Below are 230686 nucleotides of genomic sequence, written 5' to 3'. Positions count from 1 at the left end.
AAGCGTCCTATCTTGGATTTGTTCTCATGGCCACCTTGTTACCGCGTATTTTTCTCATGTTATTTGGTGGCGTCTTATCTGATCGCTATAAACGTTCGACGATCATGCGCATCTCAAGTGGTCTACGAATCAGTTTCATTCTCTGTCTTCTCGTGTTACTGCATCTCAATCAGCTTACCTTGCTAACAATCTTAGTATTTGCCTTTTTATTTGGCAGTGTGGATGCATTCTATTCACCCGCAAATGCTTCCTTACTGCCTACACTCGTTCCAAACGAACAACTCACTAAAGCTAACTCCATGATTCAGACATCGAATCAAATCGCACTCTTTTCAGGTCCGATTCTTGGTGGAGTCATCCTCAGCTATTCTTCTTACTCATACGTCTTTCTCGTGATCTTCGGGACACTCTGTCTGACGCTCCTCTTCACGTATGGTATTCGTGAGTCTAAGACTAAGCGAACACTTCACCATTCAGCTTTATCTGAACTAAAGGAAGGGCTGCATTACGTCTTTCACTTTCAGCAACTCAAGCAGACACTTTTTCTCGTCATCTGCGTCAATTTCTTTTTCTTTGGACCACTCCTACTCGGAATTCCACTACTCGTCCATGATGTGCTTCAAGGAGACGCGATTGATTTAAGTTACATGCAAGGCGCTTATCAACTGGGAATGCTCGGAGGGGCGCTCTGGAGTGGTTTTGCGCAGACGAAAGCAACTGGGCTTACCTCGTCGGTTCGATTGATCGGCGCCTTAGGTCTGCTTCTCTTCCTACTTAGTCAAGTCCAGCAGATGTCGTTGTTCCTCATCCTTCTTCTATCACTCGGTGTCCTTTCTTCGATCATCAACATTCGCTTCATTACGTTCATTCAATCTCAATGTGCAGAACAGACAATGGGACGTGTCATGAGTGTCGTCAATGCATCGTCCAACGGTCTTGTTCCATTATCTTATGCGCTCCTCTCATTTCTACTGTCGTTTCATGTTTCGATCACGACGATTATGTTGTACTGTGGTCTTCTTATCCTTGTCCTCTCACTCTATTTCAGAAAACGCATTGTCCAAATAGAAGATTAGTCAAAAAAAGACAGTGGATTGGAACTCCACTGTCTCCGTTCTGTATTCAATTATTATGAAACACGTTCTACTTGATCTTTTGCCTGTTGTTCCGGCGCCACGACTTGATACCGTTTCAAAACGAAGATCCCACACACCATGACGGCGAGACCGACGAGTTGACCAAACGATAAGTCGATTTGCGGTAAACCGAACCAACCGAACGTATCAACGGCGAGGGCAAAGCTCAACTGCGAAATCAACACGACAGAAATCGCGACGGACGGGCCAAGCAGTTGAATCCCACGCATGACACAAAAGACGACACCGACACCGACGAGTCCACCGAACCAGTAGAGTGGTGACACGTTTTGAATCTGTCCGATTGTTCCACCACGAAACAGGACATACGTGATACTTGCTCCGATGAAGCCGACGAAGAAAACCAGCGTCGTCGTCGCCCATGCGCCGAATGCATCACTCATCCGAGCATTCAATACCGTTTGTAAACTGATTAACATCCCTGCCAATACGGCACACACGATGCCCATTACCATGTTCGTTCCTCCTTACTCATAGCTATTGCCGTTCGCTTTCTCGCGAATCCGTTCCAAATCGACGATGATGATCTTGCCACGTCGTCGAACGAGAAGTTCTTCCTCACACAACTTCGTGATGATCCGGTTTAAGTGACGATAACTCGTCCCAAGCCAGTCGGCGACGTCATGTAGATTCGACGTCCGCATCTCCTGATAAAACAAACTATCACTAGCTTCGGACGCAATCGATAATAAGTAGCCTGCAAATCGCTCTTCGACGGTATAGAGTACGTGGTGCGACGCTGATTTTGAGTCGGCATACCACTTCGCTGTGATCGTGCGTAATAGGAATTGCAGAAAGACGTTCGTCGTATTGTGCTCGCGTAAAATCGCGTACGGTACGCTCAACACCTCGACATCGGTCACCGCCTCAACCGTATTCAATACTTCCCGTTCATTGATGAACTCGGCGTCACCGATCACCGTCAATGGTGTCTTGAATCGTAAAATCCGTTGTTTTCCTTCTGACGAAGCAGCAGAAATCTTGACCTTGCCTGCGACGATGAAGTACATCCGGTCAATCGTCGCCCCTGTCGTACAGAGGAGTTCCCCTTTTTGGAAGGTCTCTTGACGCAACCAAGCGCGCGTATCTTCGGTTAAAATCGTATCCAGTCCATACTGTTGGATGACGGTTTCCATGTTCGTTCCCTCCCTTTAGGCAAGTGAGAAAATCGCAACTCCTGCAAGCATGAGACCCACACCAACCCACTGACCACGATTTCCTTGTTTTTTTAAGACACCGAACCATCCTTTTAAATCAATCACAAAAGCACATAAAATCTGCGCGACGAGTAATAAACACATTGCCCATGTCATCCCGAGCGTTTGGATCGCTGTTAATTCCGTTACGACGACTAGCACGCCAATCAGTCCACCGCTCGCATAAATCCAAGGTAACTGACGGAATCCGCCGATTTTCCGATCTCGTACGAAGCTATAAATGGCTAAACAACCCATCAGACCAACAAAGTGGACGATCAATACGGATAACCACGGTCCGACGCCTGTCGCAAGGCGCGCATTGAATATGCCTTGCAGGGCGATGAACAGACCGCTCATCAAAGCAAACACGACTCCTTGCACGTCATCTCCTCCTTTAATCTCTACACTAGAGTAGACCTTATTCGCACCTCACTTGAAAAGGACAAATGTCCCATTTTCAAAAAAACATGAAAAAACCCGCTTTCCACAAGCGGGTTTACGGATCATCACTGTATGTTCATGTCGCAAAACGAGCAGTCGTCCGCTTCAGCTGTTCCTCTGCTTCCGCCATCATGCGCGTAAACAACTCGGCAACAGTCGGCACATCACGAATCAAACCAGCAACCAGTCCAGCGTTGACATATCCTTTCTCTTCATCGCCTTCAAGAGCTCCTTTTATATGAAACGACTCGTTCGTCTGATCGAGAAATGCAGAAGGAGTCTCGGCTGTGAGCTGTTCGACATACGGACCGTCAAGGACACGTCGGACAAATCCAACGGAGCGTCCGATGATGCGTGTATCGGTATCTGTCGCATCCGTTAAGCGCGATTTATAAGCTGGATGGACCTTGGCATCTTCCGTCGCGATCAACCGTGTTCCGAGCTGGACGCCGGCAGCACCAAGCAACAGGACAGCTGCTAGTCCACGCCCATCGCCAATCCCACCCGCTGCAAGAACCGGAATCTTGACCCGGTCAACGAGCTGCGGAATCAAAGTGAGTGTCGTCAACTCGAGCGGGGAGTTGATGCCTGCCGCTTCAACCCCTTCCGCTACGAGTACATCAGCGCCTGCCTGTTCTGCCTTCAATGCCTGTTTGACTGAGGCGACGACGGCAATCGTTTTGATGCCAGCAACTTGTAGTCGCTCTATGTATGGTGCCGGATTTCCTGCCGACAAGGAGACGACCGAAATCTTTTCTGCAATCGCGAGATCGATCAGTGCTTCCGTATAGGGAGACACACGAATCGCGATGTTCAAGGCAAACGGTTGCTCCGTCAGGATTCGTGTCTCCTGAATCCGAGACTTCACTTCATCTACCGATAATGTACCGCACCCGATCGTACCAAGACCTCCGGCATTTGATACCGCTGCCGTGAGTGCTGCATGACTAATGTTCCCCATCCCTCCTTGAATCAAGGGATAACGAATCTTGAATAGCTCACAAATCGGAAACATATCTTTCCTCCGTTCTCGACTCCCACCGCATGATATACTGACAGGGAATGAATAGTAGTTCATCTTATCTTAGAAATGAGGTCGTTCTGTTATGAAGATTCCGTATCAATCGATTCATCCGAACGTAGCATCCGATGTATTCATCGCTCCTGGCGCTTATTTGATTGGGGACGTCACGATCGGTTCCGAGTCCACCGTCTGGTTCAACGCTGTCTTACGCGGTGACGAAGGACCGATTACAATCGGGAAACGCTGCAGTATCCAAGACAATGCAACGGTCCATCTGTATGAAGGGGCGCCCGTCGTCATCGAAGATGAAGTGACGGTCGGACATAATGCCATCTTACACGGTTGTAAAATTGGACGTCGTTCCATCGTCGGAATGGGGGCGACCGTTCTTGATCACGCAGACATTGGTGAAGAATGCATCATCGGGGCGAACACATTGATTCCATCGGGAAAAGTCTTCCCACCCCGTTCGCTGATCATCGGCTCACCCGGTAAAGTCGTGCGTGAACTGACAGAAGCAGATCTCGCGATGATTCAGGAGTCGATTGATTCCTACGTCGATAAAGGATATGCCTTCCGAAACATCCTCGCAGGATCAGCTGAACAGAACACATCTGAATGACACGAATGCGGGGCGGATCGCGTGATCCGTCCCGCTCTTTTGTATATCATCGTTCCGCAAACAGTGGATGTTCTGTTGCATCATAAGAGGCACTACGTTGTGACACATCGTGTGTCTCTTCAAAGATTGATTCGAAGAACCGGCTCGCAGGTTGCGCAAGCAAACGGTAATATTGCTCAAACAACAGTGCCGCATGGTGTCCACTCCAAGCATCCGGTAATAGTTCTTGCGGGAGTCCCGGATCCGTGAAGAGGAATTTTCGGTACTCATGTACGAGCATCGTCCGTTCGACGAAACACTGCTCATCCGTCATTTCTCCTAGTTGGAGCTGACTCTGATGGACGATGTATTGCCGGCTATAATCCGTGATAAACGTCTCGTAACGTTCCTGCAATTCCTCCAGTGGAAAAGCGCGCTCAACAAGAGATTGATCTTGTTTTGGACCGTAGTATTCACCGACGAAGAAATCGACATACTCTTCGATTTCGTATGCTTCAATCAATCGTTCCGCCTCTTTTTCAAGCGGATTCGGTGAAATCCAAACCCCGTTTGATAAGTTGCCAAACCCACTCCACGTCAGTTCTTTACGGAGTTCGTCGCGAATCTGCCGCTTATCCTCAGGAATCGTGTACATCAACGTTCGCCATTTTCCGTCCCAGTCGTGCGGTGTTGATTTATAGATCCGGCGCGCTGCTTCTTCCATCCGCTCCACCCCACGTGGCGTCAACGAATAGAAGCTTTTACTCCCCTGCTTCTCGGAGACGAGCCAGCCTTGTTTGACCATCCGGGATACCGCGACCCGGACCGCTTGTTCGTTATGTCCAAACTCTTTGACGAGTCGAATTAAACTCCCGACCCAGATTTGATTGCCGTAATGACGGATATAATCCCCGTAAATCGTAAAGATCATTGATTGGGTGTTCGCACTCATGGTATTCACTCTCTCTTCAGTCGTTCATAGTGTGTATCGTTAGTATACGGGTTATTTCAAACGTCGACCATCCTCATCTTCCTTCAAAGCGTGGTGGTCGTTTTTCAGCGAAGGCTTGTAGCGCTTCCTGACGATCGGCAGTCGGAATGACGACTTCATAGGCTTCCGTTTCGAGCTGCAGTCCTTCTTCGAGTGAGACATCCCGCCCTTGATCAATCGCTCGCTTCGCTTGTCGCAAGGCGATGGGACCGTTCTGTAACATTTGATTAGCAAACTCAAGACAGGTCGTCATCAACGCTTCCCGGGCGACGACGGCTGTCGCGAGTCCGTAACGTTCTGCTGTCATCGCATCGATTTTTTTCGCCGTGAAAATCAGTTCCTTTGCTCGTGTCTCCCCAATCAGTCGCGGCAAGCGTTGTGTTCCGCCAGCCCCGGGAATGATTCCGAAACTAGTCTCCGTCAAACCGACGAGTGCATCCTCGACGAGAAAACGGAAATCACAGGCGAGGATCCATTCAAAGCCACCACCGAGCGCGTGACCATTGACGGCAGCGATTGTCGGTTGTGGTAATTGTGCGATCGAGGTGAAGACGTTACGAATCGCAAGGACATTACGTCGGACTTCTTCCTCATTCAAATGTACGCGTTCCTTTAAATCAGCGCCGGCACTAAATGCTTTACCGGTTCCGGTGAACAGGACGACCCGCGCTTCCGGGTCGACCGACAACGCATCGACTTGTTCCTGTAAGGCGACAAGCGTCGGATAATCGAGACAGTTCAGGCGTTCTGGGCGATCAATCCGAACGATCGCGATATAGCCTTCTCGTTCCAAATGAATCATACGAGTCCCTCCCGATCGACGACGAGTGCGATCCCTTGACCAACTCCGACACACATCGTGGCGAGACCATACGTCCGGTTCGTCCGGCGCATCTCATGCAATAACGTCGTCAAAATCCGCGCTCCACTTGCGCCGAGCGGATGACCGAAAGCAATCGCTCCGCCGTTGACGTTGACTTTTTCGCTCGGTAGACCGAGTGCTTCGATACAAGCAAGACTTTGAGCCGCAAACGCTTCGTTCAACTCAATCTGATCGAGCTGTTCGACTTTCAATCCTGCCCGCCGGAGAACTTTTTCCGTCGCGTCGATCGGTCCGATGCCCATGATGGCGGGTTCAACGCCTGCTGTCGCACTCGCTCGGTAATATCCAAGCGGTGTCAAGCCGAGTTCGTTTGCTTTTTCTTCACTCATCAATAACAGCGCCGAAGCACCATCGTTGACGCCAGATGCATTTCCCGCTGTCACGGTACCGTTCGGGAATAAAGGACGAAGCGTCGCGAGTTTCTCGCGCGTCGTCTCGGGACGTGGGTGTTCATCTTGGTCGAAGACGCTGACGTTACCTTTTCGGTCCATCTGCATGACCGCAACTAGCTCTTCTGTGAAGCGCTGTTCCTCGATGGCTCGTTTTGCACGTTGTTGACTTTCAAACGCAAAGTCATCCTGCGCTTCACGTGAGATGCCGTACTGACGGGCGACGTTCTCAGCTGTCTCCGGCATCGAATCCGTTCCGTATTTATCTGCTAAGCGATCATTGACGAACCGCCAGCCAATCGTCGTATCATACATCGTCTGATTGCCACGCGGGTTGGCTTGATCCGGCTTCGCGAGGACGAACGGCGCACGCGTCATGCTTTCCGTTCCTCCAGCGATATAAATATCCCCTTCACCTAACGCAATTCCGCGAGCGGCTGCAATGACAGCATCGAGTCCTGATCCACATAAGCGATTGATCGTCGTACCGGCGACTTCGACCGGTAGACCAGCCAGTAGTCCGGACATCCGAGCGACGTTCCGGTTATCTTCCCCCGCCTGATTCGCATTGCCGAAAATAACTTCCTCGATCGTCTTCGGATCGACTTGCGGATTACGCTTAAGTAACGCTTCGATGACACGTGCCCCTAAATCATCCGGGCGAACTTGACGCAACGCGCCGTTATAGCGACCGATCGGTGTCCGAACGGCATCGATGATGGCGACACGTTTCATGACGTCACCTCACGATTCGTGTAGTCGTAGACCCCACGACCTGTTTTACGACCGAGTCGACCGGCTTTGACATACTGTTCGAGCAGTGGTGCCGGACGGTATTTTTCGCCGAGCTTCTCATGGAGATACTTTAAGTTGTGGAGTCGAGTATCGAGCCCGACCAAGTCCCCGAGTTCGAAGGGTCCCATCGGATAATTTAATCCGAGTTTGATCGCTTTATCGATCTCTTCCGGTGTCCCAAGCCCTTCTTGCAACATATAAAACGCTTCGTTTCCGACGAGCGCACTGATACGTGAAGTCACAAACCCAGGAAACTCACGGATGACGACCGTTTCCTTTTGCATATGACGCGCCACTTGCTCTAAGGCAGCAACCGTCTCATCCGACGTCTCAAGACCACGAACGAGCTCGATCAGTGGCATCAGATGGACCGGATTGAAGAAATGCATCGCCATGACCCGGTCCGCCCTGTTCGTAAAGGAGGCGATCTCCGTCGGACTCATCGTCGACGTATTCGTCGCAAAATAACAGTCCGGTCGTGCATTGGCTTCTAATGTTTCAAAGACTTGCTGTTTGATCGTCAGTTGTTCCGGTACCGCCTCAATGACGAGATCCGCTTGTTGTGCAGCCGTTGCTAAATCCGTCGACAAACTTAACCGATCGAACAGTCCCTCGACTTCACTCGCGGACATTTTGCCTCGCGTGATACCTTTCTCTGCGATCCGTTCGAGTTCTTGATAGGCACTTTCGACATACGCTTCTTTAATATCAACGAGTGTCACCTGAAATCCGCGGTGTGCGGCAACGTACGCAATGCCACGTCCCATGACGCCGGATCCGACGACGACGATTTGTTCTACCATCTGATTTCCCCCTTATCCCCTGTGCTGTTAAAAAAGGCTGGACTTCCCGACGGAACTCCAGCCTTCCCTCTTGCTTATAGTCCGAACGGATTGAGTGGACGACTGCCGTAATACGACAAGATACTCTTCGTTTCTGTGTACAGATCAAGTGTTTCGATACAGAGTTCACGACCGAATCCTGATTGCTTATACCCACCAAACGGTGTACCTGGGAAAGCAGAAAACGGACAGTTAACCATGACGATACCGGCTTTGATTTGGTTGGCAACGCGCGTCGCTTTTGCACCGTCTTTCGTCCAAAGCGCTGATCCGAGTCCAAACGATGTATCGTTCGCTAAACGAATCGCTTCTTTTTCATCCTTGAACGGCATGACGACGACGACTGGTCCAAAGATCTCTTCATTGACCGCTTTCATCTCATGCGTGACGTCCGTGATGATCGTCGGTGCGTACCAGAAGCCTTTTTCGTATCCTTCTGGTGCTGAAGCGTGACCTCCTGTGACGATTGTTGCTCCGTCTGCTTTCGCTGACTGGACGTATCCATCGATGACATCGACTTGTTGTTGATCGATGATCGCTCCGACATGTGTTCCTTTATCAAATGGATTGCCGAGAACGAGTTGTTTTGTTTTTGCGACGAATTGTTCCATGAACGCGTCGTAAATATCCTCGTGAACGTAAAGACGTGAGCGTGCTTCACACGATTGACCGCTGTTATAGAAGATCCCGAACAACGAACCATCAACAGCTGCTGTCACATCTGCATCTTCAAAGACGATGTTCGGTGATTTTCCACCGAGTTCGAGTGTGACTCGTTTTAGTGTTTCTGACGCACGTCCCATGATGTCTTTTCCGACTGGTGTCGAGCCTGTGAAAGCGACTTTATCGACGTTTGGATGCTCGACGAGATGGTTGCCGATCTCGCGGCCTGAACCTGGGATGACGTTGACGACACCTGCCGGAACGCCAGCTTCTAGACAAATCTCACCGAGAATGATGGCTGTTAATGGTGTTAATGTCGCTGGTTTGACGACGACCGAACAACCGACTGCGATCGCTGGTGCAACTTTCCAAGCTGCCATCATCAATGGATAGTTCCACGGAATGATTTGCGCACAAACACCGACCGCTTCTTTTTCTGTGTAGTTATGGAATTGTCCCGGCACGTTATTGACGACACCACGATGACCGACGATCGCACCTGCGTAGAACTCAAAGTCTTCAATTGCTTGCGTGACTTGTCCTTGCGCCGCTGCTAATGATTTCCCTGTATCGAGAATCTCGAGTTCGACGATTTCGTTGAAGCGGGAACGCATGATGCTGGCAATCTTATTTAAGATTTGCGCGCGGCGTCCGACTGGCCACATCTTCCACTTCCCGTGATCAAACGCATCCCGTGCGGCTTGAACGGCACGATCAGCGTCTTCCTTCGATGCTTTTGCAACTTCCGCGATCACTTCACCTGTTGCCGGATTATATGTTTTAAATGTCTCGCCTGTTGCACCTTCGACTTGTTCGCCGTTGATGAGCAAATGATAGACGGACCGTTTCATTTCAAGTGTTTTTTCATGTACTGTCGACATTGTATTCACTCCTGTTCCTGTTGATTGAAAATCGGTGGACGTTTTTCGAGAAAGGCTTGCATGCCTTCTGTTTGATCGGCTGTTGCGAACAGCAGATAGAAGTTTCGGCGTTCGTGCTCCATGCCATCTTGTAACGATAAATCGACGGCTTTGTTTGCTGCGTCCTTAATCAGTCGTAACGCCATGCTCGGCTGGTTTGATAATCGCTCCGCCATCGCAAGCACCGTCGCTTCGACGTCCGTCGTCACTCGATTGATGATGCCAAGTCGTTCTGCTTCCTCTGCCTGCATTCGGTCACCCGTGAAGAGCCACTCGAGCGCCCGCGTTCGACCGATGCATTTCGTCAAACGTTGCGTCCCGCCTGCTCCCGGCATGACGCCGAGTCCGACTTCTGGAAAGCCAAACTGAGTCGCGGGATCGGCGTAGATTAAATCACAAGCGAGCGCCAGTTCGAACCCGCCTCCGAGAACAAAACCGTGGACACCTGCAATGATTGGTTTTTTGATTCGGCTGATCCGGTCCCAGTCCGCGAATGGATCAAGAAGTTCCATCGAAATCGGTGTCGCTTCGAGCATCTCCTCGATATCGGCACCTGCTGAAAACGACTTTCCGTTTCCTGTCAAAACAATGACCGTCACCCGATCGTCGCGGTCAAAAGTCTCCATCGCCTCAACGATTTCGCGGACCATCGTCCGGTTCAGCGCATTGTATCGTGCCGTCCGGTCGAGCCGAATTCGACCGATCCGACCAACCGTTTCTGTCTTAACGTACTGTTGTGTCGGCATGGACATCTTCACCAATCATCAATGTGACGAGATCCCCCGCAAAGCTCATCAAGTCTTTCCCTGACGCTTTTCCTTCAAGAGAACGCATGCCAGCTTGCATCGCTTCCTGACTTTCATAGACCATCTCGCACATCAAGTAGTACTTTCCGTCTCCACCCATTGGTGAACCGACGATTTTCGTGACGTTCATTTCTTTTAGTCCTGGAATTTTTGCTGTTAACGGACCATGGACCTCGAAGTAATGCTGATCGAATGCTTCCTTGTTTTCTGGGTGTTTGTAAAGTGCGATTAATTTTGCCATAGTGATTACCTTCCTTCACATGAGAGTAGAGACGGGTTTCATCGCCTCGAATGGATTTTTACACGATTTACAGTAGAGAATACTTCGACAAGCGGTCGGTCCGAATAAGTTTTCCATCGTCACGTACGTCGATCCACAATACGGACAGTCGATTTCCCAATTTCCTTGTTCGAATCGAGGGGGTGCGATGCCGAATGCCTTCAATCCTTGCATCCCTTGTTCTGTGATACGGTCCGATGTCCACGGTGGATCAAACCGGAACTGGACGTCGACCTGTTCGACGTTCGGAATCACCTGCAAGGCAGCTTCGGTATTTTTTTTAATGATTTCAAGCGCCGGACAGCCGAGAAACGTCGGGAGAAGCGTGACGTGCACCGTGTAGCCATGCGCCGTCGCTTCCGCGTCCATCTTCTCGACCATGCCAAGATCTAAAATGCTGACGCTATCGATTTCTGGATCCTTCACCCCGTTCAGGGCTTCACGGATCGCATGCTGAAGTGTTGTCGTCATGCTTCCCTCTCCTTTCACCACGTCGCCGTCTGATCAATCAAGTAGACTTCTCCGAGTGTCGCGAGTGCGTCATTCAAGTCTTCCGTGTGATCGCCGTCCCGTCCATTACGTGTCATCTGCATTTCTGGAAGGGTCACGTTCAATTCGACGAGTAACGGCGTGATCGTCTGATACCAACGATCCAGTAAAATCCCTTGCCCTTCGATCAATCGCATCTCTTCGATCAGTTGACCGTGTTCACCATAATCGAACATGTCGCCGAAGTCGTAGAGGACTTTTTCGAGCGCTGCGTCCATCTTCTGGCGCGCCGTCTCTGTCGATTGATAAAGCTGGGTGAACCACGTTTGCCAGTGCAGCAAATGATAGTACAACTCCATGTTGATCTTGACGGCAGCCGCAGCGAGTGGCTCGTAACTGCTCGATTTCAAGGCATCAATGCGGATCTTTTTCGCGACCGTGTAGCAGTAGTTCCGAACGACGGCAAATGCCCAGTCGTATTCGGGTTTTTCCATATAGTAGCCGGGTCCATTGACACGTTCGACAAGAATCGAGTTCTTCCGTTCGTGTGCCAAGCGGACATGGGCTAACGCATCAGCATTGCCTTCACCAAGTTCCTCAAGAAGTTGGTAATACATTGCCGCGTGCCCCATCGAATCTTGCGCGATCGAGGATGAAGCGACGTCTTCTTCGATATGCGGTGCAAGCCCGAGCCATTCCGAACCACGATACGCGTAGAGGAAATCATCATCTGCGAGTTGATACAGTAAGGAGGCGAGTGCCGTCCGTTCTTGTTCCGTCATTTGGAATCGCCTCCTTGCCACGACATGATTTCTTTTTCGTCGAGCATCTGTTGCTCGTAATGACGCCATTTTTTCTTCAAGTAGCCGTATCCTTTGGTCGTCCGGTAATCTTTATTGTCGAGCCGCTTTAGCATCTGCTTCTCATCGGGTGACAAACCACGGATATCTTCACGTTTGACGACCCAGATATCGACGACTGGTTCTCGGCGCATGAAGTTTTCTTGTGCCATCAGTAACGCCATCTCTTTATTTGGAGCAAGTAAACTGAATTGATGGGTGAACGCCGCGTTCGGCGTCCGTTTGCTAAAGACTTCGAATTCGTGATAGAACGTCTCGTTCATCGTACCTTCCCCTCTCATGCCTTCGTTTCAGCGAGTGCATCCCTTACCCAGGCGTTATTCTCGTAAGATGTCCGGCGCAGATCCAGTCGCTCTTTTGAACGTGGTCCTCCACCTTGGATGATCGTCTTGAATTTCGTCCAGTCCGGCTGTGCGTATTCCCATTGCCCCGTCTCTTCATCAAAACGTAACGTTGGGTCTGGAATGACGAGTCCGAGCGAACGAATCCGTGGTACGTACTTCGTAAAGAAGTTTTGCCGGAGCTCTTCATTCGTTTTCGTCCGAATCTTATAAGCGATCGTCACGTCCTGTTTTGATGTTCCGGTCGTCTCTTTCGAAGCTGGTCCAAAGAACATCAACAAGGATTCCCACCACTCATCCAGTGATTCTTGAATCATTGCCCGCTGTTCCGGTGTTCCTTCTGCGAGTGCCATGATGATTGACTCCCCGTGTTGTGCGTGGAAGACTTCCTCTGCACAGATGCGTTGCAAGGCACGTGCGTACGGTCCGTACGAAGCGCCGAGCATATTCGTCTGCGTGATGATTGCCGCCCCATCGACAAGCCAACCGATCATTCCGGCATCGGCCCATGATCGTGTCGGCATGTGGAAGACGTTATGGAACTTCAATCGTCCCGTGAACAAGTCATCCATCAAATCCCCACGTGTCTTGCCATACGGCTTCATCAAATCCTCGACGACACGAAGTAACAACTGCCCGTGTCCCATCTCATCCTGGACCTTCGCCATGATGCCCAGTTTCCGTCGAAGCGATGGTGCTTTTGGAACCCATTCTTTTTCCGGAAGTGCACCCATGATTTCACTGATACCGTGCATCGAAATCAGTTTAATCAGTGTGTCCCGGTAAAAAGCAGGCATCCAGTCATCGGCTTCAATTTTTTCACCTTGCTCGATTCGTTCCTTGAAGCGTGCTAATTTTTCGTCTTCCGTCAGTTGGACGGGTTCGAACAGTTGTGTTGCATCATACATGCTAGTTCCTCCTTTGAATCAGACGAGTGATGTCGAACGTCGATCAACGATCCGAACGGCTTTACCTTCCGATCGTGGTAACCCTTGATGCGGGTGACAGACGAGATCAATAGAAATGAGACATTCCGATTTGATGGCGTCACATATCGAACGCATTTGTCGTTCTGAGATATTTTCGAATTCGATATGTAGCTCAACAGCATCAAGTCCGGCTTTACGTACAAGATGGATTTGATAATGTGGCGTCACGTCCGGTTGTTGGAGCAAGACCCGCTCGATTTCTGACGGGAAAACGTTGACTCCTCGGATGATTAGCATGTCGTCCGTCCGCCCTTTGACACGTGACATCCGTGTCGTCGTCCGACCGCAAGCGCACGCCTCATGCGTGATCGAAGCTAAGTCGCCTGTCCGGTAGCGAATGATTGGAAGCGCTTTCTTTTTTAAGCTTGTAAAAACGAGTTCCCCGACCATGCCATTTGGTACCGGTTCCCCCGTAACGGGATCGACGACTTCTGTAATGAATAAGTCATCCATGATATGCAGACCTGCCTGCTCTTGACACTCCATCGCGACACCAGGTCCCATGATTTCACTGAGTCCGTAAATATCGAGTGCCTGCAGATCAAATGTCTGTTCGAGTGTCTGCCGCATCTCTTCCGACCATGGTTCAGCTCCAAAGATGCCATAACGCATGCTCGTTTTCCGTGGATCGATACCACGTTCAATCATGCGTTCTGCCAAGCGTAAAATATACGAAGGCGTTCCACAGATACCGTCCGGTCGGAAATCCACGATCAATGTAATTTGGCGATCCGTGTTGCCACCGGAAATCGGTAGGATCGTCATGCCTAGTTTTTCTGCCCCTGCATGAAGACCGAGACCACCTGTGAACAATCCATAACCATACGCATTGTGCAGCAAATCGGCTGGTGATCCACCAGCTAAGACTAAACTGCGTGCCACGGCACCGGCCCAGTCATCTAAATCTTCTTGCGTATACCCGACGACGGTCGGTTTACCACTCGTTCCAGACGACGCATGAATCCGGGTGACCTGTTCCCGTTCAACGGCAAATAGCCCGAACGGATAATGATCGCGTAAATCTTGTTTACGTGTGAAGGGAAACTTTCGTAGATCTTCGATCGTTTGAAAATCATTCGCTGTCATCTGTAAGGTCTGCAGACGTTCTTGATAGAACGGGACACGTGTGACGTGTTCCATCGTTTGACGTAATCGCTCCATCTGTAGCTGCTCCCGCTTTTGAGCATCCATCGTTTCGTGATGTTGATCGTACATACCTGCACCTCCTCATCATGTATACAATAATAAAACGGTCGTTTGTTTTTAGTTATACGTTTAACGTACGATACGTTCACAATGTTGTCAATCTTGTTTTGTTAAATGCTCCCAAACGATTCTTACTTTATCACTTCAACGCACCTTATCGATAAATCAATTAACATTAAACAAGAGATTTCATGATAAACAGTCTTTTTTTGGAAAATATTTCTGAAATGATTTGCTCATTTTGTAACGGGTTGATAAAATATCGTGTGACAAGTGTTATACTATTTTTGGTAAGACCACTTGATTGAATAAAGATTCGGTGTTGTGAAAGGGGATCACGATGAAACTAGGATTAGCTGTCGGGGATACAGCAGAGATTCAAGCGGTCGTCTCGGAAGATATGTTTGCACGATTCGAAGGTCAGCTCGTTCATCCAGCATACTCCACCGTTTCGATGGTTTATCACATGGAATGGGCAGCACGTCAACTGATTTTGCCCTACTTAGAAGCTGGTGAAGAAGGTGTCGGTGGTGCGGTTTCACTGAAGCATCTTGGTATGGCAGCGGAAGGAGCACGATTGATCGTGACCGCGACAGTAACGTCGATGACATCACGTCGCGTTGATGCTAGCATCGAAGTCCGAGACGGACAAACGATCATCGGTACAGGGGAAGTCACACAATTCATTTTAGAAAAAAGCCGGATTCAAGCAAAATTACAAAATAATGTTCCGACAAAATGAAAGCGCTTACTTATATTTGATAGAGGAGGACTCTACTATGAACATGTTAAACCCATCTACGAATCCAACGCTCTCGATCATGGAAAAAATCGCTGGTCACGAACAAGTCGTCTTTTGCAACGACCCTGTCTCGGGATTACAAGCCATCATCGCCATTCATGATACGACGCTCGGTCCTGCTCTCGGCGGATGCCGAATGGCACCTTATGCTTCTGTTGATGAAGCACTTGACGATGTTCTGCGTTTGTCGCGCGGTATGACGTATAAATGCGCTGCCGCTGACGTTGATTTTGGCGGTGGTAAAGCCGTCATCATCGGTAATCCAGCGACGGATAAATCACCGGAGCTTTTCCGTGCCTTCGGTCGCTTCGTCGATTCGCTCGGTGGTCGGTTCTACACGGGAACGGACATGGGCACGACAATGGATGATTTCGTCCATGCTAGCCGGGAAACGTCACGGATCGTCGGCATTCCGGAAGCCTTTGGTGGCAGTGGGGATTCATCGATTCCAACGGCTGAAGGTGTCGTTTACGGGCTTCGGGCGACGATCGAGACGTTATTTGGTTCAGATGAATTAAGTCGGGCAACCTACGCGATCCAAGGACTCGGAAAAGTTGGCTTTAAGGTCGCGGAACAACTCTTGCTTGCCGGTGCGACGATTTATGTTTCAGACGTCAATGAAGCCGCGCTCGCAGCAATCGTGACTCAAGCTGAAATGGCACCCGGCACGGTTCGCGTCGTCTCACCTCACGAAATTCATCTAACGGATGCTGATATTTTTGTCCCATGTGCATACGGTGGTGTCATTCACGCTCAAAACATTGCCCTCTTACCGTGTAAAGCCATCTGTGGTTCGGCGAACAATCAACTTGCAGAAGAACAACTTGCTCACGTCTTGATGGATCGCGGCATCTTATATGCCCCGGACTATATCGTCAATGGCGGTGGGTTGATTCAAGTAGCTGACGAACTCTATGGCGCAAATCATGAACGGGTTCTCTTAAAGACACGCCACATCTACGACGCAGTGCTCGAAGTCTTCAAGGAGTCGCAAGCAGAAAACATCACGACGGTCGAAGCCGCGAACCGGATGTGCGAAAAACGGATGCAAATCCGGGCGAAACATAACAACATCTTCACGAATACGACAAAACCAAAATGGGATATCCGTAACCACTGAAGGAGGGACTGACATGGAGCAACATTTTCCGATTCAACGCATCATCGATGAAGAAGGTCGTCTCATCGACGCCTCAAAAGAACACGATCTGACAAAGGAGCTCGCCCTCACCCTGTATGAACAGATGCACCGGATCCGGACGTTCGACCGGAAAGCGATTAACTTGCAACGCCAAGGGCGCCTCGGCACTTATGCACCGTTCGAAGGACAGGAAGCAGCTCAAGTCGGTAGTGCACTCGCGTTGTCCGATCAAGACTGGTTATTCCCGACGTACCGAGATCACGGTGCGACATTGACGTTTGGCGCTGATATGGTCCGGACGCTCCTCTACTGGAACGGTCGTGTCGAAGGTTGTGTTCCGTCTGAGAAACACATCTTCCCTCCTGCCGTTCCGATCGCAACGCAAATTCCGCATGCCGTCGGCGCCGCGTGGGCTGAAAAACGAAAAGGCACGACGAACGTTGCTGTCGCCTACTTTGGTGATGGAGCGACGTCTGAAGGGGATTTCCATGAAGGGATGAACTTCGCAAGTGTCTTCCAAGCACCAGTCATCCTGTTTAACCAAAACAATCAATTCGCAATCTCTGTTCCGATCGAAAAACAGATGCATTCCGAGACGATTGCACAAAAAGCGATTGCCTATGGGATGCCAAGTGTTCGGATTGATGGAAACGATGCCTTTGCCGTCTATTTCACGATGCAAGCAGCCGTAGAACGTGCGCGCTCTGGCGGTGGACCAACATTGATTGAAGCTGTCACGTGGCGGTTTGGTGCCCATACGACAGCAGATGATCCAACGAAATACCGAGATCAAGCACGCTCGCGCGACCGGGTTGATCCGCTCGATCGACTCGAACAGTTCCTAAAACACCAAGGATACTTTGACGAAACGTGGATGCAACAACTGCAGGAACGGCATCAAACAGAAGTCGAAGCAGCAGTAGCTGAAATGGAGCAATTCAAGGCACCAGACGTCAACGATCTGTTCGACCATACGTACGCGACCTTACCAGTTGATGTCCAGCAACAAAAAGAAGCGTATTTGCTAGCAAGGGGGAAATGAGATGGCAACACCAATTAATCGTCAAACGGAGATGACACTCGTTCAAGCTGTCACGGATGCCCTGCGGACAAAACTGTCGGAGGATGAGACGACGCTCGTTCTTGGAGAAGATGTCGGAAAAAACGGCGGTGTTTTCCGAGCGACGGACGGCTTACAGGAAGAGTTCGGTGAAGACCGGATCGTTGATACACCGCTCAGTGAAGCCGGTATCGTCGGTACATCGATCGGACTTGCCATCAATGGCTTTAAACCAATTGTCGAGATTCAATTCCTCGGCTTCATCTACCCTGCCTATGAACAAATCATGACTCACGTCTCCCGCATTCGAATGCGGACGATGGGACGCTATAGTGTCCCGATGGTCATCCGTGCCCCTTATGGTGCCGGCATCCGGGCACCGGAAATTCATTCCGACAGTACAGAAGCACTCTTTACATCGATGCCCGGTCTCAAGGTCGTCTGTCCGGCGACACCGTACGATGCAAAAGGTTTGTTGATTGCTGCGATTGAAGATCCAGATCCCGTGTTATTCCTCGAGTCGATGCGCAGTTATCGCTCATTCAAGGAAGTCGTACCGAGCGAGTCTTATACCGTTGAAATCGGAAAAGCGCGCTGCGTCAGTGAAGGGACGGACGTAACGTTGATCGCTTGGGGAGCAATGGTCCAGGTGGCACAAAAAGCCGCAACGGCTGCACAGGAACGCGGTATCTCTTGCGAAGTGCTCGACTTACGCACGCTCTATCCGCTCGACCGGGACACGATTGCTGCTTCTGTTCAAAAGACCGGTCGTGCCGTCATCGTGCACGAAGCTGCAGCAATGGGTGGTCTTGGTAACGATCTCGTCACGTTAATCAACGATACAGCGTTTCTTTATTTACGGGCACCGATTGCCCGCGTGACCGGTTTTGATGTTCCGGTACCGCTATTCGCCCTCGAAGACCATTACATTCCGACGCCGGAACGAGTCCTTGCGACGATTCAGCGTACGGTCGAGTTTTAAGGAGCTGAGTCCCATGATCGAAGTCAAGTTACATGATGTCGGGGAAGGTATGACGGAAGGTGAAATCGCGCATTATCTCGTTCAAGTCGGAGACCATGTTACGACCGATCAACCGGTCGTTGAGGTCGCGACCGATAAGATGGTCGCTGAACTTCCAGCTCCTGTCTCCGGAATCGTCAAGGAAATCATCATTCCGGTCGGCCAGACGGTGCAAGTCGGTACGACATTATTGCACATCGAAGCAAGTAACGCTTCCGACATGCCGGTCGCGGTAACACCTGAAGCGTCGTCCGCTCCTGAACCAGCATCGGTTGCTGTCACTGCCCCACCTGTTCAAGTTTCTCCAGCAAAACGGGTCCTTGCGACACCATATACACGAAAAATCGCTCGTGATCACGGGATTGATATCGAAGCTGTCACGGCTTCGGATCCATCGGGTCGCGTCTCGGAGGACGATGTGCTTCGCTTCGTCAATGCTGCAGTTGCTCCTCAAGAGACGGTTCCTTCGGTCGCGGAGGAAGTCACGCAACAACAAACGCCACCGGAAACGATTCCGTTCCGTGGTATTCGTAAGCAGATCGCGAAAAAGATGACACAGTCGCTGTACACAATTCCACATGTCACTCACTTCGAGGAAGTTGACATGACGCGCTTGCTCGCCCTGCGTGCCGAATGGAAAGCCGCTGGACGAAACATCAACATCAATGCTTTCTTCATCAAAGCCTTGATCGTTGCCTTAAAAGACTATCCCGTCTTCCATGCCAAACTCGACGAAGCGAATGAATGTATTCGATTAGAGCAGGATTTCCACTTCGGAATGGCAACTGAGACACCAGACGGGTTAATGGTTCCTGTCATCCGTCATGCCGATCAGCTGTCACTGACCGAACTGCATGATCAACTGCTCGCTCTGCAGCAACGTGCTCAAAACTGTGCCTTACGCGCAGCGGACTTAAAACCGAGCACCTTTACAATGAGCAATGTTGGTCCACTCGGCAGTACGGGTGCGACACCAATCATCAACTATCCGGAAACGGCATTGATTGCCTTCCACAAGACGAAAAAACGAGCGTGTGTCGATGAAGACGATCAAATCGTCGTCCGCTCAATGATGAATTTGTCGATGTCGTTCGATCATCGCGTCGCGGACGGGGCAACGGCTGTTGCCTTTACAAACCGATTCGTTTCACTGATTGAACATCCGACTACCCTACTTTTGGAGTTGATTTAACATGGTTGTTGGCGAACTTACACAAGAACGGGATCTCCTGATTATCGGTGGGGGTCCCGCCGGTTACACAGCAGCGATCCGCGCTGCGCAAGGCGGTCGCAAGGTGACACTGATCGAACAAGCTGAACTCGGTGGACTGTGTCTGAACCGAGGCTGTATCCCGTCAAAAGTTTACGCGCATGCAGCAGAAGAGATGTTACGCCTGCCCCATCTCGAAGATCTCGGATTCACCACTCCTGCTGTCCATGATTTCAGCAAAATGAATGCTTACCGGAATCGGGTCGTACAGCAATTGCGCCAAGGCGTTGTTGCCCTCTGTCAAGCGAACCAGATCGAGCATATTTCTGGTGCAGCTTCCTTCCTGTCAGAAGACCGGATCGGTGTCGAGTCGGGACATCAGTTCGACACGTACCGATTCCAAGATGTCATCATCGCGACCGGTAGCCACAGCATCCAGCACGAGGAATCGTGCCGACTGAATGCCGAGCAGCTTTATCAACTCGAGCAGTTACCCGAGAGCTTATTGATCATTGGCTCCGACACATTAGCACTCGAAGCCGCTGCCTGTTTTCGTGCTCTCGGTACAGAGGTGACGTTGTTCGCGGATCAATTGTCGCTCGAACCAAGTCTTGAAAAGGAACTGAAGCGGACGTTCAAAAAACAAAAAATCCGTCTCGTGTCGGATGTCGTGACACGGATCGATGCATCGAGGGACGTGACCGTCACGGTCATGAAAAACGGAGAAGAAGTCGTCTATCAGGGCGCCTACCTGTTCCAATCGCTTTCCCGGATCCCAAACAGTTTGACACTCGGTCTCGAGCGGATCGGTGTGACGCTTGCAGAAGACGGGACGATTCCAGTCGACGCATACGGACAAACAAATCAACCGCATATTTATGCCATTGGTGATGTGACCCCGGGTCCACAGTTTGCCACTCGTGCGATTCATGAAGCGAAGCGGACGGCAACGCATCTGTCCGGTCAAGACGTCGATCCGACGACACCGTATTATCCGACCGTTCTGCGGACATTTCCACCGATTGCTTCTGTCGGGATGACGGAACAGGAAGCCCGTGAAGCCGGACACACGGTTCAAACCGGACAGTTCCCACTGAACGCAAATGGAGCGACGACAATCGAAGGCGGAAGTGGTTTCGTTAAGGTCATTGCTGACGAACAGACATCACTGGTCCTTGGTATTCATATGATCGGAGACGATGCCCATCGTATCATCGGACAATTCACTCAAGCACTGGAACTGACAGCGAAACGAGAAGATCTACTCTTCCCTGTCATGGCACATCCAAGTCGAAGCGAAGCGTTGACGGAATCGATGGAAGCTTTATTCGGTCAATCGATTCACCTCCCACCGCGGCAACAGGTCGGTTCGCGTGCATAATCAAAGGGGTGCCTCTTCAGTAGAAGCACCCCTTTCTTGTTCGTATTCTCCTCATTCATCATTTCATTTCGTGTAGAAAGGACAACATGTCATGGAACTGTATTTTACTCGCTTACACTGGAACACCCATACGTTTCCGGTCGCCGCTACAGCGGATGGTCTCTGCTATGTCGGTGCTTGGGATGAACCGGAGGAGTTATTTGACGACTGGTCGCGTAAACACTTTCCTCGCGCAGAGCGGATTGCCTCAGACACCACCCTCGCTCCGTATACGGAACAGCTACTGGCATATTTGAATCAGCAGTCGACGACACTCTCCTTTCCACTTGCGCCTGTCGGTACCCCGTTTCAGCTTGAAGTCTGGCACGCATTACGCGCGGTTCCATATGGTCAAACCGCCACCTACTCCGACATTGCCGAACGACTCTTTCGCCCAAATGCGACACGTGCAATCGGTACAGCGATCGGAAAAAATCGATTACTGCTCGCGATTCCGTGTCATCGGATCATTGGTAAAAAAGGAGATCTACTTGGCTACCATGGTGGACTAAATATGAAGCGGACGCTACTCGCGCTCGAGCAACGTCTCTGACTCTCGCCCTTCTTCACTGAAAGACAGGGCAAAAAGAATTCCTAACGGATCGCGGACTTGCGCATACCAGCCCCCAAAGTCTGCCACAGCAAGCGGGATGACGATTTGACCGTCTGCCGCTAATCGCTGATACAACTGCTCTAATTCTTCATATGAGGTGCAGGTCAGTAACAGATGGAGCGAAGAAGCGTCGTGTGACGCGTCACTTTCGTCCCACAGCATCAATTCAAACGCGCCGTTGGATAAATGCGCGTGGTAAACGGTATCTCCTGCTTCATCGAGTAAGATACGACGACGTGTCATCTCAAATACGTTCTCATAATAAGTGATTGCCTGCTTGGCTTGTCCCGAAAAAACGAGACACGGAGTCGCTGCATACAACATGGAAATTCCTCCTTTGTGAATGATCTCGTAACCCTTTCGCGCTTTTCATTCGAATCCCTTTTCTATACACAAAAGCCCCACTTCCATGTCTAATCGGACACGGTAGCGGGGCTTTTCTTCGAATCAATCAAGATACTACACCAAAGCGATAAGCTGTTTTCCAGTGATACGTCTCACCTGGTGACAATAGGATCGATGGGAAATCAGGTTCATGGACCGCATTCGGATGGACTTGCGTCTCAAGGCATAAGCCAAGCGACGGTCGAGCAGGAAAACCGTGAATCGTATAGTCAGTCAGAAGTTGCGTTCCAGTATAAACTACGACTGCCGGCTGATTCGTCGTGACGTCGACAAAACGACCAGACACTGGATCTACCAGGCGTAGTGTATCCTCTCGTAAAATGAACGGATGATCGTAGCCATTCCCGACAGCAATCGTCTCGGGATGCTCAAGCGTAACCCCGTCACGAATCGACTGACCGCTCCGAAAATCGAACGGTGTTCCGGAGACATCTCGTTGTTCACCCGTCGGCAAGCCGTCTGACTGAACCGGTAAGTAGAGATCACTTGGTAACGTCAAGATATGATCTAACACATCTCGCTTTGCATTTCCTGATAGGTTGAAATACGTATGATTCGTCAGGTTAAGTGGCGTCGTCTGATTCGTCACAGCTGTCATCTCAAGCATTAGTGTCGTTCCTTCTAGTCGATAATACACATCGAGCGTGACCGTTCCAGGGTAGCCTTCTGCTCCATCCGGACTAGCCAAGCGCAAGTGGAACAATGTATCCGTCGCTTCAACGACTTCAAACCACGCTTGATCAAATCCATGAATTCCACCATGCAAGTGATTGTCGCCATCGTTCGCGGCGAGCGGATAGACGTCTCCCGCTACTTCGAAGCGTGCCTGTCCGATTCGACCAGCGACACGTCCGACGATTGCTCCAAAATAAGGTGAGTGTTGTTGATAGTCTTTCACCGTTTCAAGACCGAGGACGACACTTTCTAAATGACCATCTCGATCGGTCGTCCGGATATCTTGGATGATGCCACCGTAGTTCCAGAGTGTCACTTCGATGCCGTCCTGGCGTAACGTATGGCGGATCAACTCTTTCTCAAGTAGTTGTGTCATCGTTGTTCCTCCACCGGTTGGCGCGTCACGAGTTGAACGAATCGTCCGAACGCCGCCTGACCTTCCTCTGTCTGTTTAAAGACACCACAGTCTTCGAGCCCGCGTACGAATTTCGCAGCAACTGCTTGCTCGACGTATGTCGTGACGTCTTGACCGTCATATGTTTGCTTCAGTTCCTGTGCCCATTCAGCATGCGCTACTGCTACTTCGTCGACTTCGCCCGTGATGAACTGTTCGACCTGTTGCAACTCTTGTAGCAAACGCGCCGGTAAAACCGCCAGTCCCATTACTTCGATCAACCCGATATTTTCTCGTTTGATATGGTGAATATCCGCATGCGTATGGAAAATACCGTCCGGATGTTCTCCTGACGTTCGGTTGTTCCGTAAGACGAGATCAAGCTCTAATTGTCCGTCGCGTTGACGGGCGATCGGCGTCACCGTATTATGTCGTGTCTCACCGGTATGCGAACGAATATCCTGACTCTCATCCGTATACGTCAACCACGTCTCATAGACAGTTGTCGCCGCATCGAGTAATGCTGATGGATCTGTACTTTTCAGGCGCAACACACTCAGTGGCCAGTGTAAGGTTTCACCGGTAACCGTCGGCTGATCCGGGAACGTAAAGGATGTTAAAGCGTTTGCCCGGTCCATCGCAAACGTATACCGTCCGCCTTGGTAATGATCATGGGTCAAGATCGACCCACCGACGATCGGCAGGTCCGCGTTCGAGCCCGCAAAGTAATGCGGGAATTGCTCGACGAAGGCGAGCAGGCGTGCAAAGGCATCGCGATTGATGACCATATCACGATGTTCCTGCGACAAGATGATGCTATGTTCGTTGTAATAGACGTATGGTGAATACTGTAATGCCCACGATTCTTCCGTCAGTGTCAACGGAACGATCCGGTGGTTCGCACGGGCTGGATGATTCGCACGACCGGCGTAGCCGACGTTTTCGACGCACAACAGACAGGTCGGATAGTTCGACGCTGTTGGTGCCTCCGTCCGGGCTGCCGCGATTTCGCGTGGGTCTTTTTCCGGTTTCGATAAATTGATCGTGACATCAATCGTTCCATAAGCCGTATCCGCCTGATAGCGTTTATTTTTAGCGATCCGTTTCGTTTGAATGTAGTTACTCGCTTGGCTCACTTGATAAAAATAATCCGTTGCCGCTACCGGTGATTCGGTATACAGGCGACGGAACGTCGCCGTCACGTCAGACGGACGTGCGACGAAGACATCCATCACGTCTGCAGCGAACTGTTCTTTGTCCTCAAGACGCGCCGGTAGTTGTCCGCTTGTGATCAACACTTCGATCATGTCGTCCAAAATATCTGGAATCGGACGTGACACGACGTCTGCCTGTTCTTCGAAATCGGCTTGACCGATCCGCGCTAGAATCCGGTTCCGGGCGTAGATCGCATCTTCCGGTTCAATTAAGCGTTCCTGGATTGCTCGTGCTACTAATTGTTGGATGAGTTCATTCATCGCCGTCACTCTCCTCATTCTTTCTCTCTTTAACGAACGCTCGTCCGGTACCCTTCTGGGTGATGTGCATGCCAGTTCCAGGCATCACGGATGATCGTTTCGATATCTGTCCGTTGTGGTGTCCAGCCGAGGATTTCTTTCGCTTTTGTAGATCCGGCAATCAAGATACTTGGATCCCCTGCACGACGTTCGACGATGCGTTCCGGAATCGGATGTCCCGTCACGCGACGTGCAGCTTCGATGATCTCCCGAACAGAGAACCCTTGGCTCGAACCAAGATTAAAGACCGTGCTATCGTTTCCGTCCGCCAAGTAATCGAGTGCCCGTACGTGGGCATCAATCAAGTCCTCGACATGGATGTAATCACGAATGCACGTACCATCCGGCGTTTTATAATCATCACCATAGATGGAGATCTCTGCCCGTTGTCGATTGGCGACTTCAAGGACGAGCGGGATCAAATGGGTTTCCGGTGTATGGTCTTCTCCGATTTCACCGGTTGCGCGTGCACCAGCGACATTGAAGTAACGTAACGCGACGTAACGTAAGCCATACGCTTGTTCACACCATCGCATCATCTTCTCCATCATCAATTTCGTCTCGCCGTACGCATTCGTTGGACGCGTTTCCGCTGTTTCAAGAATCGGCATTTGTTCCTGTTCACCGTACGTTGCTGCCGTCGAAGAGAAGACGATCTGTTTGATGTCATGGGCAATCATCGCTTCGAGCAACACTTGTGTACCGTAGACGTTGTTATCAAAATAGCGTAACGGTGCCGTCATCGACTCTCCAACGAGTGAGAAGGCTGCGAAGTGGACGACTTGTTCAATCGTTTCTTCCGTAAAGACGCGATCGAGAAAAGCACGATCGCGAATGTCTCCTTCGTATAGACGCGCCTGCGGATGAACCGCTTCACGGTGACCGGACTGCAGATGGTCGATGACGACGACATCCTTTCCGGCATCAATCAATTGATAGACGGCATGGGAGCCGATATAACCGGCTCCACCTACGACTAAAGTTGCCATTTAGATGACCTCCCGTTCGATTTCACGTGCTCCGTCACCGACCGTCGCCGTATAGAACGTCGCCGGGTATCCGATGCGTGCTTCATATTGTTCGCCGACAGCTTGTTTGAACGCGTCGACCGCCTCGTCTTCGACGATCGCAATCGCACAGCCACCAAAACCAGCACCTGTCATTCGTGCTCCAAGCACGCCCGGTTGCTCCCAAGCGGCTTCGACGAGTGTATCGAGTTCAAGCCCCGTCACTTCATAGTCTTCTCGTAACGAGACGTGCGATGCGTTCATCAACTGACCGAACGACGTCAATTCTCCTGCTTCAAGTGCTGCAAGTGCCTGAAGTGTCCGTTCATTTTCTGAAATCGCATGCCGTGCGCGACGCATCAAAGTTTCGTCTTCCCACGCGACTTTGGTAAATTCAGCTGTCGTCCACTGTCCGAGCGCTTCTCGTGGCGTGACTTCGTTGAGATAGGCGAGTGCTGCTTCACACTCTGCTCGGCGTTCATTGTATTTTGAATCCGCCAGTTCACGGCGTTTATTCGTATTCATGATGATGATCGTATACCCTGTCAAATCGAGTGGTGCATACGTATAATCGAGCGTCTCACAATCGAGCAGTAGACCGGCACCCGCTTTTCCCATACCGATCGCAAACTGATCCATGATGCCACTGTTGACGCCGATATAGCGATTTTCGACGTGTTGTCCGAAGCGAACGAGATCAAGTCGTGGAATTTCTAATGCGTACAATCGATCAAGCAAAACACCGATGACGAGTTCAAGCGAAGCCGATGACGAAAGACCGGCACCGTTCGGGATGTCCCCTTGGATCAGGATGTCGCATCCTGTATCAATCCGGTAACCCGCTTCTTGTAAGACTGTGATCATGCCCTTCGCATAGTTTGCCCAACCATGTGTCGCATCATATGCGAGTGCGTCGAGTTCCACTTCGATGATACCGTCTTGCTCAAAATTCAGTGAGTAGAAGCGGAATCGTTGATCGTCACGCTTTCGAGCAATCGCATGTGTCCCGAACGTCAACGCGCACGGAAAGACGTGACCGCCATTGTAATCCGTATGCTCGCCGATTAAATTGATTCGTCCTGGTGCAAAGAAGCGATGCGTCGACGGTGAGCCAAACCGCTGTTCAAATTGTGCTTCTAACGTCTGGTCTGTCATACGATCGTCTCCTTTGATTCAAGTAGTGAGAGCGCACGATGGACAGGTTGAATCCGCAAGCAGCGCGCTTCATAGTCCGTCGTGTATGAGAACGTCAAGCCTTGTTGCATCAAGTAAGCGCCGCTTAACGTCCGGTCCTCGACTTGGTAGCGCATCGCCGGGTCGAGTCCTTTTAGTGTGAAGTGATACTGATGTGCCCCGTACTGCCGAAGTGGCGCGATCGCGAGCAACACAGTTTCTTCTTCCGATGTATATTGCATGACGCTTGGCGTCTGTTGTGTAAAAGCAGATAGACGGTACTGGATACCGCGTTGAATCGTCGGACGAATCGCTTGGTATGTCTCGATCCAGCCCTTTGCTTCTGCGAGTTCATCCGTTGACCACTCACTTAAGTTGCCACCGATGCCAAGTGTTCCTTGCATCGAGGAGACGAAGCGTGTCGCAAGCGGCACGTTGCGTCCATTCAACCAGTTCGGTCCGTCCGTCACCCAGCAGCTCATCATCTTCGCATTGTAGGCGTAAGAGAAGTCATGCTGGATTTGCAAGCGATCGAGTGGATCGGTGTTATCACTCGTCCAGACTTGTTCCGTCCGTGAGAGGATCCCGAGATCAATCCGTCCGCCACCACCGGCACATGCTTCAAAGTCGACTGTCGGGTGCAAGCGACGTAATTCATCAAAGATCCGGTACAACGCATCGACGTGGCGTTTCCATAGTTCCTGTTGGCGATCCGTCTGGTCTTTTGGAACACCCGGTTCAGAGAAGGCACGGTTCATGTCCCATTTGATGTAATCGATCGCGTGACGCGTCAGTAAATCGTCCATCATCTCGAGAATGAACTGCTCGACTTCTGGTAATCCGAGATTTAAGACATATTGATTCCGTGACGTCGTCCGAACCGCATCGCGTGCATGATAAATCCAGTCTGGATGCGCCCGGTATAAATCAGAATCCGGGTTGACCATCTCTGGTTCGACCCATAGTCCGAATTGTAAACCTTGTTGTTTCACATATGAGATCAAAGGCTCTAGACCGTTCGGAAACTTTTCCCGATTGACGTGCCAGTCACCGAGTCCTGCTTGATCGGAATGGCGTTCACCGAACCAGCCGTCATCGACGACGAACAGTTCACAACCGATTCCCGCTGCAAGATCGACGAGTTCACGTTGACCAGATTCCGTCACATCAAAATACGTCGCTTCCCATGAGTTATAGAGAACAGGTCGATCGGTCGAACGCGACATGATGACGTCACGCTGAAACGCATGCGCATGGGCGCTCATATCCGCAAACCCCTCTGCATAGCCGATGTAGAACGTTGGCGTCGTCAACTCTTGTTGATGCGATAGTTTCCAGCTAAAGTCAAACGGATTCATACCACCTGAAAGTTGGACGAAACCAAACGCATCCTGTTCGACGTGAATCGCCCAGTTACCGGAGTAAGCAAAATGTCCGTAAACGACTTCGCCGCTATCCTCTGTCGCGTCCTGTTCAAGTGCGAACCACGGATTCGCTTGGTGGCTCGTCACTCCACGCCGACTTTCAATTGTCTGGCGCCCTGGTGTCACCGGTGTGATTTGTTTCTTGAACTCACCTGTCCACATACCTGCGAAATGATGCAGCTTTAAATTCGGTTGATGCCATCGTCCCATCGCAAAGGACTGGGCTGTAGTCAAACGGACAGGTAATCGCCCTGTATTTTCAACAACGATCGAGCGACCGATGATGTCGTAATCGGCGAATACTTCATATCGAACACCGACACGCATTTCTTGTAATGGATCAAAGAGCCAGAGCGTCAATTCAGTTTCCGTCTGTTCAGCACGTTCAAACTGGAACTGATGAATCCGTTGCCCATCCTCTCGTTCCGACTTCAATGTCGGCTCCGTATATAACATCTCGCCGAACGGTACGAAATCGTACGTCGCGACGCCGTCTGGTGATTCAAACGAACTGTGCGCGACGACCGGACTCGGTAACGCTTCATAATCATCTCGATATGGTAGCTTCGCACCAAAATACGTGTGGATCAGCTTGCCGTTCGCACCGATCGTGACGACGTGAGCGACCCGTTTCCCTTCGATGACGAAACGACGTCCTGCTACTTCAAAGATTGCCATGGTTCTCTTCCTCCTTACGTCGTCAGAATCAGTGTCTCGAGTGGTGCGAGCTGGACCGTTCCACGATATGTCTCTTCCTTTGTTAACGCTTGGTATGTTCCGTCTAAAATGACGTCACGTGTTTCTTTCGTGTCATGGTTCATCAAGAAGAGGAAATCTCGTTTTTCGCCGTGACGACGCACGATTTCGACTTGATCCGGAGCATCGATCATCTCGATGCCAGCCTCCGTGAACGCTTGACGGTAAATCGTATCAATCATCGCATCATCAATCGATGAGCCGATGTAGGTAATTGTTCCTTTATAAGCATTGCGCGTCACAGCCGCTACACCCGCATAAAACGTATCTTCATAGACAGCGAGCGTCTCTGCTGTCGTTGGCGTGATCAAGTCACACCAAAGGCGTGCTGTTGACGATTGTCCTGCCATTTCCCCAATTCCTGCTACCTTATGTTGCTGAACGGATTGGAGTGACTCGTATTCGTCAATCTCGATTCCCGCATACGGTGCGAATTTACCCGGTAACGTCGTCGGCACGACATGGTTACGTGCATCCTTGACGCCTGTCCGGTATGTGAAGATGACGTGACCACCTTGTTCCATGTACGCAATCAAGGCGTCATCGAACGTTGGGTTCGTCAAGAAATAGAGCGGGACGATGATCAATTTATAACGAGATAGATCGTCACCCGGGAAGACGATGTCCGTTGCGACTTGTTGACGAACTGCTCCACCATAGAAGCGAACGAACTCCGTCCGGAAATCAAACGCATCACTATGCGGCTGGTGCGTCCAAGCCCACACGTTTTCTTGATCGAAGTAGACACCGACCTTCGCGTCGTAACGGCTCGCGTTAATCTCATCGCCGTACGTATTCAGCTCTGTCATGATTTGTTTCACTTCTTCGAATTTCCGCTTCGGTTTTCCATCATGATCGATGATGCCATGACAGAACTCTTCTGTTCCGAAATGAGCAGCGCGGAACCGGAAGTAGACGATTGCTTCTGCTCCCCGTGCGACTGCTTGGTATGTCCAAAGGCGAATATGACCTGGTCGTGGCAAGTAACCGATTTTACTCCAGCCTTGTGCGCCACTCAATTGTTCCATGACCCAGAAACCTTTTCCTTGCTTCGAAGAGCGGCAAAGATCGTGATCGCTTGCCATCTTCTCGAACCGGTTCGGCTCCGGTAGTCCACCCCAGACCGGGTAGTTATCAAACGCGACATAATCGAGATCTTGCGCCATTTGCTGTTGATTGACAGCCATGTCACTGTAGACCAGGTTGTGCGTGATGAAGACGTCGTCTGGAATGTAGCGACGTAAGACATCAACTTGTAATTTGTTGTAGTACGTATAACCGTCAGCACAAAAGCGATCGAAGTCGACGAGCAGGGATGGGTTATGTTCTTGGTAGACTTTACGCGGTACTGGGATCTGTTCCCACGCCGTGTATGTCTGACTCCAGAAGACCGTTCCCCATGCTTCATTCAAGGCATCAAGCGTCCCGTAGCGATTCTCTAACCAGCGCTGAAAAGCAGCGCGATCGACATCACCGTAAGACCGGTCCGACTTTTCATGCCCATATTCATTATCCGTTTGCCACCCGATGACACGAGGATGTTGACCGTATCGTTTTGCCATCTCTTCCGTGATTTTGACGGATAGACGCTGATACGTTTCGCTGTGGACCGTATAGTGACGACGGGCACCAAAGCTGATCGTCACACCGTTCTCATCGACCGGTAGAATCTCTGGATACTTCGTACATAACCAAGCCGGTGGTGTTGCGGTTGGCGTTCCTAGTACGATGTCGAATCCTTCGGCACTCAAGCGCTCGATGACATCATCCCAAAAGCTGAAATCATAGACACCTTCTTCAGGCTCCATCATCGACCAAGCGAACTCGGCGAGACGAACGACATTCACACCAAGCTCTTTCATCAGTCGGAAGTCTTCCTCCCATAGTGCTCGTGGTGTTTGTTCTGGATAATAATCGACTCCTAAATACATTGTGCTCCCCCTTACGCAAAAACAATTATTTTACTGCACCCGCCGTCATTCCTTTTTGGAAGAAACGTTGGAAGAAGATATAGAAGATCATCGTTGGTAAACTGATCAAAACAAGTGAAGCGTAGATTTTCCCTGGGTCCCCACCGAGCGCATCCTTGAAGAAACTTGGTGCCATCGTGACTGTCTGATAGGCAGGATCCGTCATGAACGTAAGAACCATCAAGTATTCGTTCCATGAGTTGAGGAACGCATAGATTAAAGCTGTTGCAAGCGCTGGTTTTGCAAGTGGTAGCATGACTTTGAAGAAGACTTCAAGAATCGTCGCACCATCGATATACGCTGCTTCCATCAGTTCGTTCGGTAGTTCATCGAAGTATCCTTTGATGAGCATCAGACCGAATGGTAAGAAGAACGCGACTTCCGCTCCGATCAGTCCCCAGTGGTTGTTCAGTCCGTCAAACGAACGGAGTGTGAAGAACAACGGAACGATCATCGAAGCGACCGGTAACATGAGTCCAGCAAGGACCATGTTGAACAGAAGACGTTTTCCAGCAAACTCAAGCTTCGAGAAGGCAAATGCTGCGAACGCCAAAATCGTGATCGAGATGATGATCATGAAGAAAGCGACGAAGAAGCTGTTGAAGACGAATGTCGGGAAGTTCGGGTTTTGCAATGTGGCAATATAGTTATCGAATCCATTGACTCGAAGACTCTCTTTGAACATGACGAAAATCGGGAATAACCAGACGATTGACGCTAGTACCAATACGAGGTTAATCATCCAGCGGCTTTTTTTAGATTCTACATCCATGGGTCGTTCCTCCTTAGTTATCCATTTTCTTTTGTACACGCAATTGGAAGTACGTGATCAGCAAAGCGATCGTCAATAGGATGATGGCAACAGCGCTCGAGAAACCAACTTCCTGTTGCAACATCGATTTTCGGAACAGGTATGTCGAAATGAACTCAGTCGACGATCCTGGTCCACCAGCTGTCGTGATCCAGACTAAATCGAATGTCTTCAGACCACCGATAACTCCGAGAATCGACAGAGTGAATGTCGTTCCTTTCAAGTTCGGGAAGACGATGCTCCATAGTGTCCGGAAGAATCCAGCTCCATCGATTTTTGCTGCTTCGAAGATTTCCTTCTCAATCGTCAGCATTGCCATGTAGTACATGACCATCGAAGAACCCGTCCACTGGAAGATGTTGATCGCAATGACGGAATAAAGCGCGATATCCGGGTCACCGAGCCAGTTCTGCTCGAGACTACCGAGACCGATCGCACGGAGGAATTCATTGATGTAACCAAACTGGAAATCATAAATTTGTGAGAATGCCGCACCGAGTACGACAGGACTCAAGACGACCGGGAAGAAGAAGACTGACTTCATTGCCGTCCGCATTGGTCCTGGTGTATGCAGGAAGTACGCCAAGACAAGACCGATACCGGCTTGGATCGTGACCGTTAAAATCGTGAAGATGAACGTATTCTTCAGCGAGAGATAGAAGTCCGGATCTTGGAACATCTCAGCATAGTTGTCGAGTCCGACGAACGCTTTGTCAAACGAGATCCCGTCCCACGAGAAGAACGAGTTATAGGCGTTATAGAAAATCCCATAATAGATGAAGCTGACGACGAACAAGACGATCGGAGCAACGAAAGCCCATCCGACCAGGTTCCGCTTCATGTTCTTTTTCTTCTTTGGCGCAGGCGTGCGTGTCGCTACCGGCTGGAGCGGTTCTGCTTTTGGTTTAATCGGCAATTCCTGTCGCTCTGTCTGCATTTGGATTCCCCACTTTCCTCAAGTTCAAAAATTAGGAAGTGGTACGCAGGCGTACCACTTCACTGTCGAGTCTTATTTCGCTGATTGATCCGCTGCGTCTTGAACGCGTTGTAGTGATTCTTTCGGATCTTGTCCTGTCGCGATGTTTTGAAGTTCCTTACCGAGAATATCGTTTAATTTCGTATCCCGGATTCCACGGCTAGCAACCGCTTTTGCTAATGTATCGTTCAACATCTTGTACGATTCTTTTTCACCTTCAGATGTGAAGGCAGCGTCTGAATCAATTTTGACGTCCTTGATCCCAGGTGCCATCTCGAACTCACCCATGTAGACTTCTTGACCTTTTCCTTGGCTCATGAAGGCGATGAATTCCGCTGCACCCTCTTGTTGTTTCGATTCTTTGTTGACACCCAGTGCCATATCGATCGATGCGATGACTGGTTGCTCTGTTCCACCTGCTAAGTTCGGGAGTGGAACGAATCCGAGCTCATCGTCGATTTTCCATTTTTCTTTTTTCTCTTTCGTTGTCATCGAGTGCGCTTCCCATGAACCGATGACCCACATCGCTGCTTTTTTATCGAAGAATTGGTTCATCCCGTCATTGTATGTCGCAAGACCAAGTGCACCTTCTTGGAAGACTTTATCTTTAAAGAGGTCTTGCCAGATTTGCGCTGTTTTGACCATCTCGTCATCCGTCCACTTCGCTTCGCCCGAAAGAACTTTTTGGATGTATCCTGGCGCTACTTGGTGGCTGAGGACGTTGTAGACGTCGATATCGATCCACGCATCTTTTGCTCCAAGCATGAGTGGGATGACTTTGTCGCCTGAGTCTTTGATCTTCTTGACTGCGCTGACTGTTTCTTTGTAGTTCTTCGGTGGTGTCACGCCGTATTTATCGAGCATTGTCTTGTTGTACATCAAGTACGCTTGACCTGTGAAACCGATCGGAACAGCGTACTGTTTACCGTCGAGTGTCGTCTGTTCGATTCCGAGCTCGACGAACTTATCTTTCCAGCCTTTACCTGCTGCTTTATCCATGTACGAATCCACTGGTACGACGCGATCCTTATACTGCTGGATCATTGGTTCTTTCAGACCGATGATGTCTGGACCCTTACCTGACAACATCGCAACTTGTAATTGTTTTTCATAGTCTTCACTGTAACGTTTGAATTGAACGACATATTTGTCTTGCGAATCGTTGAACGCATCAACGACTGCTTTCCCCGCTTCTGGTTGTGGTGCCCAGCCCCACCATGTGACGATTGTCTTACCATCTTTTGTTTTCGTTTGTTGCTCGTCTTCGCCACCACAAGCAGCGAGAAATGCGGATAATGTTAAGACTGATGCTGCAGCAACGAGTTTCGTTTTTTTGAATTTCATGTAAGAGCTCCCCTTTTTATGTGTAAGTAGTCAAGCGTATCGTCTAGCGTTTTCCCCTTCGATTTGTGCTTTTTGACACCATTCTTCGATCACTTTCGTCTGAATCGGCATTCCCTGTAGCTGAATCAATACACGGGCGATCAATCGAAGACGGTACGCCAGCGTATCGACGTCCGGTCGGACGAAGAGATATAACTCTCCACCGAGCGTCAAACAACCGGCAGAGCGCATGTGTTGCATGAGTGCGCGTAATTCAATGTATCCGCTCTCATTTTTTCGGATGTGTAATTCGGATGAACGGATCGTCAGGACCCCTTGTACCGATGACATCCGGAATTGAAACACACCGTCACGTCGTGGTCGGACGAGCACGATATCCTGCTCGTCTGTCGGGACATCGCCTGGACCCTGTTCTGTCATCTGTTGCGTCGACCGCTGAAAATAAAAACCGCGGATTGCTCCGTAACGCCCGAAAGCTTCACGGTACGAAACCCATGGATCGTATGGTTCCATTGCGCGATGCCTCCCTTTCCTGCTTCAGCTTGATTAGCCCCTGCTAACCTGCATCCACCTCCACTTAGTAGACCATGAACTTAGTAAATTAAATTTATTATCTAACTTTACATCGACTATAGCACATTGTTTTTTATCTTGTAAACGGTTTCATTAAATTATTTTTGAATAACAAAACCGATTCTATCTCCTGCTGGTTCGCAAGACATAGAATCGGCTCATTAAATCGTTTGAAATAAACTGTTCGTCGCAAGAGCTGCTGCACTGAGTGCTCCTTGTTTTTCACTCCACGGAACCATCTTGACATCGGTTTCACGTGAAGCAGCGGTCAACGCCGTGTGCTCGACCCGTTCCTTGATTTGATCGACGATATTTGGTGCGAGTTCGAACATCGGTCCTCCAAGCAATATCCGACGCGGATTGAGGAGATGAATCGTGTTCAAGACACCGATTCCGATGTATTCCCCCGCTCGTTCATACGCACGAACGGCCTGTTCATGACGCTCGTTCAATCGCTTGCGCAAATCGGCAAGCGTCATGACTTGAGGATCAACGACAGCATAATCTCGTAATAAAGATTTCTCTCCGGCTAATGCCTCGAGACATCCCCGATTTCCACACGAACAAATCGGACCATCAAGATCCAGTCGCATATGTCCAACTTCCCCCGTAATATGATGTTGTCCATCGACCAGTTGCCCATCAAGCACATAGGCTCCCCCGATACCTTCTCCCGCATAAAGGTAGAAAAACTGTTCGACTCCGACACCCTCTCCGAACAATAACTCAAATGACGCGAGTGCCCGGACATCGTTTTCGATGAAGACCGGATAATCAAAACGTGCTTCGAGATGTACCTTCAACTCAACGTCATGCAGATGGAAACGTGGAGCAAAAAGAATAACACCTGTTTCCGGATTGACCATCCCGTGGACGGAGATGCCGATTCCGTGAATCGTTCCGCGCCCTTGTGTCTGTGCAATCAATGTCTCGCATAAGCGACCAATCGCTTCAATCAATTCTTCATTCGTCTCAAAGCGTCCCACGGCTTCTGACTCATAAATCGTGTTTCCACTCAGGTCCGCAACGACACCAATGAACTGGTGACTTGTTGCGTCAATCCCGATGACATATTGTTCTGTTGCGACGAGTTCGAGCATGATGGGTTTGCGTCCCCCGTTCGATACCCCAAGCTCTCGTTCAGTCACGAGTTGTTCTGCAATCAATTCACTGACGATATTTGATACGGTCGGCTTCGTCAAGTTCGTCCGTTGTGCTAACTCGACCCGCGAAATCGGTTGATGCATCCGAATCAATCGCAAGACGAGCGCTCGATTATATGAACGCATCCATTTAGAATTACGCGGTGTTTCTTTCGCCATGTCCCCCTCAACCCCTTTGGTCTGTCTCTTTACTATCTTCGCATATTTTGTAAGGGATTTCACGGTCTCACACAAAAACCGTTCATCTGCTGAACGGTTTTTGTGCACTTTCATGATTCATCATACGGTTGTTCCAAAATCAAGACACGTGAACCATCCGGATTTTCTGTCAGTTCGATCTCAACGATTGCCTGTCCAACAAGTAACACGATCGGTAAAGACGGATCATGATTACGGAAAAAGCCGATTTTCCCGTGATGCGTATCCATGTAATCCGCATAAAGAAATGTGCCGTTGACGTGTAATTCATCCTTCGTCCGATTAAACGTTAAACGTGGGACACCATACCAAGCTTCTCCATTCAAATACAGTAATGGACGCTCTCCGACTGCTTCATTCATCGCTCGCCGGACTTCGATTGCTCCCGTCGTATCGTAATACAATCGATCCTGACCACGTGTTGCGATAACAATCGGATGTTTCTGATACAAGACGACTTCTAAAATTTCGTCTGCTTGTTCAACGAAGTAACCAGTCTCATCCGACTGAGCAAAACTAATCGTGTACAGTTGCATCCAGGAAACGATATCCGTCACTTGAACCGGTTTATGGAAAAGCGCAGAAACGAGCAGTGTTTCTTGCGGTGTCACAATCAGATTGACGGAGATATCCGCTAAGCGGATCGTCCGGATTTGTGTCGACGGATACGTATGATCATAGCTTGGAACAAGCATCGCTTCGTAATGATCATCCTGCTCGACCAATTCAATCGATGGCATGCGTCGATCAAAATCCGCAATTTGAATTCGTTTCATCCGACATCTCCTCTCACTTTCTCTCACAGCCTCACGCAAGTTATTACCCAATATCTGGTTTTTATGCACTCCCCTGAATTCAAAAAAACCGGAACGCATGCGTTCCGGTCATTGTAGGTACAAGTCATATAGTAGATACAGGATGCCTCCGACGATGATCAAAAATGAAAAGATGCCAGCTTTCCCGAAAAAGACACGATCGACGGTTTCATCGCGTTCAAATCTTTGCTTTGTCATGCAGTACCGCTCCCTTTAACAAGCCCGTAGTCTTTCTCTTTTTCGACATCAAGTCTCCAATCCCTTGTTACAACCTGTCATTTCATTCCATTTGCAAAATAGATCAATGTTTCGGTTTCATCTTCTGTTATGGGACGTCCCGTTTCTTCCGCATACAATGTCCGCATGTCTTTCAGTCGTCCTCCGGTCACTTCTGTTACCCGAATTGCTCGACGTAACATCTGGACCTCTTCTTCAAATTCCGACTTCGGCATCGCTTCTCCGTGCGACCAAACATAATGATCGACATCTAAACGATCAAGTACCGCTAGTAAACGCGCCGTCCGTTCTACCGTATAATTCCACTTCGGTGAGAAGATGTCGGCATACATCGCGTCGCCTAAGAACACGACGCGTTCTTCCGGAATATAGACGAGTAGACTTCCCGGAGAATGATCATTTTCGACTTCAATCAAATGGCAGTGCACTCCACCTAAATCGAGCTCCAGTTGTCCTGTAAAACCAATCGTTGGTAAGACGACTTTGATGTCGCGCGTTGCCCCGAATTCTAGCTTAATCGCGTCCGCACAAAAAGGAATCTCGATTCCTTGATCCATCCGTTCTTGTAACGCTTCATCCGTCCAGGCGTATGGTTGCATCTCTTTCATGCGCTTAATCGTTTGTTGTGTTGCTATCGCTAGAAGACCGAGATGTTTCATCCCAAAATTATGATCCCAGTGCCAGTGGGTCAGGGTTAATAAGTCAGGCGTTCCGAGATCCCGCTTTTTCATTTCTTCTAAGAACAACGCGGCATGGGCTGACGAGTTCCCCGCATCAATCATCAATTGATGATTCTCCCCACGCACGACGGCGAGGATCGGGCGGTCCGTTTCGCTAACCGGTGTCTGATACCAAATTCGTGAAGTCAGTTGTTTGAAGTATTGCATAATCTCCCTCCTTATCGTCTGCTCTTAGTATACGTCACGAAAAAACCGAGTTCATCTAGAAGACGAACCCGGTGTGGTTAGTTCTTATTTTTTAGTCTTTGGTCGAAACGGCCACCAGACTCCTTTACCAAACGATACCGTGATCGCTGGAATCAAGAGTGGTAAGACAATCAAACCATACAGGAGTAGACCTGTAATGACGATTGTTGCGATTTGAACGAGACTCAAGACACCAGATGGCATCATCGCCCCAAACGTTCCTGCAAGAATGATCGCTGCCGTAATGATGACAGACCCCATCTTTTTCATCGACAGGAACATCGCTTCTTTCGTATCGAGCCCGTTGATCGTCTCTTCCCGGAATCGGTCGAGTAAGAAGATCGAGTAGTCGATACCAAGGGCGATCAACATGACGAATCCGAAGAACGGAACAGCCCAACTAATTCCGTCATATCCGAGTCCGTTGACGAAGATCAACTCAGCAATCGACATCGACGTGTAGTACGTCAGCAATAACGAACCGATCATGAACAATGGCATGATCAACGAACGGAACATAATCGCTAAAATCACGAAGAGACTGATTAACATGACAGTCACCGTTCGTTTGAAATCGGCTTTCGACGTATCATTCAAGTCGCTGTTAACGCTTGAGATACCGCCATACGCGACTGTACTATCTGCAAACGGTGTACCTTTAATTGTATTCGCTGTCGTCTCTTTAATTGCAGCGACGGTTTGAATCGCTTCCGGTGAATACGGATCATCTTCGAGGATGACTTCGAATTTTAATCCTGTCTGTTGATCGATGGCGTAACGATCAATCGCTGGCTTAAAGGCTTTATCTGACAGCGTATCTTTTGGAACGAACACACCAGTTCCACGAATCGATGTCGCTTGTCCCATTTCAGTCAGAAGATCCGAAATCTCTTCAAGACCACTTTCGATTTTTGTCAGTCCTTCATTCGCTTGACCGACTCCATCCGCAAGTTGTGTCAACCCACTTCCAAGTTGACCTGCTTGTGCTCCTTGAGACGCAATTCCGCTCGCTGCTTGACTGATGCCAGCTTGGACTTGGCTCAATTGACCAGATAAGGCATTTAACGTCCCGACTGTTTGTGGGATGTTTTGTGTCGACTGTAACCCTTGACCGACGAGCGTCAACTGTTGGTTGATTTGCCCGAGTCCGTCCGCTGCTTGTTGCAATTGGCTAGCGCCCGCCGAGGCAGCATCTCCTGCTGGTAACTGTCCTGTGATCCCGTTGAGATTATCTTCAACGGTCGTCAAACCAGACTGAACGTCTGTCAGACCCGCTGTTGCTTCTTTCATACCGTCAGCAACTTGTTTTAGTTGACGATCGACATAAAAGTCATTGATGACTTCGCCAGTCGGACGAGAAATCGAACGAACCGATTTGACACCATCCACTTTCACGAGTTCACGACTTAATTGTTCTGCATAAGGAACTGTTTTTTCCGTAATCAAATCTTTGTCACTCTTAAGGATGACATTGACCGGTAACGACTCACCTGCACCAAAACCATCAGAGATTGCATTGAGTCCTTTGACTGTCTCATACTTCGCACCAATCTCATCAACTGTATTGAATGATAGATCATCATCATACGTAAAGAGTGTTGGTACCGTGACAACTGCAACAATGATCATCGCAAGTAACGGACGACGGATTGATAACCCGCCATAATGCGCCCACAGTTTACTATCTTGGTGACTCGCTGCTTTCTTCGACGGCCAGAATAACTTTTCTTTGAGTGTCGCCATGAAGAATGGAACGAGTGTGAACAAGACGAGTAAAAGTACGGCAATTCCAACCGCAACAGCGACCGATGATTTGAAGATTGGGAAATCTGCAAAGCCGATTGCCGAGAAACCGACAAGAACAGCGAGTCCACTGATCAGTAGCGTCCGTCCTGCTGTTTTATACGTGTTGACGATCGCCGTCTCAACATCGTGTCCTGCCGTCAACTCTTCCTTATAACGGCTCAGTAGCAAGATACAATAGTCCGTCCCAATCCCGAACAAAATCGCGACGAGGAAGATTTGCGTATAGTTCGATACCGGGAAGCCGAACCAATCGACGAAAAAGGCGACGAGTGATTGACTGATTAGGTACGTAAAACCAACCGCAACAAGTGGGACAAACGGTGTGACGACTGAACGGAATACGAGTAACAGAAGTCCGAAAATCAAACCGACCGTAATGAGCTCTGTCCGCTTCAGCCCTTCTTGCGAGCTCGTATTGACGTCATCATTGATTAACGCTTCACCCGTTAAATAAATCGTTTGATCCTTCGGTAAGAGATCCGTCCGGATTTGTTTTGCCAGTTTGACGATCTCTTCCTGCGAACCATCGACCGTGATTGGCACAAGGACCGTTTTTTTGTCTTTTGAGACGAGTTGTCCTTCCGTCTCTTTGTTTTCAAACGGATCGAGTACATCCGTAACCGGTCGATCGAGTGCTTCTAAATCCTTGACGATTTGTCCGATCGATGTTCGATCGGCATCACTGACTTTGTCTTTGAGCGGAATGACGAGAGAAATCGTTTCTTCGCTCGCTCCCGCTTTTTCTAAAATATCAGCTGCCCGCTGCGAGTCCGCATCATTCGCAAGCTGAATCGCCCCTGCTTCTTCTGCTTGCTTAGCTAAGTTTGGTGCCGTGAACAGTAGTCCTACTGTGACGATGAGTAATAGCGCAAGAATTGCCCACCGCCATTTAACGATTTGTCGCATGTCTGATTCTCCTCTTCCTTCTATCTGTCTTTAGTCGTTCAACTGCAGAATTTCTTTGATTTTCTTAAAGGTTTCGATGAACTGGATGATTTCTTCTTCCTCGACCTTTCCTTCAATCAAGTTTTCGAGATACGTATAAATTTCCTGCTCTGCTTCTGTCGCAACTAGTCGACCTGACTCCGTCAGTGAAATATACTTCGTCCGGTGGTCGTCTTCTCGTCGTTCGACGATAACTAGTCCTTTTTCGGTTAACTTCTTCAAACGATTAGAGATCGCACTTTTGTGAACGCCCTGTACTGCCGCTAGACGACCGGAGGAAATCGGTCCGTATTTGCCGACAAGCTTCAACACATGCAGTTGTTCCGGTGAATACATTTGCCAAACGGGTGCTTCAACCGACTTCAACACGCGTTCTGTTCCGTGGATCATGACTTCTTCAAACAGGAGGACTGCTTCACGTAGATTGTCTTTCATTTTTAGTTTACCCCCTAAACTTATGACATTAGTTTAGCCCCTCAACTAGAAGGCTGTCAACTCTAAACTGTCACAACTTACGATGCAGAACATGACCAGTTTCTGTATGATAAAGGAAGAGAGGAGCATGCTTATGTTGACTTTGTTTTGGATTGCGTTAGTCATCTGTCTTGTCGGACTCATCTTTACGTTACGGATTGCCAAGCAACCCACAGAAGAACGGTACGACCATAAAACTTCAGCAAAAAACATGTCTTGGATGTATTTCATTTTTCTCCCGATCATTCTGATTTTATTAGGACTCTTCTATTACTTTTTGACATGACATGAAACAGCACACATCAATCGATGTGTGCTGTTTCATGTCACTTCAAGGTTTTCGGACGAACGATATAAATGTCACATTTCGCATAACGAGAGATGTTTTCAGAAACACTCCCAATCATGATGCGTTCCATCGCATTCATTCCGACCGCTCCACAGACGATCAACCCTGCGCCGACGCGTGGTGCGATAACCTTTGGAATCAATGTTTTCGGAGAGCCATTTTCAATGACGAGTTCGACTGTCTCTACTCCTGCTTCTCGTGCCCGTTTTTCATATCGATCGAGCAAATCTTGCGCATATTCAGTGACATTTTGATCAATGAAACGTTTGTTGGCACGAACATTGGCGAACGTTTGAATATCGATAACATGAACGATGACGAGCTTGGCATGATCAAGTTTTGAGAATTTGACAGCTTTTTCAAAAGCTAAGTCTGCTGTCTTTGATCCGTCGACTGCGACTAAAATCGTATGATATTGGCTCTCCATCCGAAATCACCCTTTCTACACAATCCACTCACAGCATCCGGTCATTTTCATTTTCAAGGGCACGGTTTTCGTGGTCGAGTTTTCGTTCTGCCTCGATCCCTTCTGGTTCTGTCTCCAAAATACTCTTCGGCTCTGGTGCAGGACGCGACGCCCCTGCTTCATCCGCTAATAGGACGTACTCACCTTGTTGGACACGTAACACATGTTGACGAATATCCGACTCTGGTAACCCCAGTTCCGTAAACGCTGTTTCGATTTCTTCAGCAGAAGCAGGTTTTCCAGTAAATCGTTCAAACAACGTTCGTTTTCCGGAGACGAGTTGAGCCGCTGATTGTCCGCGTAACATCGCCATATCGGTTTTGTCTTGCAACACGACATACAAATCCTCTTCTAGATAACCCGCAAAATGTAGATCCTCAATTTTTCGAATCAAATCCGTCTCATTTTGATAGACACCAATCCATTGTTTTTTTCCCATGACACACGTCTCCCCCTTTTATAACAGCTATAAGGGATATACCCCAAATTCGTCTAAAACATGACTAGGATGAAGAAGACTTGGGCGATTGCTGTCGAAAAAGACGTTGCCGTTTATAGAAGACGTAATAGCACAAGAGTAAAACACATACGATTCCAATCCCTGTTACGATTTGTTGCAGAAGAAAGAGGCGATCGTTAAAGAACAATCCAATCAAATACCATACGAGTGCGAGACCGAATACCCAATCGGAATGAATGACGACAAACAATAGTCCTCCGATAATCGCTACGATGAGTGCAACCGTACTCCATTGGTGTTCGGAAAGACTGAACAGTGAAGTGAACTGAAAGTCCGATAAGATCCGAAACGGTAAAATCAACAGCATCGTACTCATCCAGGCAAGTAATACTGAAAATGGGGAGCGCATCCAAGGAGAGCGCCGAGGATGATACTGAATCTTCATATAGACTAAACAAAGACTGATGAATGAAATCGTCGTCCAGACGAGTTCCCAAGGTGGTCCAGTCATACTACTGACGCCAAGTGTCACGAGCGATAATGCAAGCCATCCCCCGATATCTTCAATCAGTTCTCGATCTGCTGGGAAGGCACGAACCGGTCGAATACACCAAATTAACAACGTCGTAAACACGACACCTGTAATCGCATCATAAAAAGGTGCTGGAACAAGAGGTAACGCAGGAATGGTGATCGGATTTGACCAAACGACGCGTGCTAGTAATGCAAAGAGGAATGCTCCTATATTCATGAGGCGTAAAAACGTTAAAAATTGCACGCCTCCTTCACCTCCTCGTTCATTCTGTTATTCAATTCCCGTTGCAGGAGTCAGAAAAACAAAAATTGTCGCTTTGTTCTGTTGCCAAATTCCGGTACGATGAAAAGAAAAGGAGGAGCGAGCATGGACGCATTTTTATTGCCTTATCAATACAACTTCATTCGGAATCAAGTTGACTTGCTACAACATCAATTCGCTGTCGTTCATGACCCAGATGTCCGTGATGCGGTCCGGTACAGTGCCGCTGAAAAGATATTTGATCTATTGCCCGTACTTACACCGGAACAAGAAGCCTTGTTGACGAACATTCGTGACGCTGAATCCGAACAGGATCTTCTCGCCTATTTAACGCACGTCGAACCGTTTGTCCAACCGTTTCCAAACATTTCTGAATCACGCATCCGACAACTCTTTAAAAAAACAAAAAAATTGCATATCCCACCACTTCATTCCTTCGAATGGGCACAGACGACATTTTTAAGCTGGAACGATACCGGAAATCGAAAAAAGTACTTCGTCTATCCTTTAGATGGAGAATGGATTGGTGTCGAAAGCACCTATCTACCGTCGATTCAAAAAGGAATTTGCGCGATTTGTCACACGTATAGTGATATTACACTCGTGACTGCAACGACACGCCGTTCAGCTGAACAACATCAGACGATTGGTCACCATATGTGCATCGATAGTGATGCGTGTAATCAAGCCGTGACGAACCCAGATGTCATTGAAACCTTTCTAACACGCACCCAAAAGAAATGATGTCATGAGAAAGACGCTCGTATGCTGATCCACTTTGGTTCAGCATACGAGCGTCTGTTTTAGATATGCTTTCATTCAGATTGGCGTTGTCGATACATCGTGTAAATGAAATTGATTTTTCCCACGACGTTTTGCCTCATACATTGCAAGATCCGCCTGCTCGATCAAGTCCGATCGAGACGATGCATGCGTAGGATAGATCGCCCCACCGATACTTGCCGTTACAGGAAGGGGGATGATGCCATGATGAAACGGCTGCTCGAACAAAGAGACAAGATGTTTTCCACACTTCACTATTTCCACTTCTTGTTCAACGTCAAACAGTAAGACGACGAACTCATCCCCACCTTGTCTTGAAATGACTGTATTCGGTGGCAGTTTCTTTTGTAAGCGTGTCGTGACATCGATGATGAGTTGATCCCCGACGCGATGCCCGTACGTATCGTTAATCTCTTTGAAGTGATCGATATCAATGAAGAATAATCCGACCTGTCCTTCACTTGCTTCTGCTCGGTACAAGGCATCTTGAAACAGTCGCGCAAATAAATAGCGATTCGGTAATCCAGTTAAAGCATCATGGTACGCCATGTGTCGCATCTCTTCCATTGCAGATGCTAATGCTTCCGTACGCTCCTCTACCTTCGCCTCGAGATTCTCGCGTAACCGTTGATTATCAACGACGATCCGGATTTGACGAGAAATCAATAACGGGATGGCAATCATCAGACCAATCGTCAAACCGTTCCAACTGATCGTTTGACGTGCCATCGTGACGAATAAAATCAATAAGAACAAATAAGGCGTAACTAGACGCAAGACATCGATCCATCTCCGGGTGACGTCAAGCGTCACTGGGGAATCCTCAGCTTCAAAGCGATACGTGGCAAGTCCAACAATCATGACGGTCGCTAGCCACAACGGATCAAGTGAGCTCAAGGGAATCGGATAATCAAATCGTTCCAGTACGACATATAAAAGATCAGCGAGTAGCTGAAAATGAAACGCGAGTAAAATCAATAATAACGAACTGCCATTTCCTCGCTTCATCAAACCAAAGAATAAGACGATCATTCCACCAAGTAATAATAAGTCGCCAATCGGATAACGTAACCACAAGAGTGTTTCGATCGTCAGCAACGCATTCGCTTCTAAATACGGTGTGACCAAGTAATGCCAAGAGAGCGAACCGGCAACGACTAAAATAATGAACTCATCAAATAGAAATACGCGTAAATTAACTTCTTGTCGTCGATTACGCAGAAAATAACCAAACGCGATGATATAGATCAAAATTTGAAGACTAAAGATCAAATCAATCCAGTCAAACGGTTCCGTTCGTGTTCGTCCTTGGATGAAATAAAGGAGCTGTCCACATTCGCCGATACCAAGCATTGCATTACCGAACAACAAGAGCAGAAATAAACGATGAGTAAAAGGGCGTCTTGTATGACGTCGCTGTGCCTGCCAAATTAAATAGAGGGAGATCGATACACCACCGATCGTGAACAGACTATTTACGGTTTGTCCTAGCACCGTATCCGTTCCAACATACGTCACCCAGCCGATATGAATGAGAAGCCAGCTAATGACAACTCCCAACCATTTCTGATACATGACGATCCCCCCTTTCCTTTTTTAACCATAGTTCGTTTGTCCTACAGGTATATCGGTTCATGCTTGCTGTTTATTCACTCTTTTTTTATTTTATTACTATCTTTTTTATACGTTTGATCATTTTGAGTTCAACATAAAAACCGTGCTCACACCTAACGGTCTGAACACGGTTTAATCATAACGTATCATGTTGTCTTTAACTGGAACGTCGATTCTCTTCCTTCGGCTCGATTGATTCGGTTAGACTAAGCGGTAGTACAATGATAAACCGACTGCCTTTGCCGACTTCAGATTCAACATGAATGACGCCTTCATGTTCTTTGACGATTTCCTTACAGATCGATAAACCGAGTCCAGTCCCGCCGATTCGACGTGTATCCGAATTATCGACACGATAGAATTTATCGAATAGGTGTGCGAACGCATGGTGCGGAATCCCAATCCCTTCATCCTTCACTTCAATGATGGCTTGATCATCTTTCGTATCGATCCAAACATCCACGCGCCCACCATCAGGAGAATATTTGATCGCATTGTTGATTAAATTACTCATCAACTGCTTAATCCGGTCCTCGTCACCTAAAATCAACGGGCGATCCGGACTGAGTAACTGCAAGTGAAGATCGTGTTGTTCACTTGAGGCATCATACAAGGACATCACCTGTTCGGTTAAGCTAAATAAATCGAGATGCGCCATCTGATACAACTGTCCACCCGATTGCATGCGCTGAACATCAAGGAAATCGGTAACAAGATTCGAAAGACGCTCTGTTTCATTATGAATCGTTGCCAAGTATTTCTGTTGTTTCGAGTCATCAATCTTTCGATTCAACATCAATTCCGTAAAACCATAAATCGATGAGAGTGGTGTTCGTAACTCATGCGATACGGTCGAGACGAGTTCTGTCTTCAAACGATCCGCTTCCGTTTCCCGGGTAATATCCCGTAAAACGAGAATGATTCCCTTCCATCCTCCGACGACATCAATACGTTCCGCATATACTTCGAGATGAGCAGTATTGTTTCGAACGTCAAATCGAACCTTGTCCGGTGAAATCTCACCGGAACGAATCAAATCGAGATACGTATTAAAAGCCTCAACATCATCCACCAACTGGCGCATCACATCGATGACATACTCACTCGACGGTAACGTACGATCTACTGTAAATTCCGATTGAAGTTCTGGAATCAATTCAAACAACGGTCGGTTGACGTATAACTCGCCATTTCCATCCTCGAGATAGATGATTGCTTCTCGAATCGAATCCAACACTTGCTCTGTCTTTTCTTTTTCCTGACGCATCCCTTCATAAGACCGTGTCCGTAAGAGTGAAAGGGTCATCTGTTGCGCGAATTCTCGAATATCTGTCAGCTGTTGTCCTTTGTATGCTGATTTATAACGAACGAGGTAGATAGCTGCAATCAACTCATGCGTTTCTGGATCTTGAACCGGAATCGTCACTTCATACGTACTAAATGAATACGGATGATCTTTTTCGCGTGTAACGCGCTTCTCCGATTGAACGAATTCCATCTCACGAACAGATCGATTGATGACGGACATCTCATCTTTCAGGAGAACTTTTAAATAGTCCATCGTCATGCCGTTTGTTGTTGCACCGATGAACTGCCCTTCTTCATAAAGCAACAGGGCTCCATATTCTGAGGATGTGATATCAATCATCTTTTGAACGATTGCTGGATACGATTCGACAGTTTCGCGAACGGCAAGTGCCTCTGTTAGTTCACTACGTAATCGCAACTTTTCCTCATTCTTTTTCGTCGTTTGATACGCTTCTTCGAGCTCCTCTTGTTGCGCTTGCAACTCTTCTTGTTGCGCAAGTAACTCTTCACTTTGCGCCTGTAATTCTTCGCTTTTTCCTTGCATCGCATCCGTATGGGCATTCGTCGTCACGACCATCCGATTAAAGGAAGCACGCAGTAATCCAATTTCGTCTGGGCGTTGTTCTGCCGTCTTATCGATTTCAATTGATTCTTTACGAGCAAGTTTTTGATTATCGTCTACTAGTCGTAACAATTGTCGCGTCATTCGACGAAGGAACGGGTGAACGAATAAGAGAATGAATGCAACGAGCACAACGATACTTGAGATCCAAATCCATTGTGATTTTGCGACCTCATTTCGTAATTCTCCTACAGCCGTTTCTTGTTGTTGACTGAGATTCGTTCGATATTCATCAAGTGCAGCCGATGCTTTTTCAATATCTGGTGTAATATCGATTGACCCATCTGCGGTCGGCTTTAATCGCCCTTGATCGACAAGACGCTCGGCAATTGGTAAAGAAAACAGACTATCACCTTGTAAAAAATCCTCGTTGATGCGATTCGCCTTTTTTTCGTTAACGTAAGACTGAGTCAACGGGAATAAGGCATCATAGTACAATTCATATAAATTTGTCATTTGCGCTGCAAATTCTTCTTCTTCATCCGTCTCGGCATTTCGCAGGAACCAATCCGTTTCACTTTTAATATCTGTTCGAAGCGCCTGAATTTCATCAAATCGTTCCTGATTACCGAAAATGACGAACCCCCGCAAGCCAAACTGAACCGTTTGCCAATTGTCCCATAAATCGTTGGCTCGGCGATTTTGTTCACTGATCGTTTCAAGATTCTCTTTAGATGTTTCAATTCGTCCTTCCATGTAGTCATAGACGAAGAACGAAGTAATCGATACTACGATCAGTACCGCATAAAAGACCGTCAGCAATTGCCGACCGATTCGTCGCCGAATCCAATTTATCATGAATGTATCCTCCTCATCATTCGTTGAATGATGCTTTTTCATTTGTTTCTTTAAATATAATGGAAACAATACTGAAGCAACAGTCAGGAAGTATAAAAAAAGACCTTTTCTCGGAATGTACCCGAAAAAAGGTCTTCGTACCCCTTACTTTTTTGCTTTCTTTACTGTCACAGAAGTCACGGGACTCATTTGTCCGCGTGTGTTCTTTACATAGACAGATAGTTTCGCTTTTGCTTTTTGCTTCGGAATTTTTACGGAATAGTTTCCTTTAGAAGAAACCGTTCCTTTTCCAATGACTTTTTTCTTCGCATCTTTTACATAGACACTCAATTTCTTTTCAGCTGTACCCGTTACTTTCGTTTGACCCGCATAGACCGATTTTACTTTTGGTGCAGTTGGTGCCGGTAACACTTTTACAACAGTCGGTTTACTTGTGCGTTTTGCAATATCTGTTACCGTAACAATCAAGCTTGAACCACCAACTTGTTTAGGTAACTTCACGCTGAACGTACCTTTTGCATCGACTTTCGCTGTTGCAATTTTCTTTTGTTTGGCATCTTTGACCGTAATCGTACCACCCGCAAGAGCTGTACCTGTCATTTTCGTCGCACCGGCAAGAACCGGTTTCACTGTTGGTGCCTTCGGCGCTTTTCCGGCAAGAACTTCTGTCCGTTCCGATGTGACATCTAGTCCGTTCGCATAGCGAACCGTCAGAACTGTTTTTTGGTTTTGACGCGGAATCTTGACGCTATATTTTCCTGCTTGCGCCGTTGTTGTAGCTAGCTTTTTATTCGTTGTTGTTTCTTTACCATTCTTATCTTTTGTTACGATCGCTGCCCAAACTTCAACTTTCGTCCCTGTCTTGACTGTCCCAGAAACAACTAGTTGGTTATCGTAGACGTCATTGACGTTCCCGTTCAAGTTCAACTGGGAGATCGCACGTGGAATACTGACTTTCCCGTATCCAGCGACTGGGCTGACGTAAGCTGGGAAATCAGGCTCGATTTTCTCGCCATCTTCGTCCTCATCTTCGAATTCATACCAGTCATTCGGATTTTCAAACGCAAGCGGTTCTGCACTCTTACGTAAAATCTGTTCGATTTGCGAAGGTGTCAGTTTCGGGTTCAGTGATTTCAAGATACCCGCTACTGCCGCAACGTGTGGCGAAGCCATACTTGTTCCATCCATGTAAACCGTGTTACCGTCTGGAATCAAGCTAGCTACTTTTGATCCTGGTGCTACGACGTCAAGTCCAACACCATAGTTCGAATAATCAGCGACCATTCCGAGGGGATTCGTCGCTCCAACAGAAATCGCATATTCCGAGTTCGCTGGGTAACCGACCATCATGTCGTAGTCGTTTCCTGAAGCGGCAACGACCGTAACACCGTGATCCGCTGCATATTTCATCATATACGCCATCGTCCGGCTCTCACCGCCACCAAGACTCATGTTGATGACTTTTGCACCTTGATCAACAGCATATTTAATCCCGAGTGCAATGGCGTCTGTTTCCCCTTCGCCACTCGAATTTAAGACTTTAACCGGCAAGATTTGTGCCGATTGATGAATTCCTTGGATACCATAATCATTGTTCATCGTTGCTGCGATGACGCCTGCCACGTGTGTTCCGTGACCGTTGTCATCAATTGCATCTCCGTCACCGTTGACGGAAACGTAGTTCTTTTCATTCGCGATATCAACTTTCCCTTGTAAGTCCTTCAAACGATAATCGACACCTGTATCGATGACTGCAATCTTAACTGGCGCTAACTTCTTCGTTCCAAACCGTTGTTGGAATGCTTCAAAGCCGATTCCAACGTTATCAAATTGCTCAAAAGCAGTCTTTTTATTGACGGCCCACTGGTAATCGAAGTTGATATCACTCGTCGCACGGTACGTCTGAATCTTTTCAACATACTCGACAGCTGACGAACGATTGAGTGATTGTTTTAATGCTGCTGCTGATTGTCCTTTAACAGTTGGATCTTCCGTTACGATGACGAAGTCTCCCGCTTTTCCAAGAGATAAGCGTTCCACGTCCGTTGCTTGAACACCTGCAATCTTCATCGAACGGTTCATCTTACCTGGTTTTAATTTGACGATGTAACGTGTCGCTTCTTTTGATTGGATACTCATCCCCATCGACTGGAAGGTTTCGCTTAACGAACTACCACTCAATTTTGAGATTTCCATTTTGTTTGCATATCCATCAATCTCTTCAGCGATCACAGTAGGTGACGCTTCACGTGATAATTTGTAAAGACGATCGACAGCTTGTTGGTCGGCTTTCGTCAACGTGTATGACGTTCCACGTACGAGTGACTCCATCGCTGGCTTCAATGTTTTCAAATCTTCGTACGCTTGTTGACGCTTATCTTTGTTAAATAAAAGTGTTTTGACGACATAAGGTGACGCTTTGTAGTACAGTGACGTCAAAGCACGCCCTGCATCCGATTGGCTCAATACTTGTTTTTGAATCGAGTGCATGAGTGCAAGCATCGGTTTTTCTTCTTTTGTTTGTTTGAGCGCTTCTTCTGCCATACAGCTGATATCATTGATTGGTTCATACTCAACTGGCAATTTGACGTTGTTATACGTCAGTTTAGCGTGCGCTGCTTTTGTCGTCTTACCTTCTTCGATGTTCGGGTAATATTCGACTTTGACATAATACGGTCCATCCCATGCGTATGGAACGGCTAGTTTTGTCGGTGTTTTTTCATTTGGCTCCGCTTCTGTCCGGTAACGATCAAACGTGTTGTCTTCCGCAGCCATCGCTTCGCTCGGATAAGCTGTTACTTGAACAGGTTGATCCGTATCAATCGATAACTCGAAGTGAGACGCAGTCTTCTCGACACCCGCTTCATGGTTAACGCGGTACCAATATGTATTTTTTTCTTCCGTTCCTGTTTCAAGCGTCGTCTCTTGACCTGCTTGCAAGAGCGTTGCTTTAGCAAGGGCTGTTTCTGCCTTTGCTGTCGTAGGTCCTACTCCGAGCGTCAAAATGAGACAGCTCAGCATGACCCAAATCATCAGTTTCTTCACAGATGTTCCTCCTTCAAGATAGATGTACTTTATCTTGATTATAAACAGGATATGGATAAAATGGATATTTATTTTATGGATGTATCTTACAATTTTGAAAGAAAAGGCACCCAATGCTCAAGCGCATTGAATGCCTTTTAATGATTATTTAAAATCTGCTACATATTCGCTGTATCCTTCTTGTTTCAATTCCTCTTTTGGAATGAAGCGTAAAGCAGCCGAGTTCATACAATATCGAAGTCCAGTCGGTTCCGGACCATCTGAGAAGACGTGTCCGAGATGCGCATTTCCATGTCGGCTCCGAACTTCCATCCGTTTCATCCCGATCGAGAAGTCACTTTTCTCAATGATATTACCTGGCTCGAGTGGTTTCGTGAAACTTGGCCAGCCTGTCTTTGAGTCATATTTATCGTTTGATGAAAACAGTGCTTCACCAGAAATCAAATCGACGTAGATCCCGTCTGCCTTTAAATCATGATACGGATTATCAAACGCTGGTTCTGTTCCATCTTCTTGTGTCACTTTATACTGGATTGCGGTTAATTTCTTTTTGATTTCTGCATCAGACAACTTTGGATACGTTGGAAGATCAAGCTTTGGTTGATCATTCCAGTAACGATTGATGAAGTCATCGCGTCCAGAAGCGGCTCGATAAAACTTATACTTTTTCTCACTCTTCAAATAGTAGTCTTGATGGTATGCTTCCGCTTCATAAAAAGGACCTGCTGCAATCAATGGTGTGACGACTTTATCATCGAAGACTTGTTGTTTCTCTAAATCCTGTTTCGATTGTGCCGCGATTTCTTTTTGTTTTTCATTCGTATAGAAAATCGCTGTCGTATAGGACTCACCACGATCGACGAATTGCCCATCTGCGTCCGTTGGGTCAATCTGACGCCAGTAGACATCTAGCAGTTGCTTGTATGAGATGACATTCGGATCAAACGTGATCAACACGGCTTCCCGATGCCCTGTCGTCTCTGCTGATACTTGGTTGTATGTTGGATTTTCAACATCACCGCCCGTGTAACCGGAAATGACCGATTTGACTCCTTTTAACTCCTCAAATGGTGGCTCCATACACCAGAAGCATCCGCCGGCTAAAATCGCCGTCTCTTCTGCTTGATAACTCAATTCCTTACTACCACTTGACTTTGCCTGCTGTTGCTGGAACACGAAGTATCCCCCGACCATGATGACGATGAGACCGATGACGGATAAAACTGTCCACATTCGTTTCTTCATCTCCCTTCGCCTCCTTTATTTAGCTTACGTCACGTGACGTCGATTGGATGTTCTTTTATTTAACTGTACCGCGCTTACTCTCTCTTGTCGTAGCATGTGCTCAAACGGAGCACATTACATCATCTGGATTAAAGAAGCACGATCAGGGAATACACTCTATAACCTAAAAACACCAGGAGGGGTATTTATGTTTGATTATACTGTTACATCGCATCACAATCTGGATCACGTCATGACTCAATTGAAGCAAGCTCTATCAGAAGCATCGTTCGGTGTCCTATGGGAATTTGATTTAGCGAAAAAATTCGAAGAAAAAGAACTTTCTTTTGCTGAAAACTACCATATTCTCGAAGTATGCCAACCAAAAGAAGCGCATCGCGTCGTATCTCACGATTTACGAGCTGGTTATTTTCTCCCTTGTAAAATCGTTGTCTATACAGAAGATGGCCAAACGAAAATCGGTATGCCAAAGCCGACTGCTCTGATGGACTTAGCAGACGAAACAGCACTAAAGACGGTCGCAGAAGAAGTCGAACACACGTTACGACACGTGATTGATCAAGCTGCACAATAAGAAAACGCTCTACTTGTACATTGTTTCATAAAGAAACATCGTACAAGTAGAGCGTTCTTTTGTTTACAAGATGTCGATCCAAATCTTCACCGCTGTCGCTAAAATCAGAACAGCAAGAATGACTTGGAGAATCTTCGTGTTCATCTTCTTCCCGGCGATTGCGCCAAGCGGTGCTGCAATTACACTGGCAACGACCATGATTGCCGCAGGACCCCAGTCGACTTGCCCTGTTGTGATTTTACCGACCGTTGCGCCGATCGACGAAATGAACGTAATCGCAAGCGATGAAGCAATCGTCATCCGTGTCGGGATTTTCAAGAGGACGAGCATAATCGGGACGAGTAAAAAGGCACCTGCTGCCCCAACGATTCCGGCTCCGACACCCACGATGAATGCCGATACTGCCGCAATCGTTTTGTTGAACTGAACCTGATCAAGCGGAATGTCGTCGATCCCTTTTTTCGGAACGAACATCATGACCGCTGCCGTTAACGCGAGAACACCATAGACGATGTTGATCGTGTCTTCAGCCAGGATATTTGAACCATACGCACCGATGAAGCTACCGATTAAAATCGATCCCCCCATGTAGACGATCAATGATTTATTCAAATAACCGCCTTTTCGGTAAGCCCAGACGCCACCAATCGTTGCAAAAAAGACTTGAATCGCACTGATCCCCGCGACTTCATGAGCGGAAAATGCCGCAAAACCGAGTAGGGGCGGGATATACAGTAACATCGGATATTTAATGATTGATCCGCCAATCCCTAACATTCCTGAAATGTAGGATCCGACGAATCCGATTAAGAAAATCGTCACGATAAAACCTAATTCCATCGTTTATCACTCCTTAAAAAAAGAGAGCCGTCAATCAGCTCTCTTTTCGAAATTAACCTTTTTGAATCCAGAATTTTAGGACGCTTGCTTCTTCTTCATGTTTGACGAGTTCATGACCACCCGATGTCGCCCAAGCCTGAAGATCGTTTTTTGCCCCTTTATCCGTTGCATGGACTTCAAGGATTTGACCTGATTCGAGTCCCGCGATGGCTTTTTTTGTTTTCACGATTGGCATCGGACAAGCAAGTCCTTTTGCGTCGAGTACGAGTTCTGATTTCATATTGTATTCCTCCTGAATGATTTAATGTTTGTTATGAATCGGTTTAGCGCACCGCACAGCGGTTCGGTCCGACTTCCATTTCCCGTTGTGTCTCAAGATCGGGTGTCTGTTTCCCCATGTTCGTTTCACGGATGTCTTGGTACGCGTTCGGTTGTGGTGGCAGGTTCTCTGTGACCATTTTCCGGAATGTTGCTTCATCATCAATGTTGAGACCATGGTTGTTCGCAAGCAAGATGCTTAATTTCTCCGCTACACTACCATCCGCGTTCAATTCTTCAATGATCATGAAATGTGCTGGTAAGACGATTAATTCCGGTGAAAGATCACGATACGTGTTGTAGAGCGAATCACGTAAGTCGCCGACCCAGTCTTCCGCGAGACCGGCTAAATCCGGACGACCAATCGAATCGATGAACAGGATATCACCCGTTAATAAATAACGCTGATCGACGATGAATGAAGTCGATCCAATCGTATGTCCCGGGGAATAAAGAGCGCGTACTTCAATCGCTGTATCCCCCACTTGAACCGTACTACCGTCTTCAAGTGGTGCATAATCGAATGTGACATCCGTCGCATCTTTTGGCGGCAACCAGTATGTCGCGCCTGTTTTTTCGGCGATGTCGCGTCCTCCAGAAATATGATCCGCATGAAGATGTGTATCAAACACATGCTTAATCGTGACATTGCGTGATGCGGCATAATCCAAATACACATCCGTCATTCGTGTCGCATCGATGAGCACGGCCTCTCCTTCCGAGATAACCATATATGAGAGACACCCTTTACCGATTCGAACGAACTGAACGACTTCACCTTGATCAGTTCCTGTTTCGTTCAGCGTTCCGAGTGAAATCGGTTCTAGATGTTCACTCCATGCTTTCATGCCGCCTGACAGATACGATACGTCTCGTCCTGCTTCTTCCAACATATCGGCGACAAAAATCGATGAACCTTCTTTTGCGCAAACGACGAGTACATCCTGATCCGTCGGAAGCTGATCGAGAATTTCCTCGACACCATCCAACAATTCAAAATACGGAATGTTGAGGTACTTGAAGTTCTCTCCTTCGATTTTCCAATCTTGAAACGCATCCTCATTCCGAACATCTAAGATGAACAGAGACTCGCGTCCAATGATTTTTTTCGTAACTTGTGCGGCTGTCATTGCTTGTGCCATATCTACTCGTTCCTCCTCTACTTTACGCTGGTGTATTATTTCGCTGAAACGAGTGTCGTCGTCTCAGACGCCCATTCCTGCATACCCGGTACGACATTGTGCACCGTATACCCCTTGTCACTGAGCTGTCGGCATGCCATGTCACTTCGGCTACCTGTTCGGCAGATGACATAAATCGTCTGATTTGAATCCAGTTCTGCATGGCGTGTCTCCAGTTCGCCTAACGGAATATTGATGGCTCCCGGTACATGGGCGAAGGCATATTCTGCTTGTTCACGAACATCAAGCACCGTGATCGAGTCGTCTTGGCGTGCTGCTTCGACTGTTGCGTTGTCGACGGTTTGAGCGAATGCTGCTGGTTCCGTGACATCACCTGTTGATTTCCGAACGTAATGACGGAGTACTTCGCCTTCTTCGATCGTGCCTAAATAATGATTGCCGGTGCTGTTTGCCCAGGCACGAAGATCTGCAGTTGATCCTTTATCCGTCGCCTGGACTTCGATGACTTGTCCCGGTTCTAACGTCTTGATCGTTTTTTTCGTCCGAACGATCGGCATCGGACAAGCGAGACCCTTGGCGTCCAATACGATATCTGATTTAATCATAGTCATACAATTCGCTCCTTTACAGTGTGGGGTATTATTTATTTTGTTTCGCCTTCGTACGACATCATGCCGCCATCCATGTTCGTTACGTCATATCCTTGTCCTTCGAGATATGTCGTTGCGCGACCACTGCGCGCACCAGAACGGCATACCATGACATACTCTTTTTTCTTGTCGAGTTCGTTCATCTTGAATTCGATCAGTCCGAGTGGAATGTGGATCGCTCCCGGAATCATTCCTTCTTTGACTTCATCGACTTCTCGAACATCAATGACGTTCAGTTGTTCACCACGTTCGATTTTTTCCTGTACTTCTGTTGCTGTCATGCGTTTCATATTCATTTCCTCCTCTTCATTTAATTCAGCGCCAGGCATTCATTCCGCCACGGACTTCCGTGACATCCGTATAACCGGCTTTTTTTAATACTTTGATGGCTTGTTTGCTTCGCATCCCGCTTTGACAAATGACGAGTACTTCTTTGTCTTTCGGGATTTGATTCAGTTGACTGTTTAACGTTTGTAATGGAATGTTCTTAAATCCTTTGATGTGATTGCCCTTGAATTCTGCTGGTGTCCGAACATCGAGATAAAATCGCTTGCGGTCGTTTAACAACGGCTTCAGTTCCGTTGTCGATACTTGCTTGACGCCTTTTGTTGGGGCGAACATCTTATAAGCGAGATAGCCGACGACGAGCAACAAGATAATCGATAGTACATCCATGCGTCATTCCTCCTTCAGATCATTAGATGAATAGATTGACGTTTCCGTTCTCCGCATCGGCGAGGTAGGCGGCAACTCCTGCGTACTCAATGCCATCGTGCAATTCTTCCTGTTTTAAGCCGAGCAGATCCATCGTCATCGTACAGGCGACGAGTTTGACGTCCTGCTCTTTTGCTAATTCAATCAAGTCCGGAAGTGGCATCGCATTGTGTTTCTTCATGACGTTTTTAATCATTTTTTGACCGGCACCACCGAAGTTCATTTTCGAGAGTGGCATCTTATCGGCACCACGTGGCATGAACTTACCGAACATCTTCTCAAGGAATGTCTTATCCGGCTGGATTGGTTCATCTTTACGCATCGCATTCAAACCCCAGAAGGTATGAAAAATCGTGACCTCGTGATCGTATGCGGCTGCACCGTTGGCAATGATATAAGCTGCCATGACTTTGTCGTACTCTCCACTAAATAAAACGATGGTTGTTTTTTTCGTATCTGACATGAACGTAATTCCTCCAAGTTTTTACCCTAATGGGTATATTAATTCGTAAAAAATTTTATCTACTTTTCATTAAGAGTTGAACAGCCTCTGCAACGGCTTGTTCATGATTTTCCGTCGCATCATCCTGACGAACACAGTCAATCAAGTTCTCACTGACGACAAGACCAATGACACGATCGATTGCACTACGTGTCGCACTCAGTTGTGTGACGACATCCTTACAAGATGCCTCTTCTTTCATCATTCGAACGATACCGTGGATCTGTCCTTCAATCCGATTCATCCGATGAATGATGCGATCTTCATAACCGTTTTCCATATGAAGTCCATCTCCTTTTTTTAATGTGACATGCGTCATACCTCGTTGATACATTTCATACAATAATACCTACAGGGGTATAAGTCAACGAAAAAGATTTTCGGATTCATCACTATTTTCAGTGAGTCCGAAAATCTTTTTGTATTCAGCCTTTCCAGTTTGCCTCTAAAAAATCGATCCAACGCTCTGCTAATCGAGTCGGCACCTTCTCTGGTAACAGATAACGAAACGTCCGGTTGGAGATCCCTTTCGCATGAATTGTAAAAGATTCAGACGGGAACGACGTGACAAGTCGTTCTGACAGTGCTGCAATACCACTCCCATTTAAAACAAGTTGGCGCGCTAAATAATTTGCATCTACTGTAATCGTTCGTGCGGGAACGATCGACGACGCATGAAGCCAACGATGAAGCGCATAGCGAGAAGCGGATCCTTCTTCGCGAACAATCCACGTCGCGTCTTCAAGTGCAAGATGTGTCGCTCCAATGATGTGCAGTTGATCTTTCGCAAAAACGATTTGTTTTATTCCATCAAGTGTCAGTTCTCCCTCAATCATACCGAGATCAATCTCACGATGTCGTAAGGCTGCTGCCACTTGATCATGATTCATCAATTGGATGTCTAGTGAGACTTTAGGATGAGCGCGCGAAAACAGATGGATCATATCATCAAGCAATATCTCGTGGATCGTATGTGTTGCTCCGATCCGTAGCGTACCTTGGAAGACTCCTTCCGATTCATCTAACTGCGACTGCATCTGTTCGAGTTGGAATAGAATTTCTTTTGCATGGCGGTAGACAATCCACCCCATTTCCGATACCTCGACCCCTATTGCGAAAGAATCACGTATCAACAACGAATGTCCGACATCTTCTTCGAGCCGTTTCACGTGAACACTGACCGTTGGTTGCGACAGAAATAACTGCTCCGCTGTTTTCGTAAAATGACGTGTCTCGACGAGTGTAACGAACGTTTTGAGTTCAGTTAATTTCACGAATTCTCTCTCCTCATTACATTTTATAATCATTTATATTGAATTAATTCATTTTCATAATCATATAATCCTCTCTCATACTCAAGATATAACGTATTAGAAAGAAGGATGACTTCATGATGTATATCTTATTTATTTTGTTGGGTGCTATCATCGGCATTCTCTCCGGCTTTTTCGGAATCGGCGGCGGCATCATCCTAACCCCGCTGTTATTAATTCTCGGTTATGAAGCCAGTACCGCCATCGTCCTCAGTTTGTTGTTGACACTTGGTTCTACCGTTACCGGCACCCTCTCGCATCTTCGCTTAAAGACATTCCGTTTTCGCGATGCTGGAATTATTGGTCTGTCTGGAATCATTGGTTCAGCGTTAATCACACCAGTCGTCTTTTGGCTCGAGCGTCATGCTGGTGCTGACATCGTCTTGTCGAGTCTTTATATCGTCTTGCTGCTCGGGTTTTCGATTCAATTTCTACGCCCCCGTTCAAAGGAACGTCCGTCTTTTCCGGTTCATGATGCTTCCGTCATGAAGCTCGCCGTCATCGGTCTCGCTGCCGGAATTCTCTCTTCGTTGATGGGTGTCAGCGGTGGGTTCTTGTTGACTCCGCTCTTGCTCGGATGGGTTCGCTTCCCGCTCAAACAAGCAATCGGAACGAGTATTGCCTCTGCGACATTGATTGTTCTCGGAGGCGTAACGAGTTATGTCGCTTCTGGAACCAGTGCCCCGTTATCGCTTGGTCTTGCCCTGATCGTCGGTGCGTTCATCGGCTCACCACTCGGTGCTTCACTTTTGCATCGCTTCAATGAACCGTTCGTCCAAAAGGCGTTAGGCATCTTTTATGGTGTCGTCGCCTTGAGCGTCATCGTCAAAGTGTTCGGTCTTCCTTATCTGTCCCTCGTATTGCTCGCTCTGTTCACACTCAGTCTGTTGAGCGTCTTCGGATACCGGATTCTAAAAACGGCCTAAACGAAAAAGCAGCTGACACATCGTCAGCTGCTTTTGTTCGTGCTCAATCGTTAACGCACGCTCTCTTCTTTGATTTTTTGCGGCTTCATGATTTTTGCTTCTTTTTTCTGACGCATGCGTTCCGCATTCATCAGTCCTCCTAACATCAGGACGACGGCTGATAAATAGAACCACGTCATCAAGACGATGATTCCGGCAAGCTGACCGTAAAGACGATCGTAACTCCCAAACTCAGCGTAATAAGAGAAAAATTCCGAAACGACTTGCCAGGCAATCGTCGCAAAGATTGCCCCGGGGAGCACCTGACGAACCGTCAGACGGACACTCGGTAAGATCCGATACAATAAGATGAAAAAGACAAGTAAGAACAATGTCCCGAGTCCCCAGCGGAATAAGAACCAAATCCACGAATAGTTCGTCACGAAATCAGCGACGATCGCAAAATGGTTGATGAACCGTCGTGTTAACTTCTCTGAAATCGGAACAATCAACGAAATCGGAAGGATGATCATCATCCCGATCGTAAAGGCGAAGTCTTGTAAGAGTCCGCGCCAGAATGGCGCTTTTCGTGTCACTTCTAGTGCATCATTCAGCGAGCGGACAAGTGACTGGACCGACATCGAAGCGAGCCAAAAGGCTGCGAGGAAACTGATCGAAGCAAGTTTAAAGCCACCCTGATCAAAAATCCCAACGACGTTCCGCTGAATCAAGTCGTACGTTTCTGCCGGAGCAAACGGTCGAATTAAATCAAGTACGTTATCCGACGTAAACGGTAAGAACGAGACAATACCAACTACAAATAGTAAGAACGGGAATAAGGACAACATCAGATAGTAGGCGAGCTGAGCCGATTTATCAAAAAAGGCTTCGCCAAAAAAACGGGCAAATACAGGTTTGATTAAAGACATACATATTTCCTCACTTTCAACTAATTCTCTACACTATCCCCCATTTCATACCTCCTCTAAACTTTTGGAAGTCTTTTGAACTTATAACAACCTTATACATCATTCAAGTTTGGCGCTTCGGTTCCACGCAGGGTACACTAGGAACAGAGATTGTATCGTGCTTGTTTTTCAGAAAGGATTTCGATTCGTGTACCCACTCATTCAATCGGAAGCAGAACGCTTCTTTACTTCTTATATAGAGCAATACCCCGAAATGACCGGACGTCAGCAAGAAGTCATCCGTTCGATTCAAACGACGGGAACATATGAGCAGACGGCTTCTGAGCTGGCGTTCGGTGCCAAGCTCGCTTGGCGCAACAGTAACCGCTGTGTTGGACGTCTCTTTTGGGAACAACTCCATGTCTTTGACGCGCGGGATGCGTTGACCGTCGAAGCGGTCCGCGACGCGTTATTTGAGCACATCCGGTTCGCGACGAACGAAGGACGAATTCGCTCGACGATCACGGTTTTCCACCCGACACGGGTTCGACTCCACAATCATCAACTCGTTCGTTACGCCGGTTACGAAACGGACAATGGTATTATTGGTGACCCGGCTTCCATTCAACTAACGCGCCAATGCGAAGCACTTGGTTGGACCGGAGCGCATACACCGTTTGATATTCTGCCCCTGTTGATTGAACTCGATGGACAAGTCAGTCTGCATCCGATTCCTGGCGAGCTCATCCTCGAGGTCAGCATCACGCATCCTGACTATGATTTGTTCGGTGGTCGCGAAGTCCGCTGGTATGCCGTACCAATGATTGCCGACATGCAGCTTGAAATCGGTGGCATCGTCTATCCGTGCGCCCCGTTCAACGGATGGTACATGGGAACGGAGATTGGTGCCCGTAATCTCGCTGATACGGATCGTTACGACCTGCTGCCGCTCGTCGCGAATCAACTCGGGCTGAACACGTCACGTGAACGTTCGCTTTGGAAAGACCGAGCGCTCGTCGAACTAAACGTTGCCGTACTCGAATCGTTTGAACGTGCCGGTGTCACGATCGTCGATCACCATACAGCTGCGAAACAGTTCGCTCGTTTTGAAAAAAACGAAGCGGCATGCGGTCGTGATGTCACCGGGGAATGGTCCTGGCTCGTGCCTCCGATGAGTGGGGCAACGACGCATATATTCCATAAAGATTACGACCCAGAAGTTAAACGACCGAACTTCTTTCCAAAATCTACACAGACAGCTCCTGTGACCGGCTGTCCGTTCCACCAAGGAGCCCTGAAATGAATTATGTCGAACAGTTACGTCAAAAAATCGGTCACGATCCGGTCATTCTCGTCGGTTCCGTTGTCCTCGTCGTGCAGAACGAGCATATTCTACTGGAGCAACGGAACGAAGCACAAGCCCGCTTTGGTTTACCAGGAGGGTTGATGGAATGGGCGGAATCACCGGAAGAGACAGCGCGTCGAGAGCTTAAAGAAGAGACTAGCTTAGAGGTTGAGCAATTGACGTTACTCGATGTCTACTCCGGTCCACAATACGTGACGACCTTAGCGAACGGAGACGTCTTTCAAAGCGTCACCCTCGCCTATATTGGTGAACATCCAATTGGAACATTAAAACAAAGTGATGAAAGTATAAAGCTCCAGTTCGTACCTCTTGATGCCTTACCGAATCACTTAGTAGGTTCTCATGCTCGAATGATTGAAGACTACAAAAAGCGCCGCTAAATCGATAGCAGCGCTTTTATTTATAGAGACTGACGCATGATGTATTGTTTCAAATCCCGCTGAGTCCATCCTTCAGAACGTAATGCTTCCCACACCTCTACATCTGTCGATTGATAATGATAGGTCGTCCCTGGTAAACGACGGACGACTTCTGTCGCGTGCCTTGCTTTTTGGTCTGCTGGACCGACGACTGATAAGAGTGATGATCCGGCTACTGCCACTACACTATCTTCTAATTGATAATAATCCGTTTGTACTTGCTGCATGACATGTGGATCCTGTTGCCAAATGTATTCACCTTGGACATCGTATCGCTTTAAGAACTCTGTTTCTTTAATCGTAGGTAGAACCGCTTCTTGTCGTTCATCCGTTAGGTGAAAATAACCGATTTCTCCAACAATCGTGTAGTGAAGCGATTCATACAACCGTATCGCTGGATCATTTCCTTGAATGACTTCAAGCATCAACTCATCCATACCGATTTCTTTTGCATGACTCAGTTGCGCTTGGTATAAGGCTTTCGCAATCCCAAGTCGACGATACTGCGGAGAAACCCCAAGTCCTCCACATCGCATGACGTGTCGACCATCGATGTCCTTCCAACCGTTCAGCCAGAGACCGACCGGCTTTTCTCCATGATAAGCAACGAATGAATGCTCTAACTGATTCCCATCTCGTTCGATGATCCGCTCTTGGAATTCTGCTTCCGATAAGTGTAGCGGAATCAAATAATCTTGAAATCCATCCTGCATCGCTTGGTACGCCGTTTTTACGTCAGGTGCGCGTTGAATGTGAATCATTGAAAAAACCTCCTTTTCCACTGAGCTGTTTCGCTTTCTTACTCTTGATTTCCTGCATACAAAAACACCCCTGTCCCCAAGGGTGTTAGTCGATTCATTGATGGAGTTTCGAACGCTTGCGTCCATATCCGAAGTACAACAGTAATCCAATTGCTGTCCAGATGAAGAAGGCGATCCATGTGAACGGCTGTAAGTTAACCATCAGCATGATACAAGCGAGGACTGATAAAATTGGTAACACGGGAACGAAAGGTACTTTAAAGGCCCGCTTCAAATCGGGACGCGTCCGGCGTAAAATGATGACAGCAATCGAAATCAGTGAGAACGCTGCAAGTGTTCCGATGTTGATCAATTCAGCGAGTGTACCGAGTGGAACGAATCCCGCAATCAAACCAGCTGCCGTTCCGAGAATCCATGTCGCTTTAACCGGAGTGTGCGACTTTTCATTGACGTCCGAGAAGACTTTCGGTAATAACCCATCACGACTCATCGCGAACAAGAGACGGACGAGACCAAATGTCATGACGAGGATGACCGTCGTCATACCAACGATAGCACCTAAATCGACGAATCCTGCGACCCAGTCTTGACCTGCAACTTTTAACGCGAGGGATACCGGGCTATCGACACCTTCGAACTGCTTAAATGGAACGATCCCGACCATGATAGCAGAAACGACGACATACAGAACAGTAACGATTGCCAGTGATCCTAAGATCCCGATTGGTAAGTTACGCCCTGGATTTTTAACTTCTTCTGCTGCCGATGTGACGGCATCAAATCCAAGGTAAGCGAAGAAAGCAATCGCTGAAGCTTGTAAGACACCACTCATACCGAATGGTGCGAACGGTTTGTAGTTACCTGGTTCGATGTACCAGATCCCGACGACGATAAAGAGCACGACGACCGCGACTTTGACGAGTACCATGATATTGTTGACACGTTTTGTTTCTTTAATACCGAGTGAGAGCAAGAGTGTGATGACCATTAGAATCAAGAACGCTGGTAAGTTAAAGAACGTCTCGCTTCCTGGTACTGCTCCCGGAGCAGCTGTTAAGGCCGTCGGTAGTTCTAAACCAAAACCAGCCAAGAGCGACTGGAAGTAACCTGACCAGCCAGTTGCAACGGCACTCGAAGCGAGACCGTATTCCAAAATAAGACACCATCCGATGATCCAAGCAACAACTTCCCCAATCGTCGCGTATGTATACGTATATACACTACCTGAAACGGGAATCATCGATGAGAATTCAGCATAACAAAGGGCTGCGAGCGCACAGACGATAGCGGAAATAATGAATGAGATCGGTAAAGCAGGTCCTGCATAAAGAGCGCCCGTTCCTGTCAGAACGAAAATTCCGGTCCCGATGATGGCACCAATTCCAAGTAAAATAAGGTCAAACCCTGATAAGTGACGTGCCAGTTTCGAATGTTGTTTCATGTCCATCATCACACTGACATCTTTTTTGCGAAGCAAACTCATGTTTCATCCTCCGAACTTTTCTCTTTTTTCTGAATATTCAAATCATTGAGGTAATTGACTTTCTAATCATAACAAACGATGTCAGATTCGATAAGTCTTTTTTTCTGTATTTTTTCACAAAGTGGTCAAACCACTTTTGTGACAAGACGACAACGCTTTGATGCGCCAACGCAAAAAACACTCTTTCCCCTAAAAGAGAGGAAAGAGTGTACTTGTTATTACGGACGATCGTTTGGATGATCAAGATTAGGACCTTTATGCTCATCTGGGTCGATCGGGTAATCATCTTGTTGTGCTAAATCGTTTTCTGGCAATGCGCCTTTTGGTGTACCATGCGTCGTCTCATCTGTTGAAGAAGAGCGCGCTGAACGTGGTGCACGATCTGGTGTCACATCATCTGCTGCTTGTGAAGCTGCACCTTTTGCTGCATCTTTCAAGCTCGGTGATGAAGAAGTAGATGCTGACTTACTCGGAAGGTTCGATGTGTCGACTTCCGTATTCTCTGCTTTCTTTTGAAGACGATCGAGGTAACGCGATGCATTATCACGTCCACCGAGACCAAACGCAAGACCGAAAGCAAGAGCGAGTGCCCCAAGGATCAAGATGAAGGCTGAGTTAACAATCGTATCAGCAACACCAAGTTGATCAAGTGCCATGAAGACAGCAAGTGCAAGGATCGCATACTTCGCAACGCTTGAGAGGACTTTCAGTTCAGAGTTACCGAACAGGCTGTCCATCGTACGTTTGACGAGGTTGCTGACGATGATCCCGATTGCGAGAATGATGATCGCTGTTAGGACGCTTGGTAAGAACGCAAGGACGGCACGACCGAGGTCGACCATGAAGTCAAGACCAATCAAGTTGAAAGCTTCGACAACGAAGAGAACGACGATGACGATCTCAACGAGTGCACCAACGATTGAAGCTGGTGATGTAGATGCTTGGTTCGCATCCCATGAACCTATTTTCAAGTGACGTGTCAAGTTGTTGAAGCCAAGACGTGATAAGAGATCCGTAACGAATTTCTTAATGAAGCGTCCGACATAAAGACCAACAAGAATCAGAACGACACCGACGATGATGTTCGGAATCATACCAAGGACATCGTTCAACATGTTGATCGCTGGTCCTGTGATTCCTTTAATGTTCAATTGATCAAGTGCTGAAATCGTGATTGGAATCAGAATCAAGATGAAGACGACTGTTCCAAGAATCGACGAAAGTGATTTAGCATCTTTTTGATCTGTTGATCCAAGGTTGAAGCGTGCTGCAAATTTATCCGTTCCAACAGCATGAAGGAAATTCGTCACGATATCGCGGACGATTTTCGCTACGAGGAAGCCGACGAAGAAGATGGCTGCCGCAGCAATCAAGCGTGGAATGAATCCAAGGAATGACGATAACAATTGGCTGAACGGTTGAGAGACACTTTCAATGTTCAAGGCATCGAGGACACCCGGTAGGAACAGAAGCAAGACGAGATAGAAGACGATTTCTCCAGCGATTTTCGGGTAAGACGATAAGTCTGTCTGACCTTGAAGCATTTTGTTCGAACGTACTTTGTCGTTCGACATCAACTTCGTTCCTGCTTTGACGATGATCATGCGAAGGACGACCGCGATGACGTATGCCAAAAGAAGGATGAGAGCTGCTTTCAAGATGTTCGGAATTGCTGCAAGTAATGTACTCATCGTATCCGCAAGTGGTCCAGCAATGATGTTCAGATCAAGGATGTTGAAGACCAAGATAAGAACGAAGACCATTAGAACCCAGAAGACGACAGTCCCGATGATTTTTTCAGGTGTCCACTTTTTCTTCTTTTGTGGCGCCCCTTCTTTTTGAGGTGACAACTTGTTGACGACCCCAGACTTCTCTAACGCTTTTTGAATCCCGTTTGCAATTAGCTTGGCAATGAGCCATCCAATCAAGAAGACGATGATCGCTCCAAGCAAATTGCCGAGTGATCCGAGAATGCCGTTCAAGTTCAACGACGTTCCGTTCCAAATGTTATTCATCCTGCCACACTCCTTCACCTAAATAAAATTATATATTTCTGACACTTCTTTAATTTCCCCAGCTAAAGGATTTATTAAACCCTTACCCGTACCAAAATGTGGCGTTTCTTGTGTTCCATACAAAAAACTGGATGGCATATGCTGCCACCCAGTACCGGATTTTATGAAAGTTGTTGATTTAAAACAGTGCGCATCGCCGCATATCCGCCGTCAATATTGATGACATCCTTGAATCCAAGTGACTGTAATACACTGACTGCCATCCGGGAACGGACACCGGACGCACAATGTACGGCAAGCGGTCGATCCGTTAGCAGTTCATCCTGACGAGCTACTAATTTTCCTAAGAGAATGCGTTGTGCCTGATCGTAATGTTGGCTGTCCCATTCGGTTTTATTCCGAACGTCCAGAACATACACTTCTTTCCGTTCTGCCGCAGCAAGCGCCTCTTCTGCCGTCCAGTCTACATATCGTTCGGACAACGACGTCTCCAGTAATTCCCGGTAATCCGCCCAGTGCGTGAAGCGATCAAAACCGATCGATTGAAGATCCCGCTGAATGTTTTCCCGCTGTTCTGGAGTCGAAAGAATCGCGATGTCACGGTCAAACTCAAGTAACCATCCAGCCCAAGTGACGAACTTGCCATCATACGGAATATTAATGGTTCCAGGGAGATGTCCATCCCGGAATGACTGACCGTCCCGTGTATCGACGATTTGAATCGATGACGGTAAGCTCGAAGCGGTTCCCTGGATGATAGTAGCTGCTTCCGTCGTCAATGCGATCCCCTCTTTATTGACGCGTTTCATCATTGCGAAATAATTCGGCGGTTCTGGTTGATCCGTTGTCAGTTCTCGGATGAATGCGTCTTCGTCTTCCATCTGCAATGCCCAGTTCGTCGCTTTTTCGTAGCCGACCGTTGATGTCGGTACGGCACCGAGCGCTTTCCCACAAGCGCTACCAGCACCATGTCCTGGCCAGACTTGGACAAAATCAGGTAACGCTTTGAAACGTTTTAACGAGGCAAACATTTGCTTCGCTCCGACTGCTGTCGTCCCTTTGATACCAGCTGCTTCTTCAAGTAAATCGGGACGACCGATGTCACCGACGAAGACGAAATCGCCTGTGAAGATACCCATCGGTACTTGTTGATTCCGATCAAATAATAAGAAGGAAATGTGTTCTGGCGTATGCCCTGGTGTGTGCATAACTTCAAGCGTCACATTTCCGACTTTGAACCGGTCACCGTCTTTGACAAGGACATGGTGAATATCCGAGACGAATTGATATTTCCAATTTTCGTCTCCTTCGTCTGATAGATAAGCCGTTGTATCATAGCGTTTGGTAAACTCCTGGGTACCGGAAACGAAGTCAGCGTGGATGTGCGTTTCCGCCGTAGCGGTGATCCGGAGACCTTCTTTTTCTGCGACTTCTAGATACGGTGTGATGTTCCGGGCAGGATCGATGACAATCGCTTCTCCTGTCATCTGACACCCGACCATGTATGACGCCTGCGCTAATTTCTCATCGTAAAAGTATCGTAAAAACATCCTATATACCCCCTATTGTATATTAAACGATTGTTCCTTCGTAACTCATCATGCCGCCGCTGACATTCGTCACATCGAATCCTGCTTGATCCAGGTACATCGCTGCATTCATGCTGCGACCACCAGATAGACAAATGATATGGACCGGTCGTGACGCGTCGAGTTCATCCGTCCGTTCTGTCAACTCGGATAACGGGACATTTTTTGCTTCAGCGATATGTCCACTTTCGTACTCATGCGATTCACGAACATCAATCAATTGGATTGTGCTTTCGGTTAACGTCTGCTGTAATTGTTCTGTCGTCATCTGTTTCATCAAGATTCCTCCTAGTAGATGCCTCTCGGCTGTTGAATTGTTGAATTCAATATACCCCCTACCGTATATAAGTTCAAGAAAAATGCACGCAAAAAAAGCAGCATCGTCTAAAAGACGACACTGCACTAATTTAAACAACTTCCTTTTCAGAGAATTGACTGTTGTACAGATCCGCATAAAAACCATCTGCCTCAAGCAATTCTTCATGTGTGCCCTGCTCGATGACACGCCCTTGATTCATGACGAGAATCAAATCGGCATCCTTGATCGTCGACAGACGATGGGCAATGACGAAACTTGTCCGCCCTTCCATCAAGCGACGCATCGCTTGCTGGATAAAGACTTCCGTCCGTGTATCGACACTAGAGGTCGCTTCGTCGAGAATCATGATTGGAGGATCAGCAAGAACGGCCCGAGCGATCGTCAACAATTGCTTCTGACCTTGAGAGATGTTCGAAGCTTCCTCATTCAAGACGGTATCGTACCCGTCCGGCAACGTCCGAATGAAGTGATCGGCATGGGCGGTCTTCGCTGCCGCAATGATTTCTTCTTCGGTCGTTCCACTCTTACCGTAAGCAAGATTGTCTCGAATCGTACCGTTGAAGAGCCACGTATCTTGTAAGACCATGCCGAACGTCGTCCGTAAGTCTTCGCGTGACATCTCGCGGGTATCGATACCGTCAATTCGGATCGTACCACCGTTTAATTCATAAAAACGCATCAATAGATTGATCATCGTTGTCTTACCGGCACCCGTCGGTCCGACGATTGCAACGGTTTGTCCCGGTGCAACATCGATGTTCATGTCCTCGATCAAGAGATCATTGCCATAACCGAAATCAACGTGTTCGAACGCAACAGCCCCATCTGCTTTCTCTAGACGATGGGTCGTCATTTCTTTAATCTCTTCTTCTTCGTCCAGTAATTCAAAGACCCGTTCCGCCGCTGCGACCGTCGATTGGACGATATTTGCGATATTCGCCGTCTGTGTGATCGGTTGCGTGAACTGGCGTGTATAGGTGATGAACGCTTGAATATCCCCAATTGAGATGGCTCGTTGTGTGACGAGAATCCCACCGACGATACTGATCAGGACGTAACTGATATTCCCGATGAACATCATCATCGGCATGATGATCCCGGAGATGAACTGCGCTTTACGCCCTGCTTCATACAATTCTTCGTTGACGGCATCGAACTGTTCGACCGCTTTGCGTTCATGTCCGAACGCTTTGACGACCGAGTGTCCGGTATACATCTCTTCGACGTGTCCGTTCAATTGGCCAAGTGTCCGTTGTTGGTCGGCAAAATACTTTTGAGAACGTTTCAAAATCGGTCGGATCGCAAAGATTGAAACCGGCAACGAAACGAGCGAAATCAGTGTTAACAGCGGACTGATCGTCAACATCATGATCAGAATCCCGACGATTGTCACGATTGAGGTGATGAACGATGTCACACTTTGTTGTAACGTACTGCCGATCGTATCGATATCGTTCGTCACACGGCTGAGCGTCTCCCCGTTCGGACGACCATCGTAGTATTTTAATGGCAGGCGTTCGAGCTTATGGTTGACGTCCTCACGTAAATCATAGACTGTTTTTTGAGCAATGCCCGACATCAAATACTGTTGCAAGTAATTGAACAGACTACTGATGACATAAAGTCCAGCCAGCCACAAGAGGATCTGTCCGATTTTCGTGAAATCAATTGCCGCTCCTGGTACACCTTGAAACTTCGCATAGGCGCCTTCAAACAATTCGGTGATCGCCGTTCCCATGATTTTTGGACCAGCAATCATAAAGACTGTACTGAGGATCGCGGCTAAAAAGACACCGATCAGTGCTGTCCGGCGAGGACGCAGATACCGAAGCAGGCGTCGAAACGTCGCTTTGAAATCTTTTGGTTTCTCACCAAGCATCATCATATTTCCGCCACCGGGACCACCAGGCGGAGGACCGCCGGCAGGTCGTTTTTTCTCACTCATGCGATTTCCTCCTCTGATAGTTGTGACTTAACGATTTCCTGATAGACGGCGTTGTTCGCAAACAACTCATCATGTGTGCCGATTCCGGCGACTTTTCCTTCATCAAGGACGATGATTTGATCGGCATCAATGACGGTGCTGACACGCTGAGCAACGATCAAGACCGTGGCTTCACGTGTTTCTTCCCGTAACGCTTTCCGAAGGGCCGCATCGGTCTTGAAGTCGAGTGCTGAAAAACTGTCGTCAAAGACATACAAGTCCGGTCGACGAACGAGGGCTCGGGCAATTGACAACCGTTGTTTCTGCCCACCAGAGACGTTCGATCCACCCTGTTCAATCCGCGCGTCGTAACCATCTGGCATCCGCTCGATAAAGTCGGTTGCTTGTGCGATGTGTGCTGCATGCGCGACTTCTTCGTCTGTTGCATCTTCTTTCCCGAAGCGGATGTTTTCTGAAATCGTCCCCGTGAACAGTAATGCTTTTTGAGGAACGAAGCCGATTTTCGATCGCAGTTCCTCTTGCGGTACATCTTGGCTATCAACACCGTTGACGCGGATACTGCCTTCCGTCACGTCATAAAAACGAGGAATCAAATTGACGAGTGTTGATTTCCCTGATCCGGTACCCCCGATGACAGCCGTTACTTCACCTGGTCGCGCTGCAAAACTGATATCAGATAAGACCGGTGTCTCAGCTCCTGGGTAACGGAATGTGACGCGATCAAAGACGAGCGTTCCTCTTTCACGATCAGCAGTTTGTGTGCCTTGATCTATCATCGTTGGTGTCATTTCAAGCACTTCGTTGATCCGTTTCGCCGAGACCGCTGCTCGCGGAATCATGACGAACATAACAGACGCCATGACGAGAGCGAACATGATTTGCATGACGTATTGGATGAACGCCATCAAGTCCCCGATTTGCATACCACCATTGTCGATCCGGATGCCACCGAACCAAATGACACCGACGACCGTCAAGTTCATGACGAGCATCATGACTGGCATCAAGAAGGCCATGATTTTATTGACCTTGATCGAGACTTCTGTCAAATCCGCGTTTGCTTTCGTTAACCGAACTTGTTCATCTCGTTCCCGGTTAAAGGCACGGATGACACGAATCCCAGTCAGGTTTTCCCGCAGGACGAGGTTCAAACGATCAAGTCGTTTTTGAACCTTTCCGAACAACGGAACCCCTTTCCAGAGAATCAACAGAATCGAAAGCACAAGGACTGGCATCGCTGCGACAATGACGAGCGAGAGTTTCGCGTCTTTTGAAACGGCCATGATCAATCCACCGATGAACATGATCGGGGCACTGACGACCATCCGTAACATCATGATGACGACTTGTTGGACTTGTGTGATATCGTTCGTCGTCCGCGTAATCAGTGACGCCGTTCCGACTTGATCAAACTCTTGCAGGGAGAACCGTTCGACGTGATTGAAGACTTGGCGGCGAATATCCCGTCCGAGCCCCATCGATGCCTTCGACGAATAATAACTAGCGGCAACTGCGGCTAACGCTCCGATGCCGGTAATTCCGAGCATGACGGCACCAATCTTCCAAATGTAGGCGGTATCGCCGGTGACGACACCTTTGTCAATGATGTCTGCCATCAGTGTCGGCAAATAGAGATCAGACATCGATTGTGCGAATACAAGGACGAGGACAGCAAGGACCGCCCATTTATAAGCCGTCAACCGTTTGAGTAACTTAATCATCCGTGCATCCTCCTTTCATTTCGGGCTGTAAGATACGTCCGATGCCTTCCGCAATCTGAGCATGCGTCGCAAGCATCTGGTCGAACACCTCTTGATCAATCGTCTCAAGGACCTGTTCGAGTTGACGTTGCATCCCCTTCTCTTGTTCTTGAATCTCCGTCACGAATTGTTGCCCCTGATCACTGAGCGATAGGACGACTTCTCGTCGATTGTCAGGATTCGTCTCCCGAATGACCCAACCGGACTGCACTAAACCTTCGATCGACTGACTGAGTGTACTTTTCGGTAAATGCGTATGTGTCGCCAGCGCTTTTTGCGAGATCGGTCCACGTGGCGCAATCGTCATCAAGCTATGAAATTGCGGTAAACTAAGTCCGTTTTCCTGTGCCGTCTGGTGTGCTGCTCGGACGAGGTGCCGTTGCACGTTCCAAAACGACTGCATCATCGCTGTCGAACGGGTCGTTTCCGTTTGATCCATCTTGTTTCGCCTCCTTGTTCCATTTCGAATCGTTCCAAAAAGAACAATTACTTATATGAATTAAAATACGCCGATTATTTCTAGTTGTCAACGAAAAGGCAATGTGAAAAATCACATAGTTTTGCTATGCTTTTGTAGAGAAGGAGTGGAAATAGATGAGACATGAGATGGGCTTATACGAAGTACCGTTTCGCTCAATTAAACAGGGGCTGAAAACGGTCGAAATTCGACTCAATGATCCAAAACGCCAACAGGTACAAGTCGGTGATCAGATCCAGTTCACCCATACGGAAACGAGTGAGACACTACTCGTCCAGGTGACAAAACGGGAGGTCTTTCCTGATTTCCGAGCGCTTTACGAACATACCCCAAATGAAGATATCGACTGCGTCGGTTGGTCGATCGATGAACTCGTAACATCTACTTATACAATCTATTCGCCCGAAGCCGAGCAACAGTACGGAGCACTGGCTCTTCACATCGAGTTATTGCTATAAAAAAACGTCTTTTCTACAGTTAGCGTAGAAAAGACGTTTTTGAATTCATTCGGGTTCGACGTGAACATGGATATCATAAACGCCGTATTCTTCCGTCAACGTATCCTCAACACGTGTCGCAATATCGTGCGCTTGATGGATGTTCAAGGTCGAGTTGACGAGGATGACGACATCGACGACTTCATTGTTGCCGTAGTTACGTCCTTTGATGGACTTGATGCCTTTGACACCTTCAAGATCGAAGATAACATCTTCGTACATCTTCAGTTTCTTTTCATCAAAGCCATCTGTCAGTTCGTGTGACGCTTCCGTAAAGATATCCCACGCCGTCTTACAGATCAAGAAGCCGACGATGATCGCTGTCACGACATCAAGCCAGGGCATACCGAACTGTGATCCGACGATCCCAATCGTCGTCCCGACACTGACCCATGCATCGGATAGATTATCTTTCGCTGCTGCCATGACGGCTTTGCTTTCAATCTCCTCGGATAACTTCTTATTGTAACGATAGACGAAGTACATCACGAGAGCTGAACCAATTCCGACATACGCCGCAAGAACATCAGGCGATTCTTGCTTGCCTTCGAATAACGTCGAGATCGTATCGATCAAGACTTGGAGACCGACTGCCATCATGATGAAGGAAGCTACGAGCGAGGCAATCGTCTCACTTTTCCAGTGTCCGTACTTATGATCGTCATCTGCTGGACGTTGTGAGATCCGTAAGCCGATTAAGACAGCGATCGAAGCGATGATATCCGTCGCGTTGTTCAAACCATCCGCCCGGAGAGCCGCAGAGTCCGCTGTATAACCAATGATTAATTTTAAAGATGATAACAAAATATAGGCTGCGATACTGATCATCGCACCGCGTTCGCCGCGTTTTAGGTTGTCGTATTTTTGCTGTTCCATTCTCGTCGCCCCCACTTTCTCTGCGATTAGCAAACCTCATCGTACCAGTCGGAAATCGAGTGGGTCTAGAGAAATCATTTTGTTTCGAACTAGGTAATTAACAAAAGTCCAACAATGTTTCCTTTAACCAAAACAAGATGCATCAAGTCATGAGGCGTTTTTAAAGAAAATCAGTGAAATCATTTTAAAGAATAACCAACTTTTTTGACTTGTCAGACTCTTTAACGAACATAATTCGTGCAAGTTCTGAAGGGAATCGGTAGACTAAAGGTACAACACCTAGAGGAGGAGTTCTCACAATGGCAGAATTCATTAAAAGTGAAGAAACATTCAAGGAATTGATTTCAAGTGATGCACCGGTCATCATCAAGTTCGAAGCAGATTGGTGCCCAGACTGCAAACGGATGGATTACTTCATGCCGGACGTCGAGTCACAGTTCGACCACTTACCAATCCATACGATCGACAAGGATGAGTTCCCAGAAATCGCATCGAACCACGATGTCATGGGGATCCCAAGCTTGCTCGTCTTCAAAAACAATGAAAAACTGGCGCACTTGCACAGTGCAAATGCCAAAACACCAGAAGAAGTCACAGCATTCCTGAAACAAAACTTTAACTAAGCAAAATAACCTGGCGCCGCAGCGTCAGGTTATTTTTTATGTACTGATCTGATTTGGAGTGCTACTTCAATCCTTCTCAGCTTTTCTTAAAAAAGATGCGGGTAAACAGATTCGTAATCGTTCCAGCTATAGCTGCTTCGATTAGAGCGACAACCACGATTGCTAATAAATCCTGTATACCTAATGCGCCTAAGAAATTAATGAGATTCAGAATGAAAAATAGAATGAAGAAAATTAGATAATCTCGCTTTCGCATAGTAATCCTCCTACTCAACATATATTTGTCGTCTTTTATCGCTATAACACTATCATACATAATCATTTTCCAAGGATTACATAATTGAAATGAACATCTAATATCTACAAAAAAGTAGTCTTTCTCCCGCTCGAGAAAGACTACTTTTCTTATTTAACGTTCACACGCGATACCGTCTTTATCCCGGTCGCTCTTCGTGTTTAAGTTATATGTCGCAAGGCTTACGTATGCTTTGTACTTTGTTGCTTTGTAGATTGGTTTTCCGTTCTTATCATACCCGGTCCGATTTTTTAGCCCCGCTTTTTTCGCGACTCCACCTTTATATTTCTTCTGCATTTCCGTACAGTTCTTAAAGGCTTTTGCTCTTGTCGCCGCTTCACTAGCTGCTGGAACATGGATTAATGCGATACTGACGACACCTGCGAGTACAAGCCGACGCCATTTTTTCATAGGGATTCCTCCTTTTTTCAAAAAACAACGATTCGTCTTTTGATTATAAGAGGTCATTTTTAGAAATTGTTTCCTTTTTTCAATTCTAAGTCAATGATTTTTAAAATCTGACAATCAACGAATATAGGACGAGCTGACAAGATCGTCTTTTAAAATTGACGTCGGAATCTTAAACTCAACGATACCCATATATCCTGGAGCGATGCTGTACTCATCAAACGACAGGACTAATTTGTGATCTTCTGTAATATAGAAGTTTTGCTTCGCTGAAATGTGCTTGAACTGTTCATCTTTCGGTACGTCCGGTGTTCCTTCGACGAAGTAGACCTTTCCTTCATTTGCCTTCATTTGCCGACGCATTTCTTCTTTTAGATAATCACTGATCGTCGTGATATATCCGTCATCCTTGAACAAAGACGGTAACGTCAGGACAAGTTGTTGTTTCTTATCGATCGTATCGTACTGGACGCTTTCCGCTGCACTTGCCCGTGTCTCCGTGACGGTTCGCCCGATCGACAACAAGTCATCTGTATCCGTCTTGACGTCGTAGTGGCTATCGACGGCAAATGCTCCTTCCTGTCCGTTCGTCTCTTGTTTGAACTTTTCATATAATGCCTGACCTTCCGCGATATACTTTTCATTCAGCTGTTGCTCGAGCGCCTTATCCGGTAACGTGACTTGTGGTGCTTTGATAACAGCCGACTGTTGTGTCTTCGTCTCTTTCCAATCAATCGTTACGATCTCAGTTAGTTGACCAAGAACGGGTACCTTCGCCATCGCCTCCGCAAACGACGTATTACTATTTAAACCACCGACGAATAACGTGATGGCTGCAGCTGTGATCAACACAGATCGTTTCGTCCGCGCTGGACGAATTCGGCGCTCGACTTGGGCAATCATCGCATCGAGTTCTTTTGGAACGCGTGGTTGCTGGTAAGCCTGTTTCAGATCATCGAGTTTCTTCGACATCTAGATCATCTCCATTCAATTTCATTTTCAGCAATGTCAGTCCTTTATAGAGTCGGGACTTGGTCGTACTTAAATTCAGCTCTAAAATTGTCGCGACGTCTTTTAAGATCAAGTCCTCGAAATAATGCAAGATGACGACTTCCCGGTACATGACCGGTAACTCTTCTAGCGCTTGTCGCAAATCGGAATCTGGATATGTATCTTCTTTCGTCGCAACGAGTTCAATCAATCGATCCGTATCGTAACTGACGCTATGCTGGCGTTTCCGGATCGCATCAATCGCTGTTCGTGTCAAAATCTGATAGAACCAGGCTTTCATCCGTTCATCATCTTCGAGTCGGTCGAGTGACTGTAACGCTTTTTGGATGCTGTCCTGGATGACATCCAGACTATCCTGTTCATTTTTCATATAACTGTAGGCTAACCAGTATATGTTCGGTTTATATTGCTTCAAAAAACGGACGAATGCTTTTTCCCGTTTTCTGATTTGGCGAGAGGTCATAGGCCGCGGCTCCTTTTTTCGATATCGTTCTGTGTATACATCATTAAGACGGGCGAGTCGAGAAAAAAGTTGACGACACAACAAAAAAAGGTGACACAAGGTCACCTTTTCATGGAGCAGACTTCATTAAAATGAGTATGACCAATAGAAACGGAACGATGAAAAGTAGTGGAATGCCAATGATTGTGACACATCCGATATCGATTTTCCGCTGTTTTCGACGTTCGCGTTTCCCTGTTCGTTCTTCGCGCTCATTTACAGGACTTAACATGCAACTCACCTTTTCAACTCAATAATCTAAATGCCGTGATGTATCATTCCAGACTTTTACGTGAAGTGTAATCAACGCAATGCCGTACAGGACACTCATGTATAACGAAAACTCACCAAACAGGACATCCGTCCAAGCATTTAGTCCAAACAACGGGACGATGAAGACGAAATAGAATACAAACTGAACACTCGCCAATCCATCAAACCAAATTGTCTCAGAAAACGCTCCTTCGAGTAACGAGACACCGTAAATGAATAATGCCGCAACAAAACCAATCCGGATATACCAGACAATAAGTCGAAATGCCTTATCTTCTTTAATATAAAACAACGACCCGACTAGACCAGCGAGCCAGACGACGGAGGCGATGCTTTGCCACCCATTGATCGTACCGTCTGGGTGGAGCAGAGCGGACCAACCGTTGATTCCAACCATGCCAAGTAAGCCTACGATGAAGATGAGCCGATACGGTATGTACCTCTGACGCATGACGTTTCCTCCTCTGAAAACGAATAGATGTCACTTCTATGATTTATATTCCATATGATGGGTTTTATTCCTTTTCCATCATGAAAAATAGTTTATCTTTTTATTCAAGTTGATGACAGAACAACAAGCGACTGACTCATAAGTCAGTCTCTACAAAAATAAGGATGACAGAATGATGATCTGCCACCCTTATTTCGTAAAAAAGAAGTACTCGTCACACGTCACTCCTACAGGAAGAAGCACATTTTTGTGCTGTCAGAGACAAACAAGACCCGCTTTCCTGCTTGAACGAAGCAGGAAAGCTGGCTTGTGTCTCGCCTGAGGAAAGGACGTAAAAGGACGAGTCATTCTTTTCTTGAGTCAACCCCTGACCTCAGTCATTCCTTCACTTTGAGATTCACATCATCAATCGTCACGTCATGCGCGGCGAACGGTGAACCTTCTGCACGTCCCATCAAGAACTTCAACGCACCCGTATCGGCTTGTTCCATCGTAAAGGTGTAGCTATACGTTTTCGGTGTTGTCGTAATCGGTTCGACTTGACTGAAGTAACGCGTATACGAAGCGTTTTCGATCGTCACTTCGATCGGACGCGGTACAGTCGACGATGCCGTAAAGCTCAACTCATATGTTTTACCTTTTGCGAGTGCCAAGTTCCCTTGCTCAAGCAAAACACTCCATGGTTCTTGTCCTTCTGCCGTGACTTGGACTTTTGCTGCTTCATTGACCGCTGCGATAACAGCTTGTGCATCATAGTGGACGTACGACGACCATGACGTCAAACCGTTCGTAAACGAACCGTTTTTGAGTGGTGACGGATCAACTGGAACCGGTGTGACATCAATTAATTCGACGTTATCAAGCGAGATTTTCCCCGCTTGTCCACTGAAGTCAAAGACAAGCTGATTGTCGTCTGCTGTTTGTGAAGCCGTAAACGGAATTTCGACGGTCGTCGCTTTTTTCGTCAATGGGACAGTCGTCTGTTTCAATTGCTCTTGTGCGCCATTGATCTTCACCTGAAGTGACTTCGCTTTTTTCGCCCCTGCTGTGAATCGAAGCTGATAGGCATGCCCGGCTTCTAATTGAAGTCCTTTTTGCGTTAAGCGAGCCGTCGTTTTTTGACCATGTCCTTCATAACGGAAATCACGTGTCACGGGATCAACAGCCCCTGTCGTCCGCTTGCTACCGTCGAAGTTCCAATACGTCAAACGATCCATCGCCCCTTGATCGAACGTCCCGTTGTAGACGAGATTCCCGTCCGGCAGTGCCGGTTTCGTTGCCTCTTCATCGATGACACCGCGCGGAATCTGCTCGACACGGACATTCCCGATCTGAACGTTGGCTTTTTCAAGTCCGAGGTTGAACTCAAGACGCGCTGCAAGATCCGTCTCTGCTGCCATATCGAATGTGAACGTATGACGCTTGACGCTTGGTGTCAGCGCGATCGACTGTTCATTTGAATATTTCGTGTATCCACGCTCTGCCCCACCACCAACTTTAACCATCATCTTCCGATCTGCTGTGCTGCTCGCGTCAAAGCTGACTTGGTAACGACCGCCTTGCGCAAGGGATACATTTTGAATCAGTTGGTGAGAATACGTTTGTGACCCCGGCTGATCAATCGTAACGTCTGCCATCCGTTGCCCCTCTTTTTCAATGATCGCAAGGCTTCCCTTACCACCGAAGTCTGGGAGCGTGACATAGTTCCAGTACAGTGGATCAAACGACTGATTTCCGGTGATCATTGTGACCGGTTTTTCAAAGGCTGCATCATAGACGAGGTTCCCCTCAATCGGTTGCTTGGCCCCATCCGGTAACGTCACGTTTTCGTAGGTCGGTTCGACCGGTTCACGATACGCTCGATTTTTTAAGTCATAGACACGCACGTAGTCGACTTCCATCTCAGCCGGAAACTTCGTCGTCGCATCGACTTCTCCGTCGAACCAACCACCGACAGCGAGGTTCATGACAAGATAGAAGTTTTGGTCGAACGGTGCCGGGTAACTATAGTTCGTCGCCGCGTTCAAGCCTTTACTGTACCAATCGTTTTGTGTTTGATAGAGGTTACCGTCAACGTACCAGCGGAGTTCGCCCGGCTCCCATTCGACTGCGTACGTATGCCACTGATCGATCCGTTGTCCGTCTGGGAAGTGATAGTCTTTCCCTGTATATTTATTGTTCGGCCAGTTTTCCCCGTAGTGAATCGTTCCGGCGACTTTGTCCGGTTGACTGCCCCAAGCTTCCATGACATCAATCTCACCTGACGCTGCCCAAGCACCGTACTTGTCTTGCTCCGGTAACATCCAGAACGCAGGCCAGAGCCCTTTTCCGGTCGGGAGCTTCGCTTTGATCTCATAACGACCGTACGTCTTACTGAACAAGCCTTTCGTCTTTAGCTTCGCCGACGTGTAATCGTATGTACCGAGATCGTCCGTCGTCTTTTCTTGCTTCGCCTTGATGACGAGTTTCCCATCACGAATAAACGAGTTATCCTGCTTCGTCGTATAGTATTGTTTTTCGTTATTACCCCAACCTGGTGAGACCGGTTGTCCGTTCGCATCCTTGATCCAGTTCCCCGTATCATACGTCCATTTCGTCCGATCGAGTTGTTTTGCCTGAAACTCATCTGACCAGACGAGCTTCCACTTCGTCTCTTTTTTGTCTGCTTTCGCGTCGACCGCTTGACCGCTCAGCAATAAACCGGTTCCGACTGCTAGTGCTACCCATGTCTTCATGTCTGTTTCCTCCTTTTAGTCAAAAAGAGGCAAGGACGAATGCTCGACCTTGCCTCCTTTGTCACGCTTCTTGCGGAATCGTTGCCTTATGTTGCTCGATGACGCCCGCATACCAGTGGGCGCTGTCTTTCCAAATCCGTTCCTGCGTCTCGAAATCGACGTAGAGAATGCCGAAGCGCTTATCGTAGCCGAAGCTCCACTCGAAGTTATCGAGCAGTGACCAAAGATAATAGCCTTGGATGTTCATGCCTTCTTCGTTTAAATCAGACACCGCTTGGAGGTGTTGTGCGACGTAATCAATCCGGTTCTGGTCAGCGACGCGACCATCGACCAATTCATCGTCGAATGCCGCACCGTTTTCCGTGATGTAGATCGGTAAATCCGTATACTCGGCGCGCAAACGACGAATCAAGTCCTTGAATTCGCTCGGGGCGATATCCCAACCCATGCCTGTCTTGTCATAATCCGAGTACGCATCCTTCTGCAGGAAGTCGTTCGCAGCACTGAACTCGACGAGGTTGCGGCTATAGAAGTTGATCCCGAAGAAATCACATGGAACGGAGATCGTCTCCATGTCGCCTTCTTCGATGAAGGCGTAAGAATGGACGTATTTCGAGAACAAGTTCATCATGTCGACCGGATACTGACCTTTGAAGACTGGGTCAAGGAACCAACGATTCGCGTATCCATCCGCATTGTTCATTGCCAGCTGATCGTTGACGGAATCCGTCTTCGCGTACTTCGGCGCCAAGTTCAATGTGATGCCAATCGGCGTGACCGATTTGAACTCACCCTTCAACAATTCAACTGCTTTTCCGTGTGATAACAACAAGTGGTGCACGGCACGAACGGCTTCGTTCATATCCGTGTGACCTGGTGCATGTTGTCCGAGATGGTAGCTGAGGAACCCAGCACACCATGGTTCATTGTGTGTGATCCACGAATCAACGATCCCGTCGAGCTCCGTAAAACAAGCGCGGGCGAAGTCGAGGAACCAGTCGACCGATGCCCGGTTGACCCAGCCGCCTTCTTCATGTGCCCAGAGTGGTAAGTCCCAATGGTACAGCGTTACGGCCGGCTTGATACCCTCTGCCCGTAGACGTGTCGCGAGCTTCTTGTAAAACGCCATCCCCTCCGGATTGTAGACCCCTTTTTGTGGGAAAATCCGTGGCCAGGCGATCGAAAAACGGTACGTGTCGACGCCAAGACGTTTAATGTGCTGAATATCTTCTTCATAACGGTGGTAATGGTCACACGCGACATCTCCGTTATGTTTTTCGAAGACTTTTCCGTCTTCGTCACAGAAAGCATCCCAGATCGAAGGCGTACGTCCGCCTTCGTTGTGAGCGCCTTCGATTTGATACGACGATGTCGCCGTTCCGAATACGAAGTCTGGTGCAAATTTCATATGTGTAATCCCCTTTAAACTGCTTATTCTTTAACGGCACCTGCCGAGATACTGCTGACGATATATTTCGAGAGGAACAAGAAGGCGATCATGATCGGTACGACGGAAATCGCGATCCCGAGATAGAGCGAGCCTAAGTTCTCTGCGACTTGTGATCCTTTCAAGAAGCCCATCAAGACCGGTAACGTGTATTTCTCTGGTGAGAAGAGTAAGACGAGCGGCATGATGTAGTTGTTCCATGAACCGATGAACGTAAAGATCGACATCGTCGCGATCGCTGGCATCATCATCGGTAAGGCAATCGTATGGAAAATCCGGAACTCACTTGCTCCGTCCATCCGTGCTGCCTCGATCAAACTTGGATGCAAGACAGTCTGGACATACTGCCGGACGAAGAAGACCGTGAATGGACTTGCGATCGCTGGAACGATCAATGGGATATAGCTATCGAGTATCCCCAAGTTCTTACTCAGTTCATAGAATCCAATCAATCCGAGTTGCCCCGGGACCATCATCATGACGAGCATGAAGACGAACATCGCGTTTTTCCCTTTGAACTGATAGAAAGCAAATCCGAACGCTGTCAACGCGGAGAAATAACCCGATAAGACAGTGACGAGAACGGCGATGATCAAACTGTTCTTGAAGCCAGACCAGATGTTGACGTAAGCGCTGAGTGCTGCATAGTTCTCGACGAGCGAGTTCCCTGGAATCAACGAGAATCCGGACAAGACTTCTTCGTTCGAGCGTGTCGCATTGATGATCATCATTAGAAACGGGATGATACAGGCGATCGTTAAGACGACGAGACCAATATAGATGACACTTTTGCCGAACCAGGCTTTCTTTTGTTTCGGTGGTGGCGTCAATTTAAGCGGGCGTTCGGAACGCTCCGGTTGTTCCTCCGTTTGTGGCACGATCCGACGTGCTTCTGCATTTCGTTCCATCGGTCAGGCTCCTTTCGGTGAACGTTCTTTTCGGAACATCCCTTTGAAGACGATGATTGAAAAGACGAGCGTGATGGCGAACAGTCCGTATGCGACAGCAGCGGCGTAGCCATAGTTGTTGTATTTGAAAGCTTGGTTATAGAGATAAAGCACCATCGTGTTCAAGGCACCATCCGGCGCACCAACACCATCCGTGATCAACATCGGTAGGTCGAACAACTGGAGACCACCGATCAAGGACGTGATCATGATGTAGAGCAAAATCGGTTTTAAGAGTGGCAACGTGATGCGTGAGAAGATCTGCCAACGTGTCGCCCCATCAATCAAGGCTGCTTCGAAGTAGTCCTTCGAAATCCCGGATACGCCCGCCATGACGACGATGAACGAGTGACCAAGCCACATCCATGTCAGGATGAGGGAGACGGAAATTTGCGCCGTCACTGGTTGTGTCAACCAGTTGATCGGCTCCGAGATGATTCCGATTTTCATCAACATCATGTTCAGTGAACCATGCTGCCAGTCGAGCAAGATGCCGAACAATAAGGCGACCGAGCTGATCGTAATCAAGTTCGGTAAGTAGAATGTCGCTCGGAAGAAAGCAAGTCCTTTTAACTTCAATTGGAGATCCGAGAACAACAAGGCAAGTAGTAATGCTCCACCGATCTGTAGAATAAAGTTAAGACCCCAAATCTTCAGGGTGTTAAAGAACGCTTCGATGAAGTACGTGTCCCCGAGTAATCGCGTATAGTTCGCGAGTCCGACGAGTTGTTCGCCTTCAGCGCCTGTGTAGTTCGTAAAGCTGTAATAGAAAGTCAAGGCAACCGGATAGATGCTGAAGATCAAGAAGACGATCCAAAACGGTGCGATGAACAGATAGCCATGGCGATCAAGTTTTTTCACAGGTCAAACCCCTTTCTTAAACAAGAAGAGGCGAGGCGAGGATCGCCCCACCTACTCTCCTTATTCCGGTACTTTTACGTCCGGATACGCGTTTTTGACTTTTTTGTAGAATTCAGCAAGTGCTTCATCTTTTGATTTTTTACCTTGGACATATTCCATGACCGATGCACCGTAAAGCGTATCGAGCTGTTGGTCATACTTTGTGACGATCCCTGGTGTGATCTTGTCTGCTTGATCAAGGAAGAACTCATAGTTGTTCTGTCCGCCAAGGAACTCATCTTTAAAGTCTGTCTTGATTTTTTCAGTAACTGGTTTGTACGCTAAGACGTCACCTGTTTCTTTTGCCCAGTCCGTTAAGAACGCTTCGTCTTGCGTCATCATCTTGACGAAATCATACGCAAGCTTTTGTTTCTTCGAATCTTTATAGACACCTAACCACGTACCGCCCCAGAAGTATGGGCTCGGTCCGCTTGTGACAGCCCAGTCACCCGCTGATTTTTTCGCGTTTTCTTTGAGAACACTGTGAAGACCCCAAGTTGGGAGGACGTAAGAGAAGACTTCTGTTTCTGTCTCTTTACCGTTTTCTTTGACTTTGACGGGTTTATCCATGCCTGCGAACCATGATGGTGACCATTCTGGTGCAAGTGCTGTGTATTGTTTTGTCCGAAGCTCTTTTGCGTAATCCATGTAATCCTTCTTATCTTGTGTCAAGACGAGCTCTTGCTTATCGTTAACCCAAGGTTGTGGGTCGTTTCCTTGTGCGAACCAACGAATTGATCCTTCATCCGGGAACATTTTGTAGCCTTTGCTCTTCATTTTTTCAGCGACTTCGAAGACGCCGTCCATCGAGTCCATCATGCCACCGATTTCTTTTGGATCATCTGTGCCGAGAACTTTTTTCGCGATGCTTCGTTTGTAGTAGACGCCACCTGGTGTCGTTTGCCATGAGAGCGCACGCACGTTGCCGTCCTTATCTTTCCCCATGTCATAGACGTACGGGATATAGTCATCTTTCACTTCGTCTGCGTTGAATGGTTTTTCAGACAGGTTCGCCCAGTACCCAGCATCGACCCACTGCTTGAGGAACGCGATCTCACCTGTGAAGATATCTGGTGCCCCGACGCCACTTTCAAGTGCTGGTTTCAATTTCGTTGGGTAGTCAGCGATTGGCACGATCGTCAATTCGATTTTGACACCGTTTTTCTCTTCGAACTTTTTGATTGGTTCTTTCAACTCATCCGTAAACGACCAGATTTTTAGAACTTCTTTCCCGCCGCTCGTTTTTTCTTCGCTGCTCCCTGAACATCCAGCAAGGACGCTCGCTGTTAACGCACCGACTGTTAAAACGCTAACCAATTGCTTCTTCATCTCATCTCATCCTTTTGTTAAGTATTCCGCTTATAGGTAAGCGGTTTCAATTTGTTATCCAAAAATATCGAAAGCGCTTTCGAAAAGGCTTTAAAGAAAATCCCCGAAAGCCCTTTCGGAAAAAGTGATAAAAAATGATTTCGAAATCGCTCTCGCTTTTTCTCACTGACAACGAGCGAGAGCGATTCCGAAACAACCATTGTGTTATTCAGGTACTGGACCTGTCGATTGACGAACCATTAAGTTGACCGGGATGACGTCACGTGTCGTGACCCGTTTTTTATTGACGATCTGTTCAATCAAGACTGATGCTGCATGCTGACCAATCGTTTCCGTATCTTGCCGGACCGTCGTCAGCTTCGGTGTGATGTACTGCGCCATGTAGATATCATCGTATCCAACGACTGAGATGTCTTCCGGAATCCGTAAACCGGCTTCATGAATCGCTTCAATCGCACCAATTGCCATTTCATCCCCGGCAACGAAGACAGCTGTTGGTCGCTCAGGTAAAGCCAGCAATTCGTTCATCGCCCGCTTTCCTTCTTCACCGGAAAAGAATCCGCCGTTGACGAGATAACCATCTGGAATTGGTAAATCAAGTTGTTCCATCGCTTGCTCGTAGCCTTCAATCCGCGCTCTTCCGGCATCTGTCGACGTATCCCCCGCAATGTGGGCGATCAACCGATGACCGAGTTCATGCAGATGATTGACGGCAAGTGTTCCACCGTTGATGTTATCCGAGTAGACGACACTACAATCGGCACTGTCCATATCAACGACGACGATTGGAATCGTACTTTGAATCAATTCTTGGACGTGCTGGTCCATCTGATCGGAACAGATGACGACGATGCCGTCGACTGCCCGGTGTCGGAAATGCTCGAGGTAACTCATGTCGCGATTGCGTAAATTCCGCGATGCGAAGATGAGATCATACCCTTGTTGCTCTGTTGCTTTTCGGAAACTTTCAATGATCGCGTTGAAGAACGGATGCATCATTCCGACGCCATGTGCTTCCGAGAACATGACACCGATCGTCCACGAACGTTTCGTCGAGAGCGACTGGGCGTGCGCGTTCGGTAAGTATCCCATCTCGGCTGCTGCCTGGACGATTTTTGCTTTCGTCTTTTCGCTGACATCCGAATAGTTATTTAAGGCTTTTGAGACCGTTGTAATCGAAAAACCGGTCATCTTCGCTAAATCATAAATTGTTCCCATGCTACTCACTCCATTTCACCGAAAGCGCTTTCGATAAATTTAGTATACGAAGTCTCTCTGGAAGTTGCAACCTATTTTTTTATAAATATCAGATAAATTGAAAACGTTATCATTTATACTAGATTCAATACGAAAAGACCTCGATTTTTCTTTTAATACGAACAAACGTTTGGTATACTTAAAGAAACACACTTTGTCTTTTTAGAGAGGAGCTTTCCCATGCCGATCAATCCGTATCTCGTCTTTAATGGCAACACGCGTGAGGCACTGACGTTCTATGCTCGTGTCTTCGGTCAAGAACTGCCGGACATCATGGAGTTCGGACCAGGGCCCGGTCCTGATGGTCAGCCTTTCCCAGAAGAGATGCAGTCACTCATCATGCATGCCCAATTGATCGTTCACGGAACCCGGTTAATGTTCTCAGACGCAATGCCAAATGATCCAGTCACGATTGGTCAGAACGTTACCTTGGCGCTCCACTTATCTGACGTGGATGTGTTACAGAAAACATTCGATCAACTCGCAAAAGACGGCACCGTCATCATGCCGATCCAAAAGACGTTCTGGAGTGAAGCATATGGAATCGTCGAAGATTCGTTTGGTGTTCAGTGGCAACTCAATCATGAAGTGAGTGAAGTAACGGTGTAACCTTTAAACTTCCCGAAAACTCGGGGAGTTTATTTTATGAATTACTTTGAGCGGAAGAAGCAAAGCATCTACGATAAAGTCGAATAAAATCCAAGGAAGTGTTTTTCAGAATGGATAATGCAGTCTTGCATAAAATAAAGACAATCGAAAACGCTCTGAAACGAATACAGGACGTTTATGCAGATGCTCCTAACCTTTTAGAGGATTACACTAAGCTAGATAGTATCATCATGAATATTCAACGCACATGTGAAGCAAGTATCGATCTATCTATGTATTTAGTCAGAGCAAATAAGCTAGGCATACCAAAATCGAGACGTGATGGTTTTCGGTTTCTTAAAGAAGCACATCTCATTGATGTGTCTCTTGTTATTAGTCTAATCAACATGATCGAATTCTGTCGTGTTGCTATTCATGATGATCAGGCGATTGATTTAAACAATCTTCGAAAGATAGTAGATCATCAACTTGAAGACTTTTTGACGTTCACTCGAAAAGTCATTCAACTAGAAGATTGATTCACTACAACGTACTTTATAAGTAAAAGGCGATTCCGTGACTTGGAATCGCCTTTTACTTAGCTCTCGCTTAAAGAAGTCGAACGCACAGTTGACTGAATCAACTGCTTTAACCAGACTTGTCTTGCTTCTACTGAAAAATCTTCATTTCCGAATACCTCTACTCTAAACGGAAGCGTTTTTAACAACTGACGCTCTAATGCTTTTCGCGCCTGTAAGATCGTAATCGTTCCTTCCACTCTTGATAACGAGTGATTCACACCATATGCTTGCTCGGTGTAATAGGATACGAATCCGTCCGCCCATTCTGTAGGACGCTCTTTTAACGCTTTGCGGAAGCTTCGTTCTACATCCGGTTGATCAACATAGACGAGAACGGGTTGTAACGGTGCGATGATTGTTACTAAGCGATTAATATACGCTCGTAACGTCTCTTCCGGTAAATCGTATTTGATAAGCCCCATCGTCAATGGGTTTTGCAAGAAGCAGCACTCAAAAACATATGTTGTATCCATCGTTAACGCTCGAGCGACGAATGCCTCCCATTTCTTGAAAATCAGTGATTGGTATAGCTCAAACTGCAATTCATAGATATCGCGTGCTTGTAGAAATGTAAGGGCTGCTTCAGGAACATCCTGTTCTGATTGCCGCTGGCGATACGATACCAGTACGTAATCATTGAACACTTCAGTAAATCGCAGAATATCAAGTAAGTCATACTTCCTCTGAAAGTCTGTCCATTCATTCATCGTTAAGTAAGCAACACTTTCATAATCTGCGGGATGGTTGAGATCTCCCTCGATATGAAGACGCACATTGATTTGTTGCTCTTGTAGTAGACGCGTTAAGGCCTCAGCTGTGGTGGTTTTGCCTGAGCCCGGGAGTCCTTCAATAAGAAATAGTTTTGAATGCATATAGGGACCTCTATTCACGATTAATTCGCTTTTAGTAAATATTATACGATTAAATTCTAATTCCCTACTAAGGTCAAACAAATTATTGTATTTAATTAGAAATGAACCTTATACTTATAATTAGAAAATAAATGGATATTTTGTTTTCGAGAGAGGTGGTTTTGAGATGGACATGAATAAAGTAAAGACCCAAAAAACCTCTGATCGATCAGCACTAGGTGTATTAAAAGCAGGTACTACTCCTTCATTATCTGGTAGAAAGCCAGTGCACGTAGCAATGTTTAGTGGCGGTGCATCTTCCGCTTATGTTGCTTATCATATCGTTCAGAAATACGGCAAAGAAAACTGCGTTCTTTTTTTCACTGACACACTTTGGGAAGATATCGACAACTACCGATTCATGGATGAAGTAGCAGAGTATATCGGCATGGAGATTACTACTCGAATAGATGGCAGAACGCCTGATGAAGTTTTCCACGACGTTAAATTCTTGGGTAATTCACGTATGGCTAAATGTTCTGAGGAATTAAAGGTTCGTCAAACAATGATTTATCTCGAAGAACTTCGAGACGAACATAATCTTGAACCAATCCTTTATTTCGGTATTGGACCTCATGAGCAGCATCGAGCTATCAACCTTCAAAATTTCTATGAGCATAATCCAATCGAACCGATAGAAACACGATTTCCTATGATTGAAACTTTTAAAGGTGATCTTGATACAAAAGAGATTATTCGTGATGAATGGAAAATTGCGTTGCCAAGAATGTATGGTTTAGGCTTTTCTCACGCAAACTGCGCTGGTCGATGTGTCAGAGGTGGCTTAGGTCATTACGCTCTTTTATATAATGTCTGGCCCGAGCAATATGCCGAGCAAGAAGCTATGGAAGAACGCTTCCGCAGTAAGTTTGAGAAAGATGTTTCTATTCTAAAAAGAAACGGTGGACCATTCACATTGCGTGAATATAGAGAATTGATGGATAGAGACGGAATTGAAAAATATTTAAGTGAAAAAGACGATACAATTCCTTGTGTATGCTCTTTCTCATAAATAAAATCTATACAAAAAGGTAGTGGATAAAATTCCACTACCTTTTTGTATAGATGGATACGATAAACAATCGCTAAGCATCAAATAACTGTAGTATCTATTAAGATTCTAATTCACTTAGAATCTTATACACAACAAAGCGGATTTCATCATCTGACATTGTTCTACTACCAGCATTTACTATTCTACTTACATTGTTGTAAATAGTCTTCCCTTTAACAGAAAGCTCCACTTCTTTGATTTCCATAACGGTTTGATTATCAGTCACTATTTTGATTAATCCATTTTGATTTTGGTTCGTCACCAATAACTGCTTGAAATTCATCCAAAACGAATCATATGTGACATCTGACCAGTCTTTTAGTGCCACTCCAACAATTTTTTCAATTAAATATGCTAACCAATCTTTATTCTGAGCGTACTCTGAAACGAATCCAGCTAATATTGGACTGCTTAACACAAGTTCTTTATTTCTATCAGCCCACTCATGAATATCTTTGCTTGATTCAACTTTCATTTTAAGAAGAACTTCTTTTTTAATCTGTTCTGTCAAAAGACTCAAATGGTTTTCGAGTCCTAATTTTAATGCCTTTAAATCAGAATCATTTCCAACAATTTTTGCGAGATTATTGATTGATGCAAGTGGGTCTGTTTCACTATGTCGAATAATCTCTTTGAATTGATTTTCATTAACAATCAGTTGGTCGGTTACTTGAGTATATCTTGGTAAGCTCCGTAACCATCGCGTTAACTCTGTAAAAATTATGACAGGCTGTTCTGATAAAGTACCATTGAAAAACGTAGTATTTATATCTTTGAGTAAATTTAAATTTACTGAAGATAATTCATATAGTTCGTATTCATAAAAATCTGCTCTTAATTCTAAAATATCATATAGCATGTCTGCATTTAATTCATGAATATAAAAATCATTTGAATAAAACGCCATCTGATGCCAAACGTCTTTTAATAGAGCTATTAATAATAGTGGTATTAGTGGTTCTCTAATACCATAAGGTTCTTGTTTTAATAAATCATATAAACCGACAATTTTTCCTCTTCTATTTTGTTTAAGGTATGAAAGCAAATCGTACCTTAATTTCAACAAATTATCATCAGCTATTTGACTTAGGTTATTTGTATCAATTCCTGTGTTTTTAAACATAGTTGCATAAATTAAATAATCCGGACCAAATCCCTTGATGTCAAAATCACCTGAAAATGTAGGCGCAAGTAGCTGAGATAAAATACTTTTAGCAGCTTTCTTTTGGATAGACGTAACATTTTTTTTGTTGAATCCTTCATTTCTAATTTCAGGTGTTACAGGAAATCTATCGAACATCCATTTCGAAAGCTTCTTTTCAAGTAAACTCTTTGAATCGATTTTGAAAACTTCGTTATTGATATACCAAGTTAAATTATCTTTTTCAAAATGCCTAATTGGTCGTAATAGTTTTTCGATTTCGAATCTTATATTTTCTAAATGAATTAAAATTTCCGCTTCTAAATTCTCATCTTGTTGAAGTAGTTCTGAAGTATTTAGTAGAAGATCTAAAATCATAAATTCATCTAATTTAATAATTAGATCTTTAGTATTTAACTTCGTAATGCAAACTATAATATCTTTTCTTTTAGAATTTATTACGAAGTCCCGGATATTTTTTAACTCTTGATCATTTCTATAAATCATATATAGCAGCATTCCATCACCAGCAGGAACATTTAAGTTCAATATGTTTCCCCATGTAAATTGAGATTCCACGAAGCGTGTCATGCTTTTGACGCTGTTATACTCATGAGGCAGAAAATATTTATTAGGTAAAAAGTTATTTAAAAATTTAATTCTAGATTCATCATTAATAACTGTTTTAGAACGATATTCCTCTACTAGGGATTCTAAAGAAAGTATAGAGCCACTATATAATTCATACGATGAAGCTAGTGGATTATATCTTATTATCTTTATTCTTTTTAGTTCTTCTATGCTTTCTCGTATTTCTATCTCGCTACTACCTAGTGCAAAAGATAAAAAATCTATAGAAAGTTTAAAAGGCTTATTAGATATATTCAATAAAGTCATTAACTTTACGAGTCTTTTCGCTTCGTTGGATATTTGGTAACTCATTGATAGTCGATAATACTTTAAATCATCAATTAGATAAAATGAAGATTCATCTGGATAAAAATAATTAAACAATTGATCTGCATAATACCAATCAGTTTCTAGACTATTCTCATCAAATTGAGATAAAAATGTATATAATGTTCGATCATTTTGTCCTAGCATGTTCGAAAGAATAGGTAATAATCTAATTGTTAGTGGGTGTATAGGTTGACACTTTTCTAAAATAAAATTCTCAACTTCAGATACTTCCATATCCGGAAAAAGACTATATTTTTTTAAATCGTTCTTTATTTTTTCAATATCGTTTAATAAAAATAGGTTTGGTGTATTATCTTCTTTAACAATCTCAAGTATTTTAAAGGCTGTTCTATAGAATAAAGAGGGATCACTATCTAAACGATGTGATTCAAATCTTTTTTCAACTCTTTCTAATTCTTCTTTAGATAAATTATTACTCTCTGTTGAATACTGTCGAAGACCTGTATGAGTAATAAAGAGTAAGCCTAAATTTGAAGACCTGTTTGCAAATTCAGCGATATCTTGTAAATCTTGCATAGTTTGAAAAATCAACGATTGGTTTACACCTTGAAGAAATCTTCCAAACTCATCATAAATAATAAAAAGCCCCAATTTTTTTATAGATAATTGATTCGTTAAGTGTTGAATTTTCTCAACAAATGATGCTTTTGATTCTGAAATATATGTAGCTCCAGAAGTCAAAGTCCCATACATTTTTTTAAATTCCACTATAAATTTCTCATCGTTTGTAGTGATTCCTTCAACCAATTCTTCTATAGTGCATCCAAAAGCTGTACATAAATTTATTAATTTTAAATACGTATCTTTATAGTCTCTCTTCCACAATTCAATTGTTTGAAGAATTTGCTCACTATCTCCTTTAAGAGATAAAACAATCCCTTCTGACTTTAATTTCAACTGAATAGCTTCTAAAATAATGTCATCAATCCGTCCGTTTTTACCTGTGATAGTAATCGGAATCCACTTAATATTGTTCTCATATAAATTATCTTTAATTTTATCCGATAAGCCATTATTTAAACCACTCACGTTATATAAAAACGACTTTACATCTTTACTGTTTTTTCTTGCTGTTATTAAAGAAGCCGTAATTGCCCCGACCATTGACTTTCCTGCTCCATATGGACCAATCATAAGGTGAGAATTGACTACGCTTTTTTTAGAAAGACTCGAAATTATATTTTCCATAATTTCTAACTGATCATTGTTAGGGACAAACATATCAAACAGTTCAGACTTTCCAGTGTCATAAACTACATTAATACTAGGTTGAAACTTTTTCATAGTACTACCTCATTTTCAAAAAATCGTTCCATATAATCTAAATAACTAGTTGTATCAGTAATTCTAACTACATCGAGACGGTTCGTTCTAGTAAAAATTATTGGATAACTTTTTTGCATCTCTTCTAGACAGTTAACAATTTCAGACCTCGGAAGATTAAAAATTCTTCCCCATAATTTTTCGCCATCGATTAATTCATCAAGACTCACTTCATTGAGTTCATTTCTTTCTATATAAATCAAAAAAGTGATGAAAAGTACTTCAAACTTAAACACTGTATCTAGTGGTGTTTTTTTGTAAGTACCCTTAACTGTATTACTTATCAATCCTAATTCTTCGAACGGACTTTTAATAACATCTTCAGGAGTAGATGAAAGGTTATTTGGGCTATACATTTGAATGAGACAATCAATATCTCTTTTTAGTGAATTAGAAGAGACTGATTTTTCTAATGTCTGACCAACCCAGGTTTCTAATGTTTCTATCAGTAACGCTTTATCGAAAATTGATTCTTTAAATACATTAAAAAACCAATACCAACTTGTTGCAATTTTTGGATCAGAGGCTAAAGTATAATGCAAAATACTTTTTGTAACAGGGTGTTGAATATATTTATCGTATCTATCAACTAATTCTCCTAAAGAAGTAAGGTGATGTTCTGTTTTTCCCGATTGCCGCTTCTCTTCCATGAGACCGGTCGAGAATAACCAATACTTCGCTGATTTCGCCATGTTTTTCCCTAATCCTAGTTGTTCAAAATGAGTATCATTATAAAAAAAGCGAGGATCGCTTTTAATTTCAGTTAATCCTTTATATAACCATTGCGGACGTAAGTAAAAACTTTGATGTTGTCCAAAACCCATTTGTAACCCACCTTAATTTTAACAAAGCAAAGTAGCCAGATTACTCTTGGCTACTTTGTAAGTTTAGTTATTTTTAAAGAACCTCATTAATGCTCGTAAAGACTGTGGTTCTAAATAAGGACTCTTACCTCTAACTGGTTCTCTATCTTTCTTTAAGAGGTAGTCGCCTTTACCCGCTAAATTTTCGGCACCGCTTGTATCTAATACCACGTTGGATGCAACAGCGTCTGTTACTTTTAATCCTAAACGTGCTAGCAAATTATTTTTAATAGTAGTATTAATAATCTCCGCTTTAGGTGATTGCGTACAAACTATCATATGAATTCCTGCTGCCCGTCCTTTTTGACCTATTCTCTTAATAGCAGTTTCGATACGTTGTGCAAATTCTTTATCCTGCATCATGAAATCAGCAAATTCATCAAAAACAATGACAATGCGAGGTAAAACTTCAAATAATTTATTTTCTTCAATTAGTGCTTCATTATACTCTTTTAAATTTTTTGCATACGCATCTTTAAATTTACTATATCGATTTTCCATTTCCATAATCATAACATCTAAATAATCAGCAGAATCCATTAAATCTAATAATACTTTATCAGTATGATGAACATCTTCAAACATAGAAAATTCAACTTGTTTTGGATCTATAAATACGAACTTCAATTCTTGCGGTGTGTATAGACACATCATAGACATAACAATTGAATTCAAACTAACACTTTTTCCACTTCCAGTCGATCCAGCGACTAACATATGAGGTTCTGTTCCGTTAAAATCAACTGACATCACTTCATTTAAAGGGTTAAGTCCAATAGGAACAAGAAAACCATTCTTCAAGTCTGTTTGTGTGATATCTCTTCGAACGTACTTCATAAACTGTGAAAAGAAAATTGTATCAGGATCATTACGATTAATGTCTATATTGATACCATTTCGATCACTAAAAATAGTTGGCGGTGAATCAATGTGCAGCCATAAAGGCATATCTTTAGCTTTTTTTTCAACTGCTGTAATACTTTGATCTGATGGAATTCTACCAATAATTCGAATGACACTAGCACCTACGATAGTTCTCTCTACTGTAAACTGAACATTATTTATTCGGAGTTTAGTTTGAAGTGTGTCCGCATAACTATCACCTAATTTTTTCAATACCTCATCAAATGATTCAGTTTGTGGAGCTTGAACGTTTTTTAGTGCATGATCTTCTGGGTATTGAAATTCCTCGGTATTTTCAACTACTTCAATATTTTGACTTTCGTTTATTATGCTCGATTCACTTTGATTCTGTAAGTTGCTTCCTTTCACAGTATTATCTTTTAGTATTTCAGCCGAAATTAGATTGCTGTTATCTATTTCGGTATAGTGATCAAAGTACTCGTTCTCATCAGTTATAGCAACCTGTTCTAATAATGATAGTTCTTCATCCTTCAATTCATTGTTTACTTCATGATCAGGAACATTCATTTCAGATAAAATGTATGATCTAGTAAAAGTGTTTACTGTTATTTCATTTTCATCTTGTCTTTCATAATAGTGTCCAGGTGAAAGTTCTGAACGACTTTCAAATTCAATGTTTTTATTATGAATGTAAGCATAAATTGACTTTGTAAATTCAAAATTGATTTGAATATTTTCGTTATTTCTTAATTCATGTAGTATCGCTAGTTCAAATTCTTCATATGCACGCTTATCTTCTAAATGAAGTAAAAATGAATTTAAATATAAGTTTCTTTCGAGTGTAGAATCAAATCTTCTAAAGAATTTTTTTAACGTCTTTTCACCTGATAACAATTGAACTTTAGCATCAGTTACTTCACTAACATAACTTTCTTCTTGTATAAGCTTTAATTCTATTAAATCAAATTTAACATTATACGTTTCTATTTCAGGAGAGTATTGAATAGTTGTTTTTAATAAGTCCGGACGTTTTTGTCGGGTTCTAAACCATTCTAATTCATCGCACATATCCCATAAAACTACTGTGTCCTCAGATTTCTCATCCTGTAGAACAGTTAAATACACTGACAAGAATTCGTTAACAAATTTTCCAGGTCCTAATGCTCTTAGTACTAGACCACCAGATAATTCTTTAACAATTTTAAGCGCTTTATCAACCTGTTGTATGTCTATACTACTAACTTTCAACTGATCTTTTAGTCTACTGTGGAGACGATCACGATAATAATTGACTTCCATATCTACTTTTGAAGATCTTCTAATTGAGTCTGAAGATGAAACAAGAACTTTAATTTCTTCTTTTCCTAATCGATTTACATGATAACGAATAATGTTTGAACCTTCGGCTACTTGTTTCATTAGTAAAGGATCCATGAATCTATCGTAAGTCACAACCCAATTAAATTTTTCATGTGCAAGTTTATATAGCGTATTTGTTTCTGTACGCGTTACAGATAATCTACCTTTTAATAAACCAATTTTATTAGGTTCGATGACTAATCCGTCTTTTAAAATCGCTTGCATATTATAAAATTGTTGCATCAATTTTGGCTGGTTAGGTGAAACGTAGTTAATTAATCGAGTACCTTCTTTAACTGCTTTAAATTCGCGATTCTCATAGAAGACCCAATTTTTATCTGTAAGCTCGCATTCTTTGTAGCTTTCTGAGTAAAATTGATGTGGGATTTTTAAATTATCACTTTGACCAAAGTAATCAATAAATACAGCTAAATCAAAGTCTAACATGGATGTATCTAGCTTTTCCGCAAGTGTTTTGGGATCGCTAAAAGGCAATACATTGATTTCTAGTCTAGGAAATTCACCAAACGAATCTACAGCGTTAATATACTCTTCTTGTGATTGAATCCATTGATTAATCTCATCATAGAGCATTGCAGCTCTCGCAGGACTGTGAATGGTTATATTCAACTTCTTTAAGCTATCGTTTTTCAAAATTTGTTCTACACTCTTTTTTACAAACTCTAAATTTGTAACATATAAGAATAAAATATCTAAACAATCCGCAGCATATGGATAAACTCGAATATAATCGTTTGTAACTTTTTCAATTTCTTTCGCAAAAGAAGTTGCTTGGGAGGTCACACTCTCAATTTCTCCACCTTCGATGTATGTTCCCTGACCATACAATTCGTCTTGAGCAAATAGATGATTCCCATCTCCAGATACGTAATAAGATGGTGCTAAGTTAGTAAATGATCCTCTTAGATACTCTTTGTACTGCTTTAAATCTTCTACGTCTTGTATTTTATTGCGTTGTTCAGATGTATCAGAAATATTAGACAGTAATTTTCCAAAATGAATGAGTTTAAAGCCGTAAGCAATAAATCTAATAGGATTAAATACAGATACTATTTTACGTTCAACTTCTGCTTGTTTAGCGTTTTTAGTTTCGAAAATCTTTATTGTTCCAATTTCATTTAAAAGTGAGTATATTTTCCTAACACTATCTACATCATGATCCGAGCACTTTAAAAATGATTCGCTAAGATCAGCTACTTGATTTAAATCTTCAATAGTTATTCCTCTATTTTCGTCGATAATAGATTTAAGAATATTAGTGTACTCAGAATTGTATTTTTTAAATTGCTCGATAGGTTCTAACAATCGTTTATCAGACATAAGGGTATAATTTTGTTGTTCACTCAAATACTCATTAAGATCTTCTTCAACTGGCGTACCCTTTTTCGTAATAATAGAATGTAAAAATCCATCTTGAATTTGATTAATAAATTTGGAAAAACTCGTTTCAATTAATGTTCTACTAGCATCAATTTTGACAGTAGATTTCGCTATAGAATTTTCATTTTTCAAAAGTCGTAATTTAACAGGGATTACTTCAATCTCTTTAGATGATTCGTTAGTGTTCTTCAATTCCGAAAGAACAATTATATTTGAAGACAACATTGATAAAGATTTTAGATGAAAATTAAAGAATCTAGCTTGTTCTTCAGAAACTTCTGTATTTTGATCTATTGAAATTTCAAAGGTAAGATTACCACTGAATTCTTCATGATCTATTTCCTCTAACATCACTAAACTTTCAGATAAAATCGCTTCAAAAATATCAATGTATTCAGATGGATTCTCAAGCTTGTTTTCAATATTAATAATTTTTTTCAGTATATTTTCTTTTTCAAGTTCTTGTTCATATTCTTCTCGAAATTCTCGAATCGCCTCAATGTCATTTTTAGAATTTACGGCTTCAACGCCACGATCAAAACGACTTTCAGCCTCCATTTTTTCTTGCTTTAATTGGCTCTCTTCTTCAATACTTTTTGCTTCTCTAATTTTCTCTGCAAAATTGTCTAGAATTATATCTCTTGCATTATTCAATTTATCCTTTAAAGAATTAGACACTTTAAATCCAAAAATTCGTTCTGCATCATTGTATGAAACGAGATTTAAAAGGTCATTGTTTCGTCTTTCAATAAACTCCATAGTTTTTTCTAAAAACAATACTTTATCGTTATTAAAGCTTTTCCAAACTTCACTTGAAAAATTATTTTTTTCTTCATTAGTAATAAAATTATCTACATTTTTCATCAACTTTTCTGGCTCTAAATAATTTACTAAGGTTTTTCTTAAGTGACTTAATAAAAAGTTTTTTCTAAGCTGACTACGAAGACCATCTAGTGACTCAAACTTTAAATGCTCGTCTTTAAATAGCCGAAAATGAGGAAGAGATTTTCCTAAAACCACTTTAAATGTATCATTAGATATTTCCTTCTCTTGTAAAACACTTTCAATATAAGCAATAAGCATTGAGAGTTGTAAATCAAGTTCTCCTCTATGCTGATATGCTCCAATTAGTTTGAGCAAATCTTTTATTTGATGTGGTTCTAAATATCCTTTTTCTCGTAGAGATTGGTCTAAACTGAAAAATCCATCTGATGATAGTAATTGTGTTTCATCAATAGAAACAATATCTTTTAAGCTTTGAGCTTCTGGTGTTCGCTCATTCATTAATAAAATTAATGCTTCATTCGTTTTTACATTATTTCGCAACCATACTCCATTTTCGTTTTCATTCAAAACAAATGAATCATAACCGTCAATTTGTTTTATAGTCCGTATCAATGGTTCATAAAAACTTTTGAGTTGAGTTTGATTTTCCAATAAAGCATTTAAGATCGCTGGAAAGTATTCTTCGTTTATTCCTTCTATCTTCACTAGTACTTTTTCAGCATTTTTGTTTTTATGATCTTTAAGATAATTAAGTAAATGTTGTGCAATCCAACTGCCTATTATCTTTTCTTTTTGATTAATTCTTGCAATCATTGCTTAATGCTCCTTCCCGTTACTTTGCATCAATTAAAATAAGGATTTGTAACTAATGCTGTTGCATCTGAGTATTCTTGGAGTAGTCCATTTTGTTTTAATTTTTGTCTCATTTTTTTCTCATTGCTTCTAAAGTGACTTAGATTGATTCCCTCTTTTGAATACAGTCCAGAAAGCTTAGCGGCATCTTCCCCAATAATAATGCGATATTTTAGGAATAATTCATTTAAGAAATCATCATATGGTAAGTTATTCTGACCATTGAGAGTTGCATACACTAAAGCACTTAAGACATTATCATGTAGTACATATCGAGCTTTGGATCCTTTTCCAGAAACAATAAACTGACCATCACGAGCCAAAGTTTTCATAATAGGGACTTGTGTTTTAGATAAATCCTCCATATAAAGTTCTATGATCCGTAATCTAAGTAACTTTTTAGCATTAGTAATATCTTTAGTCTCTAATGCCTCAATAAGTTTTTTCTTTTTTGTTGCTTGAAGACTATTTAAATTTAATTCATTAAAAAATCCAGAATAACCCTTCACTTTATCTTTTTCAGAGCCATCGAAATTATTTCTCCAAAAATAAATTTTTTCTTCTGCTTTATCTTCAGAAAATATTTCTTCTACTCGATCTTCCACAAACGTTTTATACGCTTCTCTTACTATAGTTTCGTGAATTCGATAAGAATCTTGAGCTAAAAATTTAATTGATTTATTCTGACCTTCTAAACAATCAATGAAATAATTGCTCGTTTCACCAATAATTTGTTCTGATTGAAAAATCATATAGCGATGAAGTTGAAATGTTATGAGAGAAGTTAAAATATCAAACATTTCATAAATATCAATGCTTAGCATGAGCAATGCATTAAGTTCTTCTGCAAATTCTTTATACAGTGCTAAATCTGTATTTGGTAAAGTTGGATATTCACTACTTTCCCAACTAGTAATAACATTCGATAATTCTTTATCTTTAATTAGTGGTGCCGGCTGATCTCCAGTACTATACTCACTAAATGCTTCATTAATTTGATTAATGACAGCAATTACCCCACTAGAGCTAGATAGTAGTGTTTTCATGTTTTTCTCGATACTAATCCTTAATTCAGGATTATTTAAGGTTCCATAATGCAACATTAAAAAATACAATTCTCCACCACGAGCAAAAAAATTACGTTCATAATTAATGGTTAAATTTTTCGAGTTACCTTTATCTCTATTTACACGAACTTCAGAAAAAAGCAATGACTCGTGGAGAGGGTACATCATTTGAGCGTACCAAGAGCGATCAACTGGTTTTCCCATCGGTGTCATTAGAGGAATAGTTAGATTTTTAAAGAACACTTGTAAATCTTCTAATTGTTTTTCACTTACTCCAAGTTTCTTTTGAATTACATCTTTTTTCTTTGCTTCAAAAATTGCAGTATGACCTTTTGCGCCCTCTTTCTCTCCTTCATAGACAAACTGGCGAAATTCAATCATTTTTCTTCGGTCATAATACTTCTTTTCTAGACTAAAACCTGTTCCAGCAAATACGTTTAAAAACTCTAAAGTATACTCTGGTCCGCGCTGTCCATCTTTAAAACGATGTCCCCATATTTCAGCACCAATCTTACTAGAAAATTTTGTACTTTCTTCTTGCATCTCTAACACCCTTTCAACCACTTTTACTTAGATTTAAAAATCATCATCTTCAGGATCAATATCTATACCAGTATCTCCATTTTCATTAATTTCAATTGTCTCTAATACAAATGCCCCTTGAACACGATCGAATTTCAAAATTTGTAAAATATTTTCATCTTGTTTTTTTAGTGAAATCAATCTATTTCGAAAACTATTAAGTAATATCTCTACATGTTCTCTCAAAACGTTTAACATGCCCCCATTACTCAAACGCATTAGATATTCAAAAGTCACTAAATTAATAGCTAGTTCTACACCTTGTACACTCAAAGTTAATTTTGTACCTGTTTGATCTATTGTTTCATTTTTACCTTGTATATGAAATTCCACTTGATCTAGCCCAATAATTTGATGAACTAATAAACTATCTGAAGATACATACAGCTGATGAGAAGGAGAATACACCATTCTCTTTGCGAAGAATGTATTTAATCCATCTACAAGTTTAACCTTTATGCTATGTTCAATTTTTCCTCTATGAAGAATGCTTATAAAATCATACCGGTGACGATAAGGGATTAATTTTTCAACCTTTTTATTATCTTGAGACTCAAAGTAATACTTTCTTCGTAATCTAGGAAACCATTTATTCATTAATTCAACACCGTTCACATTATCACCATGTATATTTGAACGATACATTTTTACATCTTCATAATAAGCACCGTTTTCAACATCAATATCTTTACCAAACAAAGTGTGATGTGTGTCTTTTATTTGTTCGTTACTACTTAAGTCACCATTAAGTAAAAAGTCATCAATTAAAGAGTCTGAAATGTATCCAGGATCCAATGATTTAAATTCTTGGATGCCACCAATTTCCTCAAAGACTTCTGGTCTAAGGTTGTTACCAAAAAAGTTCTCATAGTACGATTTTTTTGCTAACGCTTGGATTGATTCACTATTAGAAGCCTCATGTATATCTTTGCAAGCCATTCCGCCTGTTTGCGTATAGGCTAAGTGAATGAGTAGCTCTCGCATTGTCATATGCTTACCGTTCATATCTAAAGATTTATACATACGCATCATTCGATTTTTTGTTGTTTTATCACTTAAAGCTAAATGATTGCTATTTATAATGCATATGTTTTTACTAGAACAATCATTACAAATATCCCAGTTTTGTTCTTCATTCCATCCTTCTACGATTTTTTCAGCATAAATCGACGATGATGCGTACAATAAGTTATATACTTTTATTTCTTTCGTCATTTCTAGTTCTTTATTGTTTGATATAAATTGAGGAATGACGACACTTTTTAATTTATTTAATTCAGAATATTTCACAAGGGTATGCGTTAATTTCCCTTCATTAGCTGCAATGAGAAAATATACCTTAGATTCATCGTTTTCTAGGGAATCTTGTAATTTTTTTAGTTCTTCAACGATAACTTCATTTTTTAATTCCGATAAATCTTTTATTATTCGAATTCTATAGTTTTTATATGAAATCTCTGCTATACCTGATTCTGGCCATCCTTTAAACTCTTCCTCAACTAATTGATCATATACATTTCTACAAATTCTGGTTTTTCCATCTCCAGCATTACCTGTTATGATGATAGAGCGAGGAGATATTGAGAGCTCCTCGATAATTTTTTTGTTAATATTTGTATCAATGCTATACTCGATTTTCTTAGTATGTTCGTCAAAAATTTTCGAATAATCTGCTGTAGTTAAATCGTACTGATGCATAAATGAAACAAAAGGATTAACCTGATTTTGCATTATAAATTCTCCTTAGTTCTCATGTTTATTTGTCACAACTTCCCTAATAAATTATATCATTTTTGGTTTTTTATTCATATTATATTGTTAATGATTATAATAAAAGTAATTTGAAGTTATATTGTATTTTATCTAATAAGTACTTATTACCAAAAGAATGGAGAGAAATAAGATATGTCATTTTTAAAAATTGAAACGTCTAACGCCCCTGCCGCAATCGGTCCTTATTCACAAGGCTTCATCGCGAGCGGTACACTCTATGCTTCCGGTCAAATCCCGATTGATCCAGCGACAGGTGAACTCGTACCAGGCGGAATCACCGAGCAGACAGAACAAGTCATGCGAAACGTTGACGCCATCCTGAAAGAAGCAGGACTAACACCTGACCGCGTCGTCAAGACGACATGCTACTTAACAAGCATGGAACACTTCGCTTCTTTTAATACGATCTACTCTGATTACTTCGCACCGCACGATCACTTTCCAGCTCGGTCTTGTATCGCTGTTAAGGAACTACCAAAAGGTGCCTTGGTCGAAGTCGAAATTTTAGGACTCGTTTGACCGGATCGCTACGCACTCGTTGCGTAGCTTTTTTTCATCGCAGTCCCCAGCGTCCTGTTCCTTTTCCCGTCTCACTGTAAAAGAGATCCTGCTCTCCTCGGTACAATTCACACTCACTCGCATGCAGGTAAATCAATTTTCGAATGCGTGCCTCGAGTCCTGCTTCTGATGTAAAGCGTGATAGATCCAAATGTTCTGCTTGTCTTACACGCTGGTAGATATCGATTAAGTCGAGTGGCGATTGTCGTTCTAGGATTCGCTGAATTACATCAAGTAACTGTTGGCTCTCATCCGTCATGTCCTTCTAACTCCTTTTTCATCACTTTGTTTTGAATCGCATTCATCACAATCGGTATTTGCACAACAAGATTTAATACACTCAATCCAAGAACCAGTTGACTGACTGTCAATGGCTTGAAGTACCCTTCGCCATACCCTTCCGCTAAGCTGAGCGCGATCCCGTACGAAATCGCAAACGTAACCATGTTGCCGATGACGATGTGTTTCGGTTTTCCACTACGTGCAAGTGAATACGATAGAACACCGAGTCCAAACAAAAATAAGGCATACCCAAAAATCGAACCCACTTTCCAATCGAGGTAAGGTCCGAGCCACGCAAACGGAATCAGATACAGTAATGCTCGTTTCATTATTCACCCTCCCACTCTGCATCTTCTCGATTACTCCCGGCATCGTAATAACCGTATAGCAGTTCTCGAATCATCTCCCACCCTGGTGGAAAGACGTTTGAGCGTGACACTTTTTCTGTACCGTGTTCTGTCGTCACATGAATCTCCCAATCCGTTCCGTCCGTCATAGTAAAACTTTCAGGATTCGAGTACTCCCGCCATTTCTCGGCATCAAACCGCTCCGACCACATGTCAATTAAGTAGATATCCTCTTCCGTCAGTTTTATAAGTAACGGATCCATTTCGTTGGGTAAAATTAATCCATGAGGAAACCATGGACCTAATAATTCTTCCTCATCTTCCGCTCGAACCGTCCGACTTGCACGGTCCCACCAAAACGTCTGGCCTCTTCCCATGCCGGACTCTCGAAAGTAAATCTGTTCGACCGTTTTCATCGTGATCATCCTCTAAAATTGATATTTCCATTATACCCCATTTGTTATTTTTAACCTGACACAATTTTTTTCTTGGTTTAAAGTCTCACCCATCAAAAAATGTTCTTATCATATCATTCGTAACGCTCCTATCGGCTCATTGACCCTGATTTTAAAGTGTATGAGGAAAATAAAGTCATTTAAAATATATGGTAATGTAGTACTTCTGTCCCGTCTCCTTTCGTACACTAAAAGAAATCCAATAAGAACGGAGTGTGTTCGGATGAAGTGGGGTCTGTATCCGAAAATGTTACTCGCTTTTCTCGGTCTTGCAATTGTACCGATCGTTTTGATCGGCTCGTTCTTGTATGTCGAAACAAAAGGTGCGTTGACAGACGAGGCCTATTCAAAGCTTGAAGCGATTCGTGATGCTAAAAAAGCAACGGTCACGCAACATATCGATGAGAAGTTCTTGAATCTCGAAGCGTTAGCTGAAAATGAACAAGTCCAGCAGGCATTCGCTCCTTTAACGAAACAGTTTGCGGACGGTGGACTGGCGAATGACGCCTACCAACAAGAAGCGAAGAAATTCGATACGTATTTCAATCAGTACATCGAACAGTTCGGCTTCTATGACGTCTTCTTCATTGATCCGGACGGGAATGTCGTCTATACGGCGTTTAAGGAACCGGATCTCGGACAGAACGTCGTCACTGGTGACCTCAAATCATCGGGACTCGGAAAAGCGTATCAGGACGCTTTAACACAACAAAAAGGCGTCATCGCTGATTACGCCTATTACGAACCTTCGAAAGCTCCCGCTGCTTTCTTCGCGATTCCGTATGTTGATCCAGGAACGAATCAACCGCGTGGTGTCCTTGCGCTGCAGCTTGACGGAAATCAAATTAATAAAATCATGAAAACAACGGCTGGTCTCGGTAAGACCGGTGAATCGTATCTCGTCGGTGCCGATCAACGTCTGCGGTCCGATTTCCGAGCAACGAAACAAACCGAAGTCGGCGAAAAACGCATTCAGTCGACTCCGGTCAAGCAAGTCATTGCCGGGAAAACGAATACGACAGAACTGACAGATACAGATGGTCACGAGGTCGTGACGTCGTTCACACCGCTTCAACTCGCTGGACTGAACTGGGGACTGATCACAGAGGTTCATACGGAAGAAGTCTTTGCTTCCTTATCTGATTTCGTCCAAAAGTTATTGATTGCTTTAGTGGCGTTAATCGCCTTGGTTGCAGTCGCTGCGATTCTTTTCACACGTACACTCGTCCGACCGATCCAGGCGTTGTTGCACAGTGCGGGCGCGATTGCCGAACATGACTTATCACAACCAGTCGTCGCGACGTCACGTGATGAGATTGGACAGCTCTCCCGTTTATTCGAGACGATGCGTCTGTCTTTGATTGATCTCGTGAAACGGGTCGATACGATGTCACGGACGATTGATGACTCTCTCGCAGAACTCGTCGTTGAAGCGGAAGAAACAGGACATGGGACAAAAGAGATGGCGCACGCGATGACGGGAATTGCCGCAACTGCTCAGCAACAGTCTGGTGCGTTCGATGGACACACGGCGTCTTTACAATCTTTAACGGCGACGATCGAGCAAACAGCACAAACATCGGCACTCGTCGTTGATAGTGCCAGCCGTTCTGAAAGTCTCGCGACAACGGGACGTTCTGACTTGCATGCAGTGACGGAACAGATGCAATCGATTCAAAACGCGATTGATGAAGCGGCCGATAAATCACGTCGTGTCCAAACCGCTTCGCAAAATATTCTTGAAATCATCAGCATCATCGAATCGATTGCTAACGAGACGAATCTACTCTCGTTGAACGCTTCGATTGAAGCGGCGCGTGCCGGGGAGCAAGGAAAAGGATTCGTCGTCGTCGCACGCGAGATCCAGAACCTTGCCAATCAGTCGAAACAATCGATGGGACGTGTTCAAGAAACGATCGACTCGATTCAACGCGAGACAAAACAACTTGAAGACGCCATGGCACGCGGAACCGTCGCCGTTCAGGACGGCGTCGTACGTGTCACGGAAGCGACGCAGTCGTTTGATTCGATTGTCACGCAGTCAAAAGGTGTCACCGTCGATATGTCCGCCCTTTCGGAAACGAACCGGGATGTCTTGTCGACCGCTTCGCATCTCGTCGCTCAAGCCGAACAACTACGTGCCGGAATCATCGCCAGTGCTCAAGACAATCAACAGGCATCCGAGCAGTCGCTCACCTTCAGTGAACGAATGGACGTCGTGCATACACTAACGGAAGAAATTTATACGCTCTCTCGTGAATTGCACGAGACGATCAACCGCTATACACTGGACTAAATCTGAAAGGAGACATGCCTCATGCCGACTCACTTATTCCTATTTGGAGGCGGTCCTCCTTTTACACCGCACTTACGAACACGATTTGCCGCGTTAACGAATGGTGGACCAATCGCGATTTTATACGTTCCGCGGACCGGTAAAGATTGGTTGGGCTATGCTTCGATCTATACGGAACCATTACAGGAAGATGGCGTTTCGTCTTTTGTCCATCTACCATTGTCTGACGCACCGACAAAGGAGCAACTCGCGCAATTGAAACAGTGTCAGGGCATCATCATCTCTGGTGGCGAGACGGAGCTCTATCAGCGCTATCTTGTCGATACGGAACTCGATGACATCATCCAATCGCATTTCGCAAATGGCGTACCGATTGCCGGTTTTTCGGCCGGTGCCCTCGTTTCGCCTGAACAATGTGTGATTCCGAAAATCGATCAACGAGACGGTCAACGACTTCGCTTACCTGGTCTTGCCTTACTGAAAGACGCGGTTGTCTGTGTGCATTACGAGACGTGGGGCGAAGCTGCCCATCTCGTGCAATCCTTTACTGAAGAAAATACAAGCTGGGCGTATGGACTTGCTGACGCAAGCGGTATCTACTTACAAAATCAGCAACTGATCGAAACAGAAGGAACCAATCCCGTCGTGTTATCGCAGAGTCGAGTCAGATGACGAAGATCGTTCCTGCTGTTAAGGGCATCATCATTCACAAGCAACGTCTCCTGATCGTCCGGCGGGCTGCTGCTGACTTTGGCGGTGGAACATGGGAATGTCCGGGTGGGAAGATGGACTTCGGTGAATTCCCGCTCGATAGTCTCGTTCGCGAAATTAAGGAAGAGACACAGTTGACGGTTTCTCCGGAGCGTCTGCTTTACGCCTCGAGTTTTCTGACACATCCTGACCGGCAAATCATTTTGTTGATGTACGTCTGCTCGACGAACCAGACAGACGTTCAATTATCAGCAGAACACGACGCTCATCTCTGGGCGGACGAATCCACGATCCGTCAGTTGATCGCACCGAATATTCTGGCTGACTTTGAACAGTACGATGTTTTTTCCTTGTTACAGCCATGAATACAAATCCCCCGCCGGACCAGTTGGTCGGACGGGGGATTTTTTAACGCAACGACGGATCACGGTACGCAACGACACGGTTCCGTCCGCTTTGTTTGGCTTCATATAAAGCGAGATCCGCCTTTTGGACAGTTTCAAAGACGGTTGATGCTTGATCGGACGAGGCAACGCCTAGCGATAACGTGACATGAAACACGGGATGTTCCTTATAAACGAAGTGTTGATCGGCACAGGCAGAACGAATCCGTTCCCCTAGTCGTTCCGCTTGTCGAAGTGGTACATCCGGCAAGAGTAAGACAAACTCTTCACCACCGTACCGACCGACGACTCCTTGTTCTGGACAATACGATTGCAAGAGATGGCTGAGTTGTCGTAAGACGACGTCGCCCCCTTCGTGTCCGTATGTATCGTTGATTGATTTAAAGTGATCAAGATCAAGAATGAGGGCGGAAAAGGCAGTTCCATGCTTAGCGTACTCAGCTAACGTCTCATCCAGCTTCCGGCGATTTCCCAGTTGTGTCAGCCCATCCGTTAAAGCCAGTTCTTGTTGCGTATGCACGAATAAAAAGTGCTTCCTTAGTTCTTGTAAGAAACGATAGGTCACGTAACCACCAATCATGATGACGATGATGTAGACGAACGCAATCTCTAAAAACCGTTCGAACGTGTTCGTCAATAAATAAAGCGCCGGTAGACTATAGGCAATCCCCGCGCCCAGCAAAACGAGGTAATCCTTTAAACGTTGCGCAGCGAAGCGCCGGTAAATTGAGGCTGTCACAAGTAAGGCGACACAAATCAGCGCCGTCAGCACTAATCCCTCATATTCACCAGCCGGTGTGACGGCAAAGCGTGCTCCGACGATGAATAACATCGTCACCCCTCCACTGACCAATCCACCGTAAAAATAAGCAGTGACGAGTGCAACGAGACGCAAATCAATCTTTGCCACGTCATACGAGATACTGTTGAAAATCAATAAGGCGCCGATGATGCCAGCGATACAGCCAATCAGTAGACGAACATGAAGCGGGGATACGGGCGAGATGCTCTCAATCCGGCGCAACGGTAAAAATGCAAACAAGAGCGTCGCGATCAACAATGAAAAATTCAGCAACAACGAATTGAGCAACTCGAGCACGAGGACGTCCTCCCTCTTTTTTCTAGTTGACTACTCTATTCCCGTTACGTTGCACATTCCCCTCTTTTTCCAAGGTTTTCAAACAAGAGGAGAGGGAATCAAACAAATATGTCTATCGTCTACATCATTAAGGGGGAATCTTCCATGGATCGTCAAGCCGAAAAACGTAAAAGTAAGATGCCGTTCTTCATCATTCTTGTCATCGCCATCTTCGTCATTGTCGCTGCTGCGTTAATCATTTATGTCACGTCTGAACCAAAAGAAGAGACACAAGCACTTATGACGCATCTTGCGACCGTCCTTCCGATTTACGTGAATTAGATTCACAAGACCTTTACACAAGCCGTACAAGACCTTCATACATGTTGCTTCTTCTCCTTCCGATAGGTACACGGGAGGAGATATTTTTTATGCATACGAAAAAACGATTATTAGCACAACAACTAAATGGATGGTTGATTCCGATCGTTGCCATCGGACTGATCGTGATCAGCGGTCTAAGCGTCTACGCTTCCTATCAACAGTCCGTCGCTTCGACCGAGGAACGGTTAATGCGTGAATTGACGATGTTCGATGCGAACGTCCGGGCAACGTTTCTGGCGTATCCGGATGACGCAACAGATCGTATGCGTGCGATTAAACGATTACAACAGCAACAACGAACTGACTTATCACGCGATGACTATACGATTCGCTTCCAAAGCTTGAATACGAATGAAGCGTTCCGATCGCTGACACTCGAACCGGCAAAACGGAAACAACTACTACAGCACTTAAAGAATGCGCGTACATATGCTTTTTCGCATCAGGACCAGTTTCTTGTCGCGATGACGATTCCGGAACTTGATGACGTCATCTTGCTGACGACCGATCGTGATAAATTAATCGCTCCTGCTCGCGAGTTAGCTTGGACACTCGTCTGGGTCAGTGTGATTACACTTGTCAGCATCAGTCTATTGATCCGTTGGCGGATTCAACGACAATTAGCGCCGTTAGCAAAACTTGCCTTACAGATTGAAGAAGCGCATGCGAAACGATCGTATCGTCCATTAACGCTCAAGACGACGACCTTTGAATTACAACAACTAACGTTTCAATACAATCAGTTGATGCAACAGATTAGTGACTTAACGACTGAGATGCAACAAGCGAGTCAGGAACTCGAGTCCGTCCAGCCCCACTTTTCCTCGCGCTTATCGGCGATGGATCGATCGGTCCAAGCTGTCGATGAAGTCGCTGGTTCCTTACTTGCGCAATCGACGCAAATGGATCAAACGATCGTCGCTTCGACGCGTTTGACTGCCCAAGGACATGATGCCTTAGAAGAAATGCAAACGACACTTCTCAACAGTCAACACGCTGTGACCCGTTTTCAACAGACTGTCCTTACGAATCATGCGACACTCGAGACCTTGCAACAAAAAAGCCACTTACTGAAGGAACAATCGCAGGCGACGGAACAGATTTTGCAACAGACCTCACACCTACAGCAACAAATGGAGACCTCGATCTCGCACATTCAGCGCGTTGCTGAAGAGACGCGTCGTTTGTCACTGAACGCGTTGATTGAGGCAACACGTGCCGGAGAAGCCGGTCGTGGCTTCACCGTCGTCGCCAAGGAAGTCGAAAAACTGGCAATCGATATTCGGACGAGTACGGACCATATTCGGCAGGTCAATCAGATGTGGACGGCGGGACTCGAGCAAGTCGAACAAGCACTCTCGCAGATGACGGAACGTTTTCTCTCAACGTCGCAACAGCTCGAGACGGCAACTACACACTTGCAACAGATGCTGACCGAAGCGACGACGATTGAAACGACACTTGGTACCGTCGAACAGCAACGGCAGATCGTCGCAGATGTTCAGTGGAACATGCAGGAACACTTGCAGTCCGTTCAACAGTTGATGTCAGAACTCTCTTCTTACAGCCAGGTCCTCGGGGATCAAATGCAACACCACGTCACCCAGCAGACGGAACTGAAGACACATAGTGCCGTACTCGAGTCACGGATCAGTTCGCTACAACAGACCGTGCGTGCCGGCGAACAATCGGATTAAATCAAAGGAGCGCCTACCATTTCTGGTAAGCGCTCTTTTTACTCTGTTCTCAGCCGATATAACGTGCTTCCTTTTTATCGATGATGTTCCGGATCCGGTTCTCGGTCACATCATACTGCTTTGCCAGTTGACGAATCGTCTTCCCTTTTTCGTACTGCGCACGAATCGTTCGAATCTGAAACGGTGACAGCGTCACATGTTGATGTAACAAGAGATCAAACTCACCAAGTAGTTCGTTATATTGCTGATCAATCGAAGGTAGGACCTCTAAGTTCGACAACTGATCGTCAGCCCGTTTGCCGTTGTGCCGGACGAGTCGCGCTTCCGTGACGTCAGCCGTCAGAAAGGCTTGTGCGACAAGCATTCCGACCTGCACCCGTTCTCCTCGGCCACGTTGGTAAAGCGTGACTTTGCGATACCCTTCCCGATTGAGCCGCGGACGGAGCAAGACACCTTTTCGTCGTTGCTGGACACCGCGACACGTCACGATCGTCCGGTCGAGCGATCTTACGCGACCAAGCGATGAGACTTCGTATATACCTACATAGCCGATGACGGCTTTCCATTGTTCTTGCATGGTTGTCCTCCTTCAGACAAGGACACGACAGGACTTCATACTTGAATTATACCAAATTACGAACAAACGTTCTAGTGATGTCACTCGTCGGAATGTGCTATTCTTAGCAGAAAAAGGAAATGAGGTGCGCCCATGAAATTTGTTTTATTGCTCGGTCCGCAAGCAGTCGGAAAGATGACGATCGGTCAGGAAATCGAACAGTTGACGGAGATGAAAGTCTTCCATAACCATCAGACGATCGACTTGTTATTGCCTTATTTTGATTTCTCAGAACCCGCGCATCACCGCTTAAAGGATACGATCCGACGTGAGATGTTCAAGGAGATGGCGAACAGTTCGCTCGAAGGTGTCCTGTTTACATTCCTCTGTCTATTCGGTGTCGAAGGCGGTGGTCTCGAGTTCATCGAAGAGACGGTCGAATTATTCGAACAAGCGGGTGCTGACGTCTACATCGTAGAACTGGATGCGCCGGTCGCAACTCGTCTGCACCGGAACACGACTGAAAATCGATTGACGCACAAAGTAACGAAGCGTGACCTTGCCGCTTCTGAACAAGACTTACGCGAGACGGCGGACGGATACCGGACACGCTCGCTGCCAGGCGAATTACCGGACGTCAACTATCTCTTCCTCGATACGGAACAGTTGAGTGCACGTGAAAGTGCGGAAGCGATTTGTGCGCACTTCGACTGGTCCAAAACAACGGTTTAAGCACAAACAAACCCCGTCCTGCTATTTAGGACGGGGTTTTAATGATGCAGTTCGCGTTCATATCGATTAGCATGCAAATGAAATCCGTTCCGATGCCAGACCGTCTCACTGCCCGCTTCACCGTAGACACACGTCAGTAACAACGTCCGCGCGAGATACGAGAGAATCGAAGTCAGTGCTTCTGTGATATAACCATTCTGATCGTCTTCATCATTTGATGTATATCGCAGACTTCCGATTGAATCCTCCCATGTAAAAATAATCGTTCCAACAATCGTTTTCTCACGTAACGCATGCAGCGTCCACTTGCAACCCGTTGCAGTATCCGTCGCTTCAACAAACAGGCGCGACGTCGTAAAATCTGGATGTCGTCCTTGCATTCAGCTCTCCTCCTCGACCTCAAACGTTGCTGTCGCGTAAGCCTCTCCGTTAATCAAAATCGTCAATGTATGTGTACCAGGATAATGGACGCGCGTCGTCATGTTCCGAAACGATTGGCGTCGTTCGACTTGTAAGATACCTTTGACTTCCCGCTCCCGCAGTTGAAACACCTTCCGACTTGTTCCACGTTGTTTGACATAATCAATCGCGTACTCAAGACGCAGACGTTGTTCAACGGAACTGTTTACTTGAAACGAAAACTGTAACTCTTGACCAATCGTCACTGGCGAGACGCTCAAATCTTCCACTGTCACGTCCCCTTGCGTCACGTGCCCGAATAACTGCAGCACTTCTGGATTTCCACGCTTCAGTAACGTTCTCGAAGCATGACGTAAAATCCAATCCGTATTCGGATCTGTTCCTAAGTGACGTTCAATCCGCTCGATTAGGTATTCCGGATGCGTCTTTGAAATATCATTCAAGTGATTAGCGACACTTTTTCGGACGTAGAGTGACGGATCCTGTAGTAACGCATCAAGAATCGGTAACGCCGGTCGCGGATCAGCAATCAGACGCGGAATCGCTTGTCCCCATGGCAGACGCGGTCGTGTCCCTTCGGATGCTAAGCGCCGGACATGTTCATCGTCTGATGTTGTCCACATGAGTGCTTGCTCGAGATAACGCTCTTGATCAGCGAGTAGAAAACGCCGGACAGCGAACTCCGACGTCGAATACGGCGTCAACTTGACGAGTGTTTCTAACGCGAGCGTCCAGTCAGTAAGTGTTGCGGTCCGTTCGACATACTCTGGAAAAACAATACCCGGTAGCCCGGTAAACTGCGGTGCAAGCCGCTCTAGCTCCCCGATCGAGTCCGGAAACGGTGGCAGGACGGATTCCAGCGTCTCCGCAATACGACGGACGCGTTGTTTAAACGCAAGATCGTCCCAGTCCTCCCGTTCAACTCGCTTACGAAAATCTGGTACATCGACCGCTTCTCCTAAGCGATCGAGCCAACTCGGTGAAAAAACATCTTTAATCAAACTCATCCTACATCCAGTCCTCTCTTTGTACGCTCCAGTTTGAGCAATGTTTCCTTGCGTGCAAGTCCACCTGCGTATCCACCTAAATCCCCATTCGTTCGAATGACCCGATGACATGGAATGATGATCGCTAGTTGGTTTGCTCCGTTTGCCCGTGCGACAGCACGGACGGCTGTTGGTTGACCGATCCGGATCGCCAGTTCTTGATACGAGATTGTCTCGCCACTTGGAATCCGATCGAGTTCCTCCCAGACGCGGCGTTGAAAGGGCGTTCCGTACCGCATCAGTGGCGTCTGAAACGCCACTGATTCGCCTTTGAAGTAACGACGGAGCTCCGCTTCAATCTGTCCAAAGATGGGTGACTCCCCCGGAACGATGACGGCACGTGCTTTTTGACGCAATTGTTCGATTTCTCGTTCGAGTCCGCGTCGATCGACGAATTCAAGGAGATGCAACTGCTGTTCATCGGCAATCGCAAGCATCGAACCGAGCGGCGTATCGAGCCATTTCGCACGCAAGACCTGTCCATTAAAACGAGACGGTGCCTCCCCGAGTATCCGTGTTGAAGCTTCGCGAAAGCCGCTACTAGATTCATAACCACCAGTTAACTGTCCTTCAATGACCGGTTTCCCCGTCCGAATCTCCTTCATCGCAAGACCCATCCGTCTTGCCCGGGCGTAGGCGACAAATGTCATTCCGAACCGCTTCTTGAACTGACGACGTGCCGTTGATTCATCTAAACCAAGTGCTCGGAAATCCGCTTCCTTAAAGCGTTTGTCTGGTTCCGCCTCAACCGCTTCAATCAAGCGTTGAATCGTACCATGATCGCCTGGATAAGCAAGCGGATGACACCGCCTGCACGGTCGATAAGAAGCAAGCAGTGCCTCTTGCGCCGTCTCGAAAAACTCGCAGTTCTCCGCTTTCGGTTTTCGCGCTGGACACGTCGGACGGCAAAAGATCCCCGTCGTCTTGACCCCAACGAAAAACGTCCCTTCGTACGTCGCGTCACGTCGAACGAGTGCTTCATAATACGTATGATGTTCCATTGCCTTCCCCTCCTTTGTCTCTAGTATACCGACTTGTTCAATCGTCATGTCGCCGAAAATCAGGCATTGATATGTTTAAGATTCAGTTAAGAATTCTCCACCTGTTTTCGAAAGGGACGACGTGCATACTACATGATATACTCAACGGAAAGTAGGGTTTTCATGTTAGATTTCTTAAAAGAAGCACTTCACGCACCACTACGCGTAGGAGCCGTCGCACCGAGTAGTCCACGTCTTGCCGAGATGATGGCACGGCGCGCCGTCGCCGATCGTCCACGTCAGATTCTTGAAGTCGGAGCCGGTGACGGTGCGATTACAAAAGCCTTACTGGCAGCTCGTTCACCGGAGACGCATCTCTTAATTTGCGAACGGAGCGAAACGTTCCGTCCGGCACTCGAGCAGTTGCTTGCTCATGAAACGAATGTCACCCTCTTCATTGGTGATGTTCAAGGATTATCCAACTCGTGGAGCGGACAGATCGACGTCATCGTCAGTGGTCTCCCGTTTGCGTCGTTTCCGGCAACATTACGGCATGACTTATTAGCACAGTTCCAAACGTTACTACGACCAGGCGGTCACTTCATCGCCTTTCAATACACCCGGTTCCAGTTCAAGATGTTCCGGGATTATTTCCAAGAACACAGTTATTCGCACACACTTTACAATCTGCCTCCTGCTTACGTTTATGAAGGAGTGCAACAGGAGGAAATGAATCATGCCTACCCTTTTGATCGTCGATGACGAGGCGGATATCCGTCAATTGCTTCGACTCTATTTAACAAATGAAGGCTACGAGATCATCGAAGCTGAAAATGGTGAAGAAGCATTAACGATTCTTGCAACGCGTCCGGTTGACGCAATGTTACTCGACGTCATGATGCCGGTTCGTGACGGCTTTTCGACCGTTCAGGCGGCGCGTGCTGCTGGGCATACGTTACCTGTCTTGATGCTAACAGCAAAACGTGAAGATATGGATAAAATTCAAGGGCTGACTTTCGGAGCAGACGATTATATCGGCAAACCGTTTAATCCTCTTGAAGTCGTCGCGCGCGTCAAGGCGTTACTCCGCCGTGTCAGTCAATATCACGTCCCAGCTACAGCTTCAGCCGTTCAGGTCGGTCCATTCACACTTAAAGAAGACGAACGCGTCATCTTTAAATACGATATACCGCTTGCCCTGACCCGCCGTGAATTCGATTGCCTGGCGCTCTTCTTAAATCACCCGCGTCGCGTCTTTTCGGCTGATGATCTGTATGAACGGGTCTGGCAGGAAGAAGCACTCGGTTCCGCGTCGAACGCCGTCATGGTATTGATTCATAAACTGCGTGACAAGATTGAGGATGTCCCGAAAGAGCCGCGCTACCTCCAGACGGTCTGGGGCGTCGGTTATAAGGTCGAGCCATGAGACGAATCAAACTGACGGTCTGGATGCTCGTCTTACTACTGCTTGCCGCATTTTTGAGTACAGCACTCTCCTGGTTCCTGGCAAGTCAATTACCGCTTGGTGGGAAAACCGTTCCCCGTTATTACTACACGACGGAAGAAGACACGGTGAGCGCTGTTAAAGAAGACATCACACGCTATCAAAACGGACAAACCCCGACCGGTCCTTATGAGTGGGCGGTATACGATGCGAACGGTCGTCGCATCAACGCTTCCGACAAGTATCCGAAAGACTTAACACCGAGCCGACTGCTCGCTGAGCAAACGCCAACTGAGCGGGAGCCATCAGACACAGGAAAAGTCCGGACATTGCACCATATTGAAGCAATCAACCTTGGAACTAGTGAGCCTGGCTATTTTTTAACTGTTCAGACCGACAAACCGACACTCAATGAATATCAAGTCGGGAATTCGAACGCCTTCTTTATCTTACAAGTCGTCTTGTTCATCCTCTTTTTACTGCTCCTGACACGCTGGATTGCCGGATTGTTCCGGGAACTCGAACGACGGCTTGAACGCTTGACGGTCGAACCGCCGCCGACAGATCCATTGCCGCCGGTCAAAGGACCAAAAGAGTTCAAATTGTTCGCCCAGTCAATCGAACGGATTGAACAGGAACTAAGAACGTTACGCGTTCGCGATCAGGAACGGTTCGTTGAGCAGTTACGTCTGATTACAAGTCTATCGCATGATTTAAGGACTCCGTTGACCTCGATTCAAGGTTTCATCCAGTGGCTGACGGAAAAACACGAGACGTTATCCGCTACGGAACGCACGGAGCTACTTGCAATCGTCACCCGTCAATCGGAGACGCTCGCCTCACGAATCGATGAACTGTTCACACTCGCTAAGTTATCGAATACCGATTATCCAGTCGAACGAATTTCGCTTGATCTCATGACCTTAACGGAACAAGTAGTGGAACTGTTTCCTGGCACTTCTGTTTCTGTCGATGGTCCTGCACACGCGACTCTCTTCGCTGATCCGATGCTCTTACGTCGATTACTTGAGAACTTGATGCGAAATGCAACGCTCCACGGGACGGGTGATCTTCGAATTACAATCGAAGAGGAACCAGAAATGCTTCAATTAACTTGTTCAAATGCGATCGTCAAGACCTATACACCAGAAGAATTAAACGAGTGGTTGACACCGTTCGGAACGTCTGACGCGTCACGCTCTTCCGGCGGTTCCGGTATCGGTCTGTCGATTATTCAACAAATCATGGCGCGTCATCACGGAAGTGTCCAGTTGACTTCAGCAGACAACTGCTTTTCCGTCATCTGTCGTTTTCCACGTCATTCGTAAGTCAGCACCCGATGCTCTCGTCGGGTGCTTTTTTGGCTAGGTTGTTACTTCTTAGACACTTCTTTGAAATTGGAATTCGATACACTAAAGACTGTTAGAAATTAGTTGTCGTTTTAAAGGAGTTGTTCGTGTCTTATGAAATCCTCGTCTCGTTCGATTACATATATGCCAGGGCTTGATGGCTTACGCGCCTTCGCTGTCCTGTCTGTCATTCTCTACCACCTATCCGTCTCTTTCTTCTCTGGTGGTTTCCTCGGTGTTGATCTCTTTTTCGTCCTATCCGGTTACCTGATTACTGGTCTCTTGTTACGCGAGTGGCAAACGACCGGTCGCCTTGATTTGAAACGGTTTTGGATCCATCGTTTCCGTCGCCTGTTCCCAGCCCTATTCGTCATGCTGTTGCTCGTTCTCGGGTACGTGACCGTCTTTGAACGCGAGCTGTTACATACGGTCCGCCAAGACAGTGCCTTTGCCCTCATTTACGGAACGAACTGGTGGTATATCTTCCATGACGTCTCGTATTTCGAGTCGTTCGGTAAACCGTCACCGATTCAAAACCTGTGGTCACTCGCAATCGAAGAGCAGTTTTATCTGCTTTTCCCGATTCTACTTTGGTTCGGCATGAAAAATCGGCGTCTGTTCCTTCAATTGATCGGCGTCGCGATTGGCGCATCCGTTCTCGCGATGGCGATCCAGTTCACACCCGGTGAAGATCCAAGTCGTGTCTACTACGGCACGGATACCCGGTTATTCGCCTTGTTAATCGGGAGTCTGCTTGCGTTCGCATGGCAACCGACGCGCTTTAAGCTCGATATTCCAAAACGCGGTGTCCGGTTGTTGAATCAAACAGGTGCTGTTACGTTGCCCCTATTACTTTTACTGATGGTCGTCACGAGTGAGTTCGGAAGCTTTTTATATCGCGGTGGCTTTTTCCTTGTCGCCGTCCTTGCTGCACTATTGATTGCTGTGATTGCCCATCCGGCGTCGGTTTGGAGTCGTTGGTTTGCGCATCCATCACTTGTTGCGATCGGCAAGCGGTCCTACGGTTTATACTTATGGCATTTTCCCGTCATCACGCTGATGACACCAGTCGAGCAGATCGGAACGTTCTCATTGCTTCGGACTGTATTGATCGTCGTTGTACTTGTTGCGTTAACAGAAGCATCGTACCGCTTCATCGAACGTCCGATCCGCCAGCATGGACTATCTGGTTACTTGAAGCGTTTATCGCTACATCCGCGTCAGTTACGTCAGTTTTCAACGATACAATGGACGAGTGTTGCCGTATTGACGCTCCTCGTCGTCAGCTTCATTGGTAACTTATCGATTCTCGCTGTTTCCGATACACCGAAGCCAGAACCTGCCTTCCACAAGGTAGCGGCGCCAAAAGAAAAACCGAAACCGGTCCTCAAACCGACGACACCAAAAGCAAAACCTGATCAACGAAAAATCTGTCGACCAACGCTTGCAATCGGTGACTCCGTCCTGCTCGGTGTCGAGGATTATCTCGGCAGTACACTCAAACAACTGACGATCGATGCAAAACTCGGACGGCAACTACGAGAAGCGATTCCGCTCAGTAAGCAGTATGCGGCGTACAATCAGCATGGACGCCAAGTCATCCTTCATCTCGGAACGAATGGTAGCTTCCGGGAGGATCAGTTGAACACGTTACTTGATCAATTCGCAAATGCCGATCAAATCTATCTCGTGACAGCACGGGTGCCACGCCCGTGGGAAGCAGAAGTCAATCAGATGTTACGTGAGGCATCGAAACGAAAACGTGTTTCGCTCATCGACTGGCATGCCCTTGCCGTCAAACATCCGTCTTACTTCGAAAAAGATGGTGTGCATTTGAATATCAAGGGAGCACGTGCCTATTCGAAGATTCTCGCAAAAGCAACGAATTGCGCTGTTTCAAGTAAATAACACAAGAAAGAAGGTAGCGGATGCATCCGCTACCTTCTTTGTATTTCATCCCGTTGCCAGCAGTCCGAGATAAATCAGACTGACACTGAACAAGCTAAGCAAGACGCCAATCGCATGGCGACGGTACCCAAGTACGAGTAGCGGCAAAGTGACGATGCCGATCATCAAAATCCATCCGTCTCCTGCTGGAGCACTGACCGGCAGTTGCGCTAACGTCGGTTGCTCCAGTCGACTAAGTGATGCACTCGCTATGAACAGCAATACTAAAATGATACTCTCCATCCGAAGTAACGGGCGTGGATCGTACGCCGAGTCGAAACGCAATCGCCGCCGAACGAGCGTGCCATTACAAAAGGCGTAGAACAAAAGCGGTAACAATAAAATGTGCTTCAGTAACAACGCTTGTCCATATGGTACGCCCCATAGATTCGTATAGCGTTCTAGCGGAATCGCCAGTTGCATCAGTAACACACCTGAAAGGATGACACCAGTAAAGGCAATCCGGGCGAACGGACTGAACCAACTTAAAAAAGCAGACCAATGCTCGGTCGAGCGAGCACCGATCGCTAACCAAAAGACGACACCAATCCAAGCTGTCACACATAGAAAATGACTAAATTGAAGCGTCCACCCGAGCGCACCGTATTTGGCCGCAGCATGACTCGTTCCTGCGATGCCAACCCATAGTGGTATCGTCACGACCGCTAATATGACGGACAACTGTTTTCGCCAAGCAAGTACGAGTAGTAAAAGTAAAGCAGAAAAGTAAACGACAAGAAACATCCGACCAATATGCAAATCTAGTAGTCCTGTCCGTAGAGCCTCTGTCATCGTTTGCGTCGAATGTAGAAAACGAACGGCACCGATGACTGGGATACTCGTTCCAAGAACAAGCATCCCGAGTCCCACTACCGCCCACCGTGTTCCGTCTATGATCATTGGCTTACGTTCTGTCGAAATAAAGCGTAGGACGAGATATCCCATCCAAATCGCGCCACCTAGATAGACGAGCAGTTCCCCAATAAACGCACTCATGCTGAACGACGACGTAACAGAACAAGTACAATGATGCTAACGAGTAACCCCCCGACAATCCAAGGAAGCAGTGTTGGAACGAGTCCTTTTGAAACAGGCTCGGCTTCCGGCACGACCGATGCTTTCGTTTCCATCGGCTCTGCCTTTTCGACTGTCTTCGTTTCAGTTTTTTCCCCACCCAGTACTGTAAAACGAATCGTCCCTTTGACCGGATGACCATCATCAGAAATCGACGCCCACTCGATCGTATATTTTCCTTCAGCTAAAGGATTCGAGACGACGGCACTGAGTTCATTTCCGATAATAAGTGGTTTTGCAAGCGACTGTTCGACACCCTTCGCGTCTACTAATCGCAAAGTACTCGTTTTCTCAACGGCTTCACTGAACGTCAAGCGAATCCGCTCAACTGGCTCAGATAATGTGACCCCTTCTGCCGGATTCGAACTTTTTAAGCTCGTGTGTGCTTCGACCGAGACAGGCAACAGACAAATCAGAAATAGAAGTGCAAGTCGGATGATGCGCATGTCGTTTACCTCCTTTCTGCTTGATGTGTACAAGAAAACCCGCTGTTTCCAGCGGGTCGTCCTTTATTGTTGCGGGCGACGACGGAGTGCGAAGAATCCAAGGATCGATGCTGCTGCGATACCAAGCAGTGACCAAACGATACCTGTTGTCGATGATGCTTCTTGCATACCACCGAGACCTGTGTTCGGCATTCCAGGCGCACCTTTGAATTTATCCGGGAACTGATCGACGATGGCTGTCGCTGTTCCTTCCCCTACGCCGTACATATGCGCGTACGCTTCGCGAATCGCTGGGTACGTTTTGTCGTAATCTTTTTCATTGTAGCTGTTGAAGGCAAGTAAGAGTTGGTCGATGTGGACCTTCAGTCCTTCTTCCAAATCTTTTGCTTTTAAGCGACCTTCTGTTGCTGCATCGAGGAATGCTGCCTGTTCGACACGGTACTCATCAAGTTCCTTCACAGCCATGTCGCGTGCTTGATCATCTTTCGCACCTGTTGCTTTGACATAGTCGACGAAGTAGCCAATGTGGCTCGACCAAATCTTTTTAAATTGTTGCGCTGCTTCACTACCGTAAACAGAACCGATTGAAGCAGTCAGGTCATCCGTATTTTGATTCAAGGCACCGGCTGCCGCGTCAAAGTCTTTTGCACCGTCAATCCCTTTTTGCATCGCAAGTACCGCAAGTGCTGCGTGTTCGGAGAAGTTTCGGTTCAGTCCGGCACGAAGGTCTGCTGCTGGGGTATCGACTTTCGTATTTTTAAATTTATCTGGGTACTGATCAACGATTGCACCAGACAATCCTTCACCGACCATATACATATGCTCGATCGCTTTACGCAGGTTGCTATAGGCAGCATCATAATCGCCTGCTACATAGCTATCAAACGATGTTAACAGTTGTGTGATATGGACTTTAAGTCCGGCTTCGAGATCTGCAGCCTTTAGACGTCCTTCCGTTGCTTTATCAAGGAAAGCAGCCTGTTCGACGCGGTACTCATCGAGCTCTTTTAATGCTTTTTGCTTAGCGTCTTCGTCCTTGGCACCAGTCGCTTTGACGTAATCGACGAAGTAACCGATATGGCTAGCCCAGATTTCTTTAAAGGCAGCGCCTGCTTCTTCCCCGTAGACGGAACCAACAGCTGCCGCTAAATCATCCGTATTTTGATTCAACGCACCGGCTGCTTGCTCAAAATCTTCTTTTCCATCAATTCCTTTTTGCATCGCGACGACTGCGAGATACGCGTGTTCAGATAAAATTTGATCGAGTGTCGCTCGTAGATCCGATGCTGGAGATGAGACATCCAATGAGACTTTTCCTGAACTGTGAGACATCTTACTATGGTCCTCATGACCATGTGCACTGACACCTGCTGCTGGAATCAACAATGCGGCACTAAGCGGAACAGCGAGATACGACTTTTTCATCTTCATCTTATGAACACCCCTTTGATTTTTTGGACTTCACATAGATAACGTAAGGAGTTCACGAATGGTTTTATCTTTTTACATTTTTTATTTAAAATATTTTTTCTGGAGAAATAAACTTATGAAGCACTTTAATTATTTTTTAGTTTTTATTTACTCGTTTCGCGAAACAGCCGACTTATTTTCTAATCATTTCATTAGAATCTTCTTATAACCTCATCTTTTATCTTTTATAGAACAGGAGTGAACTCATGAAACGGATTGTCATTGGTGCAGTACTTGCTTCGCTCGTCGTCTCGCAAGCAGTCGGACCTGTTGAAGCAAAAAGTAAAGCGAAGAAGAAACCTGTCGTGCAAGCAGATAAAGACAAAAACGGTATCCCGGATGCGTGGCAAAAACAATATCATTTAGGATATGGAAAACAAGTCACTACAAAAGATCACGATCGTGATGGTTTGACGAATGCTCAAGAGTATCAACTTCGTCTCAATCCAACAAAATCGGATTCCGACCGCGACGGAATTAAGGATGGGAAAGAGGATTCGGACCGCGACTTACTTACGAATCAACAAGAATACACAGCGCATCTGAACCCGTTGAAAAAGGATTCCGATCAAGATGGTATTGCTGACGATAAAGAAGACCAAGATCAGGATCGATTGACGACACGAGAAGAGTTCATCGTGGGTACGCAACCATTGAAAAAGGATTCCGATCGTGATGGCATCAAAGATAGTGAAGAGGACCGCGATCAAGATACACTTTTGAATGAAGATGAATTTGAACTCGGTTCCGATCCGACAAAAGCAGATAGCGATCATGATGGAACACGAGATGATCAGGAAGACACGGATCAAGATGGTGTTCAAAATAATCAAGAACTCAAACGGATCACAATCAAAGTAACAGATACGAATAAGAAAAAGTTCGAGTGGCGCTATAGTACTGAACATCAGCGAAAAGAACTACGCTTTAAGGATGAGATTGGTATCACTAACGTTACGACATTAAAAGACCGTCTGCTCATCACACCATCGATGACAGAAGAAGAAGTATTAGCATTAGTCGCTCAGGCACTTCAATTACCAAACATTAAAACACTACAAGTCCAAGTCAAGTTCTACAATGGACAGGAGCTTGAATCGGAAGATGAACACCCGGATGACGACGGTTCATCGGATGATTCCGGCGATGATGAAGGAGATGACGATTCCAACGATCATGGAGATGATCATGGCGATCACGGTGATGATGATTGATAATGTATGCTAAAAAGAGAGGACGGAAAATTCCGCCCTCTCTTTTTGATGCCTCTATCAGTGATGGTGACCGCTACTCCCACCAGCTGGTTTTGCTCCACCTTGTAAGATTTTTAAATCTTCTTTCGATAACTCACCGACGATGAACTGCCGTGTTGGCATGATCATCGCGCCTTCACTGCTTGCATGGGCTTTGACATAATACAGCCCGGACTTCGGCAGTACTTTTGCAATCGTATAAACACCTGGCTGCATCTCTTCTGCCGGTTCCATGCTATAACGGACTGTTCCATCTGCTTTCCAAATCTCAAAGTGAACGTAATCGACTTTTTGAGCCGGTTTCGCTTCACGCCAGACCGTTGCTTCAAACGTCTGCTTTTTCTTGGCGTCCGGTTGTACGTCTGTCGGGACATTCATTTTGATTGATAATGGCTTAGATACGACATACTGTTCTGCAGCATCGGAATCGACCGCACAACCGGCAAGGCTCGTCGTCGTGACGAGCAGTCCGACGAGCACGAGTGTTTGCATCGATTTAGATTTACGCATTGAAGAACCTCCTTACACTTGGAATACGACGAATAACGAGGAAATCAAGTAGCCAAACGACGAGCAACGACAGTCCGACGAGCGGGAATACGATACCAAGCACGACGAGTATGGCGAGGAATCCTTTCAGCATGAATGTTTTTGGACCTTTCGGTGCCCCCATTCCCTTACTTGGTTTTCGCTTCAGCCAGAGATAGAAACCACTGACTGCCACGAGAATAATTCCAAGACAAATCAACAGACTGATCAATTGGTTGAACCAGCCGAATTCCGTTCCTTTATGAAGCGTAATTCCAGTCGCGACGATCTTCCCGACGACACCATAGTTGTCATAGCGGTAATCGGCGAGCACGGCACCGGAATATTGATCAAGATGGATCGTCGCTTCATCCTGTGCTTTCGCCGGATACGCAGACAGTGTATAGACCCCGCTTGGATCACTTGGGATGCTAATCTTAAAGCTTGGGTCCATCCCTTGTTGTTTTCCAATCGCAACGATGTCATCGATCGAGGCTGGAACAGCACCTTCAACTTTCGATTGCGGGACATCAAGTGTTTCGGCAGCCCACGGGACTTCCGCGATATCCTTCGTTTGAAGTGTTGACGTCGGTGCCTCCCCACCCCAGATGGACGGTGGATAACCAAGCCCTTGGTTCGTGACAAGGGACTGGAAGTTCGTTCCCCAGAAACCGGACCACGGTAAGCCAGTCAAGATCAGGAACAGCATCCCTGCTGTGATCCAGAATGCTGGAACAGCGTGGAGATCACGATGGAATAACTTCTTGCCTTGACGAAGACGTGGGAACAAGACACCTGACAGTCCCTTTTGCTTACGTGGGAACCATAAGAACAATCCCGTTACGATCAAGACGATCGCCCAGCAGGCAACGAGTTCAACGATCCGGTCGCCAGTCGTTCCCGCCATCAGTTCCCCGTGGATCTCTTCGATTTTATTCATGATTCGGTCATCGTCTGATAATGTTCCGATGATCTTACCTGAATACGGATTGACGAAGACCGTCGCCGACATGTCTGGTGACGAGACCTTCACTTCACTGGATCGATCGTCGGATTCACCCGGTCGGTACGACGTGACAAGTGCATCGGGATACTTCACTTTGACGCGATCAATCTGTTCCGTCGCAGTGATGCGATCTGCTTGTGGTGTAACTTCATAATACGATTGATACAGGACGTTTTCGATTTGTGGCTTAAAAAGATAAATGGATCCTGTCACAGCAAGCATGACTAGGAACGGTGCAAAAATGATTCCAGCATAAAAATGCCACCGCCAAATCGTCCGGTAAGCAGAAGAAGTCGGTGCTTTTTTGACCTTCTCTTCCGTCTGCATGAGATTCATATGTATCCTCCTTTAGCAATAAATATGTCCACTCTGTGAACACCTCCTAGTATAAGCGTTTACAATCCAATTTCAGCCACTTTCTTGTGACGATAAATTGCCAATACAGTGTGTAAATCGCGTAAGTTTTAAGAAGTGAAAAACGTCTTTTTTTGACAATGATTTCACTTATTTTGCAGGTTACTTCTTATTTCAAAAAACTATCCTTATTCATAAAACCAAACTTCATCTAAAAAAGCGAATCCGACGTTGGATTCGCTCACGTATTCCCTATAGTTTAAATCGAAGAACTCTCTTCCACCGTATCCTTTTGACGACGATGATGCACGATACCGATTACTGCAATCCCAATCACGATGATTAAGACAGAGCCGACAATTCCGGGATTCACTTGTAACCAGTTCCACAGTTCCGACCACGTGACAGCTTCTCCGATCCGGACGATCAAAAACGTCCAAAGTCCTGTATAAACACCTGCTGCTAGAAACGTCATCAAGAGATAACGTGGTAACGGATATCCGAGGAGTCCTGCGACGTAATGAATCGGATGACGAACGCCAGGTAAGAAGAACGATAATCCAATTGCCCATAATCCACGCCGTTCAATAATTGTTTCTGCTCGTTCCAAGAAACGTGACTTCATCCAGCGTTTAACAAGCGGAATCTCACGGAAGAACCGTGCAAGTAAATAAAACCATGTAAAAGCAATGAAGAAGACCGGCCAAGCGGTCAACCAGATGACGATCGGGTACATCCCCTCTCGTAAACGTAATGCTGCAAAACTCATCATCAAGACATCGTCCGACAATGGGGTGAACATGATTCCGCCAGCCAGGCGGACGAGTGCCATGATATCCATCACGTATCCCTTCTTTCTGTTTCTCTCTATATGTAGTATCCCCGATTTTTCTAAAGTTGAGCCCTGTCCATTTCTTAACTTCTTCTTTAGTTACACTTTTCCGAACAAAAGAGATCGTCATCGATTCTTTAAAGTCACTTACACCGTATGAAATTTCTACACTATCGTTCAACAAAAAACCCTTTTTCATACATTGAGAAAAAGGGTTTCATCCGTTCGTTCGAGAAGGGGTACAACGTACATTTGAACGCTCATCTGATAGGAGGAATTTCCATGTTACATCGCCGGAAGACCTATACGATTCGTCCCGAACGCCTAGAAGAATTTACTGAGTTTTTCCATACCTATTTGTACCCGCTTCAAGTTAGCCATGGTGCCCGTCTTGTTGGTCGCTGGGTGACCGAGGCAGAAGATGAAGTCATCGCCATTTGGGAATATCGTGACCGGGAACATTACGAACAAGTCGATCGTGATGTCCGCAATAGTGCCTTACGTCGTGAAGCGATGAAGAAGCGCGCACGCCTTGGCAAAAATTTATATATCAAATCGTATGAAGACTTCATGACGTCGACTGGTACGTATGCCCCGCCTCGCGCTATCGTTAGTGTGACCGCATATATTACGAACGATGCGGGTGAAGTTCTACTCGTCCGTAACCTCCATCGTGGTGATACGTACGAGATGCCGGGCGGACAAGTCGAAAATCACGAGTCGATTCTTGACGCCATCAAACGAGAAGTCAAAGAAGAGACCGGTGTCGATGTCACGATCGATGGGATTACCGGCATTTATCAAAATGTCTCAAGTCACGTCCTTTGCGTCTGTTTCCGCGGGAAAGCCACGGGCGGTGAACTCGCGACACAAGAAGGTGAAACGACGGATGTCGGCTTCTTCCCGCTGACGCGTGACTCGCTGAGTGAATACATCAAACGGGAGCACTTCCAGTTACGGACGCTTGATGCGATGGATCCACACTACTTCCCACACGCCTTATATAAAGTCAGACCATATGAATTGATCAGCCGGTATGACGGTAATACAACGTCGTCATCACGCTAATATTCTATACATGAAAACATCCAGCAGCAGACCCAACGTCCACTGCTGGATGTTTTTCTTTAAAAAATGGATAATACAACAAAATCAACGATCATGTGAGAAATCCATGACCCAAAAATACTGCGACCTGTTTTGATATAAACATAGTTGAAGATCAGCCGTGCTACACCTTGAAGTAATAATACGTGCAGGAGAGTCGATACGAGTGAGCCGTCCCAGTATGACGGAATATGAATGAGACCGAACACAACAGCACTCAACAGGGTACTCGTCCACATCGATAACCCTTTACTTCTTGCCCCTTCCAATATTCCAATCCCAAGCAACTCTTCCCCCATCAACATGAATGGAAGCATGAAGGCAATCTGCCCCAAGTGACCAGAAGCTGGATTAGCTGCCCACTCCAGTCCAGTCGAGCTAGCAATCAATCCGATGAGTATGCTTAAGACGACGTAGAGCAGCGCACCGACCGGAATCATCCATAACTTCTTTGGAAACGTAACCGCTTGTAGACTATCTTTTTTGAAAGTAACTGCCCATGCAACAAGCCCGCACAAGAATAATGCCCACCACGCCCAGTCAAACTGCACCAATGCAACAAAACCAACTAACAGTAGTAGTGACCCGACTAGTAACCCACCATTCGTTGTCCGCATCGTCTTCATTCCTGTTCCTCCTTCATTCATGACTCGGGACTTACCATGCGCTTTTTTGATACTTGAATTATAAGACGTAAATACGGGTATGATTCCAATAGTCTCCTATTTAATACCTCTCTATAAGATACTTGTTGATTTATTAGACCTATCCTTTAGCGTAATGTCTTTTAAACAGGAGGACTTATCATGCCATCTCACGGAGAATTATTGAGAGAATTGCGAATCAAAAAAGGAATGACACAGAAGCAACTCTACGATTCTGTCATGTCTAAATCTTATGCGATTCGCTTTGAACAAGGAAAACACGAGATATCCTTTCACCTGATCCAGTTACTCCTCGAACGACTCGGAATGGAAATTGATGAGTTTCTTTACATCCATCATGGATTCAAGGAATCACTCATCGAGCAATTTTATGATGAATACGGATTAAAGGGGAATGCGAACGACATCGACGGGTTGATTCTTCTTAGATCGCAGTATTACGATTTACCGGAGTCTTATCAGAACAGTTTGCGAATTGCTGAACTCGATGCTCGTATCGAACAACTGACTCATTTCAATCAATATGGTGTCTTTTCAAAAGAGGCCATTGCAGAAGATACTCGTCAAACGATTCTTGATTACTTGGACCGTATTGAAACGTGGACAATTGGTGAACTACGTTTTTTGGCGAATACGCTCGACTTCATCGACTATGAAAGAAAAGTGGAGTACTTCCGTAGCATTCTCCCTTCCTTAGATCGCTATAAACAATTCAAACGTGGACGGACCATCATCTATACGTTATTGATCAATGAAATCCATGAATTGATCATGACGAATGAACTGGACATGGCACAGGTGTTACTCCTGCAGCTCGATGACTTTACCCAAGGTGTCGAAGCGATGTTCTATCGAAATTCACACAGCTTTTATACCGGTCTCCTACTGATTGCGCAAGGTGATGTAACGACAGGAACGATGTATGTCGAACGAGCCTTAATGATTTATGAAGTACTCGGTTATCCACACCAAGCAACATTATCGCGTTCGTTTTATGAAATCCTTTTAGAGAAAGCACTTCATCAGTGACTCTTCCGTTCTTCCTATCCTCCTCTAGCCTTTATCCATGCAAATATAAAACCCCCATCGACACGATTATTTCGTGTAGACAGGGGTTGGTGCAACGTCCTTAATTTTCTAGTCGTGCTACAGTCAATCGAACCGTAATACCGGCATCATCGGTCACATATACATCTCCTGCTTGATCCGTAACAGTGTAAGCAGAAACCTTTAACGTCTCGATCGCCGTCTGAAGCGTCGCTTGATCAGGATAACGTAACGTCCAGTAGACGAGTCCGACTGCATCTTTCGGATTCGTCGGTGCGTTGACTCCAGACCAGACGTTCAGACCGATATGGTGATGGTAACCGCCAGCAGCAACGAATAACGCCCGCATGCGGGAAGCATCAGCCGCCACCTCAAAGCCGAGTGTCTCGATATAAAACTTCCGCGCTGCTTCGAGTGTCTTAACGTGAAAGTGCATGTGTCCCATGACGGTCTCGCTTGGCATGCCATACCAATCTTCTTCTCCTGCTTCAACGAGCATGCTTTGCCAGTCGACAGGATCGGTCGTCATCTTGACGTCGCCATTCGCTTCATACGTCCACGTGTCACGCGGACGATCGGCATAAATCTCAATGCCGTTCCCATCTGGGTCCGATAAATAAAACGCTTCACTGACAAGATGGTCACCTTGACCAATTTCAATGCCTTGAGCGATCAGGTTCCGGATGACGAAGCCGAGTTCTTTTCGGTTTGGTAATAAAATCGCAAAGTGGTATAACCCGGTAACCGAGTTCGGTGGAAAACGGCGGGCGTTCGGATGGACTTCCAGCTCAACAAGTGGTGTACCTTGTGCGCCGAGCACAGTCAATTGTTCAGTTTGTGTCAGCACACGTAATCCGAGTGATCCGGTATAAAATGAAACGGAACGATCGAGATCCGTCACACGCAAGCGAACAGGACCGAGTGTAATCTGTGGGTGAATGGACATCTTGTTTCCTCCTTCAACTATATAGCTCGTACCTCTATTATTACGCGGAAGCGACGGAAGCGGAAGTAGGCACGAATAAGTGGTATAGTATCCTCAACGATACCATGAAGGAGGAAGACCGATGGAAGAGACACCAAGTTGTCGTGTCGAGACGGCACTCGAAATCTTGACCGGGAAATGGAAACCGTCGATTTTACTTGTATTGATCACGCGCGGAACACTCCGCTTCAGTGAACTGAAACGACAATTACCAAACATCACGCAAAAGATGCTGACGGCTCAACTACGTGAGCTCGAACTGAATGACATCGTCCACCGCGAGATTTATCAGGAAGTCCCACCACGTGTCGAGTACTCGCTGACGGACTATGGACGGACACTCATTCCGGTCCTTGACGCAATCAATGCCTGGGGCGAACAGCACGTCATTCATCTCGAAAATAAAGACAAACTAACGTCTGCTTCACAATGAGAAGTCCATTTCGATGCGATTTCTCTTTTTTTATGGAATAAACTGTCTATTATCCCGTATACTGACCTAATAGACTTCTGTTTTCGGAAAGGAATGAGTCCTCATGCATCAACTTCATGCGATCGAGCAGCTCGTTGCTCGACTCACACAAGATCCTGCTGTCGAAGCCATCTTCTTGAAAGGATCGTTCGGACGGGGAGAAGAAGATGTTCATTCAGACATCGATCTGTACTGCCTTGTCTCGGAAGAACGCCAAACGAAATTCTTATCCCGTCGTTTGTCGCACCTAGCCGCCTATCGCCCAATCATCTGGAAAGATGAAATCGACATCATCGCGCCACAAATGATTGTCGTCTACGATGATTTCCTACATATCGATTTATTCACGGTGACACTCGACTCGCTGAATCATAAGGATCAACTACGTGTTCTGTACGACCCGAAGCAACAGCTGATAGATTACACAGATACATGTGACTTGACGCTTTCCGCTCAAGAAGCGACCGATGAAGCAATTGATGCCGTCTGGTTCTTATTCCAATACAAAAAAGCAGCGGCACGGGGAAATGACTTATGGGCGGTTGAGATGCTACGTAGCGCTTTGATCAAGTTCGCGAAAGTATTGCTCCATCACCATGCTCCGAATCGAGCGCAACTCGGATTGAAGACGATTCCGACGACGTTGCCTGACATTCCTCGCCTTGCTCTTGAAGCAATCTATGACGTCCTTACACCAGCCACGCACGCAGAAGCGGCTCAGCGTTATCTAGCGTGTCTCGAGACAGAACGGAAAGCACTCGACCGGACGCTCGCCGCTCATCCAGAGACGCTCGAATTACTTGATCGATTGACACCTGAGCTACTGATCCAACAATCTCGATCGTAAAAAACTGAAGGGAGTAGCGGGCATTTGTCCACTACTCCCTTTCTTGATGCTTATTGTGTCAATTGAATCTCTTTTGATTGTCCACCTGCCCAGCCAAAGCCAGATGAGACTTCAAGCAGCGGACTTTTGACTTGTTTCGGTAATTCGAAGACGATGTTGCCGGTTTTTTCGATATTCGGATTAATCGTCTCTAAGAAGAACCCCATTCCGTCTTCATTCGCATAGAGATCGAGTTCTGTGTCGGCTGAGTATTCCGTATCGCCGACATTGACTTTAAACATATTGCTGTCGACGAATCGCTCTTCCTTATCTCCGTTTAGAATCGTCAGACCGATGACTAAGAATTGTCCTGATGTTTTCTTTTCGCCAAGGACATTCGATAGCGTATCGACCATTTTGACGTCATTGACGACGTACGTCAGTTTACCGACCTTCACCTCATCATTAATCCCGTACGTTTTCTTGACCGGCTTTGCGGCTGCCTTTGCTTTCACTGGTTTTGCTTCTGACTTAACTGCTTCTTGTTGAACTTCCACTTTTTTCTCAGGTGCTGCTTGATCTTCGTCATCCCCCAGATTTCCGAGAATGACTGCTCCGATTACAATGATTCCTGCCCACTTAAATCCTTTTTTCATGTTACTTCCTCCTTTTAATTTGGCTGACTCACATCTGATAGCCTTAGTATAGGAAGAAGCAACACCTTACCCTTTACACTTTTTTGACCAGGTATTTTTTTGTTTTAGGTTCGAAAAATGGATTGACAACATACAAAAAGAGCGCTGAATTTAGCGCTCTTCTTCTCACTCATTCTCCTTTGACTCGGATGACGATTTTTCCTTTAGCATGCCCTTCTTCACCATAATCGTGGGCTTCCTTGATGTGATCGAGATCAAAGATCCGATCAACGACAGGCTGTAACTCGCCACGCTCGACTGCTTTTGCGATATGCTGCAAACGCTCACCGGTCGGTTGCATGAAGACATACGCAGAACGTGCATTGTGCTCTTTCGCTTTGTCTTCATCAGGTGGTGTTGAGATCGAGACGAGCATCCCGTTCGGCTTTAGCATTTGATACAACTCACCTTGTTTATCGCCGCCCATCGTATCAAACACAAAATCGACGTCCTGGACACGATCAGCTGGATTTTCTTGTTTGTAATCGATGACTTCGTCTGCTCCAAGCGCTTTCACCCAGTCAACGTTTTTCGTACTTGTCGATGTAATGACGTATAAGCCATTCGCTTTCGCGAGTTGAATCGCAACCGTTCCGACGCCCCCTGATCCGGCACCAATGAAAATCCGGTCACCTGGTTTCGCATCCATCACTTCGAACATGACCTGCCATGCGGTATGCGAGACCAGCGGAAGAGAAGCCGCTTCAGCAAAACTGAGTGATTCTGGTTTTTTCACGACAAGATGTGCATCGACTGCAACGTACTCTGCATACGTTCCTTGACGGGCAATTTCCGGACGACTGAAGACCGCATCTCCGACTTGAAGATCCGAGACGTTCGCTCCGACTTCTTGAATCACACCAGCAACGTCCCAGCCGATGACAAGCGGCATCTCATAGCTCAACATCTCACGCAAGTATCCTTCGCGTAACTTCCAGTCGACTGGGTTGACACTTGCGGCATAGACTTCAATCAAGACATCGTCTGGTCCAATGACGGGCTTATCCAGTTCTCCAACCTTAAATTGTTCCGATCCACCATACTGTTCAATGTAAGCTGCCTTCATCCGTTGACTCCTCCTTCAATAATCGTTCCCTATCTTGTTCCCCGTCCGTTGCAACGACAAACTGTCGCAGACACACAACAGCTCCCCATCAATCGATGAGGAGCTGTCTCGTTAAGCGTTCGTCTGCTGAAGGGTTGACGCTGTTTCGTTCAAGGCGTGAATCGCTTGTTGCAGTTCCATGACCTGTCCGACTTGATGGCGTGTCAGACCGGATAATGATTCACTTTGTGAAAGTAAAGCGTTCATGAATGTATCGAGTTGACCGGTTGCTGTCGTAATAGCAGTAAGACTACTCGTCATCGTCGCGAACTGGGTCTGCGCCGACTGGATCGAACCAACGACTTCTGTCGCATCCGTCTCGATCGTCTGCAGGGCTAACTGACTCTCTGCCATCCGTTCTTCCTGCTCTCGTAGCAGTGTCGTACTCGCATGAATCGAATTACCAGTTTGTGTGACGTCTTGATCCACACGTTCAATGATTGCATTGATTTCCTTTGACGCTTCTGCCGTTTGTGCTGATAGATTACGAATTTCTTGCGCAACGACCGTAAAGCCTTTCCCGAACTCGCCAGCACGAGCTGCTTCAATCGAAGCATTCAGACTGAGTAAGTTTGTCTGAGCCGCAATCGCATTGATGCTCGACGTGATCGCAACAATTTCTTGGAACCGCCCAGCGAGTTGTCCGAATGACGTGACAGACTCATCCATGCTCGTCGTCAATTGTTGTAAGGATTGTCCAGCAAGACCAATCGTCTGCCTGCTTTGTTCGGCTGTCGTTCGTGATGAAGAACTCCGATCGAGTGCGTGGTCGACGGAAACCGTCACGTCTTGCATCCGGTTGACTTGTTGTTCGTTCAATTGGCGGATTTCACGAATCGCTTGGACGCTACCTGCTGCATCATGTGCCAGCTGTTGCATCGCTAGATCGACCTGACTGAAAGAATCCTTCGCAGCATCGACTGTTTCGCTCATCTCTTCTGTGAACGTCGTCACTTCCGTTGCGGTTGCTGCCGTTTGTTCAAGCGCAACTTGCGATGTTGCCGCGTAAGCTTCCGACCGCTCTTGTTCTTGGCGGACTGCGCGCATGACATTTCGTCCGAAGACGGCAACGAAGACAGCAGCCGAGAAAATCATCAAATAGATGACATAGGCGACGATCAAGTCAAATGTATTCGTAAAGACGATTGTTCCAAGTATCGTGAATATTATCATTTCGATGAGTCCAAGAATTCCTGCAAGAATAACGAGGCTTGGAATCAAGTAGACGATCGAAATCGTCAAATAGAGATAGACGATCGTCCAAATGCTTGGCGACGGTAATGTCGTCAAGACTAAAGCGAGTACGAAATAGGTTAACGTCACTTGGACGTATTTCCCACTCGGACGATGTCCAAGTAGACGGTTGCCAGCAAGCAACGCGACCGTCAAGATCAAACCACCGACTAAAAACTGATAAAACACACTGATCGGAACGTAATTCATTTGGGCAAATAAAAAAATCAATGGATGCGCAATGGTAATTAACGTTGCAATCAGGCGGGACAAAATCTTTGTACTTTGTTGCTCGAGGGCAGATACCATCTTGTTCAAACTCCTTCACCTTATTAAAGTCATACAGTTGTTCATCGGTAGAAAGAATTCAATCGTTAAGTCCCTCGCGTGACTTTTTTTCTTGACGCTTTCTTAAAGCCAGGAGTACGTTTAATGTAGACTTTTTTCAAGAAAAGAGGATTCATATGCTCTATGTACTCGTAGGTCTCGCAGGTATTCTTGGAGCCTCTGCTCGTTATGGACTCGGACTGCTGATTGGCGACTTGACGACCGGTCCTTTCCCGTGGCCGACGCTTGCAATCAACTTAATTGGGAGCTTTCTGCTCGGCTATGCGACACACTTTTTATTTCGAACGAAACTCTTACACCAGTATGCGATTACAGCAATCGGAACAGGATTCATTGGATCGTTCACGACGTTCTCGACGTTCAGTGTAGAAACGGTGACCTTAATCCAAACACATCATGTAACGGATGCCCTTTTATATGTTCTCATCAGTCTGTTTGGTGGCTTATTCCTGTCTTATCTCGGTTATACGCTTGGGACAAGACGGCTACGTCGCGTGACGAAAGGACGTGAGTGAATGGAATTACTCTCCCTTGCCATCGGTGCTTTTTGTGGCGCTATCAGTCGGTTCGCCGTCAGTCAATGGATGAAGACGGTTTGGAAACGCGAATTTCCACTGGCGACGTTCCTGATTAACGTACTCGGTTCATTTTTACTTGGACTCGTCATCGGGGCGCATCTCGATACGACATGGACGTTACTCTTAGGTACCGGCTTCCTCGGATCATTTACGACATTCTCAACGTTTAAAATCGAGACATTGCAGCTATTTCAGGACGGAAATCGTAAAGTGCTCACCCTCTATCTCATCTCGAGCTACGGTTTCGGAATTCTTGCAGCTTTCCTTGGAATCACACTTACAGCTTGAACGAAACAAGGAGTCTGACTCAAAAAAAGAATGACGCGTCTTTTCACGCCCTTTCCTCAGGCGAGACACAAGCCAGTTTTCCTGCTTCATTTAAGCAGGAGAGCGGGTCTTGTTTGTCTCTGACAGCGCAAAGATGCGCTTTTTCCTGTAGGAGTTGCGTGCGACGCGTCATTCTTTTTGTTACAAGATAAGGGTGGCAGATTATCGTTCTGCCACCCTAACTTTGTAGAGTCTGACTTTTGAGTCAGCCCCTTGTCGTATCCGTTTCAGTTTAGTCATTCATCCAGAATAAACCGACTGTCTCTGCTCCGGCATGCGTTCCGATCGCAGGACCAAACGTCCCTTCAAGAATCGTCAGATCCGGGAACTTCGCTGCGACTTGTTGACGCAATTCAGCCGCCATTTCCGGTGCCATCGTCGTCGCGACATAAATCCGATTCTTGTAGAACGTATGCTGACGCATCGACTCATCGATTTGTTTCACCATTTCGATGTAGGCTTTTTTCAGCGAACGTGCTTTTTTGAATGGAACGATTTTTCCTGCTTCGTCCGTCGTGATGATTGGTTTAATGCTGAGTAAGTTCGCAAGGAACAAATCTCCCGACGAAACACGTCCACCTCGACGCATCGTCTCCATATTACCGACGATCATATAGAAATGCGTCTTCTTCGTCAACGCTTGTAAGGCTGCTACGATTTCCTCGACGGATTTCCCCTGTGCCTCGAGTTCCATCCCGTAACGAATGAATTCCTGCTGGTTCTCGAACGCTGTATGCGAGTCGATGATGTGAACGGGAAAGCTTGCTGCTTCCGCTGCTGATGCTGAGCTTTGGACGGTACTTGAGAGTCCGTTCGTACAATGCACCGCAATCGCGCAGTCATATCCTTCTTCTTTCAGCCGTTCGTATGTCCCGACGAACTCACCAAAGATTGGTTGCGATGTTTTTGCAATCAGTTTCTTGTCCGCATCAAGTGCACGGAACAATCGCTCGACTGTGATGGCATTCTCTTGATACGCCGTATCACCAAGCAAGATTTGAATCGGTACGACATTGACGCCGATCGTTTCTGCCTCTTCCTTCGTGAAATAGGCCATACTATCGGTCACCCATGCTATTTTAGTCATTTCCCTAGCCTCCGTTAGATTCTTCTCGCTTTATCCTACCATATACAGAAGTGGAAATCGCAAGAAACGTCATGACATCACCTGAAAATGAAACGATGTGTGCTTATGATAGTGCTCGCCAGCATGCAAGACGACAGAAGGAAAATTCGGTTGGTTGATTGCATCTGGTAATCCTTGTGTCTCAAAACAGATTCCAAGATACGGTGTCGCACGACGACCACAAATCGTGAAGTCACCTGACAAGTGATTGGCAGTGTAAACAACGACTCCCGGTTGATCGGTCACGACCCGTAATCGTCGACCGCTGATTGGTTCGTCGAGAACGATTTCTCCGCTTTCTCTGAGCAAGAAGGGGTGATCAACACCACTACCTGCTTGGCGTAGTTCTTCGTCTGGTGCGTGTGTCACTTCATGTAGTGGACGCGCTTCCGAAAAATCAAAGACAGTTCCTGCCACAGGGAGGATGTCACCGGTCGGTACAGCATCTTTCGTTAACGGTACATAAAAAGGAGCATCCATTTGTAGGACATGCTGTTCGATCGTCGTTTTTGCTTCACCCGTCAAATTAAAGTACGTATGGTTCGTCGGACTGAATGGTGTCGAAGCCGTCGTCTCCGCCTCATAATGAATCTGAAGAACATCCTCATCCGTCCATTTGAATGTCAAAGTGAACGACAAATGACCGGGATACCCGTTCTCACCGCTTGGACTATCTAAGCGTAGAATCAGATCGTTCTCATTGATTTCGTGCGTGAACATCCGGTTCGCCCAGTTTTCGCTTCCACCGTGCAGATGATGATCACCCTCATTTTGTTCCAGGACATATGTCATCCCTTCAAGCGCGAACGCTCCGTTCGCAATTCGTCCCCCGACACGTCCGATCGTTGCCCCTAAATGATGTGGATCATCCTGATATTCCGACAGGTCATCAAATGCGAGTACGACGTTTTCGATCGCTCCTTGTTGATCTGGAACACGTATGGCAAGAATCTTCGCCCCTCGGTTCAAGATATCGACGCTATGTCCGTGCGCATTCTGTAAAGTAAAGCAGAGCAAGGACTCATCACCGAACTGTCCCACTTTAGTTATCGTAATCATCATTTGTTTCCTCCTGTACGTTACATTTTCCTGTTTTCCTTTTTACCCTCGGAACGAGACAAAAAAACAACAACGGCGAAATGCCATTGTTGTCAGAGGGATGGAAGAGGTAACCGGACTTCGATGCGTGTTCCTTGATTGATGATCGAGTGGACATGTAATGTCGCAACCGGACCGTATGTCACGTCTAACGCTCGTCGAATCAAGAACAGATTTGAATCCCCCGCTTCCTTTTGCTCCAATTGTTGCATTACATTAAACGGCATACCCTGCCCATTGTCCGTGACTTCGATGACCCAGTCCCTCGTCGCCTTAAAGGCACGGACATCAATCCGGTGATGTCGTCCTGCTTTTACGAACGCATGACGCAGTGCATTATCGACAAGCTGTGTCACGAGAAAGGGGAAAACGAAGTATTCTTCAACGGCAGTCTCGATATCAAGATCGACCGTAATATCAGCGGAAGTCAGTTGGTTGGGACGGCGTCGTGTTCCTTCGAGTGATAAATATGCCTTTAATGTCGCTAGTTCTTCACGCAACGGGTGTTCATCATGTCGCGTCGCTGCCGTCAAAAGTTGAAGCAACGCATTCAGTTGATGTTTCACAGGAGTTCCTGGATCGGCTGTCCGTTGAATCTCTTCAATGATCCCTTTGAGATAGGTCACATGTAACATCGGTTTCATTTTTCGTCCACTTAATCGGGTCAATTGCTCTTCCCGGTGTATGTTCAGCTCTCGAGCTAACAAACCGACGAGTTGTTCTGTCATCCGCTCCACGGTGTCATCAAATAAATCCTTTGAGAAATAACAGATGACACCCGCTTTTTGACCGTTGATCCGCATCGGATGAAAACTCAAAATTTGTCCCGTCTGCTCATCTTCTTGTCGCACTGGTTCTTCCGCCTCAATCCATCGTTGTTCTTCACGTCTCGGCTGCTCGCCACAGACGGCAGGTTGCTGATCAGTCATATCGATGACGACTTCTGTCGCCCCGATCAACACGATTCGTTGCATCTTCGTTTCTTTTAATAATGTCGCTCCGATTTGTCGCGCGACTTCCGAGGTCAATCCCTGCTTTCGTAATGGTTGTAACGCTTGCAGTAGACGATCGGAACGCTCAGTCTGGCGGACGAAGAGCGCTCCCTCGAGCCGAAGTTGTGTCCGTAAAATCATGATGAACAGGATGACACCGCATGTGTTTGCGAACAGTAACGGAAAAGCGGCACGGCTCATCAAATCAAGTGCCTCTGTCGTATCCGGGGCAAGCAATAATGTGATACCGCTCTCGAATAACAACGCAGTCAATACGATACCGATTGGTGGAACGAGCGCATAACCATCATGCAAACGCCACCGCTTCCGGTACCATCCGCTCGCAAGTCCAGCGAGCATCGCAATGATCCAGCCTGCTTCTGCCCCTAACGAACCGAGCACGTAACGGTGCAGACCGACTAAACATCCCGTGATCCCACCGACCACCGGTCCACCAATCAAACCACTCGTTACGATGACAGCCAGTCGTGTATCGAGCAACAGGGCATCCTTTTCGACAGCTAATCCGAGTAACGGATCAATCGTCGTATCTTGCGAAAGTTCGATCCCCGCGTAATTCATCAAAATACCAGATGACACGAACGCAAAAAGAAGTGGAAGGTTCATTCCACGGTCCATTTTGAATATGTATCGGGAAATGCGCCACTGGGATAATAGAAAGGCTAACAGTGCTAACATACCTAAACGACTCAGTAAAAATGGAATCTGCTCGAGCACGGAATACCTCCTCGTTTCATGGGACGCGATTCAACAATAAAGTAACTGTAGATTACATTCCCGCTTCACTAGTCATTCTCCTATCATGACTGCCGAAAGTTCGCACAATCCGTCCATTCTTGATTTTTTGACTGATATGATGCAAAAAAAAAAGCCGGCTCCTCGATGAGGAACCGACTATTTTATCCTTCTGCTTCTACTTGTTCAGCTGGATGCAACCAAATTTTGACGCGGTTGATTTGATAGTTTTCCATCTCCATCACTTCGACTGAGAAGTCTGGTGTGTCGATGTGTTCACCTGGTTGGAGATCAATGTTGTGCATCTGAATCCAACCACCGATTGTATCGACATCTTCGACATTCGTAAAGCGAATATTGAAGCGGTCTTCTAAGTCCGCGAGCAGGACTGTACCGTCGAGTAGGAACTCATCCGATTTAACCTGTTCGATTTCTTCGATTTCATCCGCATCGAATTCATCACGGATTTCACCGACGATTTCTTCGAGTAAGTCTTCCATCGAGACGAGACCTGCTGTTCCACCATATTCATCGACGACGAGAACGAGATGGGTCCGGGTCCGTTTCATCTTCCGTAACGTTTCTTGAAGTGACGTCACTTCCGAAACAACCGGTAAATCCTTGATATAATGCGTCACCGGATGCTCATTTCCGTTCGCATAATCCGTCAAGACTTCCTTGACGTTGACGTATCCGAGAATCCGATCTTTATCATTTTCTTCTGTGACCGGGTAACGCGTGTACGGATTATCCATGAAGATTTCCATCAGTTCATCTTTCGTTAAACGTTCCGAGATTGTCTCCATCCGCATCCGCGGCACCATCAAGTCTTTGACGATGTGCTCATCAAACGCAAAAACGTTCTGCATGAGGGCAAGTTCCGTTTGGTTGATTTCACCACTTTGGAAACTTTGCGCCATGATGATTTTCAATTCATCTTCCGAGTGGGCTTGTTCGTGCCCTGCTGGTTTGACGCCGAACAGACCGAGGAACAAGCGAGCTGAACCGTTGAGTAACCAGATGAACGGATACATGATTTTACCGAACACGTAAAGTGGACGAGCAAATAGTAATGTCATCCGTTCTGCATACTGAATCGCAAGTGTCTTCGGAGCGAGTTCACCGATGACGACGTGTAAGAACGTTACGGATACGAACGCGATACCAAACGATAAGAGCGTTGAAACCGCAGCAGAGATGCCGAAGTCATCAAAGACAGGGTGCAAAATCTTTTCGACCGTCGGTTCACCGAGGGCCCCAAGACCAAGTGCTGTGACCGTGATACCAAGCTGACAGGCTGACAAGTAGTAATCGAGATCACCGGCGATTTTTTTCGCAAGCACGGCACTCTTATTCCCCTCTTGAATCATCTGATCCAAACGCGACATCCGGACTTTAACGACAGCAAATTCCGATCCGACGAAAAACGCCGTCAACGCAATCAACAAGACCACTAAAAATAAATTGATGAATAATATAGTATCCAAAATCCCCTAAACAGGGGTCACCTCCATTGTTTTGTATTAAAGCTGTGCAATCAAGGAAGCAATCAATGTGAGACGCCGTGATAGTTCTAAACGGATCGCTTGTTTTTCGACGTCCGTCGAATGTAACAAACGCTGCTCGAGTCCTTCAACCGTCGCCTGAAGTTGTTTCACTTCCTGATAAATCGTCTCTCCTGTTTTTTGTTCCCGTTCCGTAAAAGAAGCAAGAATCTCTTGCAGGGAAAGCCGTTGAGACTTCAAATATTCAATCTTTTCGATTTGATGAATGACCGATTCGTCATACAGACGGTAGCCAGACGCGGTGCGCTCTGGTGTTAACAGACCAAGTGATGTATAGTAATCGATCGTTCGTTTTGATAAGCCGGTGGTCTCCGCGACCTGACCGATTCGAAGTAACGCCTTCCCAAAAGATTCTCACCTCCTTTCCATAGCTAGTTCTTTTTATCTTATCACGTCAAAACCATACAGTAAAACGTCGCGCTTTTTCAAAATAAAACGGTCACTCCCTTTTATTTAAGAGAGTAACCGTCCATTGATTTCTATTTTTTAGACTGTCGCAACTGATTCTTCGACTGGAGTACCAACGATCGACCGTTCTAATAGCTCAACGACGTCGTACGTGGCGACTGCCTCGTCGACTTCCTTCGCCTTTGTTCCGTCACTGAGCATCGTCAGACAGTACGGACATGCTGACCCGATGACGGATGGTTGAACCGTCAGTAATTGTTCCGTCCGCGCAACATTGACCCGTGCGCCGACTTTCTCTTCTTGCCACATCATCCCGCCACCAGCACCGCAACACATTCCTTTTTCGCGGTTGCGTTCCGTCTCAACGAGCGTAATGCCAGGAATCTTCTCGAGAATATAACGTGGTGCGTCGTAAATATCATTGTAACGACCGAGATAACACGAATCGTGATAGACGACACGCTCCTTGACCTCGTGGAGCGGTGTAATCCGTTTTTCGTCAATCAAACGTGCGAGCAACTCGGTATGGTGATACACTTCGACATCTGGATTGAGTCCGAAGTCCGGATACTCATTTTTAAACGTGTTGTAAGCATGTGGGTCGATCGTGACGATCTTTTTGACGCCATACTTCTCAAATGATTTGATATTTGCTTCTGCGAGTTCCTGGAACAACACTTCGTTTCCGATTCGACGTGGTGTATCCCCCGAGTTCTTCTCGTCATTTCCGAGAATCGCAAACGAGATGTCTGCCTCGTTCAGAATCCGCGCAAATGCCATGGCGATTTTTTGACTTCGGTTATCGTACGATCCCATCGCACCGACCCAGAACAAGTACTCGAAGTCTTCGCCCGCTTTTTTCTTCTCCTTCGCTGTCGGAACGACGAGCTCATCCCGGTTTTTACGCCAGTTTTCGCGTTCTTTCCGGTTCATCCCCCACGGATTACCTTGACGTTCGATGTTTGCCATCGTCCGTTGCATCTCCGGATCCATCTTGCCTTCCATCATAACGAGATGGCGACGGAGGTCGATGATCTTATCAACATGTTCGTTCATGACCGGACACTGATCTTCACAATTCCGACATGTCGTACACGCCCAGATCTCTTCTTCCGTAATGACATTCCCAATCAATGAATCCGGAACGATGTCCATTTGCCCTGCTGCTGCCAGTGAAGCGATTTGGTTGCCTTGCGATCCTTCAAACGCAAAGGCAGGTGCCCATGGCGAGCGTTGCGTGATCGCTGCCGTTTTCATGTTGAGATGGTCCCGTAATTTAACGATCAAATCCATCGGCGACAGCATTTTTCCTGTACCGCTTGCCGGACACATATTCGTACAGCGTCCACACTCAACACAAGCATATAGATCAACGAGCTGTTTCTGATTGAAATCTTCGATTCGGTTGACCCCGAAGCTAAATTCCGCTTCGTCGTCTTCTGCTTCTTCCATGACCGATAGATCAATCGGTGCCAAACGACCGACTTTTGACGTTCGACCAAGCCAGACGTTTGCTGTACCAGCAATCAAGTGAGCGTGCTTACCTTGCGGGATGTAGACCATGAAGCTAAGTAAGAACAGCAAGTGTACCCACCAGAAGAAAACGAATAATCCGAACGCAACTGATTCCGGTACCCAATTGAATAAGAATGCGATGCTTGAAGCGACCGGTTCACCGAACGTCGAATGATTCTCATAGACAAGGAAAAATCCGTTTCCGAATAGGACGGCGACCATCAAACCACCGATGAAGATCAAGGCAAGACCTGCCATGAAATTCCGTTTCAAGCGGACAAGTTTCTCGACGTATCGGCGATAAAATCCCCAAACGACGGCAATCAAGATGACGAGCATGACGATTTCTTGGAAAAATGTAAAAATCGGATAGAGCGGACCGAGTGGGACGTGCGGGAAACGCTGACCGACGGCGAGTCCTTTCCAGATAAAATCAATCGCTCCGAATTGAACAAGTAAGAAACCGTAGAACATCATGACGTGGATGGCGCCACTTTTCTTATCCTTTAATAATTTCTTTTGCCCGAAGACGTTGACTAAGACCGCGTCTAGTCGTTCTTTGTTCGTCAGTGTCCACTCCGCCTTTTTCCCCCGTTTAATGGCGGCATAACGACTTTTGACGAGTGACGTGAATAGATAGCCCGCATAGCCGATGACGAGTAGGAAGGCAATCCAGTTAATGAGTAAAAACGTATTCATGTTCGAACAAACCCCTTTCCCCCTAAAGCAGTTGTGTTGAAATGAGTATAGCACATAATGAATGACTATTCATTCATAAATTTTCAAATAAATTTCCTTTTGATTGATTGGCTCAATATGCTTTAAAAATGACTTAAATTTATTAAAAGTAATTTGTCATATGCGCTTTCTCGATAGACATGCTTAGTCAGATTTCCTACGTCAAATATGCCATTCTAAACAAAAGAACGGACCATCCCTTTTCAGGAGCAAGTCCGTTCTTTTTGCTTACCACTTCATCTCTTCAAACATGTAATAACCTTTGTGTTGCTCTGTTAAATATGTACATAGCGGAAGACGAACGTCCTCACTTGTGATGTATTCCGTTAGCTCCCTTTGGTTGATCCACTTCGTCTCGACGATTTCTTCGTCAGGATCATTCGGATCAAGTACTCCGCTCACCTCGCAATCAAAATAAGTCACGAGACTGTGTGCTTGATGAGTTGGCATGAAGTTCTCCGTTAAAAAAGCAAATGATGCTGCCGTGACTATCAGTCCCGTTTCTTCAGCGACCTCGCGATGAAGTGCCTGCTCCAGCGTCTCCCCCGCTTCAATTTGTCCCCCGGGTAAACTCCACCGCTTCTCCTGACCCGATTGATTATTGACGATGAGCAGTTGACCGTCCTTACGGATGATCGCGACAATGATTCGATAGAGTGGATACATGACGCTTCCTCCTAAAAAGACCATCTTGCTAAAAAATAAGATGGTCTGATTGATTGTTTACTCCAAGCCGAGTGAGTGTGGCAGACGGACTGCACGTGCAAAAGCATTTTTATAGTCTTTTTTCGCTACTAACTTTTCGACTTCACGGATTGCTGGATGCTGTTCGTCCGCGAATGCACCAAGGATCGTCAAGTAACGTTCGTATACTTGATCGTCTTCCTGACGTGCTTTTAAGAGCGCTGTGTACAGCATGACGATATCTTCGCCGTATAAGACAGGTAATTCTTCGTTGATTAAAAGAAGCGTATCGATCGCTTCCGGATCGACCTTCGGATTATACTCCGTAATAACCTGTTCTGCGAGTCCTTCAAGTTGATCACGCCATTCGTTGTAGCGAGGCTCATCGTTTTCGAGCCACTCGAACCACTCTTCTTCCATCATCTGTTCCATTTGACGTACTGTTTGTTCAAATGCCATTCGTCTCACTCCGTTCCCAAGTTAAATCAATCGTATACGTACCGACTGCTTGTCCATTCATTTTTAATGTATAGCGGAACTGCATCCGTTGTAATTGCATCTCAATCGTCTCCGTGTCTGTTTCCATCAACATTTGACCGAATTGACTACCATACTGGCTTTTTGTTGTCTCCCCTAAAATGAAGACATGATGCATCGCAACAGGCCCTTTTCGATTCAAGGCGATCTGGTCTTTCGACCATTTGATCGTCGTATCAATCGGTTGTTCATCCGGTTGAACGAACTTCACGGCAAAGCCGTCTTTTGTTTCGAACAACGTGCCGTCTGCCTCAAGCTCGACCGATTCACGCATCGGACCGTCTTCGATCGTCGTCACTTGTCGCAATGACACCGGGTACTGTACTGGTTTCACTTCTATCACCTCATCGTTTAGCGTACACGATTTTTTCGTCTGATGCACCTTCTGCTTACGCGCAATAAAAAAACGGATTCGCTGTGCTTCGAATCCGTTCAAAATATATTAGCGTACACGGTACAGACGTGCTTCGAATGGACGAAGTTCCAGTTCAGTTCCTTCATGGTGCATCGTCGGATAGTTACCGAGCAACATATTGTCCGAGTGCAAGATGATGTCCGTATCGATTTCTGCCGTCTCGCCTTTTAAGTTCGTGACGATCAAGAATTGCTCGTTACCAAGCGTCCGTGTATACGCATAGACTTTCGTATCTTCCGGTAAGATGAGATCGTATGCCCCGTAAATCAATGTCTCTTCCATCTTACGGATTTGAATCATTCGTTTATAGAAGTTCAAGATTGAATCTTCGTCTTGTTCTTGCGACGCAACGTTGATATCCGCGTAGTTCGGATTAACGCCGAACCATGGGGATCGATTCGAGAAACCACCGTTTTGCTCGTTCGTCCATTGCATTGGTGTCCGTGAGTTATCACGGGACGAGTTCCAGATGACTTCCATGATCTCTTCATGTGTTTTCCCGGAAGCGAGTTGCATATCGTACATGTTCTTCGTCGCAACATCGTCATAATCTGAGATGTCCGGGAACTGAACGTTTGTCATGCCGATTTCTTGTCCTTGATAGATGAACGGTGTACCTTGCATGAAGAAATACATCATCGCAAGCGACTTCGCACTCTCTTTCCAGTACTGTTCTTCGTCACCCCAAAGGGAAACCGAACGAACCTTATCGTGGTTTTCGAGGTACAGTGCGTTCCACCCTGTTGCTTCAAGTCCTTTTTGCCATTTCGTCAACACTTGTTTGAGTTTGACGACGTCAACGCCTTTTTCAGCATCGGCACGCCAAAGATCCATATGTTCGAACTGGAAGACCATGTTCATCTTACCGTTTTCTTCTCCAACCCAAAGATCTGCTTCTTCCGGTGTTACGCCGTTCGCTTCTCCGACTGTCATGATGTCGTATTTCGAGAATGTCTCATCCTTTAACTCTTCGAGATAGGCATGAATTCCTTCGACGTTCATGTGCATATCGAATGACGGCACATACGGCATACCGAGTGGGTTCGGGAGGTCTGCGAACGACTGGTCTTTGTTAATATGACTGATCGCATCGATGCGGAAACCATCGATTCCTTTATCGAGCCACCAGTTGATCATCGTATAGACGGCTTGACGCATATCACGGTTTTGCCAGTTCAAGTCCGGCTGACGACGTGAGAAGACGTGCAAGAAGTATTGCTCTGTCTTTTCATCATATTCCCATGCTGATCCACCAAAGATACTTTCCCAGTTATTCGGTTCACCACCATTGATCGCATCTTTCCAGATGTACCAGTCGCGTTTCTCGTTGTCTTTTGATGAACGTGATTCAATGAACCACGGATGTTCATCAGACGTGTGGTTGACAACGAGATCGAGCAAGACCTTAATGTCACGTTTATGCGCTTCTTCCATTAAGAGATCGAAGTCAGCCATCGTACCGAATTCATCCATGATGTCTTCATAATCACTAATGTCATAGCCATTATCATCATTTGGCGATTTGAACATCGGACAAATCCAAAGCACATCAACGCCAAGATCCTTCAAATAATCGAGTTTTGCGATGATACCCGGAATATCGCCGATTCCATCGTTGTTTGCGTCATAAAAGCTGCGTGGGTAGATTTGGTAAGCAACTGCTTCTTTCCACCAAGCTCGTGTAATTGTTTGTTGGGCCGTTTCAGGGCGCGGTATCATTTGTGTCATGTGTCGTGAATCCTCTCGTAGGTCAGTCATTAGTGAGCTTTTTTGTCATCCATTAAATAGTTATCATTTACAGCGCAACCGATTGCGCAAATCCTCTACCTTCATCTTATCAAATCCACTTCTAAAGTCAATGTCTCAGGGGTGATTCCACCATTTCACATCAACTACTGTCACTCTTTGTTCACGCTGAATATTTCATGTTGTTTTACATTACATTTACTGAATTATCCTACACTGTTTATCGGTCGATTTCTACCCTTTTGCATAACCTTTCCTTCCCAAAGTGAATCTTTTTTTCGTCGTTCGGGTATACCCTTATCAATGCACATAAAAAAAGGGGGATTTTCAGGATGAATGGACAATTTTTCATCGATGGACAATGGCTCGATCATGGACGAGAACGAACGGACGTTACAAATCCGGCGACCGGGGAAGTCGTCGGTAGTGTACCAAACGGCACGAAAGAAGATGTCAACGATGCCGTGGAAGCAGCGCGAAAAGCGTTTCCTGACTGGTCAAAACGAACAGTCTATGAACGAGCTGAATTACTCGAGAAGTTGTATACGAAGATGATCGAGAAAAAGGATGAACTGGCTCGCTTGATGACACTTGAGATGGGGAAACCACTTGCCGAATCAGAAGGTGAAGTCCAGTATGCAGCAAACTTCGTCAAGTGGTTTGCGGAAGAAGGAAAACGTGCTTATGGTCGCGTCATTCCGACGCATGATGCAGGCAAACGATTACAAGTCATCAAACAGCCGGTCGGTGTCGTTGCTGCGATCACACCGTGGAACTTTCCAGCTGCTATGATTACACGAAAATTAGCTCCGGCACTCGTCGCTGGGTGCACGTTTGTCCTAAAACCACCAACAGCGACTCCGCTGACCGCTCTTCGTCTCCTTGAACTGTGTCAGGAAGTCGGGATTCCTGAAGGTGTCGTTAATGCGGTGACGGGTAGCGGGAAAGCACTTGGCGAATCACTCGCGACACATCCACACGTTGATAAGATTACCTTCACCGGTTCAACAGAAGTCGGACGGACATTGATGGCACAAGGAGCAGAGACAATCAAGGCAATGTCGCTTGAACTCGGTGGTCACGCACCAATCCTTGTTTTTGATGACTGCGACCTTGATTTAGCTGTTGCTGAGACGATCAAGTCAAAATTCCGCAATGGCGGACAGACGTGTGTCTGTGGAAACCGGATTTACGTATCCGACTCGATTTATGACGCGTTCGTTGAAAAACTCGGACAAGAAACGGCGAAGCTGAAGACCGGAAATGGTCTTGAGGCTGAGACGAAGATCGGACCGATGATCAATAAGTCCGGTTACGATAAAGTAAAAAAACACGTCGACGATGCGACATCCGCTGGTGCGCGAGTCGTCACAGGCGGCACTGGTAACGCTGATGAAGAGAATGACGTCTATTATTATGAGGCAACCGTTCTAGCTGATGTGAAACCAGGCATGTTGATCATGAACGAAGAGACGTTTGGTCCGGTCGCACCAGTACAACGTGTCAGTTCAGACGAAGAAGCGGTCCATTATGCGAACCAGACTCCATTCGGTCTCGCTTCCTACGTCTTTACGAAGGATTATGCCCGCGCGATCCGTGCGATCGAAGGGCTCGATTACGGAATCGTCGGTTGGAATGATGGGGTCCCTTCAGCAGCACAAGCACCATTTGGTGGCATGAAGCAGTCCGGTGTCGGTCGTGAAGGTGGCAGCGAAGGGCTCGAAGCCTATCTCGAGACGAAATATATCTCAATCGGTGGTTTAGCGTGAACGCGGCGGATTGGTTCGTTCAATGTTTAGAAGCAGAGGGTGTCACACATATTTTTGGCGTTCCTGGAGAAGAAAACATCACATTGCTCGAATCACTCAGTCGTTCATCGATCACCTTCATTACGACACGCCATGAAACGAATGCCGCTTTCATGGCAGCGATGTTCGGTCGTCTGAGCGGACGACCGGGTGTTTGCCTGTCGACGCTTGGTCCTGGCGCGACCAATATGATGACCGGTATCGCGAGTGCAACGATGGATCACTCCCCTGTCGTCGCCATCACGGGTCAAGGCGCAACGGCACGCCAACATAAGGCGTCGCACCAAATGTTTGATCTCGTTGACCTGTATCGTCCTGTCACGAAATCAAGCACGTCCGTTTTGACGGCAGAGGTCATTCCGGAAATCGTACGTCGTGCCTTTGCGACAGCGAGCAGTGAAAAGCCGGGAGCGACACACATCTCTTTTCCGGAAGACATCGCAAAACAAGAACGCGATCAACCGATGACACCGATGCAAAGTGATAGCGCACCGACCTATCTTCACTCCTTAACGATTGATGACCCGGACGTTTTACGTCTGATTGAGCGAGCAAAACAGCCGGTCATCATTGCTGGTTTCGGTATTCATAGGCAACAAGCACTTGATGCGTTTCGAATATTCGTTGAAAAACTGCAGGTTCCTGTCGTTGAGACGATGATGGGAAAAGGCGCGATTTCCTCGCATCACCCACTTGCTGCACACACGATTGGTTTACCAGACGTCGATTACAATCAGCGAATTCTTGAGGCGAGTGACCTCATCATTACGGTCGGCTACGATATTACCGAATTGCCCCCACAAAAATGGAACCCGAAAAAGACACCTGTCGTCCATCTCGATACGAATCCGCACGAAATCGATGCGTACTACCCGGTCGTGGCGAACTTAGTCGGACCACTTGATGAATTGCTGACTGTGTTGACTCCGTTACTTCCCGAGCGCGCGTGGGACGGCTGGCAACACGATCGCGATAAATTACGCGAAGAAATCCAAGAAACGTATTCGCTCGCACTTCCTTTGCACCCGCAAAGTATCGTTCGTGAACTCGAGCGAACTGTCGGAGAGAATGGGATGGTCTTCTCGGACGTCGGCGCTCATAAGGTGTGGCTCGCTCGTCATTATCAAACGACGCGTCCGAATCAATTATTCATTTCGAACGGGTTTGCTTCGATGGGCTATGGTTTATCGAGTGCGCTCGCAGCCAAGCTATTATATCCGGACCGGCGAATCGTCTGCGCTGCCGGAGACGGTGCCTTCTTGATGAATGGACAGGACCTTGAAACTGCCGTTCGCTTGAAACTCCCGCTCGTCGTGTTGATTTGGCGTGACGGAACGTATGGACTCATTGAATGGAAACAACAACAAGCTTACGGACGTTCGTCCTACATCACGTTCGACAATCCGGATCTCGTTCAACTGGCTCATGCCTTCGGAGCACTCGGTCTTCGTGTCGGTGAACACGGTTCCCTTGCACACTGTCTTGATCAAGCATTTGCGAGCGATGGACCCGTTTTAATTGACTGTCCGGTCGATTACCGGGAAAATCTAAAGTTAAGTGAACGTCTCCGGACGTATGGAGGGTGAAAATATGACACAACCACGTAAACTGCAATCGATTTCTGATTTTGATCAATTTGCTTCCGAACACACAGCGTTCGTGATCTGCAAACACAGTACGACATGCCCAATCAGCGCTGCTGGCTTTTCTGAGTATACGAAGTTCGCCGATGAAACGTCTGTTCCAACGGCGTACCTCTTTGTTCAAGAAGCTCGGACATTGTCGAACCATATTGCCGAGCACTATAGCGTTCGACACGAGTCACCCCAAGTCTTGTTCATTCAAGATGGTAAGTCCGTTTGGACAGCATCTCATTACGATATTACGAAAGATGCGCTCGAAACGAACGTCCAGTAACGCTAGTATGAAACTACCTCCGGGCTGTTTCATACTAAAGACAAAGTGCAATTTTTCTCTAACGAGAAGGATTGCACTTTTTTGTTCATCTCGTTTTGCCTTATTAGAAAAACGCTTTCAATGTTACACAAAAAATAAAATTATCTTTCTTAGCTATTATTATTTGTAATTCGAACTAAATCGGATTAAGATAAACTACAGATAGAACGACCGTATAGAAATATGTACCGTTAGTTTAGTTAGGAGGATACTCATGCAACAAAGCGCTACTCACACATCCCGACCTCCCTATGGCATTCTTGCTGTTTTGATGATTGGGGCATTCATTGCTTTCTTAAATAATACCTTACTCAATATCGCCCTTCCTTCGATCATGAAGGACTTAGCGATTGAACCATCGACCGCTCAATGGCTCTCGACTGGTTTCATGCTCGTCAACGGTGTCTTAATTCCGACATCGGCTTTCTTGATTCAAAAGTATTCGGTCCGTCGTCTCTTCTTACTAGCGATGACTCTCTTCTCGACCGGAACGATTTTAGCAGGATTCGCTGAAGTCTTCCCTGTGCTACTCGCAGGACGAATGATTCAAGCGTCTGGTTCTGCGATCATGATGCCATTACTGATGAACGTCATGCTCGTCAGCTTCCCAATTGAAAAACGCGGAACAGCGATGGGCTTCTTCGGATTGATCATGATGGGTGCTCCAGCAATCGGACCGACATTGTCTGGTTGGATCATCGAGCACTATGATTGGCGGATGTTGTTCCACTTCATCACACCGATCGCCTTAATCGTTCTCGTCGCTGGTTTCTTCTTGCTCCGTGACGTTAAGGAACGCTCAGACACTCGCATCGATCTGACTTCCGTTGCACTTTCGTCACTCGGTTTTGGTGGTTTACTGTATGGGTTCAGCTCCGCTGGTTCTAAAGGATGGGACAGTTTCCATGTTTACGGCGCCTTGATTGTTGGTGTGATTGCGCTCGTGACATTCATTTACCGTCAGCTCCATATGGAACGTCCGATGCTCAACTTTAAAATTTACCGTTATCCGATGTTCGCCTTATCTTCTGCCATTTCGATGGTCGTGACGATGGCGATGTTCTCGGGCATGTTATTGCTTCCGATCTATGTCCAGACGATTCGTGGCATCTCGCCACTTGATGCCGGTCTCATGTTGTTACCGGGTGCCATCTTGATGGCAGTCATGTCACCGATCAACGGGAAACTGTTCGATAAAATCGGCGGTCGTCCTCTTGCGTTGACTGGTTTATTCATCACAGTCGTCACAAGTTATTACTTCAGTCAGCTTGAGATGGATACAACGTACACACATCTGATTGTCCTCTATTCATTGCGGATGTTCGGGATGTCAATGGTCATGATGCCAGTCTCAACGAACGGTTTGAACCAGTTACCAACACGCTACTATCCACACGGAACGGCGATGAACAATACACTTCAACAAGTATCCGGTGCGATTGGAACAGCATTGCTCGTTACGATCATGTCGACGCATGCGAAGACACGTGGAACGGAACTCGCAGCGGAAGCGGCTAAAAACATGACAAGTCAACCGACTGCTGAAGCGGCGGCTGCTTTAAAACAGCAGATCACGATGCAAGCGACGCTTGACGGGATCAACTATGCGTTCTTCATCTCGACGTTCATTGCTGCTTTAGCATTCGTCCTTGCTTTCTTCATCAAGCGTGCGACACAAGCAGAGGACATCATCAGCGATCAACGATCATTGAACGAAACGATCGTCAAACCACAAGTTTCCAATCAATAAGTGTAAAAGCAGTCGCCTCTCGCGACTGCTTTTTTTATCGCTTAAGCTATATACTGGTACCCCCCATACCTATATGTTAGAGTAAAGATAATAACAAGATCACCAAAGGAGGTACGACTATGACACACGATCACCCCGTTGTTCCACGGACGAACGAAGAACAAGATGCGTTGATGAAACGATTGAAACGCATTGAAGGGCAAGTCCGTGGTATTGCCAATATGGTTTCTGAAGACCGATATTGTATCGATATTTTGACGCAGACAGCATCGATTCAAGCAGCTCTACGACAAGTCGAACTACAAATCATCGAACGCCATGTCAAGATGTGCATGCATGAAGTCGCCACCCGTAAAGACAGTACAGACGCTTACGTCGATGAGTTGATGGCAGTCATTGCTCGTCTGAAAAAATAAGGAGGGTTTTCTGGTGTCAAAAACGATTGAGTTTGATATTGAAGGGATGACGTGTGCCGCCTGCTCCGCCCGGATTGAAAAAGTCCTCAACCGGATGGACGGGGTCGAAGCAACGGTCAACTTGCCGCTTGAAACCGCTCGTGTCTCGATTTCCGATGCCTATGATGATCAAGCGATCATCGAAAAAATCCGGAAAATCGGCTATGAGGCAACGGTCAAACAAGCACCACACGCAGCGAAGACAAATCGTCGGATGCTCTATCGTTTCATCATCGCAGCCATTCTATCGCTCCCGTTACTTGCTAGCATGTTGGTTCACATCCCTAACAGTCCGTTCCACCTGCCTGTCTTAATGAATCCTTGGCTCCAGTTCGCCTTAGCGACTCCGGTTCAATTCATTATTGGTGCGCCGTTTTATAGCGGAGCCTATAAAAGTTTACGGAGTGGTAGTGCAAACATGGACGTCCTTGTCGCGCTCGGAACGTCAGCTGCCTACTTCTATTCAGTTGCCGAAATGCTACTTGTCTCTGATATGCCGCACCTCTACTTTGAGACAAGCGCCATTTTGATTACACTCGTCTTGCTTGGTAAAGTCCTCGAAGATCGTGCGAAACAACAGACGACAGGAGCCATTAAAAGCTTGCTCTCTCTGCAAGCGAAAGAAGCCGTCGTGTTAGAAGATGGACAGGAACGAACTGTCTCCATCGATGCGATTCAAACTGGTATGATCTTACTCGTAAAACCTGGGAACAAAATTCCGACAGATGGTGTCATTCGTGCAGGTGATGCGTATCTCGATGAATCGATGTTGACGGGTGAGTCCGTACCTGTTCGTAAGACGATTGGCGCATCTGTCATTGGTGGTACGCTGAATACAAATGGATCGTTACAAGTCGAAGCGACAAAGATTGGACAAGCGACGGTTCTCTCGCAAATCATCCGTGTAGTCGAACAAGCGCAGACTGAAAAAGCACCTATCCAGCGACAAGCGGATCGTATTTCTGGTGTGTTCGTACCCATCGTCGTCGCGATCGCTCTTTTGACGTTAGCCGCTTGGTGGATGATCAGTGGATCCTTCGCAGAAGCGATTCGTCCGGCCATCGCGGTGCTCGTCATCGCTTGTCCATGTGCGCTCGGACTGGCGACACCAACTTCCATCATGGTCGGCACTGGAAAAGGTGCTGAGCGAGGAATCCTCTTTAAAGGCGGTGCTCAACTCGAGAACCTCCAGCATGTCGACGCCGTCGTCTTTGATAAGACCGGAACGTTGACAGTTGGTCGTCCGGTCGTCGTCGAGACGTTCGGTACGGAGACTGCGCTCGATTTTGCTGCTGCGCTTGAACGGCAATCGGAACACCCTCTTGCTCGCGCCATCACAGCAGAACGGGATGTCGTCTTTGATATCGAACGGTTCCACGTCGAATCAGGACGTGGGATCACGGGACAAATCATGGGACATGATCTCATCGTCGGATCGGCGCGAATGATGCAGGAACGAAACATCGTTCTTCCTGATTGGACATCACCTGGAGCGACTCTCGTATACGTCGCTGTTGATGGAGAAGTCGCGGCCGGATACGCCATCCGTGACGCGCTAAAAGATTCAGCGAAAGAAACGATCCAGCGGTTGCGCGAGACAAAAGAAGTATATCTCTTGACCGGTGACCGCCGGGAAGTCGCTGATCATTTAGCTCAAGAACTGGGACTGGACCCAGCGTTTGTTTTTGCTGACGTCCTCCCCATTGAAAAGGCAGATGTCATTCAATCACTTCAACAAACGAAACGTGTTGCGATGGTGGGAGACGGTATCAATGACGCCCCTGCGCTCGTGACAGCAGATGTCGGCATCGCACTAGGTAGCGGAACGGATGTCGCGCTTGAAGCAGCTGATGTGACGTTACTCGGACACGATTTAAAGCAAGTCTTACTTGCGATCGAACTGAGTGAGCAGACGATGAAGAACATTCGCCAAAACCTCGTCTTTGCACTCGGTTACAACACAATTGGTATCCCCGTCGCTTTTCTTGGTCTACTTGCTCCCTGGCTTGCGGGGGCAGCGATGGCATTCAGCTCTGTCTCTGTCGTAACGAATGCGTTACGATTAAAACGTATCCCATTATCTGAAGGAGGATCATCATCATGAAAGAAACAACGTTATCTGTTATCGGTATGACATGTAATCACTGTAAAGCGAGTGTCGAATCTGCTTTATCTGAAGTGGAAGGTGTACGTAGTGCTTCTGTTTCGCTCGAACAAAACCAAGTCACCGTACAACATGAGGATGTTGCCCGCGAGCGCCTCGTCGATGCGATCGAAGAAATCGGCTACGATGTGCCAACTGTATAAATTTTTAAGCCAAACTGTTTTTAACACGCAGTTTGGCTTTTTTATTTTTTGAAAAGCGGGAATGTACGGAGTAAGGAGGGGTTCGTATGGTACCGAAAATCGAATTCGTAGAACACTTCGACGACAACAAAGGAAAACGATTTAAAATCGAACTTTGGAATCTCGGAACCTTCACATTCAGTGCTGAGTCAGCCCGTGGACCTGTCACCCGTTTCACCTCCATTGACATTCAATTCGTTCAAGCTTGCGTTCAACGAATGCGCTCGATCGTGGACGCTAAAAAAGCATTCCAGGAAGATCAACCGGTCTAATCCTGTCCTTTTTCTATTCTCCTCATGGCACTTGCCATGAGTTTTTTTGTTTCCGGTCAATGTTTTTCAATATTCTCGTCTTTTTTTCGAAAATCAGTATCGCTTCGTCAAGATGAACCGATAAGAAACAGACATCATTTTATTCACATCTTGAGTATTGGAGGCAACTACGTGCGTAACCCTTTTAAAAGTAAGACTACTTCGGTTTATCAAGCTACAATCGGCTTTCCTGATTCCCGTCTCATCACGAAGACGGCAGATCCTGATCTCACATCCCGTCTGGTATACATGGGCTATACAGAAGAACAGCTACAGACGCTCAAATCGATGGCACCTGTCGTTCAAGGCATCTTAGATGAGGTCCTCGAGCAAGTGCTTGATCATCTTCTATTGAATCCAGAGATGGCAACGATTGCGAAACAATCATCGACACGCGAACGACTGAAAAAAGTCTTCGCCGACTACTTCACGAGTCTTCTGACAGGAAACATGGATGAATCCTTCCTTGCGATGCGGACACGGATGGGACAAACGCATAAACATAACTTCGTTCCCGTCACTTGGTTCATCGCTTCGTACGCTGCGTTTCAGACGCTGTTGATTCCAAAAATCGTCGAACATTATCAGCATGATCCAGCGCAACTGACAACAGCCGTACTCGCCTTGACACATGCGATGAACTTAGATGCTCAGATCGTGACGAGCCAGTATGTCGATTCTCGTCTTCATGAAGTGACAGCAGCGAACGAATCACGCCGTCAACTTTTGACAGATGTCGTTCGTGTCAGTCAAGAAGTCGCAAGCTCAGTCGAACATACGGATCATGCTATCGTCGAAACGAGTCGCCGGGCTTCACAAGTATTAGCAGAAACCGCTCAAACGGAACAAACGAGTCAACAACTCGTCCAAATGACGATTGCGAACGAACGACAGATGCAACAGATGGAGCAACAATTCGCACAATCAACGCAACAAGTCGGTACTTCGCTTGAAAGCATTCATGAATTGAAAACGACATCAGACGATATCGTCCAGATGACGCAAAGTATCGAAGCGATCGCCAATCAGACGAATTTACTCGCGTTGAATGCTTCGATTGAAGCAGCACGTGCCGGTGAACACGGCAAAGGTTTTGCTGTCGTCGCGACCGAAGTCCGAAACCTTGCTGAAAATGCCAAGTCATTAAGTAGCAGTATCAATGGTCTGATTCAAAAGAACAATGGTAATATCACACAACTCGTTTCTCAGATGGAAGACATTACACGCGCCAACACCGCATCTCAGCAAGAGCTTCAACAAGTCAAACAAGGGATCCAGACAGTCAAGAGCGAGATGGAGAATTCCCTCACCTTGTTTGGTCGCAACAAAGAAAACCTTGGACAAATCGTCGAGACGATCCAAGGACTCAGCAAGACGACACAAGGCTTGACGACACTGACAACGGATCTCGTCGCCGCTTCCGAAACGCATTAAAAAACAGGCATCTTTTATTCTCGGTCATGACCGAAATAAGAGATGCCTGTTTTTGCTTTACTCGTCTTGTTCTGCTGTGACGACAAGACGCTGATCGTATCCTTTTGATTCTGAAAACGTACCAATGCATGAAATGAGCGTCAGTTTATTCATGACGGTCGCACCGAAGATTGATCCGACAGGCGCTTCATCGACAGGATAGGACATGACGTTCGTCACCACGTATGATACCTGTTGTCCTGCTTTACCCGTCACTTCAATCCGTTGCCCTTTTTTCAGCTTGGCTAAATCATAAAAAACAGCGGGACCGTCTTTATCATCCAAGTGTCCGGCTAGTACAACATTTCCAGTTTGTCCGGCTTTTGCACCGTACTTATACCAAGCGACTTGATCGGTTTGTTTCGGAACATCCATCCGTCCTTGTTTATCCTTCCCAACCACTTCAATGTTTGTTTTCACATCGAGTGTCGGGATTACAATGCGTGTCGGAATGAATGCCTCTTCGTCCACTGAAGCTGAGTCCGTAGACGAAGAGGGCGTTGTTTCTGTAACTTTCGGTTGATCCGGTTTTGTAGTCTTCTCTGGAAGTGAACCTGATTGACATCCGGCTAATACGAGTAAAAGGAGTAAGCTACTCTTAAGCGTCTTGTTTACGACGGACGACATACGCTGTACCTACTAACAAGGCAGCTGCTGCTGCGACTGCCCATGGTGTAGCAGAAGCCGTATCAGATGAACCACCAAGTCCTGTTTCTGGCATCGATGCCATTTCACCACCGTCTGGGATCAAGAGGACATCAAATGCTGGTTCGCCTTCAAGTAATCCGATTGCGAGTGCTGTATAGTTTTTACCACTGTCGAGTTTGATACCATCAAGTGCTTTAACGACATCCGTTGCGCCTGCAGGACGGACTTCAAGATCATATGTGCCTGCATCGAGTGTGCCGTAGTCAGAGACTTTTGAGAATTCAAGGTTGCTGAAGAGTGGATCTCCACCTTTTGGTGCGACATCAACAGCCGGTGCATCCGGTGCAAAGTGTGCGACACGAACCATTGATTTTCCGTCTTCGCCTTTACCGTTGTCTTCCATGACTGCAAGTTTGATATCAGCTAATTTGCCGATTGCTGCGACCGAGTAGAATTTACCAGCTTCTACGTTGAGTGTTTGAGAGAGCACAGGATCTTCTGTTGTTCCTGCAGCGAATACTTCTACTTTATGTTCGCCAGCTGGTAGTGTGAGGTAATCTGTGACATCTTTGAATTTTGCTCCTGATACCGCTTTTTTGCCATCGACCGCGATATCGACTGCCGGAGCATCTGGTGAAGCATGAATGACACGAACCATTGCGTCATCTGCTGCGCCTACTGGTAGCACGAATAGTGCAAACAGTAACGTAGCGGTCACAAACGATAAGAGTTTCTTCATCTTTTCTTCCACCTTTCTAATTGTCAAATGTACATCGCTCTCAAACCAATGTTCTTACACTTCAGAACATTTCCTTCGTGGTGACATCTTAAACTTAAGACACTGCCGTAAATGTGTAAAGATTTCAGTGTGCTATGAACTTGTTCTAAAACAGATTGACTTTTTATTTATTTTCGAAATAAAATAATCTAAATAACAATAGAAAAGAAGGTTTTAAGTTATGGATTCCTACGATTTAAAAATAATTGAATTTTTAAGAAAAGATGCCCGTATGAAATGGTCGACACTTGCACAGCACATCGGCTTATCAGCACCGGCAGTTGCGGAGCGCGTCACGCGTTTACAAGAACAAGACATCATTCGTCAGTTAACGACGGTGCTAAATCCGGCTTCTTTTGATTATCGTCTTGCTGCGTTCGTCGCCGTCTCACTCGAACGACCGGAACATCGGGCACCATTTCTTGAACGGATCAAACAAATCGAACACGTACTCGATTGTCATCACATCGCGGGTGACGATGATTATCTACTCAAAATCCGCTGTCGCGATACAGAACAACTTGATGAGATCATTACCTATCAGATTAAAGGATTATCAGGAATTTTACGTACGAAGACGACAATCATCATGCGAACGGAAAAGGAATCGCTTCACTTTCCGTTACCAGAGGTCGACTGATGTTCACGACCGGTTTTGGAATCGGATTTGCGTTAGCAGCGCCCGTCGGTCCAATCGGGCTACTCTGTATGCAGCGGACACTTCGACACGGACGGGTTTCCGGTATCGTTTCCGGACTCGGGGCCGCAACCGCAGATTTCACCTACGGATTGCTCGCGTTGTCCGGTTTTTCGCTCGTTCAATCTTTATTAACTCAAGCGTCCTGGATGCAACTGATTGGTAGTTTGTTTTTGTGTTACATCGGCTGGTCGATGTTTCAAGCTTCTTCAAAAGCGTCGATTGCTGATACGGCCTCGTCACGGTTGAGTGCCTATCTGTCTGTCTTACTCTTGACGTTCTTAAATCCAATGACGATCACACTGTTCCTTGCGTTGTTTGCACGGTTTGAGTTGACGATGACGAACGGGCAAGATGCAGTTCTATTTTTGATCGGTATTTTTCTTGGTTCTGCCGCTTGGTGGATCATCTTGGCGAACATCACGCATCTGCTTAAACATCAGCTTGCGACACCCGTTTTACGTATCATTCAGTGGACGTCTGCTAGTCTGATCATTGAATTTGGGTTATTCGGAATGATTCAGTTCTTCCTCTGAGCAAAACAAAAGAGACCGACATCACGTCTGGTCTCTTTTGTCTTTTCATTTAATGAATCCAATCATCATCTCGCGTAGTACTTTCGCTGCTGCGATCGCTGTCATATCCGATTGGTCATACGCTGGGCATACTTCTACTAAATCAGCACCGATGACGTCGACGTCTGCACGCGCGATCATGTGCACGACTTCGAGCAATTCCTTCGTCGTCACCCCACCGATTTCTTGTGTCCCTGTCCCTGGTGCCGCTGATGGATCGAGAACATCGATGTCGATCGTGACGTAGACCTTTTTACCCGCAAGTGTTGGAAGAACTTGACGAAGCGGCTCGACGATCTCGTATTTGAAGAGGTTGTAACCTGACGTCTTCGCCCATTCGAACTCTTCTTTCATACCAGAACGAATCCCGAACGAATAGCAATTCTCTGGTCCGATCAAGTTTGCGATCTTCTTGAGTGGTGTCGAGTGCGACAATGGCTCTCCTTCATACTCGTCACGTAAGTCCGTATGTGCATCAAAGTGAAGCACGACGAAATCATCATAGTGTTTATCGAACGCTTTGACGACGGGCCATGTGACTAAATGTTCGCCACCCATACCGAGCGGGAACTTGCCTGCTGTCAGTAACGAATCGACGTATTCTTCAATCATATCAAGTGATTTTTGTGCATTCCCGAATGGTAACGGGATATCTCCCGCGTCAAACAACTTCGCGTCGGCGATGTCACCATCTAAGTATGGGCTATATTCTTCTAGACCAAGTGAGACTTCACGGATACGTGCCGGACCGAATCGCGAACCCGGACGAAAACTAACCGTCCAGTCCATCGGCATGCCGTATAAAATTCCTTTTGCATCTTCGTGAGTCGGTTGACTCGCGATAAAGACTTTTCCTGAATATGCTTCATCAAAACGCATGATCCATTTCCCCCTGTTCATTTGCCGTTTGCTGATGCAAACGCCTCTTTACCTGACAACAGAGCGATTTCGAAGATCGAAACCGCTCTGTTCATGTGTGTCTATAGTGACTGAACTCAGCCGTTCGTCAAATCTTTAACGAACTTCGGAAGCGCGAAGGCTGCCGTGTGAAGCTCAGGCGTGTAATACTTCGTGTCGATCTCGTGGAAACGCTCTGGTGCGACCGCAAGCGGATCGTGTTTCTTTGATCCGATCGTGAACGTCCAAAGACCACTTGGGTATGTCGGAACGTTTGCGATGTAGAGCTTCGTGATCGGGAAGATTTCTTTGACGTCGCGTTGAACATCACGGATCAAGTCTGGTGTGAACCATGGGTTATCCGATTGTGCGACGAAAATGCCGTCTTCTTTCAATGCTTTTGAAATACCAGAGTAGAAGCCTTTCGTAAACAAGTTGACCGCTGGACCAACTGGTTCTGTCGAGTCGACCATGATGACATCATACTCGTTTTCTGCTTCTGCGATATGCATGAATCCATCCCCAACGATGACTTCGACGCGTGCATCGTCCAATCCACCTGCAATGTTCGGGAGGTATTTTTTCGAATACTCGATGACTTTTCCGTCGATTTCAACCAAAACAGCTTTTTCGACGGACGGGTGTTTCAAGACTTCACGGATGACTCCGCCGTCTCCTCCACCAACGACCAGAACCGATTTTGGATTCGGGTGTGTGAACAATGGGACGTGCGCGACCATCTCGTGGTAAACGAACTCGTCCTTATCTGTCGTCATGACCATTCCGTCAAGTAACAACATCGTACCGAACTCGTCCGTTTCAACCATCTCTAGGCGTTGAAACTCCGTTTGTTCGCTCTCATAAACGTGGTTGACACGGAATGTGATACCGTAATCTTCCGTTTGGTGTTCCGTGAACCATAACTTTAATTTTTGTTCCATTTGCGATAGAACCCCTTTCTTTCATCAAGACAAAAGTTGTTCGTATGCGAGTGGCGTTTACGGCGCTTCTTAATCATACAAATGCGAGTATACCGAATTTCGAAAGAAACTTCTATATAATTCGAAAATTTTTGTCTTCCGTCTTTACTCGACGAACGTCACGATTTCATCAAGTGGACGACGTTGTTTATCGCGTTTCGGTTCGTCTGCCCGGTAACCGAATGCGACCATGACGGGAACCGTGAAAACAGAACGATCGAGCAGTCCACGATCGACGAGTAATTCCTCAACTGCTTGTTGGTCGAACCCTTCGATCGGACAAGAATCGATTCCGATTTGTGCAGCCGTCGACATCATGTTTCCGAGCGCGATATAGGCTTGTTTCGCCGCCCAGTCTTCCATTGCTTTCGGATTATTACCAATCGCAAAATCCTCTTCTAAAAATAGACCGTATCGCTTGGTACGTCCGGCTTTTGCTTCTTCGGATAGACCAAGGAAATCCATCATCTGCGTGACATGTGGACCATCAGCCTGCATCTGTTCTCCTGTCCGGGCGAGGAACAAGACGAAGTGACTCGCTGTCGGTAATTGTCCTTGTGCGCCCCAAGAAATTTCTTTTAAGGCTTCTCGGATTTCTGGATTTTGAATGACGAGCATGTTCCATGGCTCATATCCGAACGAGCTCGGTGACAGACACGCCGTTTCTAAAATGAACCGGAAATCGTCTTCTGGGATCACTTGACCGTTAAATGTCTTCGTGGCATGACGAGATTGAAATGCTTCAAGAATTGCTTGTTTTTGTTGTTCTTTTTCCATGAGTAATGCCTCCTTCAAAATGATGACTGCTTTTGTTATATCAAATCTGTTTTCCGAGTGCCTCTGATTTGCTCATATCAGTCATTGTGTTAGTTTTTAGAGGAAACGGGAAATAAGAGTACTAACATTCTCTATTTCTTTATTTTCGCATCATTTTAATTACCTGAAATTGAGCCATTTTTTGCTTATCCTTCCCCATAATCAGAAGATTTCTTGGCATTCATTTCCCAGTCGGTTTGCTTTTCCACCCAAATGTTTGTTACGGTAGTGTCCTGCGTGATTAGGTTTTGTTATCGGATAGTCAGGGAATTACCAATGTCGTTGTTATCATTCGATACAGAACAACCATGTAAAATTCGAAAGAAGGTGTGGAACACGATGGAAAATAATCGAAAAAGTAAGATCACAAAAGTCTTTATGGTATCCGTCATTTTCTGTGTGCTCTTTACCATATGGGGAATCTTACCGGAATCCCTAATCGGTGCAGCTAGTCTTGGAAATGTCACATCAACAGCACAATCATTTGTCTCCAACCGTTTTGGTTGGCTTTATCTTCTCGGAATGAGCGCATTTCTTTTAATTGCCATTTTCCTTGTTTTTTCCCGTTTCGGTTCAATCCGGCTCGGTAAGGATTCAGACCGTCCTGAATACAGCCTCATTTCCTGGTTCGCGATGCTCTTTAGTGCCGGAATGGGAATTGGTCTTGTCTTCTGGGGTGTATCAGAGCCATTGACTCACTTCCATACGCCACCCATCGCAACAAATGATCCGACGGAAGCCGGTCCTCTTGCGATGCGTTATTCGTTCTTCCACTGGGGCCTACACCCTTGGGCACTGTATGCCGTTGTCGCGCTTGCGATTGCTTATTCGACATTCCGTAAGGGGCGTCCCGCTACAATCGGAGATACCGTCGCTTCACTAATGAAGCCGCGCTATGAAGCAGCTGGTAAGGGAACTGTTGAAGTACTCGCAATCGTTGCAACAGCCTTTGGTGTCGCAACATCACTCGGTCTTGGTGCGCAACAAATCTCAGGTGGACTCAACTTCCTGACGAGCAGTGTCCCGAATACGTTCACGACACAAATCATCATCATCGTTGTCGTCTCGGTACTGTATATGATTAGTGCCGCGTCTGGTCTTGATAAAGGGATCGTTCGCCTCAGTAATGCCAATATCGTCTTAGCGACTCTACTGATGATTGGTGTCATGTTCCTCGGACCGTTCAGCTTCATCATGGATCTTTTCGTCCAAACAACAGGAGCGTATTTACAGAACTTACCTCTCATGAGTTTCCGGGCATCTGCCTTTAACCCAGATGAACGTGAGTGGATTAACGGTTGGACGATCTTCTACTGGGCTTGGTGGATTTCATGGTCACCATTCGTCGGTACGTTCATTGCCCGTGTCTCAAAAGGACGGACGATTCGTGAGTTCGTCATTGGAATCATGCTCGTTCCAACGATTTTCGGTCTTCTTTGGTTCTCAGTCTTCGGTGGTTCAGCGATTTGGAACGAACTGTTCCAAAACGTCGACTTAATCTCGACTGTTAACGATAAAGGGGTCGAAACTGGAATGTTCGCATTGTTCGAGACATTCGGTGGTTTAGGAACATTCCTCAGCATCGTTGCTGTCTTCTTAATCACTACATTCTTTATCACTTCAGCTGACTCCGCGACATACGTTCTCGGTATGCTATCGTCTGGTGGTAGCCTGATGCCAAGCCTGCGGATCAAACTTGCGTGGGGTGTCGTGCAGTCTTCGATCGCCGCTGTACTCTTGTATGCTGGTGGATTAGGTGCGTTGCAGGCCGCTGCCATATTGGCCGCTTTCCCATTCATCTTTGTCGTCGGGATGATGGTCGTCGCCCTGTTCAAAGATTTGTCCGATGAACCTGATGCGCAAAAAGAAACGACTGAATTAAAACAAGATGCTTAAATAACTTCGAATTCCTCCTTCCGTCGCATACGGGAGGAGGTCTTTTTTGTTATCCTGAATTATGCTTAATAGAAGAAACGAGGTGCCCTATGCGTAAACGAAATCGCTGGCTATTATCCCTTGGTGTACTCGCCTTAGGAAGCTGGTTTTTATACCGTGAAAATAACGTCATCGACGTCTCAGAGATGACAGTCGCGTCCAGCCGCTTACCGGAAGCATTTGATGGTTATCGCGTCGTGCAGGTCGCCGACTTACATGGCAAAGCGTTCGGAGCTGAACAACAACGATTATTAAAAAAAATAGATCGTGCCGACCCAGATCTTGTCGTCATGACTGGTGATTTGATTGACTCAAGACGAGACGGTGAGGAAGCTGCCCTTTCGCTCATGAAATCCCTAGTCGATCAGTATCCCGTTTACTTCGTCACCGGTAATCATGAGGTTCGACGTAATCTAACGATTTTACCGAAACTTGAGCAGCTCGGTGTCACTATCCTTCGGAATGAATCGCGCGTCATTGAATATCAAGGTCAATCCATTTCGTTACTTGGTATCGATGACCCAACGACGACACGATGGCGCGAAGGACTGTCGGAACCGGATGGTATTCGTCAAAGCCTCGATCAAGCACTTCAAGATGTCTCGGCGGACACGTTCCAGCTTTTGCTCGCGCATCGTCCAGAATATAAGTCCTTGTATGCCGAACGATCCATCGATCTCGTCTTGTCCGGTCATGCGCACGGTGGACAGATCCGTCTACCGTTTACAGCAGGTCTGTATGCGCCCGGTCAGGGGTTCTTCCCACAAGTAACTGCCGGTCGCTATCAAGAAAAGGAGACGGAATTAATCGTCAGTCGTGGTCTCGGGAACAGCCTGTTTCCGTTTCGCCTGTTCAACCATCCGGAACTCGTTGTCGTAACGCTGAAACGACCATAAAAAAGGCACTGACTCAAAAAAGAATGACTCGTCTTTTCACGCCTTTTCCTCAGATGAGACACAAGACCCGCTTTCCTGCTTCATTCAAGCAGGAAAGCGGGTCTTGTTTGTCTCTGACAGCGCAAAATCGCGCTTTTCCCTGTAGGAGTTACGTGAAACGAGTCATTCTTTCTTTTTTACGAGATAAGGGTGGCAGACCATCACTCTGCCACCCTTATCTTTGAAGAGACCGACTTTTGAGTCAGCCCTTTTTATTTAGACCAATGCTTCATGTAAAGCAGCGTCAGCATTTTCCCACATCTCCGGTTTATGTGTTTGTAAGAAATCACGTAACAATTCCTTTGAACGCTCATCCATGTGATCGACGACGATCCGTCCTTTAAGGGATTTATCCATTTTATTGACGTGATCCGCAAGAATCTTGAATCCGCGACGTGCTTCCGCATCGACTAGCAGATCGCAGGCAGCGACACCACCGTAATAGAAGCCTTCAGGTTTACGACCAACTGTCACCCAGACGATCCAGTACAGTTTACCGTTTGGCGTATCGGCTTTATCCGTCGTGAACTTAACGCGTTTCTCGATTGCTGCTTTCGCGTGCATCGCGCCCATGTCGATGTAGGCTTCGCCGTCTTCCGGAGAAATGATGACCGGTGACATACTGTTTAAACTAAGTGTTCCGACACCAAATCCACCGTGACCATCTGTTGAGTTATCTGAAATGATATTGAAGTTAATCTTTTTTTCCATCGTGTGTTGTCCCCTTTTAATCCTGTTGCCTCTATCATACCGTATTCCGAGGTGTCTGCAACCAGTCACTCGTAACGAAGCGTCTGTAATTGTTCTTCCGTTGCTCGACGAATCGTCGGGAGACGGTAACACGTCATCGACGCAATCTCTTCATGTGCCGGAGGATTGACCTCTTCGAGATGAAGCAAAGCGCGATCAAATAGAGTTTGCGTAGCACGTCCAAATAAATAGAGACGCTCAAGGGAAGAACAACGCGATCGAATCGCGCGTAATTGATGCGCGAGCTCTCGTACCTTCGCTTCGACCTCCTCTTCCATATCAGCTGTCGGTTTTCGGTTTTGGAATAACGGTTTGAAGCGCATGTCATCCTCAAGCAACGTCAACATGCCGTATCGCTTCGCTTCTTTTTGATTCAGCATTTGAGCTAAATCTTTATCCGTCACAAGTCGTCCAAACGGAATATTCTGTCCAAAAACGATTTCAGCAACTTCGAGCCCTTTAGCGCCAGACAACGGATAGGCCGTATCCTCTGGTAACGCGCGATCGAAAATTAGTAACGTATGAATCTTCTTTCGTATGATGGCGTCCATATGTGTATCTCCTTTTCTGTCGTATGTGTATGACTTCCTTCGCTTCCGACAAGAATAGCTCCTACCTTATACCCTTCTTTTTCGAAAACGATGTTCGAATTGACGAATCCCCTATCGAATGCGCTATACTGATGGCGTATCGTCATCACGCTAGAGGGGGAAATGAAGTCATGCCATATGTTACGGTTAAAATGTTATCGGGTCGTACAGTCGAACAAAAACGTGCTTTGATTGAAAAAGTCACGGAAGCGGTGTCGGAAACGACGAATGCACCAAAAGAAAACATCACGGTCTTCATCGAAGAGATGGAAAAAACGGATTATGGTCAAGCTGGCGTCATGTTTGCTGATAAATAAACAACAAGAGACGTCCGGTCGCTACCGCACGTCTCTTTTTCCCATCTACTTGATTTATAAGGAGGAAAACTCATGACTACTGTTACTGTACTCGGTGCGACTGGTCGAACAGGTCGTCCTTTAATCGATCGTTTACTTGAAAACGGCTATGATGTTCGCGCACTCGTCCGCTCTACGTCTCCGGACTTACCGGTTCATGACCGACTTCACATCCTAACAGGAGATGCAACGAGTCCCGAAGACCTCGAACAGGCACTCGCAGGAAGTACGGCTGTCTTTAGTTGTCTCGGAACCGATCAACAGCAAGTGCTCTCGACAGCGATTCCGCATCTCGTCACGAAGATGAAGGAATCAGGCATCGAGCGGATCATCTTCATTGGTACAGCGGGTATTCTCGATGCGTCAGAAGAACCTGGGAAATATCGTTTCCAATCGAGTGAATCACGTCGACGTTCGACAGTTGCAGCAGAAGATCACTTGAAAGCTTATTTGACCTTAAAGGATGCAGACGTCGACTTCACTGTCATCTGCCCGACGCAACTGACTGAAGACAACGCACTACCTGCTGACGACCTATTGATTGAAACGACACGTTTCACTGCACCGACGGGACCAATCCCAAGAGAAAACGTCGCCCAGTTTGCCTTTGACGTCTTTCGTGACGGAACTCATCATCGGGTCCGCGTTGGGATTGCTTCGCATGGATCAACGAAATGATAGACAAAAAGAGCAATGGATCGCTGATCCATTGCTCTTTCACATGTGTAACGATTACAGCAAGATGCTGACGACGATTGCCGTCAGGACACTAACGAGTGTTGCGCCGTAGAGTAACTTCAGACCGAAACTAGCCGCGACACTTCCTTGGCGATCGTTCAATCCTTTAACCGCACCAGCGATGATTCCGATTGACGAGAAGTTCGCGAACGAGATCAAGAAGACAGATACGATTCCGAGAGTACGCTCTGAGAACTCTTTCGAGTACTCTGGAAGGCTCAACATCGCAACAAACTCGTTCGTGATCAATTTCGTTGCCATGACACTACCTGCGCTGACAGCTTCCGCCCATGGAATACCCATGATGAAGGCAAACGGCGCAAAGATGTATCCGAGAATTTCTTGGAATGAGATACCTAGAACCATCAAGAAGATATCGTTGACCATACCGATCAAGGCATTGTAACCGATCAACATCGCACCAACGATGATTGCGACTTTGAATCCATCCATGATGTATTCGCCGAGCATTTCGAAGAACGTTTGTTTTTCTTCGACAATTTCAAGAATATCTTCTTCCGGATCAACCGTGTACGGGTTGATGATCGAGACGATCATGAAACCACCGAACAAGTTCAAGACGATTGCTGTAACGACATATTTCGGTTCTACCATCGTCATGTACGCACCGACGATCGACATCGAAACGGTCGACATCGCTGATGCACACAATGTGTAGAGACGGTTTGCTGGTAATTGACCAATTTGTTTTTTGACTGTGATGAATACTTCTGATTGTCCGATCGCAGCTGAAGCAACCGCGTTATAAGACTCAAGACGTCCCATACCATTGACTTTCGATAGAACAAAACCGATACCGCGCATCAAGAGCGGAAGGATTTTCGTGAACTGAAGAATCCCGATCAAAGCAGAGATGAAGACGATCGGTAGCAAGACATTGATGAAGAACGGTTGTGCACCTTCGTTTGCTAAACCACCGAAGACAAAATCAATCCCGATTGCCGCATAACTAAGCAGTTTTTCAAAGACTTTCGCGACGCCACGAATGACGATATATCCGAACGATGTATTGAGTAAAATGAACCCAAGTACGAGCTGAAGAACTAGCATGACCGCAAGCGGTTTCAATTTGATGCCTTTACGGTTGCTGCTGACAAGGAGTGCCAAGCCGAAAACGATAGCCAGTCCGAGTAGTGCGATAAGATATTTCATGAAGTACCCCTCTATCTATTAGTTGTTTATCAGTTGTACATTCGTACGATGTCTGACGTTTAATCTCTTTCCAAGTAATAGAATAATCAATATTTCGAAGAACTACAAGAGGAAAAGTTCATTTAGTAACCGCTTTCGTTATTTTCATAGACTTTCAAGACAAACTTTTCCAAGCGTTCCCGAACATTGTCCTGACTAAGGTTTTGCCTTCCATATGCTTTCCACCCTGAATAGACGTCAATTGTTTCAGGTCCAAAATCAAAAACAGCTCGAATATCCCACGCGTGATCGTATAAGCGGTTCGTCTGTTTCAGGTAACTTTTTAAAAAATGATCCGCCATCTCGACGGATTCGAGTAAGGCAAGATTCAAACGACAATGGGCAAGATCGACTTCAATGGGACCTACACACGCATTAATCCAATCAATCGTATGGCACGTTCCATTCATTTCGTATAACACATTGACCGGATGAAAATCCCGATGAATGAATCGGATCGTTTGACTTTCGTCCGGTTCGACCGCCAGTAGCTGACGCCATCTCTCCGGATGCTGCGTCCACGTCGGAACGTGACGCTCTGTCGCATAAGGCTGATAGACATACCTAGATTCTGGTACCGGTAGCGCATGGATCGCAGCAAGCATTTGTGCCAGTCGATCGACATATTGCTCATCCACCTGATCAATCCGAATTTCTCCAGGTGAACGTGTCATATATAACCACGGCGGGACTTCGTCTCTAACATCGGTTTGATAGTCCAACACATTTGGTGCTAAGTCTCCTGCTGCTTGTAACGCAAATGCTTCATGCAAGACGAGATCAGGTTCTTCCCGTAGCCAATCTTGATTCGTATGGATGCGAAGAATCCCCTCACCGACTCGCAAAATGAGGGAGGAAGTCGCGCCTTTTAAGACTTCGACCTCTCCTCCCTCCTGACCAAGTTTTCGTAAGATTTTTGCAAGTACAGCGGATGACATCATGACGTCACGCTACCAATCAATAACTGGTCGATTTGCATCTTCTCATTCGCATGTTCGCGCAAGTCGTGCAAAATCTCTTGTGGGAAGAACAACTTCTCATCGGTCTGGCGTGACGTGGCGATTGCTTGAACGAGTGGCGAAACTTGCGAAATTTCTTTCATCTGCCCATCCTTCATCTGTAACATGATCGGTTGTTTGCTGATTTCACCGTTATCTCCGTATAAATCATAAGGAAGACGACTGAGTTTATCTTCAAGTAAATAATACGCCGGATTCAGACCAATCGCTTCAAACAGCTCGCATAATTTTTCATGGACGAGTTCACGTTTTTCAGCCGGATAATCGACATACTTAAACAACTTCCGGTCAACGAATCGCCCAGACAAATCAGAAAGAATTGGATCTTGTTCATTTGCCCACTGCTGAAAATAAAAGTAGACGATTGTCTCATCGAGCCCAAGGAAATCGCGCAACTCCATGTTCTGATCAAATAACGGCATCAAATGGATCGGTGCAATCGCAAACGGATAATCGGACAGGTACAGCTCCTGCGCTCGTTCGAGAATCGCTTTTAATAGGTAATCACTTGATCGTGTCACCGGGTGCAGGTAGACTTGCCAATACATTTGATACCGACGCATGATATAGTCTTCAATCGAATGCATTCCCGACTGTTTGACGACCATCTGATTCGGTGCCGGGCGCAACACACGTAACATCCGCTCGAGATCGAATTTCCCGTAGCTGACACCGGCAAAATGCGCATCGCGCAACAAGTAGTCCATCCGGTCGACGTCGAGTTGGGAGCTGATCATCGTGACGAGCAGTTGATTCGGATGCGTTTTATTAATGATTGAGGCGACTTCTTCTGCAAACCCGTCTCCGACTTGATCGAGCACTTTCTTGATTTCCGTATCTCCAAGGATGATTCGCTCCGTCCACGTCTCGTGATTGACACCAAAGACATTTTCGAACGCATGCGAAAACGGTCCGTGTCCGACATCGTGCAGTAGTGCTGCAGCGAGCGTCAACTCCCGGTATTGATCATCCCAGTCGGCGCGACCGTTAAAGACGTCAATCAGTTGCCGCGTGATTTCATAGACACCAAGTGAGTGATGGAACCGTGTGTGTTCCGCCCCATGAAACGTCAAAAAAGATGTTCCCAGTTGCTTGATTCGGCGCAGTCGCTGAAATTCACGTGTACCAATCAATTGCCAAATCAACTGATCACTGACATAGATATAGCGATGAACCGGATCTTTGAAGACCTTCGTTTCCTTTAATTGCCCTAATGATTGATACATATGTTTCTCTCCTTTAAATCGTGTCTATGTCGTTGTTGTTCGGTTTTGTTTCCAAGGATTCCTGTCTCGCGCGGCGCTTCGCACAGAAACTTTACACACCCTGTGCTATAATGATGTCGCAAATCTACAATAAAGGAACGAGCCTATGGGAATCGAACTCTTAAAACAAGAACATTATCGTATTTTTGATCAAACGTCACTCGGAACTGCTTTCCATGCGACACAATCATTTGCGATGGACGACACATTATGTGCTTCCGTTGCAACAGAAGGAGCCGCACTCCGCTCTTGGATTCACCACGAAACCGTCGTCCTCGGCATCCAGGATGCCCGTCTTCCTCATCTTGCTGACGGTGTAGCCGTTTTGAACGAACATGGTTTCTCGCCCGTCGTCCGCAACTCAGGTGGTCTTGCTGTCGTCCTTGACGCTGGTGTCTTGAATATTTCGCTCGTCTTACCGGAACGCGGTGGGATCGATATCGACAGTGGTTACGAAGCGATGCTTGCACTCGTTCGTCACATGTTCGCGCAGGAAACAGATGCAATCGTCGCCGGTGAAGTCGTCGGTTCATACTGTCCTGGTTCTTACGACCTGTCGATCGCCGGTAAAAAGTTCGCTGGTATCTCGCAACGCCGTGTCCGCGGTGGCGTTGCTGTTCAAATCTACCTCTGTGTTAACGGAAGTGGAAGTCAACGTGCCGCTTTAGTCCGTGACTTTTACGCGGCAGCGCTTCAAGGTGAGACGACGAAATTCGTCTATCCAACTATTGTTCCAGAAACGATGGCTTCGCTTGAAGAATTACTCGGTACCTCATTGACGGTCGAGGACTGCTTACGTCGTGCGTATGAAGCGTTACTTGCGCTCGGCGCTGATTTGACACCAGCGACTTTGACGGAACTCGAGAACGAGCGGTTCGGTGTCAATTTGAGTCGAATGCTTGATCGAAACGAAAAAGCCCTAGGTTAAGAAAGGAGAGAACGTGATGATCCGATTGATCACAGACAGTGGTGCTGATGCACCAAAAGACATGTTAGATGCTTATGATTTTACGGTCATGCCGTTCGGCGTATTGATCGACGAAGACACGTTCTTCGATGGAGAATCGATATCTCCGAAACAACTGTATGATAAGATGCGTGACGGTGCAGCACCGAAGACATTTCAAGTAGAAGTCAGCCGGATGGTCGAGGTGTTCACGCGTCACTTCGAACAAGGTGATCCTTTCCTCTATCTCGCCTTCTCGAGCGAATTATCTGGAACGTACCAAACCGCGAAGATGCTCGTAGATGAACTCGCGGAAAAATATCCGAACGTGCCTTATCTCGTACTCGATACGAAAACAGCTTCAACGGGACAAGGACTATTCGTTCTCGATGTCGCAGAGTATGCACAGACGCATTCGTTTGAAGAAACAGCGGCTTATGCTGAAGCGAAGGTCAACACGGTTCGTCATCTTTTCACGGTAGAATCACTGGAATACTTGATGCGTGGCGGGCGTGTTTCTCGTGCCAGTGCCTTCATCGGTGGTCTCCTATCGATTTTGCCACTGTTGACAGTCGAAGACGGGAAATTGATCCCAAAAGAAAAAATCCGAGGTCAGAAAAAGGTCATGAACCGGATCGTCGAGTGGATGGAGGAAGCGCGTCCAGCGATTGATGGACACCGGATCATGATTGGTCACGGGGATTCGATCGAACGAGCAGAACAGTTAAAACAATTGATTGAGGCACATTTCTCACCAAGCGAAGTCATCTTGACGATCGCCGGTGCAGCCATTGGTTCACACACTGGACCAGGACTTGTCGTCATTGGATACGATCTTCCACGTTAATGGCATTCATTCTTACTTTATTTAAAACGGGACGGACTCTGTTTAGAGCCTGCCCCGTTTTTTGTGATTATGAGTTATATCCGAAGAACAGTAGTGAGACACTTAAGACGAGCGAAAAGACGATGAACACGCTCGCCATCCCTCCCATTCCAAAGACTAACATCTTCGGCAAATCACGTCGTTTCTTAAGAAGGGCAGTCAATAACCCAACGTTGATCAAGAACACGACGAGGAACGGCAGCAACAGAATCCAGCGCTCTTGCAGTAGTAATACGATACTATCCATCTTTCTGCTCCCTTCTTTCCGGTACCGAGAACGGTCGGAAAAGATTCAGACATAGGAAACGGAATAAGAAGTAAGCGAACAGAAGCGTCGATATTACTTCAAATCCAACGTATCCGACGTCACGCCATCCTATTCCTGTTGTCACACCGGCATACCAATACGGGAAATCAACTGTCAACAGGCTACACATCAGAGCAAGAACGGCTTCCTGACGTGTCTGTCGATCCTGTAGCGAATAGGACACTTTTTTCACATTAAATATATTGACGATTCCTTCATCCGTTGTGTATCCCTTGATGATGCCAATGACGCCACCTAGTACTGCCAGTGCATACCACGGAAGCGGCCAAGCGATATGAAAAAGAAGGAGCGCAAACGCGATCAATAAGACACGACTTTGCATATTAGTCTTCAGTTTTCGACGCTGCCACTGCATCATGTGAATTTAGATTGACCGTCAATGGTTTTGCTGTTCCTTTACCGGAGAAGTTCTCGATCAGCTCTTTGACATCGAGTCCTGACGACGCTTTTAACGTCTCTTGCAGTGACGCCATCAAATCCGTTGCGTAACCTGTGACCCGGTTCGCGCCACCACCTTCACCGCTACCTGTATCGACGACTGTGATCTTATCGATGTTACCGAGTGGTGCTGCAATCTCTTTCGCGTATTCAGGCATCATCCGAATGACCATATCAAGGATCGCGGCTTGTCCGAATTGTTCGAACGCCTGCGCGATTTTTTCTTTCGCTTCTGCTTCAGCAAGACCTTTCAAGCGAATGATATCGGCTTCTGTTTCCCCTTGTGCCCGTTCGGCGTCCGCTTTCGCGAGACCATCGAGACGAATTCGTTCTGCATCTGCTTTTGCTGATGCTTCAATCCGGTATTTCGTTGCGTCTGCTTCCGCATATTGCTTCGCACGGTCCGCTTGAGCTGCCTGTTCAATCGAGTAACGATCCGCATCGGCACGTTTTTTGACTTCCGCATCGTATTGTTTCTCACGACGCAGAATTTCGCGTTCTTCGAGTTCGATTTGTTTTTGACGCTCGATGATTTTGATTTGCATCTGTTGCTCTGTGACTTCTTGTTGCGCACGTGCATTCTCGAGATCATACGCTTGGTCGGCTTTCGCCTTCGCGATATCTTGCTCGCGACGGTAATCTGCCATCTTCAACTGATTTTCTTTTTCCGCTTCAGCGATTTCCGTTGCACGTTCGAGTTCTGCTTTTTTCGCATCCTTTGAAGCTTCTGCTCGTTTGATGCGTGTCTCTTTTTCCGCGTCTGCCGTTGCGATATCGGCATCACGGCGAACCTGAGCAATCCGTGGTTTCCCGAGTGATTCTAAGTATCCGTTCTTGTCACGCACATCTTTGATCGTAAACGACACGATGACGAGACCCATCTTCGCAAGGTCTTGTGACGCGACTCGCTGAACTTCTTGCGAGAACTTATCTCGGTTCTTATAGATTTCTTCGACGGTCATCGAGCCAAGAATCGAACGCAAGTGACCTTCGAGAACCTCACGGGCTTCTCCTTCGCGCTCTTCTTTTGATTTTCCGAGGAACTGCTCCGCTGCCGTCGCAATTTCAGAAATCGAGCTACCGATTTTAATGATTGCTGTTCCGTCTGCCATGACCGGTACACCTTGCTCCGTATACACTTCTGGTGTCGTGACTTCGAGTTTACTCGATAACAAACTCAGTGGTGTTGCCTGTTGGAAGACAGGCAGTACGAACGTTCCGCCTCCGCGAATGATCTTCACTCGGTTGCCGGACTCATCCGTATTCACGTTGCGCCCTCCGAGATAACTCCCGGATACGATTAATGCTTCTTCCGGACCAACCGTCCGATACTTCGTAATGAATAGGACAATCAAAGCAACGATCAACGCGACCGCGACGATCGATACGATTAACACTGGATTCATAAAAACATCTCCTTTTTCCATTGATGGGGATACGTCACAACAGAGGCGACGCCTTGTTTAATCTCGATGACGAGCACCTTCGTGCCTTGCGGTAAAGCTGGTCCTTCAAATAGAACGGCTGACTTTGATACGCGCCCTGACACATCATCGAGTAAGATCTCGCCATACCCTTCAGTCGGGATCGGCACGATGACGGTTGCGCTACGTCCTTCTAGCGTCTGTTCTGAAAAACCAAGCGACTGTTCCGCTTGTGCCATTGGAACGAACAAAAAGATATGCATTAGCGTCGTCACTAATAACGCGATGACACTGCTGATTATCAAAATCAAAATCGAACCAAGCGGACTGAGCTGTTCGAGTCCGAAGCCGATTGCGGATGTAATGATGATGAAAGATAAGATCAACGTGGGATGAAAGATTTGATCGACGCCTGGAATGACGTCTGAGAATAGGATGGACACAAACACACCACAAGCAGCAGCCGCTAACGCATATAAATAAAGTGTACTAACGTCCATCTTTGTTCACCTCGATGTAAGGATGTGAGCCATACAGCTCGTGGTAAGCCCTTTGATAAGCAGTCCGGTTTTCCTCAAACAATAAACGAGCCAATTCTTTGTCTCGTTGATCGATTGCCTCTTCTTGACGGCGTAAGTATTTTTTCTGTGCGGCAAAATGACGGGCTAACCTTGCCTCAATCGACGGTTCTCGTTCACGCTGCAACTCCTGTTTCATCGCTCCACTCCTTTCTGAAGTACTGACTTTCTTTCTCTTTTACGAAAAAAACCTAGAAAATGTTTCAAAATGAATTCCATTTATTTTCCTTTCATTAAAGAAAAAAACGTTCGTCCCATACATAGGACAAACGTTTTTGAATAACCAACATTTATAAACGATTTGGTCGACGAACGATCAGACCGTAATAGAGAACGAGCGCCAGACAATCGAGTGTCATGATGATCAGCCCCATCGGAATAGCCGATTGCTCCCCCATGATCCCAACGAGTGGCGAGACAAGTGAGCCGATGAGCATCGGTAACAGTCCGAGAAGTGCCGAGGCACTCCCAGCCGTTGATCCATAGTTTTGCATCGCTAAAGTGAAACCGAGCGTTGAGATCAAACCGACACTTGAGACGACGAAGAACAGTGGAATCATGACGAAGATTAGTTGATCCGTTAACGTTAAGGCAAGGAATAACAAGATGCTTGCACTTGCCACAATCGTCAAACTGATCCGCATCAGCCGTTCTGAATCAACACGACCAGCAAGACGACCAGCGATTTGGGCCGCTAAGATGATTCCGATTCCGTTTAAGCCAAACAAAAAACTGAACTGTTGCGGTGAAGCACCATAAATATTTTGTAAGACGAATGGTGAACCGGAGATATAGGCAAACATTGCGCCCATGACGAATGCTTGCGCGAACGCATAGCCGATGAAAATACGGTCCGTCAACAAACGTCCGAAGGTTTTCAACGTCGTCGTCAAATTGCCTTCGACACGTCTCTCAAGTGGGAGTGTTTCTGGTAAACGCATTGCAACGGCAAGTAACATCAATGTGCTTAAAATCGCGAGCAAATAAAAGACGAAATGCCAGTCGCCAAACCGAAGGATTTGTCCACCAATGACCGGTGCGAGAATCGGTGCCGTTCCGTTGACGAGTGACAGTGCCGCAAAGAACCGCGTTAACTCCGGTCCTTCAAACAAGTCGCGGACGATTGCCCGGGAAATGACGATGCCAGACGCTCCAGCTGCGCCTTGGACAAAGCGAAGCGCAATCAACACTTCAATCGTCGGTGCCATGGCACAAGCGAGAGAAGCGAGCAGATATGCAAGCAGAGCAATCATTAACGGACGTTTGCGTCCGCGAACATCACTGAGCGGTCCAACAATCAACTGCCCGAGTGCCATCCCAAGCATACATGCCGTTAAGCTCAGTTGGATCAGTGACGCACTCGCATCAAACGAGCGTGACATGTCCGGAAAAGCAGGTAGATACATGTCGATCGAGAGCGGTCCAAGTGCAGCGAGTGAACCGAGAATCAGGATCAACGTCAGGCGGCGTGGAGTCATCGTTTCTTTCTTCATGACGTCACGTAATCCAAATCATGCAGGACATAGGCAAGGAAAAAGACGACCGATGGGTTTTCGTATGTCATTTGCACCTTTTTGAGTTGCGCGCGATAACCGGTCTCATACTCGACACCATTTAGTTTCCGTTCCATGTTCATCTTGATCAACGCATCGAGTTTATCAATCACGTCCACCATTTGTCCTTCATACGTCTCATCTTTTGCTTCGACGACGAACCGACGAAACGCCGCTCGGATGTCTTCCGGTAAATTATTGATTAACGTCTCTCCCTCTGCCCGTTCGTATGCTTCAAAAGCAGCTGCCGTGATCGGGGTCGCATGTTTGACCGGTCCGAGGACATCGCCTGTCGTTCCTTCGACCAAATCATGACACAGTAGACGAGAGACGACTTCTTCGATATCAATCGTGACGCCGTACTTTTCCGATTCAATCAGACCATTGAAGATACCAAGCGATGCTGCCCGAAACGCATGTGTCGCGTCGTTATCATCAATCGTATTGAAACGCCCTTTCCAGCGCCGAATCGTGTCCATCATCAAGACGTTTTCAATGAAATGAGACATCTCGTCTTCTTCCATGACGGACTGCGTCAAGCGACGGACAGAAACGAGTGGGTGTTGTTCGAGAACTGCCTGCAGTTCAGCTGCCTTCCGTTCAAAAAAGATTGAGGCTGTCATTCGTGCTTCCCGTCGTGCATACAACATCGCATCGAAGGTATCGATGGCTTCGACGATTCGCCCTTCTGGCGAATCATCTTCCGCATAAACGAGGTAGGTCGTAAACGCTGGTTGTAGCGATTTCGAGAGCAAGGCGACGAGCTGTTCACTCGCTTGTTGTTCCATTGCCTGAATATGCGCGTGTAACGTCGGCTCTTTTTTCGTCCGGTGTTTGATTGGTCCCGTGATGACTTCGTTCATATCATGGAACAATGCTTTTCCGAGCAACGTCAAACGATCGACCGGAGCCTGACCGTCAGCTTCTTCTAAATAGCTTGCCATCAAGCTAAATAAAGCGACGCGAAAACTGTGACTGGCTGCATTATCCGGAAAACGTGGTGCGTATTCATCCCACCGTGGAACATTTTGCATCCGTGTTAACATCCGAATGAAATTACCGTTTTGCATAAAATCTCTCCTAACGAAAAACGGGCAGAGTGTTCCTGCCCGCTAGTTCTAGTTATTGTGCTGATTTAGTCGAACTGTTCCCACTGCGGAACCAACCAATGATTAAAATCAAGGCAAGTACGACCCAGAAGATCGTTTGCCATAGTGTACTCTCTGGAAACTCATGCGGCAAGACGTCGATTGACGGATGGGCAAGTGTCATGACAACGAGTTTTACGCCAACCCAAGCGACAAGCCAAAACGCTGCTTCTTCGATACCTGGTCGTTTTTGTAGCAAGACGACGAACCAGCTTGCGAAGTAACGCATGATGACGAGTCCAATGATTCCACTGAAGAAGACGACCCAGAATTGTCCTGTATTCAGACCACCAATCGTTCCCCCGATCATCGGTAGTGTCGTTGCCATCGCAACAGCTGCAAGCGTCGAGTCAACCGCGAACGCTAAATCGGAGAACTCGACTTTAACGACCGTCCACCAAAAGTTCGGTGAGGCTTTTTGTGATGCAATCGTGTCTGGCACTTGATGTTTATTCGATCGTGCCTCGACGATTCCTTTAAATGCGACATAAAAGAGATAAATCGCCCCAAGTGCTTGTAGTTCCCAAATCGTCGCTAGGTACGAGGCAAAGAAGATTGCTACGAAACGTAAGACGAGTGCCCCGACGAGACCGTAGAAGAGTGCTTTTTTGCGCTGATCGTCTGGTAACGGTCGGACTAGGACCGCCATGACCATCGCATTGTCGGCGGATAATAATCCTTGCAAAATGATCAGTACGAGCCCGACGGTCGCATACTGTGTAATTAATCCAATATCCATACTAACGAATCCCCTTTTTTGTTCAGTCTATTCATTATATGCCGGTCGATCGGAAAGAAAAAGATGAAAGCTCGACTCAAGTACTTAACCTTGTGTTTTATTCCCAATGTTCAATAAAATCTAACACAAAAAAACGACCCGTCATCGACGGATCGTTCCATTTCTTATAAGTTTTGATCAACTTTCTTTTCAGCATCTGGATTTGGTTTCGTTTTTGGTGAAGAGAACCAACCCCAAAGTGCAAGACCGACCATGACTGTCCAGAAGAATGCCTGCCATGGTGTACTGTGGGCAAATCCTTCAGGAAGTTTTAAGGCTTCAAAGATTGTTCCTTCGATTGATGCGTGGTATTTCGGGTGCTCGAGCGCAAGAACGGCTAGCTTCACACCGACCCAAGCGACGATTGCAAAGGCTGCTGTCTCAAGACCTGGGCGATCCGCAAGCAACTTAACGAAGACACGTGCCGCGAAACGCATCAAGACGACCCCCATCAAACCACCTGTTAAGATGACGATGAAGTGACCTGTGTTCAAACCACCGATTTCGCCTGATCCCCAGTTTGGAAGGGCAACGGCAAGTGCTACTGCTGCAAGAATCGAATCGACAGCAAACGCTAAGTCTGCGAATTCAATCTTCGCGACTGTCCGCCAGAATTCCCCTTTTGAAACAGGCTCTTCTGACTTTGGTTCTTCATCTAGCTCATTTTCAGCCCCGTGATTCTCACCGAGCTTTCTGGCTTTAACGGTCTTATAAATATGCCGTAGTCCCATGATGAGCAGGTACGCTGCTCCAAGTGCTTGGATCTGCCAAATGTCGACGAGGAACGAAATCGCGAACAATGCCGCGAATCGTAAGACGAACGCCCCAGCTAATCCATAAAAAAGTGCTTTCTTCTGTTGTTCTCCTGGTAAGTGCTTGACCATGACCGCGAGTACAAGTGCATTATCCGCTGAAAGTAATCCTTCAAGCGCGATCAAGACGAGTACGACCCAGGCATACTGTATTAGTAACTGCCAATCCATCTCTGTCATCCCTTTCTTTAACTACCTGTAAAATAAAAAACTTAGTTACTGACTATGACAAAAAAACAATGATTACACGTTCACCTGAACATATACTATAGGATAATATACCCGATTGCAAGTAAGTTATTCATACAGTTATAGAATGTGTCATTTTTGAGTCGTGCGAGTTTCGTTTATTTGATGTTCGTGATAAAATTCAAGACAATACTTCTAGCGATGAAACGATGAAACACATTTGCGGAATCATCAGACTTGCTCGTCTCTAGCATTCCTGTCATGTTATTACTATTGAAACACTACAAAAGGACAAAGGGGCCAATGAATATGTCTACCTACCCGATTACGTTACCAACGAAAGAAGAGCGCCATAAGCTGTTCGGTTCGGTACCACCGATTAAAGGAACAAAACCGACTGAAAAAGATAAGATGGTCGACTTGCAAAATACACCGAAGAACTTCCTGTTCGCACTAGATGCTGTCGGAATCTCAAACGTCAAACATCCTGTCGTCATCCAAGACGGAGACAAAACACAAGCGACAGTCGCGACGTTTGAACTGTCGACATCACTCGTACAAGACCGTAAAGGGATCAATATGAGCCGCTTAACGGAACAACTCGATCAATACCACAACGAAGGTTGGACGGTCACAAATGAATCACTCATTCAATTCGCGCGTGATTTAGCGGACCGCATGGAACAAACGGAAGGTCAATTGACAATCCGCTACCCATGGTTCTTCACGCGTAAAGCACCCGCAACGGGACTCAGTGGTTTGATGAATGCTGAAGTGTGGCAAACAGTCAGCGTTAACACAGAGACAGATGAAGCAACATTGTCTGTCGGCTTGACGATCAACGTGACGACACTTTGCCCATGTTCGAAAGAAATCAGTGAATACAGTGCTCACAACCAACGTGGTTACGTCACGATGGAAGCATCGTTACGTGATGAAGCAGAAGACTTTGACTGGAAACAATCATTGCTTGATGCTGCGGAATCAAATGCCTCAGCGCCACTTCACCCAGTACTCAAACGTCCGGATGAAAAGCGTGTGACAGAAATGGCATACGAAAACCCACGTTTCGTAGAAGATATGGTTCGCTTGATTGCTGCTGACTTGTACGAAATGGATCCAATCGCTTCGTTCTACGTTGAATGCCGTAACGAAGAAACGATTCACCAACACGATGCGATCGCACGCATCACGTTCGATAAAGACGCACAATAAGTAAGTTTGCCGTACCCCTCTTCATTGAGCGGGTATGGCTTTTTTGTGTACCGGCATTGCTCTCCGTTTTGCGAGCGTTTACACTTAACTCGAATGGAGGAATGCATATGTTGGAACTGATTCCTTTTTTACTCGAACGACTCGGTATCATGATCATCTTAGCGTTCATCCTCGCACAGTGGGGACCGACACGTCGGCTACTGCGTCAACCGGAAGCGGGCTGGCAATTTCGTGTCCTCGTCCTATTTTTTGCGACCTATGGTATTTTAAGTAACTATACAGGGGTCAAAGTCGACTTAGCCGAATTCTTGCCCCATGCTTGGCTCGAAGAAGTCGATGGGACATCAGCGATTGCGAACACACGAACGATGATCGTCGTCATCAGTGGGTTACTCGCTGGTCCGCTCGGTGGATTGATGACTGGACTGATCGTCGGAATTCACCGCTATTCCCTCGGCGGATTCACAGCGTTCGCTTGTGCGCTTTCTACCGTCATCGCCGGTGGTATCAGCGGATTACTTCGCTCTTACTGGCGTGATCGACTCGGTAGCCAAGCTTTATTGCCCGTTTGTTTGACTGCTTTTTTGATGCTGTTTGAAATGTCACTGATTTTACTATTCGCCCGCCCCTTTGATGCGGCTGTCGAACTTGTTCAATTCATCTTTTTACCGATGACACTGATCAACGTTCTTGGTGTCTGGTTGTTTTTATCAATCATCCGTCTCGCCGCCCGAGAAGAAGAAACGGTTCGCGCACGGGAAGCCGAACGGTCGTTGCATATCGCCGATTTGACGCTGCCGCATCTGACGCGCGGTTTACATATCCACACGGCAGAGGCCGTTGCGGAAATTCTGTTGCGGCAAACGCGAGCCGAAGCCGTCTCACTGACGGATCGTTCCGTCATCCTGGCCCATATCGGGATCGGGAGCGACCACCATCAAGCTGGGAGTCACTGGACGACAAAACCGACGGAACACGTCTTGCAGGACGGACAAGTCCGACTCGTCACGGAACGACTTGATATCGGTTGCCCTGTACATGATTGTCCACTCCAAGCAGGAATCATTGCTCCACTGATTGTCGGGAAAACGACGATTGGGACGTTGAAAGTCTATTATCCTCATGCTGAATTGCTCGACGCCGTCGAAGTCGAACTCATTGAAGGGTTAGCGAAATTGTTCTCGACACAACTAGCACTCGGGAATGCACAGCGTCAAGCTGGCTTACTGAAGGATGCCGAGATCCGCGCACTTGAAGCGCAGATTCATCCACACTTTCTGTTTAATGCTATCAATACGATTTATGCGCTTTGCCGGACGGATGTCGAACAGGCACGCACGTTATTGCTCGAATTATCGACTTTCTTCCGCAGTAACTTACAAGGTGCACGTTCGACGAAAATTCCGCTCCAAAAGGAACTCGAGCACATTGAAGCGTATACTTCTCTTGAAGCAGCTCGCTTTCCGAACCGTCCGTTTCTCGATATCGATTTAGCAGACGAGACGACGGCTTTACTCGTTCCACCGTTCATCTTACAGCCGTTGATCGAAAATGCGTTCCTTCATGCCTTTTCTTCTGAACAGACGGGTTATGTCGGAGTGACGGCATGGTGTGAAGCAGATCACCTTTGCCTCGAAGTCGTCGATAACGGACGCGGAATCGACGCCTCTCGTCTTGCTCGGCTCGGTCGAGAAGTCGTTCCGTCCGCAGGTACTGGTACCGCACTATTTAATACAGCCGAACGGATTCGCAGTCTATATGGTGAAAAAGGACAGTTTACGATCACGAGTGACGGTCAAAATGGGACGACGATCGCGATTCGTCTCCCGATCGAAGTCAGAAAGGAGGTCCAGCATGCGCACCCTGTTGATTGAAGATGAACCTCTCGCACGTGATGAGCTCCGTTATCATGTGACCGCAGCCGGTCTTGAAGTCGTCGGGGAAACTGGCAGTGTCGAGGAGGCGGAACGACTCGTTCGCTCTCTTCAACCCGATTTAGTTTTTCTCGATATCGAACTAACGGATGGAAGCGGTCTTGAAGTCGCTAAACGCTTGAAGTCGATGCCGCGTCCACCAGCTCTCCTGTTTGTGACGGCATACGATGCTCATGCGCTTGAGGCTTTCGAACTCAACGCCTACGATTACATCTTAAAACCATACGATCCGGCACGAATTGTTCGTGCGATTGAAAAAGTCGCGCGTCCGATGCCAAAAAAAGCACCCCGAATCGAACGACTAGCCGTCGAAACCGGTGAGCGACTCAAATTATTGTCCCCGCAAGATATTGATTACATCGTCGCTGAGAACGGAAAGACGAAAATCGTCACGGAACATGACGCCTATCCTTCGAACGAGACCTTACTCGAACTCGAACGCAAGCTTCAAGATCATCGATTTTTACGGGTTCATCGCTCTTATCTCGTCAACTTATCAGCGATTGATGCGATCGAACCTTGGTTCAACGGTGCCTACAACTTAAAGATTCATCAGATCGACGTTCCGGTCAGTCGGACGTATGTCAAACTATTGAAAGAAGCGCTTGGTATTTGAGCGCTTCTTTTTTGTGGTTCAGGTGCCGTTTTCAACCTTTCACCGGACAAAAACGACACCTCATCTAAAAATCAAAGAAAGCGCTTCCATAACTTGTATACTAAATCCATCATAGTTCATTCAAGAGGAGGAATTTTAGATGAGCGCTACTCCCATCGTTATTGCTGTCATCTGTATCTTATTAATTGCATATCGTCTCTATGGTACGTTCATGGCCGCGAAAGTCTTAAAAATCAAAGATGATCGTGAAACACCTGCTCACAAACTAGCGGACGGAAAAGATTACGTCCCAACGAACAAATGGGTCTCATTCGGACACCACTTTGCGGCAATCGCTGCTGCCGGTCCACTCGTCGGACCTGTCCTTGCTGCTCAGTTCGGTTATCTCCCTGGCTTACTGTGGCTCTTGATCGGTGCCGTCATCGGTGGAGCGGTCCATGATATGGTCGTTCTGTTTGCCTCAATGCGCCAAGATGGTCAGTCGCTGTCTGAAGTCGCTAAAAAAGAGCTGGGACCAGTCGCTGGTTTTTGTGCCGGTCTTGCGATGCTCTTCATCATCACGATCACAATGGCTGGTCTATCGATGGTCGTCTTGCACGCACTTGAACATAACCCTTGGGGCACATTCGCCGTTTTCTCGACGATTCCGATTGCGATGTTCGTTGGGATTTACTTACGTAAAGGTGGTAATCTAGCCCTTGCTTCAACAGTTGGTTTTTTACTCATCTTAGCTGCGATTGGTTTTGGTCCTCAGTTGACGGAAACATTCATCGGTGACTGGTTCGACCTCTCGTCTCGCCAGCTCGCGATCGCTTTACCGATTTATGCATTCTTCGCTGCTGCATTGCCAGTTTGGCTCTTACTCGCACCGCGCGATTATTTATCTAGCTTCATGAAGATCGGTGTTTTCCTTGCCTTGATCGTCGGTGTCTTCATCATCAATCCGGATATTCGTTTTCCAGCGTTTACGAAGTTCGTTGATGGTGGCGGTCCAATTATTGCTGGTCCAGTCTGGCCGTTCATCTCGATCACGATTGCCTGTGGTGCGATTTCTGGTTTCCACGCTTTCGTAGGTTCTGGTACGACACCGAAGATGATCAATCGTTGGAGTGACATCAAACCGGTTGCTTTTGGTGCCATGCTTGTCGAGTGTCTCGTTGCCGTCATGGCATTGATCGCTGCGACATCGCTTGAAGTCGGTGATTACTTCGCCATCAACTCAACACCAGAAGTATTCGCGACGCTTGGTATGAGCACGGTCTACTTGGATGATTTATCTCGTGAAATCGGACTCGACCTTGCCGGTCGAACAGGTGGTGCCGTCTCACTCGCGGTCGGTATGACGTTCATCTTCCGCGCCATCCCGTGGTTTAAAGAGATTGCCGGTTTCTTCTTCCAATTCGTCATTCTGTTCGAAGCGGTCTTCATTCTAACTGCAATCGATGCAGGAACACGTGTCGCCCGTTACTTGATTCAAGATTTCTTCGGCGAGTTCTACAAACCATTGAAGCGTATCGACTGGATTCCAGGTGCCATCTTCGCTTCAGCACTCGGGACGTTCTTCTGGGGCTATCTCTTGTTCTCGGGCGACATCGGTTCAATTTGGGCCCTGTTCGGTGTCTCGAATCAGCTGATGGCTTCGATCGGCTTAATCATCGGTACGACGATCATCTTGAAAATCGCCGATAAAAAAGTCTATGCACTGACGACGTTCATCCCGCTCGTCTACCTCTTGGTTACGGTAACGTTCGCTGACATCTGGATGGTGGCAAACGTTTATGCGAATCCAGATTCTCCAGGGTTCAGTATCTTAAACACTGTCTTGTCTGTAACAATGGGACTCCTTGCAATCGTCATCACGATCTCAGCCGTTAAGAAATGGATTGAACTATTGAACTCACCACGTTGGGAAAATCAAAAACGGTCTGCGTAAGCGGATTGGTCATATGACAAAAGGCAGTGGACGCATCCACTGCCTTTTTCGTATAACGTTTTAAAACGGATTATAAAAGCGATTGCCATCATGAAAGGTGACAATGAACGAGAAAATCGTCAAAAGTACTACACAACTGATGGCAACATAATCGATTCGTGTCATCGTCTGTTGGTTGTACCACGTTCGCTTTCGTCCCGCACCAAATCCACGGAGATCCATCGCATTGCTAACCGTTTCAATCCGCTCGAGACTCGTAAACAGTAACGGAAGTAAAATCTGGATGCTATTACGTGCCCGTTGCCAAAGGGAGCCGTGTGAGACGGCAATTCCTCGTGCTTCTTGGGCATTCGCGATCGTCCGAAAATCCGCTTGTACGTCTGGAATGTAACGAAGCGCTAAGGAAACTGCAAAGGCGATCTTATAGGGTATACCAATCCGATTCAAGGAAGAAGCAAACTCTGTCGGATGGGTCGTGACGAGAAACAACACAGCAATCGGAACAATCACACTATATTTTAGGATTAGATTGAACAGATAAAATAATTGTTCTGACGTCACCGTAAATCGTCCAATCCCTTCAAGTAACACATGACGCGATCCGTAGATTGCTACACCCTGCTCTGGTTCAAAGAGATAAACGGCGAGCGCATTGACCAGGACAAAAATCGCTGTAAAGATTAAGACGAACCGGACTTCCCGAAACTGAATACGCGACAATCGGAATAACACGATACTGACTAACCCCAGTACAAGCAAGACCCGTGTGTCATAAGTGAACATCGTTGCCGTCGTAAATAACAGGAAGCCAATCAATTTCGTCGTTCCCGTCAAACGATGAATCGGTGAGGCTTTTTCAATATAACCAAGCATTTCTACAGCCATTGTTCTCGCTCCTTTCGTTCCGTCGTAATCACGGACTCGACGAATCGTTCCGGATCGACTTCGAGATGCTTCGCAATCGTAAAGAGCGACGTTTGTTTTAAATGCGCATGATGAAGCAACTGTTCTTGATTGAGCAGTCCAAATGACGTTCCAGCGTAACGAATGCGACCGGCTTGAACGAGACAGACTTGATCGCTGTATTCTAAGACGAGATGCATGTCGTGTGTAATGATGAGTAACGTCATCCCGTCCTGTTTCAAGCCTTCCAAAAAGTCCATCATATCTGAGTAATGCCGGTAATCTTGACCGGCTGTTGGTTCATCGAGAATCAAAATATCTGGTCGTCGGACGAGAATCGAAGCGATTGTCACTCGTTTCTTCTGACCAAAACTCAGTGCTTGGATCGGCCAATTACGAAACGGATATAATCCGCAGCGACGTAACGTCTGCTCGAGACGCTCGTTTTCTTCCGTCTCACTTAATCCGAGTGCCTGCATGCCGTAGCGAATCTCTTCCTGCACGAGGTGCTTTGAAATCATATGATTCGGATTTTGTAGGACGAATCCAATCGTCCCTGCCCGCTCTCCGATCGATTGGGTCGTGATATCATTTCCGTTCAGTAAGATTCGGCCACTCGTTGCTCGTTGATAACCACTCAACACTTTCGCAAGCGTGGATTTTCCGGCACCATTCTGACCGACGATTGTCGTCAGCGTTCCCTTTTGAAAAGTCGCTGTCACATTCTCGAGCACTGGCGTTTCTTGGCGATAATGAAATGCCAACTGCTCAAGTTCAAGCAATGGAGTAGATGTTTCAACTCCTTTTGGAGGTACTTCCTCTAAACGCTCTAACACATTCGTCTGGTTGAACCGTTTTAAAAAGGGATCGATGCGGCTAGGCTGGTCTGAAGATTGGACAGTCATACCAGACCAGCGCGCGGCACTGACATAGAGCGGTTCCCGCAAAATCGCTTGTTGAAGTACTCCATTGCTTAAGATAACATCCGGATGATCGTCGGCAATGATTTCCCCATCGACCATGACAATGATGCGGTCAAACGGAATGACGAGTACATCTTCGATCCGGTGTTCGACGACGATCAACGTGCGATTCGTATCACGCTGCAAACGATCCATTAACATCATCGCCTCTTGCCCCGCGACCGGATCGAGATTCGCGAGTGGTTCATCAAATAACAAGATATCCGCATCTTCGACAAGGACCCCCGCTAATGCAGCCCGTTGTCGCTGTCCTCCTGATAAATCATTCAATCGTGATTGCAGTAGTGTCTCAACATCTGTCATCCGTGCGACGCGTTCGACGATCTCCTGCATTTCCGGGCGCCCTGTCTGTTTATTTTCGAGCGCAAAGGCAATATCCTCACCGACCGATAAGCCAACGAATTGTGCATCCGGATCTTGTAACACCGTACCAATATGCAACGAACGATCAAACAACGATAACTCCCGCGCGTCCTGACCTTTGATCAGGACCTGACCTTCCCACGTTCCCGGATACGAGAACGGAATCAACCCATTGATGCACTGGGCTAGCGTACTTTTCCCTGAACCCGACGGTCCGACGATTAAGATCCGTTCGCCTGCTTGAATCGTTAACTGAATCTGGCGAAGCGTCGGTTCCGACTGACTCCGATATGTAAATGAAAATTCCTGAAATTCAATCACGTTTGTCATGTTCTTCTCCCCCCAAGCTAAATGAGCTATGTCCCTGCCGTCTCTTCGCACAGGATCATAGCTCATTCGGTCAAGCTTCGCGTTTTAAGCTGCCTGCTTTACTTCTTGTTTTGGCATATGTGACGAGCAATAACGTGCCGATGACGCCGACCGTCAAGATATTTGATGTCGCGGCAACAGCACCTTGGACGAAGACTTTATTCGCTGGCTCTGCATAAATCAAGATATCGAGTACCGGTGCAAGGATGATCCATCCGATCGCTTGAACGATGGCTTGTGTGGCATTGAATAAGACGATTTTACGTGTCGTCAATCCACCTTCTTCTAAACGAATCCGGTTAGCGATGAGTCCGATGCCAAAACCGACGAACCCGGATACGATGACCCAACTCCACCACGGGGAACCATATAAAATCGCATCTTTTAATCCATGACCGATTAAACCAATCAAACCAGCTGTGACTGGTCCGAACAAAACTGCCATGAATGCGAGAAAGGCATAGGCTGTCTCGATTGACGTGTTCGGTACGCCCGTCGGAATCGCAGCGAATCGACTTAAAATGATGAATACAGCTGCTCCGATCCCGGTTGCGACGATCTGTTTTGTCGTAAATCCTTTCATGTTCGATCTCCTCCTTTGATTTGTTGTACGTTAACACTCCAATCATTTCCGATTCCAACCTCAAATGCATGCGCAAACGAACCTTGATTCAAGGCAAGAGCAATCTGATCCAGCGAGTTGATGTAGACGACTCCTGAACCAACTGGAACATCGGCGAACGAGTGACCAAAGAGTAGTGTTTGTTCGTAGACGATCCGTTCCCGGTACGAAATCATTACCTTGACGTGGCTACCGATGTCGAGACCCGCCTGACGGACGAGAGCGACCGGAATATTCGTCCAGACATTTCCGAAGCGAACATCGAGAATCTCGACGATACCGGTAACACCGGTGTCCGACGACGAGGCAAGTGTCCGGTCGAGCAAGACGATGCCCGAATCAGGTAAAACGGGTCCTACCTCCTCGAATGTGATGACATGACTCGATAACCGAGCACCCGTGAAAGCAAAGATATCTCTTCCGTGAAACGTATACGATTCCCCCATTCGCGGTAAGCGATGCCGTCGATCATCGAGTTGCCTCACTTCAGCAATGTATCCGGCTTGCCAAAGATGCGTCAACGTTCCGTTATCCGGTGTGATGATGTATTGATTCGCATGCGTCCGCGCGACGACACTTTTTCGACTCGATCCGACACCTGGATCAACGACAGAAACAAACACCGTTTGCTCTGTCCAGTACGGTACCGTCTGTAGTAACCGATAGGACGCTTCCCAAATGTGAAACGGCGGAATATCGTGCGTCAAATCAAAAATCCGAATCTCCGGATTGATGCTATGGGCAACCCCATACATCGCACTGACTGCCCCGTCACTCACACCAAAGTCTGATTGCAATACTAATGCTTCTGCCATCTCGTCATCCTCCTCCTGCGGGAACGTCTCCACAAAAAAGACACCACGCCCTTATCTCTCAGGACGTGATGTCTGATCACGTGGTACCACCTTCGTTCATGGCCCAACTCACGTTCAGCCACCTCTAGGAGTACGAGACTCCATGGAATGCTAACGGTATCCTTCCTACCGGTCGGTTCTACTAATGAACACGGTTCACGTTCTTCCGACTGCTCCGAGACCATCTTCAAATGACGAAATCGTCTCATTTCCAGCAACAGAGACTCTCTATCGATTTCTGATCACTTTACTCTTCCCGTCTACGCATGCAGATTCAGTTGTCTGAAAATTTAAATTAATCGTACATCCGTTTCATTCCTGACGCAAGGTTTTTTACTCAGAAATTTTTAAATCCGTCGTCCGAATCGTTCCCCATGGCGACACATCTGCTCGGACTTCGAGTGCTTTTGCTTTTTCATATTGTTTTCCGCTTCCCTGTTCGACATAATACTGCGTCAACTGTGGAATCGACACGTATTGATCGTAATAATCGCCGGCGACACTTCCAAAGAATCGCTCATTCGAAATTCGATCGATTTGAGCATAACCGGAAGCATCTGTCTTGAAGCTGACGTAGACACGACCGTTTTGAACTGTTGCATCTGGTTTTAAATCTGGATATTGAAGCATCACGTACTCACCGTAAACGGGATCAAATGGATCAAACGGCTCTGCCCGAAAGCGATACGATGTGCCGAACCAGGAGGTCGCAAAAAAACTGATGATCAACAGACTAACGACACATGTCTGAAGTATAGGCATGAGATAACGTTTCATGATGCCACACCTCCTCTACGGCGTATCCACCATAAGACACCAGACAATAGGAAGATGAGTAACGCACCGATGAGGAAAAATAAGGACATATTCAACCGATCCCACGCATAGATGACGTATATCGCGATTTGAACGAGAATAAAATAGATAAAGGCTGGCCAGACGACTGCATGACGGCGTTCTTGATATAACAGATAAAGTAGCGCGGATAATTCAAAGAGGATAGCGAGTAGAATGGCCTGTTCATCAAGCCAAAGAACGCCGACGAAACCAAGCGGTACGATGAACAATAAGGAACGACGTTTTTGATAGAGGAAGATTCCTAACCCGAGAGATACGATTGCTAGTAGAATCGCCTCTGTCACGGATGGCAATACAGCATTCGATTCCGCACGAACGGACAGATAGATAATCGAACTGATGCCAGCGACGACCAGGTAGATCATCTCGACGATTCGTCGGTTGGACTCCTCACGAACAAGCCAGAGCACTGGAACGAGCAAAAATAGCGTCCAGACCGGCCACAGAAATCCGTCATACGACATAAGGAGAAATAAGGATAGACCACTAAAGAAAAGGAACAACCAGCTAAACAGAAGTGACGGCAGACGTTGACTGAAGTAAAACCAACTGAACGACAACACGACCATCAGACCGAATGATGTCCAGTCGAGATAACTCGCCTGCTCCTGACCAAAACCACCAAGACTCGTGAAGATCGTCCATCCGGAAAGGAAAGCGACGACACCGTATGCTTCATGGCGCCAAAGCACATAATGTGCTAACGCAGCGACAAACACACACCATCCGAGTAACGATCCTTCCATCGGCAAGTGAAAACTTTGAACCACGACGAGAATCGATGCGCCAAATGCTAGGATTCCGCCGACTCGAAAGACAACCGGATGAAGAATACGACGACGTTCTGAGAGATCTCCCATGACGTAACAGCCCCACATGAGTGCTACGACAAGTCCGATTTTCCAGCCAATCGGCATCGCTTGCCAATTGGCGGCTAAAAAGCTGAACACAGCCAATGCGACGAATGTCCCTCCTACGATTAACAAGAGCGGTAGACGTTGCTTTTCCTTACGATGGTTCTCATAATCAACGATTCGTTCGACAGTCGCTTCATCTAAAAGACCTGCTTCGCTCCACTCGCTCAACTTGCGTAACTGCTTCACCGTCCCCACCTCCTTCGAAGTGTTAGATACTTATTAAATTCCCGTTTTAGTGCCGTCTCAAGCCCGGATTCACAGGGATTTCAAGTTGTTTGTTCAATTCGTCACAGAATGGTGACAGACAAAAAAAGCAAGGAAGACAGGCTTCCTTGCTCTGAGTAATCGATTGTTTAAACACGGAAACGGGCAACGAGTACCTGTAATTCCTCTGCCATATCGGATAATGCTTTTGCTGATTGCGAAATCTCTTCCATCGCACTCAACTGTTCTTCCGTCGTCGCTGCGACTTGTTTCGACGCGGACGAATTCTCTTGCGCGATATGTGCAATTTCCGTCGCCGACGCAGATACTTCTTGGACGTTTGCTGCGATTTCTTCGACAGTCGCCGTCACGTCTTCGATCCGTGGCGTCATTTCCTGCGTTCGTTCGAGAATCTTCTGGAAACGCTCTGCTGATGCTTCTGTCGTCGACAAACCGGCTTTCGTCTGTCCTGAGACTTCCTTCATCATTGTGACCGACTGATCCGTCTCCTGTTTAATGTTTTGAATCAATTGCGCAATCTGTTTCGTTGAATCCTGTGATTGCTCTGCTAATTTACGCACTTCACTCGCGACGACAGCAAATCCTTTTCCATTTTCGCCTGCGCGTGCCGCTTCGATCGCCGCGTTCAGTGCTAACAAGTTGGTTTGCTCAGCGATACCGTTAATGACATCGACGATTTTTCCGATTTCATTCGAACGATGGGCGAGTGAACTAATGACACCGCCGAAGTTCTGAACCGAAGCATCGATTTCTTTCATCTGCTCAACGTTCTGCAGTACAGCGACCGTTCCGTTTTCAGCTTCTGTTGCCGTTGAACGTGACAATTCTGAGACATCCGTTGAACTCTCAGCGATTCGCATGATGCCGGCTGTAATCGATTGGAGTGAGACGGCGTTCGCATCGAGTTGACGTTTCGATTGATCTGCCCCTGCTGCGACCTGTTGAATCGATCCCGCAATCTGCTCAGAAGCGGATGTCGTTTGGGCAGAGTTCGCCATCAATTCCTGCGACGAGCCGGCCACTTGTGTGATCGACTGATCGAGATTGATGATGATTGAGCGGAGTGAGTCGACCATGACATTAAAGCTTTGCGCCACTTGCCCCACTTCATCGTTTGATTCCACGATGACGGGTTCCGTTAAATCCCCAGACTGAATCCGTTCTGCGCCACGCGTCAAATGACCGAGCGGGCGAAGGATCGAGCGAAGAATGAAGAAGATGAAGACCGCTGCAATGAGTAACATTCCGCCAATGACAGCAAGCGTCGTCCAAAGAATGCTCGACGTCGCATCCGTAATTTCATGATCGTACAGCGTTCCCGCCACTTTCCACTTCGTCAGGTCATTCGTCATGAAGTCCATCTGCTTACCTTCATTTTCGAATTCGTACGAAAATTGTCCAGCTGGGTCAGCATAGAGTGGTGCTACCCAGTTCCCCGTTGCCTTTTCACCTGGTTTTAACGTCGGGTGCGTAACGAACTTTTTATTCGAATCGAGAATCGTCACATAACCCTCTTTGCCAATTTTAATCTTTTTCGCGATTTCTGCGATGCGGTCGACATCGACATCAATCGCAACGACGCCTTTTCCGTTACCCGTCGTTTGCGAGAGCGTGACCATCATCTTGTTCGAGGCAGCATCGACATACGGATCAGTGATGACAACCTTCCCACCAGCCGCTTCTGCCGATTGATACCACGAGCGCTCGCGCGGATCATAATTATCTGGCATGACTTGTTCCGGGAAAATATTCATATCCCCTTCTGTCGTCGCGAAGTAGATATTCGCAGCTTGCGGATGCATATCGAGGTATTCCGTCATTTTTTCCTTTAACGCAGCATTCGGTTTCCCTTGTTGATAAAGCGTACCGTCAATTCGGTCCGCAAAAAAGGCGACATCGCGTCGCATCGGATCAATAATGTTCTGAATCTCGTCGTTCATCCGATCGACGCCACCGTGTGCCGATTGCAGGATTTGTTCCGTCATCGTTTGTTTCGCCTGATTGTAGGCGACGAATCCGATGACGAGCGCTGGAATTACTAACAGCAAAATTGATGTCAGGATTAATTTTTGTTTGATACTCATCGTTCGTTTAATCTTTTGTTCCATGTGTCACTCCATTCTCGAGTGCAAGGACTCGCTATTCTACCTTCTTTATCGGAAGAATAACGAAAAATATTCATAGAAAAAATGATATTCGTTCATTGGTTCACATAAAAAAGACGACTCGCTTGGAGTCGTCTTACTTGGTAACGCTTACGCTTAGGCCTCTTGATCGCCCTTCCAGTTCATCATACCGCCTTCAACGTTGACGATATCATATCCATACTGCTCGAGAAAACGACCAACGTTTTCGCTACGTGCTCCTGCTTTACAGATCAAGTAATACGTTTCGCCTTCTTGAAGTTCTGTATAGCGTTCACCGATCTCAGACATCGGAAGGAAGCGGACGTTCGGAATATGTCCTGCATCGTATTCATCCTGCTCGCGTACATCGACGACATGCAACGCCTCGCCTGCCTCTAATCGTTCTTGTAACTCATCTACATGAATGGTTTTCATCTCGTGACCTCCTGTATGTTGCTGTCGTAAGTGTAGCAAATCTGTCGTTAAAACAAAACGAAACCGTTCGATACAAGGCGACGAAAAAAGACGGATCCGCATGCAGATCCGCCCGTTTCATTATTCTCCAGATGCTTGACGCGTTGATTGACGTGTCTCCTTATGCATTCCCCGTGCATAATAGACAGCAATCAGAATCGCGTACCAAAGTGGTCCAACGACCAGAGCGATCCGTGTACTTGCATCGAATGCCATCAAGACGATAACACCAGCAAGTGCTGCGAGTGCGATATAATTCGCAACTGGGAAGAATGGGACAGCGAATTCTGCTGAACCATGTACTTTCCGCGCCCGCATTTGTGCGATTAAAATCATTGCCCACGTCCAGACAGCACCGAACGTTGCGATACTCGTCACGATTGCAAAGACATCTTCCGGTAAGAAGTAGTTCAAGGCAACACCGACGAGCAATGCGATGCCTGACAAGATAGTCGCAAGTGCTGGAACACCGTTTTTCGAGATTTTCGAGAAACGACGAGGTGCTTCACTGTTCTCTGATAAGTTCATCATCATCCGGGCTGTCGAAAAGATACCCGAGTTGCATGACGAGAGTGCTGCCGTTAAGACAACAAAGTTGATGATACCGGCTGCTGCCGGAATACCGAGCGATTGAAATAGTAATACGAACGGACTACTGTTGTTCGCACCGACTTGATCCCACGGATAAATCGATAAAATGACGAAGAGTGCTCCGATGTAGAATACTAAAATCCGAAGGAAGACGTTGTTAACGGCCTTTCGAATCGTTTTCTTCGGGTTCTTCGCTTCCCCTGCTGTGACCCCAATCACTTCAATTCCTAAGAAGGCAAACATGACCATCTGCATGGCAAGGAGTACTCCACCGAATCCGTTCGGCAAGAATCCACCATGTGACCACAGGTTCGAAATCCCAACCGGTGTGCCACCGTTTCCAAGACCAATGACGATCGTCAAGGTCCCTAAGATGATCATGGCGACGATCGCGACGATTTTAATCAACGCAAACCAAAATTCGAATTCACCATAAAATTTAACAGCAATGAAGTTGATGCTCGTCATCAATACAAGTGCCGCTAGCGCCCATACCCACCCCTGGGAATCCGGGAACCATACTTTCATGTAAATACCGACTGCTGTGATTTCCGCCATACACGTAAAAATCCAGAGTAACCAATAATTCCAACCTGTTAAAAAGCCAGCTAATGGACTGACATACTTCCGGGCATACTCCGCAAAACTACCGGCCACCGGTTCTCGCACCGCAAGCTCCCCAAGTGCTCGCATGATGATGAAGATGATGATACCACCGATCAGATAACCAAGTAAGATCCCTGGACCTGCCAGTTGGATCGCTTTTGCCGATCCGAGGAAGAGTCCAACACCGATTGCCGCCCCCAGTGACATCAATGTAATATGACGTTCTTCCAGTCCCCGATTCAACTCTGTCTGTTGTTTCATTTTTACGACGTCCTTCCCGTCTCTGTTTGTTTCTTAGCAGTTCCCCGTACCGCTACGTTGTCAGTATAAATAAGATGTGTCGAATTTGTAAACGTTTTCATATAATATTTATCGCCTAATACACATACTCGGAATATTCTGATTACGTTAGCAGTATAAAAAAAGGAACCTCCTGCTACTAAGTAGTATACAGGACGGCTCCTTTCGGAAAGTTACAATTGTTAATCAACTTTAGCAAGTGGCGCGTCTACTGACTCCGACTTACCGGTCAAGCGGAAGATCCCATTTAACAATAACGCCGTCAGAGAACCCGCGACGATCGGACTATCCGTCAAGACACGGATTTGTGACGGGAGACCTGCTACGATCTCAGGATTCATGCTGATTCCTAAACCGATTCCGAGGGCAAGTGCCACTGTGATGACGTGTTCGTTCTTTGAAAAATCCACACGCGACAAAATGCGAATCCCGCTTGCTGCGACCGTTCCGAACATGATCAACATCGCTCCACCCAAAACAGGTTTTGGAATCAACGTCGTAAACGTCGCGACTTTCGGTAAGAAACCGAGCAAGATTAAGAATCCACCAGCAAACAGAATGACCTTACGTGTCTTCACGCCCGTCAACTGAACTAAACCGACGTTTTGGCTGTACGTCGTATACGGGAAACTATTGAAGATACCGCCAACGATCGTCGCGACACCCTCTGCCCGGTACCCACGTGCTAAATCCTTATCCGTCAAACGACGATCCGTAATCTCACCAAGTGTTAAGAAGACGCCCGTCGATTCGACCATTGAGACAAGACCAACGAGCGTCATCGTCAAGATGGCAGTTGCATTAAATGTCGGAACACCGAAATAGAACGGCGTCACCATTTGGAACCATGATGCTTCTGCAACGGGAGTAAAGTCAATCATCCCCATGCCAAACGCAACGAGTGTACTGATCATCACAGCAATCAAGACAGCTGCTGCTTTTGAGAAAACAGTACCGTAGCGATTCAAAATCAAAATCAAGACGATCGTTAACCCGGCAAGTCCTAGATAACGTAAGTCACCAAAGTCTTTTGCTCCCTGTCCGCCTCCGATGTCGTTGATCGCAGCCGGAATCAACGAAATACCGATGATCGTCACGACTGAACCTAGGACGACTGGCGGGAACAAGACTGCAATCTTACTAAACCAGCCCGAGATAACAAGAATGATGAGACCACTGGCAATCAATGCCCCATAAATTGCTGTAATGCCTTGAAGGCTTCCAATCGCAATCATCGGACCGACCGCTGTAAAGGTACAGCCGAGAACAACTGGGAGACCAACACCTGTATATTTCGTGACGAGCACTTGTAATAAGGTCGCAACCCCACACATGAAGAGATCAATCGCAACTAAATAAGCCAATTCTTCTCCCGACAATCCGATCGCACTCCCGACGATCAGTGGAACAACAGCCGCTCCCGTGTACATCGCAAGAACATGCTGAAGTCCGAGACTGGCTGCTTTGAAGTTCGACAGTCTCATACGGTCACCGAGTCGACGAATGTCGCTTTTCCGTCTTTCAATGACTCCACACGAGCGAGTGACTCGACACGGAATCCAGCGTCGATGAGCTTTTGACGTCCCGGTTGGAACGACTTTTCAATGACGATTCCAAAACCAGCGACTTCTGCGCCTGCCTGTTCAACGAGACGCGCGAGACCGAATGCCGCTTCCCCATTCGCAAGGAAATCATCGATGATTAAAACACGTTCGCCCGGTTGTAAGTATTTCTCCGCAACCGTAATCGTACTCGTCTGCTGTTTCGTAAACGAGAAGACTTCGGCTGAAATCGTTCCTTCGTTCAGTGTGACGGATTTCGTCTTACGAGCATAGACCATCGGTACCCCTAAACGGAGCGCTGTCATCATTGCCGGGGCAATACCACCCGCTTCGATTGTCAGAATCCGCGTGATACCCGCCTCTTGAAAACGTTCCATGAATTCATAGGCGATTTCCCACATCAAGGTCGGGTCCACCTGGTGATTTAAAAAGGCATCCACTTTCAATACTTGATCCGATAATACGATTCCCTCTTGATTAATCATGTCGTGTAGACGTTTCATACATGCATTCTCCTCTTTCAAAAACGAAAAAACGTACAGCCGCTACCCGGGGGCAGCCACTGTACGCCAAAAAAGAGAGCAGTAACTCACCACCCGTAGTCGGACCGTTACGGCGATCCGGTAGAGACTCGTGGGCCAATTCCCACTATTATACGAGCGTTGCTATACGTTTACGTTTCGTGATTTTCGTGATGTGTACCATTGTACGGGGTTTAGAGAAAAAGTAAAGACTTTTTCATTCCGTGCTTAGGCTTGGCGTTCTTCGACCGCTTGCGCTGCCGTGATGATCGCGAGTTTGTAGACATCTTCTTCGTTACAACCGCGTGAAAGATCGTTGACCGGTTTGTTCAAACCTTGAAGGATCGGACCGATTGCTTCGAATCCACCAAGACGTTGTGCGATTTTGTAGCCGATGTTTCCTGCTTCAAGACTTGGGAAGATAAAGACGTTCGCTTGACCTGCGACATCTGATTCTGGTGCTTTTGATTTTGCGACACTTGGAACAAATGCTGCATCGAATTGGAGTTCGCCATCGATTGCAAGTTCTGGTGCACGTTCTTTAGCGATGCGTGTTGCTTCAACGACACGCTCTGTCTCTGGTGATTTTGCTGAACCTTTTGTCGAGAAGCTGAGCAATGCGACTTTCGGATCGATACCGAATGTTTTCGCTGTTTTCGCAGAAGCGATTGCGTTCTCTGCTAGATCGTTTGCATCTGGTGCGATGTTGATCGCGCAGTCCGCGAAGACGTATTGCTCATCGTCACGTACCATGATGAACACGCCTGACGTTTTTTTATAGCCTTCTTGCATTTTGATGATTTGAAGTGCCGGGCGAACAGTATCGCCTGTTGCGTGCATTGCACCAGAGACGAGACCTTCTGCTTGTCCTGTGTGAACGAGCATCGTACCGAACGTGTTCACGTCTTTTAAGATGACAGCACGTGCTTGTTCTTCTGTTGCTTTCCCTTTACGACGCTCGACGAATGATGCGACGAGCTCATCAATGCCAGCGTAAGAAGCCGGATCGATCGTATCGAGTCCAGTGACATCGATTCCGTTCGCTGTTGCTGTTTCTTCGATTTGTACGCGTGGTCCGATGACGATTGGTGTGACGAGACCATCTTTCTTCAAACGGACAGCTGCGCCAAGAACACGTGCGTCAATTCCTTCTGGGAAGACGATTTTCGGTTGGTGCGCTTTAATCTTTTGTTCTAACATATCGAATAATTGCATGAGTTTCTCTCCTTTTTAGGTAAACACGACGTCGTCGATTTGATCCATTTTCTTTTCCACCGTTTATTATACACAGTTCTCAATCGTTGTTAAAACAATTTGCAAAAAAGTTATCTAACAAAAGCACTGAAGCCATATTCACTGACTATTACAGTCATTTTCAAGAATGGTACAGAGACTGTTTCGAAGTAAAATAATGTCCCCTTCCCCTTTTACCCACTCTCTGCTTTTTTCATGTGTTACGACTTCATGGACAAAGACCTTTTAGAACGAAGCCTATCACTAGAATGTGATAAGATAGGATATGGAAAAAACAATTTATTTCAGACTCAGGAGGTCATTCCATGCAACACCAAACATCTGAACCGACTGCTACGCAACAAGCCGCTGAAACACTCGACGGCTGGTATACATTACATGATTTCCGCCGGATCGACTGGTCACGCTTGAAACAAGTCGATGCAACAGACCGCACACGCATGATCGAAGAGTTCCAAGCCTTCCTCGCAGAGCTTTCTGGGGTCGAAGAAGCTAAAGACGGTAGTCATGCGCTTTATACGATCATTGGTCAAAAAGCCGATCTCGTCTTGATGGTCCTTCGTCCAACAATGGAACAAATCCAAGACGTCGAAGTTAAGATGCAGAAACTCGATCTATACGATTACTTGATCCCGACGTATTCTTACGTTTCTGTCGTCGAACTCGGTACGTACCGTGGTTCAGGCGAAGGAAACCCATACGAGAATCCATATGTTCGTGACCGTCTCTATCCGATCTTGCCGCAAGCGAAGCACATCTGCTTCTACCCGATGAGCAAGTCGCGTCGTGATGGTGACAACTGGTATACGCTCTCGATGGAAAAACGAAAAGAACTGATGTATCGCCACGGAATGATCGGTCGGAGTTATGCTGGGAAAATTCAGCAAATCATCGGCGGATCAACTGGATTTGACGATTGGGAATGGGGTGTCACGCTCTTCTCAGACGACATTCTTCAGTTCAAAAAAATCGTCTACGAAATGCGTTTTGACGAAGTCAGCGCGAAATACGGCGAGTTCGGTGAGTTCTTCATCGGGAACCGTCTTGAAAGTGAACAATTAAATACTCATTTTGCACTTTAATGTGTTGAATGACGTTTGATAGAAATATCTCATGGGAATATACTCCTTGCGGCTACAAAACAGACTATAAACTAGTAGGTTGATTACGTAAGGAGGAATTACCATGGGGAATGCTATGAACCGATCAACACGATCGCGTGAATTGCAATTCGCTGTGCTTTCAAAAGAGCTGAAACCGGTTGCAGATCGCGTACTGGATCGCTATGAGCAAGCATTATCGAAGCTAAACAAAACACAAACGACAAAACGATGAACTCGTTTTGATACCTACGCCTACTCCATCGCGAGTAGGCGTTTTTCGTACAAAAAAAGACCGTTCTTCTTCATCTCGGAAGAAAAACGGTCAATCCTCATAATCCTTTATAGGCGCCAATTGCGACAAAAATCCATGCCGCGATGAATAAGACACCACCGATCGGTGTGATGGCTCCTAATTTCGTCACGTTCGTCAATGCCATGACGTACAGACTACCCGAGAAGAAGACGATTCCGGCAAGCATCAGCCATGCAGCTAATGACCATTGTGGAATCGACACTTTCAACAACAAGCCGCCTAGTGCTAAGATCCCGAGTGAATGCACCATCTGATACAGAACACCAGTCTGCCAGTTCGCGAGCATCCGTTCCGTCAACATGTCTTTTAAAGCATGTGCACCAAACGCCCCAAGTGCGACCGATAACATCATCGAAATCGCGCCAATCATAATGAATACTTTCATACTTATTCTCCCCCTAACCGTCGTGCTGGTAAATTCCATTCATAATAATACGATAGCATACGTAAAACGGTGATGAGTCCGAGCAATGTGAACAAATGCAGAGGATTCGTCAATTGGAAACGATCAATCACGAGTGCTGCCATAACGGCCCACATCGCATAAATTTCTTTATGCAAGACGAGCGGTTTTCGACCAGCGAGCAAATCCCGAACGACTCCACCACCGACACCAGTCAATACAGCTGCCGAAATCGTTGCCGACAGCGGCAATCCTTTTGCTGACGCCATCAATGCCCCTTGGATTGCAAACGCAGACAAACCGAGCGCATCTGCGAGAACACCCCAACGTGTCCAGTGCGGCAGGAACAACTGGGGCAACATGAAGATCAACAACGCAACGAGAATCGCAACTAAAAAGAGACCGCCTTGCGACCAAAGCGCCGATACCGGCACACCAATCAATAAATTACGAATGGCACCACCACCGAACGCCGTAATTAAAGCAAGTAACCAGACGCCGAATAAATCATATTTTTCTTCCATCGCAACGATTGCTCCACTCATCGCAAAAGCGACCGTACCGATGATATTCAATAAGTCCCAGGACATGCGCACATTTCACCTTTCTACAAAGAAATTCCAATACTTACTATACTCTCTTTTTAGTTTCCGTAAAGCATTAATTTTCTGTCACCGTTTCGACCGTTTGCGAGTGACGTTTTTAGGTAAAGTAACCTATACTGAAACAAACTGTACAGGAAGCTAGGTGACCGTATGAAACGTTGGGCGCTTTATCGCATCGTCGTCATCGTGACGATGTTCGCACGTTACATCTTTACGATCTATCGATTCACCCGGAAAAACCGGCCAGGTACGAACAACGAAGAGTTTGAGCGCATCATGATCCGGATTGCGCGTGACTATAAGAAAAAAGCATTACGCCTAGAAGGGTTACTGATCAAGCTCGGTCAGTTCTTATCGATTCGAGCCGATTTGTTTCCTCCGTCCGTCTTGATGGAACTGACTGAACTGGTCGATAAAGTGCCTTCAAGTAAACTTGGAGAGTCACGAAAGATCATCGAAGAGGATTGGGGGATGCCGATCGAAGAAATCATTTCAGACATCAGTCCTCGCCCTGTCGCTTCTGCTTCGATCGGTGAAGTTTACAGCGGCACCTTAAAATCAAATGGTAAAAAAGTCGCGATCAAAGTCCAGCGACCAAACATTGAACAAATCATCAAAACCGATTTCCGTGCCATGCGCATCGTCATTGCCATGTTGCGTCGGACTTCATTAAACAAATCGACTGATTTACAAAGTCTGTATCGCCAAATGGTCTTCGTCATCGGTGATGAATTGAATTATCGGACCGAATTGAAGAACGGTCTCTATTTCAAAAAGATGTATGAAACGAATCCTGTCATCTATATTCCGAGTTATTATGAAGAACATTGTACGAATCGGGTTCTCGTCATGGAATGGATTGACGGGACACGCATCACCGATCTCGATTATTTAGCAGAACATCAGATTGATCGCGACGAACTGGCACGTAATTTATTCTTGAACGCTGGTGAACAATTGCTATTCGGTGGGAAATTCCACGCCGATCCACATCCTGGCAACGTCCTCGTCCAGTCTGATGGTAAAATCGTCTTACTTGATTTTGGGATGATTGGAGCGACGACGCCCGATGACATGCGAGCGATTCAACGGATTCTCCAGTCCTTCGTCACGTTGGATTATGATGCGATCGTTGATGGGTTAGAAGATTTACGATTCCTTTTGCCGAATGCGAATAAGCAAAACATCCGACAAGCGATTGAAAAAGCAGTCACGTTTTATCTCGAGAGTGACATGGAAAACGTTGATACGAAACTGATTGAGAAGGTCTTATCCGATATCGAATTACTCGTTCGAAACGAACCGATTCAGCTCCCTGCTGAATTTGCGTTCTTCGGTCGCGCTGCCTCGACGATTCTTGGGATTCTTCAGATTCTTTCACCACAAATCAATCTGCTTGAACTCGCTAAACCAATGGTTCGACGTTGGCTCGATGACGAAGGGAAAAACCAAAACCGTTATCTCCAAATCGCTGGCTCTTACGGTGCGCGGTTGCTCGCCTTCCCACGACTTGTCAACGACGCTCTCAGCGAACCGACGCGGTGGCGGATCATGGAGCAACAAAAGTTCTCCCGCGTCGCGAATATCGAATCGCTCAAAATCCGGCAGTGGACGAGTTCACTCGTCGGGATCATCAGTCTTCCCTTTAGTTATCTCGGCTATTATTTTACGCAGTACGATGTCATGGGAATCTCATTGACGATCGCCGTCATCGCTTTATGGAATGGTCGCCGGATCGGACGACAAATCGTTCGTATTGCCGATGAACCGTTCCGTTAAATAACACACGAGCAGACGTCCACTTCCGTGGACGTTTTTTTATTTCAGAATAATTCCTCTTTGGGCTTCGAGGTTTTTCCTCGCGTCTCGCGGGGTACAGCTTCAAGTAGAGAGATAATAGTAAGGAGAGGTGAAACACTTGATTGATATTCTAATTGCCATCGTTCCTGCATTGATGTGGGGATCGTTGCCGCTCGTCGTTTCGAAAATCGGAGGTTCGACAGCGCAACAGATTATCGGTACGACTCTGGGTGCGTTGCTTTTCGCGATCGTCACCTTCTTTTTTGTCAGCCCAGAGCTGTCGACGACTGCTTGGATCGCTGGATTCTTTTCTGGTGCCTTCTGGGCGCTCGGTCAAAAAAATCAGTTTGCTGCCTTCCGCCAAATGGGCGTCTCGAAGACGATGCCGATTTCAACAGGGATGCAACTCGTCGGAACATCGTTGTTTGGTGTTCTCGCTTTCGGAGAGTGGTCAACGACAACTGCGTTGATACTCGGAATCAGTGCCCTTGTATTGATCATTGCCGGAGCAGCCTTTACTTCTTATAAAGAAGATAAGAGTAAACAAGATGAAAATATCGGAAAAGGACTGACGCTCCTCCTCATCTCGACTGTCGGATATGTCGGATATGTCGTCATTGCCCGCTGGTTTGATATCAACGGCTGGGAAGCCGTCTTACCGCAAGCTGTCGGGATGGTCGTGAGTGCGATTCTTCTCTCTTTACGAGAAGGAGACCTCTTCACGAAAAAAACAGCTGGCAATACGGTTGGTGGACTCATGTGGGCTGTCGGGAACGTCGCTTTACTGTTTGCGACGGCAAAAGTCGGAGTCGCGACGAGCTTTTCCTTATCTCAAACCGGTGTCGTCATCTCAACGATTGGCGGCGTCCTCTTACTGAAAGAATCAAAGACAAAGAAAGAGATGACCTTCGTCATCATCGGTTGTATTTTAGTCGTCGCCGGCGGAATCATGATTGGATTTACGAAACAATAATGAAGGAGTGAAGCATTATGTATGAAAGTTTAAAAGGAAAAGTCGCCATCGTAACAGGTGGATCAATGGGAATCGGCGAAGCTATCGTTCGCCGCTATGCAGAAGAAGGCATGCGTGTCGTCATCAACTACCGTAGTCACCCGGAAGAAGCGAAGAAGATCGCTGAATCGATTAAAGAACAGGGTGGCGAAGCAATCGTCGTTCAAGGTGATGTTTCGAAAGAAGACGACATGATCAACCTCGTTAAAGAGACGGTTGATCACTTTGGTCAGTTGGACGTTTTCGTCAACAACGCGGGAATCGAGATGCCGTCAGCATCTCATGAGATGTCACTCGAAGACTGGCAGAAAGTCATCGATGTCAACTTGACGGGTGCGTTCCTTGGTGCGCGTGAAGCACTGAAATACTTCGTTGAACACAATGTCAAAGGCAGCATCATCAATATGTCGAGTGTTCATGAGATCATTCCATGGCCAACGTTCGTCCACTACGCTGCGAGTAAAGGCGGTGTCAAATTGATGACACAAACTCTTGCGATGGAATATGCGCCAAAAGGCATTCGTGTTAATGCGATCGGACCGGGTGCGATCAATACACCAATCAACGCTGAAAAATTCGAAGATCCGGAACAACGTAAAGAAGTCGAGAGCATGATTCCAATGGGCAATATCGGAAAACCTGAGGAAATTTCAGCCGTTGCCGCATGGCTTGCGTCGGACGAAGCAAGTTATGTCACTGGTATCACACTCTTTGCGGACGGCGGGATGACACTATATCCGTCTTTCCAAGCAGGACGCGGTTAACCTATTTTGAATAGACAAGGAGAGAACCGCTCATGACCACTTTTTTCTCATTGATCCGTCGTGGCAATAAGTCAGCCCTTGCTGCTGCAATCGTCAACACGATCATTGCTGTCATCAAGTTCGTCGCTTATATCTTGACTGGGAACGTTGCAATGTTCGCTGAAATGATGCATACGATCGGTGACGCGGCGAATCAGTTTTTCGTCTATATCGGTTCTGCTCTCAGTAAAAAAGCACCGACGAAACGATTTCCGAATGGATTCGGTCGGCTCGTCAATCTCGTGTTACTTGCTGCGATCATCGTCGTCGCATTGCTTGCGTATGAGACGATTCGTGAAGGAATCTTACACATCGCACATGGTCCTGGCGAAGAGACGACTGGGCTTTGGATCATTTTGACGGCACTTGGAATTGGTGTCGTGCTTGAGATCGGTGTCTTTTATAAAGCGATGATCGAGATTGCTCATGAAACCGGGCTTAAATCCCGAGGATTGACGCTTGTCGGACAAAGCTTCACCCATCTTGGACAAGCAAAACCAGCTACACGTCTTGTCTTCATGGAAGATCTTGTCGCGACCCTCGGTGGTATCATCGCGATCATCGCTGTTCTGATTTCGCATTACACATCGTTTTATCAAGCAGAGGGCATTGCATCGATTTTGATTGGTCTGATGATGTTTTACGTCGTTTATAATGTCTTTATTCAAAACGCTGCCGGTGCACTCGGTGAGATTGATGAAGTACTGACTGCTAAAATCGGTGAAATTCTACTGCGTGATGAAGCAGTTCGTGATATCGAAAAGCTCGAAGTCATTAAGGAAGGGGATCACTTCCATGTCGAGACAGAGATCGAAGTGGATTCGAACTTGACGATTGCCCAAGCGGACGATATCAAGGACCGGCTTGAACTTCAAATCCGAATTCTTAAAGGGGTCACCGATGTCACGATCTCCTTTGATGAAGATGATAAAGTACAGCAGTATCAATCCCCCTCACCACCTGTAGAATAAACAAAAAGCCATCGTTTCCGATGGCTTGAGACTGAAGACGAAGTGCAATTTTTCTCTAACGAGAAGGATTGCGCTTTTTTGTTCGTTTCGAATCGTTTTCCTGGGACAAGCATCGCGCCGCTTCGCTTCGCTTCAGGGTCGCTCTTGCTTGTGTCTCGCCTGAGGAAAGGGCGTGAAAAGACAAGTCATTCTTTTTTTTGAGTCAGACTATTTGTCTACAGTCTGAAGCCATCACTCCCGATGGTTTTTTGTGCGCGCTTATCAGCGTGCAGCACGGACGAAGCCAGCTTCTTCTGCTTCTTTCTCCGTACAGAATTGTTGCTCTGGTTTCACTTCGTCGTAAGATTGACCACCCGGTACATGATAGATTTTTTTACCCGATTGATTGATGTTTCCTTTGATCGTACATGAATCTGTTTCTTTGACAGCTTGAGTGTTGAAGCCACGATTCGTGACGTAGCCATCGTGCTCCCAAATCTGTTTCTTCGCCTGCTTGGCTTCCTGTTCGATTTGTTCGAACATATCGACATAACGTGTGTCTGGCTCATAGACGAAAGCGACACGAGCGAGTCCTTTTCGAAGCAACTCTTGATTTAACATCTTATCGCCATACCAGACGTAAGCGAGTAATCGTCCGTATCGATCGGCTCGCGATTGATCCCGTTCCAACCGAATGGCTGTTCCGCTCGGTAAGGCCTCTTTTGTAAACTGTGACGCTTCCGTTCCGTAAGGTTGAACCGGTGTATCTGGTTTGACGGTTTCTGGTGTATCGACGAGCAATAAACGTACGTCCTCCGTTGTTCCGTCTGCTAATCTCACTTTTAAGGTGTCTCCATCAATGACACGTTCGATCGTCGCTTTCGTGACCTTTTCTTCATCTGGTTGCTTGATTCCAAGTAAATCGGTTTCTTCTGGTGCACAACCGATGAGAACAAATAGAAAAAGCAGACTTATCACTACGTATCGTCTCACTTTTCCCCCTCCTCTCCATGAAAATACGGATTCGGTAACATCCCCGAACCCGTACGTCCTATCCTATTTCGACTCAGTCGGCTGATAAAACCGTCTCGACTTCGTTTTGCTTTGTATAAAGCGTATAGAACGCTTCCGCTACATTTTTCGGATCGAGCGCCGTTCCACGCTTTACTTCTCCAGCAATCGTAACGGTTCCGACGTAAACGCCGTCTTCCTTCAACGTATCATGGAGCATATGCGTCACTTGGCGAACGCCTGCCTTCCCGATGGAGAGTCCCGGTAGCGATTTGATTGCTTGCATCGCAGCACCGCCTCCTGTAATCAGGATCGCGCCTTCTTTTCGTTCCTGCATCGGCGGAGCAACGAGTTGTGCGGCATGGAGTGCACCGAGGACATCGATTTCAAACTCTTTCGTAATCTGCTCTGCTGAGACTTCAAGCACAGACGCTTGATGTAAAATCGAAGCATTGTAGACTAAAACATCGACTTGTCCGTACTGCTCTTCTGTCCATTCGATGAGTGATGCGATGTCAGCTTTTCGAGACGCATCACATTCCACTCCGACAGCTTCCACGCCTGCTTCTTTTAGTTCCGTGATGACGGCTGCGAGCGTTTCTTGTGTCCGCGCCGCACAAACGACTTGAAAACCTTCTTGCCCGAATCGTTTACTGATCTCATATCCGTTTCCTGGTCCTGCTCCAATGACGATTACTGTTTTCATGACGTATCTCCCCTTCTCGTTTCAACTGTGATGGTTATTCCCTGAATCGCGTCATTTCATTCAAAAATCGAGTAATGAAGTGCCTTTTTCTTCTTTCTCCTGCGCGACACCCATGAAACGCGCTAACATCGGATCGACTGCTGGGGTTGCTTGCGGTGTTGACGTAGGTAACGATACTGTCGAGCTTGGCATCGACTCGGATTCGAGCAGTAATTCACAGTAAACCTTCATCGCTGCAACCTGCTCTTTCTGCGCGGCTCCTGTCGTTTGCTCAATACGTTGCATCGCTTGACGCATCTTTTCGATGATGTGTTGTTCCGTAATCATCTTGTATTCCTCCTTATGGTAGATTGAGGGTATGAACTCAAAAAGGATGTGTTTTCCATGATTCGTACCGCTTTAGTTGGTTTTGGTCTTGCCGGTAAACATTTACATGCTCCTTATTTACACGCACCTGATTATCAGTTAGTCGCTGTTCAGTCGAGTCGTCCGGAAGCAGTCGCTGCTTATGACGCGACGCTACCTGTTTATTCGACACTTGAAGCCTTGCTCGCTAAAGAACAGATTGATTTAGTCGTCATCACGACAGCAAATGAATTGCATTATCCGCTCGCACGACTCGCTTTGCTCTCGGGCTGTGACGTACTCGTCGAGAAACCGTTCACTGTCACGCTCGAAGAAGCCGAAACGTTGACAGAACTAGCACGTGTACACGATCGGTTACTGACAGTTTATCATAATCGTCGGTATACGAAGGACTTTCGAACGCTAATGACCTTACTCGAATCCGGACGTCTCGGCACTCTCCAAACGTTCGAAGCGCATTATGATCGCTATCGTCCAGACGTTGAGGATCGTTGGCGCGAACAGGATATCCCTGGTGCCGGTCTCTTGTACGATCTTGGATCACACTTGATCGATCAAGCACTCGTCGTCTTCAATGAAGTCCCGGATCGTGTCTTTTGTGATCAAACGATCCAAAGGCAAGGTGGAATCGTTGATGACTATACACATTTGATTTTAGCATTCGGCACGCGACGTGCTATTTTGCACATCGGTTCCATCGTTCCGGCTGTTGGTCCTTCCCTAATGGTGCATGGGACAAAGGCAAGCTATTTCGTCGATGAAGTCGATACGAAACGAACGACATATCAGTTGGCTGAAGCAAACGGCCCCCTTGAAGACTTTCCTTTTGTCTCCGGGCAATTTGGCGATTATTATACAGATCTCGCCCCAGCTATTCGTAAGCGAACAACACCACCTGTCTCTCCGAAACAGGCTGAACTCGTCATGAAAATTATTGATTGTGCTCAAAAGAGTGCAAAATCGGGTACATGGATAGAAGTAGACTAACTATCCATTCAGACGAACAGGGGGAAGACAAGATGTTTTCAAGTACGGAACGGACAGCATGGTTAGAAGAGATGGGACAAGAGCTTTTAGATGTCCTCGTCATCGGGGGCGGTATTACGGGAGCTGGTATTTTGCTTGACGCGCAAAGTCGCGGCATGCGGACAGGCTTGATCGAGATGCAGGACTTCGCCGAAGGGACATCGAGCCGTTCGACGAAACTTGTCCATGGTGGATTGCGTTATCTGAAGCAATTCGAGATCAAGCTCGTCGCTGAAGTCGGGAAAGAACGCGCCATCGTCTATGAGAATGCCCCACATGTGACGACGCCGGAGTGGATGATGCTTCCACTCGTTGAAGGTGGAACGTTCGGTAGCTTCTCGACTTCGATTGGCTTACGTGTCTATGACCAACTTGCAGGCGTCAAACGCAATGAACGCCGGACGATGCTCAGCAAAGAAGAAACATTACGTTACGAGCCACTATTACGTTCGGAACACTTAGTCGGCGGTGGTCGTTATGTCGAATATAAAACGGATGATGCCCGATTGACAGTCGAAGTCTTAAAGGCAGCCGTTGGTTACGGTGGACGTGCCGTCAACTATACGAAGGCTGAATCGCTCGTCTACCACAATGGAAAAGTTGTCGGTGTCGAAGTCCGTGACGTCTTAAGCGACAAAACGTATACGATTCGGGCGAAGAAAATCATCAATGCAACCGGTCCTTGGGTCGATGAACTGCGCGAAAAAGACGGTTCGAAGTCCGGAAAGTCATTACACCTGACAAAAGGAATTCACCTCGTCATCGATCAAGCGCATTTCCCACTCCAACAGGCCGTTTATTTCGACGTTCCGGATGGTCGGATGATCTTTGCGATTCCACGCGAAGGAAAAACGTATGTCGGAACGACTGATACGAACTATAAAGGAGATATCCTTGAGCCTGGTGTCACCGTAGAGGATCAGGACTATATCTTAGAGGCGACGAATCAAATGTTCAACGTCGAGTTACGACCTGAACACGTTGAATCGACATGGTCCGGACTGCGCCCGCTCATCCATGAAGATGGAAAAGATCCGAGTGAATTGTCCCGAAAAGACGAAATCTTCGTCTCGAAATCGGGATTAATGTCGATTGCTGGTGGTAAGTTAACAGGATATCGCAAGATGGCAGAACGAATCATCGATATGGTTGCGGATCAGTTCAAGACAGAGGAAAATCGAATTTACCTCGCTTCCCGTACGCATGATATCTTACTTGGCGGTGGTCATCCACAAGGTAGCAAAGGATTTGCTCGTTACTTGAAAGAACAACAACCAAAAGGGGAAGCACTCGGATTGTCACCGAATGAGGCGACATGGCTCATCCAACGTTACGGTACGAACGTCGAACGTGTTTACGAGTTGATTCGGACACGTGGTGACGAGGCGGCTCGTTATCAATTACCGTTACATTGGTTCGGCGCCCTTCTATATGGATTAGAAGCTGAACTCGTCATGCAACCCGGCGACTTCTTGAACCGTCGCGCCTCGGCCGTCTTCTTTGATTTCCCGCACGCAGAGCAGTATGCAGATGGTGTTCTCGCATTGATGCGTAGCGAACTCGGGTGGTCAGCAGAAGATGAAGCGAAAGCCAACGAAAGCATTCAACGTGAATTTGATGCGGTTCGCGTCAAAGGACCCGTTCCACTTTCATGATATGAGAAAAGACCCGATGCCTCACGGCAAGCGGGTCTTTATGCGTTATTCTTCTTCTTTTGAAGCAGCAAGTTCCGCTACTGGCATGTTTCCGGGATGCAAGTTCGAACTCTTACGTGCAAAGGCAAAGTAGAGCACTAAACCGATTGCGAGCCAGATTCCAAACGCAATCCATGTTTCGAGTTTTAAGTTGAACATCAAGAAGAGACATGAAGCAATTGCTGCGATCGGCACATATGGCATACCTGGACATTTGAATGCACGTGGAAGATCTGGTTGTGTCTTACGGAGAACTAAGACAGCGACTGAGATCAAGACGAATGCTGCGAGTGTACCCATGTTAACAAGGTTCGCGATAACATCGAGTGGAACGAATCCAGCGACGAGTGAACTACCTAATCCAATCATCCATGTTGCTTTGAAAGGCGTTTGGTACTTCGGATGCACTTCAGAAAAGACTTTCGGGAACATTCCGTCGCGCGAGATGGCAAACGCAAGACGAACCATCCCGTATGTCATGACGAGAATAACCGTTGTGATCCCAAGAATCGCACCGAGATCGATGAAACCAGCCACCCAGTTTTGACCTGCCATTTGAATCGCAAGTGAGACCGGGTGATCAACACCAGCGAAATTTTGATACGGTACGATACCTGTCATGATGGCTGCTACGATGACATACAGAATCGTACAGACTGCGAGCGAACCGATGATACCGCGTGGTAAGTTCTTTTGCGGATCGCGGACTTCTTCTGCTGCCGATGTGACGGCATCAAAGCCGATATACGCGAAGAAGACGATTGCGGCACCTGAGAAGACGCCTCCCCAACCGAATGGTGTGAATGGTGCCCAGTTCGTTGGTTCGACGTAGCCGACACCGACGACGATGAAGAGAACAACGACTGCTAATTTGATGACGACCATGATGTTGTTAACGCGCTTCGTTTCCTTGATTCCCATCGACAACAATGCCGTAATGGCAAAGAGGATTAGGAACGCTGGAAGGTTGAAGAACGTCTTGGCTCCTTCGACTGCTCCCGGAGCTGCCGAAAGCGCTGTTGGCACATGGATGTTGAATCCTGCGAGCAAGGACTGGAAATACCCAGACCATCCGGCTGCAACGGCACTGGAGGCGAGTCCATATTCGAGGATCAAGTTCCAGCCGATGATCCAAGCGAAGATTTCCCCCATTGTTGCGTACGTGTACGTATAGACGGATCCACTGACCGGAATCGTTGATGCGAATTCAGCGTAAGCAAGAGCGGCTAGACCACAGGCAATGGCAGATAAGATGAATGATACGATAAGTCCTGGTCCTGCAGTCAATGCTCCTGTTCCCGTCAAAACGAAGATTCCGGTTCCGATGATGGCGCCAATTCCTAAAAACGTTAAATCCATCGCGCCAAGATTTCGAGCAAGTCCACTGTTTCGTTTACTTGCAGCAATCATAGCGGAAACATCTTTTTTCCGCGTCAAGCTCATGATGTACTTCCCCCTATGTCTCTTTTGATTTGTCCTACGAAACGAATCGTCCGTAAGAACTTAATCAAAAATTTACGAAGTTTTCTGATAAATTGATATAGGTCATTATACCTATTTCTATTTTGTTGAACGCTTTCATTCGTTAAACAAAAAAATCCGTACAAAAAAGATGGATGTGTAACACATGTTACACATCCATCTGACAAGCCTCAGTTTGTTAAGTTTTTAATTTAATCTTCGGGTCTTCACCCACTCCAAAAACACTTGGTAATCCAGCTTTGTTCGTGTCACGTAGGCTTCTGACCAACGCTCGATTTGTTCTAAGAAAGCAGTGTCTGAAACACCGATTGCCTGAATGATTTCGACGTCCGCGTGATGTGTTAAAACTTTTTCTTTAATACCGGCATCCTGATCCGCCCGCGCATGGACTTTGGCGGTGATTTGACCTTGAATGCACAAGACGTTTTCAAGGTCTTCCTGACTTTTGATATGCTTGGCTTTTAGTTTTTTCTTATACGGTGAGCGCTCCCGTACATAATATTCCTTTTCCCCAATCGTCAGGTAGCCAAGATATGGATCTTCATATGCCTGCATTGCTTTTTGAGACGTGATGATTCGTCGTCCTTGATGAACGGTTTCAGCTTCTGGACGATAGACGGGAAGGAACAATGACGGAACAGAAGTTTGTGCTTGTTTCATTTCAAGAATCAAATCTTCTTCTCCTCCCTCCCCCTCAATCAGAATGTAATAGCGCTCAAGACCAATCGATGCCGTTCCACTATCTAGCTTCCGGACAATATCTTTGATTGTATAGAACGCTTCGTCACGGCGATCGTCAACGTCAATCGTCTCAATATAGGATGACCAGGCAGTCTCAATCGCCGATCGTGTCGCGTCATCTATTGCTTCCATATCCGGGAGCGTACAAAACCGTCTCACGCCATCCACCAGTTCCGTCCGCTCTCCCATTAATTCTTCACGTTTCTTTTCTGCTTTTTTGATCAATTTCTTGATTGGTCCTTTCGTATTATCCCGCGTAAAACAGACATCACTCGGATCTTTTCCGAGAGCGTACTTTTTTAAATCGTGTAAGTATTCGAGGACATAATTTCGAATCGCAGGAATCGGATCGTATCCTGCCTCTTCGGCGAACAACCGAACGGAGACTGCCATTCGAATCAAATCGTACAGGTAGGATCCTAAGTATCCTTCATCAAAGTCATTGACGTCGTAGATGATCTCTCCCTTCGCATTGCCATGGACACCAAAGTTCTCAAAGTGAAGATCGCCCTGAATCCACGTTGGTTTATCACGAGGTGTATCAAAACCAAGAGGGATTCGCGTCACATCGTAATAAAACAAATGCGAACTTCCACGGAAAAAGCGAAACGGACTCAAGCTCATCTTGTCGTATTTTTCCTGACGTGCTTGCTCATTGAGCTGACGAATTTCATGATCGTAGAAATCAAGTACCTTCGCAATCGTCATTTGTCGAATCTCTTCATATACGGGTCGAAACATTCGATTCTCTCCCTTCTATTTGAAAAAAGAGCAGTCAAAACGAAATCGTTTGACTGCTCCTTACGTGTTACTCGAAATGTTTTTTATATTCCCCGTATCCTGCCGAATCAAGCTCTTCAAGCGGAATAAATCGTAACGCCGCTGAGTTGATACAGTATCGAAGACCACCAAGTTCTGTCGGACCATCATCGAAGATATGACCGAGGTGACTATCCGCATTCGCAGAACGCACTTCCGTCCGCGTCATCCCGTGACTCGTATCGAGTTCGACTTCCATCTTGTCTTCTGAGATCGGTTTAGCGAAACTCGGCCAACCACAGTTTGACTGGAATTTATCTTTCGATGTGAAGAGTGGTGTACCATCGACGATATCGACGTACAGTCCTGGACGTTCTTCATCCCAGTATTCGTTACGGAAAGCAGGCTCTGTCCCGTTCTCTTGTGTGACTTTATACTGAATTGGTGTCAGACGCTCTTTCAGTTCTTTTTCCTTACCTTGGTCCTTCCACGCTTCCTTGATGAATTTCGCGCGACCTGAGCCGACACTATACATCTGATAACGGAACGGATTCTTTTTATAATAATCTTGGTGATATTCTTCAGCTGGCCAAAACGGCTTTTCTGGACGAATCTCTACCGCGACTGGACGCGAGAAGCGTCCTGATGCGTCAAGTTCAGCTTTTGAACGCTCAGCTGCTTCACGCTGTGCTTCATCGACATAAAAGATAGCCGGTTGGTACGATTCACCACGGTCATTGAATTGACCTCCGCCATCTGTCGGGTCGATTTGACGCCAGAAAATCTCGAGTAATTCTTCGTACGTAATGACGGACGGATCGTACGTAACTTCAACCGCCTCCAAGTGACCTGTCGTTTCCGAACAGACCTCTTTATAAGTCGGGTTCTCTGTATGACCACCGGTATATCCTGAAATGACCTGCTCTACCCCATCATATTTATGGAATGGCTTGACCATGCACCAGAAACAACCACCTGCAAATATTGCTTTTGCCATCTATCTTCCCCTCCTCTGTATGTGTCTATTTTACCGCGTTCAGAGAATGGACTCGACTTTCCTGCTCATTCAATCCTCTGGGTTCGCTTTTAGACGACGCATGACGAAGTAAATCGCCGCAAAGACAAGTAGAAGTCCTCCAAGCGAATACCAGATGTTATTCAAACGATAAATCATTTGGTACAAGGCAAGCGTCACAAGCAATAATGCGATCGGTAAGAAGGCACGCTTGAAGTGGTACCAGTAATTCACGAAGATCGCCTCCTGTTTTTCTTTCATCTTACCCGATATGTCATGCCTTCTGCGAGAGGATTATTCGGCTTGACGATACTCTTCTTCGAGATAGGTCCGGTACTTCGCTTCCCAAGCGTTTAGCGACACACGCCATAATACGATCGTTGCGATGACAAGTCCTAACGTAACCGGCCAGAACCAAATCGATACGATGCCTGCTGTAGAAGCCAGTCCGATTTTTGAAAACAAGACGTACGTCCAAATGATTGATGTACATAACAGAATCGAAACAGGAATCGCGAACTTCCATGGAGTGAGTTCGACAGACTGTCGTCGATTGACCTTTCTTGACTGGACCGCTGGATAACGATAGCCCATGAATACCATGAACAGTACTTCAATCACGAGTAGAATGCCGTACCCATGAATATAGCTAATGCCATGATCCCAGCCGAACAGTTGTTTGAAACCGAAAACGAATAAGTAGTACGCGAACACGTGAAAGACGATGACGATTTTCGCTGCAATCGCTGGGATTCGTTTCATGAAAATTCCCATTAATACGATGACGAGAATTGGAATGTTGAAAAATCCTGTGAATTGCCGAATCAAACTCCATAAACCGTCCGGCGCATACATCAAGAATGGTGCAATGATGAAAGAAATTAGAGCAACGATTGTCCCAAACCATTTACTGACACGAATCAGATGTTCATCACTCGCCTCTTTCGCAAACACCGGCTGATAGATATCGAGGACAAAAAGTGTCGCAATGCTGTTTAGAAGCGAGTTAAACGAACTGAAGACGGCTCCAAGTAAGACAGCCAAGAAAAATCCCATCAACGAAACCGGCAACAACTCCGTAATGAGTCGCGGGTATGACAAATCACCGCTCGTTAGTGTATTCCCGTACAAATGATAGGCAATGATCCCAGGAATCAGCATGAAGACTGGAACTAACAACTTTAAAAAACCGGTCATCAAGACTCCTTTTTGCCCTTCCTTTAAATCCTTTGCTCCGAGCACACGTTGAATGACATATTGGTTCAACGACCAATAGAACAAGTTCGCAAATAAAATCCCTGTGAAAATCGAGAAGAATGGAACAGCATCCGTCGAACTTCCGATTGCGTTCAACTTCTCCGGATGCACAGTCGCAATCGTCTTCATTCCTTGAAGTAGATTTCCGTCACCCAGCGCAATGAAGCCAAGTATCGGAACTAGAAAACCGACGAAAACGAGTCCAATCCCGTTCAGTGTGTCCGAGACAGCTACCGCACGTAGACCACCAAAAATCGCATAAATCGCTCCGATGATTCCGACGACCCAAACGACTAACCATAGGGACTGCGTGTAACTAAGACCGAACAATTCAGGGACATCGAACAACTGTAAGACAGCAATCCCGCCCGAATAGAGCATTGAAGGAATCGTGACACACATATATCCAAGTAAAAAGAGTAGAACCGTCATTCGACGAACTGTCTCGTCGTACCGATGACTTAAGTATTCTGGCAAAGTTGAGATGCCGAGTCCAAGAAACTTTGGAAGCAGATAGATGGCCATGATGATCGCAGCAAAACCAGCTGTGACTTCCCACGCCATGCTTGACATGTTTCCCATAAAAGATTGTCCATTCAGTCCAATCAACTGTTCTGCCGACAAATTCGTCAGTAGGAGCGAACCAGCAATGAACACACCACTGAGTCCACGCCCTGCTAAGAAGTATTCATCAACGCCTTGTGTTTTCCCACGCGTCAATCGGTAGGATATGTAGGCAACAAGCAACATGAAAAACGCTGCAGAACCTAATGTGAAAAATAATTCAGATGTGGTCATGCGTCTTCCCCCTTTGTTCTTCATTCATATTTTCTATTCTTGAATATGTATTCATTGATTCCTTTTTTATACTTTTTCAAAACTATATTTTAGAAAACGTTTTCATTTACAGTAACAAAAAACCACCCTCATTCTAGAAGGTGGTTTGCTGATTATGATTGACGTGGATGTTCTGGGAAGTCCATCTCGTCGTAACGAACAATTGACGTCCGGTTTTTAAATTTATGTCCTAACCAGAAGGCAAGGAACAATGGAATACCGACATACGTTGCAGCGATTCCGACCCAGTCGATTTGATCAGCGAGGAATGCTGCATAGTTTTGACCAACGATGACAAGGAAACAAAGACCGAATGCGAACAGCGGACCGAATGGGAATGCTGGTGCAACATACGGTAAGTCTTTTAACGAGTGCCCTTGCGCAACGAATCCTTTACGGAAACGATAGTGACTGATTGCAATCCCGAGCCATGCGATGAATCCTGTCATACCGGAAGCATTGAGTAACCACAAGTAGACTTGTCCTCCAAACATCGACGTTAGGAAACAGAGGGCACCGACTGCACCCGTTGCAAGCAAGGCATTACGGGGTACACCGTTTTTCGAGACTTTCGCGAACAACTTCGGTGCATCACCTTGGCGTGCAAGTGTATACAGCATCCGTGTTGAAGCATACATCCCTGAGTTTCCGGCAGATAGGACAGACGTCAAGATGACAGCGTTCATAAGTGCTGCTGAGAATGCAAGACCTGCTTTTTCGAAGACGAGCGTAAACGGACTAACTGCTACGTCCGTAATATCATTTGAAACCAAGTTCGGACTCGTATACGGAATAAGCATCCCGATGACGAAAATCGCGAAGACGTAGAAAAGCAAAATACGCCAGAAGACTTGTTTGACTGCTTTAGGAACGTTCTTTTTCGGATCTTCCGATTCACCCGCGGCGATCCCGACGAGCTCCGTTCCTTGGAAACTGAAGCCAGCAACAAGGATGATTCCGATGACCGCCGGAATACCACCGACGAACGGTGCATCACCGAGGGCAAAGTTTTTAAAGCCAACTGGTGGTTCTGATGTAAAGACACCAAAAATCATGGCGACACCGACGACTAAAAAGACGATGACGGTAACGACTTTAATCATCGCAAACCAATACTCCGCTTCCCCGAATCCTTTAACGGAGAAGTAGTTCAAGCCGATCATCAGCAAGAGGAACAACGCGCTGAAATAAAATCCGGGAACGTCCGGGAACCAATACGTCATGACGATTTGTGCTGCAACGAGTTCGACCGCGATCGTGACCGCCCAGTTGTACCAATAGTTCCAGCCTAATGCAAAACCAAATGATGGATCGACGAATTTTGTGCCGTATGTCGAGAACGATCCAGCGACAGGCATATATGCCGCCATTTCACCAAGACTTGTCATCAAGAAATAGACCATCAGACCAACGATAGCGTAAGACAGGAGCGCACCACCTGGTCCTGCTGCTGCAACGGAAGCACCGGACGCGATGAATAGTCCTGTTCCGATTGCCCCACCGATGGCAATCATCGACATATGACGGGCTTGTAATCCACGTTTTAACCCTTCTGCTGTCGAATCTGTTGTTTGTTTCATATCTAGATTGTTCATTTCGTTCGCTTCTCTCTGTATAAATTTTTGAGAGGACACTTTTTGAATGAAAAACAAAAAGCGCCCTCATCTTCCAGATGGAAGATGAGAACGCAACATAATAAAATGGATGCGCCTCATTCTACCGTCGTGAAAGATAGCTCTCCACAAGTAGGTGATACCCGACTTGTGACAGTATTAGACCTATTTGATCTAATCCCAATCGATCATCTTCAAAGCGATGATTGATTTCGGCAACTCTTCCTTTCAGGTCACCTCATCTGTCGCTTGACGACATCCGTAACCGTACTCTTAAGAACTGCAACCTCCATCCCACTGGTTGAGTGAGAACTGAATTAAGTTAGTTATTACTACGCCATATTACACAAATCGCCACGAAATTGTCAATTGCCTTTTTCGAATATCGGGTAGTCGATGGTAAAAATCCGATATGTTTAGTACACTAAATGGTAGAAGTCCACTGAGAGAAAGGATGCTGCTTGCATGCCACAGGAACGTGATTTGCTAACTTATCGACTCGAAGAACAAATGCGTGTTATTCTTCGTACCCTGCGACGTGAACTTAACCGACTCTTTGAAGGAACGGCGACCCGGAGTGAATTTTTCATCTTACGGAGCCTTTCAGAAAATGGTCCTCAGCGCCCGACGCTTCTTGCGGAACAATTTGAGCTCGCGACGAGTCAAGTCACTGCTTTAACGGATAAGTTGTATAAACAAGGATACGTCACACGGACGCGTTCGACGGAAGATCGTCGTTCCATCGTCCTCGCTTTGACAGATGACGGAGAACGTGCATTTCGGGATCTCGAAATCGTCCGCAGAAACTATTTACAAGATCGCTTCGGGACATTAACGGAAGAAGAACTCGAAACGATGATTCGTGTCTTTGATAAAATTTTATTGACGATGGATGAGGATTCTCTTACTTCATCTTCTTAAAAACGGTAGATTTTCTACCGTTTTTTCTATTTTGTCTAAAGATTTCCCTCTGTCTAACCGTTATCTACTTGAGTATACTAGAAGTATATATATGGAAATCTGTTAGCTGGGGGAGTTGGGAGGATTTGTTGTCCATCATGAATCAATTCATCATTAACTTTTGTCTACTGTTTACAACGATTACTCTCTTGTTCTTACCATTTCGGAATCAACCACGTATTTCGCTGAATTCCAGCTGGAGCACACGTCTTATACTCGGAGCTGTCTGTGGTTTGATTGCCGTGTTATTGATGTTCAATGGCATCCAAATTGATGTCGCCCGTGTTGACTTACGAATCGTTCCCGTCGCGATTGCCATGCTGTTCGGTGGTTTCCCAAGCGCCATCGTTGCAGGTGCGATGATCATCGGGACACGTTACTTTTTAACACCAGTCGATCAGATGGAGGGTTTTTATTTATCTACGTTGATCATGGCTCTATTTATTTTAACAATCGGGATCCTTCGCCGGTTCCTTCATGTGAACGGTCGTCATTTTCAACTCATGGTACTGGTGGGAATCCTATACTCCTTACCGGCAATTTATGTGCTGACCAACACATGGTCGACATTTATTAAAATCTCAATTGCTTATATCTTCTTTAACCTACTGGCTGGATTTGTTGCTTTTCGACTTTTAGCGGAATTACGCCGTCACTTCGAAAATATCCAGTACCAGCAGAAACTTGCCATGACAGATGCTTTGACGGGGCTTGCCAATCGCCGTCGTCTCGATGACTCGCTATCACTTGTCGGTTCAACCGACCAAGGCTATTCACTTATCTTGATCGATATCGACTTCTTCAAACATGTCAATGATACATATGGTCATGACGCAGGTGATGATGTCTTACGGCAACTCGGTATGACTCTCGCTTCCTTGACACGACCGGACGACCTCGTCGGACGGTACGGTGGTGAAGAATTTTTAATCATCTTACCGAGTACTTCGGCTAAAGAAGCGCAAAAAATAGCGGAACTGGCTCGGATGACGGTTGCACGTAACCTCTTCCCAACAGCAGATGTTCCTGATCTACAAATCACAATTTCTTTAGGGATTGCACATTCTAGTGATTCCCATACGTCTCTAGAAGCCTTGCAGCAAGCAGATAAAGCATTGTACTACTCAAAAGAGAGCGGGCGGAATCGAAGTACGATCTATACGAAGGAACTCGCATTCCGTCAAGCCTGAATATCAGACACTTCCATATGGGAGTGTCTTTTTTACGTACTTATTCCGTTTCCTTAGGAAAACCAATACTCTCAACCGTTCCGAAAACGATCATTCGGCTTAATTGCTCCGCCATATATGTTGCTGAATATGGACGATCGTTTCGTAACCACGAAATCAATAGTCCTAGCTGTCCCCCAATCACGTAGTTCAACAATAAATCTCGATCGACGAACGTAGCTTCTTCTGTGATTTGCGGTCGAAACACAAGTCGGTAATTCTCTTTCAATGTATCGAGAAAACGAGAGATGAACGTTTTAATCGGTCCTTGAACGAGCATCGTCTGATAAAACAATTCGTTTTCTTCGATGTGAATGAATAAACGAGCAAAATAGTGACTGACCTGTTCGACTGTCGGAAATACGGTGCCTGTACCCGTAATTCGAATCGCTTGTTTCAGTGCCTTCATTTGCTCCTCAACGACTTGATCGAGTAAATCATATTTATCTGTATAATGAGCATAAAACGTTGAACGATTGACCCCTGCCCCATCCGTCAACATCTTGACGGTAATGCTTGAAAAGTTATGTGTCTTTAATAGCTGGAACAATTCCATCGTAATACGGTCACGTGACCGTTTTGGTCGTGGATCACGGCTCTTATTCATCCCTATTTCACTCCTTATTCGTTATCTTTTCATAAATGAATCCGTTATCATCTATTTTTCCAACATTTTGTTGGAAATTGTCGGTTGTTTGTTAGCTAACGATCCATATAATTAACTATATTAATTACTCCTCCCCCCAGAGGAGTACTTTTTTTGAAACGATTGTACACAAGAAAGGATGCTAACACACCCATGAGTATGAAAAAATTATTAATCATCAATGTTGTGACACTCATCGTTTTGATTGGTGGCGGTGTCGTCGGATACTACTATTACGATCAGGCAACGAGCTACGTCAAAACAGACAATGCAAAAATCGATGGCAAAATGATAACGGTTGCGAGCCCAAGTGCTGGTAAATTGACAGATTGGTCAGTAAAAACAGGCGAATCACTCAACAGTGGTGCAACAGTCGGACACGTCATGACTGCACAAACTGGACAAAAACCGACAGATCTCTCTGTTTCGATGCCATCTAAAGCAACGATCGTTCAGTCGATGGCGACAAAGAACGGCTTCGTCGCAGCAGGTACACCTCTCGCATATGGTTTTGACTTAAACGACCTTTGGGTCACAGCGAACATCGAAGAAACAGAAATCGATGAAATCAAAGTCGGACAAACCGTTGATGTATATGTCGACAGCTATCCGGATACGACACTTTCAGGTGAAGTCGAACAAATCGGTATGACGACGGCTTCCACGTTCTCGATGATGCCGTCTTCAAACGGAAATGCGAACTACACGAAAGTCGCACAAGTCATTCCAGTTAAAGTATCGCTCTCACAAGAAAAATCGCTCGACATTCGACCTGGTATGAATGTGACCGTCCGCATTCATAAGGATTAAGGAGTGACGTTCATGTCTACTACCTTCTTATTCGGATACAGTGCGTTCACGATTCTGATCATCATCGGCGTCAACTGGATCGCCCGTCGCAGTCGTCCATCTAACATGGCACTCGCTACCGACGGACCGACACTTGAAGAATCACTTGAGACGGAATCAACGATGACCGTGACACCTCCGGTCGCAGCACCTCCAAAACAAGTATCAACGGAAAACGTCAGTATTCCGAAAGTATTGACCGTCCTACTGATCGGTATGTTCATTGCTATTTTGAACCAAACGCTGATCAATGTCGCGTTGCCGGTTCTGATCAATGACTTCAACGTGTCAACGTCTACTGCTCAGTGGTTGACGACGGGCTTCATGCTCGTCAACGGAATTTTGATCCCAATCAGTGCCTTTTTAATGCGAAGCTACACGTTCCGCCAATTATTTCTTGCTTCGATGACGCTCTTTTTCTTCGGATCAATCATCTGTTCGATGGCGATGAACTTCCCGGTCATGATGATCGGGCGTGTCGTTCAAGCAGCGGGTGCTGGTATCTTGATGCCGCTTGGATCGAACGTCTTCATGACGTTGTTCCCACCGCATAAGCGTGGTGCCGCCATGGGGATGCTCGGGATTGCGATGATTCTCGCTCCAGCTGTTGGCCCAACGATCACAGGATATGTCATCCAAAACTATGACTGGCATGTCATGTTTTATGCGATGTCGTTCTTTGGTTTAGTGACATTATTGCTCGGTGCTGCTTGGTTCCGTCTGACACAGCCACTCTCGAAACCGTCTTTTGATGCACTCGGTGTCTTATTTAGTACGATTGGATTCGGAAGTCTTCTTTACGGTTTCAGTGAAGCTGGGAATGATGGCTGGGATAGTCCAATCGTCATTAGTACGATCGTCATCGGTTTAATCGGAATTGCTGCTTTTGCGATGCGTGAATTGTCGATGGAGGATCCTATGCTGAACATTCGTGTGTTGAAGGTACCGGAATTTTCTTTCACGCTCTTCATCAATGTCATCGTTACGATGGCCTTGTTCGGCGGCATGTTGCTCTTACCGATCTATCTTCAAAGTATCCGTGGATTTTCACCGATTGACTCCGGTCTTCTCCTTTTGCCAGGATCATTAATCATGGGGATCACCGGTCCAATTGCCGGCCGTTTATTTGACCGCTTCGGTATTCGCCCACTCGCCATCTTCGGTTTAACGTTGATGACGTACGGGACATGGGAATTGACGCAATTGAACATGGATACATCGTATTACTCGATCATGGGAATCTACATGCTTCGGTCATTAGGAATGGCATTCATCATGATGCCAATCATGACTGCCGGTATGAACGCCTTACCAATGAAGATGATTCCACACGGAAATGCAACGCAAAATACGCTCCGTCAAGTCGCTGGGTCCATCGGAACTGCGATTCTCGTTACCGTCATGACCCGTCAAACGACAGCTCGCTTGGCAGACGATGCGAATCAGTTCACGACGCTCGACCCGACGCTTTCGCAACATTTAAACGATCTTGGACAACAGCTGGGTAGCTCACAAGCCGCTTCAACGAGTTGGTTTACGATGCTGACGAAACAAGCGACGATTCAAGGAATCACCGATGCATTCTGGATTGCGACCGTCTTATCTGCGCTCGCATTAATTTTGTCCTTCTTCTTGCATGGAAAAAAAGAACCGAATCTAGATTAATGGACGACGGACCAGTTGATGTCACATCAACTGGTCTTTTCTTATACTTTACGAAAAGTTCTTCTTTGCACTTCAGCTTTAAAATCGATACACTAGGGACAATGAGTTTCATATCTAAAGGAGATGCTTTATGGTTGCCTTTCTGCAATTTTATGCGTTCATCTTTGCTTGTTGTTTTGCTTGGCAAGTCGGTCGACCATCCCCTTGGTCACAAAAGATCGTGCGTGCCTTTTTAACAAGTGTTAACGGGCTCTTCGTATTCGCTCGTGCCTCGATTTCGATCTTTTTATTAGTTGGACCACTACTACTCGTCACATATCTTGTCTTTCCTCGACTGATCACTTTTGAAAATGGTTTAGCGATGGTGATCAGCGTGCTCGTCATCGGACTGGTTGATCGTCTCGTCAGTCTCGTCGTCCTGCCACTCATGCGTTCCTTTTTCTTAAAACGTCAACGCGTCATGCCACAATCGGTGGAAATGGTGCTTTATACGATGGCAATGGCTGTCTTGCTCTTCATTCAGCTTCATGCTGTTCCTGGCGTTCAAATTCATGTAGCATTAACGATTTTCCTTGGTTTTACGATCTATTTCGCCCATTATCTATTTGCCTTATACCGGATTCGTCTTATGAAAAAGAAACTAACGACTGTTGCTCAAGATCAAGACGAGGAACGAAAAGCCTCTTAACCCGAATGCAACGAAAGATGATTTCCTATCGGGAATCGTCTTTTTTGTTTTCTGACAAATAACGTTGACAATGATAATCGTTATCATTTATAGTGAAAAAGTACTCAGTGAGGAGATGAAACGGATGCATGCCCAACAAGTGATTGAAACACGCCGGTCGATCCGGTCCTATACGGAACAACCCGTTCCGGTCGAATTGGTAGAAGCATTACTCGACACGGCGATTTATGCCCCGAATCATAAATTAAGAGAGCCTTGGCGCTTTGTTCTCGCAATCGAAGACGGACAAACACGGTATGTCGATGCCTTGATGGAATTGCTGACAGCGCGTGGTCAATTCGAGACGAAAACGTCTGAACAACGTCAACAGGCTGAACAAAAACTACGGGAAGTTCCGGTTTATTTAACGGTACTTTGTCAGGTACAAGGAACACCCGATCAACAGCTAGAAGATACACTCGCAACGGCTGCCATGATTCAAAACCTGCAGTTGGTAGCAACAGAACGAGGTCTTGGGTGTTGCTGGAAGAGCGGGAAACACTGGTTCACACCAGAGTATGCCTCACTCGTTGACGCTTCTGAAAACGAACGCGTTCTCGGCGTCATTCAAATCGGCTGGCCTGCCATCGTTCCACCTGTCAAACCGAGAACGTCCGCAAAGGACAAGTTGACGCACTTTTAAGAGGTGCGCATTCTGCGAGCTACCCCTGCTCGCGCCAATCAAGCCCCAATTCAAAAATAAAAACGTTCCGATGACGTCTCTCTCCCCAAACGGAGACGCAATCGGAACGTTTTTCTGTATTCACACTGGTGTTTTCGTATAGACAGGTGCCTCTGGAATCGTGTCATATAACATATGGTCGACGATTCGTTTGGTCGCTTCCCCGTCCTGATACGTAAAGAACTGATTCGCAAATGTCTCAATTTTATGTGTATCGAATTGCCCGCGTTTAATCCACGCAATGACATCTTCGAACGTCGACACGATTGGTCCCGGCACGAAAGTTTCATATGGGAAATAGAAATCGCGTTCTGCTTTATACGACTGCAAATCGTTGACGAGAAAAATCATCGGCTTCTGCAACAAAGCAAACTCAAAAATGACAGACGAATAATCCGTGATGAGAATATCGGCAATCTGCATCAGATCATTGATATCCGGATAATCCGTCATATTAATGATCTGATCCGCATACGCGTCCGGTACGACTGGTGGATTGAGAACAAACGGGTGCATCCGTAGCAACAGGACTGTATCCGGTCCGAGCTCACGACGAAACTTCTCAAAATCGAGTTCTTGATCGTAATGAGCTGTTGTCTGTCCATTTCCACGGAACGTCGGTGCCAGCAGGATGATGCGTTTGCTTCGCCAGTCAGGATAACGTGCATATAGCTTTTCACGTGCCCGAGCTTGTCGCGCTACATTCAAAAGCTGATCTGTTCGTGGAACACCTAACGGATAAATTCGGTCCGGTGCCATTCCGAAAGCTTCCGCATATGGTGCGACACACGCTTCACCGGAAACATAGACCTTATTGTAATTGCGATGAATCTGGACCATCTTCAAATAATCGTCATCCGGCGAATAGGATTTATCGAGCACACTATAGCCGAACTTTTTAAAGGCGCCACAGGCATGCCACAGCTGAATGACCTCTGTACCTTTTCGTAGCGGCGAGACATACACAGGGTAATAATAATCATCGATGATGAAGTAACGAGCCGTTGCTAATTCATATGTCGCCCGCATCATATGGAAGACGTACTGAATTTGCCCCACCAATGATTGAGGAAATCGCTTTAACAAAAAAACGTATTGGTACCCTAAGTTGCGTCGTTCGAGTTCATCGTAGACGGCACGAAAGTTATCGACAAGACGATCCGAACGATAGGTCGCAAAGACGACTTTTTTCGGTTGAATCGGTAACCGTTTCGTCAACCAATATGTCACAGCAAGCAGATAATGGACCGTCCGTCGTTGCAATAAACGAATTTTTTGTTTCATAGACGATTCTCCTCTTTTTCAATGCATCTCGTTACATGCACCATTCCATGACCGTCTTTCCGAACCGATTCGTCAAATCATTTTCAAACGCTTTATGAATATCTTCGATTTGACGAATCTGGAATACACCTGAGACAAGGTTCGATAAATAAGCTGGAATGTCAGGATGTGTTTGATACAATTCCATCGTCCGTGCGAAATCAGCTGGTGTACTCCGACTTGATCCGTATACACGAAGTCCTTTTTCAAGAATCATCCGTGTGTTGATTGCAACGGCATCTTCCGATACGCCGAGTAACGCCATCGTGCCTTCCGGAATGATATAGTCGATCATCTGATTGATTGCATACTGACTACCGATTCCCCCAACACATTCGAAACCATGATTGAATGAGACATCGGCTGGAATTTGGTCGATGTGATACGTCTCGTCTGCAAAGGAGAAGTAGTCAAGCTTCGACTGCGTTTTACCGAAGACGAGCAACTTTGCTTCCGGATACACTTTACGTAACAAGAGTGCTGTGATGAATCCAAGATTCCCATCCCCCCATACTCCGAACGTCTCGCGACGAGGATGGGCAATCTTCTCAAAACGAGTCAAGGCATGAACAGCAACACTGACAAGTTCAGTGAACGCTGCGACTTCAGGATCAAGATCAGCTGGTACCTCAACGAGTCGATCGGCTTTCAAGAAAACGTAATCTTGCATATAGCCATCATATCCACTCGAACGGAAGCGACTCGTACGCAGATAGTTTTCCCCGATGATGTCATCTTCTTCCGTCGGTGTGTTCGGAACCATCGCGACGAGCGTGCCTTTCTTAAATGTTCCGCTAGGATCGTGAACGACTTTTCCGATACCTTCATGAATCATCGCCATCGGTAACTTCTTCGCCAACACTTCGGCACTACGACTACCTGTGAAGTAGCGCTGATCCGCGTGACAAATCGACAAGTAAGTCGGACGAACGACGACACGATCCGTATTCAATGACCGTTCATCATACGTCACCTCGATTTGACGCGGTGCAACGAGTTGATAGACTTGATTAATCATTGATGAATCCGCTCCTTCAAGATAGCATTTGCAATCCGTAGGTCGTATGGTGTCGTCACTTTAATATTGAACAGTTCACCCGTGACGAGCGCCACATCTTCTCCTTTAAGTAAAAGAATCTTACAAGCATCAGTCAAGATAGCACGATCTTCTGTCGAAAGGGATTCATAATGCGCTTTTAACTTCGTGATTTGGAAACTTTGTGGTGTCTGTCCTTGATACATTTGATCGCGAACCGGGATGTCCGTGATCGTTTTACCATTCGTTGAAGCGACGATCGTATCAATCGCTGAAATGACCGTATCGCATGACCCGAATTCTTGTGCAGCTTCGATGTTTTCCTTGATGATACGGTGCGTCAGGAACGGACGGACAGCATCATGTGTGACGATGATATCTTCATCCGATAATCCATTTTTTTCTTCGATCCAGTTCACAGCTGCCATGATCGATTCATTACGATCCTGCCCACCTGGTGTGATGACGAGACGGTCATCTTTTCCAATGTATTTCTCCAAAATATCGCGCGTATAGTTAATCCAAGCAGTCGGTGTGACGATGATGATGCGGTCAAAATCCTCATGTAATAAGAATTTCTCTACTGTATGGACGATGATCGGACGTTCTCCAATCGATAAGAATTGTTTTGGGCGATCGACATTCCCCATTCGTGTTCCTTTTCCTCCAGCTAAAATGGCTGCATAAATCATCTTCTGACGCAGTGTCTCGTAGATGCTTCCAAACGAGACGACCTGCTTCCCTCCCTTATGAAATAATCGCAATTCGGTTTTCTATCCCTCATGTTCAGGGTATGTGTAATGGTGCAGTCTGTCTTGAAGTGTTATTTTACAAAAACACAAAAAAATAAAGAAATCCCTATTAATTTTAATGTCTCACGATATAATGAGTGGTGATTTCTAGTTTCACTATACTATGTTCACGTAAAATTTAAAAATCTATCATGATTGTGTAAATGCATTGTAATTATTCGAGCGAGGAGAGATGGTTTTGATAGAAGAGACACTGACCCCTACTTTACATGCTGAGGTCACCTACTTGGAATTGGCTGGAACGACTTTTCGTTTCGAAGCACGCTTAAGTGGGTTGACTGATTTTTTGCGCGCCGAACAAACGTTATTTGAAAATCCTACATTACAACAACAAGCTGAATCAGAGGAGCCGGACGATGAGTACATCCAGTCCGAACCTACCGAAGCATTGGTGCCGCTTGAGCGTGCCATCATCTTCCGTAATAAACGAAATAAACGGACATTCATTTGCCGCTTCCCGTTTGAAGGAGACTGGACGGAAGAGTCCTTTACAGGCGAATTAAATCTGAATCAGATTACGCTGACAGGTCGTCCATTGCCGATGGGGTATTTTGATGCATTCTTCGCCATCGTCCAAGGGAAGACAATTTTACATGAAGCGCCTTTTGGGGATACACGTTCGCTTATCCCAGTCGCTTACCGCGTCGATACAAAACATAGTAACGCCTTAATCTTACTTGAGTACGAACTTGTCGTGCAGTATTCGGAATACAGCAACTCTTTAGGTTTCCATTCCCTAAAAAAAGGCGAAACGAAACGTCTCATCCAAGTCATCGATCGCTATAAGAAGTGGAAGAAGAATATGAAGAAGCGCGCGTTCAAGTTCCGTCGTTTTACGTTTAAAACGATTTATAACGTTACGAAATGGACGCAACCGATTCAAGAGAATAAAGTCATCCTTGCTTCCGATTCCCGGAGCGATATTAGCGGGAATTTTGCTTATATCTTGAATGAAGTCGAGCGTCGTCAGCTCGATCTCGATGTGAAGACGTTCTTCAAACCGAATCTCCAGTCTCGTCGCGATTGGCGTGACAAATTTGCGCTGCCATATCATTTAGCAACAGCAAAAACGATTCTTGTCGATGACTTCTATCCGATGATCTATCCGTTGAATATTCGTAAAGGCAGTGATTTGGTGCAAGTCTGGCATGCTGT

At 46.4% G+C, this 230686-nt stretch carries 226 protein-coding genes and 2 riboswitches (2 of these 228 only partly in view); of the genes, 74 read left to right on the top strand and 152 right to left on the bottom strand.

The window, feature by feature from the left end:
* A protein-coding gene (locus tag K6T22_RS02330; protein WP_337927096.1) for an MFS transporter crosses the window boundary here: on the top strand, positions 1-1076 show its 3' portion. It extends 148 nt beyond the left edge of the window; only the last 1076 of its 1224 coding nucleotides appear in the window; its start codon lies off the left edge, out of view; the stop codon is at positions 1074-1076.
* A 53-nt stretch (positions 1077-1129) separates the two neighbouring features.
* Here K6T22_RS02330 and K6T22_RS02325 read toward each other — a convergent pair whose 3' ends face one another.
* The 4 genes from K6T22_RS02325 to K6T22_RS02310 all read right to left on the bottom strand — a co-directional run bounded on the left by K6T22_RS02325 (position 1130) and on the right by K6T22_RS02310 (position 3812).
* Positions 1130-1612: a DMT family transporter gene (locus K6T22_RS02325; RefSeq protein ID WP_238238707.1), complete on the bottom strand. Its 483-nt coding sequence runs from the start codon at positions 1610-1612 to the stop codon at positions 1130-1132.
* Between the two features lie 12 nt (positions 1613-1624).
* Entirely contained in the window at positions 1625-2293 is a 669-nt protein-coding gene (locus tag K6T22_RS02320; protein ID WP_238238705.1) for a Crp/Fnr family transcriptional regulator, read from the bottom strand.
* Between the two features lie 15 nt (positions 2294-2308).
* Entirely contained in the window at positions 2309-2737 is a 429-nt protein-coding gene (locus K6T22_RS02315) for a DMT family transporter (RefSeq protein ID WP_238238703.1), read from the bottom strand.
* A gap of 136 nt (positions 2738-2873) precedes the next feature.
* Entirely contained in the window at positions 2874-3812 is a 939-nt protein-coding gene (locus K6T22_RS02310; RefSeq protein WP_238238701.1) for an NAD(P)H-dependent flavin oxidoreductase, read from the bottom strand.
* 91 nt (positions 3813-3903) lie between these two features.
* On the opposite strand from K6T22_RS02310, the gene K6T22_RS02305 reads away from it, so the two are divergent.
* Entirely contained in the window at positions 3904-4443 is a 540-nt protein-coding gene (locus tag K6T22_RS02305) for a gamma carbonic anhydrase family protein (RefSeq protein ID WP_238238699.1), read from the top strand.
* A 46-nt stretch (positions 4444-4489) separates the two neighbouring features.
* On the opposite strand, the gene paaX is transcribed toward K6T22_RS02305, so the two are convergent.
* The 12 genes from paaX to K6T22_RS02245 all read right to left on the bottom strand — a co-directional run bounded on the left by paaX (position 4490) and on the right by K6T22_RS02245 (position 14885).
* On the bottom strand, positions 4490-5374 hold the full coding sequence (paaX, locus tag K6T22_RS02300; RefSeq protein ID WP_238238698.1) for a phenylacetic acid degradation operon negative regulatory protein PaaX: 885 nt from the start codon (positions 5372-5374) through the stop codon (positions 4490-4492).
* A gap of 73 nt (positions 5375-5447) precedes the next feature.
* On the bottom strand, positions 5448-6215 hold the full coding sequence (locus tag K6T22_RS02295) for an enoyl-CoA hydratase-related protein (protein WP_023467001.1): 768 nt from the start codon (positions 6213-6215) through the stop codon (positions 5448-5450).
* Positions 6212-7420, bottom strand: a complete 1209-nt coding sequence (locus K6T22_RS02290; RefSeq protein ID WP_238238697.1) for an acetyl-CoA C-acyltransferase — start codon at positions 7418-7420, stop codon at positions 6212-6214. Before K6T22_RS02290 ends, K6T22_RS02295 begins: the two co-directional genes overlap by 4 nt.
* Positions 7417-8283: a 3-hydroxyacyl-CoA dehydrogenase gene (locus tag K6T22_RS02285; RefSeq protein WP_238238696.1), complete on the bottom strand. Its 867-nt coding sequence runs from the start codon at positions 8281-8283 to the stop codon at positions 7417-7419. Before K6T22_RS02285 ends, K6T22_RS02290 begins: the two co-directional genes overlap by 4 nt.
* A 74-nt stretch (positions 8284-8357) precedes the next feature.
* Complete coding sequence (locus tag K6T22_RS02280) at positions 8358-9866, bottom strand: aldehyde dehydrogenase family protein (protein ID WP_238238695.1); 1509 nt, start codon at positions 9864-9866, stop codon at positions 8358-8360.
* A 5-nt stretch (positions 9867-9871) separates the two neighbouring features.
* Positions 9872-10651 (bottom strand): enoyl-CoA hydratase/isomerase family protein, encoded by a 780-nt coding sequence (locus K6T22_RS02275; protein ID WP_238238694.1) that lies wholly within the window; start codon positions 10649-10651, stop codon positions 9872-9874.
* Positions 10629-10952: an EthD family reductase gene (locus tag K6T22_RS02270; protein ID WP_053452552.1), complete on the bottom strand. Its 324-nt coding sequence runs from the start codon at positions 10950-10952 to the stop codon at positions 10629-10631. Before K6T22_RS02270 ends, K6T22_RS02275 begins: the two co-directional genes overlap by 23 nt.
* A 15-nt stretch (positions 10953-10967) precedes the next feature.
* Positions 10968-11462, bottom strand: a complete 495-nt coding sequence (gene paaD, locus K6T22_RS02265) for a 1,2-phenylacetyl-CoA epoxidase subunit PaaD (protein ID WP_238238693.1) — start codon at positions 11460-11462, stop codon at positions 10968-10970.
* Positions 11463-11476: 14 nt separating this feature from the next.
* On the bottom strand, positions 11477-12262 hold the full coding sequence (paaC, locus tag K6T22_RS02260; protein WP_056063799.1) for a 1,2-phenylacetyl-CoA epoxidase subunit PaaC: 786 nt from the start codon (positions 12260-12262) through the stop codon (positions 11477-11479).
* Positions 12259-12603, bottom strand: a complete 345-nt coding sequence (paaB, locus tag K6T22_RS02255; protein WP_087681931.1) for a 1,2-phenylacetyl-CoA epoxidase subunit PaaB — start codon at positions 12601-12603, stop codon at positions 12259-12261. Before paaB ends, paaC begins: the two co-directional genes overlap by 4 nt.
* A gap of 14 nt (positions 12604-12617) precedes the next feature.
* The gene (gene paaA, locus K6T22_RS02250) at positions 12618-13589 is read right to left on the bottom strand and encodes a 1,2-phenylacetyl-CoA epoxidase subunit PaaA (RefSeq protein ID WP_035411059.1); all 972 of its coding nucleotides are present in this window, start codon (positions 13587-13589) and stop codon (positions 12618-12620) included.
* Between the two features lie 18 nt (positions 13590-13607).
* Complete coding sequence (locus K6T22_RS02245; protein WP_238238692.1) at positions 13608-14885, bottom strand: phenylacetate--CoA ligase family protein; 1278 nt, start codon at positions 14883-14885, stop codon at positions 13608-13610.
* A gap of 331 nt (positions 14886-15216) precedes the next feature.
* On the opposite strand from K6T22_RS02245, the gene K6T22_RS02240 reads away from it, so the two are divergent.
* The 7 genes from K6T22_RS02240 to K6T22_RS02210 all read left to right on the top strand — a co-directional run bounded on the left by K6T22_RS02240 (position 15217) and on the right by K6T22_RS02210 (position 22083).
* The gene (locus K6T22_RS02240) at positions 15217-15618 is read left to right on the top strand and encodes a thioesterase family protein (RefSeq protein ID WP_238238691.1); all 402 of its coding nucleotides are present in this window, start codon (positions 15217-15219) and stop codon (positions 15616-15618) included.
* A gap of 37 nt (positions 15619-15655) precedes the next feature.
* Positions 15656-16798 carry a Glu/Leu/Phe/Val family dehydrogenase gene (locus K6T22_RS02235; RefSeq protein ID WP_035411065.1) on the top strand — a complete coding sequence of 381 codons (1143 nt, stop codon included), beginning with the start codon at positions 15656-15658 and terminating at the stop codon, positions 16796-16798.
* Positions 16799-16811: 13 nt separating this feature from the next.
* Positions 16812-17861 carry a pyruvate dehydrogenase (acetyl-transferring) E1 component subunit alpha gene (pdhA, locus tag K6T22_RS02230; protein WP_238238690.1) on the top strand — a complete coding sequence of 350 codons (1050 nt, stop codon included), beginning with the start codon at positions 16812-16814 and terminating at the stop codon, positions 17859-17861.
* Between the two features lies 1 nt (position 17862).
* On the top strand, positions 17863-18861 hold the full coding sequence (locus K6T22_RS02225) for an alpha-ketoacid dehydrogenase subunit beta (protein ID WP_053452546.1): 999 nt from the start codon (positions 17863-17865) through the stop codon (positions 18859-18861).
* Positions 18862-18874: 13 nt separating this feature from the next.
* Positions 18875-20092 carry a dihydrolipoamide acetyltransferase family protein gene (locus K6T22_RS02220; RefSeq protein WP_238238688.1) on the top strand — a complete coding sequence of 406 codons (1218 nt, stop codon included), beginning with the start codon at positions 18875-18877 and terminating at the stop codon, positions 20090-20092.
* 1 nt (position 20093) lies between these two features.
* Entirely contained in the window at positions 20094-21491 is a 1398-nt protein-coding gene (locus K6T22_RS02215; RefSeq protein ID WP_238238686.1) for a dihydrolipoyl dehydrogenase family protein, read from the top strand.
* Positions 21492-21582: 91 nt separating this feature from the next.
* On the top strand, positions 21583-22083 hold the full coding sequence (locus K6T22_RS02210) for a methylated-DNA--[protein]-cysteine S-methyltransferase (RefSeq protein ID WP_238238684.1): 501 nt from the start codon (positions 21583-21585) through the stop codon (positions 22081-22083).
* Here the strand turns inward: K6T22_RS02210 and K6T22_RS02205 are convergent.
* From K6T22_RS02205 to K6T22_RS02130, 17 genes are all read right to left on the bottom strand, one after another.
* Positions 22057-22467, bottom strand: coding sequence for a VOC family protein (locus K6T22_RS02205; RefSeq protein WP_238238683.1), 411 nt, complete (start codon positions 22465-22467; stop codon positions 22057-22059). The genes K6T22_RS02210 and K6T22_RS02205 overlap by 27 nt on opposite strands.
* A 127-nt stretch (positions 22468-22594) precedes the next feature.
* A complete protein-coding gene (locus K6T22_RS02200; RefSeq protein WP_238238681.1) occupies positions 22595-23599 on the bottom strand; it encodes an aldose epimerase family protein in 1005 nt (334 codons plus the stop codon).
* On the bottom strand, positions 23596-25092 hold the full coding sequence (locus K6T22_RS02195) for a UDP-glucose--hexose-1-phosphate uridylyltransferase (RefSeq protein ID WP_238238680.1): 1497 nt from the start codon (positions 25090-25092) through the stop codon (positions 23596-23598). The genes K6T22_RS02200 and K6T22_RS02195 overlap by 4 nt, the downstream gene beginning before the upstream one ends.
* A 29-nt stretch (positions 25093-25121) precedes the next feature.
* Positions 25122-26120, bottom strand: a complete 999-nt coding sequence (gene galE / locus K6T22_RS02190; RefSeq protein WP_238238678.1) for a UDP-glucose 4-epimerase GalE — start codon at positions 26118-26120, stop codon at positions 25122-25124.
* Positions 26121-27293, bottom strand: a complete 1173-nt coding sequence (locus K6T22_RS02185; RefSeq protein ID WP_238238677.1) for a galactokinase — start codon at positions 27291-27293, stop codon at positions 26121-26123. It lies immediately after the preceding gene.
* Positions 27290-29413 carry an alpha-galactosidase gene (locus tag K6T22_RS02180; protein WP_238238675.1) on the bottom strand — a complete coding sequence of 708 codons (2124 nt, stop codon included), beginning with the start codon at positions 29411-29413 and terminating at the stop codon, positions 27290-27292. The genes K6T22_RS02185 and K6T22_RS02180 overlap by 4 nt, the downstream gene beginning before the upstream one ends.
* A gap of 14 nt (positions 29414-29427) precedes the next feature.
* A complete protein-coding gene (locus K6T22_RS02175) occupies positions 29428-31422 on the bottom strand; it encodes a beta-galactosidase (protein ID WP_238238674.1) in 1995 nt (664 codons plus the stop codon).
* A gap of 25 nt (positions 31423-31447) precedes the next feature.
* On the bottom strand, positions 31448-32233 hold the full coding sequence (locus K6T22_RS02170; RefSeq protein ID WP_238238672.1) for a carbohydrate ABC transporter permease: 786 nt from the start codon (positions 32231-32233) through the stop codon (positions 31448-31450).
* 13 nt (positions 32234-32246) lie between these two features.
* Positions 32247-33209: a carbohydrate ABC transporter permease gene (locus tag K6T22_RS02165; protein ID WP_053452535.1), complete on the bottom strand. Its 963-nt coding sequence runs from the start codon at positions 33207-33209 to the stop codon at positions 32247-32249.
* A gap of 72 nt (positions 33210-33281) precedes the next feature.
* Entirely contained in the window at positions 33282-34592 is a 1311-nt protein-coding gene (locus K6T22_RS02160; protein WP_238238671.1) for an ABC transporter substrate-binding protein, read from the bottom strand.
* A 30-nt stretch (positions 34593-34622) separates the two neighbouring features.
* Positions 34623-35105 carry a hypothetical protein gene (locus tag K6T22_RS02155; RefSeq protein WP_238238669.1) on the bottom strand — a complete coding sequence of 161 codons (483 nt, stop codon included), beginning with the start codon at positions 35103-35105 and terminating at the stop codon, positions 34623-34625.
* A gap of 221 nt (positions 35106-35326) precedes the next feature.
* Entirely contained in the window at positions 35327-36487 is a 1161-nt protein-coding gene (locus K6T22_RS02150; RefSeq protein WP_238238668.1) for an ROK family transcriptional regulator, read from the bottom strand.
* A 110-nt stretch (positions 36488-36597) separates the two neighbouring features.
* Positions 36598-37302: a hypothetical protein gene (locus tag K6T22_RS02145; RefSeq protein WP_238238666.1), complete on the bottom strand. Its 705-nt coding sequence runs from the start codon at positions 37300-37302 to the stop codon at positions 36598-36600.
* 108 nt (positions 37303-37410) lie between these two features.
* Entirely contained in the window at positions 37411-37539 is a 129-nt protein-coding gene (locus K6T22_RS17290; RefSeq protein WP_268026775.1) for a hypothetical protein, read from the bottom strand.
* A 77-nt stretch (positions 37540-37616) separates the two neighbouring features.
* Positions 37617-38465, bottom strand: a complete 849-nt coding sequence (locus K6T22_RS02140; RefSeq protein ID WP_238238664.1) for an MBL fold metallo-hydrolase — start codon at positions 38463-38465, stop codon at positions 37617-37619.
* Positions 38466-38549: 84 nt separating this feature from the next.
* Positions 38550-41216 carry an MMPL family transporter gene (locus tag K6T22_RS02135; protein ID WP_238238662.1) on the bottom strand — a complete coding sequence of 889 codons (2667 nt, stop codon included), beginning with the start codon at positions 41214-41216 and terminating at the stop codon, positions 38550-38552.
* A 30-nt stretch (positions 41217-41246) separates the two neighbouring features.
* Complete coding sequence (locus tag K6T22_RS02130) at positions 41247-41690, bottom strand: MarR family transcriptional regulator (RefSeq protein WP_029343331.1); 444 nt, start codon at positions 41688-41690, stop codon at positions 41247-41249.
* Positions 41691-41817: 127 nt separating this feature from the next.
* Between K6T22_RS02130 and K6T22_RS02125 the strand changes: the two genes are divergently transcribed.
* Positions 41818-42015, top strand: coding sequence for a hypothetical protein (locus K6T22_RS02125; RefSeq protein WP_238238660.1), 198 nt, complete (start codon positions 41818-41820; stop codon positions 42013-42015).
* Between the two features lie 40 nt (positions 42016-42055).
* Here the strand turns inward: K6T22_RS02125 and K6T22_RS02120 are convergent, their stop codons facing one another.
* From K6T22_RS02120 to K6T22_RS02110, 3 genes are all read right to left on the bottom strand, one after another.
* The gene (locus K6T22_RS02120; protein WP_238238658.1) at positions 42056-42505 is read right to left on the bottom strand and encodes a universal stress protein; all 450 of its coding nucleotides are present in this window, start codon (positions 42503-42505) and stop codon (positions 42056-42058) included.
* 28 nt (positions 42506-42533) lie between these two features.
* A complete protein-coding gene (locus K6T22_RS02115) occupies positions 42534-42983 on the bottom strand; it encodes a general stress protein (protein WP_238238657.1) in 450 nt (149 codons plus the stop codon).
* 64 nt (positions 42984-43047) lie between these two features.
* Complete coding sequence (locus K6T22_RS02110; RefSeq protein WP_238238655.1) at positions 43048-43782, bottom strand: hypothetical protein; 735 nt, start codon at positions 43780-43782, stop codon at positions 43048-43050.
* 123 nt (positions 43783-43905) lie between these two features.
* Here K6T22_RS02110 and K6T22_RS02105 point away from each other — a divergent pair, with 123 nt between their 5' ends.
* Positions 43906-44544 carry a FusB/FusC family EF-G-binding protein gene (locus tag K6T22_RS02105; protein WP_238238654.1) on the top strand — a complete coding sequence of 213 codons (639 nt, stop codon included), beginning with the start codon at positions 43906-43908 and terminating at the stop codon, positions 44542-44544.
* A gap of 75 nt (positions 44545-44619) precedes the next feature.
* Here the strand turns inward: K6T22_RS02105 and K6T22_RS02100 are convergent, their stop codons facing one another.
* The 4 genes from K6T22_RS02100 to msrB all read right to left on the bottom strand — a co-directional run bounded on the left by K6T22_RS02100 (position 44620) and on the right by msrB (position 53215).
* Positions 44620-46158 carry a GGDEF domain-containing protein gene (locus K6T22_RS02100; protein ID WP_238238653.1) on the bottom strand — a complete coding sequence of 513 codons (1539 nt, stop codon included), beginning with the start codon at positions 46156-46158 and terminating at the stop codon, positions 44620-44622.
* 196 nt (positions 46159-46354) lie between these two features.
* Positions 46355-48925, bottom strand: coding sequence for a HAMP domain-containing sensor histidine kinase (locus tag K6T22_RS02095; protein ID WP_238238652.1), 2571 nt, complete (start codon positions 48923-48925; stop codon positions 46355-46357).
* Positions 48926-49069: 144 nt separating this feature from the next.
* A complete protein-coding gene (locus tag K6T22_RS02090; RefSeq protein ID WP_238238651.1) occupies positions 49070-51970 on the bottom strand; it encodes a S8 family peptidase in 2901 nt (966 codons plus the stop codon).
* A gap of 144 nt (positions 51971-52114) precedes the next feature.
* Positions 52115-53215, bottom strand: a complete 1101-nt coding sequence (gene msrB / locus K6T22_RS02085) for a peptide-methionine (R)-S-oxide reductase MsrB (RefSeq protein WP_238238650.1) — start codon at positions 53213-53215, stop codon at positions 52115-52117.
* Positions 53216-53402: 187 nt separating this feature from the next.
* On the opposite strand from msrB, the gene K6T22_RS02080 reads away from it, so the two are divergent.
* A complete protein-coding gene (locus K6T22_RS02080; protein WP_238238649.1) occupies positions 53403-53789 on the top strand; it encodes a DUF302 domain-containing protein in 387 nt (128 codons plus the stop codon).
* Between the two features lie 63 nt (positions 53790-53852).
* On the opposite strand, the gene K6T22_RS02075 is transcribed toward K6T22_RS02080, so the two are convergent.
* From K6T22_RS02075 to K6T22_RS02035, 9 genes are all read right to left on the bottom strand, one after another.
* Positions 53853-54629, bottom strand: coding sequence for a sulfite exporter TauE/SafE family protein (locus tag K6T22_RS02075; RefSeq protein ID WP_238238648.1), 777 nt, complete (start codon positions 54627-54629; stop codon positions 53853-53855).
* A gap of 52 nt (positions 54630-54681) precedes the next feature.
* Complete coding sequence (locus K6T22_RS02070) at positions 54682-54909, bottom strand: sulfurtransferase TusA family protein (RefSeq protein ID WP_029343316.1); 228 nt, start codon at positions 54907-54909, stop codon at positions 54682-54684.
* A 43-nt stretch (positions 54910-54952) separates the two neighbouring features.
* Positions 54953-56089 (bottom strand): MBL fold metallo-hydrolase, encoded by a 1137-nt coding sequence (locus K6T22_RS02065; RefSeq protein ID WP_047391633.1) that lies wholly within the window; start codon positions 56087-56089, stop codon positions 54953-54955.
* 35 nt (positions 56090-56124) lie between these two features.
* Positions 56125-56700, bottom strand: a complete 576-nt coding sequence (locus tag K6T22_RS02060; RefSeq protein WP_214858751.1) for a sulfurtransferase TusA family protein — start codon at positions 56698-56700, stop codon at positions 56125-56127.
* Between the two features lie 32 nt (positions 56701-56732).
* The gene (locus tag K6T22_RS02055; protein WP_023466941.1) at positions 56733-57029 is read right to left on the bottom strand and encodes a rhodanese-like domain-containing protein; all 297 of its coding nucleotides are present in this window, start codon (positions 57027-57029) and stop codon (positions 56733-56735) included.
* Between the two features lie 25 nt (positions 57030-57054).
* A complete protein-coding gene (locus K6T22_RS02050; protein ID WP_238238647.1) occupies positions 57055-57414 on the bottom strand; it encodes a rhodanese-like domain-containing protein in 360 nt (119 codons plus the stop codon).
* A 22-nt stretch (positions 57415-57436) separates the two neighbouring features.
* Complete coding sequence (locus K6T22_RS02045; protein ID WP_023466937.1) at positions 57437-57916, bottom strand: DsrE/DsrF/DrsH-like family protein; 480 nt, start codon at positions 57914-57916, stop codon at positions 57437-57439.
* A 55-nt stretch (positions 57917-57971) separates the two neighbouring features.
* On the bottom strand, positions 57972-58235 hold the full coding sequence (locus tag K6T22_RS02040; RefSeq protein WP_023466936.1) for a metal-sensitive transcriptional regulator: 264 nt from the start codon (positions 58233-58235) through the stop codon (positions 57972-57974).
* 145 nt (positions 58236-58380) lie between these two features.
* A complete protein-coding gene (locus K6T22_RS02035) occupies positions 58381-59229 on the bottom strand; it encodes a LysR family transcriptional regulator (protein WP_238238646.1) in 849 nt (282 codons plus the stop codon).
* A 116-nt stretch (positions 59230-59345) separates the two neighbouring features.
* On the opposite strand from K6T22_RS02035, the gene K6T22_RS02030 reads away from it, so the two are divergent.
* A complete protein-coding gene (locus K6T22_RS02030; protein ID WP_238238645.1) occupies positions 59346-60194 on the top strand; it encodes a sulfite exporter TauE/SafE family protein in 849 nt (282 codons plus the stop codon).
* Positions 60195-60244: 50 nt separating this feature from the next.
* On the opposite strand, the gene K6T22_RS02025 is transcribed toward K6T22_RS02030, so the two are convergent.
* Positions 60245-61102 carry a YihY/virulence factor BrkB family protein gene (locus K6T22_RS02025; protein ID WP_023466934.1) on the bottom strand — a complete coding sequence of 286 codons (858 nt, stop codon included), beginning with the start codon at positions 61100-61102 and terminating at the stop codon, positions 60245-60247.
* Between the two features lie 187 nt (positions 61103-61289).
* Between K6T22_RS02025 and K6T22_RS02020 the strand changes: the two genes are divergently transcribed.
* Entirely contained in the window at positions 61290-62384 is a 1095-nt protein-coding gene (locus K6T22_RS02020; protein ID WP_425293142.1) for a nitric oxide synthase oxygenase, read from the top strand.
* Positions 62381-62827: an NUDIX hydrolase gene (locus K6T22_RS02015; RefSeq protein ID WP_238238644.1), complete on the top strand. Its 447-nt coding sequence runs from the start codon at positions 62381-62383 to the stop codon at positions 62825-62827. The genes K6T22_RS02020 and K6T22_RS02015 overlap by 4 nt, the downstream gene beginning before the upstream one ends.
* 20 nt (positions 62828-62847) lie before the next feature.
* On the opposite strand, the gene K6T22_RS02010 is transcribed toward K6T22_RS02015, so the two are convergent.
* The 8 genes from K6T22_RS02010 to K6T22_RS01975 all read right to left on the bottom strand — a co-directional run bounded on the left by K6T22_RS02010 (position 62848) and on the right by K6T22_RS01975 (position 73177).
* Positions 62848-63627, bottom strand: coding sequence for a GNAT family N-acetyltransferase (locus K6T22_RS02010; protein WP_238238642.1), 780 nt, complete (start codon positions 63625-63627; stop codon positions 62848-62850).
* A 94-nt stretch (positions 63628-63721) separates the two neighbouring features.
* Positions 63722-65110: a branched-chain amino acid transporter BcaP gene (locus K6T22_RS02005; protein WP_053452509.1), complete on the bottom strand. Its 1389-nt coding sequence runs from the start codon at positions 65108-65110 to the stop codon at positions 63722-63724.
* Positions 65111-65328: 218 nt separating this feature from the next.
* Positions 65329-67125 carry a mechanosensitive ion channel gene (locus K6T22_RS02000; RefSeq protein ID WP_238238641.1) on the bottom strand — a complete coding sequence of 599 codons (1797 nt, stop codon included), beginning with the start codon at positions 67123-67125 and terminating at the stop codon, positions 65329-65331.
* Positions 67126-67286: 161 nt separating this feature from the next.
* On the bottom strand, positions 67287-68675 hold the full coding sequence (locus tag K6T22_RS01995; protein ID WP_238238639.1) for an MBL fold metallo-hydrolase: 1389 nt from the start codon (positions 68673-68675) through the stop codon (positions 67287-67289).
* Positions 68676-68697: 22 nt separating this feature from the next.
* Complete coding sequence (locus K6T22_RS01990) at positions 68698-68991, bottom strand: rhodanese-like domain-containing protein (RefSeq protein ID WP_238238637.1); 294 nt, start codon at positions 68989-68991, stop codon at positions 68698-68700.
* A gap of 130 nt (positions 68992-69121) precedes the next feature.
* On the bottom strand, positions 69122-70978 hold the full coding sequence (locus tag K6T22_RS01985; protein WP_238238636.1) for an ABC transporter ATP-binding protein: 1857 nt from the start codon (positions 70976-70978) through the stop codon (positions 69122-69124).
* Positions 70975-72699 (bottom strand): ABC transporter ATP-binding protein, encoded by a 1725-nt coding sequence (locus K6T22_RS01980; RefSeq protein ID WP_238238634.1) that lies wholly within the window; start codon positions 72697-72699, stop codon positions 70975-70977. The genes K6T22_RS01985 and K6T22_RS01980 overlap by 4 nt, the downstream gene beginning before the upstream one ends.
* Positions 72692-73177 (bottom strand): MarR family winged helix-turn-helix transcriptional regulator, encoded by a 486-nt coding sequence (locus K6T22_RS01975; protein ID WP_238238633.1) that lies wholly within the window; start codon positions 73175-73177, stop codon positions 72692-72694. The genes K6T22_RS01980 and K6T22_RS01975 overlap by 8 nt, the downstream gene beginning before the upstream one ends.
* 155 nt (positions 73178-73332) lie before the next feature.
* Between K6T22_RS01975 and K6T22_RS01970 the strand changes: the two genes are divergently transcribed.
* Positions 73333-73674: an ASCH domain-containing protein gene (locus tag K6T22_RS01970; protein WP_238238631.1), complete on the top strand. Its 342-nt coding sequence runs from the start codon at positions 73333-73335 to the stop codon at positions 73672-73674.
* A 45-nt stretch (positions 73675-73719) separates the two neighbouring features.
* Here K6T22_RS01970 and K6T22_RS01965 read toward each other — a convergent pair whose 3' ends face one another.
* Positions 73720-74589 (bottom strand): cation diffusion facilitator family transporter, encoded by an 870-nt coding sequence (locus tag K6T22_RS01965; protein WP_053452503.1) that lies wholly within the window; start codon positions 74587-74589, stop codon positions 73720-73722.
* Between the two features lie 299 nt (positions 74590-74888).
* Here K6T22_RS01965 and K6T22_RS01960 point away from each other — a divergent pair, with 299 nt between their 5' ends.
* Complete coding sequence (locus K6T22_RS01960) at positions 74889-75212, top strand: thioredoxin family protein (RefSeq protein ID WP_023466923.1); 324 nt, start codon at positions 74889-74891, stop codon at positions 75210-75212.
* 76 nt (positions 75213-75288) lie between these two features.
* Here K6T22_RS01960 and K6T22_RS01955 read toward each other — a convergent pair whose 3' ends face one another.
* From K6T22_RS01955 to K6T22_RS01900, 12 genes are all read right to left on the bottom strand, one after another.
* Positions 75289-75468: a hypothetical protein gene (locus K6T22_RS01955; RefSeq protein WP_214813533.1), complete on the bottom strand. Its 180-nt coding sequence runs from the start codon at positions 75466-75468 to the stop codon at positions 75289-75291.
* A 153-nt stretch (positions 75469-75621) separates the two neighbouring features.
* The gene (locus K6T22_RS01950) at positions 75622-75918 is read right to left on the bottom strand and encodes an excalibur calcium-binding domain-containing protein (RefSeq protein ID WP_238238630.1); all 297 of its coding nucleotides are present in this window, start codon (positions 75916-75918) and stop codon (positions 75622-75624) included.
* 114 nt (positions 75919-76032) lie between these two features.
* Positions 76033-76887, bottom strand: a complete 855-nt coding sequence (locus K6T22_RS01945) for an anti-sigma-V factor RsiV (RefSeq protein WP_238238628.1) — start codon at positions 76885-76887, stop codon at positions 76033-76035.
* Entirely contained in the window at positions 76868-77389 is a 522-nt protein-coding gene (locus tag K6T22_RS01940) for an RNA polymerase sigma factor SigV (RefSeq protein WP_238238626.1), read from the bottom strand. Before K6T22_RS01940 ends, K6T22_RS01945 begins: the two co-directional genes overlap by 20 nt.
* A 109-nt stretch (positions 77390-77498) precedes the next feature.
* Positions 77499-77660, bottom strand: a complete 162-nt coding sequence (locus tag K6T22_RS01935) for a hypothetical protein (RefSeq protein ID WP_238238624.1) — start codon at positions 77658-77660, stop codon at positions 77499-77501.
* Positions 77661-77678: 18 nt separating this feature from the next.
* Positions 77679-78152: a hypothetical protein gene (locus K6T22_RS01930; protein ID WP_238238622.1), complete on the bottom strand. Its 474-nt coding sequence runs from the start codon at positions 78150-78152 to the stop codon at positions 77679-77681.
* 377 nt (positions 78153-78529) lie between these two features.
* Positions 78530-80887 carry a carbohydrate binding domain-containing protein gene (locus K6T22_RS01925; RefSeq protein WP_238238621.1) on the bottom strand — a complete coding sequence of 786 codons (2358 nt, stop codon included), beginning with the start codon at positions 80885-80887 and terminating at the stop codon, positions 78530-78532.
* Between the two features lie 61 nt (positions 80888-80948).
* Positions 80949-82295: a GH1 family beta-glucosidase gene (locus K6T22_RS01920; RefSeq protein ID WP_238238619.1), complete on the bottom strand. Its 1347-nt coding sequence runs from the start codon at positions 82293-82295 to the stop codon at positions 80949-80951.
* A gap of 23 nt (positions 82296-82318) precedes the next feature.
* Complete coding sequence (locus K6T22_RS01915) at positions 82319-83242, bottom strand: carbohydrate ABC transporter permease (RefSeq protein ID WP_238238617.1); 924 nt, start codon at positions 83240-83242, stop codon at positions 82319-82321.
* A gap of 3 nt (positions 83243-83245) precedes the next feature.
* A complete protein-coding gene (locus K6T22_RS01910; RefSeq protein ID WP_023466912.1) occupies positions 83246-84142 on the bottom strand; it encodes a carbohydrate ABC transporter permease in 897 nt (298 codons plus the stop codon).
* A gap of 60 nt (positions 84143-84202) precedes the next feature.
* On the bottom strand, positions 84203-85510 hold the full coding sequence (locus tag K6T22_RS01905) for an ABC transporter substrate-binding protein (protein ID WP_238238616.1): 1308 nt from the start codon (positions 85508-85510) through the stop codon (positions 84203-84205).
* A gap of 204 nt (positions 85511-85714) precedes the next feature.
* On the bottom strand, positions 85715-86728 hold the full coding sequence (locus tag K6T22_RS01900) for a LacI family DNA-binding transcriptional regulator (protein WP_238238615.1): 1014 nt from the start codon (positions 86726-86728) through the stop codon (positions 85715-85717).
* A 219-nt stretch (positions 86729-86947) separates the two neighbouring features.
* Here K6T22_RS01900 and K6T22_RS01895 point away from each other — a divergent pair, with 219 nt between their 5' ends.
* Positions 86948-87376, top strand: coding sequence for a VOC family protein (locus K6T22_RS01895; protein ID WP_238238614.1), 429 nt, complete (start codon positions 86948-86950; stop codon positions 87374-87376).
* Positions 87377-87486: 110 nt separating this feature from the next.
* Entirely contained in the window at positions 87487-87894 is a 408-nt protein-coding gene (gene hepT, locus K6T22_RS01890) for a type VII toxin-antitoxin system HepT family RNase toxin (protein WP_238238613.1), read from the top strand.
* Positions 87895-87953: 59 nt separating this feature from the next.
* Here hepT and K6T22_RS01885 read toward each other — a convergent pair whose 3' ends face one another.
* The gene (locus K6T22_RS01885) at positions 87954-88808 is read right to left on the bottom strand and encodes a P-loop NTPase family protein (RefSeq protein WP_238238612.1); all 855 of its coding nucleotides are present in this window, start codon (positions 88806-88808) and stop codon (positions 87954-87956) included.
* 166 nt (positions 88809-88974) lie between these two features.
* On the opposite strand from K6T22_RS01885, the gene K6T22_RS01880 reads away from it, so the two are divergent.
* Complete coding sequence (locus tag K6T22_RS01880; RefSeq protein WP_023466896.1) at positions 88975-89859, top strand: phosphoadenosine phosphosulfate reductase domain-containing protein; 885 nt, start codon at positions 88975-88977, stop codon at positions 89857-89859.
* Positions 89860-89959: 100 nt separating this feature from the next.
* Here the strand turns inward: K6T22_RS01880 and K6T22_RS01875 are convergent, their stop codons facing one another.
* From K6T22_RS01875 to K6T22_RS01855, 5 genes are all read right to left on the bottom strand, one after another.
* Positions 89960-93307, bottom strand: a complete 3348-nt coding sequence (locus tag K6T22_RS01875) for a hypothetical protein (RefSeq protein ID WP_238238610.1) — start codon at positions 93305-93307, stop codon at positions 89960-89962.
* A complete protein-coding gene (locus K6T22_RS01870; RefSeq protein WP_238238609.1) occupies positions 93304-94170 on the bottom strand; it encodes a DUF4007 family protein in 867 nt (288 codons plus the stop codon). Before K6T22_RS01870 ends, K6T22_RS01875 begins: the two co-directional genes overlap by 4 nt.
* 63 nt (positions 94171-94233) lie before the next feature.
* On the bottom strand, positions 94234-99432 hold the full coding sequence (locus K6T22_RS01865) for an FtsK/SpoIIIE domain-containing protein (protein WP_238238607.1): 5199 nt from the start codon (positions 99430-99432) through the stop codon (positions 94234-94236).
* Positions 99433-99461: 29 nt separating this feature from the next.
* Entirely contained in the window at positions 99462-101081 is a 1620-nt protein-coding gene (locus K6T22_RS01860) for a hypothetical protein (RefSeq protein WP_238238605.1), read from the bottom strand.
* Between the two features lie 33 nt (positions 101082-101114).
* Complete coding sequence (locus K6T22_RS01855) at positions 101115-102851, bottom strand: hypothetical protein (protein WP_238238604.1); 1737 nt, start codon at positions 102849-102851, stop codon at positions 101115-101117.
* 174 nt (positions 102852-103025) lie between these two features.
* On the opposite strand from K6T22_RS01855, the gene K6T22_RS01850 reads away from it, so the two are divergent.
* Positions 103026-103412, top strand: coding sequence for a RidA family protein (locus K6T22_RS01850; protein ID WP_238238603.1), 387 nt, complete (start codon positions 103026-103028; stop codon positions 103410-103412).
* 34 nt (positions 103413-103446) lie between these two features.
* On the opposite strand, the gene K6T22_RS01845 is transcribed toward K6T22_RS01850, so the two are convergent.
* From K6T22_RS01845 to K6T22_RS01835, 3 genes are read right to left on the bottom strand one after another with little or no spacing between them, the layout of a single operon-like run.
* A complete protein-coding gene (locus K6T22_RS01845; protein ID WP_238238602.1) occupies positions 103447-103710 on the bottom strand; it encodes a hypothetical protein in 264 nt (87 codons plus the stop codon).
* On the bottom strand, positions 103700-104062 hold the full coding sequence (locus tag K6T22_RS01840; protein WP_238238601.1) for a hypothetical protein: 363 nt from the start codon (positions 104060-104062) through the stop codon (positions 103700-103702). Before K6T22_RS01840 ends, K6T22_RS01845 begins: the two co-directional genes overlap by 11 nt.
* Entirely contained in the window at positions 104062-104496 is a 435-nt protein-coding gene (locus K6T22_RS01835; protein ID WP_238238600.1) for a hypothetical protein, read from the bottom strand. Before K6T22_RS01835 ends, K6T22_RS01840 begins: the two co-directional genes overlap by 1 nt.
* 262 nt (positions 104497-104758) lie before the next feature.
* On the opposite strand from K6T22_RS01835, the gene K6T22_RS01830 reads away from it, so the two are divergent.
* Genes K6T22_RS01830 through K6T22_RS01820 form a run of 3 tightly spaced genes read left to right on the top strand, consistent with a single transcriptional unit; the run spans position 104759 to position 107907 of the window.
* On the top strand, positions 104759-106831 hold the full coding sequence (locus K6T22_RS01830; RefSeq protein ID WP_238238599.1) for a methyl-accepting chemotaxis protein: 2073 nt from the start codon (positions 104759-104761) through the stop codon (positions 106829-106831).
* 21 nt (positions 106832-106852) lie between these two features.
* The gene (locus K6T22_RS01825; protein ID WP_238238598.1) at positions 106853-107503 is read left to right on the top strand and encodes a Type 1 glutamine amidotransferase-like domain-containing protein; all 651 of its coding nucleotides are present in this window, start codon (positions 106853-106855) and stop codon (positions 107501-107503) included.
* Complete coding sequence (locus K6T22_RS01820; RefSeq protein ID WP_238238597.1) at positions 107500-107907, top strand: NUDIX hydrolase; 408 nt, start codon at positions 107500-107502, stop codon at positions 107905-107907. Before K6T22_RS01825 ends, K6T22_RS01820 begins: the two co-directional genes overlap by 4 nt.
* A 43-nt stretch (positions 107908-107950) precedes the next feature.
* Here K6T22_RS01820 and K6T22_RS01815 read toward each other — a convergent pair whose 3' ends face one another.
* Positions 107951-109045, bottom strand: coding sequence for a GGDEF domain-containing protein (locus tag K6T22_RS01815; protein WP_238238596.1), 1095 nt, complete (start codon positions 109043-109045; stop codon positions 107951-107953).
* 144 nt (positions 109046-109189) lie between these two features.
* On the opposite strand from K6T22_RS01815, the gene K6T22_RS01810 reads away from it, so the two are divergent.
* Together K6T22_RS01810 and K6T22_RS01805 are read left to right on the top strand one after the other, a co-directional pair.
* Positions 109190-109366, top strand: coding sequence for a hypothetical protein (locus tag K6T22_RS01810; RefSeq protein WP_023466867.1), 177 nt, complete (start codon positions 109190-109192; stop codon positions 109364-109366).
* Positions 109367-109455: 89 nt separating this feature from the next.
* Complete coding sequence (locus tag K6T22_RS01805) at positions 109456-111105, top strand: methyl-accepting chemotaxis protein (protein WP_238238594.1); 1650 nt, start codon at positions 109456-109458, stop codon at positions 111103-111105.
* A gap of 49 nt (positions 111106-111154) precedes the next feature.
* Here K6T22_RS01805 and K6T22_RS01800 read toward each other — a convergent pair whose 3' ends face one another.
* A complete protein-coding gene (locus K6T22_RS01800) occupies positions 111155-111682 on the bottom strand; it encodes an NUMOD4 domain-containing protein (RefSeq protein ID WP_238238592.1) in 528 nt (175 codons plus the stop codon).
* Positions 111683-111814: 132 nt separating this feature from the next.
* Between K6T22_RS01800 and K6T22_RS01795 the strand changes: the two genes are divergently transcribed.
* Positions 111815-112393 (top strand): AAA family ATPase, encoded by a 579-nt coding sequence (locus K6T22_RS01795; RefSeq protein WP_238238590.1) that lies wholly within the window; start codon positions 111815-111817, stop codon positions 112391-112393.
* A gap of 38 nt (positions 112394-112431) precedes the next feature.
* Here K6T22_RS01795 and K6T22_RS01790 read toward each other — a convergent pair whose 3' ends face one another.
* The 3 genes from K6T22_RS01790 to K6T22_RS01780 are packed head-to-tail and all read right to left on the bottom strand — an operon-like array spanning position 112432 to position 114860.
* Positions 112432-112773, bottom strand: a complete 342-nt coding sequence (locus K6T22_RS01790) for a GNAT family N-acetyltransferase (RefSeq protein WP_238238589.1) — start codon at positions 112771-112773, stop codon at positions 112432-112434.
* Entirely contained in the window at positions 112774-113820 is a 1047-nt protein-coding gene (locus tag K6T22_RS01785; protein WP_238238588.1) for a DNA alkylation repair protein, read from the bottom strand.
* Entirely contained in the window at positions 113817-114860 is a 1044-nt protein-coding gene (locus K6T22_RS01780; protein ID WP_238238587.1) for a bifunctional transcriptional activator/DNA repair enzyme AdaA, read from the bottom strand. Before K6T22_RS01780 ends, K6T22_RS01785 begins: the two co-directional genes overlap by 4 nt.
* A gap of 162 nt (positions 114861-115022) precedes the next feature.
* On the opposite strand from K6T22_RS01780, the gene K6T22_RS01775 reads away from it, so the two are divergent.
* The 4 genes from K6T22_RS01775 to K6T22_RS01760 all read left to right on the top strand — a co-directional run bounded on the left by K6T22_RS01775 (position 115023) and on the right by K6T22_RS01760 (position 119540).
* A complete protein-coding gene (locus K6T22_RS01775) occupies positions 115023-115601 on the top strand; it encodes a class I SAM-dependent methyltransferase (protein ID WP_238238586.1) in 579 nt (192 codons plus the stop codon).
* Positions 115576-116265 carry a response regulator transcription factor gene (locus K6T22_RS01770; protein WP_238238585.1) on the top strand — a complete coding sequence of 230 codons (690 nt, stop codon included), beginning with the start codon at positions 115576-115578 and terminating at the stop codon, positions 116263-116265. Before K6T22_RS01775 ends, K6T22_RS01770 begins: the two co-directional genes overlap by 26 nt.
* Complete coding sequence (locus K6T22_RS01765) at positions 116262-117611, top strand: sensor histidine kinase (protein WP_238238584.1); 1350 nt, start codon at positions 116262-116264, stop codon at positions 117609-117611. The genes K6T22_RS01770 and K6T22_RS01765 overlap by 4 nt, the downstream gene beginning before the upstream one ends.
* A gap of 135 nt (positions 117612-117746) precedes the next feature.
* Positions 117747-119540 (top strand): acyltransferase family protein, encoded by a 1794-nt coding sequence (locus tag K6T22_RS01760; RefSeq protein WP_238238583.1) that lies wholly within the window; start codon positions 117747-117749, stop codon positions 119538-119540.
* Between the two features lie 45 nt (positions 119541-119585).
* On the opposite strand, the gene K6T22_RS01755 is transcribed toward K6T22_RS01760, so the two are convergent.
* The 3 genes from K6T22_RS01755 to K6T22_RS01745 all read right to left on the bottom strand — a co-directional run bounded on the left by K6T22_RS01755 (position 119586) and on the right by K6T22_RS01745 (position 122530).
* A complete protein-coding gene (locus tag K6T22_RS01755) occupies positions 119586-120575 on the bottom strand; it encodes a CopD family protein (protein WP_238238582.1) in 990 nt (329 codons plus the stop codon).
* Positions 120572-121099, bottom strand: coding sequence for a copper resistance CopC family protein (locus K6T22_RS01750; RefSeq protein ID WP_238238580.1), 528 nt, complete (start codon positions 121097-121099; stop codon positions 120572-120574). The genes K6T22_RS01755 and K6T22_RS01750 overlap by 4 nt, the downstream gene beginning before the upstream one ends.
* 63 nt (positions 121100-121162) lie before the next feature.
* Positions 121163-122530 (bottom strand): copper amine oxidase, encoded by a 1368-nt coding sequence (locus K6T22_RS01745; protein WP_238238578.1) that lies wholly within the window; start codon positions 122528-122530, stop codon positions 121163-121165.
* Positions 122531-122775: 245 nt separating this feature from the next.
* Between K6T22_RS01745 and K6T22_RS01740 the strand changes: the two genes are divergently transcribed.
* Positions 122776-123783, top strand: a complete 1008-nt coding sequence (locus K6T22_RS01740; RefSeq protein WP_238238577.1) for an MSCRAMM family adhesin SdrC — start codon at positions 122776-122778, stop codon at positions 123781-123783.
* A gap of 57 nt (positions 123784-123840) precedes the next feature.
* Here the strand turns inward: K6T22_RS01740 and K6T22_RS01735 are convergent, their stop codons facing one another.
* From K6T22_RS01735 to K6T22_RS01725, 3 genes are all read right to left on the bottom strand, one after another.
* Positions 123841-124332, bottom strand: coding sequence for a FixH family protein (locus K6T22_RS01735; protein ID WP_238238576.1), 492 nt, complete (start codon positions 124330-124332; stop codon positions 123841-123843).
* A complete protein-coding gene (locus tag K6T22_RS01730) occupies positions 124325-125692 on the bottom strand; it encodes a PepSY-associated TM helix domain-containing protein (protein WP_238238574.1) in 1368 nt (455 codons plus the stop codon). Before K6T22_RS01730 ends, K6T22_RS01735 begins: the two co-directional genes overlap by 8 nt.
* A gap of 277 nt (positions 125693-125969) precedes the next feature.
* The gene (locus tag K6T22_RS01725) at positions 125970-126551 is read right to left on the bottom strand and encodes a DedA family protein (protein WP_238238573.1); all 582 of its coding nucleotides are present in this window, start codon (positions 126549-126551) and stop codon (positions 125970-125972) included.
* Positions 126552-126824: 273 nt separating this feature from the next.
* Here K6T22_RS01725 and K6T22_RS01720 point away from each other — a divergent pair, with 273 nt between their 5' ends.
* Positions 126825-127610: an NUDIX domain-containing protein gene (locus K6T22_RS01720; protein ID WP_238238572.1), complete on the top strand. Its 786-nt coding sequence runs from the start codon at positions 126825-126827 to the stop codon at positions 127608-127610.
* A gap of 59 nt (positions 127611-127669) precedes the next feature.
* Here the strand turns inward: K6T22_RS01720 and K6T22_RS01715 are convergent, their stop codons facing one another.
* Positions 127670-128275 (bottom strand): CPBP family intramembrane glutamic endopeptidase, encoded by a 606-nt coding sequence (locus K6T22_RS01715; protein WP_238238571.1) that lies wholly within the window; start codon positions 128273-128275, stop codon positions 127670-127672.
* Between the two features lie 180 nt (positions 128276-128455).
* Here K6T22_RS01715 and K6T22_RS01710 point away from each other — a divergent pair, with 180 nt between their 5' ends.
* Positions 128456-129343 (top strand): Rgg/GadR/MutR family transcriptional regulator, encoded by an 888-nt coding sequence (locus K6T22_RS01710; RefSeq protein ID WP_238238570.1) that lies wholly within the window; start codon positions 128456-128458, stop codon positions 129341-129343.
* Positions 129344-129443: 100 nt separating this feature from the next.
* On the opposite strand, the gene K6T22_RS01705 is transcribed toward K6T22_RS01710, so the two are convergent.
* A complete protein-coding gene (locus tag K6T22_RS01705; RefSeq protein WP_238238569.1) occupies positions 129444-130307 on the bottom strand; it encodes a VOC family protein in 864 nt (287 codons plus the stop codon).
* Between the two features lie 121 nt (positions 130308-130428).
* Between K6T22_RS01705 and K6T22_RS01700 the strand changes: the two genes are divergently transcribed.
* Positions 130429-130779, top strand: coding sequence for a winged helix-turn-helix transcriptional regulator (locus K6T22_RS01700; RefSeq protein WP_238238568.1), 351 nt, complete (start codon positions 130429-130431; stop codon positions 130777-130779).
* 103 nt (positions 130780-130882) lie between these two features.
* Positions 130883-131665: a nucleotidyltransferase domain-containing protein gene (locus K6T22_RS01695; RefSeq protein ID WP_238238567.1), complete on the top strand. Its 783-nt coding sequence runs from the start codon at positions 130883-130885 to the stop codon at positions 131663-131665.
* 50 nt (positions 131666-131715) lie between these two features.
* Here K6T22_RS01695 and K6T22_RS01690 read toward each other — a convergent pair whose 3' ends face one another.
* The 3 genes from K6T22_RS01690 to K6T22_RS01680 all read right to left on the bottom strand — a co-directional run bounded on the left by K6T22_RS01690 (position 131716) and on the right by K6T22_RS01680 (position 134986).
* Positions 131716-132300 (bottom strand): DUF4352 domain-containing protein, encoded by a 585-nt coding sequence (locus K6T22_RS01690; protein WP_238238566.1) that lies wholly within the window; start codon positions 132298-132300, stop codon positions 131716-131718.
* Positions 132301-132469: 169 nt separating this feature from the next.
* Entirely contained in the window at positions 132470-133405 is a 936-nt protein-coding gene (locus K6T22_RS01685) for an NADP-dependent oxidoreductase (RefSeq protein WP_238238565.1), read from the bottom strand.
* 111 nt (positions 133406-133516) lie between these two features.
* The gene (locus K6T22_RS01680; protein ID WP_238238564.1) at positions 133517-134986 is read right to left on the bottom strand and encodes a methyl-accepting chemotaxis protein; all 1470 of its coding nucleotides are present in this window, start codon (positions 134984-134986) and stop codon (positions 133517-133519) included.
* Between the two features lie 155 nt (positions 134987-135141).
* Between K6T22_RS01680 and crcB (K6T22_RS01675) the strand changes: the two genes are divergently transcribed.
* Both crcB (K6T22_RS01675) and crcB (K6T22_RS01670) read left to right on the top strand, forming a co-directional pair.
* Entirely contained in the window at positions 135142-135540 is a 399-nt protein-coding gene (gene crcB / locus K6T22_RS01675) for a fluoride efflux transporter CrcB (RefSeq protein WP_238238562.1), read from the top strand.
* Positions 135541-135891 carry a fluoride efflux transporter CrcB gene (crcB, locus tag K6T22_RS01670; RefSeq protein ID WP_238238560.1) on the top strand — a complete coding sequence of 117 codons (351 nt, stop codon included), beginning with the start codon at positions 135541-135543 and terminating at the stop codon, positions 135889-135891. It begins immediately after the preceding gene.
* 271 nt (positions 135892-136162) lie between these two features.
* On the opposite strand, the gene K6T22_RS01665 is transcribed toward crcB (K6T22_RS01670), so the two are convergent.
* From K6T22_RS01665 to K6T22_RS01615, 10 genes are all read right to left on the bottom strand, one after another.
* A complete protein-coding gene (locus K6T22_RS01665) occupies positions 136163-137017 on the bottom strand; it encodes a DegV family protein (protein WP_238238558.1) in 855 nt (284 codons plus the stop codon).
* Between the two features lie 69 nt (positions 137018-137086).
* Positions 137087-138118 carry an aldose epimerase family protein gene (locus K6T22_RS01660; protein ID WP_238238557.1) on the bottom strand — a complete coding sequence of 344 codons (1032 nt, stop codon included), beginning with the start codon at positions 138116-138118 and terminating at the stop codon, positions 137087-137089.
* A gap of 89 nt (positions 138119-138207) precedes the next feature.
* A complete protein-coding gene (locus K6T22_RS01655; RefSeq protein ID WP_238238555.1) occupies positions 138208-139884 on the bottom strand; it encodes a LytS/YhcK type 5TM receptor domain-containing protein in 1677 nt (558 codons plus the stop codon).
* A 182-nt stretch (positions 139885-140066) separates the two neighbouring features.
* A complete protein-coding gene (locus K6T22_RS01650) occupies positions 140067-141389 on the bottom strand; it encodes a hemolysin family protein (protein WP_238238554.1) in 1323 nt (440 codons plus the stop codon).
* 36 nt (positions 141390-141425) lie between these two features.
* Positions 141426-141794 carry a MerR family transcriptional regulator gene (locus K6T22_RS17285; RefSeq protein WP_035399153.1) on the bottom strand — a complete coding sequence of 123 codons (369 nt, stop codon included), beginning with the start codon at positions 141792-141794 and terminating at the stop codon, positions 141426-141428.
* Between the two features lie 159 nt (positions 141795-141953).
* Positions 141954-144089, bottom strand: a complete 2136-nt coding sequence (locus tag K6T22_RS01635; protein ID WP_238238553.1) for a (Fe-S)-binding protein — start codon at positions 144087-144089, stop codon at positions 141954-141956.
* Positions 144090-144356: 267 nt separating this feature from the next.
* Positions 144357-144794, bottom strand: a complete 438-nt coding sequence (locus K6T22_RS01630; RefSeq protein ID WP_238238552.1) for an NUDIX domain-containing protein — start codon at positions 144792-144794, stop codon at positions 144357-144359.
* 57 nt (positions 144795-144851) lie between these two features.
* Positions 144852-145271, bottom strand: a complete 420-nt coding sequence (locus tag K6T22_RS01625) for a hypothetical protein (protein ID WP_238238551.1) — start codon at positions 145269-145271, stop codon at positions 144852-144854.
* On the bottom strand, positions 145261-145683 hold the full coding sequence (locus K6T22_RS01620) for a YwiB family protein (RefSeq protein ID WP_238238550.1): 423 nt from the start codon (positions 145681-145683) through the stop codon (positions 145261-145263). The genes K6T22_RS01625 and K6T22_RS01620 overlap by 11 nt, the downstream gene beginning before the upstream one ends.
* Before the next feature lie 108 nt (positions 145684-145791).
* Complete coding sequence (locus K6T22_RS01615) at positions 145792-147492, bottom strand: glycoside hydrolase family 13 protein (RefSeq protein WP_238238549.1); 1701 nt, start codon at positions 147490-147492, stop codon at positions 145792-145794.
* Positions 147493-147842: 350 nt separating this feature from the next.
* Here K6T22_RS01615 and K6T22_RS01610 point away from each other — a divergent pair, with 350 nt between their 5' ends.
* From K6T22_RS01610 to K6T22_RS01570, 9 genes are all read left to right on the top strand, one after another.
* Positions 147843-149279 (top strand): NAD-dependent succinate-semialdehyde dehydrogenase, encoded by a 1437-nt coding sequence (locus K6T22_RS01610; protein WP_238238548.1) that lies wholly within the window; start codon positions 147843-147845, stop codon positions 149277-149279.
* Positions 149276-150904, top strand: a complete 1629-nt coding sequence (locus tag K6T22_RS01605; protein ID WP_238238547.1) for an acetolactate synthase large subunit — start codon at positions 149276-149278, stop codon at positions 150902-150904. Before K6T22_RS01610 ends, K6T22_RS01605 begins: the two co-directional genes overlap by 4 nt.
* A 4-nt stretch (positions 150905-150908) precedes the next feature.
* Positions 150909-151235, top strand: a complete 327-nt coding sequence (gene ytxJ / locus K6T22_RS01600) for a bacillithiol system redox-active protein YtxJ (RefSeq protein ID WP_029343222.1) — start codon at positions 150909-150911, stop codon at positions 151233-151235.
* Positions 151236-151488: 253 nt separating this feature from the next.
* On the top strand, positions 151489-153024 hold the full coding sequence (locus tag K6T22_RS01595) for a DHA2 family efflux MFS transporter permease subunit (RefSeq protein ID WP_238238546.1): 1536 nt from the start codon (positions 151489-151491) through the stop codon (positions 153022-153024).
* A 119-nt stretch (positions 153025-153143) separates the two neighbouring features.
* Positions 153144-153440: a metal-sensitive transcriptional regulator gene (locus K6T22_RS01590; RefSeq protein ID WP_149426679.1), complete on the top strand. Its 297-nt coding sequence runs from the start codon at positions 153144-153146 to the stop codon at positions 153438-153440.
* A 13-nt stretch (positions 153441-153453) separates the two neighbouring features.
* Positions 153454-155583, top strand: a complete 2130-nt coding sequence (locus K6T22_RS01585) for a heavy metal translocating P-type ATPase (RefSeq protein WP_238238545.1) — start codon at positions 153454-153456, stop codon at positions 155581-155583.
* Positions 155580-155786 (top strand): cation transporter, encoded by a 207-nt coding sequence (locus K6T22_RS01580; RefSeq protein WP_238238544.1) that lies wholly within the window; start codon positions 155580-155582, stop codon positions 155784-155786. The genes K6T22_RS01585 and K6T22_RS01580 overlap by 4 nt, the downstream gene beginning before the upstream one ends.
* Positions 155787-155872: 86 nt before the next feature.
* Complete coding sequence (locus K6T22_RS01575) at positions 155873-156097, top strand: hypothetical protein (protein WP_023466807.1); 225 nt, start codon at positions 155873-155875, stop codon at positions 156095-156097.
* Between the two features lie 171 nt (positions 156098-156268).
* A complete protein-coding gene (locus tag K6T22_RS01570) occupies positions 156269-157570 on the top strand; it encodes a globin-coupled sensor protein (protein WP_238238543.1) in 1302 nt (433 codons plus the stop codon).
* A gap of 57 nt (positions 157571-157627) precedes the next feature.
* On the opposite strand, the gene K6T22_RS01565 is transcribed toward K6T22_RS01570, so the two are convergent.
* Together K6T22_RS01565 and K6T22_RS01560 are read right to left on the bottom strand one after the other, a co-directional pair.
* Complete coding sequence (locus tag K6T22_RS01565; protein WP_238238542.1) at positions 157628-158236, bottom strand: class F sortase; 609 nt, start codon at positions 158234-158236, stop codon at positions 157628-157630.
* The gene (locus tag K6T22_RS01560) at positions 158208-158996 is read right to left on the bottom strand and encodes a DUF4397 domain-containing protein (protein WP_238238541.1); all 789 of its coding nucleotides are present in this window, start codon (positions 158994-158996) and stop codon (positions 158208-158210) included. The genes K6T22_RS01565 and K6T22_RS01560 overlap by 29 nt, the downstream gene beginning before the upstream one ends.
* Positions 158997-159216: 220 nt before the next feature.
* Here K6T22_RS01560 and K6T22_RS01555 point away from each other — a divergent pair, with 220 nt between their 5' ends.
* Together K6T22_RS01555 and K6T22_RS01550 are read left to right on the top strand one after the other, a co-directional pair.
* Entirely contained in the window at positions 159217-159675 is a 459-nt protein-coding gene (locus K6T22_RS01555; protein WP_283205698.1) for an Lrp/AsnC family transcriptional regulator, read from the top strand.
* The gene (locus K6T22_RS01550) at positions 159675-160268 is read left to right on the top strand and encodes a LysE family translocator (protein WP_238238539.1); all 594 of its coding nucleotides are present in this window, start codon (positions 159675-159677) and stop codon (positions 160266-160268) included. Before K6T22_RS01555 ends, K6T22_RS01550 begins: the two co-directional genes overlap by 1 nt.
* Positions 160269-160313: 45 nt before the next feature.
* Here K6T22_RS01550 and speB read toward each other — a convergent pair whose 3' ends face one another.
* The 3 genes from speB to K6T22_RS01535 form a co-directional block, all read right to left on the bottom strand.
* A complete protein-coding gene (speB, locus tag K6T22_RS01545; protein WP_023466800.1) occupies positions 160314-161186 on the bottom strand; it encodes an agmatinase in 873 nt (290 codons plus the stop codon).
* Positions 161187-161302: 116 nt separating this feature from the next.
* Positions 161303-162145, bottom strand: a complete 843-nt coding sequence (gene speE, locus K6T22_RS01540) for a polyamine aminopropyltransferase (protein WP_023466799.1) — start codon at positions 162143-162145, stop codon at positions 161303-161305.
* A gap of 144 nt (positions 162146-162289) precedes the next feature.
* Positions 162290-162961 carry an NAD(P)H-dependent oxidoreductase gene (locus K6T22_RS01535; RefSeq protein WP_238238538.1) on the bottom strand — a complete coding sequence of 224 codons (672 nt, stop codon included), beginning with the start codon at positions 162959-162961 and terminating at the stop codon, positions 162290-162292.
* Between the two features lie 378 nt (positions 162962-163339).
* Between K6T22_RS01535 and K6T22_RS01530 the strand changes: the two genes are divergently transcribed.
* Positions 163340-164896 (top strand): BCCT family transporter, encoded by a 1557-nt coding sequence (locus K6T22_RS01530; RefSeq protein ID WP_238238537.1) that lies wholly within the window; start codon positions 163340-163342, stop codon positions 164894-164896.
* A gap of 89 nt (positions 164897-164985) precedes the next feature.
* On the top strand, positions 164986-165831 hold the full coding sequence (locus K6T22_RS01525) for a metallophosphoesterase (RefSeq protein WP_238238535.1): 846 nt from the start codon (positions 164986-164988) through the stop codon (positions 165829-165831).
* 255 nt (positions 165832-166086) lie between these two features.
* Here K6T22_RS01525 and K6T22_RS01520 read toward each other — a convergent pair whose 3' ends face one another.
* Together K6T22_RS01520 and K6T22_RS01515 are read right to left on the bottom strand one after the other, a co-directional pair.
* The gene (locus K6T22_RS01520; RefSeq protein WP_023466794.1) at positions 166087-166581 is read right to left on the bottom strand and encodes a YwhD family protein; all 495 of its coding nucleotides are present in this window, start codon (positions 166579-166581) and stop codon (positions 166087-166089) included.
* 65 nt (positions 166582-166646) lie between these two features.
* Positions 166647-167171, bottom strand: a complete 525-nt coding sequence (locus tag K6T22_RS01515; protein ID WP_238238533.1) for a hypothetical protein — start codon at positions 167169-167171, stop codon at positions 166647-166649.
* 170 nt (positions 167172-167341) lie between these two features.
* On the opposite strand from K6T22_RS01515, the gene K6T22_RS01510 reads away from it, so the two are divergent.
* Together K6T22_RS01510 and K6T22_RS01505 are read left to right on the top strand one after the other, a co-directional pair.
* Positions 167342-167527, top strand: a complete 186-nt coding sequence (locus K6T22_RS01510; RefSeq protein WP_023466792.1) for a 2-hydroxymuconate tautomerase — start codon at positions 167342-167344, stop codon at positions 167525-167527.
* Between the two features lie 72 nt (positions 167528-167599).
* Complete coding sequence (locus tag K6T22_RS01505; protein WP_238238531.1) at positions 167600-168244, top strand: NAD(P)-dependent oxidoreductase; 645 nt, start codon at positions 167600-167602, stop codon at positions 168242-168244.
* A 54-nt stretch (positions 168245-168298) separates the two neighbouring features.
* Here K6T22_RS01505 and K6T22_RS01500 read toward each other — a convergent pair whose 3' ends face one another.
* The 3 genes from K6T22_RS01500 to K6T22_RS01490 all read right to left on the bottom strand — a co-directional run bounded on the left by K6T22_RS01500 (position 168299) and on the right by K6T22_RS01490 (position 171761).
* Positions 168299-169477 carry a NupC/NupG family nucleoside CNT transporter gene (locus tag K6T22_RS01500; RefSeq protein WP_238238530.1) on the bottom strand — a complete coding sequence of 393 codons (1179 nt, stop codon included), beginning with the start codon at positions 169475-169477 and terminating at the stop codon, positions 168299-168301.
* A gap of 122 nt (positions 169478-169599) precedes the next feature.
* Entirely contained in the window at positions 169600-170457 is an 858-nt protein-coding gene (locus tag K6T22_RS01495) for a phosphotransferase family protein (RefSeq protein ID WP_238238529.1), read from the bottom strand.
* Positions 170454-171761, bottom strand: coding sequence for an HD domain-containing protein (locus K6T22_RS01490; RefSeq protein ID WP_238238528.1), 1308 nt, complete (start codon positions 171759-171761; stop codon positions 170454-170456). The genes K6T22_RS01495 and K6T22_RS01490 overlap by 4 nt, the downstream gene beginning before the upstream one ends.
* A 145-nt stretch (positions 171762-171906) precedes the next feature.
* On the opposite strand from K6T22_RS01490, the gene K6T22_RS01485 reads away from it, so the two are divergent.
* Both K6T22_RS01485 and K6T22_RS01480 read left to right on the top strand, forming a co-directional pair.
* Entirely contained in the window at positions 171907-172728 is an 822-nt protein-coding gene (locus K6T22_RS01485; RefSeq protein ID WP_238238527.1) for an octanoyl-[GcvH]:protein N-octanoyltransferase, read from the top strand.
* 16 nt (positions 172729-172744) lie between these two features.
* Positions 172745-173593: a DegV family protein gene (locus K6T22_RS01480; RefSeq protein ID WP_238238526.1), complete on the top strand. Its 849-nt coding sequence runs from the start codon at positions 172745-172747 to the stop codon at positions 173591-173593.
* A gap of 67 nt (positions 173594-173660) precedes the next feature.
* On the opposite strand, the gene K6T22_RS01475 is transcribed toward K6T22_RS01480, so the two are convergent.
* From K6T22_RS01475 to K6T22_RS01435, 9 genes are all read right to left on the bottom strand, one after another.
* Entirely contained in the window at positions 173661-173879 is a 219-nt protein-coding gene (locus K6T22_RS01475; protein ID WP_238238525.1) for a hypothetical protein, read from the bottom strand.
* The gene (locus tag K6T22_RS01470) at positions 173872-174282 is read right to left on the bottom strand and encodes a hypothetical protein (protein ID WP_238238524.1); all 411 of its coding nucleotides are present in this window, start codon (positions 174280-174282) and stop codon (positions 173872-173874) included. Before K6T22_RS01470 ends, K6T22_RS01475 begins: the two co-directional genes overlap by 8 nt.
* A gap of 1 nt (position 174283) precedes the next feature.
* Entirely contained in the window at positions 174284-175804 is a 1521-nt protein-coding gene (locus K6T22_RS01465; protein WP_029343201.1) for a flotillin lipid rafts scaffold protein FloT, read from the bottom strand.
* A complete protein-coding gene (locus tag K6T22_RS01460) occupies positions 175801-176322 on the bottom strand; it encodes an NfeD family membrane protein (RefSeq protein ID WP_238238523.1) in 522 nt (173 codons plus the stop codon). The genes K6T22_RS01465 and K6T22_RS01460 overlap by 4 nt, the downstream gene beginning before the upstream one ends.
* The gene (locus K6T22_RS01455; RefSeq protein WP_214729663.1) at positions 176312-176539 is read right to left on the bottom strand and encodes a hypothetical protein; all 228 of its coding nucleotides are present in this window, start codon (positions 176537-176539) and stop codon (positions 176312-176314) included. The genes K6T22_RS01460 and K6T22_RS01455 overlap by 11 nt, the downstream gene beginning before the upstream one ends.
* A 151-nt stretch (positions 176540-176690) precedes the next feature.
* The gene (locus K6T22_RS01450; RefSeq protein WP_238238522.1) at positions 176691-177893 is read right to left on the bottom strand and encodes a Bcr/CflA family multidrug efflux MFS transporter; all 1203 of its coding nucleotides are present in this window, start codon (positions 177891-177893) and stop codon (positions 176691-176693) included.
* Complete coding sequence (locus tag K6T22_RS01445) at positions 177890-179023, bottom strand: YfbR-like 5'-deoxynucleotidase (protein ID WP_238238520.1); 1134 nt, start codon at positions 179021-179023, stop codon at positions 177890-177892. Before K6T22_RS01445 ends, K6T22_RS01450 begins: the two co-directional genes overlap by 4 nt.
* A gap of 52 nt (positions 179024-179075) precedes the next feature.
* On the bottom strand, positions 179076-179840 hold the full coding sequence (locus K6T22_RS01440) for a TerC family protein (protein WP_053452435.1): 765 nt from the start codon (positions 179838-179840) through the stop codon (positions 179076-179078).
* 164 nt (positions 179841-180004) lie between these two features.
* Positions 180005-180862 (bottom strand): TerC family protein, encoded by an 858-nt coding sequence (locus K6T22_RS01435; protein ID WP_238238519.1) that lies wholly within the window; start codon positions 180860-180862, stop codon positions 180005-180007.
* Positions 180863-181189: 327 nt separating this feature from the next.
* On the opposite strand from K6T22_RS01435, the gene folE2 reads away from it, so the two are divergent.
* From folE2 to K6T22_RS01415, 4 genes are all read left to right on the top strand, one after another.
* Positions 181190-182095 (top strand): GTP cyclohydrolase FolE2, encoded by a 906-nt coding sequence (gene folE2 / locus K6T22_RS01430; protein WP_023466774.1) that lies wholly within the window; start codon positions 181190-181192, stop codon positions 182093-182095.
* Positions 182096-182202: 107 nt separating this feature from the next.
* Entirely contained in the window at positions 182203-183969 is a 1767-nt protein-coding gene (locus K6T22_RS01425; protein ID WP_238238518.1) for a LytS/YhcK type 5TM receptor domain-containing protein, read from the top strand.
* Positions 183950-184645, top strand: a complete 696-nt coding sequence (locus tag K6T22_RS01420) for a LytR/AlgR family response regulator transcription factor (protein WP_238238517.1) — start codon at positions 183950-183952, stop codon at positions 184643-184645. The genes K6T22_RS01425 and K6T22_RS01420 overlap by 20 nt, the downstream gene beginning before the upstream one ends.
* Positions 184646-184784: 139 nt before the next feature.
* A complete protein-coding gene (locus K6T22_RS01415) occupies positions 184785-186578 on the top strand; it encodes a carbon starvation CstA family protein (protein WP_238238516.1) in 1794 nt (597 codons plus the stop codon).
* 60 nt (positions 186579-186638) lie between these two features.
* Here K6T22_RS01415 and K6T22_RS01410 read toward each other — a convergent pair whose 3' ends face one another.
* From K6T22_RS01410 to pta, 12 genes are all read right to left on the bottom strand, one after another.
* Positions 186639-187463 (bottom strand): energy-coupling factor transporter transmembrane component T family protein, encoded by an 825-nt coding sequence (locus K6T22_RS01410; RefSeq protein ID WP_238238515.1) that lies wholly within the window; start codon positions 187461-187463, stop codon positions 186639-186641.
* Complete coding sequence (locus tag K6T22_RS01405) at positions 187454-189157, bottom strand: energy-coupling factor transporter ATPase (protein WP_238238514.1); 1704 nt, start codon at positions 189155-189157, stop codon at positions 187454-187456. Before K6T22_RS01405 ends, K6T22_RS01410 begins: the two co-directional genes overlap by 10 nt.
* Positions 189158-189227: 70 nt before the next feature.
* Positions 189228-189779 (bottom strand): ECF-type riboflavin transporter substrate-binding protein, encoded by a 552-nt coding sequence (locus K6T22_RS01400; protein WP_238238513.1) that lies wholly within the window; start codon positions 189777-189779, stop codon positions 189228-189230.
* Entirely contained in the window at positions 189776-190633 is an 858-nt protein-coding gene (locus K6T22_RS01395) for an SAM hydrolase/SAM-dependent halogenase family protein (protein ID WP_238238512.1), read from the bottom strand. The genes K6T22_RS01400 and K6T22_RS01395 overlap by 4 nt, the downstream gene beginning before the upstream one ends.
* A 372-nt stretch (positions 190634-191005) precedes the next feature.
* Entirely contained in the window at positions 191006-191449 is a 444-nt protein-coding gene (locus tag K6T22_RS01390) for a GDYXXLXY domain-containing protein (RefSeq protein WP_053452427.1), read from the bottom strand.
* The gene (locus K6T22_RS01385; protein WP_238238511.1) at positions 191446-192633 is read right to left on the bottom strand and encodes a DUF2157 domain-containing protein; all 1188 of its coding nucleotides are present in this window, start codon (positions 192631-192633) and stop codon (positions 191446-191448) included. The genes K6T22_RS01390 and K6T22_RS01385 overlap by 4 nt, the downstream gene beginning before the upstream one ends.
* Before the next feature lie 167 nt (positions 192634-192800).
* A complete protein-coding gene (locus tag K6T22_RS01380; RefSeq protein ID WP_238238510.1) occupies positions 192801-194780 on the bottom strand; it encodes a methyl-accepting chemotaxis protein in 1980 nt (659 codons plus the stop codon).
* A gap of 153 nt (positions 194781-194933) precedes the next feature.
* A complete protein-coding gene (locus K6T22_RS01375; protein WP_023466762.1) occupies positions 194934-195233 on the bottom strand; it encodes a rhodanese-like domain-containing protein in 300 nt (99 codons plus the stop codon).
* A gap of 120 nt (positions 195234-195353) precedes the next feature.
* On the bottom strand, positions 195354-196730 hold the full coding sequence (locus tag K6T22_RS01370) for an amino acid permease (RefSeq protein ID WP_238238508.1): 1377 nt from the start codon (positions 196728-196730) through the stop codon (positions 195354-195356).
* A gap of 221 nt (positions 196731-196951) precedes the next feature.
* Positions 196952-198253 carry a nucleobase:cation symporter-2 family protein gene (locus tag K6T22_RS01365; RefSeq protein WP_238238507.1) on the bottom strand — a complete coding sequence of 434 codons (1302 nt, stop codon included), beginning with the start codon at positions 198251-198253 and terminating at the stop codon, positions 196952-196954.
* On the bottom strand, positions 198250-198834 hold the full coding sequence (locus K6T22_RS01360) for a xanthine phosphoribosyltransferase (RefSeq protein ID WP_238238505.1): 585 nt from the start codon (positions 198832-198834) through the stop codon (positions 198250-198252). The genes K6T22_RS01365 and K6T22_RS01360 overlap by 4 nt, the downstream gene beginning before the upstream one ends.
* Before the next feature lie 76 nt (positions 198835-198910).
* A riboswitch (purine riboswitch) is annotated at positions 198911-199010 on the bottom strand.
* Positions 199011-199080: 70 nt separating this feature from the next.
* Positions 199081-200067, bottom strand: coding sequence for a phosphate acetyltransferase (gene pta, locus K6T22_RS01355; RefSeq protein WP_053452419.1), 987 nt, complete (start codon positions 200065-200067; stop codon positions 199081-199083).
* Between the two features lie 344 nt (positions 200068-200411).
* On the opposite strand from pta, the gene hemQ reads away from it, so the two are divergent.
* Together hemQ and K6T22_RS01345 are read left to right on the top strand one after the other, a co-directional pair.
* The gene (hemQ, locus tag K6T22_RS01350; protein ID WP_238238504.1) at positions 200412-201188 is read left to right on the top strand and encodes a hydrogen peroxide-dependent heme synthase; all 777 of its coding nucleotides are present in this window, start codon (positions 200412-200414) and stop codon (positions 201186-201188) included.
* Between the two features lie 103 nt (positions 201189-201291).
* Positions 201292-201441: a hypothetical protein gene (locus tag K6T22_RS01345; protein ID WP_023466754.1), complete on the top strand. Its 150-nt coding sequence runs from the start codon at positions 201292-201294 to the stop codon at positions 201439-201441.
* Between the two features lie 97 nt (positions 201442-201538).
* Here the strand turns inward: K6T22_RS01345 and K6T22_RS01340 are convergent, their stop codons facing one another.
* Both K6T22_RS01340 and K6T22_RS01335 read right to left on the bottom strand, forming a co-directional pair.
* Complete coding sequence (locus K6T22_RS01340) at positions 201539-201907, bottom strand: DUF423 domain-containing protein (RefSeq protein ID WP_029343179.1); 369 nt, start codon at positions 201905-201907, stop codon at positions 201539-201541.
* A gap of 2 nt (positions 201908-201909) precedes the next feature.
* Positions 201910-202515, bottom strand: a complete 606-nt coding sequence (locus tag K6T22_RS01335; RefSeq protein WP_053452417.1) for a trimeric intracellular cation channel family protein — start codon at positions 202513-202515, stop codon at positions 201910-201912.
* 165 nt (positions 202516-202680) lie between these two features.
* Here K6T22_RS01335 and K6T22_RS01330 point away from each other — a divergent pair, with 165 nt between their 5' ends.
* From K6T22_RS01330 to K6T22_RS01315, 4 genes are all read left to right on the top strand, one after another.
* Positions 202681-204309, top strand: coding sequence for an ABC1 kinase family protein (locus tag K6T22_RS01330; protein WP_023466751.1), 1629 nt, complete (start codon positions 202681-202683; stop codon positions 204307-204309).
* Positions 204310-204451: 142 nt separating this feature from the next.
* Positions 204452-205303: a GRP family sugar transporter gene (locus K6T22_RS01325; protein ID WP_238240000.1), complete on the top strand. Its 852-nt coding sequence runs from the start codon at positions 204452-204454 to the stop codon at positions 205301-205303.
* A 17-nt stretch (positions 205304-205320) separates the two neighbouring features.
* Positions 205321-206106: a glucose 1-dehydrogenase gene (locus K6T22_RS01320; protein WP_238238503.1), complete on the top strand. Its 786-nt coding sequence runs from the start codon at positions 205321-205323 to the stop codon at positions 206104-206106.
* Positions 206107-206138: 32 nt separating this feature from the next.
* Positions 206139-207116 (top strand): cation diffusion facilitator family transporter, encoded by a 978-nt coding sequence (locus K6T22_RS01315; RefSeq protein ID WP_238238501.1) that lies wholly within the window; start codon positions 206139-206141, stop codon positions 207114-207116.
* A gap of 261 nt (positions 207117-207377) precedes the next feature.
* Here the strand turns inward: K6T22_RS01315 and K6T22_RS01310 are convergent, their stop codons facing one another.
* From K6T22_RS01310 to K6T22_RS01300, 3 genes are all read right to left on the bottom strand, one after another.
* Positions 207378-208088 (bottom strand): thermonuclease family protein, encoded by a 711-nt coding sequence (locus tag K6T22_RS01310; protein ID WP_238238499.1) that lies wholly within the window; start codon positions 208086-208088, stop codon positions 207378-207380.
* Between the two features lie 73 nt (positions 208089-208161).
* The gene (locus K6T22_RS01305; RefSeq protein ID WP_238238498.1) at positions 208162-208812 is read right to left on the bottom strand and encodes an SDR family NAD(P)-dependent oxidoreductase; all 651 of its coding nucleotides are present in this window, start codon (positions 208810-208812) and stop codon (positions 208162-208164) included.
* A 60-nt stretch (positions 208813-208872) separates the two neighbouring features.
* Positions 208873-209139, bottom strand: coding sequence for a DUF5327 family protein (locus K6T22_RS01300; RefSeq protein ID WP_238238496.1), 267 nt, complete (start codon positions 209137-209139; stop codon positions 208873-208875).
* Between the two features lie 57 nt (positions 209140-209196).
* On the opposite strand from K6T22_RS01300, the gene K6T22_RS01295 reads away from it, so the two are divergent.
* Together K6T22_RS01295 and K6T22_RS01290 are read left to right on the top strand one after the other, a co-directional pair.
* A complete protein-coding gene (locus K6T22_RS01295) occupies positions 209197-210165 on the top strand; it encodes a Gfo/Idh/MocA family oxidoreductase (protein ID WP_238238495.1) in 969 nt (322 codons plus the stop codon).
* Between the two features lie 32 nt (positions 210166-210197).
* A complete protein-coding gene (locus K6T22_RS01290) occupies positions 210198-211859 on the top strand; it encodes a glycerol-3-phosphate dehydrogenase/oxidase (protein WP_238238494.1) in 1662 nt (553 codons plus the stop codon).
* 45 nt (positions 211860-211904) lie between these two features.
* Here the strand turns inward: K6T22_RS01290 and K6T22_RS01285 are convergent, their stop codons facing one another.
* The 6 genes from K6T22_RS01285 to K6T22_RS01260 all read right to left on the bottom strand — a co-directional run bounded on the left by K6T22_RS01285 (position 211905) and on the right by K6T22_RS01260 (position 219584).
* Complete coding sequence (locus tag K6T22_RS01285) at positions 211905-213341, bottom strand: branched-chain amino acid transporter BcaP (RefSeq protein ID WP_238238493.1); 1437 nt, start codon at positions 213339-213341, stop codon at positions 211905-211907.
* A 225-nt stretch (positions 213342-213566) separates the two neighbouring features.
* The gene (locus tag K6T22_RS01280) at positions 213567-214862 is read right to left on the bottom strand and encodes a DUF2252 domain-containing protein (RefSeq protein WP_238238492.1); all 1296 of its coding nucleotides are present in this window, start codon (positions 214860-214862) and stop codon (positions 213567-213569) included.
* Positions 214863-214929: 67 nt separating this feature from the next.
* Positions 214930-215877 carry a peptide-methionine (S)-S-oxide reductase MsrA gene (msrA, locus tag K6T22_RS01275; RefSeq protein WP_238238491.1) on the bottom strand — a complete coding sequence of 316 codons (948 nt, stop codon included), beginning with the start codon at positions 215875-215877 and terminating at the stop codon, positions 214930-214932.
* Between the two features lie 69 nt (positions 215878-215946).
* Complete coding sequence (locus K6T22_RS01270; protein WP_035399267.1) at positions 215947-216129, bottom strand: hypothetical protein; 183 nt, start codon at positions 216127-216129, stop codon at positions 215947-215949.
* A 60-nt stretch (positions 216130-216189) separates the two neighbouring features.
* A complete protein-coding gene (locus K6T22_RS01265) occupies positions 216190-217950 on the bottom strand; it encodes a solute:sodium symporter family transporter (protein WP_238238490.1) in 1761 nt (586 codons plus the stop codon).
* A gap of 152 nt (positions 217951-218102) precedes the next feature.
* Entirely contained in the window at positions 218103-219584 is a 1482-nt protein-coding gene (locus tag K6T22_RS01260) for an amino acid permease (RefSeq protein WP_283205697.1), read from the bottom strand.
* Positions 219585-219713: 129 nt separating this feature from the next.
* A riboswitch (Lysine riboswitch) is annotated at positions 219714-219902 on the bottom strand.
* Positions 219903-220067: 165 nt separating this feature from the next.
* Between K6T22_RS01260 and K6T22_RS01255 the strand changes: the two genes are divergently transcribed.
* Positions 220068-220523, top strand: a complete 456-nt coding sequence (locus K6T22_RS01255) for a MarR family winged helix-turn-helix transcriptional regulator (RefSeq protein WP_238238489.1) — start codon at positions 220068-220070, stop codon at positions 220521-220523.
* 137 nt (positions 220524-220660) lie between these two features.
* Positions 220661-221752, top strand: coding sequence for a diguanylate cyclase (locus K6T22_RS01250; protein ID WP_238238488.1), 1092 nt, complete (start codon positions 220661-220663; stop codon positions 221750-221752).
* A gap of 40 nt (positions 221753-221792) precedes the next feature.
* Here the strand turns inward: K6T22_RS01250 and K6T22_RS01245 are convergent, their stop codons facing one another.
* On the bottom strand, positions 221793-222398 hold the full coding sequence (locus K6T22_RS01245; protein WP_238238486.1) for a TetR/AcrR family transcriptional regulator: 606 nt from the start codon (positions 222396-222398) through the stop codon (positions 221793-221795).
* A 192-nt stretch (positions 222399-222590) separates the two neighbouring features.
* On the opposite strand from K6T22_RS01245, the gene K6T22_RS01240 reads away from it, so the two are divergent.
* The 4 genes from K6T22_RS01240 to K6T22_RS01225 all read left to right on the top strand — a co-directional run bounded on the left by K6T22_RS01240 (position 222591) and on the right by K6T22_RS01225 (position 226321).
* The gene (locus K6T22_RS01240; protein WP_238238485.1) at positions 222591-223247 is read left to right on the top strand and encodes an HlyD family secretion protein; all 657 of its coding nucleotides are present in this window, start codon (positions 222591-222593) and stop codon (positions 223245-223247) included.
* Positions 223248-223259: 12 nt separating this feature from the next.
* Complete coding sequence (locus K6T22_RS01235) at positions 223260-224951, top strand: DHA2 family efflux MFS transporter permease subunit (RefSeq protein WP_238238483.1); 1692 nt, start codon at positions 223260-223262, stop codon at positions 224949-224951.
* A gap of 130 nt (positions 224952-225081) precedes the next feature.
* Positions 225082-225639 (top strand): hypothetical protein, encoded by a 558-nt coding sequence (locus K6T22_RS01230; RefSeq protein ID WP_238238481.1) that lies wholly within the window; start codon positions 225082-225084, stop codon positions 225637-225639.
* Between the two features lie 124 nt (positions 225640-225763).
* Positions 225764-226321, top strand: a complete 558-nt coding sequence (locus K6T22_RS01225; RefSeq protein WP_023466727.1) for a nitroreductase family protein — start codon at positions 225764-225766, stop codon at positions 226319-226321.
* A gap of 120 nt (positions 226322-226441) precedes the next feature.
* On the opposite strand, the gene K6T22_RS01220 is transcribed toward K6T22_RS01225, so the two are convergent.
* From K6T22_RS01220 to K6T22_RS01210, 3 genes are read right to left on the bottom strand one after another with little or no spacing between them, the layout of a single operon-like run.
* Positions 226442-227644 carry a CDP-glycerol glycerophosphotransferase family protein gene (locus tag K6T22_RS01220; RefSeq protein ID WP_238238479.1) on the bottom strand — a complete coding sequence of 401 codons (1203 nt, stop codon included), beginning with the start codon at positions 227642-227644 and terminating at the stop codon, positions 226442-226444.
* Positions 227645-227675: 31 nt separating this feature from the next.
* Positions 227676-228701, bottom strand: coding sequence for a ribitol-5-phosphate dehydrogenase (locus tag K6T22_RS01215; protein ID WP_238238477.1), 1026 nt, complete (start codon positions 228699-228701; stop codon positions 227676-227678).
* A complete protein-coding gene (locus K6T22_RS01210) occupies positions 228698-229411 on the bottom strand; it encodes an IspD/TarI family cytidylyltransferase (protein ID WP_238239997.1) in 714 nt (237 codons plus the stop codon). Before K6T22_RS01210 ends, K6T22_RS01215 begins: the two co-directional genes overlap by 4 nt.
* Positions 229412-229709: 298 nt before the next feature.
* On the opposite strand from K6T22_RS01210, the gene K6T22_RS01205 reads away from it, so the two are divergent.
* On the top strand, positions 229710-230686 hold the 5' portion of the coding sequence (locus K6T22_RS01205; protein WP_238238476.1) for a CDP-glycerol glycerophosphotransferase family protein. 790 nt of this gene lie beyond the right edge of the window; the window shows 977 of its 1767 coding nt (coding positions 1-977); its start codon is at positions 229710-229712; its stop codon lies off the right edge, out of view.

It is taken from the genome of Exiguobacterium acetylicum, from assembly GCF_022170825.1.
Lineage (GTDB): Bacteria > Bacillota > Bacilli > Exiguobacteriales > Exiguobacteriaceae > Exiguobacterium_A > Exiguobacterium_A acetylicum_B.
Note: the sequence above shows the minus strand (reverse complement) of the source record. Positions and strands in the feature narration are given on the sequence as shown.

Excerpts from the sequence above, each read along its gene's own strand:
- K6T22_RS02325 (WP_238238707.1), bottom strand. The coding sequence starts at position 1,612 with ATGGTAATGGGCATCGTGTGTGCCGTATTGGCAGGGATGTTAATCAGT.
- K6T22_RS02320 (WP_238238705.1), bottom strand. The coding sequence starts at position 2,293 with ATGGAAACCGTCATCCAACAGTATGGACTGGATACGATTTTAACCGAA.
- K6T22_RS02310 (WP_238238701.1), bottom strand. The coding sequence starts at position 3,812 with ATGTTTCCGATTTGTGAGCTATTCAAGATTCGTTATCCCTTGATTCAA.
- K6T22_RS02305 (WP_238238699.1), top strand. The coding sequence starts at position 3,904 with ATGAAGATTCCGTATCAATCGATTCATCCGAACGTAGCATCCGATGTA.
- paaX (WP_238238698.1), bottom strand. The coding sequence starts at position 5,374 with ATGAGTGCGAACACCCAATCAATGATCTTTACGATTTACGGGGATTAT.
- K6T22_RS02295 (WP_023467001.1), bottom strand. The coding sequence starts at position 6,215 with ATGATTCATTTGGAACGAGAAGGCTATATCGCGATCGTTCGGATTGAT.
- K6T22_RS02290 (WP_238238697.1), bottom strand. The coding sequence starts at position 7,420 with ATGAAACGTGTCGCCATCATCGATGCCGTTCGGACACCGATCGGTCGC.
- K6T22_RS02285 (WP_238238696.1), bottom strand. The coding sequence starts at position 8,283 with ATGGTAGAACAAATCGTCGTCGTCGGATCCGGCGTCATGGGACGTGGC.
- K6T22_RS02280 (WP_238238695.1), bottom strand. The coding sequence starts at position 9,866 with ATGTCGACAGTACATGAAAAAACACTTGAAATGAAACGGTCCGTCTAT.
- K6T22_RS02275 (WP_238238694.1), bottom strand. The coding sequence starts at position 10,651 with ATGCCGACACAACAGTACGTTAAGACAGAAACGGTTGGTCGGATCGGT.
- K6T22_RS02270 (WP_053452552.1), bottom strand. The coding sequence starts at position 10,952 with ATGGCAAAATTAATCGCACTTTACAAACACCCAGAAAACAAGGAAGCA.
- paaD (WP_238238693.1), bottom strand. The coding sequence starts at position 11,462 with ATGACGACAACACTTCAGCATGCGATCCGTGAAGCCCTGAACGGGGTG.
- paaC (WP_056063799.1), bottom strand. The coding sequence starts at position 12,262 with ATGACGGAACAAGAACGGACGGCACTCGCCTCCTTACTGTATCAACTC.
- paaB (WP_087681931.1), bottom strand. The coding sequence starts at position 12,603 with ATGAACGAGACGTTCTATCACGAATTCGAAGTCTTTAGCAAACGGACG.
- paaA (WP_035411059.1), bottom strand. The coding sequence starts at position 13,589 with ATGTATGATGCAACACAACTGTTCGAACCCGTCCAACTGACGGAAGAC.
- K6T22_RS02245 (WP_238238692.1), bottom strand. The coding sequence starts at position 14,885 with ATGTACGATCAACATCACGAAACGATGGATGCTCAAAAGCGGGAGCAG.
- K6T22_RS02240 (WP_238238691.1), top strand. The coding sequence starts at position 15,217 with ATGAAACTAGGATTAGCTGTCGGGGATACAGCAGAGATTCAAGCGGTC.
- K6T22_RS02235 (WP_035411065.1), top strand. The coding sequence starts at position 15,656 with ATGAACATGTTAAACCCATCTACGAATCCAACGCTCTCGATCATGGAA.
- pdhA (WP_238238690.1), top strand. The coding sequence starts at position 16,812 with ATGGAGCAACATTTTCCGATTCAACGCATCATCGATGAAGAAGGTCGT.
- K6T22_RS02225 (WP_053452546.1), top strand. The coding sequence starts at position 17,863 with ATGGCAACACCAATTAATCGTCAAACGGAGATGACACTCGTTCAAGCT.
- K6T22_RS02220 (WP_238238688.1), top strand. The coding sequence starts at position 18,875 with ATGATCGAAGTCAAGTTACATGATGTCGGGGAAGGTATGACGGAAGGT.
- K6T22_RS02215 (WP_238238686.1), top strand. The coding sequence starts at position 20,094 with ATGGTTGTTGGCGAACTTACACAAGAACGGGATCTCCTGATTATCGGT.
- K6T22_RS02210 (WP_238238684.1), top strand. The coding sequence starts at position 21,583 with ATGGAACTGTATTTTACTCGCTTACACTGGAACACCCATACGTTTCCG.
- K6T22_RS02205 (WP_238238683.1), bottom strand. The coding sequence starts at position 22,467 with ATGTTGTATGCAGCGACTCCGTGTCTCGTTTTTTCGGGACAAGCCAAG.
- K6T22_RS02200 (WP_238238681.1), bottom strand. The coding sequence starts at position 23,599 with ATGACACAACTACTTGAGAAAGAGTTGATCCGCCATACGTTACGCCAG.
- K6T22_RS02195 (WP_238238680.1), bottom strand. The coding sequence starts at position 25,092 with ATGAATGAACTCATCCAACAATTAGTAGCACGAGCAATCCAGGAACGC.
- galE (WP_238238678.1), bottom strand. The coding sequence starts at position 26,120 with ATGGCAACTTTAGTCGTAGGTGGAGCCGGTTATATCGGCTCCCATGCC.
- K6T22_RS02185 (WP_238238677.1), bottom strand. The coding sequence starts at position 27,293 with ATGACAGACCAGACGTTAGAAGCACAATTTGAACAGCGGTTTGGCTCA.
- K6T22_RS02180 (WP_238238675.1), bottom strand. The coding sequence starts at position 29,413 with ATGGCAATCTTTGAAGTAGCAGGACGTCGTTTCGTCATCGAAGGGAAA.
- K6T22_RS02175 (WP_238238674.1), bottom strand. The coding sequence starts at position 31,422 with ATGTATTTAGGAGTCGATTATTATCCAGAACAAACACCACGAGCACTA.
- K6T22_RS02170 (WP_238238672.1), bottom strand. The coding sequence starts at position 32,233 with ATGGATGTAGAATCTAAAAAAAGCCGCTGGATGATTAACCTCGTATTG.
- K6T22_RS02165 (WP_053452535.1), bottom strand. The coding sequence starts at position 33,209 with ATGCAGACAGAGCGACAGGAATTGCCGATTAAACCAAAAGCAGAACCG.
- K6T22_RS02160 (WP_238238671.1), bottom strand. The coding sequence starts at position 34,592 with ATGAAATTCAAAAAAACGAAACTCGTTGCTGCAGCATCAGTCTTAACA.
- K6T22_RS02155 (WP_238238669.1), bottom strand. The coding sequence starts at position 35,105 with ATGGAACCATACGATCCATGGGTTTCGTACCGTGAAGCTTTCGGGCGT.
- K6T22_RS02150 (WP_238238668.1), bottom strand. The coding sequence starts at position 36,487 with ATGGCGAAAGAAACACCGCGTAATTCTAAATGGATGCGTTCATATAAT.
- K6T22_RS02145 (WP_238238666.1), bottom strand. The coding sequence starts at position 37,302 with ATGAAACGAATTCAAATTGCGGATTTTGATCGACGCATGCCATCGATT.
- K6T22_RS17290 (WP_268026775.1), bottom strand. The coding sequence starts at position 37,539 with ATGACAAAGCAAAGATTTGAACGCGATGAAACCGTCGATCGTGTCTTT.
- K6T22_RS02140 (WP_238238664.1), bottom strand. The coding sequence starts at position 38,465 with ATGCAATACTTCAAACAACTGACTTCACGAATTTGGTATCAGACACCG.
- K6T22_RS02135 (WP_238238662.1), bottom strand. The coding sequence starts at position 41,216 with ATGCGACAAATCGTTAAATGGCGGTGGGCAATTCTTGCGCTATTACTC.
- K6T22_RS02130 (WP_029343331.1), bottom strand. The coding sequence starts at position 41,690 with ATGAAAGACAATCTACGTGAAGCAGTCCTCCTGTTTGAAGAAGTCATG.
- K6T22_RS02125 (WP_238238660.1), top strand. The coding sequence starts at position 41,818 with ATGCTTATGTTGACTTTGTTTTGGATTGCGTTAGTCATCTGTCTTGTC.
- K6T22_RS02120 (WP_238238658.1), bottom strand. The coding sequence starts at position 42,505 with ATGGAGAGCCAATATCATACGATTTTAGTCGCAGTCGACGGATCAAAG.
- K6T22_RS02115 (WP_238238657.1), bottom strand. The coding sequence starts at position 42,983 with ATGGGAAAAAAACAATGGATTGGTGTCTATCAAAATGAGACGGATTTG.
- K6T22_RS02105 (WP_238238654.1), top strand. The coding sequence starts at position 43,906 with ATGGACGCATTTTTATTGCCTTATCAATACAACTTCATTCGGAATCAA.
- K6T22_RS02100 (WP_238238653.1), bottom strand. The coding sequence starts at position 46,158 with ATGTATCAGAAATGGTTGGGAGTTGTCATTAGCTGGCTTCTCATTCAT.
- K6T22_RS02095 (WP_238238652.1), bottom strand. The coding sequence starts at position 48,925 with ATGATAAATTGGATTCGGCGACGAATCGGTCGGCAATTGCTGACGGTC.
- msrB (WP_238238650.1), bottom strand. The coding sequence starts at position 53,215 with ATGAAGAAACGAATGTGGACAGTTTTATCCGTCATCGGTCTCATCGTC.
- K6T22_RS02080 (WP_238238649.1), top strand. The coding sequence starts at position 53,403 with ATGTTTGATTATACTGTTACATCGCATCACAATCTGGATCACGTCATG.
- K6T22_RS02075 (WP_238238648.1), bottom strand. The coding sequence starts at position 54,629 with ATGGAATTAGGTTTTATCGTGACGATTTTCTTAATCGGATTCGTCGGA.
- K6T22_RS02070 (WP_029343316.1), bottom strand. The coding sequence starts at position 54,909 with ATGAAATCAGAACTCGTACTCGACGCAAAAGGACTTGCTTGTCCGATG.
- K6T22_RS02065 (WP_047391633.1), bottom strand. The coding sequence starts at position 56,089 with ATGGCACAAGCAATGACAGCCGCACAAGTTACGAAAAAAATCATTGGA.
- K6T22_RS02060 (WP_214858751.1), bottom strand. The coding sequence starts at position 56,700 with ATGACTATGATTAAATCAGATATCGTATTGGACGCCAAGGGTCTCGCT.
- K6T22_RS02055 (WP_023466941.1), bottom strand. The coding sequence starts at position 57,029 with ATGAAACGCATGACAGCAACAGAAGTACAGGAAAAAATCGAACGTGGT.
- K6T22_RS02050 (WP_238238647.1), bottom strand. The coding sequence starts at position 57,414 with ATGGATGTACTATCGATTATCTTGTTGCTCGTCGTCGGCTATCTCGCT.
- K6T22_RS02045 (WP_023466937.1), bottom strand. The coding sequence starts at position 57,916 with ATGTCAGATACGAAAAAAACAACCATCGTTTTATTTAGTGGAGAGTAC.
- K6T22_RS02040 (WP_023466936.1), bottom strand. The coding sequence starts at position 58,235 with ATGGAAAACGGTTATGAAGATCGCATCATTCATCGGATGAATCGGATT.
- K6T22_RS02030 (WP_238238645.1), top strand. The coding sequence starts at position 59,346 with ATGATGTATATCTTATTTATTTTGTTGGGTGCTATCATCGGCATTCTC.
- K6T22_RS02025 (WP_023466934.1), bottom strand. The coding sequence starts at position 61,102 with ATGTCTTTAATCAAACCTGTATTTGCCCGTTTTTTTGGCGAAGCCTTT.
- K6T22_RS02015 (WP_238238644.1), top strand. The coding sequence starts at position 62,381 with ATGAATTATGTCGAACAGTTACGTCAAAAAATCGGTCACGATCCGGTC.
- K6T22_RS02010 (WP_238238642.1), bottom strand. The coding sequence starts at position 63,627 with ATGATTCACATTCAACGCGCACCTGACGTAAAAACGGCGTACCAAGCG.
- K6T22_RS02005 (WP_053452509.1), bottom strand. The coding sequence starts at position 65,110 with ATGAGTTTGCTTCGCAAAAAAGATGTCAGTGTGATGATGGACATGAAA.
- K6T22_RS02000 (WP_238238641.1), bottom strand. The coding sequence starts at position 67,125 with ATGAATAACATTTGGAACGGAACGTCGTTGAACTTGAACGGCATTCTC.
- K6T22_RS01995 (WP_238238639.1), bottom strand. The coding sequence starts at position 68,675 with ATGTTTTTACGATACTTTTACGATGAGAAATTAGCGCAGGCGTCATAC.
- K6T22_RS01990 (WP_238238637.1), bottom strand. The coding sequence starts at position 68,991 with ATGAAACAGATGACGACAGAACAATTACAGCAGACGTTAACCGAAAGC.
- K6T22_RS01985 (WP_238238636.1), bottom strand. The coding sequence starts at position 70,978 with ATGAGTGAGAAAAAACGACCTGCCGGCGGTCCTCCGCCTGGTGGTCCC.
- K6T22_RS01980 (WP_238238634.1), bottom strand. The coding sequence starts at position 72,699 with ATGATTAAGTTACTCAAACGGTTGACGGCTTATAAATGGGCGGTCCTT.
- K6T22_RS01975 (WP_238238633.1), bottom strand. The coding sequence starts at position 73,177 with ATGGATCAAACGGAAACGACCCGTTCGACAGCGATGATGCAGTCGTTT.
- K6T22_RS01970 (WP_238238631.1), top strand. The coding sequence starts at position 73,333 with ATGAGACATGAGATGGGCTTATACGAAGTACCGTTTCGCTCAATTAAA.
- K6T22_RS01965 (WP_053452503.1), bottom strand. The coding sequence starts at position 74,589 with ATGGAACAGCAAAAATACGACAACCTAAAACGCGGCGAACGCGGTGCG.
- K6T22_RS01960 (WP_023466923.1), top strand. The coding sequence starts at position 74,889 with ATGGCAGAATTCATTAAAAGTGAAGAAACATTCAAGGAATTGATTTCA.
- K6T22_RS01955 (WP_214813533.1), bottom strand. The coding sequence starts at position 75,468 with ATGCGAAAGCGAGATTATCTAATTTTCTTCATTCTATTTTTCATTCTG.
- K6T22_RS01950 (WP_238238630.1), bottom strand. The coding sequence starts at position 75,918 with ATGAAAAAATGGCGTCGGCTTGTACTCGCAGGTGTCGTCAGTATCGCA.
- K6T22_RS01945 (WP_238238628.1), bottom strand. The coding sequence starts at position 76,887 with ATGTCGAAGAAACTCGATGATCTGAAACAGGCTTACCAGCAACCACGC.
- K6T22_RS01940 (WP_238238626.1), bottom strand. The coding sequence starts at position 77,389 with ATGACCTCTCGCCAAATCAGAAAACGGGAAAAAGCATTCGTCCGTTTT.
- K6T22_RS01935 (WP_238238624.1), bottom strand. The coding sequence starts at position 77,660 with ATGTTAAGTCCTGTAAATGAGCGCGAAGAACGAACAGGGAAACGCGAA.
- K6T22_RS01930 (WP_238238622.1), bottom strand. The coding sequence starts at position 78,152 with ATGCGTCAGAGGTACATACCGTATCGGCTCATCTTCATCGTAGGCTTA.
- K6T22_RS01925 (WP_238238621.1), bottom strand. The coding sequence starts at position 80,887 with ATGAAGACATGGGTAGCACTAGCAGTCGGAACCGGTTTATTGCTGAGC.
- K6T22_RS01920 (WP_238238619.1), bottom strand. The coding sequence starts at position 82,295 with ATGAAATTTGCACCAGACTTCGTATTCGGAACGGCGACATCGTCGTAT.
- K6T22_RS01915 (WP_238238617.1), bottom strand. The coding sequence starts at position 83,242 with ATGGAACGAAATGCAGAAGCACGTCGGATCGTGCCACAAACGGAGGAA.
- K6T22_RS01905 (WP_238238616.1), bottom strand. The coding sequence starts at position 85,510 with ATGAAGAAGCAATTGGTTAGCGTTTTAACAGTCGGTGCGTTAACAGCG.
- K6T22_RS01900 (WP_238238615.1), bottom strand. The coding sequence starts at position 86,728 with ATGGGAACAATTTATGATTTAGCGAAGATGACCGGTTTTTCGATTACA.
- K6T22_RS01895 (WP_238238614.1), top strand. The coding sequence starts at position 86,948 with ATGCCGATCAATCCGTATCTCGTCTTTAATGGCAACACGCGTGAGGCA.
- hepT (WP_238238613.1), top strand. The coding sequence starts at position 87,487 with ATGGATAATGCAGTCTTGCATAAAATAAAGACAATCGAAAACGCTCTG.
- K6T22_RS01885 (WP_238238612.1), bottom strand. The coding sequence starts at position 88,808 with ATGCATTCAAAACTATTTCTTATTGAAGGACTCCCGGGCTCAGGCAAA.
- K6T22_RS01880 (WP_023466896.1), top strand. The coding sequence starts at position 88,975 with ATGGACATGAATAAAGTAAAGACCCAAAAAACCTCTGATCGATCAGCA.
- K6T22_RS01875 (WP_238238610.1), bottom strand. The coding sequence starts at position 93,307 with ATGAAAAAGTTTCAACCTAGTATTAATGTAGTTTATGACACTGGAAAG.
- K6T22_RS01870 (WP_238238609.1), bottom strand. The coding sequence starts at position 94,170 with ATGGGTTTTGGACAACATCAAAGTTTTTACTTACGTCCGCAATGGTTA.
- K6T22_RS01865 (WP_238238607.1), bottom strand. The coding sequence starts at position 99,432 with ATGATTGCAAGAATTAATCAAAAAGAAAAGATAATAGGCAGTTGGATT.
- K6T22_RS01860 (WP_238238605.1), bottom strand. The coding sequence starts at position 101,081 with ATGCAAGAAGAAAGTACAAAATTTTCTAGTAAGATTGGTGCTGAAATA.
- K6T22_RS01855 (WP_238238604.1), bottom strand. The coding sequence starts at position 102,851 with ATGCAAAATCAGGTTAATCCTTTTGTTTCATTTATGCATCAGTACGAT.
- K6T22_RS01850 (WP_238238603.1), top strand. The coding sequence starts at position 103,026 with ATGTCATTTTTAAAAATTGAAACGTCTAACGCCCCTGCCGCAATCGGT.
- K6T22_RS01845 (WP_238238602.1), bottom strand. The coding sequence starts at position 103,710 with ATGACGGATGAGAGCCAACAGTTACTTGATGTAATTCAGCGAATCCTA.
- K6T22_RS01840 (WP_238238601.1), bottom strand. The coding sequence starts at position 104,062 with ATGAAACGAGCATTACTGTATCTGATTCCGTTTGCGTGGCTCGGACCT.
- K6T22_RS01835 (WP_238238600.1), bottom strand. The coding sequence starts at position 104,496 with ATGAAAACGGTCGAACAGATTTACTTTCGAGAGTCCGGCATGGGAAGA.
- K6T22_RS01830 (WP_238238599.1), top strand. The coding sequence starts at position 104,759 with ATGAAGTGGGGTCTGTATCCGAAAATGTTACTCGCTTTTCTCGGTCTT.
- K6T22_RS01825 (WP_238238598.1), top strand. The coding sequence starts at position 106,853 with ATGCCGACTCACTTATTCCTATTTGGAGGCGGTCCTCCTTTTACACCG.
- K6T22_RS01820 (WP_238238597.1), top strand. The coding sequence starts at position 107,500 with ATGACGAAGATCGTTCCTGCTGTTAAGGGCATCATCATTCACAAGCAA.
- K6T22_RS01810 (WP_023466867.1), top strand. The coding sequence starts at position 109,190 with ATGGATCGTCAAGCCGAAAAACGTAAAAGTAAGATGCCGTTCTTCATC.
- K6T22_RS01805 (WP_238238594.1), top strand. The coding sequence starts at position 109,456 with ATGCATACGAAAAAACGATTATTAGCACAACAACTAAATGGATGGTTG.
- K6T22_RS01800 (WP_238238592.1), bottom strand. The coding sequence starts at position 111,682 with ATGCAAGAACAATGGAAAGCCGTCATCGGCTATGTAGGTATATACGAA.
- K6T22_RS01795 (WP_238238590.1), top strand. The coding sequence starts at position 111,815 with ATGAAATTTGTTTTATTGCTCGGTCCGCAAGCAGTCGGAAAGATGACG.
- K6T22_RS01790 (WP_238238589.1), bottom strand. The coding sequence starts at position 112,773 with ATGCAAGGACGACATCCAGATTTTACGACGTCGCGCCTGTTTGTTGAA.
- K6T22_RS01785 (WP_238238588.1), bottom strand. The coding sequence starts at position 113,820 with ATGAGTTTGATTAAAGATGTTTTTTCACCGAGTTGGCTCGATCGCTTA.
- K6T22_RS01780 (WP_238238587.1), bottom strand. The coding sequence starts at position 114,860 with ATGGAACATCATACGTATTATGAAGCACTCGTTCGACGTGACGCGACG.
- K6T22_RS01775 (WP_238238586.1), top strand. The coding sequence starts at position 115,023 with ATGTTAGATTTCTTAAAAGAAGCACTTCACGCACCACTACGCGTAGGA.
- K6T22_RS01770 (WP_238238585.1), top strand. The coding sequence starts at position 115,576 with ATGCCTACCCTTTTGATCGTCGATGACGAGGCGGATATCCGTCAATTG.
- K6T22_RS01765 (WP_238238584.1), top strand. The coding sequence starts at position 116,262 with ATGAGACGAATCAAACTGACGGTCTGGATGCTCGTCTTACTACTGCTT.
- K6T22_RS01760 (WP_238238583.1), top strand. The coding sequence starts at position 117,747 with ATGAAATCCTCGTCTCGTTCGATTACATATATGCCAGGGCTTGATGGC.
- K6T22_RS01755 (WP_238238582.1), bottom strand. The coding sequence starts at position 120,575 with ATGAGTGCGTTTATTGGGGAACTGCTCGTCTATCTAGGTGGCGCGATT.
- K6T22_RS01750 (WP_238238580.1), bottom strand. The coding sequence starts at position 121,099 with ATGCGCATCATCCGACTTGCACTTCTATTTCTGATTTGTCTGTTGCCT.
- K6T22_RS01745 (WP_238238578.1), bottom strand. The coding sequence starts at position 122,530 with ATGAAGATGAAAAAGTCGTATCTCGCTGTTCCGCTTAGTGCCGCATTG.
- K6T22_RS01740 (WP_238238577.1), top strand. The coding sequence starts at position 122,776 with ATGAAACGGATTGTCATTGGTGCAGTACTTGCTTCGCTCGTCGTCTCG.
- K6T22_RS01735 (WP_238238576.1), bottom strand. The coding sequence starts at position 124,332 with ATGCGTAAATCTAAATCGATGCAAACACTCGTGCTCGTCGGACTGCTC.
- K6T22_RS01730 (WP_238238574.1), bottom strand. The coding sequence starts at position 125,692 with ATGAATCTCATGCAGACGGAAGAGAAGGTCAAAAAAGCACCGACTTCT.
- K6T22_RS01725 (WP_238238573.1), bottom strand. The coding sequence starts at position 126,551 with ATGGATATCATGGCACTCGTCCGCCTGGCTGGCGGAATCATGTTCACC.
- K6T22_RS01720 (WP_238238572.1), top strand. The coding sequence starts at position 126,825 with ATGTTACATCGCCGGAAGACCTATACGATTCGTCCCGAACGCCTAGAA.
- K6T22_RS01715 (WP_238238571.1), bottom strand. The coding sequence starts at position 128,275 with ATGAAGACGATGCGGACAACGAATGGTGGGTTACTAGTCGGGTCACTA.
- K6T22_RS01710 (WP_238238570.1), top strand. The coding sequence starts at position 128,456 with ATGCCATCTCACGGAGAATTATTGAGAGAATTGCGAATCAAAAAAGGA.
- K6T22_RS01705 (WP_238238569.1), bottom strand. The coding sequence starts at position 130,307 with ATGTCCATTCACCCACAGATTACACTCGGTCCTGTTCGCTTGCGTGTG.
- K6T22_RS01700 (WP_238238568.1), top strand. The coding sequence starts at position 130,429 with ATGGAAGAGACACCAAGTTGTCGTGTCGAGACGGCACTCGAAATCTTG.
- K6T22_RS01695 (WP_238238567.1), top strand. The coding sequence starts at position 130,883 with ATGCATCAACTTCATGCGATCGAGCAGCTCGTTGCTCGACTCACACAA.
- K6T22_RS01690 (WP_238238566.1), bottom strand. The coding sequence starts at position 132,300 with ATGAAAAAAGGATTTAAGTGGGCAGGAATCATTGTAATCGGAGCAGTC.
- K6T22_RS01685 (WP_238238565.1), bottom strand. The coding sequence starts at position 133,405 with ATGAAGGCAGCTTACATTGAACAGTATGGTGGATCGGAACAATTTAAG.
- K6T22_RS01680 (WP_238238564.1), bottom strand. The coding sequence starts at position 134,986 with ATGGTATCTGCCCTCGAGCAACAAAGTACAAAGATTTTGTCCCGCCTG.
- crcB (WP_238238562.1), top strand. The coding sequence starts at position 135,142 with ATGCTCTATGTACTCGTAGGTCTCGCAGGTATTCTTGGAGCCTCTGCT.
- crcB (WP_238238560.1), top strand. The coding sequence starts at position 135,541 with ATGGAATTACTCTCCCTTGCCATCGGTGCTTTTTGTGGCGCTATCAGT.
- K6T22_RS01665 (WP_238238558.1), bottom strand. The coding sequence starts at position 137,017 with ATGACTAAAATAGCATGGGTGACCGATAGTATGGCCTATTTCACGAAG.
- K6T22_RS01660 (WP_238238557.1), bottom strand. The coding sequence starts at position 138,118 with ATGATGATTACGATAACTAAAGTGGGACAGTTCGGTGATGAGTCCTTG.
- K6T22_RS01635 (WP_238238553.1), bottom strand. The coding sequence starts at position 144,089 with ATGAATACGTTTTTACTCATTAACTGGATTGCCTTCCTACTCGTCATC.
- K6T22_RS01630 (WP_238238552.1), bottom strand. The coding sequence starts at position 144,794 with ATGTATCCACTCTATCGAATCATTGTCGCGATCATCCGTAAGGACGGT.
- K6T22_RS01625 (WP_238238551.1), bottom strand. The coding sequence starts at position 145,271 with ATGGCATTTGAACAAACAGTACGTCAAATGGAACAGATGATGGAAGAA.
- K6T22_RS01615 (WP_238238549.1), bottom strand. The coding sequence starts at position 147,492 with ATGACACAAATGATACCGCGCCCTGAAACGGCCCAACAAACAATTACA.
- K6T22_RS01610 (WP_238238548.1), top strand. The coding sequence starts at position 147,843 with ATGAATGGACAATTTTTCATCGATGGACAATGGCTCGATCATGGACGA.
- ytxJ (WP_029343222.1), top strand. The coding sequence starts at position 150,909 with ATGACACAACCACGTAAACTGCAATCGATTTCTGATTTTGATCAATTT.
- K6T22_RS01595 (WP_238238546.1), top strand. The coding sequence starts at position 151,489 with ATGCAACAAAGCGCTACTCACACATCCCGACCTCCCTATGGCATTCTT.
- K6T22_RS01590 (WP_149426679.1), top strand. The coding sequence starts at position 153,144 with ATGACACACGATCACCCCGTTGTTCCACGGACGAACGAAGAACAAGAT.
- K6T22_RS01580 (WP_238238544.1), top strand. The coding sequence starts at position 155,580 with ATGAAAGAAACAACGTTATCTGTTATCGGTATGACATGTAATCACTGT.
- K6T22_RS01575 (WP_023466807.1), top strand. The coding sequence starts at position 155,873 with ATGGTACCGAAAATCGAATTCGTAGAACACTTCGACGACAACAAAGGA.
- K6T22_RS01565 (WP_238238542.1), bottom strand. The coding sequence starts at position 158,236 with ATGTCGTCCGTCGTAAACAAGACGCTTAAGAGTAGCTTACTCCTTTTA.
- K6T22_RS01560 (WP_238238541.1), bottom strand. The coding sequence starts at position 158,996 with ATGAAGAAACTCTTATCGTTTGTGACCGCTACGTTACTGTTTGCACTA.
- K6T22_RS01555 (WP_283205698.1), top strand. The coding sequence starts at position 159,217 with ATGGATTCCTACGATTTAAAAATAATTGAATTTTTAAGAAAAGATGCC.
- K6T22_RS01550 (WP_238238539.1), top strand. The coding sequence starts at position 159,675 with ATGTTCACGACCGGTTTTGGAATCGGATTTGCGTTAGCAGCGCCCGTC.
- speB (WP_023466800.1), bottom strand. The coding sequence starts at position 161,186 with ATGCGTTTTGATGAAGCATATTCAGGAAAAGTCTTTATCGCGAGTCAA.
- speE (WP_023466799.1), bottom strand. The coding sequence starts at position 162,145 with ATGGAACAAAAATTAAAGTTATGGTTCACGGAACACCAAACGGAAGAT.
- K6T22_RS01535 (WP_238238538.1), bottom strand. The coding sequence starts at position 162,961 with ATGGAAAAAGAACAACAAAAACAAGCAATTCTTGAAGCATTTCAATCT.
- K6T22_RS01530 (WP_238238537.1), top strand. The coding sequence starts at position 163,340 with ATGGAAAATAATCGAAAAAGTAAGATCACAAAAGTCTTTATGGTATCC.
- K6T22_RS01525 (WP_238238535.1), top strand. The coding sequence starts at position 164,986 with ATGCGTAAACGAAATCGCTGGCTATTATCCCTTGGTGTACTCGCCTTA.
- K6T22_RS01520 (WP_023466794.1), bottom strand. The coding sequence starts at position 166,581 with ATGGAAAAAAAGATTAACTTCAATATCATTTCAGATAACTCAACAGAT.
- K6T22_RS01515 (WP_238238533.1), bottom strand. The coding sequence starts at position 167,171 with ATGGACGCCATCATACGAAAGAAGATTCATACGTTACTAATTTTCGAT.
- K6T22_RS01510 (WP_023466792.1), top strand. The coding sequence starts at position 167,342 with ATGCCATATGTTACGGTTAAAATGTTATCGGGTCGTACAGTCGAACAA.
- K6T22_RS01505 (WP_238238531.1), top strand. The coding sequence starts at position 167,600 with ATGACTACTGTTACTGTACTCGGTGCGACTGGTCGAACAGGTCGTCCT.
- K6T22_RS01500 (WP_238238530.1), bottom strand. The coding sequence starts at position 169,477 with ATGAAATATCTTATCGCACTACTCGGACTGGCTATCGTTTTCGGCTTG.
- K6T22_RS01495 (WP_238238529.1), bottom strand. The coding sequence starts at position 170,457 with ATGATGTCATCCGCTGTACTTGCAAAAATCTTACGAAAACTTGGTCAG.
- K6T22_RS01490 (WP_238238528.1), bottom strand. The coding sequence starts at position 171,761 with ATGTATCAATCATTAGGGCAATTAAAGGAAACGAAGGTCTTCAAAGAT.
- K6T22_RS01485 (WP_238238527.1), top strand. The coding sequence starts at position 171,907 with ATGGGAATCGAACTCTTAAAACAAGAACATTATCGTATTTTTGATCAA.
- K6T22_RS01480 (WP_238238526.1), top strand. The coding sequence starts at position 172,745 with ATGATCCGATTGATCACAGACAGTGGTGCTGATGCACCAAAAGACATG.
- K6T22_RS01475 (WP_238238525.1), bottom strand. The coding sequence starts at position 173,879 with ATGGATAGTATCGTATTACTACTGCAAGAGCGCTGGATTCTGTTGCTG.
- K6T22_RS01470 (WP_238238524.1), bottom strand. The coding sequence starts at position 174,282 with ATGCAAAGTCGTGTCTTATTGATCGCGTTTGCGCTCCTTCTTTTTCAT.
- K6T22_RS01465 (WP_029343201.1), bottom strand. The coding sequence starts at position 175,804 with ATGAATCCAGTGTTAATCGTATCGATCGTCGCGGTCGCGTTGATCGTT.
- K6T22_RS01460 (WP_238238523.1), bottom strand. The coding sequence starts at position 176,322 with ATGGACGTTAGTACACTTTATTTATATGCGTTAGCGGCTGCTGCTTGT.
- K6T22_RS01455 (WP_214729663.1), bottom strand. The coding sequence starts at position 176,539 with ATGAAACAGGAGTTGCAGCGTGAACGAGAACCGTCGATTGAGGCAAGG.
- K6T22_RS01450 (WP_238238522.1), bottom strand. The coding sequence starts at position 177,893 with ATGAAGAAAGAAACGATGACTCCACGCCGCCTGACGTTGATCCTGATT.
- K6T22_RS01445 (WP_238238520.1), bottom strand. The coding sequence starts at position 179,023 with ATGCAAAACGGTAATTTCATTCGGATGTTAACACGGATGCAAAATGTT.
- K6T22_RS01440 (WP_053452435.1), bottom strand. The coding sequence starts at position 179,840 with ATGGATATTGGATTAATTACACAGTATGCGACCGTCGGGCTCGTACTG.
- K6T22_RS01435 (WP_238238519.1), bottom strand. The coding sequence starts at position 180,862 with ATGGATTGGCAGTTACTAATACAGTATGCCTGGGTCGTACTCGTCTTG.
- folE2 (WP_023466774.1), top strand. The coding sequence starts at position 181,190 with ATGTCTACCTACCCGATTACGTTACCAACGAAAGAAGAGCGCCATAAG.
- K6T22_RS01425 (WP_238238518.1), top strand. The coding sequence starts at position 182,203 with ATGTTGGAACTGATTCCTTTTTTACTCGAACGACTCGGTATCATGATC.
- K6T22_RS01420 (WP_238238517.1), top strand. The coding sequence starts at position 183,950 with ATGCGCACCCTGTTGATTGAAGATGAACCTCTCGCACGTGATGAGCTC.
- K6T22_RS01415 (WP_238238516.1), top strand. The coding sequence starts at position 184,785 with ATGAGCGCTACTCCCATCGTTATTGCTGTCATCTGTATCTTATTAATT.
- K6T22_RS01410 (WP_238238515.1), bottom strand. The coding sequence starts at position 187,463 with ATGGCTGTAGAAATGCTTGGTTATATTGAAAAAGCCTCACCGATTCAT.
- K6T22_RS01405 (WP_238238514.1), bottom strand. The coding sequence starts at position 189,157 with ATGACAAACGTGATTGAATTTCAGGAATTTTCATTTACATATCGGAGT.
- K6T22_RS01400 (WP_238238513.1), bottom strand. The coding sequence starts at position 189,779 with ATGAAAGGATTTACGACAAAACAGATCGTCGCAACCGGGATCGGAGCA.
- K6T22_RS01395 (WP_238238512.1), bottom strand. The coding sequence starts at position 190,633 with ATGGCAGAAGCATTAGTATTGCAATCAGACTTTGGTGTGAGTGACGGG.
- K6T22_RS01390 (WP_053452427.1), bottom strand. The coding sequence starts at position 191,449 with ATGAAACGTTATCTCATGCCTATACTTCAGACATGTGTCGTTAGTCTG.
- K6T22_RS01380 (WP_238238510.1), bottom strand. The coding sequence starts at position 194,780 with ATGGAACAAAAGATTAAACGAACGATGAGTATCAAACAAAAATTAATC.
- K6T22_RS01375 (WP_023466762.1), bottom strand. The coding sequence starts at position 195,233 with ATGAAAACCATTCATGTAGATGAGTTACAAGAACGATTAGAGGCAGGC.
- K6T22_RS01370 (WP_238238508.1), bottom strand. The coding sequence starts at position 196,730 with ATGAAACAACAGACAGAGTTGAATCGGGGACTGGAAGAACGTCATATT.
- K6T22_RS01365 (WP_238238507.1), bottom strand. The coding sequence starts at position 198,253 with ATGAGACTGTCGAACTTCAAAGCAGCCAGTCTCGGACTTCAGCATGTT.
- K6T22_RS01360 (WP_238238505.1), bottom strand. The coding sequence starts at position 198,834 with ATGAAACGTCTACACGACATGATTAATCAAGAGGGAATCGTATTATCG.
- pta (WP_053452419.1), bottom strand. The coding sequence starts at position 200,067 with ATGCAATTATTCGATATGTTAGAACAAAAGATTAAAGCGCACCAACCG.
- hemQ (WP_238238504.1), top strand. The coding sequence starts at position 200,412 with ATGCAACACCAAACATCTGAACCGACTGCTACGCAACAAGCCGCTGAA.
- K6T22_RS01345 (WP_023466754.1), top strand. The coding sequence starts at position 201,292 with ATGGGGAATGCTATGAACCGATCAACACGATCGCGTGAATTGCAATTC.
- K6T22_RS01340 (WP_029343179.1), bottom strand. The coding sequence starts at position 201,907 with ATGAAAGTATTCATTATGATTGGCGCGATTTCGATGATGTTATCGGTC.
- K6T22_RS01335 (WP_053452417.1), bottom strand. The coding sequence starts at position 202,515 with ATGTCCTGGGACTTATTGAATATCATCGGTACGGTCGCTTTTGCGATG.
- K6T22_RS01330 (WP_023466751.1), top strand. The coding sequence starts at position 202,681 with ATGAAACGTTGGGCGCTTTATCGCATCGTCGTCATCGTGACGATGTTC.
- K6T22_RS01320 (WP_238238503.1), top strand. The coding sequence starts at position 205,321 with ATGTATGAAAGTTTAAAAGGAAAAGTCGCCATCGTAACAGGTGGATCA.
- K6T22_RS01315 (WP_238238501.1), top strand. The coding sequence starts at position 206,139 with ATGACCACTTTTTTCTCATTGATCCGTCGTGGCAATAAGTCAGCCCTT.
- K6T22_RS01305 (WP_238238498.1), bottom strand. The coding sequence starts at position 208,812 with ATGAAAACAGTAATCGTCATTGGAGCAGGACCAGGAAACGGATATGAG.
- K6T22_RS01300 (WP_238238496.1), bottom strand. The coding sequence starts at position 209,139 with ATGATTACGGAACAACACATCATCGAAAAGATGCGTCAAGCGATGCAA.
- K6T22_RS01295 (WP_238238495.1), top strand. The coding sequence starts at position 209,197 with ATGATTCGTACCGCTTTAGTTGGTTTTGGTCTTGCCGGTAAACATTTA.
- K6T22_RS01290 (WP_238238494.1), top strand. The coding sequence starts at position 210,198 with ATGTTTTCAAGTACGGAACGGACAGCATGGTTAGAAGAGATGGGACAA.
- K6T22_RS01285 (WP_238238493.1), bottom strand. The coding sequence starts at position 213,341 with ATGAGCTTGACGCGGAAAAAAGATGTTTCCGCTATGATTGCTGCAAGT.
- K6T22_RS01280 (WP_238238492.1), bottom strand. The coding sequence starts at position 214,862 with ATGTTTCGACCCGTATATGAAGAGATTCGACAAATGACGATTGCGAAG.
- msrA (WP_238238491.1), bottom strand. The coding sequence starts at position 215,877 with ATGGCAAAAGCAATATTTGCAGGTGGTTGTTTCTGGTGCATGGTCAAG.
- K6T22_RS01265 (WP_238238490.1), bottom strand. The coding sequence starts at position 217,950 with ATGACCACATCTGAATTATTTTTCACATTAGGTTCTGCAGCGTTTTTC.
- K6T22_RS01260 (WP_283205697.1), bottom strand. The coding sequence starts at position 219,584 with ATGAACAATCTAGATATGAAACAAACAACAGATTCGACAGCAGAAGGG.
- K6T22_RS01255 (WP_238238489.1), top strand. The coding sequence starts at position 220,068 with ATGCCACAGGAACGTGATTTGCTAACTTATCGACTCGAAGAACAAATG.
- K6T22_RS01250 (WP_238238488.1), top strand. The coding sequence starts at position 220,661 with ATGAATCAATTCATCATTAACTTTTGTCTACTGTTTACAACGATTACT.
- K6T22_RS01245 (WP_238238486.1), bottom strand. The coding sequence starts at position 222,398 with ATGAATAAGAGCCGTGATCCACGACCAAAACGGTCACGTGACCGTATT.
- K6T22_RS01240 (WP_238238485.1), top strand. The coding sequence starts at position 222,591 with ATGAGTATGAAAAAATTATTAATCATCAATGTTGTGACACTCATCGTT.
- K6T22_RS01235 (WP_238238483.1), top strand. The coding sequence starts at position 223,260 with ATGTCTACTACCTTCTTATTCGGATACAGTGCGTTCACGATTCTGATC.
- K6T22_RS01230 (WP_238238481.1), top strand. The coding sequence starts at position 225,082 with ATGGTTGCCTTTCTGCAATTTTATGCGTTCATCTTTGCTTGTTGTTTT.
- K6T22_RS01225 (WP_023466727.1), top strand. The coding sequence starts at position 225,764 with ATGCATGCCCAACAAGTGATTGAAACACGCCGGTCGATCCGGTCCTAT.
- K6T22_RS01220 (WP_238238479.1), bottom strand. The coding sequence starts at position 227,644 with ATGAAACAAAAAATTCGTTTATTGCAACGACGGACGGTCCATTATCTG.
- K6T22_RS01215 (WP_238238477.1), bottom strand. The coding sequence starts at position 228,701 with ATGATTAATCAAGTCTATCAACTCGTTGCACCGCGTCAAATCGAGGTG.
- K6T22_RS01210 (WP_238239997.1), bottom strand. The coding sequence starts at position 229,411 with ATGATTTATGCAGCCATTTTAGCTGGAGGAAAAGGAACACGAATGGGG.